General features: G+C 55.9%; 218 protein-coding genes and 3 pseudogenes (2 of these 221 only partly in view). 99 read left to right on the plus strand and 122 right to left on the minus strand.

The genetic code is table 11. The features are described 5' to 3' along the window. Positions 1-136, minus strand: the start of a protein-coding gene (purR, locus tag AB8818_RS00900; RefSeq protein ID WP_008500597.1) for an HTH-type transcriptional repressor PurR. Its footprint begins 890 nt before the window's first position; the window shows 136 of its 1,026 coding nt (coding positions 1-136); it begins with the start codon at positions 134-136; its stop codon lies off the left edge, out of view. Positions 137-433: 297 nt separating this feature from the next. On the opposite strand from purR, the gene AB8818_RS00905 reads away from it, so the two are divergent. Next, positions 434-523, plus strand: coding sequence for a YnhF family membrane protein (locus tag AB8818_RS00905; RefSeq protein ID WP_008500596.1), 90 nt, complete (start codon positions 434-436; stop codon positions 521-523). A gap of 163 nt (positions 524-686) precedes the next feature. Next, positions 687-1,853 (plus strand): MFS transporter, encoded by a 1,167-nt coding sequence (locus AB8818_RS00910; RefSeq protein ID WP_151413258.1) that lies wholly within the window; start codon positions 687-689, stop codon positions 1,851-1,853. Between the two features lie 37 nt (positions 1,854-1,890). On the opposite strand, the gene sodB is transcribed toward AB8818_RS00910, so the two are convergent. After that, positions 1,891-2,472, minus strand: a complete 582-nt coding sequence (gene sodB, locus AB8818_RS00915; RefSeq protein WP_116340394.1) for a superoxide dismutase [Fe] — start codon at positions 2,470-2,472, stop codon at positions 1,891-1,893. A gap of 122 nt (positions 2,473-2,594) precedes the next feature. Next, positions 2,595-3,368 (minus strand): C40 family peptidase, encoded by a 774-nt coding sequence (locus tag AB8818_RS00920; RefSeq protein WP_166710884.1) that lies wholly within the window; start codon positions 3,366-3,368, stop codon positions 2,595-2,597. A 338-nt stretch (positions 3,369-3,706) separates the two neighbouring features. Between AB8818_RS00920 and grxD the strand changes: the two genes are divergently transcribed. Continuing rightward, positions 3,707-4,054 (plus strand): monothiol glutaredoxin 4, encoded by a 348-nt coding sequence (gene grxD, locus AB8818_RS00925; RefSeq protein ID WP_371199731.1) that lies wholly within the window; start codon positions 3,707-3,709, stop codon positions 4,052-4,054. A 44-nt stretch (positions 4,055-4,098) separates the two neighbouring features. Here grxD and rnt read toward each other — a convergent pair whose 3' ends face one another. From rnt to eptA, 5 genes are all read right to left on the minus strand, one after another. Beyond that, positions 4,099-4,749 (minus strand): ribonuclease T, encoded by a 651-nt coding sequence (gene rnt / locus AB8818_RS00930; protein ID WP_061098432.1) that lies wholly within the window; start codon positions 4,747-4,749, stop codon positions 4,099-4,101. Positions 4,750-4,843: 94 nt separating this feature from the next. After that, a complete protein-coding gene (gene gloA / locus AB8818_RS00935) occupies positions 4,844-5,251 on the minus strand; it encodes a lactoylglutathione lyase (protein WP_166710886.1) in 408 nt (135 codons plus the stop codon). A gap of 100 nt (positions 5,252-5,351) precedes the next feature. Next, a complete protein-coding gene (locus tag AB8818_RS00940) occupies positions 5,352-6,449 on the minus strand; it encodes an alkene reductase (RefSeq protein WP_192981531.1) in 1,098 nt (365 codons plus the stop codon). Positions 6,450-6,502: 53 nt separating this feature from the next. Beyond that, complete coding sequence (locus tag AB8818_RS00945) at positions 6,503-7,102, minus strand: TetR/AcrR family transcriptional regulator (RefSeq protein WP_116340388.1); 600 nt, start codon at positions 7,100-7,102, stop codon at positions 6,503-6,505. Between the two features lie 41 nt (positions 7,103-7,143). Further along, positions 7,144-8,769 (minus strand): phosphoethanolamine transferase EptA, encoded by a 1,626-nt coding sequence (gene eptA, locus AB8818_RS00950; protein ID WP_163329032.1) that lies wholly within the window; start codon positions 8,767-8,769, stop codon positions 7,144-7,146. Positions 8,770-8,918: 149 nt separating this feature from the next. On the opposite strand from eptA, the gene AB8818_RS00955 reads away from it, so the two are divergent. The 3 genes from AB8818_RS00955 (at position 8,919) to sodC (ending at position 10,703) form a co-directional block, all read left to right on the plus strand. Further along, positions 8,919-9,158, plus strand: a complete 240-nt coding sequence (locus AB8818_RS00955; protein WP_116340384.1) for a DUF1289 domain-containing protein — start codon at positions 8,919-8,921, stop codon at positions 9,156-9,158. 48 nt (positions 9,159-9,206) lie between these two features. Further along, on the plus strand, positions 9,207-10,103 hold the full coding sequence (locus AB8818_RS00960; RefSeq protein WP_116340382.1) for an aldo/keto reductase family oxidoreductase: 897 nt from the start codon (positions 9,207-9,209) through the stop codon (positions 10,101-10,103). Positions 10,104-10,184: 81 nt separating this feature from the next. Continuing rightward, on the plus strand, positions 10,185-10,703 hold the full coding sequence (gene sodC / locus AB8818_RS00965; protein WP_192981529.1) for a superoxide dismutase [Cu-Zn] SodC: 519 nt from the start codon (positions 10,185-10,187) through the stop codon (positions 10,701-10,703). Here the strand turns inward: sodC and AB8818_RS00970 are convergent. From AB8818_RS00970 to AB8818_RS00980, 3 genes are read right to left on the minus strand one after another with little or no spacing between them, the layout of a single operon-like run. Then, the gene (locus AB8818_RS00970) at positions 10,682-12,715 is read right to left on the minus strand and encodes an FUSC family protein (RefSeq protein ID WP_192981526.1); all 2,034 of its coding nucleotides are present in this window, start codon (positions 12,713-12,715) and stop codon (positions 10,682-10,684) included. The two genes, sodC and AB8818_RS00970, sit on opposite strands and share 22 nt — an antisense overlap. Next, positions 12,715-13,575 carry an HlyD family secretion protein gene (locus AB8818_RS00975; protein ID WP_116340377.1) on the minus strand — a complete coding sequence of 287 codons (861 nt, stop codon included), beginning with the start codon at positions 13,573-13,575 and terminating at the stop codon, positions 12,715-12,717. Before AB8818_RS00975 ends, AB8818_RS00970 begins: the two co-directional genes overlap by 1 nt. A gap of 2 nt (positions 13,576-13,577) precedes the next feature. Continuing rightward, positions 13,578-13,814 carry a DUF1656 domain-containing protein gene (locus AB8818_RS00980; protein WP_039266199.1) on the minus strand — a complete coding sequence of 79 codons (237 nt, stop codon included), beginning with the start codon at positions 13,812-13,814 and terminating at the stop codon, positions 13,578-13,580. Positions 13,815-14,000: 186 nt separating this feature from the next. On the opposite strand from AB8818_RS00980, the gene slyA reads away from it, so the two are divergent. Continuing rightward, a complete protein-coding gene (gene slyA / locus AB8818_RS00985) occupies positions 14,001-14,441 on the plus strand; it encodes a transcriptional regulator SlyA (RefSeq protein ID WP_021241135.1) in 441 nt (146 codons plus the stop codon). 35 nt (positions 14,442-14,476) lie between these two features. On the opposite strand, the gene AB8818_RS00990 is transcribed toward slyA, so the two are convergent. Further along, on the minus strand, positions 14,477-15,838 hold the full coding sequence (locus AB8818_RS00990) for a GGDEF domain-containing protein (RefSeq protein ID WP_192981523.1): 1,362 nt from the start codon (positions 15,836-15,838) through the stop codon (positions 14,477-14,479). 200 nt (positions 15,839-16,038) lie between these two features. Continuing rightward, the gene (gene slyB / locus AB8818_RS00995) at positions 16,039-16,506 is read right to left on the minus strand and encodes an outer membrane lipoprotein SlyB (protein WP_028012906.1); all 468 of its coding nucleotides are present in this window, start codon (positions 16,504-16,506) and stop codon (positions 16,039-16,041) included. A 255-nt stretch (positions 16,507-16,761) separates the two neighbouring features. On the opposite strand from slyB, the gene anmK reads away from it, so the two are divergent. The 5 genes from anmK to pdxY all read left to right on the plus strand — a co-directional run bounded on the left by anmK (position 16,762) and on the right by pdxY (position 21,343). After that, entirely contained in the window at positions 16,762-17,886 is a 1,125-nt protein-coding gene (gene anmK, locus AB8818_RS01000) for an anhydro-N-acetylmuramic acid kinase (protein ID WP_192981520.1), read from the plus strand. A gap of 92 nt (positions 17,887-17,978) precedes the next feature. Continuing rightward, entirely contained in the window at positions 17,979-18,302 is a 324-nt protein-coding gene (mliC, locus tag AB8818_RS01005) for a C-type lysozyme inhibitor (protein WP_116340370.1), read from the plus strand. 57 nt (positions 18,303-18,359) lie between these two features. Continuing rightward, positions 18,360-19,016, plus strand: a complete 657-nt coding sequence (gene pdxH / locus AB8818_RS01010) for a pyridoxamine 5'-phosphate oxidase (protein WP_028012909.1) — start codon at positions 18,360-18,362, stop codon at positions 19,014-19,016. Positions 19,017-19,141: 125 nt separating this feature from the next. Then, on the plus strand, positions 19,142-20,416 hold the full coding sequence (gene tyrS, locus AB8818_RS01015; protein ID WP_023311370.1) for a tyrosine--tRNA ligase: 1,275 nt from the start codon (positions 19,142-19,144) through the stop codon (positions 20,414-20,416). A 66-nt stretch (positions 20,417-20,482) separates the two neighbouring features. Then, positions 20,483-21,343 carry a pyridoxal kinase PdxY gene (gene pdxY / locus AB8818_RS01020; RefSeq protein ID WP_192981517.1) on the plus strand — a complete coding sequence of 287 codons (861 nt, stop codon included), beginning with the start codon at positions 20,483-20,485 and terminating at the stop codon, positions 21,341-21,343. Positions 21,344-21,420: 77 nt separating this feature from the next. Here pdxY and gstA read toward each other — a convergent pair whose 3' ends face one another. From gstA to blr, 12 genes are all read right to left on the minus strand, one after another. Then, on the minus strand, positions 21,421-22,026 hold the full coding sequence (gene gstA / locus AB8818_RS01025; protein WP_116340365.1) for a glutathione transferase GstA: 606 nt from the start codon (positions 22,024-22,026) through the stop codon (positions 21,421-21,423). A 105-nt stretch (positions 22,027-22,131) separates the two neighbouring features. Then, a complete protein-coding gene (gene dtpA / locus AB8818_RS01030; RefSeq protein WP_192981514.1) occupies positions 22,132-23,640 on the minus strand; it encodes a dipeptide/tripeptide permease DtpA in 1,509 nt (502 codons plus the stop codon). A gap of 601 nt (positions 23,641-24,241) precedes the next feature. Further along, positions 24,242-24,877: an endonuclease III gene (nth, locus tag AB8818_RS01035; RefSeq protein ID WP_008500570.1), complete on the minus strand. Its 636-nt coding sequence runs from the start codon at positions 24,875-24,877 to the stop codon at positions 24,242-24,244. After that, positions 24,874-25,560 (minus strand): electron transport complex subunit E, encoded by a 687-nt coding sequence (locus AB8818_RS01040; RefSeq protein WP_163329042.1) that lies wholly within the window; start codon positions 25,558-25,560, stop codon positions 24,874-24,876. The genes nth and AB8818_RS01040 overlap by 4 nt, the downstream gene beginning before the upstream one ends. After that, a complete protein-coding gene (gene rsxG, locus AB8818_RS01045) occupies positions 25,557-26,183 on the minus strand; it encodes an electron transport complex subunit RsxG (RefSeq protein WP_116340359.1) in 627 nt (208 codons plus the stop codon). The genes AB8818_RS01040 and rsxG overlap by 4 nt, the downstream gene beginning before the upstream one ends. A gap of 10 nt (positions 26,184-26,193) precedes the next feature. Further along, complete coding sequence (gene rsxD, locus AB8818_RS01050) at positions 26,194-27,246, minus strand: electron transport complex subunit RsxD (protein WP_116340357.1); 1,053 nt, start codon at positions 27,244-27,246, stop codon at positions 26,194-26,196. Further along, positions 27,247-29,268 (minus strand): electron transport complex subunit RsxC, encoded by a 2,022-nt coding sequence (rsxC, locus tag AB8818_RS01055; RefSeq protein ID WP_116340355.1) that lies wholly within the window; start codon positions 29,266-29,268, stop codon positions 27,247-27,249. Further along, positions 29,261-29,839 (minus strand): electron transport complex subunit RsxB, encoded by a 579-nt coding sequence (gene rsxB, locus AB8818_RS01060; RefSeq protein ID WP_032640037.1) that lies wholly within the window; start codon positions 29,837-29,839, stop codon positions 29,261-29,263. The genes rsxC and rsxB overlap by 8 nt, the downstream gene beginning before the upstream one ends. Continuing rightward, positions 29,839-30,420 (minus strand): electron transport complex subunit RsxA, encoded by a 582-nt coding sequence (gene rsxA, locus AB8818_RS01065; protein WP_014883581.1) that lies wholly within the window; start codon positions 30,418-30,420, stop codon positions 29,839-29,841. Before rsxA ends, rsxB begins: the two co-directional genes overlap by 1 nt. Before the next feature lie 76 nt (positions 30,421-30,496). Continuing rightward, the gene (locus tag AB8818_RS01070) at positions 30,497-30,937 is read right to left on the minus strand and encodes a DUF2569 domain-containing protein (RefSeq protein WP_023311379.1); all 441 of its coding nucleotides are present in this window, start codon (positions 30,935-30,937) and stop codon (positions 30,497-30,499) included. Between the two features lie 86 nt (positions 30,938-31,023). Further along, positions 31,024-31,239: a transcription modulator YdgT gene (gene ydgT / locus AB8818_RS01075; protein ID WP_013096896.1), complete on the minus strand. Its 216-nt coding sequence runs from the start codon at positions 31,237-31,239 to the stop codon at positions 31,024-31,026. 233 nt (positions 31,240-31,472) lie between these two features. Next, entirely contained in the window at positions 31,473-31,598 is a 126-nt protein-coding gene (gene blr / locus AB8818_RS01080; RefSeq protein WP_168733269.1) for a division septum protein Blr, read from the minus strand. Between the two features lie 241 nt (positions 31,599-31,839). Here blr and AB8818_RS01085 point away from each other — a divergent pair, with 241 nt between their 5' ends. Further along, the gene (locus AB8818_RS01085) at positions 31,840-32,880 is read left to right on the plus strand and encodes an oxidoreductase (protein WP_192981511.1); all 1,041 of its coding nucleotides are present in this window, start codon (positions 31,840-31,842) and stop codon (positions 32,878-32,880) included. Positions 32,881-32,922: 42 nt separating this feature from the next. Here AB8818_RS01085 and add read toward each other — a convergent pair whose 3' ends face one another. The 3 genes from add to malX form a co-directional block, all read right to left on the minus strand. Beyond that, entirely contained in the window at positions 32,923-33,924 is a 1,002-nt protein-coding gene (gene add / locus AB8818_RS01090; RefSeq protein ID WP_192981508.1) for an adenosine deaminase, read from the minus strand. Between the two features lie 96 nt (positions 33,925-34,020). Further along, complete coding sequence (locus AB8818_RS01095) at positions 34,021-35,193, minus strand: MalY/PatB family protein (protein WP_192981506.1); 1,173 nt, start codon at positions 35,191-35,193, stop codon at positions 34,021-34,023. A gap of 48 nt (positions 35,194-35,241) precedes the next feature. Beyond that, positions 35,242-36,834: a maltose/glucose-specific PTS transporter subunit IIBC gene (malX, locus tag AB8818_RS01100; protein ID WP_116340344.1), complete on the minus strand. Its 1,593-nt coding sequence runs from the start codon at positions 36,832-36,834 to the stop codon at positions 35,242-35,244. 177 nt (positions 36,835-37,011) lie between these two features. On the opposite strand from malX, the gene AB8818_RS01105 reads away from it, so the two are divergent. Further along, positions 37,012-38,040: a Mal regulon transcriptional regulator MalI gene (locus tag AB8818_RS01105; RefSeq protein WP_371199732.1), complete on the plus strand. Its 1,029-nt coding sequence runs from the start codon at positions 37,012-37,014 to the stop codon at positions 38,038-38,040. Position 38,041: 1 nt separating this feature from the next. Here the strand turns inward: AB8818_RS01105 and AB8818_RS01110 are convergent, their stop codons facing one another. Further along, positions 38,042-38,938: a LysR family transcriptional regulator gene (locus tag AB8818_RS01110; RefSeq protein WP_192981504.1), complete on the minus strand. Its 897-nt coding sequence runs from the start codon at positions 38,936-38,938 to the stop codon at positions 38,042-38,044. Between the two features lie 106 nt (positions 38,939-39,044). On the opposite strand from AB8818_RS01110, the gene AB8818_RS01115 reads away from it, so the two are divergent. Together AB8818_RS01115 and AB8818_RS01120 are read left to right on the plus strand one after the other, a co-directional pair. Continuing rightward, a complete protein-coding gene (locus AB8818_RS01115) occupies positions 39,045-40,025 on the plus strand; it encodes an MBL fold metallo-hydrolase (RefSeq protein ID WP_192981501.1) in 981 nt (326 codons plus the stop codon). Positions 40,026-40,040: 15 nt separating this feature from the next. Further along, positions 40,041-40,895: an alpha/beta fold hydrolase gene (locus AB8818_RS01120; protein ID WP_192981499.1), complete on the plus strand. Its 855-nt coding sequence runs from the start codon at positions 40,041-40,043 to the stop codon at positions 40,893-40,895. Between the two features lie 39 nt (positions 40,896-40,934). Here the strand turns inward: AB8818_RS01120 and AB8818_RS01125 are convergent, their stop codons facing one another. Both AB8818_RS01125 and manA read right to left on the minus strand, forming a co-directional pair. Continuing rightward, positions 40,935-42,467, minus strand: a complete 1,533-nt coding sequence (locus AB8818_RS01125; RefSeq protein ID WP_116340333.1) for a YdgA family protein — start codon at positions 42,465-42,467, stop codon at positions 40,935-40,937. Positions 42,468-42,567: 100 nt separating this feature from the next. Then, positions 42,568-43,743: a mannose-6-phosphate isomerase gene (gene manA, locus AB8818_RS01130; protein WP_192981497.1), complete on the minus strand. Its 1,176-nt coding sequence runs from the start codon at positions 43,741-43,743 to the stop codon at positions 42,568-42,570. A 199-nt stretch (positions 43,744-43,942) separates the two neighbouring features. Between manA and fumA the strand changes: the two genes are divergently transcribed. Both fumA and fumC read left to right on the plus strand, forming a co-directional pair. Beyond that, a complete protein-coding gene (gene fumA, locus AB8818_RS01135) occupies positions 43,943-45,589 on the plus strand; it encodes a class I fumarate hydratase FumA (RefSeq protein ID WP_061715401.1) in 1,647 nt (548 codons plus the stop codon). Positions 45,590-45,728: 139 nt separating this feature from the next. After that, positions 45,729-47,123, plus strand: coding sequence for a class II fumarate hydratase (fumC, locus tag AB8818_RS01140; RefSeq protein ID WP_192981495.1), 1,395 nt, complete (start codon positions 45,729-45,731; stop codon positions 47,121-47,123). Here the strand turns inward: fumC and tus are convergent, their stop codons facing one another. The 4 genes from tus to rstA all read right to left on the minus strand — a co-directional run bounded on the left by tus (position 47,124) and on the right by rstA (position 50,704). Further along, positions 47,124-48,053: a DNA replication terminus site-binding protein gene (tus, locus tag AB8818_RS01145; protein ID WP_192981492.1), complete on the minus strand. Its 930-nt coding sequence runs from the start codon at positions 48,051-48,053 to the stop codon at positions 47,124-47,126. 73 nt (positions 48,054-48,126) lie between these two features. Continuing rightward, positions 48,127-49,425 carry a two-component system sensor histidine kinase RstB gene (gene rstB, locus AB8818_RS01150; RefSeq protein ID WP_116340323.1) on the minus strand — a complete coding sequence of 433 codons (1,299 nt, stop codon included), beginning with the start codon at positions 49,423-49,425 and terminating at the stop codon, positions 48,127-48,129. A gap of 75 nt (positions 49,426-49,500) precedes the next feature. Continuing rightward, complete coding sequence (locus AB8818_RS01155) at positions 49,501-49,761, minus strand: hypothetical protein (protein ID WP_192981489.1); 261 nt, start codon at positions 49,759-49,761, stop codon at positions 49,501-49,503. Between the two features lie 226 nt (positions 49,762-49,987). Beyond that, positions 49,988-50,704, minus strand: coding sequence for a two-component system response regulator RstA (rstA, locus tag AB8818_RS01160; RefSeq protein ID WP_116340319.1), 717 nt, complete (start codon positions 50,702-50,704; stop codon positions 49,988-49,990). 128 nt (positions 50,705-50,832) lie between these two features. On the opposite strand from rstA, the gene AB8818_RS01165 reads away from it, so the two are divergent. Beyond that, complete coding sequence (locus AB8818_RS01165) at positions 50,833-51,168, plus strand: GlpM family protein (protein ID WP_116340317.1); 336 nt, start codon at positions 50,833-50,835, stop codon at positions 51,166-51,168. Here AB8818_RS01165 and folM read toward each other — a convergent pair. The 3 genes from folM to ydgH form a co-directional block, all read right to left on the minus strand. Continuing rightward, positions 51,165-51,887, minus strand: a complete 723-nt coding sequence (folM, locus tag AB8818_RS01170; RefSeq protein ID WP_061098394.1) for a dihydromonapterin reductase — start codon at positions 51,885-51,887, stop codon at positions 51,165-51,167. The two genes, AB8818_RS01165 and folM, sit on opposite strands and share 4 nt — an antisense overlap. 39 nt (positions 51,888-51,926) lie before the next feature. Further along, on the minus strand, positions 51,927-53,309 hold the full coding sequence (locus AB8818_RS01175) for an amino acid permease (protein ID WP_371199733.1): 1,383 nt from the start codon (positions 53,307-53,309) through the stop codon (positions 51,927-51,929). A 185-nt stretch (positions 53,310-53,494) separates the two neighbouring features. Next, positions 53,495-54,439: a DUF1471 family protein YdgH gene (gene ydgH, locus AB8818_RS01180; RefSeq protein WP_028012941.1), complete on the minus strand. Its 945-nt coding sequence runs from the start codon at positions 54,437-54,439 to the stop codon at positions 53,495-53,497. A gap of 535 nt (positions 54,440-54,974) precedes the next feature. Between ydgH and pntA the strand changes: the two genes are divergently transcribed. From pntA to AB8818_RS01195, 3 genes are all read left to right on the plus strand, one after another. Continuing rightward, positions 54,975-56,504, plus strand: a complete 1,530-nt coding sequence (pntA, locus tag AB8818_RS01185) for a Re/Si-specific NAD(P)(+) transhydrogenase subunit alpha (RefSeq protein WP_192981486.1) — start codon at positions 54,975-54,977, stop codon at positions 56,502-56,504. A 10-nt stretch (positions 56,505-56,514) separates the two neighbouring features. Beyond that, on the plus strand, positions 56,515-57,903 hold the full coding sequence (pntB, locus tag AB8818_RS01190) for a Re/Si-specific NAD(P)(+) transhydrogenase subunit beta (RefSeq protein ID WP_163329070.1): 1,389 nt from the start codon (positions 56,515-56,517) through the stop codon (positions 57,901-57,903). A gap of 106 nt (positions 57,904-58,009) precedes the next feature. After that, on the plus strand, positions 58,010-59,119 hold the full coding sequence (locus AB8818_RS01195; protein ID WP_163329072.1) for a mechanosensitive ion channel family protein: 1,110 nt from the start codon (positions 58,010-58,012) through the stop codon (positions 59,117-59,119). Between the two features lie 39 nt (positions 59,120-59,158). Here AB8818_RS01195 and uspE read toward each other — a convergent pair whose 3' ends face one another. From uspE to AB8818_RS01230, 7 genes are all read right to left on the minus strand, one after another. After that, the gene (gene uspE, locus AB8818_RS01200; RefSeq protein WP_028012944.1) at positions 59,159-60,109 is read right to left on the minus strand and encodes a universal stress protein UspE; all 951 of its coding nucleotides are present in this window, start codon (positions 60,107-60,109) and stop codon (positions 59,159-59,161) included. 109 nt (positions 60,110-60,218) lie between these two features. Then, positions 60,219-60,401 (minus strand): hypothetical protein, encoded by a 183-nt coding sequence (locus AB8818_RS01205; RefSeq protein ID WP_014883604.1) that lies wholly within the window; start codon positions 60,399-60,401, stop codon positions 60,219-60,221. A gap of 146 nt (positions 60,402-60,547) precedes the next feature. Then, entirely contained in the window at positions 60,548-61,300 is a 753-nt protein-coding gene (fnr, locus tag AB8818_RS01210) for a fumarate/nitrate reduction transcriptional regulator Fnr (RefSeq protein ID WP_006174991.1), read from the minus strand. 183 nt (positions 61,301-61,483) lie between these two features. Further along, positions 61,484-61,999, minus strand: coding sequence for a methylated-DNA--[protein]-cysteine S-methyltransferase (gene ogt, locus AB8818_RS01215; RefSeq protein WP_163329074.1), 516 nt, complete (start codon positions 61,997-61,999; stop codon positions 61,484-61,486). Between the two features lie 10 nt (positions 62,000-62,009). Further along, positions 62,010-63,536: a p-aminobenzoyl-glutamate transporter gene (gene abgT, locus AB8818_RS01220; RefSeq protein ID WP_116340303.1), complete on the minus strand. Its 1,527-nt coding sequence runs from the start codon at positions 63,534-63,536 to the stop codon at positions 62,010-62,012. A gap of 40 nt (positions 63,537-63,576) precedes the next feature. Next, positions 63,577-65,022, minus strand: a complete 1,446-nt coding sequence (locus tag AB8818_RS01225) for a M20 family metallopeptidase (RefSeq protein WP_192981483.1) — start codon at positions 65,020-65,022, stop codon at positions 63,577-63,579. Then, a complete protein-coding gene (locus AB8818_RS01230) occupies positions 65,022-66,332 on the minus strand; it encodes a M20 family metallo-hydrolase (RefSeq protein WP_192981480.1) in 1,311 nt (436 codons plus the stop codon). Before AB8818_RS01230 ends, AB8818_RS01225 begins: the two co-directional genes overlap by 1 nt. 175 nt (positions 66,333-66,507) lie before the next feature. Here AB8818_RS01230 and AB8818_RS01235 point away from each other — a divergent pair, with 175 nt between their 5' ends. Together AB8818_RS01235 and smrA are read left to right on the plus strand one after the other, a co-directional pair. Further along, on the plus strand, positions 66,508-67,419 hold the full coding sequence (locus AB8818_RS01235; protein ID WP_116340297.1) for a LysR family transcriptional regulator: 912 nt from the start codon (positions 66,508-66,510) through the stop codon (positions 67,417-67,419). 355 nt (positions 67,420-67,774) lie between these two features. Next, the gene (smrA, locus tag AB8818_RS01240) at positions 67,775-68,338 is read left to right on the plus strand and encodes a DNA endonuclease SmrA (protein ID WP_192981477.1); all 564 of its coding nucleotides are present in this window, start codon (positions 67,775-67,777) and stop codon (positions 68,336-68,338) included. A gap of 27 nt (positions 68,339-68,365) precedes the next feature. On the opposite strand, the gene AB8818_RS01245 is transcribed toward smrA, so the two are convergent. Next, positions 68,366-70,027, minus strand: a complete 1,662-nt coding sequence (locus AB8818_RS01245; protein ID WP_116340293.1) for a methyl-accepting chemotaxis protein — start codon at positions 70,025-70,027, stop codon at positions 68,366-68,368. 144 nt (positions 70,028-70,171) lie between these two features. Between AB8818_RS01245 and AB8818_RS01250 the strand changes: the two genes are divergently transcribed. Next, a complete protein-coding gene (locus AB8818_RS01250) occupies positions 70,172-71,038 on the plus strand; it encodes an aldo/keto reductase family oxidoreductase (protein ID WP_192981474.1) in 867 nt (288 codons plus the stop codon). A gap of 46 nt (positions 71,039-71,084) precedes the next feature. On the opposite strand, the gene AB8818_RS01255 is transcribed toward AB8818_RS01250, so the two are convergent. Further along, a complete protein-coding gene (locus tag AB8818_RS01255; RefSeq protein ID WP_192981471.1) occupies positions 71,085-71,285 on the minus strand; it encodes a hypothetical protein in 201 nt (66 codons plus the stop codon). 313 nt (positions 71,286-71,598) lie between these two features. Between AB8818_RS01255 and umuD the strand changes: the two genes are divergently transcribed. Together umuD and umuC are read left to right on the plus strand one after the other, a co-directional pair. Further along, positions 71,599-72,033 (plus strand): translesion error-prone DNA polymerase V autoproteolytic subunit, encoded by a 435-nt coding sequence (umuD, locus tag AB8818_RS01260; RefSeq protein WP_116340291.1) that lies wholly within the window; start codon positions 71,599-71,601, stop codon positions 72,031-72,033. After that, positions 72,017-73,279 carry a translesion error-prone DNA polymerase V subunit UmuC gene (umuC, locus tag AB8818_RS01265; protein WP_116340289.1) on the plus strand — a complete coding sequence of 421 codons (1,263 nt, stop codon included), beginning with the start codon at positions 72,017-72,019 and terminating at the stop codon, positions 73,277-73,279. Before umuD ends, umuC begins: the two co-directional genes overlap by 17 nt. Before the next feature lie 7 nt (positions 73,280-73,286). Here the strand turns inward: umuC and AB8818_RS01270 are convergent, their stop codons facing one another. Further along, positions 73,287-74,183 carry a LysR family transcriptional regulator gene (locus AB8818_RS01270; RefSeq protein ID WP_192981468.1) on the minus strand — a complete coding sequence of 299 codons (897 nt, stop codon included), beginning with the start codon at positions 74,181-74,183 and terminating at the stop codon, positions 73,287-73,289. A 97-nt stretch (positions 74,184-74,280) separates the two neighbouring features. On the opposite strand from AB8818_RS01270, the gene AB8818_RS01275 reads away from it, so the two are divergent. Continuing rightward, the gene (locus tag AB8818_RS01275) at positions 74,281-75,336 is read left to right on the plus strand and encodes an SDR family oxidoreductase (protein ID WP_192981465.1); all 1,056 of its coding nucleotides are present in this window, start codon (positions 74,281-74,283) and stop codon (positions 75,334-75,336) included. Positions 75,337-75,377: 41 nt separating this feature from the next. On the opposite strand, the gene AB8818_RS01280 is transcribed toward AB8818_RS01275, so the two are convergent. Further along, the gene (locus tag AB8818_RS01280) at positions 75,378-76,358 is read right to left on the minus strand and encodes a nitronate monooxygenase family protein (protein ID WP_116340283.1); all 981 of its coding nucleotides are present in this window, start codon (positions 76,356-76,358) and stop codon (positions 75,378-75,380) included. A gap of 135 nt (positions 76,359-76,493) precedes the next feature. On the opposite strand from AB8818_RS01280, the gene AB8818_RS01285 reads away from it, so the two are divergent. Beyond that, positions 76,494-77,378 (plus strand): LysR family transcriptional regulator, encoded by an 885-nt coding sequence (locus tag AB8818_RS01285; RefSeq protein WP_192981461.1) that lies wholly within the window; start codon positions 76,494-76,496, stop codon positions 77,376-77,378. Here AB8818_RS01285 and AB8818_RS01290 read toward each other — a convergent pair. Next, on the minus strand, positions 77,350-78,804 hold the full coding sequence (locus tag AB8818_RS01290) for a PLP-dependent aminotransferase family protein (protein WP_192981459.1): 1,455 nt from the start codon (positions 78,802-78,804) through the stop codon (positions 77,350-77,352). The genes AB8818_RS01285 and AB8818_RS01290 overlap by 29 nt on opposite strands. 96 nt (positions 78,805-78,900) lie before the next feature. On the opposite strand from AB8818_RS01290, the gene AB8818_RS01295 reads away from it, so the two are divergent. After that, entirely contained in the window at positions 78,901-79,668 is a 768-nt protein-coding gene (locus AB8818_RS01295) for an arylamine N-acetyltransferase (protein WP_192981458.1), read from the plus strand. 22 nt (positions 79,669-79,690) lie between these two features. Here AB8818_RS01295 and AB8818_RS01300 read toward each other — a convergent pair whose 3' ends face one another. The 4 genes from AB8818_RS01300 to AB8818_RS01315 form a co-directional block, all read right to left on the minus strand. Next, positions 79,691-82,768 (minus strand): efflux RND transporter permease subunit, encoded by a 3,078-nt coding sequence (locus AB8818_RS01300; protein WP_163329097.1) that lies wholly within the window; start codon positions 82,766-82,768, stop codon positions 79,691-79,693. Further along, positions 82,765-83,913 carry an efflux RND transporter periplasmic adaptor subunit gene (locus AB8818_RS01305; protein ID WP_163329099.1) on the minus strand — a complete coding sequence of 383 codons (1,149 nt, stop codon included), beginning with the start codon at positions 83,911-83,913 and terminating at the stop codon, positions 82,765-82,767. The genes AB8818_RS01300 and AB8818_RS01305 overlap by 4 nt, the downstream gene beginning before the upstream one ends. Before the next feature lie 78 nt (positions 83,914-83,991). Next, positions 83,992-85,188 carry a cell wall metabolism sensor histidine kinase WalK gene (locus AB8818_RS01310; protein WP_192981456.1) on the minus strand — a complete coding sequence of 399 codons (1,197 nt, stop codon included), beginning with the start codon at positions 85,186-85,188 and terminating at the stop codon, positions 83,992-83,994. Continuing rightward, positions 85,185-85,880: a response regulator gene (locus AB8818_RS01315; protein ID WP_192981454.1), complete on the minus strand. Its 696-nt coding sequence runs from the start codon at positions 85,878-85,880 to the stop codon at positions 85,185-85,187. The genes AB8818_RS01310 and AB8818_RS01315 overlap by 4 nt, the downstream gene beginning before the upstream one ends. Before the next feature lie 124 nt (positions 85,881-86,004). Here AB8818_RS01315 and AB8818_RS01320 point away from each other — a divergent pair, with 124 nt between their 5' ends. Then, on the plus strand, positions 86,005-86,790 hold the full coding sequence (locus tag AB8818_RS01320) for a MipA/OmpV family protein (RefSeq protein ID WP_192981452.1): 786 nt from the start codon (positions 86,005-86,007) through the stop codon (positions 86,788-86,790). A gap of 28 nt (positions 86,791-86,818) precedes the next feature. Here AB8818_RS01320 and yajD read toward each other — a convergent pair whose 3' ends face one another. Then, positions 86,819-87,166, minus strand: coding sequence for an HNH nuclease YajD (yajD, locus tag AB8818_RS01325; RefSeq protein WP_003857471.1), 348 nt, complete (start codon positions 87,164-87,166; stop codon positions 86,819-86,821). A 178-nt stretch (positions 87,167-87,344) separates the two neighbouring features. On the opposite strand from yajD, the gene AB8818_RS01330 reads away from it, so the two are divergent. Both AB8818_RS01330 and AB8818_RS01335 read left to right on the plus strand, forming a co-directional pair. Then, on the plus strand, positions 87,345-88,370 hold the full coding sequence (locus tag AB8818_RS01330) for an LLM class flavin-dependent oxidoreductase (protein WP_116340277.1): 1,026 nt from the start codon (positions 87,345-87,347) through the stop codon (positions 88,368-88,370). Between the two features lie 28 nt (positions 88,371-88,398). Then, positions 88,399-89,346 carry a zinc-dependent alcohol dehydrogenase family protein gene (locus AB8818_RS01335; protein WP_192981450.1) on the plus strand — a complete coding sequence of 316 codons (948 nt, stop codon included), beginning with the start codon at positions 88,399-88,401 and terminating at the stop codon, positions 89,344-89,346. A 3-nt stretch (positions 89,347-89,349) separates the two neighbouring features. Here the strand turns inward: AB8818_RS01335 and AB8818_RS01340 are convergent, their stop codons facing one another. Continuing rightward, positions 89,350-90,384 carry an AI-2E family transporter gene (locus AB8818_RS01340; RefSeq protein WP_116340273.1) on the minus strand — a complete coding sequence of 345 codons (1,035 nt, stop codon included), beginning with the start codon at positions 90,382-90,384 and terminating at the stop codon, positions 89,350-89,352. Positions 90,385-90,806: 422 nt separating this feature from the next. Between AB8818_RS01340 and mdtJ the strand changes: the two genes are divergently transcribed. Both mdtJ and mdtI read left to right on the plus strand, forming a co-directional pair. Continuing rightward, entirely contained in the window at positions 90,807-91,169 is a 363-nt protein-coding gene (gene mdtJ, locus AB8818_RS01345) for a multidrug/spermidine efflux SMR transporter subunit MdtJ (protein WP_116341143.1), read from the plus strand. Next, positions 91,156-91,485, plus strand: coding sequence for a multidrug/spermidine efflux SMR transporter subunit MdtI (mdtI, locus tag AB8818_RS01350; protein ID WP_116340271.1), 330 nt, complete (start codon positions 91,156-91,158; stop codon positions 91,483-91,485). The genes mdtJ and mdtI overlap by 14 nt, the downstream gene beginning before the upstream one ends. Positions 91,486-91,523: 38 nt before the next feature. Here mdtI and AB8818_RS01355 read toward each other — a convergent pair whose 3' ends face one another. From AB8818_RS01355 to puuD, 8 genes are all read right to left on the minus strand, one after another. Then, positions 91,524-92,345 carry a serine protease gene (locus tag AB8818_RS01355; RefSeq protein WP_163329111.1) on the minus strand — a complete coding sequence of 274 codons (822 nt, stop codon included), beginning with the start codon at positions 92,343-92,345 and terminating at the stop codon, positions 91,524-91,526. A gap of 279 nt (positions 92,346-92,624) precedes the next feature. After that, positions 92,625-92,999 carry an acid resistance repetitive basic protein Asr gene (gene asr, locus AB8818_RS01360; RefSeq protein ID WP_032642591.1) on the minus strand — a complete coding sequence of 125 codons (375 nt, stop codon included), beginning with the start codon at positions 92,997-92,999 and terminating at the stop codon, positions 92,625-92,627. Positions 93,000-93,227: 228 nt separating this feature from the next. Further along, a complete protein-coding gene (locus AB8818_RS01365; protein WP_192981448.1) occupies positions 93,228-94,715 on the minus strand; it encodes a carboxypeptidase M32 in 1,488 nt (495 codons plus the stop codon). A 151-nt stretch (positions 94,716-94,866) separates the two neighbouring features. Further along, complete coding sequence (puuE, locus tag AB8818_RS01370) at positions 94,867-96,138, minus strand: 4-aminobutyrate transaminase (RefSeq protein WP_371199734.1); 1,272 nt, start codon at positions 96,136-96,138, stop codon at positions 94,867-94,869. Positions 96,139-96,163: 25 nt separating this feature from the next. Continuing rightward, the gene (locus tag AB8818_RS01375) at positions 96,164-97,444 is read right to left on the minus strand and encodes an FAD-binding oxidoreductase (protein WP_316387210.1); all 1,281 of its coding nucleotides are present in this window, start codon (positions 97,442-97,444) and stop codon (positions 96,164-96,166) included. Continuing rightward, positions 97,441-98,934 (minus strand): aldehyde dehydrogenase PuuC, encoded by a 1,494-nt coding sequence (gene puuC / locus AB8818_RS01380; protein ID WP_192981441.1) that lies wholly within the window; start codon positions 98,932-98,934, stop codon positions 97,441-97,443. The genes AB8818_RS01375 and puuC overlap by 4 nt, the downstream gene beginning before the upstream one ends. A gap of 157 nt (positions 98,935-99,091) precedes the next feature. Further along, positions 99,092-99,649 carry an HTH-type transcriptional regulator PuuR gene (gene puuR, locus AB8818_RS01385; protein WP_013096835.1) on the minus strand — a complete coding sequence of 186 codons (558 nt, stop codon included), beginning with the start codon at positions 99,647-99,649 and terminating at the stop codon, positions 99,092-99,094. A 25-nt stretch (positions 99,650-99,674) separates the two neighbouring features. Continuing rightward, the gene (gene puuD, locus AB8818_RS01390) at positions 99,675-100,439 is read right to left on the minus strand and encodes a gamma-glutamyl-gamma-aminobutyrate hydrolase (protein ID WP_163329119.1); all 765 of its coding nucleotides are present in this window, start codon (positions 100,437-100,439) and stop codon (positions 99,675-99,677) included. A gap of 214 nt (positions 100,440-100,653) precedes the next feature. On the opposite strand from puuD, the gene AB8818_RS01395 reads away from it, so the two are divergent. Both AB8818_RS01395 and AB8818_RS01400 read left to right on the plus strand, forming a co-directional pair. Further along, entirely contained in the window at positions 100,654-102,072 is a 1,419-nt protein-coding gene (locus tag AB8818_RS01395) for a glutamine synthetase family protein (protein ID WP_116340259.1), read from the plus strand. A gap of 356 nt (positions 102,073-102,428) precedes the next feature. After that, a complete protein-coding gene (locus AB8818_RS01400; RefSeq protein WP_116340255.1) occupies positions 102,429-103,820 on the plus strand; it encodes an APC family permease in 1,392 nt (463 codons plus the stop codon). 74 nt (positions 103,821-103,894) lie between these two features. Here AB8818_RS01400 and AB8818_RS01405 read toward each other — a convergent pair whose 3' ends face one another. Next, positions 103,895-105,148 carry an MFS transporter gene (locus AB8818_RS01405; protein WP_163329121.1) on the minus strand — a complete coding sequence of 418 codons (1,254 nt, stop codon included), beginning with the start codon at positions 105,146-105,148 and terminating at the stop codon, positions 103,895-103,897. A 121-nt stretch (positions 105,149-105,269) separates the two neighbouring features. Between AB8818_RS01405 and AB8818_RS01410 the strand changes: the two genes are divergently transcribed. The 3 genes from AB8818_RS01410 to bioD all read left to right on the plus strand — a co-directional run bounded on the left by AB8818_RS01410 (position 105,270) and on the right by bioD (position 108,343). After that, complete coding sequence (locus AB8818_RS01410; RefSeq protein WP_116340251.1) at positions 105,270-106,166, plus strand: LysR family transcriptional regulator; 897 nt, start codon at positions 105,270-105,272, stop codon at positions 106,164-106,166. 130 nt (positions 106,167-106,296) lie between these two features. Beyond that, positions 106,297-107,517 (plus strand): sugar metabolism global transcriptional regulator Mlc, encoded by a 1,221-nt coding sequence (gene mlc, locus AB8818_RS01415; protein WP_112781952.1) that lies wholly within the window; start codon positions 106,297-106,299, stop codon positions 107,515-107,517. A 130-nt stretch (positions 107,518-107,647) separates the two neighbouring features. Next, complete coding sequence (gene bioD, locus AB8818_RS01420; RefSeq protein WP_192981439.1) at positions 107,648-108,343, plus strand: dethiobiotin synthase; 696 nt, start codon at positions 107,648-107,650, stop codon at positions 108,341-108,343. Here bioD and clcB read toward each other — a convergent pair. The 7 genes from clcB to AB8818_RS01455 form a co-directional block, all read right to left on the minus strand. Then, positions 108,278-109,588 (minus strand): voltage-gated ClC-type chloride channel ClcB, encoded by a 1,311-nt coding sequence (clcB, locus tag AB8818_RS01425; RefSeq protein ID WP_192981436.1) that lies wholly within the window; start codon positions 109,586-109,588, stop codon positions 108,278-108,280. The genes bioD and clcB overlap by 66 nt on opposite strands. Positions 109,589-109,690: 102 nt before the next feature. Beyond that, positions 109,691-110,839, minus strand: coding sequence for an osmoprotectant ABC transporter ATP-binding protein OsmV (gene osmV / locus AB8818_RS01430; RefSeq protein ID WP_192981433.1), 1,149 nt, complete (start codon positions 110,837-110,839; stop codon positions 109,691-109,693). After that, positions 110,839-111,486, minus strand: a complete 648-nt coding sequence (gene osmW / locus AB8818_RS01435) for an osmoprotectant ABC transporter permease OsmW (RefSeq protein WP_028012983.1) — start codon at positions 111,484-111,486, stop codon at positions 110,839-110,841. Before osmW ends, osmV begins: the two co-directional genes overlap by 1 nt. 8 nt (positions 111,487-111,494) lie before the next feature. Then, positions 111,495-112,394 (minus strand): osmoprotectant ABC transporter substrate-binding protein OsmX, encoded by a 900-nt coding sequence (gene osmX / locus AB8818_RS01440; RefSeq protein WP_192981430.1) that lies wholly within the window; start codon positions 112,392-112,394, stop codon positions 111,495-111,497. Positions 112,395-112,412: 18 nt separating this feature from the next. Then, entirely contained in the window at positions 112,413-113,123 is a 711-nt protein-coding gene (osmY, locus tag AB8818_RS01445) for an osmoprotectant ABC transporter permease OsmY (RefSeq protein ID WP_116340238.1), read from the minus strand. Between the two features lie 269 nt (positions 113,124-113,392). Further along, positions 113,393-114,136 carry a YoaK family protein gene (locus AB8818_RS01450; protein WP_116341139.1) on the minus strand — a complete coding sequence of 248 codons (744 nt, stop codon included), beginning with the start codon at positions 114,134-114,136 and terminating at the stop codon, positions 113,393-113,395. Between the two features lie 155 nt (positions 114,137-114,291). Continuing rightward, positions 114,292-114,915: a glutathione S-transferase family protein gene (locus tag AB8818_RS01455; RefSeq protein WP_116340236.1), complete on the minus strand. Its 624-nt coding sequence runs from the start codon at positions 114,913-114,915 to the stop codon at positions 114,292-114,294. A gap of 251 nt (positions 114,916-115,166) precedes the next feature. On the opposite strand from AB8818_RS01455, the gene catA reads away from it, so the two are divergent. Next, on the plus strand, positions 115,167-115,844 hold the full coding sequence (gene catA, locus AB8818_RS01460) for a type A chloramphenicol O-acetyltransferase (RefSeq protein WP_192981427.1): 678 nt from the start codon (positions 115,167-115,169) through the stop codon (positions 115,842-115,844). Between the two features lie 81 nt (positions 115,845-115,925). On the opposite strand, the gene AB8818_RS01465 is transcribed toward catA, so the two are convergent. Further along, on the minus strand, positions 115,926-116,243 hold the full coding sequence (locus tag AB8818_RS01465) for a YebG family protein (protein ID WP_116340232.1): 318 nt from the start codon (positions 116,241-116,243) through the stop codon (positions 115,926-115,928). Between the two features lie 68 nt (positions 116,244-116,311). After that, on the minus strand, positions 116,312-116,665 hold the full coding sequence (locus AB8818_RS01470) for a helix-turn-helix domain-containing protein (protein ID WP_192981424.1): 354 nt from the start codon (positions 116,663-116,665) through the stop codon (positions 116,312-116,314). Between the two features lie 333 nt (positions 116,666-116,998). Here AB8818_RS01470 and AB8818_RS01475 point away from each other — a divergent pair, with 333 nt between their 5' ends. Further along, complete coding sequence (locus AB8818_RS01475) at positions 116,999-118,174, plus strand: efflux RND transporter periplasmic adaptor subunit (protein ID WP_163329133.1); 1,176 nt, start codon at positions 116,999-117,001, stop codon at positions 118,172-118,174. A 24-nt stretch (positions 118,175-118,198) separates the two neighbouring features. After that, complete coding sequence (oqxB, locus tag AB8818_RS01480) at positions 118,199-121,351, plus strand: multidrug efflux RND transporter permease subunit OqxB (protein WP_116340225.1); 3,153 nt, start codon at positions 118,199-118,201, stop codon at positions 121,349-121,351. Positions 121,352-121,410: 59 nt separating this feature from the next. On the opposite strand, the gene AB8818_RS01485 is transcribed toward oqxB, so the two are convergent. The 3 genes from AB8818_RS01485 to AB8818_RS01495 form a co-directional block, all read right to left on the minus strand. Beyond that, positions 121,411-121,890, minus strand: a complete 480-nt coding sequence (locus tag AB8818_RS01485) for an Rrf2 family transcriptional regulator (protein ID WP_116340223.1) — start codon at positions 121,888-121,890, stop codon at positions 121,411-121,413. 137 nt (positions 121,891-122,027) lie between these two features. Further along, a complete protein-coding gene (locus AB8818_RS01490) occupies positions 122,028-123,416 on the minus strand; it encodes a HAMP domain-containing sensor histidine kinase (RefSeq protein WP_192981421.1) in 1,389 nt (462 codons plus the stop codon). Beyond that, positions 123,416-124,093, minus strand: a complete 678-nt coding sequence (locus AB8818_RS01495) for a response regulator (RefSeq protein ID WP_192981418.1) — start codon at positions 124,091-124,093, stop codon at positions 123,416-123,418. Before AB8818_RS01495 ends, AB8818_RS01490 begins: the two co-directional genes overlap by 1 nt. A 203-nt stretch (positions 124,094-124,296) precedes the next feature. On the opposite strand from AB8818_RS01495, the gene AB8818_RS01500 reads away from it, so the two are divergent. Both AB8818_RS01500 and AB8818_RS01505 read left to right on the plus strand, forming a co-directional pair. Continuing rightward, positions 124,297-125,130, plus strand: a complete 834-nt coding sequence (locus tag AB8818_RS01500; protein ID WP_192981416.1) for a MipA/OmpV family protein — start codon at positions 124,297-124,299, stop codon at positions 125,128-125,130. A 95-nt stretch (positions 125,131-125,225) separates the two neighbouring features. Continuing rightward, positions 125,226-125,780: a nucleotidyltransferase family protein gene (locus AB8818_RS01505; RefSeq protein WP_192981414.1), complete on the plus strand. Its 555-nt coding sequence runs from the start codon at positions 125,226-125,228 to the stop codon at positions 125,778-125,780. Positions 125,781-125,869: 89 nt separating this feature from the next. Here the strand turns inward: AB8818_RS01505 and AB8818_RS01510 are convergent. After that, a pseudogene (locus AB8818_RS01510) lies at positions 125,870-126,787 on the minus strand (LysR family transcriptional regulator). A 103-nt stretch (positions 126,788-126,890) separates the two neighbouring features. Between AB8818_RS01510 and AB8818_RS01515 the strand changes: the two are divergent. Continuing rightward, positions 126,891-128,099 carry an MFS transporter gene (locus tag AB8818_RS01515; protein ID WP_166710976.1) on the plus strand — a complete coding sequence of 403 codons (1,209 nt, stop codon included), beginning with the start codon at positions 126,891-126,893 and terminating at the stop codon, positions 128,097-128,099. A gap of 134 nt (positions 128,100-128,233) precedes the next feature. Further along, on the plus strand, positions 128,234-129,949 hold the full coding sequence (locus tag AB8818_RS01520) for a SulP family inorganic anion transporter (protein WP_192981409.1): 1,716 nt from the start codon (positions 128,234-128,236) through the stop codon (positions 129,947-129,949). A 39-nt stretch (positions 129,950-129,988) separates the two neighbouring features. Here the strand turns inward: AB8818_RS01520 and dmsD are convergent, their stop codons facing one another. From dmsD to AB8818_RS01535, 3 genes are all read right to left on the minus strand, one after another. Next, positions 129,989-130,603 (minus strand): Tat proofreading chaperone DmsD, encoded by a 615-nt coding sequence (gene dmsD, locus AB8818_RS01525; RefSeq protein ID WP_116340207.1) that lies wholly within the window; start codon positions 130,601-130,603, stop codon positions 129,989-129,991. A 66-nt stretch (positions 130,604-130,669) separates the two neighbouring features. Continuing rightward, complete coding sequence (gene ynfE / locus AB8818_RS01530) at positions 130,670-133,135, minus strand: selenate/tellurate reductase subunit YnfE (protein ID WP_192981407.1); 2,466 nt, start codon at positions 133,133-133,135, stop codon at positions 130,670-130,672. Between the two features lie 132 nt (positions 133,136-133,267). Next, entirely contained in the window at positions 133,268-133,534 is a 267-nt protein-coding gene (locus AB8818_RS01535) for a DUF1161 domain-containing protein (RefSeq protein ID WP_116340203.1), read from the minus strand. A gap of 69 nt (positions 133,535-133,603) precedes the next feature. On the opposite strand from AB8818_RS01535, the gene AB8818_RS01540 reads away from it, so the two are divergent. Further along, positions 133,604-134,350 (plus strand): YnfC family lipoprotein, encoded by a 747-nt coding sequence (locus tag AB8818_RS01540; protein WP_208327116.1) that lies wholly within the window; start codon positions 133,604-133,606, stop codon positions 134,348-134,350. Between the two features lie 17 nt (positions 134,351-134,367). Here AB8818_RS01540 and speG read toward each other — a convergent pair whose 3' ends face one another. Both speG and AB8818_RS01550 read right to left on the minus strand, forming a co-directional pair. Then, the gene (gene speG / locus AB8818_RS01545) at positions 134,368-134,928 is read right to left on the minus strand and encodes a spermidine N1-acetyltransferase (protein WP_023311549.1); all 561 of its coding nucleotides are present in this window, start codon (positions 134,926-134,928) and stop codon (positions 134,368-134,370) included. Beyond that, complete coding sequence (locus AB8818_RS01550) at positions 134,928-135,266, minus strand: DUF1283 family protein (protein WP_192981404.1); 339 nt, start codon at positions 135,264-135,266, stop codon at positions 134,928-134,930. Before AB8818_RS01550 ends, speG begins: the two co-directional genes overlap by 1 nt. Positions 135,267-135,418: 152 nt before the next feature. Between AB8818_RS01550 and AB8818_RS01555 the strand changes: the two genes are divergently transcribed. The 5 genes from AB8818_RS01555 to AB8818_RS01575 all read left to right on the plus strand — a co-directional run bounded on the left by AB8818_RS01555 (position 135,419) and on the right by AB8818_RS01575 (position 141,227). Continuing rightward, positions 135,419-135,745 carry a YnfA family protein gene (locus tag AB8818_RS01555; protein ID WP_032657499.1) on the plus strand — a complete coding sequence of 109 codons (327 nt, stop codon included), beginning with the start codon at positions 135,419-135,421 and terminating at the stop codon, positions 135,743-135,745. A gap of 110 nt (positions 135,746-135,855) precedes the next feature. Further along, the gene (rspA, locus tag AB8818_RS01560) at positions 135,856-137,070 is read left to right on the plus strand and encodes a starvation-sensing protein RspA (RefSeq protein ID WP_116340201.1); all 1,215 of its coding nucleotides are present in this window, start codon (positions 135,856-135,858) and stop codon (positions 137,068-137,070) included. A 14-nt stretch (positions 137,071-137,084) separates the two neighbouring features. Continuing rightward, positions 137,085-138,104, plus strand: coding sequence for a Zn-dependent oxidoreductase (locus tag AB8818_RS01565; protein ID WP_192981401.1), 1,020 nt, complete (start codon positions 137,085-137,087; stop codon positions 138,102-138,104). Positions 138,105-138,176: 72 nt separating this feature from the next. Next, complete coding sequence (locus AB8818_RS01570) at positions 138,177-139,544, plus strand: MFS transporter (RefSeq protein WP_192981399.1); 1,368 nt, start codon at positions 138,177-138,179, stop codon at positions 139,542-139,544. 219 nt (positions 139,545-139,763) lie between these two features. Further along, on the plus strand, positions 139,764-141,227 hold the full coding sequence (locus AB8818_RS01575; RefSeq protein WP_192981397.1) for a mannitol dehydrogenase family protein: 1,464 nt from the start codon (positions 139,764-139,766) through the stop codon (positions 141,225-141,227). Positions 141,228-141,270: 43 nt separating this feature from the next. On the opposite strand, the gene ydfZ is transcribed toward AB8818_RS01575, so the two are convergent. After that, positions 141,271-141,474 (minus strand): putative selenium delivery protein YdfZ, encoded by a 204-nt coding sequence (gene ydfZ, locus AB8818_RS01580; protein ID WP_028013008.1) that lies wholly within the window; start codon positions 141,472-141,474, stop codon positions 141,271-141,273. A gap of 288 nt (positions 141,475-141,762) precedes the next feature. Between ydfZ and AB8818_RS01585 the strand changes: the two genes are divergently transcribed. Further along, on the plus strand, positions 141,763-142,194 hold the full coding sequence (locus AB8818_RS01585; protein WP_116340191.1) for a universal stress protein: 432 nt from the start codon (positions 141,763-141,765) through the stop codon (positions 142,192-142,194). Positions 142,195-142,227: 33 nt separating this feature from the next. On the opposite strand, the gene AB8818_RS01590 is transcribed toward AB8818_RS01585, so the two are convergent. Further along, positions 142,228-142,914 (minus strand): GntR family transcriptional regulator, encoded by a 687-nt coding sequence (locus AB8818_RS01590; RefSeq protein WP_028013010.1) that lies wholly within the window; start codon positions 142,912-142,914, stop codon positions 142,228-142,230. A 91-nt stretch (positions 142,915-143,005) separates the two neighbouring features. After that, on the minus strand, positions 143,006-143,752 hold the full coding sequence (ydfG, locus tag AB8818_RS01595; RefSeq protein WP_192981395.1) for a bifunctional NADP-dependent 3-hydroxy acid dehydrogenase/3-hydroxypropionate dehydrogenase YdfG: 747 nt from the start codon (positions 143,750-143,752) through the stop codon (positions 143,006-143,008). Positions 143,753-143,894: 142 nt separating this feature from the next. Here ydfG and dcp point away from each other — a divergent pair, with 142 nt between their 5' ends. Continuing rightward, positions 143,895-145,928, plus strand: a complete 2,034-nt coding sequence (gene dcp, locus AB8818_RS01600; protein WP_316387209.1) for a peptidyl-dipeptidase Dcp — start codon at positions 143,895-143,897, stop codon at positions 145,926-145,928. 273 nt (positions 145,929-146,201) lie between these two features. Further along, positions 146,202-148,784: an EAL domain-containing protein gene (locus tag AB8818_RS01605; protein ID WP_163329608.1), complete on the plus strand. Its 2,583-nt coding sequence runs from the start codon at positions 146,202-146,204 to the stop codon at positions 148,782-148,784. Between the two features lie 66 nt (positions 148,785-148,850). Here the strand turns inward: AB8818_RS01605 and uspF are convergent, their stop codons facing one another. The 6 genes and pseudogenes from uspF to AB8818_RS01635 form a co-directional block, all read right to left on the minus strand. Next, the gene (gene uspF, locus AB8818_RS01610; protein WP_116340182.1) at positions 148,851-149,285 is read right to left on the minus strand and encodes a universal stress protein UspF; all 435 of its coding nucleotides are present in this window, start codon (positions 149,283-149,285) and stop codon (positions 148,851-148,853) included. 530 nt (positions 149,286-149,815) lie between these two features. Continuing rightward, entirely contained in the window at positions 149,816-150,337 is a 522-nt protein-coding gene (locus AB8818_RS01615) for a LuxR C-terminal-related transcriptional regulator (protein WP_192981391.1), read from the minus strand. Between the two features lie 61 nt (positions 150,338-150,398). Beyond that, positions 150,399-153,227 (minus strand): autotransporter outer membrane beta-barrel domain-containing protein, encoded by a 2,829-nt coding sequence (locus AB8818_RS01620; RefSeq protein WP_316387208.1) that lies wholly within the window; start codon positions 153,225-153,227, stop codon positions 150,399-150,401. A gap of 3 nt (positions 153,228-153,230) precedes the next feature. Then, a pseudogene (locus AB8818_RS01625) lies at positions 153,231-154,286 on the minus strand (ESPR-type extended signal peptide-containing protein); the annotation flags it as partial. An 11-nt stretch (positions 154,287-154,297) separates the two neighbouring features. Next, entirely contained in the window at positions 154,298-155,467 is a 1,170-nt protein-coding gene (locus tag AB8818_RS01630; protein ID WP_192981386.1) for an autotransporter strand-loop-strand O-heptosyltransferase, read from the minus strand. A gap of 123 nt (positions 155,468-155,590) precedes the next feature. Continuing rightward, the gene (locus AB8818_RS01635; protein WP_192981383.1) at positions 155,591-156,388 is read right to left on the minus strand and encodes an EAL domain-containing protein; all 798 of its coding nucleotides are present in this window, start codon (positions 156,386-156,388) and stop codon (positions 155,591-155,593) included. Between the two features lie 341 nt (positions 156,389-156,729). On the opposite strand from AB8818_RS01635, the gene AB8818_RS01640 reads away from it, so the two are divergent. Next, on the plus strand, positions 156,730-157,539 hold the full coding sequence (locus AB8818_RS01640; protein ID WP_192981380.1) for a winged helix-turn-helix domain-containing protein: 810 nt from the start codon (positions 156,730-156,732) through the stop codon (positions 157,537-157,539). Continuing rightward, a complete protein-coding gene (locus AB8818_RS01645) occupies positions 157,523-158,014 on the plus strand; it encodes a hypothetical protein (protein ID WP_192981377.1) in 492 nt (163 codons plus the stop codon). The genes AB8818_RS01640 and AB8818_RS01645 overlap by 17 nt, the downstream gene beginning before the upstream one ends. Before the next feature lie 181 nt (positions 158,015-158,195). On the opposite strand, the gene AB8818_RS01650 is transcribed toward AB8818_RS01645, so the two are convergent. Then, positions 158,196-158,867, minus strand: coding sequence for an MgtC family protein (locus AB8818_RS01650; protein WP_116340180.1), 672 nt, complete (start codon positions 158,865-158,867; stop codon positions 158,196-158,198). A gap of 453 nt (positions 158,868-159,320) precedes the next feature. On the opposite strand from AB8818_RS01650, the gene AB8818_RS01655 reads away from it, so the two are divergent. Then, positions 159,321-160,529 carry an MFS transporter gene (locus AB8818_RS01655; protein ID WP_192981374.1) on the plus strand — a complete coding sequence of 403 codons (1,209 nt, stop codon included), beginning with the start codon at positions 159,321-159,323 and terminating at the stop codon, positions 160,527-160,529. 17 nt (positions 160,530-160,546) lie between these two features. On the opposite strand, the gene AB8818_RS01660 is transcribed toward AB8818_RS01655, so the two are convergent. Then, positions 160,547-161,536 (minus strand): 2-hydroxyacid dehydrogenase, encoded by a 990-nt coding sequence (locus AB8818_RS01660; RefSeq protein WP_116340177.1) that lies wholly within the window; start codon positions 161,534-161,536, stop codon positions 160,547-160,549. A gap of 361 nt (positions 161,537-161,897) precedes the next feature. Here AB8818_RS01660 and AB8818_RS01665 point away from each other — a divergent pair, with 361 nt between their 5' ends. The 5 genes from AB8818_RS01665 (at position 161,898) to AB8818_RS01685 (ending at position 166,325) form a co-directional block, all read left to right on the plus strand. Further along, positions 161,898-162,653, plus strand: coding sequence for a DUF4225 domain-containing protein (locus AB8818_RS01665; RefSeq protein ID WP_163329165.1), 756 nt, complete (start codon positions 161,898-161,900; stop codon positions 162,651-162,653). 2 nt (positions 162,654-162,655) lie between these two features. Then, positions 162,656-162,979: a hypothetical protein gene (locus tag AB8818_RS01670; RefSeq protein ID WP_192981371.1), complete on the plus strand. Its 324-nt coding sequence runs from the start codon at positions 162,656-162,658 to the stop codon at positions 162,977-162,979. 199 nt (positions 162,980-163,178) lie between these two features. Continuing rightward, on the plus strand, positions 163,179-165,818 hold the full coding sequence (locus AB8818_RS01675) for a YdbH family protein (protein WP_192981368.1): 2,640 nt from the start codon (positions 163,179-163,181) through the stop codon (positions 165,816-165,818). Beyond that, positions 165,815-166,000, plus strand: coding sequence for a YnbE family lipoprotein (locus AB8818_RS01680; protein ID WP_080327221.1), 186 nt, complete (start codon positions 165,815-165,817; stop codon positions 165,998-166,000). The genes AB8818_RS01675 and AB8818_RS01680 overlap by 4 nt, the downstream gene beginning before the upstream one ends. 7 nt (positions 166,001-166,007) lie before the next feature. Next, entirely contained in the window at positions 166,008-166,325 is a 318-nt protein-coding gene (locus tag AB8818_RS01685) for a YdbL family protein (protein ID WP_116340169.1), read from the plus strand. Here the strand turns inward: AB8818_RS01685 and feaR are convergent, their stop codons facing one another. After that, positions 166,326-167,234, minus strand: a complete 909-nt coding sequence (gene feaR, locus AB8818_RS01690) for a transcriptional regulator FeaR (RefSeq protein WP_192981727.1) — start codon at positions 167,232-167,234, stop codon at positions 166,326-166,328. A 241-nt stretch (positions 167,235-167,475) separates the two neighbouring features. Here feaR and AB8818_RS01695 point away from each other — a divergent pair, with 241 nt between their 5' ends. Next, entirely contained in the window at positions 167,476-168,978 is a 1,503-nt protein-coding gene (locus tag AB8818_RS01695; protein WP_192981364.1) for an aldehyde dehydrogenase family protein, read from the plus strand. Between the two features lie 96 nt (positions 168,979-169,074). On the opposite strand, the gene AB8818_RS01700 is transcribed toward AB8818_RS01695, so the two are convergent. The 3 genes from AB8818_RS01700 to paaZ all read right to left on the minus strand — a co-directional run bounded on the left by AB8818_RS01700 (position 169,075) and on the right by paaZ (position 174,812). Next, positions 169,075-170,181, minus strand: coding sequence for a GGDEF domain-containing protein (locus tag AB8818_RS01700; RefSeq protein WP_116340165.1), 1,107 nt, complete (start codon positions 170,179-170,181; stop codon positions 169,075-169,077). Between the two features lie 118 nt (positions 170,182-170,299). Beyond that, positions 170,300-172,573 (minus strand): primary-amine oxidase, encoded by a 2,274-nt coding sequence (gene tynA / locus AB8818_RS01705; RefSeq protein WP_116340163.1) that lies wholly within the window; start codon positions 172,571-172,573, stop codon positions 170,300-170,302. Between the two features lie 196 nt (positions 172,574-172,769). Further along, the gene (gene paaZ / locus AB8818_RS01710; protein ID WP_192981361.1) at positions 172,770-174,812 is read right to left on the minus strand and encodes a phenylacetic acid degradation bifunctional protein PaaZ; all 2,043 of its coding nucleotides are present in this window, start codon (positions 174,810-174,812) and stop codon (positions 172,770-172,772) included. A 285-nt stretch (positions 174,813-175,097) separates the two neighbouring features. On the opposite strand from paaZ, the gene paaA reads away from it, so the two are divergent. The 13 genes from paaA to paaY all read left to right on the plus strand — a co-directional run bounded on the left by paaA (position 175,098) and on the right by paaY (position 186,290). Further along, the gene (gene paaA / locus AB8818_RS01715) at positions 175,098-176,027 is read left to right on the plus strand and encodes a 1,2-phenylacetyl-CoA epoxidase subunit PaaA (protein WP_233003716.1); all 930 of its coding nucleotides are present in this window, start codon (positions 175,098-175,100) and stop codon (positions 176,025-176,027) included. 12 nt (positions 176,028-176,039) lie between these two features. Beyond that, positions 176,040-176,327 (plus strand): 1,2-phenylacetyl-CoA epoxidase subunit PaaB, encoded by a 288-nt coding sequence (gene paaB, locus AB8818_RS01720; protein ID WP_003857353.1) that lies wholly within the window; start codon positions 176,040-176,042, stop codon positions 176,325-176,327. A gap of 8 nt (positions 176,328-176,335) precedes the next feature. Further along, on the plus strand, positions 176,336-177,082 hold the full coding sequence (paaC, locus tag AB8818_RS01725) for a 1,2-phenylacetyl-CoA epoxidase subunit PaaC (RefSeq protein ID WP_192981358.1): 747 nt from the start codon (positions 176,336-176,338) through the stop codon (positions 177,080-177,082). 11 nt (positions 177,083-177,093) lie between these two features. Further along, a complete protein-coding gene (gene paaD / locus AB8818_RS01730) occupies positions 177,094-177,591 on the plus strand; it encodes a 1,2-phenylacetyl-CoA epoxidase subunit PaaD (RefSeq protein WP_116340157.1) in 498 nt (165 codons plus the stop codon). A gap of 7 nt (positions 177,592-177,598) precedes the next feature. Next, positions 177,599-178,669 (plus strand): 1,2-phenylacetyl-CoA epoxidase subunit PaaE, encoded by a 1,071-nt coding sequence (gene paaE / locus AB8818_RS01735; protein ID WP_192981357.1) that lies wholly within the window; start codon positions 177,599-177,601, stop codon positions 178,667-178,669. Beyond that, entirely contained in the window at positions 178,666-179,433 is a 768-nt protein-coding gene (paaF, locus tag AB8818_RS01740; RefSeq protein WP_302218599.1) for a 2,3-dehydroadipyl-CoA hydratase PaaF, read from the plus strand. The genes paaE and paaF overlap by 4 nt, the downstream gene beginning before the upstream one ends. Further along, positions 179,433-180,221 carry a 2-(1,2-epoxy-1,2-dihydrophenyl)acetyl-CoA isomerase PaaG gene (gene paaG / locus AB8818_RS01745; protein ID WP_371199831.1) on the plus strand — a complete coding sequence of 263 codons (789 nt, stop codon included), beginning with the start codon at positions 179,433-179,435 and terminating at the stop codon, positions 180,219-180,221. Before paaF ends, paaG begins: the two co-directional genes overlap by 1 nt. A 1-nt stretch (position 180,222) precedes the next feature. Further along, positions 180,223-181,647, plus strand: a complete 1,425-nt coding sequence (gene paaH, locus AB8818_RS01750) for a 3-hydroxyacyl-CoA dehydrogenase PaaH (RefSeq protein WP_192981350.1) — start codon at positions 180,223-180,225, stop codon at positions 181,645-181,647. Further along, positions 181,637-182,059, plus strand: coding sequence for a hydroxyphenylacetyl-CoA thioesterase PaaI (gene paaI, locus AB8818_RS01755; RefSeq protein ID WP_116340147.1), 423 nt, complete (start codon positions 181,637-181,639; stop codon positions 182,057-182,059). Before paaH ends, paaI begins: the two co-directional genes overlap by 11 nt. Then, complete coding sequence (pcaF, locus tag AB8818_RS01760) at positions 182,059-183,264, plus strand: 3-oxoadipyl-CoA thiolase (protein WP_192981347.1); 1,206 nt, start codon at positions 182,059-182,061, stop codon at positions 183,262-183,264. Before paaI ends, pcaF begins: the two co-directional genes overlap by 1 nt. Positions 183,265-183,291: 27 nt before the next feature. Then, complete coding sequence (gene paaK, locus AB8818_RS01765) at positions 183,292-184,608, plus strand: phenylacetate--CoA ligase PaaK (RefSeq protein WP_116340143.1); 1,317 nt, start codon at positions 183,292-183,294, stop codon at positions 184,606-184,608. 134 nt (positions 184,609-184,742) lie between these two features. Continuing rightward, positions 184,743-185,678, plus strand: a complete 936-nt coding sequence (paaX, locus tag AB8818_RS01770) for a phenylacetic acid degradation operon negative regulatory protein PaaX (protein ID WP_021241337.1) — start codon at positions 184,743-184,745, stop codon at positions 185,676-185,678. 9 nt (positions 185,679-185,687) lie between these two features. Further along, the gene (gene paaY, locus AB8818_RS01775) at positions 185,688-186,290 is read left to right on the plus strand and encodes a phenylacetic acid degradation protein PaaY (RefSeq protein WP_023327376.1); all 603 of its coding nucleotides are present in this window, start codon (positions 185,688-185,690) and stop codon (positions 186,288-186,290) included. Here the strand turns inward: paaY and AB8818_RS01780 are convergent. Beyond that, entirely contained in the window at positions 186,193-187,464 is a 1,272-nt protein-coding gene (locus tag AB8818_RS01780) for a serine hydrolase (protein ID WP_192981344.1), read from the minus strand. The genes paaY and AB8818_RS01780 overlap by 98 nt on opposite strands. Before the next feature lie 173 nt (positions 187,465-187,637). Between AB8818_RS01780 and AB8818_RS01785 the strand changes: the two genes are divergently transcribed. Then, positions 187,638-188,123: a DinB family protein gene (locus AB8818_RS01785; protein WP_192981341.1), complete on the plus strand. Its 486-nt coding sequence runs from the start codon at positions 187,638-187,640 to the stop codon at positions 188,121-188,123. Position 188,124: 1 nt separating this feature from the next. Then, positions 188,125-188,616, plus strand: coding sequence for a glutathione peroxidase (locus AB8818_RS01790; protein ID WP_192981338.1), 492 nt, complete (start codon positions 188,125-188,127; stop codon positions 188,614-188,616). Between the two features lie 96 nt (positions 188,617-188,712). Here the strand turns inward: AB8818_RS01790 and AB8818_RS01795 are convergent, their stop codons facing one another. Then, positions 188,713-189,123: an ASCH domain-containing protein gene (locus tag AB8818_RS01795; protein WP_163329611.1), complete on the minus strand. Its 411-nt coding sequence runs from the start codon at positions 189,121-189,123 to the stop codon at positions 188,713-188,715. 235 nt (positions 189,124-189,358) lie between these two features. On the opposite strand from AB8818_RS01795, the gene AB8818_RS01800 reads away from it, so the two are divergent. Continuing rightward, the gene (locus AB8818_RS01800; RefSeq protein WP_192981335.1) at positions 189,359-190,282 is read left to right on the plus strand and encodes a LysR substrate-binding domain-containing protein; all 924 of its coding nucleotides are present in this window, start codon (positions 189,359-189,361) and stop codon (positions 190,280-190,282) included. A gap of 49 nt (positions 190,283-190,331) precedes the next feature. Here the strand turns inward: AB8818_RS01800 and AB8818_RS01805 are convergent, their stop codons facing one another. Next, the gene (locus tag AB8818_RS01805) at positions 190,332-190,802 is read right to left on the minus strand and encodes a hypothetical protein (protein ID WP_061098309.1); all 471 of its coding nucleotides are present in this window, start codon (positions 190,800-190,802) and stop codon (positions 190,332-190,334) included. A 116-nt stretch (positions 190,803-190,918) separates the two neighbouring features. Between AB8818_RS01805 and AB8818_RS01810 the strand changes: the two genes are divergently transcribed. Further along, positions 190,919-191,437, plus strand: coding sequence for an Arm DNA-binding domain-containing protein (locus AB8818_RS01810; protein ID WP_316387207.1), 519 nt, complete (start codon positions 190,919-190,921; stop codon positions 191,435-191,437). Between the two features lie 70 nt (positions 191,438-191,507). Here AB8818_RS01810 and AB8818_RS01815 read toward each other — a convergent pair whose 3' ends face one another. Next, a complete protein-coding gene (locus AB8818_RS01815; protein WP_316387206.1) occupies positions 191,508-192,350 on the minus strand; it encodes a DUF3800 domain-containing protein in 843 nt (280 codons plus the stop codon). 666 nt (positions 192,351-193,016) lie between these two features. Further along, a complete protein-coding gene (locus tag AB8818_RS01820; protein ID WP_192982488.1) occupies positions 193,017-193,376 on the minus strand; it encodes a hypothetical protein in 360 nt (119 codons plus the stop codon). 469 nt (positions 193,377-193,845) lie between these two features. Here AB8818_RS01820 and AB8818_RS01825 point away from each other — a divergent pair, with 469 nt between their 5' ends. Next, a complete protein-coding gene (locus tag AB8818_RS01825) occupies positions 193,846-194,631 on the plus strand; it encodes a phosphotransferase family protein (RefSeq protein WP_192982485.1) in 786 nt (261 codons plus the stop codon). 136 nt (positions 194,632-194,767) lie between these two features. After that, positions 194,768-195,244, plus strand: a complete 477-nt coding sequence (locus tag AB8818_RS01830; protein WP_166711014.1) for a WbuC family cupin fold metalloprotein — start codon at positions 194,768-194,770, stop codon at positions 195,242-195,244. A 65-nt stretch (positions 195,245-195,309) separates the two neighbouring features. Here AB8818_RS01830 and AB8818_RS01835 read toward each other — a convergent pair whose 3' ends face one another. Both AB8818_RS01835 and AB8818_RS01840 read right to left on the minus strand, forming a co-directional pair. Next, on the minus strand, positions 195,310-195,852 hold the full coding sequence (locus AB8818_RS01835; RefSeq protein ID WP_192982483.1) for a cysteine hydrolase family protein: 543 nt from the start codon (positions 195,850-195,852) through the stop codon (positions 195,310-195,312). A 228-nt stretch (positions 195,853-196,080) separates the two neighbouring features. Further along, complete coding sequence (locus tag AB8818_RS01840) at positions 196,081-197,502, minus strand: amidohydrolase family protein (protein ID WP_163329221.1); 1,422 nt, start codon at positions 197,500-197,502, stop codon at positions 196,081-196,083. A 125-nt stretch (positions 197,503-197,627) separates the two neighbouring features. Here AB8818_RS01840 and AB8818_RS01845 point away from each other — a divergent pair, with 125 nt between their 5' ends. Beyond that, positions 197,628-198,512 carry a LysR family transcriptional regulator gene (locus AB8818_RS01845; RefSeq protein WP_192982480.1) on the plus strand — a complete coding sequence of 295 codons (885 nt, stop codon included), beginning with the start codon at positions 197,628-197,630 and terminating at the stop codon, positions 198,510-198,512. Here AB8818_RS01845 and AB8818_RS01850 read toward each other — a convergent pair. The 6 genes and pseudogenes from AB8818_RS01850 to AB8818_RS01875 all read right to left on the minus strand — a co-directional run bounded on the left by AB8818_RS01850 (position 198,505) and on the right by AB8818_RS01875 (position 205,665). Continuing rightward, positions 198,505-199,104 carry an NAD(P)H-dependent oxidoreductase gene (locus AB8818_RS01850; protein ID WP_192982478.1) on the minus strand — a complete coding sequence of 200 codons (600 nt, stop codon included), beginning with the start codon at positions 199,102-199,104 and terminating at the stop codon, positions 198,505-198,507. The two genes, AB8818_RS01845 and AB8818_RS01850, sit on opposite strands and share 8 nt — an antisense overlap. A 74-nt stretch (positions 199,105-199,178) precedes the next feature. Next, a complete protein-coding gene (locus AB8818_RS01855; RefSeq protein WP_116340113.1) occupies positions 199,179-199,772 on the minus strand; it encodes a TetR/AcrR family transcriptional regulator in 594 nt (197 codons plus the stop codon). A gap of 34 nt (positions 199,773-199,806) precedes the next feature. Beyond that, positions 199,807-202,896 carry an efflux RND transporter permease subunit gene (locus tag AB8818_RS01860; protein ID WP_316387205.1) on the minus strand — a complete coding sequence of 1,030 codons (3,090 nt, stop codon included), beginning with the start codon at positions 202,894-202,896 and terminating at the stop codon, positions 199,807-199,809. Next, positions 202,893-203,971, minus strand: a pseudogene (locus AB8818_RS01865) (efflux RND transporter periplasmic adaptor subunit). Before AB8818_RS01865 ends, AB8818_RS01860 begins: the two are co-directional and overlap by 4 nt. Before the next feature lie 75 nt (positions 203,972-204,046). Beyond that, positions 204,047-204,661, minus strand: coding sequence for a TetR/AcrR family transcriptional regulator (locus AB8818_RS01870; RefSeq protein ID WP_163329231.1), 615 nt, complete (start codon positions 204,659-204,661; stop codon positions 204,047-204,049). Between the two features lie 209 nt (positions 204,662-204,870). Beyond that, the gene (locus tag AB8818_RS01875) at positions 204,871-205,665 is read right to left on the minus strand and encodes an SDR family oxidoreductase (RefSeq protein WP_163329233.1); all 795 of its coding nucleotides are present in this window, start codon (positions 205,663-205,665) and stop codon (positions 204,871-204,873) included. A 97-nt stretch (positions 205,666-205,762) separates the two neighbouring features. Here AB8818_RS01875 and AB8818_RS01880 point away from each other — a divergent pair, with 97 nt between their 5' ends. Then, positions 205,763-206,131 (plus strand): MerR family transcriptional regulator, encoded by a 369-nt coding sequence (locus tag AB8818_RS01880; protein ID WP_192982472.1) that lies wholly within the window; start codon positions 205,763-205,765, stop codon positions 206,129-206,131. Positions 206,132-206,326: 195 nt separating this feature from the next. On the opposite strand, the gene AB8818_RS01885 is transcribed toward AB8818_RS01880, so the two are convergent. Continuing rightward, positions 206,327-206,794 carry a nuclear transport factor 2 family protein gene (locus AB8818_RS01885; RefSeq protein WP_192982469.1) on the minus strand — a complete coding sequence of 156 codons (468 nt, stop codon included), beginning with the start codon at positions 206,792-206,794 and terminating at the stop codon, positions 206,327-206,329. Between the two features lie 104 nt (positions 206,795-206,898). Here AB8818_RS01885 and AB8818_RS01890 point away from each other — a divergent pair, with 104 nt between their 5' ends. Next, positions 206,899-207,477 (plus strand): TetR/AcrR family transcriptional regulator, encoded by a 579-nt coding sequence (locus tag AB8818_RS01890; protein WP_192982466.1) that lies wholly within the window; start codon positions 206,899-206,901, stop codon positions 207,475-207,477. Positions 207,478-207,528: 51 nt separating this feature from the next. Here the strand turns inward: AB8818_RS01890 and AB8818_RS01895 are convergent, their stop codons facing one another. Continuing rightward, positions 207,529-208,308, minus strand: a complete 780-nt coding sequence (locus AB8818_RS01895) for an SDR family oxidoreductase (RefSeq protein WP_116340099.1) — start codon at positions 208,306-208,308, stop codon at positions 207,529-207,531. Between the two features lie 90 nt (positions 208,309-208,398). Between AB8818_RS01895 and AB8818_RS01900 the strand changes: the two genes are divergently transcribed. Further along, complete coding sequence (locus tag AB8818_RS01900) at positions 208,399-208,776, plus strand: helix-turn-helix domain-containing protein (RefSeq protein ID WP_166711028.1); 378 nt, start codon at positions 208,399-208,401, stop codon at positions 208,774-208,776. 91 nt (positions 208,777-208,867) lie between these two features. Here the strand turns inward: AB8818_RS01900 and AB8818_RS01905 are convergent, their stop codons facing one another. Both AB8818_RS01905 and AB8818_RS01910 read right to left on the minus strand, forming a co-directional pair. After that, positions 208,868-209,650 (minus strand): hypothetical protein, encoded by a 783-nt coding sequence (locus AB8818_RS01905; RefSeq protein ID WP_116340096.1) that lies wholly within the window; start codon positions 209,648-209,650, stop codon positions 208,868-208,870. A 1-nt stretch (position 209,651) separates the two neighbouring features. After that, complete coding sequence (locus tag AB8818_RS01910) at positions 209,652-209,849, minus strand: hypothetical protein (RefSeq protein WP_024908361.1); 198 nt, start codon at positions 209,847-209,849, stop codon at positions 209,652-209,654. A gap of 258 nt (positions 209,850-210,107) precedes the next feature. Here AB8818_RS01910 and AB8818_RS01915 point away from each other — a divergent pair, with 258 nt between their 5' ends. Genes AB8818_RS01915 through AB8818_RS01950 form a run of 8 tightly spaced genes read left to right on the plus strand, consistent with a single transcriptional unit; the run spans position 210,108 to position 215,982 of the window. Then, positions 210,108-210,542 carry a nuclear transport factor 2 family protein gene (locus tag AB8818_RS01915; RefSeq protein WP_192982463.1) on the plus strand — a complete coding sequence of 145 codons (435 nt, stop codon included), beginning with the start codon at positions 210,108-210,110 and terminating at the stop codon, positions 210,540-210,542. After that, entirely contained in the window at positions 210,539-211,258 is a 720-nt protein-coding gene (locus AB8818_RS01920; RefSeq protein WP_192982460.1) for an SDR family NAD(P)-dependent oxidoreductase, read from the plus strand. Before AB8818_RS01915 ends, AB8818_RS01920 begins: the two co-directional genes overlap by 4 nt. Then, positions 211,255-212,514, plus strand: coding sequence for an NAD(P)/FAD-dependent oxidoreductase (locus tag AB8818_RS01925; protein WP_192982458.1), 1,260 nt, complete (start codon positions 211,255-211,257; stop codon positions 212,512-212,514). The genes AB8818_RS01920 and AB8818_RS01925 overlap by 4 nt, the downstream gene beginning before the upstream one ends. 1 nt (position 212,515) lies before the next feature. After that, positions 212,516-213,238 (plus strand): DUF1365 domain-containing protein, encoded by a 723-nt coding sequence (locus AB8818_RS01930; RefSeq protein WP_192982455.1) that lies wholly within the window; start codon positions 212,516-212,518, stop codon positions 213,236-213,238. Beyond that, entirely contained in the window at positions 213,235-214,455 is a 1,221-nt protein-coding gene (locus tag AB8818_RS01935; protein WP_192982452.1) for a cyclopropane-fatty-acyl-phospholipid synthase family protein, read from the plus strand. Before AB8818_RS01930 ends, AB8818_RS01935 begins: the two co-directional genes overlap by 4 nt. Next, entirely contained in the window at positions 214,452-214,937 is a 486-nt protein-coding gene (locus AB8818_RS01940; protein WP_192982449.1) for a DUF2878 domain-containing protein, read from the plus strand. The genes AB8818_RS01935 and AB8818_RS01940 overlap by 4 nt, the downstream gene beginning before the upstream one ends. Next, a complete protein-coding gene (locus AB8818_RS01945; RefSeq protein WP_192982447.1) occupies positions 214,934-215,458 on the plus strand; it encodes a hypothetical protein in 525 nt (174 codons plus the stop codon). Before AB8818_RS01940 ends, AB8818_RS01945 begins: the two co-directional genes overlap by 4 nt. Beyond that, on the plus strand, positions 215,455-215,982 hold the full coding sequence (locus AB8818_RS01950) for a DUF3833 domain-containing protein (RefSeq protein WP_192982444.1): 528 nt from the start codon (positions 215,455-215,457) through the stop codon (positions 215,980-215,982). Before AB8818_RS01945 ends, AB8818_RS01950 begins: the two co-directional genes overlap by 4 nt. A gap of 2 nt (positions 215,983-215,984) precedes the next feature. Here AB8818_RS01950 and AB8818_RS01955 read toward each other — a convergent pair whose 3' ends face one another. Together AB8818_RS01955 and AB8818_RS01960 are read right to left on the minus strand one after the other, a co-directional pair. Beyond that, positions 215,985-216,443 (minus strand): DMT family transporter, encoded by a 459-nt coding sequence (locus AB8818_RS01955; protein WP_192982442.1) that lies wholly within the window; start codon positions 216,441-216,443, stop codon positions 215,985-215,987. 4 nt (positions 216,444-216,447) lie between these two features. Then, positions 216,448-216,882 carry a DMT family transporter gene (locus AB8818_RS01960; RefSeq protein WP_163329251.1) on the minus strand — a complete coding sequence of 145 codons (435 nt, stop codon included), beginning with the start codon at positions 216,880-216,882 and terminating at the stop codon, positions 216,448-216,450. Between the two features lie 95 nt (positions 216,883-216,977). Between AB8818_RS01960 and AB8818_RS01965 the strand changes: the two genes are divergently transcribed. Continuing rightward, positions 216,978-217,910 carry a LysR family transcriptional regulator gene (locus tag AB8818_RS01965; protein WP_192982440.1) on the plus strand — a complete coding sequence of 311 codons (933 nt, stop codon included), beginning with the start codon at positions 216,978-216,980 and terminating at the stop codon, positions 217,908-217,910. A 5-nt stretch (positions 217,911-217,915) separates the two neighbouring features. Here the strand turns inward: AB8818_RS01965 and AB8818_RS01970 are convergent, their stop codons facing one another. From AB8818_RS01970 to AB8818_RS01980, 3 genes are all read right to left on the minus strand, one after another. Then, the gene (locus tag AB8818_RS01970; protein ID WP_023311627.1) at positions 217,916-218,944 is read right to left on the minus strand and encodes a methionine synthase; all 1,029 of its coding nucleotides are present in this window, start codon (positions 218,942-218,944) and stop codon (positions 217,916-217,918) included. Between the two features lie 23 nt (positions 218,945-218,967). Continuing rightward, positions 218,968-219,942: a DUF1852 domain-containing protein gene (locus tag AB8818_RS01975; RefSeq protein WP_116340071.1), complete on the minus strand. Its 975-nt coding sequence runs from the start codon at positions 219,940-219,942 to the stop codon at positions 218,968-218,970. 123 nt (positions 219,943-220,065) lie between these two features. Further along, positions 220,066-220,542, minus strand: a complete 477-nt coding sequence (locus AB8818_RS01980) for a GNAT family N-acetyltransferase (protein WP_192982438.1) — start codon at positions 220,540-220,542, stop codon at positions 220,066-220,068. Between the two features lie 141 nt (positions 220,543-220,683). Here AB8818_RS01980 and AB8818_RS01985 point away from each other — a divergent pair, with 141 nt between their 5' ends. Continuing rightward, positions 220,684-221,223, plus strand: a complete 540-nt coding sequence (locus AB8818_RS01985; protein ID WP_163329259.1) for a DUF2058 domain-containing protein — start codon at positions 220,684-220,686, stop codon at positions 221,221-221,223. 7 nt (positions 221,224-221,230) lie between these two features. On the opposite strand, the gene AB8818_RS01990 is transcribed toward AB8818_RS01985, so the two are convergent. Together AB8818_RS01990 and azoR are read right to left on the minus strand one after the other, a co-directional pair. Next, positions 221,231-221,917 (minus strand): RluA family pseudouridine synthase, encoded by a 687-nt coding sequence (locus tag AB8818_RS01990; RefSeq protein ID WP_163329261.1) that lies wholly within the window; start codon positions 221,915-221,917, stop codon positions 221,231-221,233. 89 nt (positions 221,918-222,006) lie between these two features. After that, a complete protein-coding gene (gene azoR / locus AB8818_RS01995; protein WP_116340063.1) occupies positions 222,007-222,612 on the minus strand; it encodes an FMN-dependent NADH-azoreductase in 606 nt (201 codons plus the stop codon). A 205-nt stretch (positions 222,613-222,817) separates the two neighbouring features. On the opposite strand from azoR, the gene hrpA reads away from it, so the two are divergent. Continuing rightward, on the plus strand, positions 222,818-226,373 hold the 5' portion of the coding sequence (gene hrpA, locus AB8818_RS02000; protein WP_163329263.1) for an ATP-dependent RNA helicase HrpA. Its footprint extends 347 nt past the window's final position; the window shows 3,556 of its 3,903 coding nt (coding positions 1-3,556); it begins with the start codon at positions 222,818-222,820; its stop codon lies beyond the right edge, outside the window.

A 226,373-nucleotide genomic window follows, 5' to 3' on the forward strand; every position in this document is an offset into this window, starting at 1 on the left:
AATAGTGCAGCTCTTTGATCGCTGCCCAGACCGCGTTGCGCGTCTCTTCCGCCACGAAGCGGGTTTTGTTAATTACATGTGATACGGTTGTAGTGGAAACGTTTGCGCGTTTTGCTACGTCTTTAATTGTTGCCATTAAATGTCACTCCAGACCATATCCTAAGCTCCTGAAAAACTTGAAGGTAAACGTTTGCCTTCTCTCACCCTTATCACGCAATTTTGGATTGCGGCACGCCAGGAAAACGACACGGGACGTCAGGAGGGGGTCAATGGCCGGTACGCTAATAAATTTAGCGTGGAATTTTGGCCTATCTTGATGAAAAGGGGAAGAGGTAAAGTGGTTATCAGTATAAATCCAGGAAGATTTTTGACGGAATCTGTGCAAAAATGAGCAAGCTCACTTTTCGTGGGGGGATTAAAAGGAGAAAAATTGATGAGTTCCGATCTGAAGTTTTCGCTGTTCACCACCGTTGTTGTGCTGGCTCTGATTGTCGCGGCCGGTCTGACGGCTGCACTGCACTGATTTACGCGGAGGGAGATCCTTCTCCCTCCCCATCGCCGCGATTGTTACTTCTCTGGCAAAAATCTTTTGCCATTTTGTTAACTTCTCATTTTTTGTGATTGATGTCATGCTTTCTGCTTCTTTGTTCTGTGTCACCACATGACACGGCATCCGGAGTTGACGCATGAAAATCAATTTTCCCCTGCTGGCCCTGGCGATTGGCGCTTTTGGGATTGGCACCACTGAATTCTCCCCGATGGGGTTACTGCCTGTTATTGCCCGGGGCGTAGACGTCTCGATCCCTGCGGCAGGCATGTTAATCAGCGCTTACGCCATCGGCGTGATGGTGGGGGCGCCGCTGATGACGCTTCTGCTTTCTCACCGGGCGCGCCGCAATGCGCTGATTTTCCTGATGGCGATTTTCACTCTGGGCAACGTGCTTTCGGCCATTTCGCCGGACTACACCACCCTGATGCTGTCGCGCATTCTGACCAGCCTGAACCACGGCGCGTTCTTTGGGCTGGGCTCGGTCGTGGCCGCAAGCGTAGTGCCAAAACACAAGCAGGCAAGCGCTGTAGCGACCATGTTTATGGGGCTGACGATTGCCAACATTGGCGGGGTGCCGGCGGCAACCTGGCTGGGGGAAGCGATCGGCTGGCGTATGTCCTTCCTGGCGACGGCCGGGCTGGGCGTGGTCGCGATGGTGGCGTTGTTCTTCTCTCTGCCGAAAGGCAGCGCAGGAGAACGTCCGGAAGTGCGTAAAGAGCTGGCGGTGCTGATGCGCCCGCAGGTGCTCTCCGCGCTGCTCACCACGGTGCTGGGGGCAGGGGCGATGTTTACCCTCTACACCTATATTTCACCGGTGCTGCACGATATCACCCACGCAACGCCTCTTTTCGTTACCGCGATGCTGGTGCTGATTGGCGTCGGCTTCTCGATCGGCAACTATCTCGGCGGGAAATTTGCTGACCGTTCCGTGAGCGGGACGCTGAAAGGCTTCTTAACCCTGCTGATTGTCATTATGGTTGCTATCCCGTGGCTGGCGCGTAATGAGTTCGGAGCGGCGATTGCGATGGTCGTCTGGGGGGCCGCAACCTTTGCCGTGGTGCCGCCGCTGCAGATGCGCGTGATGCGTGTCGCCCATGAGGCGCCGGGCCTCTCGTCTTCCGTGAATATCGGGGCGTTCAATCTCGGCAATGCGCTGGGCGCAGCCGCCGGAGGCGCCGTGATTTCAGGTGGTCTGGGGTACAGTTTTGTGCCGGTGATGGGGGCCATTATTGCCGCGCTCGGCCTGCTGCTGGTAATGATGTCCGGCCGTAAACAGCCTGAAGCCGTTTGCACGGCGGAATAAGCAAAAACGCAGAAGGGCGAACCCTTCTGCGTGTCTTTTACGCGGCGAAATTCTTCGCGACAAATTCCCAGTTAACCAGCGCCCAGAAGTGTTCCAGGTAGTTCGGGCGCGCGTTGCGGTAATCAATGTAGTAAGCGTGTTCCCACACGTCCACGGTCATCAGCGGCGTAGCGCTGGTGGTCAGCGGAGTGCCCGCGTTAGACGTGGACACGATAGCCAGTTTGCCATCCGCCTCTTTTACCAGCCACGTCCAGCCAGAACCGAAGTTCTTGATGGCTGCATCGGTAAACTTCGTCTTAAACTCGGCGAAGCTGCCAAAAGCGGCGTTAATCGCGGCCGCCAGCTCACCGGCAGGTTCGCCACCGGCATTGGGTGCCAGGCAGTGCCAGTAGAAGGTGTGGTTCCACACCTGAGCCGCGTTGTTAAAAACGCCACCCTCTGAGCTGCGAACGATCTCTTCCAGCGTTTTGCCTTCGAAATCGGTGCCCTTGATCAGGTTGTTCAGGTTGGTGACGTACGTCTGGTGATGTTTGCCGTAATGATATTCCAGGGTTTCCGCTGAAATGTGCGGTGCCAGGGCGTCTTTTGCATACGGTAGTGCAGGTAATTCGAACGACATTGCTTCTCTCCTTATTGTATTTTGCGTTGCCAATAACCACACAGACAACAGGGACAGGATAGCAAATTGAAAGGGTATGCAAAAGAGGAACTTACCCTGCCACGGATGTGGCAGGGCAGGGATTAGCGAATGGTTTTTGGCGTCATCACGCGACGCGCGCCGACGTAGTGGCGCATCCAGTAGTCTTCACTGAGCGAGGTGATCTGAATATCCTGGCCGCTGCGCGGTGACTGGATGAATTTCCCGTTGCCAACGTAGACGCCGACGTGGTCAGCCGTGCCGCGACCCTGGGTACGGAAGAAGACCAAATCGCCGTTTTCCAGCTCCCCACGGTTAACCGGTGACGCATCGCGCAGGTGATACATCTCGTTGGCGGTACGCGGAATGCGGAATTTAACCAGATCTTTATAGGCGTAATAGACGAGGCCGCTGCAGTCGAAACCGGTGCGCGGCGAGCTGCCGCCCCAGCGATAAGGTTTGCCAATCTGTCCCATCAGCTTATTCATCGCGGTTTTTTGCGCTTTTTGCACACGCACTTTATGCACATCCGCCAGTTTCGTCACCTTCGTGCATTTTGCTTTATGCCCTTTACGGGTAATGCATTTTTCTGTAACGAGGTTAGCGGCGGTCAGCGAAGCTTTATTTTTGGTGGTGCGGGTAGTGCGGGAAGATTTTGTTTTCGTCTTGCTGGAAGCGGTCTGTTTAGTCTGAGCGGTGGTTTTTTTCTTGACGTTCTTAGTGGTGGTTTTTTTCTTACGTTCTGTGGCTTTTACCAGATGGCTTTTTTGTACAGCAGATTGCCGCGCCTGCTGAGAGGCGTTTGCCGCTGGCGTGAAAGTGAGTGAAGTAAACAGTAAAGCACAGAGCGTGATCGAGATTTTAGTTATCCGCGCCACTGGGCAGTCCCCTGATATATGCAGGTCATCAATAATACCCGCGTGTGATTTACAAAGCCCGTCGATTCTAATCCATAAAAACCCGAGAAGTTAATAGCATTTTTCAATCTAAAAACCTGTTTCGTTAGCAAGTGCAAAAAAAATCATCGTTCTGCCGCACAATTGTTCACTCCCTAAGCAAAACCCTGACGGTCGCAGGGGTAAACACCATTTGCAATGCAACTTTTGTAGAGTCGCGGTAAAATATATAAACGTGACGAAAATGTTATTTTCCGATGCCAGCCTGACCCGCTACAATGTCAGACTATTGCCGTAACAGAAGTTAAAGGAAGCAAGACATGAGCACCACTATTGAAAAAATCCAGCGCCAGATCGCTGAAAACCAGATTCTGCTGTATATGAAAGGTTCTCCGAAGCTGCCAAGCTGCGGCTTTTCCGCGCAAGCGGTTCAGGCGCTGTCAGCCTGTGGTGAGCGTTTTGCTTACGTTGATATCCTGCAGAACCCGGACATCCGCGCAGAGCTGCCAAAATACGCTAACTGGCCGACTTTCCCGCAGCTGTGGGTTGACGGCGAACTGGTTGGCGGCTGCGATATCCTGATTGAGATGTATCAGCGCGGCGAACTGCAGCAGCTGATCAAAGAGACGGCGGCGAAGTACAAAACGGAAGAGCCAGACGCTGAGTAATTTTCTGCGTTAATAAAAAAGCGACCTGATAAGGTCGCTTTTTTTTATTCTTCACTGTCGCCCATCGGCAGCGGCCAACCGCCCAGACGCTTCCAGCGGTTGACGATCTCACAGAACAGCTCTGCGGTGCGCTCCGTGTCGTATAAGGCGGAGTGTGCCTGGGTGCCGTCAAACGGTATACCCGCCGTAATGCAGGCCTTTGATAACACAGTTTGTCCCAGCGCCAGGCCGCTCAGCGCGGCGGTGTCGAAGGTCACGAACGGGTGGAAAGGGTTGCGCTTGAGCGACGCGCGCTCGGCTGCAGCCATGGTAAAGCTGTGATCGAAGGTGGCGTTATGGGCCACCATGATGGCGCGGCTGCAGTTGCTCTCTTTCATGCCTTTACGCACCATTTTAAAAATGGCGTGCAGCGCATCATATTCGCTGACTGCACCGCGCAGCGGGTTATGCGGATCGATACCGTTAAACGCCAGCGCCTCCGGCTGTAAGTTTGCCCCTTCGAAAGGTTCAACGTGGAAATGCAGCGTGGTGTCCGGTGTAAGCCAGCCCTGTTCATCCATCTTCAGCGTGATGGCGGCAATTTCAAGCAGCGCATCGGTTTTAGCGTTAAATCCGGCTGTTTCTACATCAATGACAACGGGATAAAAACCACGAAAACGGTCGCACAGACCGCTAAATTGAGCGTTATCGGACATCAGGGTCTCTTACCAGGGAAAAAGCAGAGCGCATTATGGCAAATTTTGCGGGGGGATGCAGTAAAACTACGGGCGCATGTTGCGCCCTGAGGGATCAGTTGCCCAGACCGCGACCCGCGTCTTTGGCTTCAATCAGCTCGATCTTGTAACCGTCCGGATCTTCAACAAACGCAATCACGGTGGTGCCGCCTTTTACCGGGCCCGCTTCGCGCGTGACGTTACCGCCATTTTTGCGAATGCGTTCGCACGCTTCGGCCGCGTTGTCCACTTCCAGCGCGATATGGCCATAGGCGGTACCCAGCTCATAGCTGTCCACGCCCCAGTTGTAGGTCAGCTCAATGACCGATTCATCCGTTTCCGGGCCGTAACCCACGAACGCCAGCGAGTATTTGTATTCCGGGTTTTCGCTGGTGCGCAGCAGCTTCATGCCCAGGACGTTAGTGTAGAAATCGATCGAACGTTGCAGGTCGCCAACGCGCAGCATGGTGTGAAGTAGGCGCATAATTTCCTCATTAACCAATGGAATAGACTATTTTTTTGAACAGAAACGATGTTTTAGTATAGCGGCGAAGTGTCGCCGCTATCAATGAACAATGGCGAGATTACAGAGAAGGATAGTCGGTGTAGCCTTCCGCGCCGCCGCCGTAGAAGCTCTCAGGACGCTGCGGGTTCAGGGCCGCTTTCTGCTGCAGACGGGCTACCAGATCCGGGTTGGCAATATAGTCGCGGCCAAATGCCACGGCGTCGATCAGCCCTTTATTAATCAGGTCTTCGGCTTTCTCTGGGGTATAAGCACCCGCACCGATGATCACCCCGTGGAAGCGCTCGCGCACTTTCTGACGGAAGGCTTCTGTGTAAGGCTTGCCGCCAGCCCAGTCCGGCTCGGACATGTGCAGATAAGCGATGCCACGTTTAGCCAGTTCTTCGATCAGGTACAGGGCATCGGCTTCTTCGTTCGGACCGTTGTCGACGTTCTGGAAAGAACCGATTGGGGAGACGCGGATCCCGATACGTTCCGGGCTCCACTCCTGGCAGACGGCGTCAACCACTTCCAGCACCAGGCGAGCGCGGTTTTCGACACTGCCGCCGTACTGGTCGGTGCGATGGTTAGACGACGGTGACAGGAACTGGTGCAGCAGGTAACCGTGCGCGGAGTGCAGCTCAACCAGGTCAAAACCGGCTTCACGGGCGTTGGCTACGGCCTGGCGGAAATCGTTCACGATACCCGGGATCTCGTCCAGCTCAAGCGCGCGTGGCGTAGAGGTATCGACGCGGATCGCGTTGCCGTTTTCATCGCGCAGCGAGGTACGGGTATTCGCATTCAGGGCAGAGGCTGAAACCGGTGCCTGACCGCCAGGCTGAATGCTGCTGTGGGAGATACGACCGGTATGCCACAGCTGGACCGCAATGCGACCCTCTTCAGCGTGAACACCCGTGGTGATTTTCTGCCATGCGGCGATCTGCTCCGGGCTGTGCAGCCCCGGTGCACCCGCATATCCCTTGGCCTGAGCAGAAATCTGCGTGGCTTCGGTGATAATCAGGCCAGAGCTGGCGCGCTGACGATAGTATTCACCCATCAGTGGGGTTGGGATGTCACCCGGCTCAATGCTGCGCAGACGGGTAAGCGGAGCCATAAACACGCGGTTTGGCGCGGTGACGGCACCCACTTTTAAAGGGGTAAATAATTTTTCAGCTGACATAAAGACTCCTGAGTAGACCAGTCGACTAGTAATAATGGAAATAAAAACGCCTGCTAAGCGCCAGGCGCAGTAATCGTACTTTTCACATGCGCCAGCGCGCTTTCGAGCGGCACGGCACTGCGAGAAATTTTAGCCTGCAGGTTGGCCCCTAACCAGAGAGAGTAGAGCACCTGAGCCTGCGTTAAGGGATCGCCGGGGAAGGCGAGCGTATTTTCTTCGCGCCCCTTCGCCAGCGCCTGTGCCAGAAGGGCGATAACGCCGCTGGCGCCTTTATCCATCGCCGCGCGCATATCTTCTGAGAGATCGCACACTTCGGCAGAGAGTTTAACCGTCAGGCATCCGCTGATAATGCCCTGCTGACAAAACTGGTTCAGCGTTTCCTGATAGTAGTTCAGAACACGATCCCGATAGTTACCTTTCCCTGTGGCGAAGTGGGTCGCGAGGCGCTGGTGGTAGGCAGCATAGTGCCGCTCCAGCATCGCCACGCCAAAGGCCTCTTTGGACCGGAAGTAGTGATAGAACGACCCTTTCGGTACCTCAGCGGTTTTTAATAGCTCGCTCAGCCCCATACCGGTAAAGCCGCGGTGCATGCACAGCCGCTCGCCGGTCGCCAGGAGATGTTCGCGGGTATCGTGTTCAGTATTTCTGCTCATGGATTCACTCTAATAGACCGTTCGGTCTAATGCAAGCTCTGTTACTGGCGACACGCGTTCAGAATGTCCAGCTGTTGCTGATAAACGCTTGATTTAACGTCCATCATGCCCAGCACCGTCGAGAACAAATTGTCCTGCGAAACCGCATTTTTTGCTGCGTGGTCGCGTAAACACTGCTCGTTGATGCCAAAGTTTTTCGCATAGTCCGGGGACAGCCAGAACATAAACGGAATGTGCGTCTGCTGCTCCGGCGCCAGCATGTACGGCGTGCCGTGCAGATAAATACCGCTCTCACCGAGCGATTCCCCGTGATCCGAGAGGTAAATCAGCGCGGTGTTCATGTTCGCCTGACGGGCTTTCAGTGCGTCAATGGTTTTGCTGACCATGCTGTCGGTATACAGAATGGTATTGTCATAGGTGTTCATCAGCGCCTGATGATCGCAATCCTGAATCTCATTGGTATCGCAGGTGGGGGTGAATTTACGGAAATTATCCGGGTAACGGCGATAGTACGCCGGGCCGTGGCTACCCATCAGATGGATAACCAGCACCGTGTCCTGCTTCAGACCGTCCAGCACGTTGTCCAGGCGGTAGAAATTCACGTCATCAATACAGGATTGGTCTTTGCAGAACTGATCCAGCTTCCACTGCGTCATGTCGGTATGGGGAATACGATCGCACGCGCCTTTACAGCCACCGTCGTTGTCGCGCCACAGGAGGTTGAAACCCGCATGCTTGAGCACGTCAAGCAGGCCTTCCTGATGGTGCGCCAGGTCGGCATCGTATTTGCTGCGCGTCATACCGGAGAACATGCAGGGAACGGATACGGCGGTTTCAGTGCCGCACGACGAGGCCTGGGGGAAGTTGATCACATCCTGCTTTTTCAGTTCGGGGTTGGTTTCACGCCCGTAGCCATTCAGGGAGTAGTTCGCCGCGCGCGACGCTTCGCCGATGACCAGCACCAGAACGGTTTTCTTATGCTGACCCGAAATCAGCGCGCCTTTGTGCGCATCTTCGCCAATCCGCACCAGCGTTTGATCGCCGGCAAACCAGCGCATTTTGCTGTATTTCACCACGGCGCTGACGTAGTTCGCCGGGGTGACCATTTTGACGATGCTTTTATTATTGCGGAACAGCGAGGCGTAATCTTTATAAAACACGGCGGCGATAAGAATAATCACCAGAAGGGCACCGAGCATCGCAGCAACGCGCGTCAGCAGGGCGTACCACCATTTTCCGGTACGAATACGGGTCAGCGCCAGCACCAGGGATGGAACAAGACCGGCTATGACAATCCACAGAATCATCTGCGGGGTCACCAGGGCGGTGGCTTCCTGGGAGTTAGTTTCGAACACGTTCACAATCATGTTTTGATCGATGACCGCGCCGTAGGTAAACATAAAATAAGTTGCCGCAGCGCACCCGACGGTTAAGACGATCAGCAGCGGCTTGCGGATATACGGAATATTGAGCAGGCTAAAAACAATCACCCAGCCACAAAACAGCACCACCGGTACGGACGCGGCAAAGAGAATGTCGTGTAGATGAGCAGGGGCAATAATGGCCCAGCTGCGCTGAATAAACAGCCCGTTTAGCAGCGTAAAGAAGAGTGCACAGCCCAGAGTGAATTTAATGTCGTTACACTGTAACTTTTTACTTAACCACATCGATCGCAAAACCTGTCATTGTATTGATGCGGCGAGTATAGAGAGTGAAGATTAGTGAAACCTTAATGCCATAAAACTGTGGTAAAGCCCTTGCACGCGGCGCTGTTAGCGTCTTCACTGTAGGTGAGAGTGGTTAACCGGAGGTGAGTGTGGCAGAGCAACTGGAGTTTTTCCCCATCCAGAGCCCGTGCCGGGGGATTTGTCAGGTAGATGAGCGCGGTTATTGCCGCGGATGCATGCGTACCCGTGACGAGCGTTTTAACTGGCAAAACTTCAGCGACACGCAAAAGCAGGAGGTGCTCCGCCTCTGCCGGCAGCGACTTCTGCGCAAAATCCGCGCAAACAAAGCCAGCGAGGCCGAAGAACCCCAGCAACCTTCACTGTTTTAATGCGGTAATTGCGTATACTCATGACATCACGTCCTTGAGGAAAATGTTATGGTTCAGCGAATTACCCTTGCCCCCCAGGGGCCAGAATTCTCCCGTTTTGTGATGGGCTACTGGCGCCTGATGGACTGGAATATGTCCCCCCTCCAGCTGGCAAGCTTTATTGAAGAGCACCTCGATTTAGGCATCACCACGGTCGATCATGCGGATATTTACGGAGGCTATCAGTGCGAGGCCGCCTTTGGCGAGGCGCTCAAGCTGGTTCCGGCGCTGCGCGATCGCATGGAGATCGTCACAAAATGTGGTATTGCCACCACGGCCAAACCTGAACATGCCCTCGGTCATTACATCACCGACAGCGCCCATATCATCAAGAGCGCCGAGCAGTCTCTGGTCAATCTGGCAACCGATCGTATCGACCTGCTGCTGATTCACCGTCCTGACCCGTTGATGGATGCCGATGAGGTGGCGGAAGCCTTCCTGAGCCTGCATCAGAGCGGGAAAGTGCGACACTTCGGCGTCTCCAACTTTACCCCGGCCCAGTTTGCGCTGCTTCAGTCTCGTCTGCCGTTTACCCTGGCCACTAACCAGGTTGAGATCTCCCCGGTACACCAGCCGCTGCTGCTGGACGGTACGCTCGATCAGCTGCAGCAGCTGCGCATTCGCCCGATGGCCTGGTCCTGCCTGGGCGGTGGACGCCTGTTTAATGACGAGGCGTTCCAGCCGCTGCGCAATGAGCTGGAAACCATCGCCCGCGAGCTGAACGCGGAGAGTATCGAACAGGTGGTTTATGCCTGGATCCTGCGTCTCCCGTCAAAACCGCTGCCGATTATTGGCTCCGGAAAAATTGAACGCGTCCGTTCCGCTCTGGCCGCCGAAGAGCTGCAGATGACCCGCCAGCAGTGGTTCCGCATCCGCAAGGCCGCGCTGGGTTACGACGTGCCATAAACCGCCAGATGGTGACTTTCCGGTGAAATCTGTGCCCCTGGTATACACTTAAGGGGCAAAAAATAACCCGCGGAGGTCATTATGAAGCGTTTTGCTCTGGCAATGGTCGCGCTGGTTGTTTGCGCAGGGGCGCAGGCAGCCAGCGACGAAGTAGAAATGAATCTCGTCACCTCACAGGGGGTGGGTCAGTCAATCGGGACGGTGAAAATCACTGAGACCGATAAAGGGCTGGAATTCGCACCCGACCTTAAAGCACTCCCGCCGGGCGAACACGGCTTTCACGTTCATGCCAAAGGGAGCTGTCAGCCAGCCATTAAAGAGGGTAAACCGTCGGCGGCGGAAGCAGCAGGGGGCCACCTCGACCCGCAGAACTCAGGTAAACATGAAGGGCCTGACGGAATGGGGCACCTGGGCGACTTGCCGGTGCTGGTGGTAAACAATGACGGTAAAGCCACGGATCCGGTCGTGGCCCCGCGGCTTAAAAAGCTGGATGAGGTCAAAGGCAAAGCGCTGATGATCCATGTGGGCGGGGATAACATGTCCGATCAGCCTAAACCGCTTGGCGGCGGTGGGGCACGCTATGCCTGCGGCGTAATCTGATCTCCAATCGTGCCCGGCGGTGGCGCCTGCTCGAGCTGCGACAGCGAGCAGTGCAGGCGCCAGATAATCGAGGCCAAATCGCGGGCTGCGGGCAGGTGATGCCGTGCAAGGGTATCGCAGATGCGCTGCAGTTCAGCAAGCGTGGCCTCCAGCGGACGCTGCTGAACCCCGCGCTCGCTCATGACATCGCGCAGCAGGGAAATGCAAACGTCACGCACCTGCGACAGCGGATCGGAACGCGTTTCCCACGCGCGAAGCTGCCAGACTACATGTGAACAGTTCAACAGCACCACGCCCCAGCGCAGCAGCCAGCGGCGGGAAAGCGCGTCCTGGCTGTTATTTAACTGGCTGACGTGGTGATACACCAGCGATTCATACTCGCTTTCACGCAGATGCGGTTTGCGGCTGAGTTGGTCGACAAACCCTCTGCGCAACTCCCGAATATGCCTGCGGCTTTTGCGCGCGTCAGAGCCGGGACGCAACACCGCGAAGGCCAGCCACGCCAGCCCCACGCCCAGGATCTTCGCCAGGTTGTCATTGAGAAAGTCGGCGTAATCGTAAACCGGCGGATTCGTCACGGAGATAAACGAGCCCATAAAGACAATCAGCTGTCCCCAGAGGCCCGCCAGTTTCGGCATTTGCAGCTTAAGTAGCTGCATGGTAGTTAACAGCGGAAACAGGAACAGCAGAAACTGCCAGAGATCGCTTATCTGCACCATCAGGCCAAACTTCACCACAAAACTGAACAGTGACAGCAACACCAGCGTTCGCAGCAGCAGCGTAAGGGAGTTAAACGGCGAGGCCGCGACGGAGTATAGCACGCAGCTGATGGCGGCCAGCGTCAGGGCCGCCGAACCGGACTCCCACTGCGTGGTGATGCTCCATGCCCCCACCAGCATCAGCGCGCAGAAGGTGCGAAAACCGCTCCACAGCGCTTCCAGATAATCGGTGTGCCGCGCGAGAGCCGGGCTGCCGGGAACGGTGAACTCAGTGACCGGGGTGGCATTCTCTACCGCCTTAATCCAGCGGCTGCTGCGCAGGTATAGACGGCAAAAATAATTCAGACGCTGCCAGAAGGCGCGATGGCGGTAATCATATTCATCCACCGGAGCGAGCGGGGCAATGATCTTCGCAACGGTGTAGATATCTGCATCCGGGCGGGCAAGCGCCGCGAGCAGCGTTTCGATCACGGCGCGCGTGTTTTCCGGCGGCGTTGACCAGTTGAGCAGCATCCGGCGCAGGCTGGAGATGGCGCTGGTCATGCGCAGCTGCTGGTGCAGCAAATAGTTAAGCAGGGTGTTCTGACGGCGAAAACGGTAATGGCTCCAGAAAGCCTGAATCCGCAACAGATTCATGGTCAGGATCTGCCCGATAACCTGTTCATGCGCGAGGCGGATGTCATCGCTGGTATCCGGTTGCCACAGCAGGCTCGCGTGTTCCAGCAGCCGGGTATGCATGGTTTTCAGCGCTGTGATAAGCGCGGTCCCGTCGGAGGTGCTGGGCAGGACCATCATCATAAATCCGCCGCAGAGGATCCCGACAATCACTTCGCAGACGCGCGCCTGAGCGATATCCCACAGCTCGGTAGTGTCGAGCACGTTGACGACCGGGAAGGCGATAATGGCGGCCGTATAGCCCGCCAGCTGAAAAGCGTAGGCGACGTTATTGGTGAAATGGGCGCAGGCCCATGTACAGCATCCCAGCCATGCCGCCATGCTCAGCAGGAACAGCCACGGATCGTTCAGCGTGTGGCCCGCGATAATTAACGCCGCGGTGGCACCCAGCAGGCTGCCTGCGATACGGCCAAGGCTTTTGCTGATCACTCCGCCAACGGTCGGGAAACTCACCACCGCCGCGGAGGTCATCGCCCAGTAGGGTTCGTCCAGGTTCAGGTAATAGGCGACGGTCAGCGCCAGGCACATGGCTATGCCGTTACGCAGCGCGTAGCGCCACTGGGGACGCGTCGCTTTCATCCACGGCGTGTTTTGCCAGGAGAGCGCCTGCAGCTTCATTAACGGGTTCCGATGGAGACAGTGCAGGTGGTGCCGGATACCAGCGTGATGTCCTCGGGTAAATGGTCAAACTCCACGCGCACAGGCACGCGTTGAGCCAGGCGCACCCACGGTACATTCGGTTTGATGTCCGGCACCAGCCCGGAATCGGTTTCAACGCTTTGATCGTAAATGGCGCGGCCAATGCTGGATACGTGACCCCGTAACTTCTGCGAGCCGCTGTAAAGCGTTATGGCGGCGGGTGCGCCTTCACGGATGTGCCGAAGCTTGGTCTCTTCGAAATAGCCCACTACGTAGAAGGAGTGGCTGTCGACGAGGGCAAAAATCGGCTGGCCGGTGGTGGCATAATTCCCCACGCGGGCGGAGAGGTTGGTCACCCATCCGTCGACGGGGGCGGTAATCACGGTTTGAGTCAGCTCCCACTGCGCTTGCTTCAGCGTCGCCTCTGCCGCGTTAACGCTCGCCTGCATCGCCTTAACGTTGATGTTGGCGGTATCCAAATCTTCCGCAGAGATGTAGTTTTTCGACAGATGACGGCGGCGGTTGGCCTCGTTGTTGGCCTTTGCCAGATCGGACTGGGCTTTCGCCAGCTGTGCCTGGGCGTTCAAAATCGCAATATGGTACGGGGTGTCGTCGATGCGGAATAACACCTCTCCCTTTTTAACGTACTGGTTATCCTTAATCAGCAGCGACGTAATGCTTCCTGACACCTGCGGGGTGATGCTGACCTGCTCAGCGCGAATTTTACCGTCGCGGGTCCAGGGGGACTGCATATAGAAATTCCACAACCACCAGCCAGCGACCAGGGCGAGGACCAGGACAAACAGGGTGGAAAAGTACTTCAGCGTTTTCAGAGGCATATTCACCACACGATCAGAACAGCAAGGCCCAGGCACACGGAGAGGGCAAACAGGGAGAGATCCATCAGCATGGGATGCCAGATTTCGCCGGAGTACATCCAGTCGCGAAGCAGGCGATGCGCGATGAGCCAAAGAATAAAGCCCACCAGCACGGCTTTAAACAGAGGGGGAAAGTAGACTGACGCACCGAAGATCAGGTCCTGGAGGGGTAAACCCTCTGAGCGATGAAAAAAGGTCACGAGCAGAGATCCTTTGCAGTGAACAGAATGCCGCGTTGGCTTGTCTGAGTATGAAGAAGCATCACGATTCAGTGTAAGTCATACTTTTGAGTTAGATGAATGCAGTATTGCATTTGTTTTGCCAATACAAATGCTGCACACTATTCTAAAATCAGTATAATAACTTAGCAAGCTAATTATAAGGAGATGAAATTGGAATCGCCATTAGGTTCTGATCTGGCAAGGTTGGTACGCGTCTGGCGTGCTCTGATTGACCATCGCCTGAAACCTCTGGAACTGACACAGACGCATTGGGTCACGTTGCACAACATTCATCAGCTGCCGCCCGACCAGTCGCAAATTCAACTGGCTAAAGCGATAGGCATTGAGCAACCGTCGCTGGTGCGCACGCTTGACCAGCTGGAAGAGAAGGGACTGATCTCCCGACAAACCTGCGCCAGCGATCGTCGCGCCAAGCGGATTAAGCTGACCGAGAAAGCGGCTCCTATCATCACTGAAATGGAAGCCGTAATTACCAAAACGCGCGGTGAAATCCTTTCAGGGGTTTCACCGGCGGAGCTGGAAATGCTCATCAGCCTGATTGCACGCCTTGAGCAAAACATCCATGAGCTGCAGTCTCGCGACTGACAAACACCAGGCCTTGCAGCAGCAAGGCCTTTTTATTACGTAAAGACGACCACCCGATTACGGCCGGTCTCTTTCGCTTCATACATCGCCTTGTCGGCACTTTCCACGCACGTTTCAGCGGTTATGGATGATGAGGTTGCCGTGAATACCCCCATGCTGATGGTAATCGGCTCCGGTAACTGTCCCCCGCTTCTGGCTTTATCAAAGCTGCTTAGCTTTAACCGTATACGTTCCGCCACCTGACATGCTGCCTCAGAGGAGGTGTTTGCCAGCATCAGGACAAATTCTTCGCCACCGATTCGCGCCGCGATGTCCTGCGGGCGCACGGAATCCATCAGCAGATTGGCGACAAACTGCAGGACTTTGTCTCCCTGAAGGTGACCATAGTTATCGTTGATGCGCTTGAAGCGATCGAGATCGCTGACGATAACCGAAACGGGCCGGCTGGATTTCGCGATCTCCAGCGCCTGGTTTAACGATTCATAAAAATAGCTGCGGTTATAAAGGCGCGTGAGCGGATCGCGAATCGAATTCTGATACGACTGCTGATATTTTAAATGAGAATCACGGTACAGCATGAAAACGTCGTAAAGCAGAACAAAAATAATCATCAGCGTAGCGACGGTTTCAAATAGCCGGGCGCGATACCACGATATATCTTCAGCATGTCCGCCCACTAACAGCATTACGAGCGTAACGATATAGCACACGCACAGAAAATTACCGCCCACCCAGAACAGATTACGCACCCGCGTAATAAACATCAGGCTTGCTAATGTTACAACCCAGAGAACAATTAATGAAATATTGATGCAATGGCTCCACAGAACCATAAACTGCCGCGTTTCATTATCAACCAGGTCGATGGATAAAAACGCAGAATGGCTGGAATATAGCCAGGCTAACAGTACGCCACAGACGGTAAACAGAAATATACCGCTGACGATGGCGATATGGGCTGCACGGGAAAAGGACTGATTCCGTGTGGGATAGAGTAATGCCGAAGCGATCATCAGCACAGCCATTAAGAGATGGCGGAACATATAGTAGATCATCGCATCGTTGTAGTTAACGACGTTAAACTGATAGAGGTCAAGCCATGCTGGAAAGCTGGACAGCGTTCCGACCATCAGCAGTGCCGAACCGGCAAAGGCAAAGGCGATCGCAATCAGATAGAGCCGCCTCTTATCGCACCAGTATTTCATAGCCATAAAACAGGCAATAAACAGGTGAAACACGAGTAAAAAAATGGTGAGCGTAGGGAACACAAGAGGCGAGAAGGATGGTACCCATTCAACCAATTTTGAAAAGAGAGCTTGTAGTATTCCGATAACGACAAGGCAACCGAAACAGAACGAGATATAACGACCTTTTAGACAAAGACTTTTCGCAAGCATATAAATTTTTACAAAATGAGAAATAATTTATGAAGAGGTAATTGCGAAGAGTCTAATCAATTAATGCAATAAATACTTTGCGCAGAAACAATATACGGTGAGGTTAATTATTGGTGGGGTGAATGAATTATTGTAAATATATTCGTTCAAGTGATATATATTGTAAATGGATGTGGCCCGACGGCCACATCCATTTTTAATTAACGTGGGGACACGGTAACCTGGCTTCCGTTGCTTGCCAGCACAACGCGCTGACCTGCTGAGAAGCGGGTATTGCCCTGTTTCTGAACAACCATAATGGTGCTGCCGTCGTCTTTACGAATTTCCAGCTCTACGCCCTGCGTTTTGTTCATCGCACCCTGGACGCCCTGGCCTGCCACGCCACCGGCAACGGCGCCCGCAGCGGTTGCCAGAGAGCGGCCTGTGCCACCGCCAACGGTGTTACCCAGGAAACCACCCAGAACAGCACCACCGATTGCGCCCATGACGTTGTTTTCATCACCACCCTGGATTTGTACAGGACGGGCGTTAACAACGGTACCGTAAGTCACGCTCTGAACCTGTTTAGCTTCAGAAGCGCTGTAAACGTCGCCAGACAGTGAGCTGTCGTTCACACAGCCAGCCAGGGTTAAACCAATCAGCGAAACGCCCAGTACACGTACAATCATTTGAATCTCCTGTTCACCAAAAACGCCCATTTGGAGGCATCCGTTATGGCTAAATTATATGGCATAAAGGGCCATAGTTCATATCTTTGCACTAACAATAAGAAAATTGTACTTGAATTTGACTTAACGAGACATAAACAGGATCCGCTCGCGTTACCGGCATGACATTGTTAAAAAATATTATCGTCGGATGGCAAAGCAGCGTCGTTTATGGTTGAGTGGATATCCTTAGCCCACGCAACGTAAGGAAAGCGCATGAAATCGGGTCGCTACATTGGTGTGATGTCGGGCACCAGTCTGGATGGGGTAGATGTCGTTCTGGCCGCCATTGACGAACATATGGTAGCACAGCAGGCGAGCCTGACCTGGCCAATCCCCATTTCGCTGAAAGAGGATATTCTGAGTATCTGTCAGGGGCAGCAGCTGACTCTCTCCCAGCTTGGTCAACTTGATGTTCGCCTGGGGGCGCTGTTTGCGGATGCGGTGCAGGCGTTAATGCAAAAAGAACATCTTCGACCTCAGGATGTGGTCGCCATCGGGTGCCATGGACAAACCGTCTGGCATGAGCCGGTTGGCGAGGCGCCGCATACGTTGCAAATCGGCGATAACAACCAGATAGTGGCAAAGACGGGCGTGACGGTCGTCGGGGATTTCCGTCGTCGCGATATTGCCCTTGGCGGGCAGGGCGCACCGCTGGTGCCTGCTTTCCATCAGGCGCTGTTGGCGCATCCTTCAGAGCGTCGCATGGTGCTCAACATTGGCGGGATTGCTAACCTCTCGATGCTTATTCCGGGGCAGCCCGTTCGCGGCTACGATACCGGCCCCGGGAATATGTTAATGGATGCCTGGATCTGGCGGCAGTGCGGTCAACCGTATGATAAAAACGCCGAGTGGGCGAGCGAGGGTAAAGTGATCCTCCCGCTACTGCAGTCTATGCTCAGCGACCCATATTTTGCCTTGCCGGCGCCGAAAAGCACGGGGCGTGAATACTTCAACTTTGGCTGGCTTGAGCGCCAGCTGGCGCTGTTCCCGGCACTGGCCCCGCAGGATATTCAGGCGACGCTTGCAGAATTAACGGCCGTGTCTATCTCTGAGCAAGTGCTGCTCAGCGGCGGCTGCGAACGCCTGCTGGTGTGCGGCGGCGGAAGCCGAAACCCGTTGGTGATGGCGCGCCTTGCCGGGCTGCTGCCGGGTACAGAAGTGACGACGACGGACGAGGCCGGCATCAGCGGTGATGATATGGAAGCGCTGGCTTTCGCCTGGCTTGCCTGGCGCACCATCGCCGGGCTACCGGGCAATTTGCCGTCGGTAACCGGCGCACGTGAGGCCAGCGTCCTCGGGGCGATTTTCCCGGCAAATCCGCGTCATAATCAGAGTTAACTGAAATTCAGCGCGTCGTCTCGTCGTTAGAATGGAGTAAAACAGGAGGGCGGTCATGCCCTCCAGGACCAGGAAAGTCTTCGGAATACGCCATGAAAAAAGTTCTTCTTATTGTCGCGCCTTTATTGCTGTCAGGGTGCAGCGTCTATAACCAGTTCCTTGAGCGCATGCAGACCGATACGCTGGAGTATCGCTGCGATGAAAAACCGCTGACCGTGAAGTTGAATAACCCACGTCAGGAAGCCAGCTTCGTTTACGACAATAAGCTGCTGACCCTTAAACAGGGGATCTCGGCCTCCGGGGCACGTTATTCTGACGGTATCTATGTTTTCTGGTCAAAAGGCGACAGCGCTACGGTTTACAAACGCGACCGCATTGTGCTGAACAACTGCCAGCTTGAAAATCCGAAGCGTTGAGATTTTTACAGGGGCGGCGCACAATAGCGCCACCCAATCTCAAGATCAGCTAACGCCATGTCAGATAACGATGAACTGCAGCAAATTGCGCATCTGCGCCGTGAATACACCAAAGGCGGCCTGCGCCGCCAGGATCTTCCCGCTGAACCCCTCGTGCTCTTTGAACGCTGGCTGAAACAGGCCTGCGATGCGAAGCTGGCTGACCCAACGGCCATGGTCGTCGCGACGGTAGATGAAAACGGTCAACCGTATCAGCGCATCGTCTTGCTCAAGCATTACGACGAGAAAGGGCTGGTGTTCTATACCAACCTGGGCAGCCGCAAGGCGCACCATCTGGAAAATAATCCCCGCATCAGCCTGCTGTTCCCTTGGCACATGCTGGAACGTCAGGTGATGGTCACCGGCAAGGCGGAACGTCTTTCGACGCTGGAGGTGGTGAAGTATTTCCACAGCCGTCCGCGCGACAGCCAGATTGGCGCCTGGGTGTCAAAACAGTCCAGCCGGATCTCTGCCCGCGGCGTGCTGGAAAGTAAGTTCCTAGAGCTGAAACAGAAGTTCCAGCAGGGGGAAATTCCCCTGCCAAGCTTCTGGGGCGGCTTCCGCATTCCGATTGAGCAGATGGAGTTCTGGCAGGGCGGTGAGCATCGCCTTCACGACCGCTTTTTATACCAGCGCGAGAATGGCGGCTGGAAAATCGACAGACTGGCACCGTAATCCCCGAAATTTGTTGATTTAAGCGCTAGCGCACACCGCGCTTGCGCTTTATTCTATTGTCCTTTCGCATCAGGCGAAAAGTCGTGTACCGGCAAAGGTGCAGTCGTTTATACATGGAGAATTTGATGGCAAGCAGTAACTTGATTAAACAATTGCAAGAGCGGGGCCTCGTGGCCCAGGTGACGGACGAGGAAGCGTTAGCAGAGCGACTGGCGCAAGGCCCGATCGCGCTCTATTGCGGCTTCGATCCCACCGCTGACAGCTTGCATTTGGGGCATCTTGTTCCATTGTTATGCCTGAAACGCTTCCAGATGGCGGGCCATAAGCCTGTTGCCCTGGTGGGCGGCGCGACCGGTCTGATTGGTGATCCAAGCTTTAAAGCCGCGGAGCGTAAGCTGAACACCGAAGATACCGTGCAGGAGTGGGTGGATAAGATCCGCAAGCAGGTTGCACCGTTCCTCGACTTCAACTGTGGTGATAACTCTGCCATTGCCGCCAACAACTACGACTGGTTTGGCAGCATGAACGTGCTGACCTTCCTGCGAGACATCGGCAAGCACTTCTCTGTTAACCAGATGATTAACAAAGAAGCCGTGAAGCAGCGTCTGAACCGTGACGATCAGGGTATCTCCTTTACCGAGTTCTCCTACAACCTGCTGCAGGGCTATGACTTTGCCTGCCTGAACAAGCTGCACGGCGTTTCTCTGCAGATCGGCGGTTCTGACCAGTGGGGGAACATCACCTCCGGTATCGACCTGACCCGTCGTCTGCATCAGAACCAGGTGTTTGGCCTGACCGTTCCATTGATTACCAAAGCGGACGGCACCAAATTCGGTAAAACCGAAGGCGGCGCGGTGTGGCTGGATCCGAAGAAAACCAGTCCGTACAAATTCTACCAGTTCTGGATCAACACGGCGGACGCCGATGTTTACCGCTTCCTGAAGTTCTTCACCTTCATGGACATTGCAGAGATCAACGCGCTGGAAGAGGAAGATAAGAACAGCGGTAAAGCACCGCGTGCCCAGTACGTGCTGGCGGATGAAGTGACCAAACTGGTTCACGGTGAAGAAGGTCTGGCCGCGGCAAAACGCATTACTGCAAGCCTGTTCAACGGTACCCTGAGCGATCTGAGCGAAGCGGACTTCGAGCAGCTGGCGCAGGACGGTGTGCCGATGGTCGAAATGGAAAAAGGGGCTGACCTGATGCAGGCGCTGGTGGACTCTGAGCTCCAGCCTTCCCGCGGTCAGGCGCGTAAAACCATCGCGTCCAACGCTATCACCATCAACGGTGAAAAGCAGGCTGACCCGGAATACACCTTCGTTGACGGCGATCGTCTGTATGGCCGCTACACTCTGCTGCGCCGCGGTAAGAAAAACTACTGTCTGGTCTGCTGGAAATAATTAAAAGTCTTCAGGGGCGTGGGAAACCACGCCCTTTTTGTTTTTTTCGGGTTTGGTAAGTAAAAGATGAAGAACATCCTCGCCATTCAGTCCCACGTTGTATTTGGACATGCTGGCAATAGCGCAGCGGAGTTCCCGATGCGCCGCCTCGGTGCCAACGTCTGGCCCCTTAATACCGTGCAGTTCTCTAACCATACGCAATACGGCAAATGGACCGGCTGCGTGATGCCGCCTTCACACCTCACCGAGGTTGTGCAGGGTATTGCCGATATCGACCAGCTCAAACGCTGTGACGCCGTGCTGAGCGGCTACCTCGGCTCAGCGGAGCAGGGGGAACATATCCTCGGTATCGTGCGTCAGGTTAAAGCGGCAAACCCGGCGGCAAAATACTTCTGCGACCCCGTCATGGGACACCCGGAGAAAGGCTGCATCGTGGCGCCTGGCGTAGCGGAGTTTCACGTTCGTCATGCGTTGCCCGCCAGCGATATCATTGCGCCCAACCTGATTGAGCTGGAGATCCTCTGCGAGCATTCGGTTAATAGCGTAGAAGAGGCGGTACGCGCGTCTCGCGAGCTGATAGCCCAGGGGCCTGAAATTGTGCTGGTAAAACATCTCGCCCGCGCAGGACTGACCCAGGAGCGTTTTGAGATGCTGCTGGTGACGAAAGATGGCGCATGGCATATCAGCCGCCCGCTGGTGGATTTCGGCACGCGTCAGCCGGTGGGTGTGGGTGATGTGACCAGTGGGCTGCTGCTGGTGAAACTGTTGCAGGGCGCAACGGTGAGAGACGCGCTGGAGCACGTTACGGCAGCGGTGTATGAAATTATGATTGCGACGAAAGATATGCAGGAATATGAACTGCAGGTGGTCGCGGCACAGGATCGAATCGCTAAGCCGGAGCATTATTTCAGCGCAACGCAGCTTTAAACGATGCCGGGTGGCGCTGCGCTTACCTGGCCTACTTAACCCGTAGGCCCGTGCAAGCGTAGCGCCGCCGGGCGATATTAGTTAAGACCTTCCGCTTTTAGCGCCGCAGCCACCGCTGGACGCTCCGCCACGCGCGCCATATACGATGCGATGTGGTCCAACCCCTCCAGGTTCAGCTTAACCGCACGCGCCCAGCGCAGGACGGTAAACAGGTACGCGTCGGCAATGGTGAAACGTGAACCACAAATCCACTGATCGTCTTTCAGCGCTTCATTCACAAACTGCAGCTTTTTCTCCAGCAGGGCTCGGACGGTTGGCTTGTACTCTTCCGGCGTATCCGGGCGGAACAGGGGGGTAAAGCCTTTGTGCAGCTCGGTGGCGATATAGTTTAACCACTCCAGCGTCTTATAACGTGCGACGCTGCCGGTAGGGGCAAGGAGCTGGCGATCCGGTACGTTGTCCGCCAGGAATTGCATAATCGCCACGCCTTCGGTCAGCAGAGTACCGTCATCCAGCAGCAGGGCCGGAACCTGCCCTTTTGGGTTAATCGCAAAAAAGTCATCCCCGTTTTCCAGGCGCTTTTTCATCAGATCAACGCCATCCAGCGTGAAATCTTTGCCGCTCTCGCGCAGGGTGATATGGGAAGCAAGAGAGCACGCGCCCGGTTTGTAGAACAGTTTCATCGGTAACTCCTTTTTGCTGAGGTTTCAGCTATGTTAGTGCGCGAAGGGACAAAAAAAAAGCCGCTAATCTCTTAGCGGCTTCTGTTCAGTCGTTTCTCTCAGATATTACGCGGTAGCGGTTTTGGTCGCTTCAGCCGTCTTGTCGTCGTCCTGAGTCATTCGATTCAGTTTCGGCGCGGTCAGCAGCATCAGCGCCGCGATAACCGCCGTAGCGATACCAATCTGCATGAACACGGTACCGTAGACGTTCAGGGAGACCAGTGGATCGGTCACGTTTTCCGGCACCGCCATCAGGTTCGCGATCTTACCGGCGATGATTGCCGCACCGGCAGTGGTCAGGAACCAGCTACCCATAATGAAGCCCATCAGACGCTGTGGCACCAGCTGTGCAACCATTGCCAGACCCAGACCGGAGATCATCAGTTCGCCAATAGACTGCAGCGCGTAGCTCAGGATCAGCCAGTTCACGGACACGATACCTGCGTCAGTCGCAAACCTGGTACCCAGCGGCAGCACCAGGAACGCACCGGAGCACAGCACCATTCCGATGGCGAACTTGTGCGGCATCGGCAGGCGGTCGCCCATCTTGTTATAGATAGCGGCCAGAATCGGGCTACCAATCATGATCCAGAACGGGTTCAGCGCCTGATACTGCTCCGGCTCGAACGCGATGCCCAGGATAGAGTGCTCAACGTTACGAATCGCGAAGAAGTTCAGAGAGGTTGGCATCTGGCTGTACAGCACGAAGAAGATAATCGCTTCCAGCATCAGAATGAACGCCACAATCATCTTACGGCGCGCAGCACCCTGCATAGCGAACGCTTCTTTCGCGAAGATGACCACGATACCCAGTGCAACCACGCCCAGAACGGCACGAGCGATACCCTGGTTGTGCAGCAGCCAGGTGGCGATCGCCGCCAGGACGACAACGCCCACGATAGTCGCCAGCAGTTTACCCATGTGTACTGGCTCGAAGTCAGGTTTTGAACCGTAGTCTTTTACCCAGCTGCGGCAGAACAGGAAGTTCACCACAGTGATCAGCATACCCACGAAGCTCAGCGCAAACGCCACGCTCCAGCCAAATTTCGCGGCCAGCCATGGGGTTGCCAGCATGGAGAAGAAGGAACCAATGTTGATGGACATGTAGTACATGGTAAATGCACCGTCCAGACGTGGGTCATCTTTGCTGTAGCAGGTTGAGAGCAGGGAAGACGGGTTCGCTTTGAACAGACCGTTACCCACGGCGATGGTTGCCATGCCCATATAGACCACAGCCGCATCATGTCCAGACCATGCAACCAGACCATAGCCAATAGCCAGAACAATAGCGCCCAGCATAATGACGCGCTTAGTACCAAGAACTTTATCACCCAGCCAGCCGCCGATGGCAACCAGACCGTAGACGAGGGCACTGAAGGAGGAGAACAGCGTGATGGAATCGGCTTCGGACATACCCAGCTGTTTAACCAGGTAAACCGCCATGATCCCTTGCAGGCCGTAGTAACCAAAACGCTCCCATAACTCGATAGAGAAGATGAGATAAAACGCTTTCGGTTGTTTAAAAGCGTTCAGACTCACGCTTTCATCTGTTGGTTTATTGTTTGCAGTCGACACATATACCTCTTTTTTTACATCCCATATTAACGGGGGTGTTCATAGCGTGATGGCCGTAGCCCATCCGCCTTATAGTTATATTGGGAGGAGAAACGGCGGGTAATGTTCACTATCCTGACCCGTCTGGCAATACGTTTGTAATACTCTGTTACATATATCTGGAGCGGTATAATCGTCGGTTTCTGCAAATGTTATTCAGCGTTAAATTTTATACGATAACTAAAGGTAGTTTTTTCGACTGGTATACACCCTGTGTGATGGGCTTTTGGCGATATGTTCTGCTATTTGCTGTCTGTTGCAGTGATATAGCCCACATTCTGAAAAATAGCTGGTCTTATCTTCCAGGTAAGCACAGTTATATCTTGCCCGGCAAAGGGTTTGCGATGACTTTGACTACAAAAAATCAACATGACGTTATCAGAGTGATCGCGATCACAAATGTATAGAAATTTTTGGCTATGAAAAAACTATTAACCTGTTTGAGCGTTATAGCGCGGAAGAAGTGACAGGCTGGAGGATAAAGAAGGCGGATGATTTATGGTCAGGAGAAGGGTTTCTGGAAGGCCCTCTCCTGGTGTGGGATTGTGATTGCGGATAAAAGTCAGGGATACACTTTTTCTTTATATTCGCAGAGATCTTCAATAATACAGGAGCCGCAGCGCGGCTTTCGGGCTATGCAGGTATAACGACCATGCAAAATCAGCCAGTGATGGCAGTCAACCTTGAATTCGGCAGGGACCACTTTTAATAGCTTCTCTTCTACCTGCTCGACATTTTTCCCTGGGGCGAAGTTGGTCCGGTTTGAGACGCGGAATATATGGGTATCAACGGCTATCGTCGGCCAGCCAAACGCGGTATTGAGTACAACGTTCGCGGTTTTACGTCCCACCCCCGGTAATGCCTCCAAAGCCGCGCGGTCTTCCGGCACCTCGCCTCCGTGCTGTTCCAGCAGGATCCGGCAGGTCTTAATGACGTTCTCCGCCTTGCTGTTAAACAGGCCGATGGTTTTGATATAAGACTTAACGCCCTCCACGCCCAGCTCCAGCATCGCTTTTGGCGTATTGGCGACCGGATAGAGCAGGGCGGTAGCTTTGTTGACGCTCACATCGGTCGCCTGCGCAGAGAGCAGCACCGCGATCAGCAGCTCAAACGGGGAGGTAAAATTCAGCTCCGTCGTCGGGTGCGGGTTCTCGTCCCGCAGACGAGTCAGGATCGCAATGCGCTTTTCTTTATTCATGAAGCTTTCTCGGGTGTCCCTTCCAGAACGCTGCGCTCTGCCGCGCGGCGCTTACGTTTTTCATCAATCAGGTATTTTACCGCCAGCATCATGCCAAGGCCAATGAACGCGCCAGGCGGCAGCATCGCCAGCAGGAATGGCGTGTCGGTGTGGAACACTTCTATGCGCAGCACCTTGGCCCAGCCGCCCAGCAGGGCATCGGCACCGTCGAAGAGCGTCCCGTTGCCGAGAATTTCACGCATGGACCCGAGGACGAACATGGCGGCAGTCGCGCCCATGCCGATGGAAAACCCATCCAGAGCGGAAATGGCCGGGTTGTTTTTTACCGCGAAAGCCTCAGCGCGGCCAACGACGATGCAGTTGGTCACGATAAGCGGAATAAAAATCCCGAGCGACTGGTACAGGCCAAACGCGTAAGCGTTGATAAGCATCTGCACGACGCTCACCACCGACGCAATGATCATCACGTAAATCGGAATACGGATCTCCGACGGCGTCCAGCGGCGCAAAACAGAAATAGAGAAGTTGGTCAGGGTCAGCACCAGCGTGGTCGCCAGGCCCAGCCCGAGCGCGTTGGTAGCGGTAGATGTCACCGCCAGCAGCGGACAGAGCCCCAGAAGCTGTACCAGCGCGGAGTTGTTCTTCCACAGCCCCTGGACAATAACCTCTTTAACCTGGCTCATGATGACTCCCCACAGGCCGGAAGATTGTTGATTTGCGCGGGCAGCGTTTCAGCATATAGCCCGGCTCGTTTTACGGCGTTCACCACGGCGCGCGGCGTGATGGTTGCGCCGGTGAACTGGTCAAACTCACCGCCGTCTTTCTTCACCGCAAACGCGGTGTCACCTTCGCCATGGATTACTTTACCGGCAAAGTGCAAAATCCAGTCGCTCAGCCGGGTTTCAATTTTATCGCCCAAGCCCGGCGTTTCATGGTGTTCCGTCACGCGGGTGCCCAGTATGGTTCCGGTGAAATCGCTGCCGACAAGCAGTTGAATGGAGCCAGAATAGCCATCGGGCGCCGTCGCTTCCATCACTGCGCCTACGGGTTTATCTCCTTTGCGGGCGATAAAGACACGGTGCGTGCCTTTTCCAAGCTGCGTCGCGTCTACCACAAAGCAGCTTTTTTGCAGGTCATTATCGTAGAAATCGGACGGGATCACCTGATCGAACAGCGCCTTTTGCTGCTTCAGCGCCTGTTCTTCAATGGTCGTTTTGGTCAGCGCATTGACCAGTGCCGTCAGCCCGGTCAGGACCGCGGCGAAGACTGCCAGCGTAACGCCGTGTTTTTGCATCGTTTTTAGCATGGCGAAACCCTTAGCGATGGCCGTACACGCGGGGGCGCGTGTAATAGTCGATGAGCGGAACGGTAATGTTGGCAAGCAGCACGGCAAACGCCACGCCGTCCGGGTATCCGCCAAAGCTGCGAATAAGCCACACCAGCAGCCCGGCCAGCGCGCCGAAGATCAGACGGCCGCGGTTAGTCGTAGATGCCGTAACCGGATCCGTCAGGATAAAGAAGGCACCCAGCATGGTCGCACCGGAGAGCAAATGCATCTGCGGGCTGGCCAGTGATTCAGGAGAGAAGAGCCAGCCCAGCGTGGCGCAGAACGCCAGCGTCACGAGGAAGCTCACCGGAATATGCCAGCGAATGGCTTTTTGCTGCAGCAGGAACAGGCCGCCCAGCAGATACGCCAGGTTGACCCACTGCCAGCCCGCGCCCGCCAGCATGCCGCTGTAGATCGCGGATTTCATGGTCTGCTCAACGCTGTGCCCGGCATGCAGGGACGTTTTGAAGGTATCGAGAGGCGTCGCCTGGCTGATGCCGTCCACGCCCATACGCAGCGCGTTCATATCAGCCCCCCGCGCCGTATGGCCGGTAAAGATCACGTGCAGGGCATCCATAAAGCCCGGAACCGTGGCCGCAATCTCGTGCGGAGGAAGCCAGCTGGTCATCTGCACCGGGAAAGAGATCAGCAGCACCACGTAGCCAATCATCGCCGGATTAAACGGGTTATGGCCCAGCCCGCCATACAGCTGTTTAGCAATAATTACGGCAAACACGGTACCAAGTACCACCATCCACCACGGGGCAAACGGCGGAATACTGATGGCCAGCAGCAGGCCAGTCAGCAGCGCGGAGTTGTCGGCCAGGATGCGTGAAACGGCCATCTTGCGCAGCTTCAGCACGAGAGCCTCTGCTGCTATAGCGCTGGAACAGCCCAGGGCTATCTGGAACAGGGTTCCCCAGCCGAAAAACCAGCACTGAACGGCAATGCCCGGCAGCGCGGCCAGGCAGACCAGCATCATGATGCGCGAGGTCTGACGCTGGTTGTGGGTGTATGGGGAGCTTGCGATTCTGAAAACCATTTAATCCTCGTTTACGGCTTGCTGTGCGGCTTTCTTCGCCTGAACGCGCGCGATCGCGGCCGCGACGGCGGCCTTGCGCGGGTCGTCGTTTGCGGCCTGCGGCTGCTCTTCCTGCTGTGCCGCTTTACGCGCTTTGGCGCGAGCAATCGCGGCTTCAACGGCGGCTTTACGCGGGTCGACCGGTGCTTCGGGTTCTGCGGCAGGCGCCTGCTGCGCCGCTTTGCGCGCTTTGGCGCGGGCAATTGCGGCTTCAACGGCGGCTTTACGCGGATCGACCGCTTCCTGTTCAACCACTACCTGCTGCTCCCCGGCCTTGCGGGCTTTGGCGCGGGCAATGGCCGCTTCAACGGCAGCTTTGCGTGGATCGACTTCAGCTTCCGGCTGTGCCGTTTGCGCTTTTTCCGCCTGGCGGGCGCGGGCCGCAGCCTTACGTGCTTCGCGGGCGGCAATCGCTTCGCTGTTATCCGGTTTTTCACCGGCCTGGATCACCAGCGTCTGGGCGGCATTGGCTTTTTTCTCGCGAACGCGCGCCAGGGCGGCGTTAATCGCATCCTGATCTTTTTCGGCAGGCTGAACGGCGGCCTGCTTATGTCGCTCCTGACGAGCCATCTTCTCACGTTCGAGACGCGCCTGGCGCGCTTCGAAGCGAGCCCTGGCTTCCGCGGCGCGTTTTTCTTCCATGGAGATGGCATAAATCTCGGCCTTCTCCTGGCGGAAGTACTGCACCAGCGGAATGTTGCTTGGACAGACCCAGGCGCAGGCGCCGCATTCGATGCAGTCGGCCAGGTTATGGGCTTTGGCTTTATCGTGCAGCTGGCCTTTGCTGTACCAGTACAGCTGCTGCGGGAGCAGATCCGCCGGGCAGGCATCGGCACAGGCGCTGCAGCGGATGCAGCCTTTCTCTTCCTGCTCCTCGCCCATCTCAGTCGGGGAAGGGGCAAGCAGACAGTTGGTGATTTTCACTACCGGGACATCGAGCCACGGCAGGGTAAAGCCCATCAGCGGGCCGCCCATGATCACCATCTGGTCGCTGGCCGGGCAAAATTCAGCCTGTTCCAGCAGGTGGCGCACCGGCGTACCAAGACGTGCCCAGACGTTGCCCGGACGAGAGACCGACTCTCCGGTCAGCGTCACCACGCGTTCGGTCAACGGCTCGCCGTCAATCACCGCGCGCTTCACGGCGTAAGCGGTTCCGACGTTTTGCATCAGTACGCCGATATCCGACGAGCGTCCGCCATGCGGCACCTGCTTTCCGGTGAGGATTTGCGTCAGCTGTTTTGCGCCGCCAGAAGGGTACTTGGTCGGAATGACGCGCAGGGCGATATCATGGCTACCGGCCAGCACGGCGCGCAGCATTGAGATAGCCTGCGGTTTATTGTCTTCAATACCAATCAACACTTCTCGCGGCTGTAAGATGTGCGCGAGGATGCGGATGCCTTCCACCACCTGGGCGGCGCAATCCTGCATCAGACGATCGTCAGCGGTTATATACGGCTCGCACTCGGCGGCATTGATAATCAATGTCTGAATGTTATCGCCGCCGCCGCGCAGCTTGACGCCGGTCGGGAAGCCCGCGCCGCCGAGGCCCGCGACGCCGTACTGATGAATACGCTCGATAAGCGCTTCGCGACTCTGGCTGCGGTAGTCGCTCCAGCCGTCACGGTCAATCCAGCGATCTTCGCCGTCGGCTTCAATAATCACGCTCAGTTCCGACAGCGCGGACGGATGCGCCACCGTATGAGGGGCAATCGCCACCACTTTACCGGATGTTGGGGCGTGAATCGGCAGCATACGTCCACGGCCAAAGGTCAACGGCTGACCGCGAAGGACCGTATCGCCTTCTTTCACGCACAGCTCGCCCTCAGCGCCAATATGCTGCTTGAGCGGCATGACGAAACGGGTCGCCAGCGGAATTTGACGCAGCGGCGTGCCGTTGGACTGGGTTTTCATCTCCGGCGGATGGATCCCGCCGTCAAAGTCCCAAATCTTCTCTTTTCTGAAAGCAGAAAATAACTTAAGCATGTTGTTCCACAGGAATATTGCGAACCGGAATGGTTTGAAGATCCCACTTCCAGCTTTCGGTAGTCGTTTCAACCGGGCGCAGCTCAATACATTGCGTCGGGCAGGGGGCCACGCAGAGGTTACAGCCGGTGCACAGATCCGCCACAACGGTGTGCATGGCGCGGGTCGCGCCGACAATGGCGTCAACCGGACAGGCCTGAATACATTTGGTGCAGCCGATGCAGTTTGCTTCGTCGATCACGGCGAGGGCGCGAACCGGCTCCTGCACCTCCGCATCGCCATCTACGGGCTGCGGATCTACGTTAAGCAGGGCGGCAATTTTCAGCATTACCGCTTCGCCACCGGGCGCACAACGGTTAATTTTTTCACCCTGAATCCCTACCGCTTCAGCGTAAGGGCGGCAGCCCGGGTAGCCGCACTGCCCGCACTGACTTTGCGGCAAAAGCTCATCAATTTTTTCAACAACAGGATCGTCCTCTACCGCGAAACGGCGGGAGGCGTAGCCCAGGATAAGGCCAAACACCAACCCCAGGACGCTGATAGAGGCGATGGCAATCCAGATAGCACTCATTACAACTTCACCAGACCACTAAAGCCCATAAAGGCCAGAGACATTAAACCCGCGGTGACCAGCGCAATGGCATTACCGCGAAATGGCGCAGGGATATCCGCTGCCGCCAGACGTTCGCGAATCGACGCGAACAGAACCATAACAAAGGAGAAACCGACGGCGGCGGAAAAACCGTACAGCGCCGACTGCATAAAGTTATGCCCAAGGTTGATGTTCAGCAGCGCCACGCCGAGTACCGCGCAGTTGGTGGTGATCAGCGGCAGGAAGATACCCAGCAGGCGATAGAGCGCCGGGCTGGTTTTACGCACCACCATTTCAGTAAATTGCACCACGACCGCAATAACCAGAATAAACGCCAGCGTACGGAGATAGATTAACCCCAGCGGGATGAGGATCCAGGTGTCAATCAACCACGCGCAGATAGACGCCATCGTCATGACAAAGGTCGTCGCCAGCCCCATGCCCATCGCCGTTTCCAGCTTTTTGGACACGCCCATAAACGGGCACAGGCCAAGGAACTTCACCAGAACGAAGTTGTTAACCAGCACGGTGCCGACAAAGAGCAGTAAGTAATCGGTCATTATTTAGCCTGAAATAAAAAAGCCGCCTATTATCGGACAAACCGGGTCAGGCGACAACAGGTTATCTGTAAGGTTATTACGGGTTCACGAAGGTGTTTTTCACACGCGTTGAACGCTTGAAATAGGGCACCAGCAGCGCCGCAGCCAGTAACGGGAAAAGCAGCTGGCGGACAGCAAGCGCGTCAGACACGGGCGAGAAAGCAAACGCTTTAACCGCCAGCAGAACCGAAATGAGCAGCCAGATAATATAGTGCTTAGGCACGCTCTTGCGGCGCTTAAAGAAGGCGATGGTCAGCCACAGGGTGTAGTACCACATCCCAATCGCGAAAACGAACGACACAAACCACATTGCTATATTCAGCACGCTTTGCGACATCAGGGTCTGGATGGCGTGAGGGGTAATCAATGCGGTGGTATAAAGCAGCAGCGCAAGCGATGCGCTTAATAAGGCAACCAGCAGCCATGCCAGTGGGGCGATTAACCAGCCTCCGATGCGTTCTCCAGGCGTTGCGGTCATGAACTCTCCCATTATCTGCGCGAAATGTTGTACAGCCAGTTTGCAGGGCGGAGAGTATATAACATTTCGCGCGGATGGCTACTTTCTTATAAAACGTAGCGCCATACGGACTTCGGCACCTCGCCGACGTTGAACAAGCGTCCGCCGGAGACCAGCTCCGCACGGCGGTGGTCAGCGGCGCGATACATATTGATAATGTCCTGATTATCCGACAGGGTGTAGTTCAGATGGTCAAACAGTTTTTCCAGGCTCTCAAGCGAATTGATCTTGCGAAATTTTAATAAATAGTCCTGAACTGTCATATTAATAAGTTTCCATATAAAAGTGAGTAATACCAGTTAAGGTAATTCGGTCGAATAATAAACGGATTAATAAAGACGTAAACAGCCCACTCAGGTAACGCGACGAAATTAGGAGTTTTCTTTGCTGAAATTCAGGCACCGAAGGCGATGCCTGGAAGAGAAGGTTAACCGCGTTCACCAGGGCTGGCAATATGAAACTGACATATTATGTCACTCTTTATCGCAGCAACCGGTTACTTAGGATGGGTGACGGCAGCAGGCTCCGGCGGCTGGTAGTTATCAATATGGCTGGCTACGCCGAGCAAAATGACCGAAACCCCAAGAACAATCCATCCCGCTAATTCAATGATTCGATTAATAATTGATGCCATGATTTGCTGTTGTAATTTATCCATAAATACAGGGCGCAAATGTTACAGCGCTGTTTCTCTGACGGCAAGCGCTTTGGGAACGATTCCCTTAAACAAAATCAGAAGGTTAATACTATGTAACAAAAATAACCGCTACAGCCTGCTATTTTAAACGCCATGGCTCATTATTAATGAGGGCAATGCCAGACAGGCCAGTATGAAATAAGAAACGCAAAAAGAGGACAACACGATGAGTGATAACATCCGCGTCGGGCTTATAGGCTACGGGTACGCGAGCAAAACGTTTCATGCTCCTCTGATAGCCGGGACTCCGGGGATGGCGCTGGCTGCGGTATCCAGCAGCGACGCTGCTAAAGTCCACGCTGACTGGCCCGCTGTGCCGGTTGTCTCTGAGCCAAAACATCTCTTCAACGATCCGAATATCGATTTAATTGTTATCCCCACGCCTAACGACACGCACTTCCCGCTGGCGAAAGCTGCGCTGGAAGCGGGAAAGCACGTCATTGTTGATAAACCTTTCACCGTGACGTTGTCACAGGCGCGTGAGCTGGAGGCGCTGGCAAAAAGCCTGGGAAGGGTGCTGTCCGTTTACCATAACCGCCGCTGGGACAGCGATTTTCTGACGGTAAAAACGCTTCTCGGTGAGGGTACGTTAGGGGAGATCGTTTTTTTTGAATCGCACTTTGACCGCTTTCGCCCGCAGGTAAGAAACCGCTGGCGCGAGCAGGCCGGTCCGGGCAGCGGCATCTGGTACGATTTAGCCCCGCATCTGCTGGACCAGGCCGTTAATCTGTTTGGTCTGCCGGTGAGCATGACGGTCGATCTGGCCCAGCTCAGGCCCGGGGCACAGACAACCGATTACTTCCACGCGGTGCTCAGTTACCCGCAGCGCCGGGTTGTGCTGCACGGCACGATGGTCGCGGCTGCGGAATCTGCCCGCTATATCATTCACGGCACGCGCGGGAGCTACGTGAAGTTCGGCCTCGATCCGCAGGAAGACCGGCTTAAAAACGGTGAACGTCTGCCGCAGGAAGACTGGGGCTATGATATGCGCGACGGCGTCGTGACGCGGGCAGAAGGTGAGGAACGGGTCGAAGAAACGCTACTGACGATACCGGGTAACTATCCGGCTTATTATGCAGCCATCCGCGATGCGCTGAACGGAACGGGGGAAAACCCGGTTCCGGCCAGCCAGGCGATTCAGATTATGGAACTGATAGAGCTGGGGATTGAATCTGCCAAACATCGCGCAACGCTTTGTCTGGCATAATTTTTGTAAGTCGGGTAAGCGCCAGCGCTACCCGGCAGCGCGTTAACCGCGCGCCACTTTATCTCGCAGCGCCTGCTTCTCTGCAGGCGTCAGGAAGGCTATTTCCAGCCCATTAACCTGCGCCTGACGGATCTGCTCGCGGCTCAGACCTGCCTGCGATGCCGCAATGTTGTACTCGTGGATGATATCCACGCCCTGGACCGCCGGATCGTCCGTGTTTAGCGAGGCCAGCACGCCGTGCTCAAGGAACGTTTTCAGCGGATGCTGCGCCAGCGTTGCCACGGTGCTGGTCTGAATGTTGGACGTCAGGCATGACTCAATCCCGATACGCTGCTCCGCCAGGAAATCCATCAGGGCGCGATCTTCTACCGCCTTCACGCCGTGGCCGATACGCTCGGCGCCCAGCTCGCGGATGGCCTGCCAGATGCTTTCCGGGCCCGCTGCTTCCCCCGCATGCACGGTAATGTGCCAGCCGGCATCGCGCGCGCGGTTGAAGTGGGAGAGGAACAGGCTGCCGGGGAAGCCCAGCTCGTCACCGGCGAGGTCGACGGCGGTGATGGCATCGCGATGGGCCAGCAGCGCTTCCAGCTCCTGCAGGCAGGCGGCTTCACCGAACGTACGGCTCATAATACCGATAAGACGGGCCTGAACGTCGAAGGTTTTACACCCTTCGCGGACGCCTTCAATGACGGCTTCCACCACGCCTGCAACGGGCAGGCTGTGGGTCATCGCCATGTAGCCCGGCGAGAAGCGCAGCTCGACGTAATGCAGGCCGTTACGTGCCGCATCTTCAATGTTCTCAAACGCCACGCGGCGACAGGCATCCAGCGAGGCCAGCATCTTCACGCCCCAGTCGAGCTTGCTCAGGAAGCTGACCAGATCCGGTTCATTGGAGGTCACCTGTACGTGAGGGATCAGCGACTCAAGCGTCTGCGCAGGAAGCGTTAAATTGAACTGGCGGCCAAGATCGAGGATGGTTTGGGCACGAATGTTACCGTCAAGGTGACGATGAATATCAGTTAAAGGCAGGCGTGTATCAATCATGGTCGCACTCTTTTCTGGTTAAAGTGCGCCATATTATAAAAACAAAACGGGGTAAAAAGCTATTTGCGCAAGGGAAAATTCCGTTGCGCAAACAAATTACAGCAGCGTGTTGATCCCGGCGATGAGGCGCTGAACCCCTTGTTCCAGCTTGCTGCGCGGACAGCCGGCGTTCAGCCGCACGAAGCCGTTACCTTCGTTTCCGTACGTGTATCCCGGCATGATGGCGACTTTTTGCTGCTCGATCAGTACTTTTTGCAGCGCTCTGTCGTCAATGTTCAGCGGGCGCAGGTCGATCCAGGCCAGATAGGTTGCTTCCGGCGGCTGCCAGTTCAGTTTCGGAAAAGCACTGTTTACTTCCTGCGCGACGTACAGCAGATTCTCCTCCAGATAACGCCGTAAGGCATCCAGCCACGGCTCTCCCTGCTGGTAGGCGGCAATATGGGCCGTCAGCGCCAGTACGGAAGGAGAAGAGAGTCCATCCCGGCCTTTTAGCGCGCTGAGATAGCCGTCGCGGCTCTCTTCATCGCCAATCAGGCCGTATGCGCCCGTCAGCGCCGGAATATTAAAGCTTTTCGAGCCGGAGGTGAGAAGCGCCCATTTGCCGCGCGCCACCGCGTTCCACGGGGTGTGGCGATGCGCGCCCCACACCATGTCCATATGAATTTCATCGCTGATAACCGCCACGTCATAGCGTGCGCAAAGCTCCGCCATATGGGTCAATTCTTCACGCGTCCATACTTTTCCGGTTGGGTTTTGCGGGCTGCACAGTAGCAAAATTTTGTTTTCCGATTTCGCCAGCGCCGCTTCAAGCGCCGCCATATTGCCCTGCCAGCCTGCCGCCTGTTTCTCCATCTCAACGGGCACCACAAGGCGCGAATTGCCCTCAATGGCCTTAAAAAACGCATCGTACGCCGGGGTGTGAACCACCACGCCGTCACCGGGCTTTGACCAGAGGCGAATCAGCTCTGACACCATGTAGATGACGGAAGGTCCATAAACGACGGTTTCCGTATCAATCGGGCTGTTGAAGCTCTGCCGGAACCAGTGCGCGACGGCAGCGAGAAACTCGTCGTTCTTCCAGCGGCTGTAGCCCAGCACGCCGTGGTTAATGCGCTGATGCAGCGCGTCGGTTATGCAGGGGGCGGTGGCGAAATCCATATCTGAGATGGTGAAGGGCAGCAAATCCGCCGCGCCAAAGCGGTCGGCGACGTAGTCCCACTGCGTACACCAGGTGCCGTGTCGATCCACGACGGTAGAAAAATCAAACATGACGTAAATCCTTAAAGTAAAACCCCCTCATGAGAGGGGGTTGAGGCATCAGGCTTCTACTGTTCGCATCAGGGTGGCCAGCTCATCCTTCACTGACTGAACCTGCGGGCCGATAACTACCTGCAAATTGTGCTGGTTTAACTGTACCACGCCGATGGCCCGGTTGGCCTTCAGGGCGTTGGTATCCACTTTTGCCATATCCGCCACCGACAGGCGCAGGCGGGTAATGCAGTTGTCCAGTGAGGTGATGTTATCCGCACCGCCCAGCGCCGCCAGAATGGCTGGGGTGTTATACCCGGATTTGCCCACGGTACCGGTAACCGCCTGCTCAACGCTGGTGGCCGTATCAGTATCGCGGCCCGGCGTTTTCAGGTTAAAGCGGGTGATGGCGAAGCGGAAGATACCGTAGTACACCGCGAACCAGATAGCCGCCACGACCGGCACCAGATACCACTTGGTGGACAGACCGTGCAGGATCCCGAACACCACGAAGTCAATCACGTTACCGTCGGTGTTGCCGATGGTGACGCCCAGCACCGCCATCACGGTGAAGCCCAGACCGGTCAGCAGCGCGTGAATGAGATACAGCACCGGCGCAACAAACAGGAACAGGAATTCGATAGGCTCGGTGGTGCCGCCGACGACGCAGGCAATCACGCCGGAAATCAGCAGCCCTTTAATTTTATGACGGTTTTCCGGGCGCGCACAGTGGTACATCGCCAGCGCGGCACCCGGCAGGCCGCCGAGGAAGGCCGGCATTTTGCCCTGAGACAGGAAGCGGGTGGCGCTTTCGGAGAAGCCGTGGGTGGTCGGGCAGCTCAGCTGCGCCTGGAAGATGGTCAGCGCACCGCTCACGTCGTGACCGCACACTTCCATGGTGCCGCCCGCTTCGGTGAAGCGAATCAGGGCCACCAGGATATGCTGCAGGCCAAACGGCAGCAGCAGACGTTCGCCGGTGCCAAAGATCATCGGACCAAAATCGCCCGCGCCGTTGATGATGCGGCCAATGCCGTTGATGCCCATCGCAAAGACCGGCCAGATCAGCGGAATGATCAGGCCGAACAGACCCATGACCACCAGAGTGACGATCGGCACGAAGCGGGTACCGCCGAAGAAGGCCAGGGCATCCGGCAGGCGGATATTGTGGAAGCGCTCGTGCAGCATCCAGATAATGACCCCCGCGATCACCGCCCCGAGGATCCCGGTATCAATAGACTGGATACCAATCACGCTCTGGATGTTGTTAGCCTTCAGCACGGCAGCGTCGGTGGTCGGCAGAATGCCTTTCGCGGTCAGCCAGAAGTTAACCGCCAGGTTCATCACGGCGTAACCCACAAACCCGGCAAACGCCGCGACGCCTTTGTTCTCGCGGGCCAGGCCCAGCGGGATGGCGATGCAGAACATCACGGGCAGGAAGCTAAACGCGAAGGAGCCGACCTTACTCATCCAGATAAAGATCGCCTGAAGCACAGGGGTACCGAGGAACGGGATCAGCGTGATGACGTCTTTACTGCTTAGCGAACTGCCGATCCCGAGCATGATCCCGCAGAATGAGAGGAGTGCCACGGGGAGCATAAAGGTTTTACCCAGTTGCTGGAAAAACTCCCACAGCGATATTTTTTGTGCCGCTTTCGCCGTCATAAAACGACTCCTTTATTGTTAAAATCAGTTTATCTGCTTCAATGCTGCGAGAAGATAAAACGTTTTATCAAAGTTTAGTGCGCGCTGAATCACATTCTCAGGCTTTGACTGGTAGTATAAAGATAATGTATTGATAAAACGTTTTACCTATCTCATTTCAGGGAGTCACGCCGACACATGGCTGTAGCGAAAAAAGTCACCATCAACGATGTCGCGCTGGCGGCGGGGGTTTCCGTCAGCACCGTTTCTCTGGTACTGAGCGGAAAAGGGCGCATCTCTCCCGCGACCGGTCAGCGGGTGAACGAGGCGGTTGAGCAGTTGGGCTTTGTGCGAAACCGCCAGGCGTCGGCGCTGCGCGGCGGGCAAAGCGGGGTGATTGGCCTGATTGTCCGTGACCTGACGTCACCGTTCTATGCGGAGCTCACTGCCGGCTTAACCGAAGCACTTGAAGCGCAGGGGCGGATGGTCTTTCTGCTGCACGGCGGGCGCGAGGCCGGGCAGCTTCTCTCCCGGCTCGATATGCTGCTGAATCAGGGAGTGGACGGGGTGATCGTCGCCGGGGCGTCGGGCGTGGGCAGCGAGCTGTGCGAGCGTGCCGCTGAAAAAGGCGTGCCGCTGGTGTTTGCTTCACGCGCCAGCTACCGTGATGAAGCCGATACGCTGCGCCCGGATAACATGCAGGCTGCGCAAATGCTGACCGAGCATCTTATTCGTCGCGGCCATCAGCGCATTGCCTGGCTGGGCGGCAAAAGCTCGTCCCTGACGCGCGCCGAACGGGTCGGCGGCTACTGCGCGACGCTGATTAAATACGGCCTGCCGTTCCACAGTGAATGGGTCGTGGAGTGCGAATCCAGCCAGAAGAAAGCGGCGGAAGCGATTGGGGCACTGCTGCGAAGCAGCCCGACGATCAGCGCCGTAATTTGCTACAACGATGTAATTGCCATGGGCGCGTGGTTTGGCCTGATCCGCGCCGGGCGTCAGAGCGGTGAAGGGGGCGTTGAAACCTTCTTCGGCCACCAGGTGGCGCTGGGGGCGTTCGCCGACGTCGGTGAAAACGCGCTGGACGATCTGCCGATCGTCTGGGCCACGACCCCAGCGCGGGAGATGGGCTATACCCTGGCGGACAGGATCATGCAGCGCATCGACAATACGGATGTCCAGGCCGGGCACCAGATTGTGGCGGCGCGGCTGGTGACGGTGAAGTAAATCAGCTCTGCCGCGTAAGCGGGTTGAGCGTCAGCTGTGTCTCCAGTGCCTCTATAAATTTTCGCACTTTTACCGGGATCAGGCGAGAAGTCGGGTAAACAGCCCAAATGGCCAGCGATTCCGGCTGAGCATCTTCAAGGACGATCCGCACGAGTTTACCCTCTGTAATTGCAGGCTCTACGTACCAGCGAGATAAATTTGCGATGCCGAGTCCTCCCTGGCAAGCCTCGAAAATTGCCTCAATCGAGTTAGCCGAGAATCGGCCTGACACCTTTTGTTTGTAGCGCTGTTCACCCTTTTCAAATGACCAGTGTGTCGTATCTGAGATGGTCAGGCAGCTATGTCCAGCCAGATCGTTAAGTAATTTCGGCGAACCGTACGCAGCCAGATACTCCGCGCTGGCGCAAAGCTCGCGGGGATTATCACAGATGCGGTGTGCAACCAACCGGTTATCGCGCAGCGGGGCAATGCGTAACGCGACGTCTATGCCTTTCCCGACAATATCAATCTGATCATCGGTTGCCAGCAGGTCGACCTGCAGGGCCGGATGTTGCTGCATAAACAGCGGCAGCATTGGCGCGACGATCTTGCGGCCAAACGCCGCTGAGGCGGTAATGCGAAGGCGTCCGGACAGGTGCGTACCATCGGGAAACAGATCGGCAAGCGCGTTATTTTTATCTTCCAGCAACGCCTGTGCATGAGGCAAAAAAACCTCCCCATCGCTCGTGGGTGAGAGGGAGCGCGTGGTGCGATGCACCAGCCTGACACCCAGCTCAGCCTCAAGATTATTAAGAGACCGTGACGCCGCCATGGCACTCATTGAGAGCCGACGCGCGGCGCCCGCCAGGCTACCTGCCTTAATGGCTTCGACAAACACTTCAACGTCTTCAAGCTTCATTATATCGTTTTTCGTTACGCTGCCTTATCAAAGTACATATCTACAGTATTTATCGTTGTGCTGCCATAGTCTCTTCACATCCTGAAAACATGAATCTGGAGTGAAGATGAAAAAGTTGAAAACGGTTCTGGCATTCAGCAGCCTGTTCCTGGTAAGTGCCGCCTGGGCTGACGCACCTGCGCAGGTGAAACAGCAGGTCCCCGGCTATTATCGTCTGGCGGTAGGGGAATACGAGGTCACGGCGCTGTTCGACGGCTATAATGACCTTTCGCCGTCATTACTACACGGGCTTTCAGGCGACAAGGTTCGTAAGCTGCTGGATCAGAATAAAATTGATGCCGAACGCATGCCGACCGCGTTTAACGCTTTCCTGGTTAATACCGGGAAACATCTGGTCATGATTGACAGCGGAGCGGGACACTGCGTGCCACAAACGGCCGGCCAGCTGGTCAACAATATGAAAGCATCAGGCTATCGTCCTGAGCAGGTTGATACCATTTTCCTGACGCATCTTCATCTTGATCATGTTTGTGGCCTGAGCGACGCGGACGGTAAAGCGTTGTTCCCCAATGCGACCGTCTACGTACCGCAGGGGGAGGCCGACTACTGGCTCGATCCGGCAAAAGAAGCGAGCGCGCCGGCTAATGCGAGGGAGTATTTCGCTATCGCCCGAAAAGCGTTATCTGAGTATAAAGCGTCAGGACACCTTAAAACCTTCGTTCCGCCAGCTTCGCCTATCCCGGAAGCCCAGACGGCCTATGCCGTTGGTCATACGCCTGGCAGTACCGTTTATCGCTTTGCGTCCCAGGGAACGGCTATTAACTTCATTGGGGATCTGATCCATGCGCCTGCCGTTCAGTTCCCGCATCCTGAAGTATCTATTCGCTTTGATGTCGATTCGAAAAAAGCCATCTCGTCCCGGGCGCAGGAGTTTAACGCGCTGGCGAAAGACGGTGAGTGGATGGCTGCAGCGCATCTGCCTTTCCCCGGTATTGGGCATATCACCGCCTGGCAGCAGGGATATAGCTGGAACCCTGTAAATTACGGTCCTTATCAACGTGCGGCCAACGTGCCTCTGCTGAAATAAAGTGAGGTTACGACCATGAAAAGTTACACCGTAACGGCAAACGGCATCCGCCAGTTTGTGGTTGAAGAGGGTGAAGGCGCGCCGGTTATTCTCCTGCACGGTTTTCCTGAAACAAACTATGCCTGGCGCTTCCAGATACCGGTATTGTCCCGGCACTACCGCGTAATCGCGCCGGATTTACGAGGATATGGCGAAACGGATAAACCGGCTTCTGGCTATGATAAACGGAACATGGCGCGGGACATACGGGAGCTGATGCGTGCGCTGGATTTACAGAAGGTGGTGCTGGTGGGGCACGATCGCGGCGCGCGCGTCGCGACGCGGTTCGCAAAAGATTACCCTGAGCTGGTGGATCGTCTGGTGGTGATGGATAACGTGCCAACGCGCATTGTGGCGCGCGATTTGAATGCGTCCATCGCCCGCGCATACTGGTTCTTCCTGTTCCATCTCGTGCCCGATCTCCCGGAAGCGCTGATTGCAGGTCGAGAAAATATCTGGCTGCGCCACTTTTTCTCGGACTGGACCTACGATCCGTCAACCATCAGCGGCGAGGCGTTTGATACCTATGTTCGGGCGTATCAGGCACCCGGAGCCGTGCGAGGCGCGATGGCTGACTATCGCGCCAACGCAGAAGATGTGGCGCAGGATCTTGCCGACGCTGACGTGAAAATCGCGTGTCCGGTAATGTCGCTGTGGGGCAATGATTTTCATGCGGTCGGCAAGCTCTTCGATATGCAAAGCGTCTGGGCTGAAATGGCGGATAACCTTCGGGCGTACGGTATCGACGAGTGCGGCCATCTGCCTCAGGAGGAACAGCCTGAGAAAGTTAACGCACTGCTGTTGGATTTCCTGCAGGGATGGAAGGGATAACGGTAATAAAAAAACCCCTCATGCGAGGGGTTTTGTTGTTTACTGCTGCGGTGCCGCCGGGTCGGCTGGCGCTGCCGGTTCAGCCGGTTCCGGCATCCCCAGCGTTGGCATACCAAACATGCCGACAAACTCTTCCAGCGGCATTTTGTCGCCGTTGAGCGTGACCTGGCCGTTGGCGTACTGCAGGCTGGTAGAAATCGTGTTGTTATCCACCTTCGTGATGCGGAACATCTGGCCCATGGCCGCCAGACCTTTCACCTGCTGGTTCGCCAGCTTGCCGGCATCTTCATCGCCGTAGCCTTCCAGCTTCGCAATCTGGGTCATAAACTCGGTCGCCATATCCATCGGGATGGTCAGCTTGCTGTCGAGCGACTTCACGCTACGATCCACTTCCTGCGCCAGCGTCTGCGGTTCACCCGTTGCGGCTGCAGGATCTTTCAGGAACAGCGACAGGTTAAAGCTGGTTTCGCCTTTGCTGTTTTTCCAGCTCAGCGGCGCAACGGTGACCACCGGCTCGCCTTTCAGCAGGATCGGCAGGTTATTGAACAGCACCGCCATCGCCTGCTGCTGGTACACCTCAGGGTTCTGCTGCAGCGCGGCGTCGGTCAGCAGCGCCTGGCTCTCTTTGCTATATTTCTGGCTAAACTCGTGCCACGCCTGACCGTCGATATTGCCGATCTTCAGCGACAGCTTGCCGGTGCCCAGATCCTGATTCTGCACTTTCAGGCTCTTCAGGGTGTAATCCAGCTGGGTGTTGATGCTCTTACCGTCTTTAGATACGTCGGATTTACCGTTAACGTCCATGCCTTCCAGCACGGCCATCTCTTTCCCTTCAATTGCGATAGCAATCTTATCAACGGAGAGCTTCTGGTCGCCGATACGCTCTTTAAAGTCGGTCATACGGCTGTTGCCGTCGGCTTTCAGGTTGTTGAAGGTGAGCTGAACCTTCTGATTATATTCGTTCACGGCGTTGACCAGGCCACTTTCCGCTTCACCCGTCATGGAGAAGACGTTGCCATCCCGATCTGCATCAAGTTTGAAATGACCGCCGCTGAAGGCGACTTTCTCGTTCTCTTTCTCGTAGTTCAGCGCTTTCAGCGCGATATCAGAGCTGGTATCACCGGAGTAGCTAATACGGGTATTAATGTCGAAAGGTGACTCATTCTTTGCCAGGTCAAACAGCGGTTTAGTGACGTCGTTATTCACCAGCACGGTATGAACGGACGCCATGGACGGGATCAGGTTAAACGACTTCAGCTGCGCCAGCGGCAGCGGACCGTGGCTTACCACTTCATCTAGCACCACGCTCTGGCCCGGCTTCAGCCAGCCGTTTGCCGCCCCGGCCACCGGCTTCACCACCAGCTGCATACGGCTGGTAAACACGCCGCGCTGATAGTTCTGATAGCTCAGCTCCAGACCCGCCTCCGGCGCGCTGCGCTTAATTTCTCCGTTAGCCTGTGCCACCATCTCAGCCAGACGGCTTTCCAGCTGTTTCCCGGTAAACCAGGAGGCACCCGTCCAGACCACGCCTAACGCTACAATCACTCCAACCGCTACGACCGATTTTTTCATTGCGACTATCCCTAAAATGAAACCAGGCGGTAAAAAACCGCCCGGAGATATTAAGCCTGCAACTAGCTTAGCAAGAGTTGTTAAAAAATTCAGTAAGTGCTTAAAGCTTATTAAAAACGCGCGCCAGGCGACCGGCGCCGCTTACGCTAACCGGAGACTCATTGGCTGCAACGAATGCTGACTCACCGGGCTTAAGCACCAGACGCTGTTCGCCTTTATGCAGCGTCGCTTCGCCCTCCACGCAGAACAGGATCGCCGCGCTCTCCTGCGCAATGGCGGTCTCAGCATGGCTCAGGTCATGCAGAGAAAACGCAAAATCCTCAACCGGAATCGGGAAGTCCAGCTCTGCGCCGTTTTTCACCGGCTGAGTCAGCAGCTCCGCGGCAGGCTTCGCCACAAACTTCACGTTGGCAACCAGCTCAGGGATGTCGATGTATTTCGGCGTCAGACCCGCGCGCAGCACGTTGTCGGAGTTGGCCATCACCTCCAGTGCCACGCCCTGCAGATAGGCGTGAGGGGTTTCGGCAAACAGGAACATCGCTTCGCCCGGGTTCAGCTTCACCACGTTCAGCAGCAGAGGGGAGAACAGGCCGCTGTCGTCCGGGTAGAATTCGGAAATCAGGCGGATGGTCTCCCACGGCTCACCCTGCTGGCTGTCCAGGGCCGCTTTCAGCAGCGCCAGCGCGTGAGATTTCTCTTCACCCTGCATATTCAGCAGGCTGGCGAACAGCTGGCTCAGCGCGTCTGCGTTCGGGTTTTCGAGGAAGTGGGCGATAGCCTTGTTGGCACCCGCGACCGGCTGCAGCAGGGAAATAATCTCTGAAAACTCGCGGAACGCGTTCATCGCCAGGAACGGGGTCAGCGCAAACACCAGCTCCGGCTTGTGGTTAGGATCTTTGTAGTTACGCTCTGCGGCGTCTAACGGGATACCCGCCGCGTTCTCTTTCGCGAAGCCAATTTCAGAGGCTTTCTTGTTCGGGTGAACCTGGATCGAGAGCGGCTGGTCGGCGCACAGCACCTTAAACAGGAACGGCAGTTCGCCGAAGCGCTGAGCCACCTTGTCGCCCAGCAGCGCGGCTTTATCGGCATCAATCACGTCACGCAGGCTGCGAACCTGGCCGCTGGCGTCTTCAATTTTTGAGCTGCTCTTCGGGTGCGCCCCCATCCACAGTTCCGCCATCGGCAGGTTGTTCGGGTTCGCGATACCGTAGAGATCCGTTAACGCAGTTTTACTTCCCCAGGCGTAGTTTTGCACTGAGTTAATGAGTTTTTGCATTATCAAGCCCTGATTCAAATGTGGAATTAACTCCGGGTATTAAAGCAATAAACCACGTGGAAGTAACCTGTGGATGTAAAAAGTCGTACTAGTCTCAGTTTTTGTTAAAAAATTGTGTAGGATAAGCTGACTCGCTTTTAAGCCGGGCAGCGGAACATCTGCCCTGAATAAACAGACCGAAGCAGTAAGTGAGAGAACAATGTCGAATAAACCCTTCCATTATCAGGATCCTTTCCCCCTCAGCAAGGATCAGACCGAGTATTACCTGTTAACCCGCGATCACGTCTCCGTCTCTGAGTTTGAAGGACAAGAGATCCTCAAGGTGGATCCGCAGGCGCTGACGCTGCTGGCGCAGCATGCTTTCCACGACGCCTCGTTTATGCTCCGTCCTGCGCACCAGCAGCAGGTTGCCGATATCCTGAGCGACCCGCAGGCCAGCGAGAACGATAAATACGTTGCCCTGCAGTTCCTTCGTAACTCAGACATCGCGGCGAAAGGCATTCTGCCAACCTGCCAGGACACCGGCACGGCGATCATCGTCGGTAAAAAAGGCCAGCGCGTCTGGACCGGCGGCGGTGATGAAGCGGCGCTGGCGCATGGCGTCTACAACACCTACACCGAAGACAACCTGCGCTATTCGCAAAACGCGGCGCTGGATATGTACAAAGAGGTCAACACCGGTACCAACCTGCCCGCGCAGATCGATCTCTACAGCGTCGACGGTGACGAGTACAAATTCCTCTGTATCGCCAAAGGCGGCGGTTCAGCCAACAAAACCTATCTCTACCAGGAAACCAAAGCGCTGCTCACCCCGGGCAAGCTGAAGAACTACCTGGTTGAGAAGATGCGCACCCTCGGCACCGCGGCGTGCCCGCCGTACCATATTGCCTTCGTGATCGGCGGTACCTCGGCGGAAAGCACGCTGAAAACCGTCAAGCTGGCCTCAACCAAATACTATGACGGCCTGCCTACCGAAGGTAACGAGCACGGCCAGGCATTCCGTGACGTGCAGCTTGAGCAGGAGCTGCTGGAAGAGGCGCGTAATCTGGGCCTCGGCGCGCAGTTTGGCGGCAAATACTTTGCCCACGACGTACGCGTGATCCGTTTGCCGCGTCACGGCGCATCCTGTCCGGTCGGGATGGGCGTCTCCTGTTCTGCAGATCGCAACATCAAGGCCAAGATCAACCGCGAAGGGGTGTGGATCGAAAAACTGGAAAACAACCCGGGCAAATACATCCCGGAAGAGCTGCGTAAAGCGGGTGAGGGTGAAGCGGTTCGCGTTGACCTGAACCGTCCGATGAAAGAGATTCTGGCGCAGCTTTCGCAGTACCCGGTCTCGACCCGCCTCTCCCTGAACGGCACGATTATCGTGGGCCGCGACATCGCGCATGCGAAGCTCAAAGAGCGTCTGGACAACGGTGAAGGGCTGCCGCAGTACATTAAAGATCACCCGATCTACTACGCGGGCCCGGCGAAAACGCCTGAAGGCTACGCCTCTGGCTCGTTAGGCCCGACCACGGCAGGGCGTATGGACTCGTACGTTGACCAGCTGCAGGCCAACGGCGGCAGCATGATCATGCTGGCGAAAGGCAACCGCAGCCAGCAGGTGACGGACGCCTGCCACAAGCACGGCGGCTTCTACCTCGGCAGCATCGGCGGACCGGCGGCGGTACTCGCGCAGGGCAGCATCAAGAGCCTGGAGTGCGTGGAATACCCGGAACTGGGTATGGAAGCGATCTGGAAAATTGAAGTGGAAGACTTCCCGGCGTTTATCCTCGTGGATGACAAAGGTAACGACTTCTTCAAACAGATCCAGTCGTCCCAGTGTTCGGCGTGCGTGAAGTAATTCTGTAAATTGCCGGGTGGCGCCAGCGCCACCCGGCATCAAAAAGAGCGCACAAAGCGCCATAACGTTTCTCAGAAGTCATCAATACTTATCCCTTAAGCATGTGAGCAATCCCTCTTTTGTTATCAAGGAGAAAGTAATGACAACGGTACGCCATGAGAAAGATTCTATGGGCGCAATCGCGGTTCCGGCCGACAAGCTGTGGGGCGCGCAAACCCAGCGTTCGCTGGAGCACTTCCGTATTTCGACCGAAAAAATGCCCGTCTCGCTGATTCAGGCGCTGGCGCTCACCAAACGCGCCGCCGCGAAAGTGAACCAGGATTTGGGCCTGCTGGACGCCGATAAAGCCACCGCTATCATCAACGCCGCCGACGAAGTGCTGGCGGGCAAGCATCCCGATGAATTCCCCCTCGCTGTCTGGCAGACCGGTTCCGGCACCCAGAGCAACATGAACATGAACGAAGTGCTGGCGAACCGGGCCAGCGAGCTGCTTGGCGGCGTGCGCGGCATGGAGCGTAACGTCCACCCGAACGATGACGTCAACAAAAGCCAGAGCTCTAACGACGTCTTCCCGACGGCGATGCACGTGGCGGCGGTAATTGCCATTCGCGAGCAGCTGATCCCGCAGCTCAACGTGCTGAAATCCACGCTTAACGAGAAAGCGCAGGCCTTCCGCGACATCGTCAAAATTGGCCGTACGCACCTGCAGGACGCCACGCCGCTGACCCTCGGCCAGGAGATTTCCGGCTGGGTGGCGATGCTGGAGCACAATCTGAAGCATATCGAGAACAGCCTGCCGCACCTGGCGGAGCTGGCGCTCGGCGGGACGGCGGTCGGTACCGGGTTAAATACCCACCCCGAATACGCGGTACGCGTGGCGGAAGAGCTGGCAAGCATTACCGGACAGCCGTTCGTCACGGCGCCCAACAAGTTCGAAGCGCTGGCGACCTGCGATGCGCTGGTCCATACCCACGGCGCGCTGAAGGGGCTGGCGGCCTCGCTGATGAAAATTGCCAACGACGTGCGCTGGCTGGCTTCCGGTCCGCGCTGCGGCATCGGCGAAATCAGCATCCCGGAAAACGAGCCGGGCAGCTCTATCATGCCGGGTAAAGTGAACCCGACCCAGTGCGAAGCCATGACTATGCTCTGTTGTCAGGTGATGGGCAATGACGTGGCCGTCAACATGGGCGGAGCGTCCGGCAACTTTGAGCTGAATGTCTATCGCCCGATGGTGATCCACAACGTGCTGCAATCTGTTCGTCTGCTGGCGGACGGGATGGAGAGCTTTAACGAACACTGTGCGGTAGGGATTGAGCCCAACCGCGAACGTATCAGCCAGTTGCTCAATGAATCCCTGATGCTGGTGACCGCACTCAATACCCATATCGGCTATGACAAAGCCGCGGAGATCGCTAAAAAAGCGCATAAAGAGGGGCTGACGCTGAAAGCCTCCGCCCTGGCGCTGGGCTATCTCACGGAGGCGGAGTTTGACGCCTGGGTTCGTCCGGAAGCGATGGTCGGCAGCCTGAAATAATCATCCCGCCACGTACAGGTGCAGCCGCGGAATAATCAGCTGTAGCGGCTGCGCCTGAGGTCTGTAACGGTGCTGAACATTTTTAGCATCGTAATTCAGCAGTTCCCCAATATCGGGCACCACCGCGCCCTGGTCGGCATCGTAAAGCGCAATCAGCGGCGTCGGGCAGGCATACTGCACCTGCTTTTGCTGACCGGAATACCAGACTCGGGCGATAGGCTGCACCTTCACCGGCCGCTTTATCTTGAGGCGCGTATCCGCCGGAAGCGAGGCGATGCTGTGGTACTCCTGCTCCAGGCGCTCAATCCACTGTTCACGCGACCACGGCGCGACGGTGCGCGGCGTCTTCAGGCTTTTTTCCAGCTGCGCCAGAATCTCATCCCGGGTGAAGTTTTTGATGATGTGTTTATTCGCCCAGCCGAAGCGCAGCGTGGCGGGGTGACGCAGTACCGTCAGGGTTCGGTAGGCATTCAGAGTAATCAGCCCCGGAAGCTGGCGGTGCACCCACTCAAACCGCGCGGCAGGCGCGAGGCCGGACTCTTCGGTGATGATCTTTTCAAAGGCCGCTTTCAGGGTGTTGATATGCGCAATCTGGCTTTCCAGCGCTTCACGCGTTGTCGCATCGGTTTGCAGACAGATGACGCCCGGCAGGCGCACGGCGGCCTTACTGCTGCGGTTTTCTGACTGCTGTTGGATAAACAGGCGACGATAGTGCTTCAGCGCCCGTTCAAGAGCGGCATTGCCGATGTGCTGTTCGACCTCGATGGCATCCAGCGGATCGTGCTCGGCCCCTTTAGCCACATCGGGCAGGGTAAAGACGCGCGCGGCCAGCAGACGGCAGGCCTGCAAGCGCTCGGTCAGGGTCAGTAGTTCATGTTCTATTTCCCGAAACGTGCTGTTCAGCCGTTCGATGAGATCGTAAGTTGCCATAAACACCCTCATTAGTTACAACATACTTATCATATAGCACAGCACGCCGGGTCAGGCCAGCGTGCGGGTGAGGTCAGGCAGGAACGGGAAGGGCGATGTTATGGTACACCGGCCAGCTAAAACAGAAGCGCGCGCCGCCGAGCTCGCTCTCCTCGCAATGCACCGTGCCCCCCATCGCCTGCGCGATTGAGTAAACAATTGCCAGCCCCAGGCCGCATCCACCGGTGGCGCGATCGCGGCTGGGGTCGAGGCGGACAAACGGTTCAAACACGGTTTCTCGCGCTTCCGGGGCAATTCCCGGTCCGTCGTCCTCCACCGTCAGGCTGGCCCGGTTGCCCTGCAAATCCAGGCCAATCTGGAGCGTACTCTCGCTGTAGCGCATGGCGTTGTTCATCAGGTTGTCCAGCACGCGCTCCATCAGGCGCATATCGAGCGCGCCGTAATCACCCGGCGTGACGCGCGTCAACAGCGTGCGCTGCGGGTTTACGCTCTGAACATCATCAATGTGGGTTTGCAGCCAGGCGGGCAGGTCCGGCGTGCTGAGGTTCAGCTCGTTCTGCGGACGATCGAGACGCGCGTAGGTCAGCAACTCCTCAATCAGCGCTTCAAGCTGGCCAATGTCGCGGTTCAGTGCCTGAGACTCTGCTTCCGTCAGATTTTCGCTCATCTCCAGACGGTAGCGCAGGCGAACCAGCGGCGTGCGCAGCTCGTGCGCAATCCCGTCGATCAGCTGCTTTTTACTGGCGATCAGGGCATTGATGTTATCAGCCATCTGGTTAAAGGCCACGCCCAGACGCTCAAAGCTGGAACCGCTGTCGAAGTGAATGCGCTCGGTAAAATGCCCCTCGCCAAAACGCTGGGCGGCGGACTCCAGCTTCAGCATGTCCTGCCAGTGGGGGCGCATCCAGATAAAGACCGGAAACGCGAGTGAAATGGCGATAAAGGCCATCAGCGCCATATCCAGCAGACGCATCTGGTGCAGATAATAGAGATAGGGCACCGGCCCGACGGCCAGCACGTAATGGCTGCGCGGGATGCGCTGGATAAAGGTGTATTTCTCATCCAGCGCGACGATATCCCCGTCGCGCAGGCGCTGCATCGCGGGCGGATCCAAATCGAAATCTTTTAACGGCTCGATGCGTAAATCAAACGACAGGTTCAGATCGAGCTCTTTGAGGGTTTTTGCCCAGTCGTGCGGCGGGATCTCTCTCAGCTCGCTGCGCATCAGATACAGCGAGCTTTTCATCAGATCGTCCAGCGACTGCCTGCCCGCACGTTCGGCGGTGAACTTATAGACCAGCCCGACCAGCATGGTCATCACCAGGAAGCAGACAAACAGCAAAAGATAAAACTGCACAAACAGCTTTTTCATTGGATCTCACCGAAAAAACGCTTTGTGCAGAATATACATGAAAACCCGTCGATATTTTCATGTCTGTGAAGCGTGTTACATGGCTTTCGCGCTGTTTTTTACCCTGGCGATGAGTGTTTCCGTTACGGCCAGGCCTTCCGAAATGTGCGGATCAATCACGGCGGTCCCAAATTCGTTAATTAAATCCAGAAGAATTTCGTAAAACTGGATGAGTTCAAGGAGATCAATGAGCGCTTTTTGATCGGCGCGTGAGGGGGAGGAATGGCTAAGCGCAGCCTGATTAACAATCCATTCAAGATTGGTTTTGATGGCTTCGACTTCGTGGTAGCTATACATATTTCATGGGCTTAAATCCTCATTTCAAGATTTTATGGGAGAAATGTGCTGAAAAGATGTGGGGTTATAGCCGGCCCGGTGAGGCTTTAAGAAAAGATTGTAGGAATGTTAATTATGGATTAGTTCGCGGGCTTATCAAGTTAATTGTTGCGCAAACGGGCAAATTAACGCGCGAAAGAGGGGACATCGACGGGTAATGCCTTCATTTCGCGCACGTTATCGTTTATCAGGTTTCCCAGGCGTGCGGGGCAAACAGATAACCCTTATTACGCACGGTTTTAATGCGGTAGGGCTCGGTGGCGTTATCCTGCAATTTTTTACGCAGACGCGAAATCGCCACGTCAACGCTGCGATCCATTCCGTCATAGCTCACGCCTCGGAGGTTTTTCAGCAGCGCGTCGCGGTCCATGATTTGCCCGGCATGCGTTGCCAGCTCCCACAGCAGGTCAAAGTCTGCGGTGGAGAGGGCGATAAGCTCACCGGAAAGCAGTACCTGGCGGTTAACCGGGTCAATAGACAGCGTACCGAAGCGCATCGCTTTGTGAGGCGTCAGAGACGGTGCGGGCGCTTCGCGTTCGATACTGGCGTGCTGGCGCAAATGCAGGCGCAGGCGGGCCAGCAGGACGGCAGGCGGTGTGGTTTTCAGAATGTAATCATTGGCGCCCATCTCCAGCGACAGAATATGGTTCATATCGCTGTCCAGTGAGGTGAGCAGAACGATAGGGCCGTCCCAGCGCGCGCGCAGGTCACGGCAGAGCGTCATGCCGTCTTTGCCTGGCAGCATGATGTCCAGCAGCACTAAATCCGGATTTTCACGGACGACCACCTCTTCGGCACGATCGCCGCGAGGCTCAACAATGACGTCCATATCATGTTTACCCAGATAGGCGGCGATCAATTGCCCAACTTCGGGTTCGTCTTCAACATAAACAATCTTATTCATACAACGTCTGTTTTCGTGAAAAAAGCCAACATACACCGCGGAACCTTAACCTTCCATTAATCTTTCAAAATTAACGCCGCTTCCGTTATTCTGACGTCTATTGCTACTTGATTTTTATAGGGAAAAATATGGGGCTGGTGATCAAAGCCGCGCTGGGGGCGCTGGTGGTGTTAATGATTGGCATTCTGGCAAAAACCAAAAACTACTATATTGCCGGGCTGATCCCGCTGTTCCCGACCTTCGCGCTGATTGCCCACTATATTGTGGCTTCTGAACGGGGCACGGAGGCGTTACGTACGACCATTGTGTTTGGCATGTGGTCGATCATCCCGTATTTTCTCTACCTGCTTTCGCTGTGGTATTTCACCGGTTTTCTGCGGCTTCCCCTGGCGCTGGGCGGGGCGGTGATCTGCTGGGCACTCAGCGCCTGGGTGTTAATATTCTTCTGGGGCCGCTTTCACTAGCGCAGCGGGCGTCCACCGTCCACGGCAAAGGTTCTGCCGGTGACATAGCAGCTGGTGAGGAGGTAATCCACAAGGTCGATCACCTCTTTCTCGCCTGGGGCAATTTTCATCAGCGACTTATTCAGCGCCTGCTGGCGGTACTCCGCATCATCGTTTTCGTTAAACAAAATCATCGCCGGGGCGATGGCGTTCACCTTCACCTCGGGCGCAAGCTTGCGGGCAAAGGAGCGCGTCATGTTGTCCAGCGCGGCTTTACTGGCCGCATAAGCGATGTGCTTGTCGCTGCCGCGCTCAACCACATAATCGGTGAAGTGGATAATGTCACCCGCCGCATGGCCGTGACCGCGCAGCAGATCCTGCAGGGCGTGGTTAAGCAGATAAGGGGCGTTGACGTGGATCTGCAGCATGGCGGATAGCGTATCGCTGAGGGACGTGCCGGGCTTCTCGGCACACCAGGCGCTGGCGTTATGGATCACAGCGCGCAGCCCCGTCGCGGTGGATTTCACCTGCTCCGCAAAGGCCAGGATGCCTTCATCGGTGGAAAAATCAGCCTGAATGCAAACCGCTCCGGCTTTGCGCAACCCCTCAATCGACGGGTATTCCGTACGGTAGCTGACAATGACCGGATGGCGAAGGTTGAGAAAGTGATGGGCGAGGGCGAGGCCGATACGGCGGCCTCCACCGGTGATCAATATTGGGCGAAGCGGTGCATTTCCCATCGTATTCTCCTTTACAGTTCAACAATGGGAAAGACAGTGCTATCCCATTAACATCCAGGTTGCCGGTACGGCAGCAACCAGTAACAGCCCGATTAAGGCCATTTCAAGGCGTTTCAGCGCGTTCTCCAGCTGATGCGTGCGGCGGGCGTAGATAAATACCAGCAGGCCCGGCGCATACAGCACTACCGACAGCAGCAGATGCATCGGCCCGGAAGCATACAACAACCACAGGCCGTAAATACAGGCCCCAACGCCCACGACATAGTGCGCCGGACGCGTGGCGATTTTTAACAAATACGCACCCACTAAGAAATAGGGTACCAGAATCATCTCGGAGGCGATGGTCAGCAGGGTGTTATAGTCTGAACCTGTGAGCCAGATCAGCACCAGGCAGACCTGAACGCTGATGTTGGTCAGCCAGAGTGAGGCTGATGGCGCATTATTTTTGTTTTGTCGGGCAAACAGGCGTGGAAACGCCTTGTGCGTCGCGGCCAGGAACGGCACTTCAGCCGCCATGATGGTCCAGCTCAGGTAAGCGCCGCAGACGGAGACGATCAGCCCTGCGGCAATCACCACGTCGCCCCAGGGGCCGAGCATTTTCACCATCAGGCCTGCCATCGACGGATTACGCATTTCGGCCAGTTCAGGACGCGCCACCACACCCAGCGACAGCAGCGTTACCAGCAGATACACGCCCAGCGCCGCCAGGACGGCCAGCAGCGTGGCGCGGCCCACATCGCGTTTATTACGCGCGCGGGCAGAAACCACCACCGCGCCTTCAACGCCGATAAACACCCACAGTGTAATCAGCATCGTGTTTTTCACCTGTTCCCAGACCGGAACGCCAAGCGCAATTCCGCTGAAATCAAGCGTAAACACGTCGAGACGGAACGCAATGAAGGCCAGCACGATGAACAGGCCAAGCGGCACCAGTTTCGCCAGCGTCGCTACCAGGTTGATGCTGGCGGCGGTCTGGACGCCGCGCAAAATCAGCCAGTGAACAATCCACAGTAGCGCCGAGGCGCCGACGATGGACTGCCAGGTATTGCCGTCGCCAAACAGGCGCAGCTCAGGGGTATCGGTAAAGAAACTGAGCGCCGAGAAGACAATCACCAGATAAGAGACGTTAGCGATGACCGCGCACAGCCAGTAGCCCCAGGCGGAGCAGAAGCCAATCAGCTCGCCAAAACCTTCACGTGCATAGGTGAAAATGCCGCCGTCCAGATCCGGGCGAACGCGGGTCAGCAGCAGCATGGCGAATGCCAGCAGCAATATCCCGACACCGGTAATGCCCCAGCCAATGAGCAAGGCGGCAGGGCTTGCAACGGCCGCCATGTTCTGCGGTAAACTGAATACGCCCGCACCCAGCATTGAGCTTAAAACGAGTGCAGTCAGAGCACTCAGGCCAAGTTTCTTTTCCATTGGCTTCCTGTTATGAAAAGTCCCAATCCAGAATAATTATTTCGCTAAGGCGCATAAAAATGGTGGATCACACTAAGGCGCGGGATTTTACGGAGTGTAACGAAAGCATGCAATGATGTGTGGCAGAAATTCGAAAAAAGTAACAAAAAAAGGCGGCATTGCGCCGCCTTTCGTCAACGATTTTGTTACTTGTACAGATCGGCGCTGATGGTCACGTTGTTGCCACGTTCCTGCCACTGGCGGGTGATGTGGTAATACTTCGCCCCTTTCTTCGCCGCACGCTTCGCGACCTGGTAAGAGACTTCCGTCATATTGCCGTAGTTGCCGGTGAACTTGATGCTGTCGAACGGCACCATTTGCGCGGCAGTGGCTTTGTTCAGCTCTTCAATTTTAGTGCCGTCCGGCAGCGTAACGGAGTAGCGGCCACCTTTCGTGGATTGTGTTTCAAAGAAACGGCCCACTTCAGCGCTTGGCGCAGCAGAGGTCGCGACGCCTGGAATTTCAACTTTCTTCGCTTCTTCGCCGCCTTTGGCTATCGCTGCGCGACCCGCTTCAGAGTCCGCAGGGATGGCATCCGGGCTCTGCAGAACGCGTTTTTTCGCATCTTCTTTGTAGATGAATGCGGTAATGCGCTGGTTGCCACCCTGGTTAGCATCCACCTGACGCACGATATAGAAAGAGTAGGCACCTTTCTCTTTTGCGGCTTTGGTGATGGCATCGTTCACTTCAGGCTGGCTGCGATAGAAGCCCTGAACGGTAACGGTGTCGTAAGGTTCCAGCTCAATGGCCTGATCTTTCGGCAGCTCAACGATACCGTTGATCACGCGGTTTTTCGGTGCGTCAGCCTTTGGTGCATTATCTTTATACAGCGCAATGGTCACGCGCTGGTTACCGCTGTTGCCGTAATCGGACTGGTCAACAACGTAAAACGAGGCCGCCCCGTTTTTATCAGCGGCTTTTGATGCGGCGGCGACGGCATCGCCAATAGAATTATAACGACCCACAATGACCGTATGGTCAAAAGGTTTTAATGCTGCCGCTTGCTCCGGCGTTAACTCTGTTGCGGCATTCGCAGACAGGGCGGTCGCACAGAGAAGTGCGGACGCCAGGAGTGTGTTCTTAAGCTTCATAAAAATAATCCTTCGCCTTGCGCAAACCATGTACTGGTATTGTTGTTTATTTGAGACGGTCCCGATTATGGCATTTAAAACCCGTCGCTGTCTGCGCCATTTTTCACAGCCTGTGCTCACTGAATTACCGAATTCGATAACATTTAGTGATATGTTGAAAAAACAGGCGTTTGACAAGCAAAACTGATAAAGCATATGACTTTTACAAGTTAATTTAATGTTAATAACTTGTTCTCTTATGGCGCTATATCATGTTTTTACCGCTTCGCTTGCGCGATTTATCGGTTCTGGCGATGAATTTAAGGTAAATATCACTGTCAGTGACGCCGATCGCTTATTTTTCACAGATAAAGTAAGAAATAGTGTTTTCTGGCGGTAGATCACAAGCGCTATTTTCAGTAGGTTATAGACAGTTTGTTACTGTTTTATTTTGCGGGGGTACTCATTTCTCGTCGCTATCATACTGGCGAAAATTGATACAAACCGCGGGCATTTATCGACAAACCATCATCAAAAACCGATGGAAGGGAAAACTATGCGTATTGGGGTACCAAAAGAACGGTTAGCCAATGAAACCCGCGTAGCGGCAACACCGAAAACGGTGGAGCAACTGCTTAAGCTGGGTTTTACCGTCGCGGTTGAAAGCGGCGCAGGCAAACTGGCGAGTTTCGATGACGAGGCCTTTATTCAGGCTGGCGCAGAAGTGGTGGACGGTGCTGAAGTCTGGCAGTCACCCGTGATTCTGAAGGTCAACGCGCCGGAAGAGAGCGAAATTGCGCTGCTGAATCCGGGAACAACGCTGGTGAGCTTCGTCTGGCCTGCACAAAATCCTGAACTGATGGAGAAGCTGGCGGCCCGTGGCGTGACCGTGATGGCGATGGACTCCGTGCCGCGTATTTCGCGCGCGCAGTCGCTGGATGCGCTCAGCTCCATGGCAAACATTGCCGGCTACCGCGCCATTGTTGAAGCCGCTCACGAATTTGGACGCTTCTTTACCGGTCAAATCACCGCGGCGGGGAAAGTCCCGCCGGCGAAAGTGATGGTGATTGGCGCGGGCGTGGCGGGTCTTGCTGCAATCGGTGCGGCAAACAGCCTGGGCGCTATCGTGCGCGCGTTCGACACCCGTCCCGAAGTGAAGGAACAGGTTCAGAGTATGGGGGCCGAATTCCTTGAGCTGGACTTTAAGGAAGAAGCGGGCAGCGGTGATGGCTATGCGAAGGTGATGTCTGAAGCCTTTATCAAAGCCGAAATGGAACTCTTCGCCGCGCAGGCGAAAGACGTCGACATTATTGTTACCACCGCGCTTATTCCGGGTAAACCCGCGCCGAAGCTGATCACCCGCGAGATGGTGGACTCCATGAAGCCGGGCAGCGTGATTGTCGACCTCGCGGCGCAAAACGGCGGTAACTGCGAGTATACCGTTGCCAATCAGGTGACCACGACCGCTAACGGCGTGAAGGTTATCGGCTATACCGATCTCCCTGGCCGCCTGCCAACCCAGTCTTCCCAGCTGTACGGTACCAACCTGGTTAACCTGCTGAAGCTGCTTTGCAAAGAGAAAGACGGCAACATCACCGTTGATTTTGATGACGTGGTGGTGCGCGGCGTCACCGTGGTACGCGAAGGTGAAATTACCTGGCCTGCGCCGCCTATTCAGGTTTCTGCTCAGCCTCAGGCAACGCAGAAAGCGGCACCCGAGCCAAAAGAACCTGCTAAACCGGCTTCACCGTGGCGTAAATACGCCATCATGGCGCTGGTTATCATTCTGTTCGGCTGGTTGGCTGACGTTGCGCCGAAAGAGTTCCTCGGCCACTTTACCGTCTTCGCGCTCTCCTGCGTTGTAGGTTATTACGTGGTGTGGAACGTCTCCCACGCGCTGCATACGCCGCTGATGTCGGTCACTAACGCCATCTCGGGGATCATCGTAGTTGGGGCGTTACTGCAGATTGGACACGGCGGCTGGATCAGCTTCCTGAGCTTTATCGCGGTGCTGATCGCCAGTATCAATATTTTCGGTGGTTTCACCGTGACTCAGCGCATGCTGAAAATGTTTCGTAAAGGCTAAGGGGTAGCATATGTCTGGAGGATTAGTCACAGCCGCATACATTGTTGCTGCAATCCTGTTTATTTTCAGTCTGGCGGGGCTTTCCAAACACGAAACGTCTCAGCAGGGAAATAACTTTGGTATCGCCGGGATGGCGATTGCGCTGATAGCCACCATCTTCGGGCCGGATACCGGCAACGTGGCGTGGATCCTGGTGGCGATGATCATCGGCGGCGCGATTGGTATTCGCCTGGCGAAGCGCGTTGAAATGACCGAGATGCCTGAGCTGGTGGCGATTCTGCACAGCTTCGTGGGGCTGGCGGCGGTGCTGGTGGGCTTCAACAGCTACCTGTATCACGAACCGGGCATGGAACCGATTCTGGTCAACATTCATCTGACCGAAGTGTTCCTCGGCATCTTCATCGGTGCAGTGACCTTCACCGGTTCTATCGTGGCGTTCGGCAAGCTGCGCGGTAAGATCTCTTCTAAACCGCTGATGCTGCCTAACCGTCACAAGCTGAACCTGGCGGCGCTGGTGGTGTCGTTTGTGCTGCTGGTGGTCTTCGTGCGTACCGAAAGCGTGGGCCTGCAGGTGCTGGCGTTGCTGGTGATGACCATCATCGCGCTGGCGTTCGGCTGGCATCTGGTGGCGTCCATCGGCGGAGCGGATATGCCGGTGGTTGTCTCAATGCTGAACTCCTACTCCGGTTGGGCAGCGGCGGCTGCGGGCTTTATGCTGAGCAACGACCTGCTTATCGTCACCGGTGCGCTGGTGGGTTCTTCCGGTGCGATCCTGTCTTACATCATGTGTAAGGCGATGAACCGCTCGTTCATCAGCGTTATCGCCGGTGGTTTCGGGACCGATGGGTCTTCTTCCAGTGCGGATGAAGAAGTGGGTGAGCACCGTGAAATTTCTGCGGAAGATACCGCAGAGATGCTGAAAAACTCGCATTCCGTGATCATCACCCCGGGCTACGGCATGGCGGTGGCACAGGCGCAGTATCCGGTGGCGGAAATCACCGAGAAACTGCGCGCGCGAGGCATCAAAGTTCGCTTTGGTATTCACCCGGTGGCAGGGCGTCTGCCGGGCCACATGAACGTGCTGCTGGCGGAAGCGAAAGTGCCTTACGACATCGTGCTGGAAATGGATGAGATCAACGATGATTTCGCCGACACCGACACCGTGCTGGTCATTGGCGCCAACGACACCGTTAACCCTGCTGCACAGGACGATCCGGGTAGCCCAATCGCCGGGATGCCGGTTCTGGAAGTGTGGAAGGCGCAGAACGTCATTGTCTTCAAGCGTTCCATGAACACCGGCTATGCCGGGGTACAGAACCCGCTGTTCTTCAAAGAGAACACCCACATGCTGTTTGGCGACGCCAAGGCCAGCGTGGATGCGATTCTGAAAGCGCTGTAATTCGCTTTCTCCTGACAAACCGCCCTTCGGGGCGGTTTTCTTATTTCTGCGGTCAGCTTTTCTCCTCTGTCTATACTTTACCCTTTGTGTAATACGAGGAGGTGTAATGCAATTTCTGTCCCGCTTCGACTTCATCGCGTTGATGATGACGCCGACATTCTGGATAGGCGCCGCCACGGTTGTCTTTGTGACGCTGCTGGTGTACTGGCTGCTGACGCGCCTGATCGCGTTCGTTAAGAAAGGCATCACCACCTGGGGCGACAAGCACCCGGCCACCAACCGGATGCGTTTTATCCTGACGGATATGCTTAACCGCACCAGCCGCTTCCTGCTGTTTGTGGTGGCACTGCTCCTCAGCCTGCGTTTCGTTGACCTGCCCGATCATCTTTTTGGCACCGTCAGCCACGCCTGGTTCCTGGTCTTCGCCATCCAGGTAGCGCTGTGGATGGATCAGGGGGTCGTGTCGTGGCTTCGTCACGTCATGCTGGCGCCGGGAAGCCATAAAAACCCGGTTACGCTGGTGATCACGGGGCTTATTCTCCGTGCCATCGTCTGGTCAGTGATGCTGCTGTCTATCCTTGCTAACGCGGGCGTCAACATCACTGCTCTGGTTGCCAGCCTTGGGGTAGGGGGTATTGCCATTGCCCTTGCCGTACAAACGATTCTGAGCGACGTGTTTGCCTCGCTTTCTATCGGCTTTGATAAACCGTTCGAAATTGGCGATTTCGTGGTGTTCAACGACGTGGCGGGGACGGTAGAGCACATTGGCCTGAAAACGACCCGTATCCGCAGCCTGAGCGGAGAGCAGATCGTCTGCGGCAACGCCATTTTGCTTCAGCAGACGCTTCACAACTACAAACGCATGCAGACGCGCCGCATCGTCTTTACCTTTGGCGTTGCCAGCGACACGCCGCCCGATAAGCTCCGTTACGTGGGGGATATGGTCAGGCAGATCATTACCGATGTCGGTGAGACAAAATTCGATCGCGCTCATTTTCTCGGATTCGACCGCGACCGCCTGACGTTTGAAGTCGTCCATATTGTTAATACCGCGGATTACAACAAATACATGGACATCCAGCAGGAGATCAATATCCGTATTCTTGAAGGGCTGAACGCCCAGGAGATTAAGCTGGCGCTGCCCAGCATGGTATTGCACGCGCCGTGGATGCAGGATGAGTCAGGTGAACAGCCGAAGCCGGTAATGGAGAGCTGATGAGAAAAGCCCGCCGGAGCAGCGGGCTTTTAAATTACGTTAATCGTCTTCCGGGTCGTCCAGCTCAATCGGCGTCTGATACTCATCCGGCTTAATGACCAGCAGGTCGCAGCGCAGATGGTCGATCACCTGTTCGGCAGTATTGCCGAGGAAAGCGGCAGAAATACCGGTCCGGCCAATGGTTCCCAGGACCACAATCCCGGCCTGCAGATGCTCGGCTAAATCCGGGATCACCTCTTCAGGCAGCCCTTTTTCCACGTGCGTCATGTTCTCGTCGATGCTGAACTTCTGGCGCAGCGCTTTCATCGCCAGCAGATGCTGGCCGCGGATGGCGTCGTTATAGACGCTAGGGTCAAATTCCGGCAGCTCGATGGCGATATTGATCGGGGTAACCGGATAGGCACCCACCAGATGCACTTCGGTGTGGTTGACCTGGTCAGCAAGCTGGATGGTCTCCTTCACCAGCTTTTCGTTGAGCGAATTGTGATAATCCTCTTCGCTCGCAAGGTTCACCGCCACAACGGCTTTCCCGCCTTCAGGCCACGGCTGGTCTTTCACCATCCAGACCGGGCAAGGGCATTTGCGCAGCAAATGCCAGTCGGTCGGGGTGAAGATCACGGATTCCAGCTTGTCGTGCTGGTGCGCCATCTTCAGCAGCAGGTCGTGCCCGCCGGCAACCACTTCCTGGATAATGGCTTCAAAAGGTCGGTTATGCCAGACCACTTTAATATCAATAGGCACACCCGCTTCCAGGTAATACTTCGCCTGTTCACGGATCCACGCGGTACGCTGGCTGATGACGCCCTGACGCATAGCGGTGCGCTCGTCAGGCGACAGAAGGGTGGTCATCTCATACGAGAAGTCATAGATCGGCAAAAACGCTTTGATTTTGCCACCAATCCGTTGATGTAAATACACAGCACGTCGTAATGCCGGCTGATCGTCCTGATTCGGATCGATAGCCACCAGCATGTTTTGATACTTTGCCATACAGGTCTCCTTACTACTGTCACCACAGTCTGTAATTAAAAGAGTAACCTATATATCCTGAATGAAACAGAGGGGAGCTTTTGCCAGATCAATAATTCATGAAAATTTATCAGAGGAAAAGCACGGTGGTTGTCACCGCGATAAACGCAATGAACAGCAGCACCATTACCGCTATCGCAAAGGTCGTGGAATCCTGAACGTAGGTTTTTTCCTCCCCCTTCATTGGGCCGACAAGCATGATCCAGATGAAGATAAAGGTCACAGAGGCAATCACGACTGAAACGAAAAACAAACTTTCTCTCAATTCATAACCTCAACGACAACCTTTCAGGCGCTGTGTAGGGACGTGCTACGGTGAAAATGTCTTGAAACGGGGGCGATTATACCAGACCAATAAATCACGTGAATTTATCAGTCTGGTCATCAGCATGCGGAGAGTTATGCCACGTTGCGGGCGTGCCCGGCAAGAACGGCCAGCGCTTCACCGTTTTCGATAGTGATGTATTTACCCTTAACGGCCAGCATACCGCTCTTCTGGAAACGGCCCAGCAGACGGCTGATGGTTTCCACGGTCAGGCCCAGGTAGTTACCGATATCGCCACGGGTCATGGTCAGACGGAACTCACGCGGCGAGAAACCGCGCTCGGCGAAGCGGCGGGAGAGGTTATAGATAAACGCGGCCAGGCGCTCTTCTGCATTCTTTTTGGAAAGCAGCAGAATCATGTCCTGATCGCCTTTGATCTCACCGCTCATCAGACGCATCATCTGCTGACGCAGATTAGGCATCTTGCCGGACAGATCGTCCAGGGTTTCAAACGGGATTTCGCAAACCATCGAGGTTTCGAGTGCCTGAGCAAAGCTCGGGTGGTGGCCAGTGCCAATGGCATCAAAGCCCACCAGATCGCCAGCCAGATGGAAGCCGGTGATCTGCTCATCACCCTGTTCGGTGATGGTGTAGCTCTTGATGGTGCCAGAACGGATTGCATAGAGCGATTTCAGTTCGTCTCCCGCTTTAAACAGCGTCTGCCCTTTCTGAATAGGCTTTTTGCGCTCGATGATGTTATCAAGCTGATCGAGTTCATGCTCATTCAGGGTAAACGGGATACAGAGCTGGCTGATGCTGCAATCCTGGCAATGGATAGCACAACCGCCAGACTGAATGCGTCGTATAATTCGCTTTTCCGGGATCATAGGTTTGCTCAAGCCTTAATTGATATTGGTCAATTTTAACATCTTTTTGGTAAGTACGTAAGCCTGACAAACCCTCAATAAGGACAAGTGGCGACATTGTGTCGCCATCTTCTTGAAATTCCACAGCTTGATTATGGATTTTTAGCCTAACCGGTAGAAAATTAAGCACAAAAAGCCTGGGAACTAGAGTAAGAGATACCCTTCGTGACGCAGCAACCACTCTTTTCGCTGCACGCCGCCGGCATAGCCGGTCATGGTGCCGTTGCGGCCGATGACCCGATGGCAGGGAACCACAATGCTGACAGGGTTGGAGCCATTGGCAGCACCCACCGCGCGTGCGGCCCCCGCGCGGCCTAGCTGCTCCGCGAGCTGGCCGTAATGCATGACCTGTCCACACGGAATCGACCGCAGCGCCTGCCACACTTCGCGCTGAAAAGGCGTGCCCGCCGTGGCGGTTGGCAGAGTATCAATGATGCTGAGATCGCCTTCGAAATAGGCCGCAAGCTTATCGCTCAGACCACCCGGATTGGTGGCGCTGATGCGTTCATAACCCTGTGAGCGGTAGTGAACATTCAGCAGTTCTTCCATGCGATCGCTGTGCTCTTCCCATTCGACGGCGCGCAGGCAGAACTGCTCGTCCGCGATCACCCACAGCGGCCCAAGCGGCGTTGCAATCTTATCTTCGAGTAATCTCAGCATTTTCAATCCTTTAGTTCAGCCTCGGGTATATCCCCGGCCCAATCGGCAGGCCGACAAGATACCATGCCACCAGCATCACCAGCCATACCCCTAAAAAGATAAGCGGGTAGGGTAAAACCAGCGAATAGTAGGTACCCAGTCTGGCCTCGGGCTTATAGCGCTGCAGGAAGCCTAAAAACAGCGGAACGAAAGGTGAGACGGGGGCCAGCGGGATCACCGACGAGTCAGCGATACGGAACAGGATCTGCGCGAACGCCGGGTGGAACCCCAGCATCATGAACATCGGCACGAAGATCGGCGCCAGAATCGACCAGATTGCGGAGCCGCTGGCGATAAACATGCACAGCAGAGATGACAGCAGCGCCAGGCCGACAAACGCCGGCACGCCGCTTAGCCCGGCAGCCTCCAGTGCGTCGGTCAGACCCACGGCCATAAACTTGCCCATATTGCTCCAGTTAAACATGGCAACGAATTGCGCCAGCGGGAACACCATCACAATAAAACCCGCCATCTCTTTCATCGGCTCGATCATCAACTGCGGCAGATCGCCCTGGCGGCGGATTTTGCCGGTCGCGATACCATAGGCGAGCGAAACGACAAAGAAGAAGAGGATAATCAGCGGCACGATGCCCTGAATAAACGGCGACGGCAGGACGGTATGTTTAACCGGATCGCGCAATATGCCGTTTTCCGGCACCACCATCAGCGCCACCAGCGCGATAAAGGCCAGCGAGACCGCGCCAGCCACGCGCAGGCCGAAGCGCTGCTCTTTGCTCAGGGTTTCCAGCTTTTCATCGCTCCGGCCTTCCCATTTGCCCAGACGCGGCTCGACGATCTTATCGGTAATCAGCCCGCCGACAAGCGTCAGGACAATCACTGAGCTCGCCATAAAGTACCAGTTGTCGATCACGCTGACGTGCATCCCTGCGTCAATGGTTTTCGCCGCCTCCGTGCTGATGCCTGAGAGCAACACGTCGGTGGTGACGATCAGCAGGTTAGCGGTAAATCCGCAGCCCACGCCCGCAATCGCCGACAGCAGGCCCGCCACGGGATGACGTCCGACGGCGAGGAAGATCAGCGCCCCCATCGGCGGCATAATCACCAGCGCGGCGTCGGATGAAATGTGGCTGAAAAAGGCGATAAACAGCACCATGTAGCTCGCGTATCGCGCGCTGACGTGGGACGCCATTTTCACCATCAATGCGGGCAGCAAACCCACGCGTTCAGCCAGCCCGGCTCCCAGCACCAGCGCCAGAATGGCTCCGAGCGGGGCGAAGCCGCTGAAGTTCTTAATCACGTTGGGTAAAAACCAGTGCAGCCCGTCAACGCTGAGCAGATTTTTCACCGCCACCAGGCTGCCGTCAGCCGGGCTGCGCACGCTGACGTCAAAGGCTGAGAGCACGGCGGTGGCGACCATCAAAATCACAATCAGATAGATAAACAGCAGGAAAGGGTGCGGCACTTTATTGCCGATCCTTTCAACCCAGCCATAGAGCTTACCGGATGGGGAATGCGAAGGTATGGATGACATACTCATGGGCGTTCCTCGGGAGTGTTGTGTTGTTGTGTTGTGTTTTTTATTTTAAAGGTGACGGTGTCACGTCTTGTGGGATCGGACACACGTACGGTTTTTCTTGTAATTGTTGTTCGAACTCTTCACGGCATTTTTTCAGCAGCGCTGCGTCCTGCAGCAGATTGAGCGCGGTCGCGCCCATCACTTTTCCCGCCAGCAGCATGCCTTTGTGGGCAATGGAGGTTCGCCCCTGCGCCACCAACTGCCAGGTGTGCAGCGGCGTGCCGACGGTAAAGCAGGGGCTGAAGCACTGGGCGACCGGCATTTTCCAGCTGACATCACCCACGTCCGTTGAACCCGCCAGCACGTTATCTGTGATGGCATAAGGCGCGACTTCGTCCACCAGCAGCGTCTCCTGATGGCGACGGGCAAAGGCTTTGCCTGCTTCTCCTCCCGTTGCAGCTATATTTTTGAGGCTGTTCTGCAGGTCGTTTGGTGTCAGGGTGGCGCGGATCTCGCGAGCGAATGCGCGTTCTTCCTCGGTCCAGAGCGGCGTGCCGTAGTGCTGCAACGCGCGGTACATTGCCGCCTCAAGCGTGCGGTTCGGCAGGTAGCTGGAGCAGGCTTTATCAAAGCGGCACTCGACGGTGGTTTCGGTCATCATCGCTGCGCCCTGGGCGATTTTCTCAATGCGCTCGTAGATCTGCTGCGCGTCAGCCATCTCCGGGGCGCGGATCAGGTACAGTACTTCGGCCTGGGCCTGCACCACGTTGGGCGAAATGCCGCCGGTGTCGGTAATGGCGTAGTGGACGCGTGCTTTCTCTATGATGTGCTCGTTAAGAAAGTTGGTGCCGGTGGTCATCAGCGTTACGGCATCCAGCGCACTGCGGCCCAGATGGGGCGAGTTGGCCGCATGCGCCGCCACGCCGTGAAAACGCCAGGCGGCCTGAATGTTGGCGAGCGTGCTGACGTTAAACATCCCGGCAAAGGCTTCCGGGTGCCAGGTCACGGCGGCATCAACGTCATCAAACAGACCTTCGCGCACCATAAAGGTTTTCCCGGACCCGCCTTCCTCACCGGGACAGCCGTAAAAACGCACCGTTCCGCTGCCGCCGTGCTGCGCCAGCCAGCTTTTCACCGCCACCGCGCCCGCAAGCGCCGCGGTGCCCAGGAGGTTATGCCCGCAGCCGTGGCCGTTGGCTCCCGGCGTGGCGGATTGCGGCGTCGCGCAGTGCGCCTGCTGGCTTAACCCGGCCAGCGCGTCGTATTCCCCCAGCAGGGCGATCACCGGTTTTCCGCTGCCGAAGCTGGCGATAAAGGCATTTGGAATACCGCCGGCCTCGCGCGTCAGCGTGAAGCCCTCGGCCTCAAGCTCGCTGGCGAGCCGTTCGGCGGACCAGAACTCTTCAAAGCGGGTTTCGGGACGATCCCAGATCGCGTCGGCAATATCGGTTAGCGTCTGACATCGCGTATCGATGGCATCGGCAATAAAAGCGTAGTTCTCCTGCATTACACACCTCGCGTCCACGGGAAATTGAGCGCAGTTCGCGCCAGCGTTTCAACGGCGACAGCCATGACCTGCTCATCGAAGTCGAATTTTTCGTTGTGATGTCCGGCGCTCAAATCCGTGCCGAACACCATGTACGACGCCATACCGCCGTTCTGCTGAACGTGGGCCATCATCAGCGTGGCGTCTTCGGAGCCTGCCGGTGCTTTCACCTTATTGATAGCGTGCATAATGCCCGATACCTGGCTCGCCTGTTCGCGCAGATAATCAACCCAGGCCGGCGTCGGCGCGCTGGAGGTGGCGGCGCCCATCAGGCGCATCTCCGCGCTCACGCCATAGAGCGCGGCCGCGCCGGTAATGGCAGCCTGCGCGCGTTCAAAGACGTACTGATTTATTGCTTCGCTTTCGCCGCGCGTTTCAACCTTAATCAGAGCATTGGCGGGCACCACGTTGCGTCCGCTGCCCGCCTGCATCACCCCGACGTTAACGCGGGAGGCGCCTTCGCTATGCGGGGCGATGCTGTGCAGGGCGAGGGCGGCCTGCGCGGCGGCAAGCAGGGCGTTACGTCCGTCCTCCGGTTTGCCGCCCGCGTGTGCGGCAACGCCGGTAAAGCGCACGTCAAATTTGGTCGTCGCCATAAAGTTATCGCTGCCGCAGATGGCCGTTCCGGCAGGAACGCCGGTACCAATATGGATGGCGGTAAAATAGTCCACGCTGTCCAGCGCCCCGGCGGCGACCATGGCGCGCGCGCCGCGGGTGCCTTCTTCGGCAGGCTGGAAGATCAGCTTGATGGTACCGTTGAGCTGCGCTTCATTCTGCTTAAGCACCTGGGCCAGCCCCAGGCCAATGGTGGTGTGGCCGTCGTGCGCGCAGGCGTGCATCATTCCCGCGTTGCAGGAGGCAAAACCGTCGCGGAACGGGCGATGGCTGTCGTCGAGCGCTTCACTTAAATCCAGGGCATCCATATCGACGCGAAACGCCAGCGTCGGGCCAGGGCGGCCGGTATTCAGGGTCGCCACAATGCCGGTAAATCCGCCTTCAAACGGTGCCAGCCATTTCTCAGGCGCGCCTTGCGAACGCGCACGGGCAAACTCTTTTTCCAGGATGGCGTTATCGGGCAGCCCCATACGGCTCCCGGCATCGACCACGTCGCGACCCATCGCCAGTTTGTAACCCAGCGAGTCCAGGGTTTCCGCGACCTTCGCGGCGGTACGAAACTCTACCCAGCCTGATTCCGCATAATGGTGAAAATCCCGACGCCATGCGATCAGCTGGGGAGCCAATGTCTGGATGTACTGTGCCAGTGTGTCCATGTCTGTTCCTGTCATCATTAAAAAATGTGAACTGCTTCACGCCGTGATAGTTTTTACTTATCACTAACCGTTTTTTCACAGTTTTAACCGTTCAGGAATTACCCTCGCACATCCCTTTCCATTAAAGTAGATGACAGTTTCTTTACTCTGATAAACAACGGTTATCGGTTGAGCTATGTCATTTCAGATTAAATTTCATCAAATTCGGGCGTTTGTTGAGGTTGCGCGCCAGGGCAGCATTCGCGGCGCCAGCCGGACGCTGAATCTCTCACAGCCGGCGTTGACCAAATCCATCAAAGAGCTGGAGGAGGGCATGGCGGCGCAGCTTTTCGTGCGCAGGAGTAAGGGCGTCGCGCTGACCGAATGCGGCGAGGGGTTTTATCAGCGCGCCAGGCTGATTCTGGAAGAATTGCGCGCGGCGCAGGATGACATTCGCCAGCGGCAGGGGGAGCTGGCCGGGCAGATCAATATCGGGATGGGGGCCAGCGTGTCACGCAGCCTGATGCCCGCCGTCATCACTCGTTTTCACGCCCAGCATCCGCAGGTCAAGGTGCGGATTATGGAAGGGCAGCTGGTGTCGATGATCAATGAATTGCGCCAGGGTGAACTGGATTTCACCATCAACACCTATTATCAGGGGCCTTACGACCATGAATTTACGTTCGAAAAACTCTTCGAAAAACCGTTTGCGGTATTTTGCCGGGAAGGGCATCCGGCGACAGGGGCAACATCCATTAACGATCTTCTGCATTATAACTGGACAATGCCAACGCCGCGTGGAAGTTATTATAAGCAATTAGAAGATTTATTTAGCCACCGCTCGCAAATACCGCGAATTGGCGTGGTGTGCGAAACTTTTTCTTCCTGCATTAGCCTTGTCGCGCAAAGCGATTTTTTAAGTATCCTGCCGCAGGAATTAGGCTGTGACCCGCTGCTGGCGCACCGTCTGGTCATCCTGCCGGTTGTCGAATCGCTTCCCAAAGCCGCATATTATTTAATTCAGCGCCGGGATTCTCGACAAACTCCGCTTGCCGAATCATTAATTACGCAATTCAGAAGGGAAGCAAGAAAAATAGTTTTAGGGTGAAATTATCATAATAAAAAAACAGAGCCTGTCCGACATCAGACAGACCCTACAGTACACACAGCAGTGCGTCCTTTCGCAAGTCCTGGGTATTATATCCATGAGGCAGGTAAATTTAGTTATAACACCTTTCCCGAAAAATGAAAGGAAGGTGAATGATTGATTTCACGAAAATTTAACGTAAATCACTTATTTTATCGTTGCTATGGTTTTAGTTAAGTCAGATTTAAGTGCATTTTGTAATTACTATATATATTCATCGGGTTAATATTTGTCTCGCGCCTCACCTTCTAAGGGTTATTGAGGCGCCGGTCTGGCGCAGGTATAGTACAAGCCCAGATGTAGCCGGAGGATTTCCATGAACCCTGACGACAAATCTCTTTTTCTTGACGCCATGGAGGATGTCCAGCCCCTGAAGCGCTGCACCGATATCCACTGGCAGCAAAGCCGTAATACCCGGGCTCGCCAGGACATCGATACCGAACAGCTCGACAACTTTCTGACCCTGGGTTTCCTTGAGCTATTGCCCCTTGACGAGCCGCTGGCTTTTCAGCGCGAAGGCGTTCAGCAGGGCGTTATTGATAAGCTGCGTTCGGGTAAATACTCCCGACAGGCCAGCCTGAATCTGTTGCGCCAGCCCGCTGAACGCTGCCGCCAGATGCTGTATTCCTTTATTCGCCAGGCGGGTCGTGACGGACTACGTAACCTGATCGTCATTCACGGAAAAGGGCGCGAGCAGAATTCGCACCCTAATGTGGTGCGCAGCTATCTTGCTCGCTGGTTAACCGAGTTCGAGGAAGTGCAGGCTTTCTGCGTGGCGCTGCCGCATCACGGCGGCAGCGGGGCATGCTATGTTTCCCTGCGAAAATCCGATGAAGCAAAACAGGACAACTGGGAGCGGCACGCCAAGCGCAGCCGCTAGCGGGCGGTATCTTCGCCCGCCTGAGGCTTAAAAGGTTTCCCAGTTACTGTCGGGGGTGGCGGTTGCCGTTGCCGGACGCAGCAGCTGCGGCGTTTTAACGTTGGCCGGGCGCGGGGCGGTGGCGTTGACTTTACCGTTCAGGCGAAACGCGGCCACGGCCTGGCGCAGCTGTTCGGACTGGTCTTCCAGCGCCGCTGCCGCCGTGGCGGACTGCTGCACCAGCGCGGCGTTTTGCTGCGTCACGCTGTCCATCTGCGACACGGCGAGGCTCACCTGCTCAATACCGCGGCTCTGCTCGTCGGACGCGGACGAAATCTCGCCCATGATATCGGTCACGCGGGTGACGGCGGCGACAATCTCCTTCATGGTGGTGCCAGCCTCGCTGACCTGCTCAGAACCGGTGTTCACCCGGCTGACGGAGTTCTCGATAAGCCCTTTAATCTCTTTCGCCGCCTGCGCGCTGCGGCTGGCCAGCGTACGGACTTCACCGGCGACAACCGCAAAACCGCGGCCTTGCTCGCCGGCGCGCGCGGCTTCCACCGCGGCGTTAAGCGCCAGAATGTTGGTCTGGAACGCAATGCTGTCAATCACGCCGGTAATATGGGCGATTTGCTGCGAACTGTTGGCAATTTCGTTCATGGTGCGAACCACGTTATCCACGACGTGGCCGCCGCGAGCCGCTGTTTCAGAGGCGTTCTTCGCCAGCAACGTCGCCTGACGGGCGTTATCGGAGTTCTGTTTAACCGTCGCGGTCAGCTCTTCCATGCTGGCGGCAGTTTCTTCGAGCGAGGCAGCCTGCTCTTCGGTGCGGGCGGAGAGATCGTTGCTCCCTGCGGCAATTTCACCCGCGCCGGTGTAGATGGAATCGGTGCTGCCGCGCACGGCGCTGACGGTGGTTACCAGCGATTGCTGCATCTCATGCAGGCCGGCGGCCAACTGACCCATTTCATTGCGGCCAGAGAGGGCGATATTCTGCGTCAGGTCGCCTCCTGCAATGGCGCGAATATGGTTCATGATGGCGTTGAGCGGTTTTAACAGCAGGTGCTGTAAACCCTGCCAGATCACCACCAGAACGGCAATAACGGCCAGGAAAATAGCTGCCAGCGTCCACTGCATCTGGGTGAAGCTGCTCTGGTTCTCTTCGGTTGCCGCTTTCAGCAGCGTGTTGTTTTCGGCGCGCCAGCGGTTGTAGACCGCTTCCATATCGTCCTGAGCCTGCTGAGCGTCCAGATCGCCATAGGCCTGATAGTTGTCGGCACGCAGATACTCAATCGACAAACGCATCACTTCATGCATCTGATTCCAGGATTTCTGCATCTCGTCGGTTAACGCCGCATTCTGGCCGTTAACCTGCGGCATTTTCTGCCATTCTTTGTTATAGGTTTCCGCTTTAGCCAGAGAGTCGCCTGCGGTGCCGAGCAGTTTGTTAATTGCGGCAAGGGATGCCGGATCGCGCTGGTTTTTCAGGTAGCGAATTGCCACGCGGGTGACGGTGACACGCGTTTTCACCAGCGTGTTCACGCTGTCGCTCAGGCTTTCCTGCTGGGCATTCAGCACGCCGGAGTTCTGGAAGTTATGGCGATCGTTGCTGACGGCAGAGTAGAACAACCCTCCCGTGACAACTTGCAGCAGACAGAATATGGTGAGGGCAAAGATAATTCCGGTAATCACGTGCAGATTTTTCAGCATAGCGGTCGTCCGTTAGAAAAGATGCAGAGGTACACCAATACTATCGTCGTATAGAATTTAAACTTTAATTTAACTCGCGCTTAACTTAGGGCTTCGGTCAGGAACCTGTTGTAAATCCGGATCATTTTGATGAGGAAGGTTAATATGAGCAGCATTGATAAAAGCGGGACTTACGCACTCGGAACGCGAATGGTTAAACGACTGGGCTACGGGGCGATGCAGCTTGCCGGGCCGGGCGTGTTTGGCCCGCCGAAGGATAAACAAGCCGCGTTGGACGTGCTGCGCGAAGCCGTGGCGGCGGGCGTGAACCATATTGATACCAGCGATTTTTATGGTCCGCATGTGACGAACCAGCTGATCCGCGAGGCGCTTCATCCTTACCGGGACGATCTCACCCTCGTCACCAAGATCGGCGCCCGCCGTGATGACAAAGGGGCCTGGCTGCCCGCTTTTTCCGCGCAGGAACTGACTCAGGCGGTGCATGACAACCTGCGTAATCTGAAGCTGGATGTGCTGGATGTGGTGAATCTGCGGATCATGTTTAGCGCACACGGCCCTGCGGAGGGATCGATTGCTGAACCGCTTTCCACCCTCGCAGAATTACAGCAGCAAGGCCTGGTGCGCCACATTGGCCTGAGCAACGTCACGGCCACGCAGGTGGCGGAAGCGCGGAAGATGGTGCAGGTCGTCTGCGTGCAGAACATGTACAACATTGTGAACCGCGGCGATGATGCGCTGGTAGATTTACTGGCGCAGCAGGGGATTGCGTATGTGCCGTTCTTCCCACTGGGAGGCTTTACGCCACTGCAGTCTACCGGCCTGCAGGCCGTCGCGGATTCCCTGGGCGCAACGGCGATGCAGGTTGCGCTGGCATGGCTGTTGCAACGGTCGCCGAACATCCTGCTGATCCCCGGTACTTCGTCCGTGGCGCATCTGCGGCAAAACCTTGCGGCGGGAGAGGTGCAATTGCCGCCTGAAGCACTTGAAAAACTGAATGCTCTGATGGGTTAATCACGACATGGGCAAAGCCGGAAGGACACTTCCAGACTTTGCCCGATCAGACTCCGCATTGACTTTGTTGTCTGTGAAGCGCTAACGCTTCTGCCACAATCTCCTGCTTGCTTTTACGCGTCTCAAAGGCGGTGATTCTGATGTATTCCATCAGCTCAGGCTCAATGCGGGCGCTCAACATCCTGAGATCGGCCTCCTTTGCTAAACCGCGGGCAACTCGCTTGTCGGGATAGTCACGGGCTGGCATAGAAAACGTCCTCCAAAAGTCTTGATAATTTGTGCCCTAAAATATGCGTCACTCTTATATAAAAGTCAATTGATAGTGTTTGTGTAGTGATTTGGTGATCTTTCGTTTTTCACTTGAAGTGATTTTAAAGTGTTTGTTTGTGACTTTCTTATGACTTATGTTTAACTCATCTGCGACCGCCCGCACAAGAGGTTGCTGAATTAAATCCGCTCAAACTTCAAGGCGTTTGCGGTCTTTGTCGGAAATGACCTTGATCCTGTGCCGGAATCCGTAATACTGTGGTTATATACAGTATCTGGCAGGAAAGGCATTTATGGACACACTCTTTTCTTATCATCCAAAACAACCTATTGAATTACCTCTCTATCTTGAGCGCGTTGCCTGTGGCTTCCCAAGCCCTGCGCAGGATTATGTGGAGGATCGTCTCGATCTTAACCGGCTGGCAGTCAGGCACCCCAGTGCGACTTACTTTATCAAAGTGAGCGGGGACTCCATGATCGACGCGGGGATTAGCGACGGCGATCTGCTGGTGGTCGACCGTTCGTTGAATGCTGAACATGGGGATATCGTTGTGGCGTCGGTCGCCGGTGAGTTCACGGTAAAGGAGCTACAGACCCGTCCGGTTCTGCGACTGTTGCCGCGTAATGCCCGCTATCAGCCGATCGCCTTTCAGTCCGAAGAGGAGCTGCAAATCTTCGGTGTCGTCACTCATACGCTTAAAACGCATAAACATGTTCGCGCTGGTTGATGTGAATAGTTTCTATGCCTCCTGCGAGAGGGTGTTTCGCCCCGATCTGGTGGGTAAACCCATCGTGGTGGTGTCCAATAACGACGGCTGCATTATTTCGCTGTCGCGAGAGGCAAAGCAGTTCGGCATAAAAATGGGGGAACCCTATTTTAAATTCAAAGAGAAGGGTTATCCGTCGCGGGTTTACGTCTTTAGCTCGAACTATGCGCTGTATGCCGACCTCAGCAGCCGGGTGATGCAAACGCTGACCGATCTCGCGCCGGCCATTGAGATCTACTCCATTGATGAAGCATTTGTGAACGTTTCGGGTGTCAGCAACTGCCTGTCGCTGGAAGCATTCGGTCATCAGATGCGTACGCAGGTCTTCAAAAACACAGGCTTAACCGTTGGCGTCGGGATTGCGCCGACCAAAACGCTGGCGAAGCTGGCCAACTATGCGGCGAAGCGGTGGTCAGCCACCGGGGGCGTGGTCGATCTCTCGGATCGTGAACGGCAGCGTAAGCTGCTGGCAAAGGTTCCGGTGGAGGAGGTGTGGGGAGTAGGACGACGCATCACGAAAAAGCTCAACGCGATGGGGATTACCACGGCGCTGGAGCTGGCGGAAGCGTCATCCTGGGTCATCCGCAAACATTTTAACGTGGTTATGGAGCGCACGGCACGCGAGCTTCGCGGTGAGCCCTGCCTCGATCTGGAAGAGTTTACCCCTACGAAGCAGCAAATTATCTGTAGCCGCTCGTTTGGACACCGTATTACGCAGTACGAGGAGATGCACCAGGCCATTTGCGCCTATGCGGAACGCGCAGCAGAGAAACTGCGCGGCGAGCATCAATACTGTCGTTTTATCAGCGTGTTTGTACGCACCAGCCCGCACGCGGACAACGAAATTTATTACGGCAATCAGGCTTCCGTCACCCTGATGACGCCCACCAATGACTCGCGCGATATCATCCGCGCCGCCACGGAGGCGCTGGGGCGTATCTGGCTTGACGGGTATCGCTATATGAAAGCCGGGGTCATGCTGGCGGACTTTTTCAGCAGCGGCGTCGCTCAGCTTAACTTGTTTGACGATAACCGCCCGAGCGCCAACAGCGCGGCGCTGATGGAGACGATCGACAGCCTGAATCATTCCGGCAAAGGGAAGATATGGTTTGCCGGGCAGGGGATTGAGAAATCCTGGGCGATGAAGCGTGAGATGCTGTCACCGGCTTATACGACGCGGTACGCGGATTTACCGGTGGCGCGGTAGGAGGCGGTTATTTTGCGGGGGCGTGCTCCGCGATCTCAATCAGCAATTGCTCAATCACGCCGACGACGCTTCGCACGCGTTGCGGAATAAAGCGGGCGTCAGGATAGACGGCATAGAGAACGCGATCGGGCAACCGCCAGTCGGGCAATACCGGCACCAGCGTGCCGGTTTTCAGCGCCCTGGCCGCAAGCGGTCGCTGCATACCGCCGATACCGATGCCCGCCTCCAGCGCCCGTAGCAGCGCGTCGCTGGTGTTGGCGCGGAAAACGGTATTCACTTTTACTTCGATCGCTTCTTCATCCGTGATGAGCCGCAGGGGGGCATCCAGCGGGATGCCGCTAAAGCGCACGTGGGGCAGCGTGGTCAGCTCGCTCACGTCGTGCACCGCCTGAAAGCCGGGGGCGGCGAACAGCGCGCTTTCAATACGCGCCAGCACGCGGGCCGCATGCGCCTGCGGGGGCTCACTGCCCAGCCTAATCGCGACGTCCACGCCCTCCGTCACCAGGTCTGCAAGGCGGTCATCAAGAGAAAGCCTGAGATGTAATTCTGGATGCAGGCGCTGCAGCTCCAGTAGATGTGGCAAGACGATCTGCCCCAGGCCGCTCGGCAGCTGGACATGAACGCTTCCCTGAAATTGATGATCGACCGGCGCCAGCCGTCCCTCCGCTTCCCGCATGGCGTCCAGCAGCAGCTGCATGTCGCGGCGGTAACGTTCTCCCTGTTCGGTCAGCTTCATTGCACGCGTTGTTCGGTGCAGTAACACCACGCCCAGTTCTTGTTCAAGGGCGGCGATCTGCTGGCTGACGGCGGACTGCTTCATCCCGCTCCGACGGGCTGCGGCAGAAAAAGAGCCTGCGTCCGCGACGCAAAGAAAGGTGGAAATGGCGTTGAGCTTATTATTCATTTAATGGTTTTTCTGATAAGTGCTATCGGATGGAGGGGATATTCACTAAAAAAATAATATATGACACTGCATCTGTCACCCTTTCTGGAGAAACACGATGGATAAGATGCAGCAACAAAATGTCGCCCTGGTCGCGGGCGCGAGCGGAATTGTCGGCAGACAGCTTGTTAAAACGCTTCTGCACAATGGATGGGAAGCGATCGGCCTGAGCCGTCAGGCGTTATCCCATCCTGACGGCATTCCAGTGGTGAACGTCGATTTGCTGGATGCTAAGGACAGCGCGCGGGCGCTGCAATCGCTGAGCAGGGTTACCCATCTCTTTTACAGCGCCTGGGTGAACGCCGCGAACTGGACAGAGATGGTTGAGCCGAACGTCACTATGCTGCGTAACCTGGTCAGCACCCTCGAAAAAACGGCACCTTTGCAGACGGTCAGCCTGATGCAAGGCTACAAAGTGTATGGCGCACACCTGGGGCCGTTTAAAACTCCGGCTCGCGAAAGCGATCCTGGCGTGCCCGGTGCCGAATTTAACGCCGCGCAGCTCGCGTGGCTCAGCCAGTTTCAGCAGGGGAAACGCTGGCACTGGAATGCCATTCGGCCGGGCGTGGTGGGCAGTGCGGTGCCCGGTAATACCATGAACCTTGCGCTGAGTATCGCCCTGTATGCCTCTTTGTGTAAGGCGCTGGGGTTACCGCTGCGTTTTCCCGGTTCGGAACAGACCTGGCACAGCATTGTGGATTATACCGATGCCGGACTGCTGGCGGAGGCCACGCTGTGGGCGGCTACGTCACCGGCGGCACAGAATCAGGCGTTCAACGTGAATAATGGCGATATCTGGCGCTGGAGCGAACTGTGGCCGCGCATTGCCCGCTGGTTTGAACTGGACTCTGCGCCGCCGGTGAGGCTGTCGTTTCACCAGCTGTTTACGGACTATCGCGGCGTATGGCGCGATCTTGCCGGGGAAGGGCTGGTGGAAGCGGATATTTTGCAGCTGAGCGATGGGCAGTTTGCCGATTTCGTCTTCAGCTGGAACTACGACATGTTTGGTGACGGCAGCAAGCTGCGGCGGTCGGGCTTCACGCGGATGCAGGCGACGGATGAGATGTTTTTCAGCCTGTTCGCGCAGCTGAGAGCGGCGCGGATTATTCCCTGATAAATCTGGGCGTCCAGGTGCAAGCCAGGACGCCGGGGGATTTACTCAACCGTTAAGGCATTAACAACCTCGGCCACGCTTTTCACGCTGTGGATGTTCCCAATCCCCGTGCCGAGCGCGATATAGCCTTCATCGGTATTATCTTCCAGCATGCCCAGGCGCAGACCCCGTAATCCTCCCATCGCCTTGCCCAGCGCTTCGTTGCTTGCGCCTGCTTTATCCATCGACGCCAGTTTTTCCGCCAGCTTGCCGGGAAGAGCGCGGTAGTAATGGGGCACGGTGCGGAAAAGCAGCAAATCGAGACCGTTGGCAGCAACAATTTTCTCTTTGACTCCCTGCGGCACGCGGCTTTCTTCCGTGCTGATAAAGACCGACCCGGCAAACACGCCTTCCGCGCCTAATGCATGGGCCGCTCTGGCGGTGCGATTATCGGTAATGCCGCCCGCGGCCATCACCGGGATGTGCTTCACGGCATCGGCAATCAGCGGCACGATGGAAAAGGTGCCAAGCACCGTTGCGGGTAACGTTCCGCCCTCATCAAAACCGGTAGCAACGATAATGTCAGCACCCATTTCTTCTGCGAGGCGGGTGTTCTCCGGCGTTGGATTGATGTCGCGGTAGATAATGGCGATACCCGCCTCTTTTAACTCGCTGAACAGCGCGGGAATAATGCTGCCTTCCCCGTAGCCCGTATACACCACGGCCCTGACGCCTTCGTCTTTCACCACCTGAAGAATAGGCCCAGTCCAGACGTCATTAACGGCCGTGGGGATCAGGTTCACGCCAAACGGTTTTTCGGTCAGCCGTTTGGTTTTACGAATTTCTTCGCGCATTTTTTCGGCGGTCTCTTCCGGCGTGGAGACCGCCGTGTCGGCGGTTAAACCGGCATTGGGCCCCAGCACGCCGAGCCCGCCGGCATTGCTGACCGCGGCGACCAGGCGGGCATCCGTGAGCCAGGATAACGGCCCCTGAATAACAGGTTTTTCGATACCCAGGATCTGACAAATACGGTTATTTTTCATAGCAGACTCTCCCTTACGTTTGAATGGGGAAGAGTGTAGGGCGCAGGATTGTTAGGAAAAATAGCCAAAAAAATTCATCACTGTTATAAAATTAATAACAATAACGTTATTCTGATCGCGGCAAAAGCATCCCTTATGCAAATAAACCTCTTTGAAGCTATTCGAATTTTTATTGAAATTGTCGAGTCGGGGAGCCTGACCCAGGCTGCGGAAAATCTGCAGGTCCATCGCCCGGCGGTCACCAAAGCGTTACAGCTTCTGGAGCAGCACAGCGGCACGCGTTTGCTGCAGCGAACAACGCGTCGAATCAGTCTGACGCCGGATGGCGATGCGTTTTATCGCCGGAGTAAACCTCTGCTGGCGCAGGCGGACGAATTACTGGAGTCGTTTGGTACGGACCGGGCAATACACGGTCAGCTGCGTGTGGATATGCCGGTCTCTTTTGCCACGCTACGGGTGATCCCTAATCTGCCTGATTTTTATCGGCAGCATCCTGAAATCGACATCATTCTGAGCAGCTCTGACCGCCGTCGGGATATGCTCAGGGACGGTCTTGACTGCGTGCTGCGGGTGGGAGAGCTGGAGGACGGCGAGTATATCGCGCGTAAAATCGGGAACATCAACATCACGACCTGCGCCAGCCCGGCCTGGCTGGCAAAACACGGTACGCCAGAAACGCCGGATGATTTACGCAAGCATCAGGCCATCAACTGGATTAATAACCGCAGCAGACACATTCAGCCGTGGACGTTTACCACGCCGGAAGGCATCGCGGAGATTACCCTGCCCGGTAAGCTTGTCGTGGATAACTCCGAGGCCTACATTGCGGCTGGCCTTGCCGGGCTGGGGTTAATGCAGGGGATGAATCTTTTTCTCCAGCCTTACATTGACCGCGGTCTTCTGGTTGAAGTCTTGCCAGACTATCGCTCGCCGGACCGCAAGCTGTCGCTGCTCTATCCACACCGACACCTCTCCCGCAAGGTGCGGGTCTTTACCGAGTGGCTGGAGACTCTGGTGTGAAAGCGGCCAGCTCGTGACACAGCGCGCCAATCTGGTCCACGGCGTTCAGCAGGCGGGGCGTGGGTTCGTTTGCGCAGTTCAGCCGCAGAAAATGCGTTAACTCTGCTCTCGGGGAAAACAGGGGGCCAGGGCTGACGCCGATGCCCAGCGCCAGCGCACGACGGTGCACCTCCAGCGCACTGACCTGCTGAGGCAGTTCTACCCACAGCAGGAAACCGGCTGCGGGTACGCTAACGCGCGTGCCGGGTGGGAAGCTGGCCTCGACCCGCGCGACAACGGCGTGGATCCCCTCTGCGACCCGGCGCTTTAGCCTCCGGAGATGGCGATCGTAGTCGCCGCTTGCCAGCATCTCGCTGGTTGCGGCTTCCAGCAGCGGCGTGCCGGCCCAGTCTCCGGCCATGCGGGCCTGTAAGACCTGCGGGTGGTAGCGTCCGGCGGCAATCCAGCCGATTCGCCAGCCCGGCGCAAGCGTTTTTGACAGGGAACTGCAGTAGATCACATTCCCGCTCTGGTCGAACGCCTTGCAGGCCGGAGGGCGTTGCCCCTCGCCGACCAGGTCACCGTAAACATCATCCTCAATCAAAGGAATTTCTGCCTCTTCAAGCAGGGCAACCAGTTCCTGCTTGCGCGCGACGGGCATGCTGGCACCCAACGGGTTTTGCACGGTGGGCGAGGCCAGAACGGCAGCAGGGCGGTGGCAGCGAATGGCGTCTGCCAGCGGTTCCAGCAGCAGGCCTTCGACAGGGTCGGTGGGGATCGCTAAGGCCTTCAGGCCTAAATCCTCCAGCAGCAGGAGCGTGCCAAAGTAGGCGGGCTGCTCAATCGCCACGACATCGCCTGGCTGACACACGGCCCGAAGGGCCAGGCGCAGCGCCTGCGTCGCACCTGCGGTAATAATCAGATCGTCTGCGCCGAACCGGGCTCCCCACTGTGCAGAACGCGCGGCAATCTTACTTCGCAAATCCCCCCTTCCCGGAGGCAGGCTGTAGCTCTGTCCATGCGCGTCCAGACGACGACCCGCAGAGTGCAGCGCCCTCTGCAGCGCATCTCCCGGCAGCCACGCGGGATCGGGCAGGGCGGCGCCCAGCGGGATCAGCCTGGCTTCTGCACTGCTGAACAGCGACCGGGCCACGGCGGACATGGTGACGGGAACCGGGCCAGGTGAGGAACGTGCGGGCTCCACGCGCGGAGGCAGGCTGGTCTGGCGGATGTAATAACCTGAACGCGGGCGCGCAACAATCAGCCCTTCAGCCTCAAGGCAGCGAAGGGCCTCCAGCGCCGTCGGAAGGCTAACGTGCTCGCGCTCGGCCAATTTACGTGCGGAGATCATCCTGTCACCGGCGCGCAGCGCGCCAGAGGTCAGCGTGAGGCGCAGCATCTCAGCAATTCGGCGATAGTGTGGGGACGACTGGGACGGGGCGGACATGGGGATCTGTTCAGGCTAATTTTCGATAAAACTGACTATACAGCCAATGATGCACGCCATCTATAGTGTCCGGCATGTTCAGGACAAGGAGGCATTATGCACGGCGATAATTTCAACATTTCCACCTATTTCAAACGCATAAACTACACCGGACCGGCGGCTGCCGATACGGCCACTCTGCATGCGCTGATGCGCCATCAGCTCTTTTCCGTTCCCTTTGAGAATCTGGACGTGCAGGCGGGTAAAATTATCTCGCTGGCGCCAGACGACATTGCCGATAAGGTGTTAACGCAGGGGCGCGGCGGCTACTGCTATGAGGTGAACGGGCTTTTTGCCATGGCGCTGGCGGCGTTAGGGATACCTTACCGTTTCGTGGCGGCGCGGCCGATGTTCTACCCCGTGCGGCGACCTAAAACCCATATGGCGCTCATCGCTGAGGTAGATAGCCGACTGTGGCTTTGCGACCTCGGGTTTGGCAGCTACGGTATTCGTGCGCCGATGGCGCTGGACACGCTTGATGTGGATATCACGCAGGATTTCGACACGTTTCGACTAAGCCGCAGCGCGGAGGGCGAATATCTGCTTGAGGCGAAGGTGGAGGGAGAATGGGCCCGGCAGTATGGCTTTGATCTCACGCCTCAGGAATGGATTGATTTTGTTCCGGCCAACTACCTTAACTCCACGCACCCGGATGCGATCTTTGTGCAGAAGCGGGTGGTGGTGCAGCATCGCCCTGAAGGACGCCTGATTTTACTGGGCGATGTGCTGAAAACCATCACGGCGAACGGCACTGAAACGCGGCAGCTGGCGGAGGAGGAAATCCACCAGGTCCTGAAAGACCGTTTTGCGCTGACCGCCGCGTAATCAGCCGGGAAACGGTGGAGCCTCAGCGCAGTCCGTCTTCTGTGGCGTTGCGCTGAGCTCCCCACTGTAACAGCAGGCTAAACGACGTGGGTAACACGGTCAGCGTCACCAGCGTCGCAGACAGCAGCCCGCCGATAATGGCATAGGCCATTGGGCCCCAGAATACCTGGTGAGAAATGGGGATCATGCCCAGAATGGCGGCACAGGCGGTCAGACAGATGGGCCTGGCCCGGTGTTCCGCAGCCGCCATAATCGCGGCATCGTTTGTCATCCCCTGAGCAAGATTGCTGTCAACCTCGCTAATCAATATCACCGCGTTACGCACGATCATCCCCGCCAGTGCGATGACGCCCAGCAGCGCGACAAACCCCATCGGCGTTCCGCCGGGCAGCATAGCCAGCACGATCCCCGGTAAACCAAACGGGGCCATCAGGAGTGCCAGCAGCATCCGGGAATATCGCCGCAACTGAAGCATCAGCAGCAACAGCATGATGACCAGCGTCACCGGAAGAACGGTGAAGACGGAGCTGTTCCCCTTATCCGATTCGGCAACCGCGCCGCCTTCTTCAATGCTGTAACCTGCCGGCAGGCTCGCGCGCAGTTTATCGACCGCCGGACGCAGCGCTGCAGATACCGCTTCAGCCTTCAGCCCCGGGGCAAGATCCGTTTGCACCGTGATAAAGGGCACGCGTTGCCGACGCCAGATGACCGGATCGTCCACGCCCCAGACCGGCGTCGCGACGGCGCTGAGCGGAATTTTTTTACCGTCATTCCCCTGGATCGTGAGCGAGGAGAGGGTGGCGGTGCTGTGACGTGCATCGTCCGTGGCCCGGAGCACCACGTCGACAAGGCGGTCGTTATCCCTGATAGACGTGACAACGCTGCCGGACCAGACGGTATTCAGCGTGCGGGCGAGGCTCTCTGATGATATTCCCGCCGCCCTGGCCGCCGTCTGATTCACCTCAAGGGTTATGACCCTCTCCGGCTCTCCGGCCGTCTGGTTAACGTCGCGTGAGAACGGGGACTGCCCAATCGCGTCCGTGAGACGGTTCGCAAACGCCCGAACCTGCAGATAGTCAGGCCCGCTCACCCGGTATTTGATTGGCCAGCCGACGGGGGGCCCCAGCTCAAGGGGCGACACGCGCGTGATGATATCGCTAAACTGCGTCGCCAGGATCCTGTTGAGCTGCGCATGCAGACGATCCCGCGCCTCAAGATCCTTAGCCACCACAACCATCTGGGCGATATTTTCATTTTCCAGCAGCACGTCCATCGGCAGGTAAAAACGGATGGCGCCGGACCCGACGTACGTCGAATAGCGATTGATGTTGCCGTTGCCTGCCAGCGCCTTTTCCAGCTTTTCCACCTCTCTTAGCGTTTCCGCCTGCGACGCGTTGGCCGGAAGCGTCAGGCTGACCAGCAGCTCAGGCCGGTCCGAGGCGGGGAAGAACTCGCCCTGCATAAATGTCGTGCCGTACGCTGACAGCCCCAGCGCGAAAAGCGCAATCAGTACGGTAGCGAGCCGGTGGCGCAGTGCCAGGCGTAAAAGCCGTCCGTACCCGCGCGCGATCCTTCCGGGGCCCGCCGCGTGATGTCTGACTTTTTCCGGCAGCAGCCACGTACCCGTCAGCGGCGAAAACAGGATCGCGACAGCCCAGGAACAGAGCAGGGCAATGAGCACCACGGCAAACAGGGAAAAACAGTATTCACCGGCGCTGGAGGCCGCAAAACCAACGGGAATAAAACCGGCAATCATCACCAGGGTACCGGTGAGCATCGGGAAGGCCGTCGTTTTGAATGCATGGGTGGCCGCATGCCGACGGGAATCCCCCGCTTCCAGCCGGGAGACCATCGTTTCGACGGCGATCATGGCGTCATCCACCAGCAGGCCCAGGGCAATAATCAGCGCCCCGAGCGAGATGCGCTGAAGGCCAATGCCGGCGAACATCATGCCGGCAAACGTCATGGCGAGCACCAGCGGGATGGCCGTCGCCACCACCAGCCCGGCCCGTAAACCCAGTGAGACAAATGAAACCGCCAGCACGATAATAACGGCTTCGATAAGCACCCGGATAAACCCACTTACCGCGTCACTGACCACCGCTGACTGATCGGCGACTTTCACCATCTCGATACCGTGCGGCAGCCCGGCGCTGAGGGCCGCCATTCTGGCGTTCAGCGCAGCACCGAAACGCAGCATGTTGCCCGTTGGCGCCATCGACACCGCCAGCCCGATAGCCGGTTTGCCGTTCACCCGGTAGGCCGGGGCCGGTGGCTCGGCGATTTCCCGGGTGACGGTGGCAATGTCGGTCAGCGGTATATAGCGATTGTTCACGTGCAGCGTGACGGCCCGTAAACTCTCTTCGGTCGTGAGCGCCCCGCTGACTTTTATCGCCATGTTCTCCTGTCCGGTACGCATAGTGCCTGCCGGGACAACCGCGTTCTGCGCCCGGAGGGCGTCGGCGATCGTCTGAATATCGAGCCCCATCCCGGCCAGGCGTGCTGGAGAAAAGGCGAGAACCCACTGCTCCTGCTGTTCGCCCAGCAGGGTTGTTTTGCCCATATCCGGCAGGGACATAAGCTCGCGTCGTAAGGTCTCTACGCGATCCCGCACCTCCCGCAGGGTGAAACCTTCGGGAATAAAAGCATAAATTGTGCCGAACGTGTCGTCAAATTCGTCGTCCACGGCAGGAACCTGCACCCCTTCAGGCAGGGACGGCGCGATGTCCTGCATTTTTTTGCGAACCTGATACCAGATGTCCGGCACGCTTTGCGGGGGCGTATCGTCACGGAGGTTGACATGGATAACGGTGCGTCCGGCCCGGGTTTCACTTTCGAGATAGTCCAGCCAGGGTGTTTCCTGCAGCTTTTTTTCAAGCGTATCGGTCAGCAGGCGGGTGGTATCCGCCACGGATGCTCCCGGCCACTGCGCGGAGACGACGGCCGTTTTAATGGTAAAAGCCGGATCTTCGTTACGCGGCAACTTCTCATAGCAGAACACGCCCATCGCAATCACCAGCAGCATAAAAAAGCTGACCATCTGCTGGTTCTTCAGCGCCCAGGCGGAGAGGTTAAATTTGGCTTCCTGTCCTGTGTTCATGGCTGAACCTCTCCGGCCATCACCGGCTCGCCGGACCGCAATGTGCTCACGCCCGCGGTAATCACCCGATCGCCGGGCTCAAGGCCGGAGGCAATCATGACGGAGGTAGCCGTATAGCTCGCGGGTACCACCACGCGCAGCTGCGCCCGCGACTGCGGGGTAATCACAAAAACCGCCGGTTTGTCGCCGGCACGGGTCAGCGCGGATGCGGGAAGGGTGTACCCGTGCGGGGCTGACGATGGCAACGTGACGGTAACGCTGGCACCCAGCGCCATGGCCGACGGCGGGTTTTGCAGGGTGGCTCTGACGCGCCAGGTGCGGGTCTGAGGATCGGCCTGCGGGGTGATATCCCGCAGCACGGCAGACGCCTGTACTGACGGGGCGCTGAGAAGGGAAACCCGCAACACCGCCTTATCCAGAGGCGGGATCGCATCGGGAGTGGCAATATCAAACATCACATCGCGTTCTTCCCCGGTCGCCAGCGTCAGCACGGACTGAGCGTCGCTGACAACCTGTCCCACAGAGGCGTTCACGGCCGTGATGATGCCCGCTTGTGGCGCGATCAGGCGCGTCCAGCCGAGGCTTTCGCGGGCATTTCGCCGCGCGGCCTCGCTGCTTTTTAAGCGCGCGCGGGCGACAAGCCAGTCCGCACGGGCGCTGTCGAGCTGCGTGCGGGCTATTGCCCCCGTTGGCATGAGTTTTTGCATTCGACTGACGTTAAGCGCGGCGACCTGCGCGGAGGCTTTGGCGCCTTCATAGTCGGCCTCAGCGCTGTCGAGCTGATTCTGCCCGGTCGTATTGTCAAGCGTGGCCAGCAGTTGTCCGGCAGTGACCCGGTCACCAATATCAACGCTGCGGGTCAGTATCCGGCCCCCGGTACGAAAGCTCAGGGTCGTTTCATCGTGGGCATGGATCTCACCGGTTCTTTCCAGCGCGGGAAGGGTTTGATCGGTGCCAACGACGACGTAGCGTACCGCCCGTGCAGGAACGGGCTTATTTTCGTGTTTATCACCACAGCCGGTCAGCGGAAAAATCGCCAGCGCAAGCAGGGCCAGGGGAAGAAAATGCAGCCAGGAAAGGGTGCGCGCCACGCCGTACAAATGATGCAGGCAGTGGCGGAGGGAGAGAAAAAATTCGTCTGACATAACGCCGCTCCATAAAGGGAATGGCGTTATTAAATGCGCGCTACGTCGAGAAAGATTCGATGTTCTGTCAAGGCTTTATCAAGAGTGGCGATTTTCATTATCGGACGGATGCCAGGGCAGCAAAATGCGCACGGCGAGGCCGCCGGTTTCCGGTAATGACGCGCTAATCTCACCCCCATGCGCCTGACAAATCGCCCGTGCGATGGACAAGCCGAGGCCGCTGCCGCCGGAATGCCGCGCGCGGGACTGCTCCTCGCGGCTAAAACGTTTAAACATTTCCGGTAAAAACTGGGGCGATACGCCCGGCCCGTCATCGGTAAATTCAAGGGTGTAATGCCCGCGGGCGTAGTACAGTGCCACCTCAAGGTGGCCGCCATCGCGTCCGTAACGTAGCGCATTTTCCATGAGGATAGTAACGACCTGTCCCAGGCGGAACGCATCGCCTCTGAAGGGGCAGGTACGCGGGTTACGAAGGATTATCCGGAAATTATGCGCATCAGCCTGGGGCATGATCCAGGCTGCCCGCTCCTGAATCAGCTCATCCAGACAGAACGGCTGGTCCTCCAGCACAAGGTTACCCGCGTCGGCCAACGAGAGAAGGTGGAGCTCATCGGTGAGGCGGTTGAGGTGCTGGAGCTGTTTCATCACCATGCCCAGCTGCGCCGGGCTGGCATCAAACACGCCGTCTAACATGCCTTGCAGACGCCCAATGGCGGCCGTCAGGGGCGAGCGCAGCTCGTGCGCCATCGCGACGTGTGAGGCGCGGAGCTCTTTTTCATAGCGGGCGAGTTGCCCCGTCATGGAGTTAAAATCGGTCGCAAAGCTGACCATTTCCGCCGGTGCATCCTTGATAAGTTCCGCCTGACGGCCAAACTGCCCGTCGGCGACATCCTTTGCTGCATCGCGAAGGCGGCTGAACTGCTGCGCCAGCGGCCGGGCGTGTTTTAGACCCATCACCACAATAAACGGGATCATTACCAGCACCAGCAGGGCCACCGTGACCCAGTCGGCTGAGGCGATAGACGGCGTGGAGTAGCTGAGGCCCCACCAGGTGTCCACAATCGTGTGGAAGCGGGCCGGATTGGCCTGCGGGTTCTGGCTGAGCGTAAGAAACTCCTGCCGGACAGCCGCTGGCATTTTGCCCATTATCCAGTAGTTCTGCACCGCATAACGTAGCCACATGCAGGTGGCAATGACGATCACGCTGCCGATGGCCAGCGCTAAGATGCGGGCGCAAATCCAGCGCCACAGAGACGAGTGCCGGTTTTTTATCATGGCTGTCTGAACCTGTAACCCACGCCGCGAACGTTGATCAGCACGCCGGAAATACCCGCCACTTCGAGTTTTTTACGCAGGTTATAAATATGGGTGTCCACCACGCGCTCCAGCGCCTCGCTTTCCGGCAAGCAGTGTTCCAGTAAATACTGGCGGGAGAACGGGTGCGCAGGAGAACGCAGCAGCGTTGCCAGAATCGAGAATTCCGTTGGCGTAAGATCGAGCATCACAGGCGCGTCGCCGCCGTTATCCACGCTCGCCACAATGGCGCCCACATCCACCTCCAGCGTTTGCCAGCGAAGGATCGCTTCGTCTGTCTCTTTTTTACTGCTGCGCCGCAGCACCGCCTGTACCCGAGCCACCACTTCCCCCGGATGATAAGGCTTCACAACGTAATCATCGGCACCGTACCGCAGGGCCCCAATGCGGTCGGGGGTATCCCCCATGGCCGTGACCATAATCACCGGCACATCGCTTTTACGGCGCACACCAGCCAGCACCTCGGTGCCGTTAAGCCCCGGCAGCATCACGTCCAGCAGGATGAGGTCGGGCTTCCACCGCTGCGCCATATCCAACCCGGAAAGACCGTCTCCGGTAATGGTCACGTCGTAATTTTCACGCCGTAAATAGGCTTCGAGCACGCCAGCCGCATCGGCGTCATCTTCAATAATCAGCACTCTTCTGGACAACATCCGTTCACCTTGACCATTTCTTAACACTATCCCGACGATTCATTGATTCAGCCAAATCATACTGCGCCAACATTATGTGGCCGCCCCTGTATCAGGTGACGCCAGCGTCTGTATGGAGAGCAGTATGATAGCGATAAAAAAAGTCCTGTATATGTCCGTCCCGCTTCTGATGGTCGTGACGTCCGGCGCGCAGGCGGATGATGGCTCCGCGTCCGATTCCTTAACCGTCGGGCTGGGAGGGCAGTATGCCCCGCGTTACTCAGGCTCAGACAAGCAGGTGTGGCAGGTGGTTCCGGTGCTGCAGGGTCGTAAAGGCGCTTTCTTTATTGATGCGCAAAAAGGGGTGGGATATGACCTGCAAAACGACAGCGGTTGGTACTTCGAACACACGCTGGGCTATGACTTCGGAAGGGCTGAGAAAAATTCTGGCTGGCGTGAGGGCGCAAACAATCTGAAAGGGATGGGGGACATTGATACCACCCTGAATACCGGCCTTGCAGTGGGCTGGCAGGCCGCGCCCTGGCTGAGTGTGGAGGGGAAAGCGACGCTGCCTTTAACGGACAGCCAGGGGGCCAGCTATCAGGCCTCCGTGACGCTAGTCCCCGTACAAAATAACCAGGATACGGTCGCCTTTCAGTCTGCGGCCCTGTTTGGCGACAGCCATTATCTGAATACCTGGTATGGGGTCAGCGAGCAGCAGAGCCGCCGCAGCGGATATCGCCGCTATTCAGCGCCGGGTGGATTTTATGGCGTCGAAACCAGTCTGACCTGGAGCCATCAGTTCGATGCCCACTGGGGGACGGTGCTGAGTGCGGACTATACCTGGCTTGGCGACCATGCCAATGATAGCCCGATTGTGATGCGGCGCAATGAGGGGTCTGCAACCGCCGCTATCACCTGGACATTCTAATTCGCGGAGCGCGATGTGGGCGAGGGGATTATTTCTTCTTATCCATCATCGCTTTTAAATCGGCAAACGGGTTAAAGGTGGCGACGCCCACATCTTTTTGCGCATCTTCACCGGCGACCACGGTGGTGCCGTACTGATCCGCTTCGGTGTATTTCGAATGCTCGTGATCGTGGCAAAACAGGCACAACAGTTCCCAGTTGCTGCCATCTTCCGGGTTGTTGGTATGGTCGTGATCGATATGGTGAACCGTCAATTCACGCAGGTTGGAATAGACGAACTCCCGCGAGCAGCGTCCGCAGACCCAGGGATAGATTTTTAATGCTTTTTCGCGATAGCCGCTTTCCAGTCGCGCGTAGTTTTTAGGGATCAGAGCCATTGCCGGTTTTACCTGCCATGAAAAAAGTGGGGGATATTATATCCCATTATGAAGCGGAATGACGAACCGCTCAATTCCGTCAATTTATTTGACGCTTTCCGTTAAATAAACGGCATTTATTCTCACCGGGTAATGCGTAAAGTAGAGAGAACGCAATGCATTATCAGGACACACTGTTATGAAAAAGATCGGGTTTTTATCATTTGGTCACTGGACGCCTTCTCCGCAGTCCGGCACGCGTTCGGCGGCAGATACGCTGCTGCAGTCCATCGACCTGGCCGTGGCGGCCGAAGAGCTGGGGGCAGACGGCGCGTATTTCCGCGTGCACCACTTTGCCCGACAGCTTAGCTCGCCGTTCCCCCTGCTGGCGGCAATAGGCGCAAAAACAAAAACCATCGAAATCGGTACCGGCGTGATTGATATGCGCTATGAAAATCCGATGTACATGGCTGAAGATGCGGGCGCGGCGGATCTGATTTCCGGCGGTCGTCTGCAGCTTGGCATCAGCCGGGGCTCCCCGGAGCAGGTCATTGATGGCTGGCGTCATTTCGGCTATGTCCCGCAGGAAGGAGAAAACGAAGCGGACATGGCGCGCCGTCATACCGAGGTGCTGCTTGAGGTACTGCGCGGAGAAGGGTTTGCAAAGCCGAATCCACAGCCGATGTTCCCGAATCCTCCGGGGCTGCTGCGCCTGGAGCCTTATTCAGAAGGTTTGCGGGAGCGTATCTGGTGGGGTGCCGGTTCGAATGCGACGGCCGTATGGGCCGCAAAGCTGGGAATGAACCTGCAAAGCTCAACCCTGAAAGACGATGAAACCGGCGAGCCGTTCCATATTCAACAGGCAAAACAGATCCGCGCGTACCGCCAGGCCTGGCAAGAGGCCGGGCATACGCGACAGCCGCGCGTCTCGGTTAGCCGCAGTATTTTTGCACTGATGGACGACCGCGACCGGATGTACTTCGGCGCCAGCCGCAACGACAGCGACAGCGTGGGGTATCTTGATGAGAAAACGCGCGCGATCTTCGGACGCAGCTATGCCGCAGAGCCTGACAAGCTGATAGAGCAGTTGAAAAAGGACGAGGCGATTGCCGAGGCTGATACATTATTACTGACCGTACCGAACCAGCTTGGTGTGGATTACAATGCGCACGTGATTGAGTCCATTCTCAAACATGTCGCACCGGCAATGGGCTGGCGCGATTAGGTATTCCGCCGTCAGCCGTGAGATCGTAATGGAAAATCTGGCCCTCTGGTATCGCCGTTTTGGCGAGCCAGAATCTGTTCTGCAACCTGAAACCGCGTCGCCGGGCGCGCTTGCACCGGGACACCTCCGCGTGCGAATGCTGTTTGCACCGGTGAACGCGTCCGATCTCATTCCCATTACCGGCGCCTATCGCCACAGAACTCCGTTACCCGCCGTCGTGGGGTATGAAGGCGTCGGCGTTGTCATTCAGGCGCCCGCGTCGTTTGCGCATCTGGAGGGTAAACGCGTTCTGCCGCTGCGCGGGCAGGGCACCTGGCAGCGCTATGTCGATTGCCCGGCAGAGTATGCTATCCCCGTTCCGGACGATCTCGATTCATGCCTGGCCGCGCGGGCCTATATCAATCCTCTGGCGGCGCAGATGATGCTGACCCACTATCCACCGCAGGGAAAGCGGGTGCTGCTCACGGCCGCCGGTTCTGATTGCGCCGTTCTGCTCGGGCAGTGGGCGCGTCTGGCGGGGGCTGACGCGGTGTACGGTATTCATCGTTCGCCCGTTCACGCTGAGCGGCTGGCGGCGATGGGGATTGTTCCTGTCGCACAGCATGACATGCAGAAGATCGCCAGCGTCGCCTCGCGTGCCGACGTCGTTTACGATGCAACCGGCGGGGTGCTTGCGGAAGCGATCCTGAACGTGATGCCTGAGCAGGGTATATTTGTCTGCTATGGGCTGCTCTCCGGGCAGACCTTCCGCCAGCAGCGGCCCCTGCCTCGCGTGGCGTGGTTCCATATTCGTAACTATCTGGACAGGCTCAGCGCTGAGGCGTGGCGCGCGGAGTTCGATCAAATCTGGCCCCGGATGCGCGGCAGCGAGTACAGCCCCGGTACGGTATACCCTCTGACGGACTGGCAGAAGGCGCTCAGGGTTTATCGTGAAGGCGGAAGGGCAAGCAAGCCCCTCCTGTCGATGGCGGAATGACGGCTACTGATGGCTCATATCGCTCAGCAGTACGGCGATGCTTTGCCCGCCCGCCGTCTGTTCCAGACCAATCTTCACGATGATGGTCAGCGGAACGGAGAGCAGCATGCCTACGGGGCCGAGCAGCCAGCCCCAGAAAATCAGGGACAAAAAGACGACCAGCGTCGAAAGCCCCAGCCCGCGTCCCATCATTCGTGGTTCAAGAATATTACCGAATACCAGATTAATCGCCAGATAGCCGGCCAGCAGAATCAGCGCATCATAAAATCCGCTGAACACCAGCACCTGAAGAATAGGGGGGATCGCTGCCAGCACGGAGCCGATGTTGGGAATGTAGTTGAGCGCAAACGCCAGTAACCCCCAGACGAACGCAAAGCGAACGTCCAGCGCCACCAGCATTCCCCAGACCACCACCCCGGTAACCAGGCTAATGGCGGTTTTCAGTACCAGATAGCGGGAAACGCTGTCCAGCGCGCGCTGAATAGCCCCCATTCCTTCAACCGGACGAACCATAATATGCTGTAACTTTGCGGGCAGCTGTGGCACCTCCAGCAGCATGAACACGACCGTTAAAAACAGCAGAAAAATGGAGGTCATGGCATTGGAAAGCTGCGTCAGCAGGCCTGTGACGATCGTCATTGCCGCATTAGGGTCGATATATTTAAGAAGCTCCTCAACGGAGACTTCTATTCCCGCGCGCTGTAGCCAGGGCTCAAGCTGCAGCAACGGTATCGCCAGTGAGGAGCGGTATTTCGGCAGCGTTCGCGCCAGTTCGTTCAGCGAGGTACCCAGATAAGCAACCAGTAACACCATGGCGAAAATAATGACGCTAATCAGCAGGGTAATGGCCAGCACGCGCGGGATGCGCAGCCGCGTCATGCGCTGTACCAGCGGGTTAAGGATCACCGCAACGAACAGGGCCAGAATAAAGGGCACAATGATGTCGGCGGCAAAACGAACGCCCGTCAGTATGATCACCAGCATGCCCAGCATGATGACAATTTTTATCCCGTTCAGGGTAATAATGGGTTTAGCCATGGTGACTCCGAAAAACGCTTTTTCTTCATAATAAAGGGTAAACGCCCTGCAATAAACTAACCAAAATCAAACGGGACGGGTAAAGAATTGAAAAGACTTTGAGTAAAATCCTGGCTTATGGTACAAATCTAGCGTGTTCAACTACCGAGGACAATTTTCATCCGCAAAGACGAGAAGCAACAACGCGGATAATTGTAATTTTATGGACAATTTGTTCAGGACGTATTCTTCAAACAACACTGCTGTATTTACCACCTCCTTCTCCCTGCTTGCTGGTGAGCAACACTGGCGCACCGCACTATAGTTATCTCTTCTGCCTGAGCTGGCGCTACGCGCTTAGCTGTCTGATTTAATTTCATATTTTTTGGGTTTGCTGCATGCGGCGGGCCACGATGGATTATATTCTCAAGCAGGAGAAAAACATGTTTTACTGGATCTTATTAGCTCTGGCGATTGTCGCTGAAATTACCGGCACGCTGTCTATGAAGTGGGCAAGCGTCAGCGAGGGTAATACCGGTTTTATTTTAATGCTGGTGATGATTTCACTTTCCTATATTTTCCTTTCGTTTGCGGTGAAAAAAATTGCGCTGGGCGTGGCGTATGCGCTTTGGGAAGGTATTGGTATTTTATTGATTACGCTGTTCAGCGTCCTGATATTTGACGAAACATTAACAACAATGAAAATCGCAGGATTAACGACGCTGGTTGCGGGCATCGTGCTGATTAAATCAGGTACCCGTAAACCGACTAAACAGCAGAAGGAGCAGAACCATGCAACAGTTTGAATGGGTTCATGCGGCCTGGCTGGGCTTCGCTATCGTGCTGGAAATTTTCGCTAACGTTCTGCTGAAATTCTCCGACGGTTTTCGCCGTAAAATATACGGCCTGATGTCGATTGCCGCGGTGCTGGGAGCGTTTAGCGCCCTGTCACAAGCGGTCAAAGGTATCGATCTTTCAGTGGCCTATGCGCTGTGGGGCGGTTTTGGTATCGCCGCCACCCTGGCCGCCGGGTGGGTGCTTTTCGGGCAGCGTTTAAATAATAAAGGCTGGATAGGGCTGATATTGCTGCTTGCGGGCATGATCATGATAAAACTCGCCTGATCAATCGGTAACCCTTACTCACCGACAACTGCGCTGGCTTACTCTTTAGCCAGCGCTTCCAGCTTATCGCGAAAGCCGGTGACGGACAGGGCCCGGTTATCGGCTCGCCAGCGGTCTTTCGCCGCCGGGGCGGAGCTTTGAACGCCAATCAGCTGCCAGCCGTTATCGGTTTTCAGCATCAGCGGTGAACCGCTGTCGCCCGGCAACGTATCACACTGGTGCGAAAGCACGCTGGTTTGTGCCCAGCCCGTCACGATACAGTCCGTGTGGGTGTAGAGCGCATCCAGATGATCGACCGGATAGCCAGACTGCGTCACCTTGCGGTCGGCGGCTTTCAGCGCGGCGGTCAGCGCCGCTTTATCTCCGTCAAACAGGGGCAGCGGCGTAATACCCGAAGGCGGGTAGCGTAAAATAATCAGGCCAAAATCCCATGAGGCTGCCGCGGGCGGCACTATCCAGCCGTCACCATCCGGCTTCAGTCGCTTCCCGAGAGAAGGATCAACCCGGCCTTCAATGCCGTGGATTTCATAGCGCCAGATCCCTTTTTGCGACACAAATCGTAAGGCTACCGCTTTGTCTGGCTTACCGTTGGGTGGCGTCAACAGGCAGTGGCCCGCCGTCAGAGCTAATTGTGGGGTAATCAGGGTTGCAGTACACAGGTTACCGCTGGCGGTTTCCAGTTGCCCGATCGCATCCCAGGGGGCCTGGGTAGGGTCGGAGACGCGAGTACGATCGTCATGACCGAAAAAAAGCGTCTTTAGCTCTTTCGCGCTAATGGCACCATCATCGCCATCATCCGCCTGTGAAAATCCAGAAAAAAGGCCAAACGTTCCCAGCAACAACACAACAGATTTACGCATATCACACTCTGGTGGGGGTAATTATGATTATTAAAAGTGAACCCTATGAAAATACTATAGACGGGACGGCGCTAAAGTGGGAGTAAAATCAGCGTGCTACAGTCAGGAAAGATAAAAATGGCTTGCGATGAGCGCGCATAAAATAAGCAGGATCAGAATCAGCTCAAACCGATAGCGTCGCAGCATACGCCCTCCGGATAAAAAAAACGGCGCAGAACCTTTTCCGGTTCAGCGCCGGTTTACCAACGTGCCCCGCAGGGCACGGTTAAGCTTGTACTCTTACGCAGCTGGCTGTGCAGCTGGTTTAGCAGCTTCGTGTTTTACTGCTTTTTTGTGATGCTTTTTCGCCGCCTGGGCTTTTTGCTCTACGGCTGGTTTAGCCGCTTTTTTATGGTGCTTTTTAGCCGCCTGGGCTTTTTGCTCTACGGCTGGTTTAGCGGCTTTTTTGTGGTGCTTTTTAGCCGCCTGCGCTTTTTGTTCTGCAGCCGGTTTAGCGGCTTTATGGTGTTTCTTGTGATGTACGGTTTTTGCTGGCGCCGCGGTGGTCGTTGCAGCAGGTGCCGCAGCCGCTGGTGCAGCGGTGGTTTCAGCAGCGAACGCAGCAGAAGACAGACCCATAGCAGCGGCAACAACCAGAGCTAATACTTTTTTCATGTTCATACCCTCGAATTTGGTTTTTCATTTAACCCCACTGCGGGGCCGTTGAAATAACTATATCCCTGTAAATTCGGGGTTTCCGTGAGTGATTGGTATCGGCGTGTAACCATATGTACAAGGCCGGGGTTCTGCACGGACGCCCCCCTCTCCCTTGAGGGAGAGGGCTGGGGTGAGGGGGTACATACGGCTCTTTTACTTGAGGTCCCTCACCCCCGGCCAAACAGATTACAAATAGCGCGAGGTCAGATGTTCGCGGAAGTAACGGATATTCAGATCCTCGCCCGTCGCCTGGGTGATTAACTGCGACGTGCTGAAGCGGCTGCCGTGCTGCCAGATGTTCTGACGCAGCCACTCAAAGAGGGCGGAAAAATCGCCTTCAGCGATGGAAGCCTGCAGTCCCGGAAGCGCGGTCTTTGCCGCATGGAACAGCTGCGCGGCATACATCGCGCCCAGCGTGTATGACGGGAAGTAACCAAACCCGCCGTCGGTCCAGTGGATATCCTGCATGCAGCCGTTGCGGTAGTTGTCTTTGGTGGATAACCCGAGCCAGGCCTGCATTTTTTCATCCCACAGGGCGGGGATATCGTCCACCTCGATCTCGCCGTTGATCAGCACGCGCTCAATCTCATAGCGCAGCACCACGTGTGCCGGGTAGCTCACTTCGTCCGCATCGACGCGGATATAGCCAGGCTTCACGCGCTGGTTCCAGGCAATAAAGTTCTCTTCGCTAAACGCCGCCTGGCTGCCAAAACGGGCGTGCACCGCAGGGAGAAGATGCTTGAGGAAGGCTTCACTGCGTCCCAGTTGCATTTCAAAGAACAGGCTCTGAGATTCGTGGATTGCCGTTGAGCGCGCCAGCGCCACGGGCTGTCCGGCCCAGGCGCGCGGCAGGTTTTGTTCGTAGCGGGCGTGTCCGGTTTCGTGGATCACGCCAAATAGCGCGCTGAGCAGTTCATTTTCGTCATAGCGCGTGGTAATGCGAACGTCCTCCGGGACGCCGCCGCAGAACGGGTGAGCGCTAACGTCCAGGCGGCCGCCGTTAAAATCGAAGCCGAGCATCTTCATGGCTTCCAGACCCAGCTCGCGCTGGGTTGCCGTCGGGAAGGGGCCCTGCGGCGGAACGAACGACCGCTGAGCCTGTTTCTCCACCGCGCTTGCCAGCAGGTCCGGCAGCCAGGTTTTCATATCGCCAAACAGCACGTCCAGGCGGGCGCTGGTCATGTCCGGTTCAAAAATGTCCAGCAGCGCGTCGTATGGCGTACAGCCTTTAGCTTCGGCGCGCAGGCGGGCCTCTTCGCGGCTGAGTTTCACCACTTCTTTCAGGTTGGCGGAAAAGCCCAGCCAGTCGTTGGCGGGGCGCTGTGTGCGCCAAGCGTGCTCGCATTTGCTTCCCGCGAGCGATTTGGCTTCCACCAGCGATTCCGGTAGCAGGGTCGCCTGCTGGTAGTGGCGCGTCATTTCGCGCAGATTAGCCTGTTCAACGTCGTTCAGATCTTCTCCTGCTGCGGCCGCTAACAGGTCGCCGACTTTTTTATCGGTCAGGATCTGATGTTGCAGAACGCTCATTTCCGCCAGCGCTTCACCGCGCGCGGCGCTGCCGCCTGGCGGCATCATGGTGAACATGTCCCAGCTGGCGATGGAGGAGAGGTGCGAGAAGCGGGAGAGACGCTGGAAGGTTTTGACAAGTGATTGATAGGCTGATGTTTTTTGCAATTCTTATTTCCTCATGCCAGGGATGTGTTTCATGGAGCATACAATGAAACAGACCAAATTCCCCAACATTTCCCACACGGAGGAAATCTGTGCCGATCTCCTCCGTTGAAACCGTCCCCCGGCATTCCGGGAGACGGTTTTCGGTGGGCACTCAGGACTTATCACGCATAACCTGTTGCAGGATCGCCAGCGCCTGGGTGAACTGGGCATCCGGAATCGTCAGCGGATAAAGGAAGCGGATCACGTTGCCGTACTGGCCGCAGATCAACAACAGCAGGCCCTGGGCGAGTGCCTTTTGCTGGATCGCCTGCGCGATGGCGGCCGAAGGTTCACGGCTCTCGGGATCAAAAAACTCCGCCGCAATCATCGATCCTCTTCCCCTTATCGCCACGAGCGCAGGAAAGCTGCCCTGAATTTCCTCCAGCGTGGCTTTCAGTTGATCGCCCAGATGGCAGGCGCGGGCGCACAGTGACTCGTTGTCGATAATATTCAGCACCGCGTGCGCGGCGGCCACCGCCAGCGGGTTGCCTGCATAGGTTCCTCCCAGACCGCCGGGAGCCGGCGCGTCCATGATTTCGGCGCGGCCCACCACGCCGGACAGCGGCATTCCGCCTGCCAGGCTTTTCGCCATTGTCATCAGGTCGGGCTTGTCCGCGTAGTGTTCCATGGCAAACAGTTTACCCGTACGGGCGAAGCCGCTCTGCACTTCGTCAGCAATCATCACGATCCCATGCTCATCGCAGATGCGGCGGATGGCGGCCACCAGCTCTGGCGGGGCGACGTTGAATCCGCCTTCACCCTGGATGGGTTCAAAAATAATCGCCGCCACCTGTTTCGCCTCTATATCCGCTTTGAACAGGCGCTCTATCGACGTGATGGCATCCTGCGTCGTAATGCCGTGCAGCTCAGAGGGATACGGCACGTGATAAACCGACCCGGGGAACGGACCAAACCCCAGCTTATAGGGCGCGACCTTGCCGGTTAAGGCCATGGTCATATAGGTTCGGCCATGAAAGCCTCCCCCGAAGGCAATCACACCCGGTCTGCCGGTGTGGGCCCGGGCGATTTTAATGGCATTTTCCACCGCTTCCGCGCCCGTTGTGAAGAACGCCGTCTTGGCCGGGCCCTGCACCGGGGCCAGCTCGTTAAGTTTTTCGGCTAAGGAAACGTAGCTTTCATACGGCACAATCTGGTAGGCCGTGTGGGTGAACTGGTGAAGCTGTTTTTCCACTGCGGCCACCAGTTCAGGGTGACGATGGCCGGTATTTAGTACCGCGATCCCTGCGGCGAAATCAATATAGTCATTGCCTTCCACGTCGGTGAAAGTGGCATTCTCCGCCGTGCGGGCAAAGAAATTACACATTACGCCTACGCCGCGCGGGGTGGCAGAAAGTCTGCGCTGATGAAATTCCTGGTTACTCATGTCAGATACCCTTTTGTCGAAACGATCATACGCCAAGACGATCGCGCAGGCTGTAGTACGCCGCGCCCATCGCCGTAAATGGAATCCGCAGGCTGCGACCGCCCGGGAAGGGATAGTGCGGGAGGTTGGCAAACGCATCAAAGCGCTCAGCGTCACCGCGCAACAGTTCCGAGATCAGCCGTCCGGCCAGGTGGGTGCAGGTCACGCCGTGACCGCTGTAGCCCTGCATGTAATAGATGTTCTTGTCCAGACGACCAAACTGCGGCATCCGTGACAGGGTCAGCAGGAAGTTGCCCGTCCAGCGGTAGTCGATTTTGACGCCTGCCAGCTGCGGGAAGGTTTTCAGCAGCTTTGGCATCACCAGGCGCTCGACATCGTCCGGATCGCGCGCGCCATAGACTACTCCACCGCCGTACAGCAGGCGGTTGTCGGCGGTGAGACGGTAGTAATCCAGCAGGTAATTGCAATCCTCCACGCAGTAGTTATTGGGGATCAGCGTGCGGACGACCGCTTCCGGCAGCGGGGCGGTGGTCACCACCTGGGTGCCGCAGGGCATGCTGCGTTTTGCCAGCTCCGGTTCTATCTTATCGCCCAGATAGGCATTCCCGGCGACGATCACATAGCGGGCCGTCACCTGACCATGCTGTGTGCTCACCACGGCCGGGCTGGTGTGCTGAATGGCGGTCACCGGGGACTGTTCATACACCCGCCCGCCGTTCAGGCGAATGGCGTCCGCTTCGCCGATTGCCAGGTTCAGCGGATGAATGTGTCCTCCGCTGCGGTCCAGCAGCGCGCCGGTATAGCGTTCGCTGTCAACTTCCCGGCGGATGGCGTTAGCGTCCAGCAGCTCCAGCTGCGTGTTGCCGTAGCGTTCCCAGTTGGCTTTTTGCTCCTCCAGCGTCTCCAGCTGCTTATGGTTTAGCGCCACAAACAGGCCGCCGGGACGATAGTCGCACTGGATCTGGTAGCGCTGGATACGCTCCCGGATGATTTCCCCGCCCTCAAACATCATGCTCCCGAGGACTCTGGCGGCATCGGGGCCGTAGTTTTTCTCAATCACGTCGATATCGCGGCTGTAGGAGTTAACCAGCTGGCCGCCGTTGCGTCCGCTGGCACCGAAACCGATGCGCGCTCCTTCAAGGAGCACCACGTCGTAGCCCATTTCGGCGAGATGCAGCGCGGAGGAGAGGCCGGTATAGCCGCCGCCCACCACGCACACGTCACAGCTGATCGACTCGTTTAGCGTCGAGAAAGGTTCGTAAGCGTTCGCGCTGGCCGCGTAGTAGCTGGTGGTATGTTCGGTCATGATTGAGGCTCCAGGGCAATCCAGATGGTTTTCAGTTCGGTAAATTTTTCCAGCGCGTGCAGGGACTTGTCGCGACCGTTGCCGCTCTGCTTATAGCCGCCAAAAGGTACAGTCATATCGCCATCGTTATAGTTATTGACGAAGACCGAGCCTGCTTTCAGACGGCGGCTCATACGGTGCGCGCGGGAAAGATCGCGGGTCCATACCGCCGCGCCAAGCCCATATTCACTGTCGTTGGCCAGCGTTAAGGCTTCTTCTTCGGTTTTAAAACGGGTGACGACCAGCACCGGCCCGAAAATCTCCTCCCGGCACAGCGGGGAGGCTGGGTCGATGTCGACAAAAATGGTGGGACCCACTGCGGAAGGCCATGCTTGTTCCCGCCCGTCCAGCAGCAGCGTACCTTTCCTTGTTCCCTCGCGAATAAACGTGTGGACGGTATCGGCGTGCGCAGCGTCGATGAGCATTCCCATCGTGCTGTCGGGGTCGAGCGGATCGCCCGGCTGCCAGTGACGGGCCTGCGCTTTTAGCTTTGCCAGGAAGTCATCGGCGATGCTGTCTTCGAGCAGCAGGCGGGTACCGGCGATACAGACTTGCCCCTGGTTATAAAAAATCCCGGCGGCGGTCGCGCTCACGGCCTTGTCCAGGTCCGGACAGTCGGCAAAGATAATGTTGGCGCTCTTGCCGCCCGCCTCCAGCCAGACGCGCTTCATGTTGCTTTCTCCCGCGTCCTTCAACAGCTGCTTGCCGGTACGGGTAGAGCCGGTAAACGTCAGCACCTCGACCTCCGGATGCAGTGCCAGCGCCTGGCCCGCTTCGTGGCCGTAACCGCTTATCACATTCAGCACGCCGTCAGGCAGGCCCGCCTCTTTCGCCAGCCCGGCCAGCCGCAGGGCGGTGAGGGGCGATTTCTCCGACGGTTTCAATACCACGCTGTTGCCCGCGATCAGCGCCGGGCCCAGCTTCCAGCAGGCCAGCAGCAGCGGGAAGTTCCAGGGGACGATGGCCGCGACCACCCCGATCGGCTCGCGCACGATCATCGCCAGCTCGCCTGGACCCGTAGGTGCCACTTCGCCGTAGACTTTATCCGCCGCTTCGGCGTACCAGCGAATGGCGCGAGCCGCGCCGGGAATATCGTCGCGCAGGCTGTGGCGGATGGGTTTGCCGGTGTCCAGCGTTTCCAGTAAGGCCAGCTCTTCGCCGTGGCGTTCCATCAAATCGGCGAGCTTATTCAGCACGGCCTTGCGCTGCGCCGGAGACGCCTGCGACCAGTCACCGCGCTCAAATACCTCACGCGCGGCCTGAACCGCGCGGTCTACGTCAGCCTCCTTGCCGCGGGCCACGTTCGCCAGCGTCTGTTGGGTAGCAGGATTGACGGTTTCAAACGTGGCGTTATCGGCGGCGTCACAATAGGCACCGTTAATAAATAACCGGGTCTCAATGGCGCTGTTTTTTGCTTTATCCTGCCAGTAAGTCAGGTGCTGAAAATGCATATTCACTCCTTTCTTTCGCAATCAGATAAATAAAGGCATGGCCGTTTCAGGCAATACGAAGCCGTGAGGCATCCCGGGAATTAACCCGTTGAATGCCGACATTGATCGTTTTTATTTGTCCCGGCGTAAGCGCGCTTACACCGGGACTGAGTGGTTATTAGAACGTGGTGGGGGTGTGGGCACTGATAATGCGGCAGATGCCTGCCGAGGTGTTGCTGAAGCTGTGCGGTATGCCGGTATTGATGGCATAGCTCTGCCCCGCAACCAGGTGATAAGGCTGACCATTAATGGTCAGCACTATTTCACCTTCCAGTATCGTACCAATCTCCTCACCCTGGTGTTTGATCCTCTCTCCGGTCGTGGTTCCAGGCTGGTAAGTTTCAAAAATCATCGCCAGCGTACGGTTCGGATTTCCGTTATGAACCAGCTTCATCGAAACCCCCTGACTGCCTATTTCGATAAGGTCTTCCTGATTAATAACCACCTGCGGTTCATCAGGTTTTTCCGGTTCCGAAAAGAATTCCGAGAGCGACAGCCCATAAACTTTCAGCAGCTTTTGCAGCGTACTGATGGCAGGACTGACTTTGTCCTGCTCAATGGTGCTGATGGCACTGTGTGTTAACCCAGACAGTTCGGCGGCACGCCGCTGCGAGAGACCCAGCTGCTGGCGGATCTCAGACAGACGTTTCCCTGGCGCCAGTCCGTCATCGCTCATAGTTGCATTTCCTTTACGGTAGAGGTCAAAGCCGTTGCTTCTCGGCAATGTGGCTTTGACAGGCGGTGATAAAACCTTCAAACAACATGCGTGACAGGGCGTACTCGCTGCTGTTCCATTCGGGGTGCCATTGCACGCCGAGGGCAAAAGGGTGGTCCTGAACGCTGACCGCTTCGACCAGCCCATCCGTCGAGCGGGCCTCCACGCGAAGCCGTGGTCCTAACGTTCGTGCACCTTGCCCGTGTAACGAGTTTACCCAAAATGTGTTACAGCCTGGTATTAATTGAGACAGCAGTCCTCCCTCCTGAACCTGAACTTCATGAGACGGGGCGTATTGTAGCTCAACCGACAGTTCAGGGTCTTCCCGGTGCTCAAGCAGGTCGTTCTGCTCGAACAGGCGGCGATACAGCGTCCCTCCCGTCGCAACAACCATTTCCTGCAGCCCCCGGCAGATGGCGAAAATGGGGATGCGCCTTTCGAGCGCGGCACCAATCAGCGCCATACTCAGAAGATCTCGCCCGGGATCGGCGTCAGGCTCATCGCCGTTTTCACCATAAAGGTGCGGCTGCACGTTACTTGGGCTGCCCGGCAGGTAAATCCCGTCCAGGGTGGGCAGCAGAGCGGTAAGTAGCTCTGGCTCTGCCAGCGCATGCGGTAAGGCAATGGGTAAGCCCCCCGCGTTAATAATGGCATTCAGGTACTTTTCTTGCAGGGTCTGGGTCTCATGACCCTTAAGCCTGTTTCTGCACATCACCACGCCAATAACTGGCTTGTTCATTATATTTTCCATGATCGCCCTCACAAAGTGGACTAAATTTAGGCCATTTTCGCCTGTGAAACGGCCTTTTCGTTCAATATTTTCTCAATCTAGCAACGAGATCTGGCTTTTGCAAACTTAATTTAACATTTGACAAACATTTTATTTGCATACAGATTCGATAGGGTGGACATTATATTTGACAGTCCAGAGCAGCGAACGCAAATCCCAAAAACGGTGGTAAATCATGGAAACCAATATCGTAGAAGTTGAGAACTTTGTGCAGCACACGGACGAGAGGCGGGGCAGCGCCTTTACGCAGGAAGTGAAGCGCTATTTAGAAAAGTATCCTGACACCCAGTTTATTGATGTCCTCCTGACCGACCTGAACGGCTGTTTTCGCGGCAAACGTATCCCGGTTGCCGGACTGAACAAGCTTGAAAAAGGCTGCTATTTCCCGGCATCGGTTTTCGCCATGGACATTTTGGGTAACGTCGTGGAAGAGGCGGGGCTGGGGCAGGAGCTCGGCGAGCCGGACTGTATCTGCGTGCCGGTACCGGGCACCCTGACACCGTCCGCCGCCGACCCGGAATACATTGGTCAGGTGCAGCTCACCATGGTTGATGAAGATGGCGCTCCCTTTGACGTTGAGCCGCGGAACGTACTCAACCGACTCTGGCAGCAGCTGCGCCAGCGCGGTCTGTTCCCCGTGGTAGCGGTAGAGCTGGAGTTCTATTTACTTGACCGTCAACGCGATGCCGACGGCTATCTGCAGCCTCCCTGCGCGCCGGGCACCGACGTGCGTAACACGCAGAGTCAGGTCTACTCGGTAGATAACCTGAACCACTTTGCTGACGTGCTGAATGACATTGACGAGCTGGCGCAGCTGCAGCTGATCCCCGCTGACGGGGCCGTGGCTGAGGCCTCCCCGGGCCAGTTTGAGATTAACCTGCACCATACGGAAAACGTGCTCGACGCCTGCGATGATGCGCTGGCGCTAAAACGTCTCGTCAGGCAGATGGCGGAAAAACATAAGATGCACGCCACGTTTATGGCAAAGCCGTATGAAGAGCATGCGGGCAGCGGGATGCATATCCACATCAGCATGCAAAACAACAGAGGCGAAAACGTGCTCGCAGACGCCAGCGGCGAGGATTCCGCGCTGCTGAAACGCGCGCTGGCCGGGATGATCGATCTGATGCCGGCGTCCATGGCGCTGCTGGCACCTAACGTCAACTCCTACCGCCGTTTCCAGCCGGGAATGTACGTGCCGACGCAGGCATCATGGGGACACAATAATCGCACGGTTGCCCTGCGTATCCCCTGCGGCGATCGCCATAACCATCGGGTCGAGTACCGGGTGGCGGGAGCAGACGCGAATCCGTATCTGGTAATGGCGGCAATTTTTGCCGGCATTCTTCATGGGCTGGATAACGATTTACCCCTGCAGGAAGAAGTGGAAGGCAATGGTCTGGAGCAGGACGGGCTGCCGTTCCCGATCCGTCAGAGCGATGCGCTGTGGGAATTTATGCAAAACGATCATCTTCGCGAGCGGCTGGGCGAACGTTTCTGCCACGTATATCACGCCTGCAAAAATGATGAGTTACTGCAGTTTGAACGCCTGATTACCGAAACAGAAATTGAGTGGATGTTGAAAAACGCCTGATGACGAGCCCCGGTAAGGGGCCGCTTTGTTTCATCGCATACGTATTACCAAATGGCCTGCGCGGAGCCTGGCCTAACTGTTCGCTGGCACGCCAGCTATCTCCCGGGAGTCGCGTTATGGAGCGCAGGCGGCACAGGGATTTTCTTAACGACACTGTGTGACGAGGTAGGAAATGATGCAGATGTTCAACTATCCGCAGGGCGAAGGGGGCCAGTCAGGCGCCTGCTGTGAGTGCGAGCGAGAGATGCTGCGCTGGTACGATCGCGTATGTTCTTTACAACTACCCCCTTTGCTAAGCAGGTTTGCGTTAAGGACAACGCGATTGCAAACCACGGTAAGCATGGGGGGGACGGTTTATGGCGACTAACACCTCTCTTGATTCGCCGGGCATGGCCGGAAGAACCCGGCTGCGCAGTTCCCTCAAGCTCTGGCAGGTGGTCATGATGGGCCTGGCTTACCTCACCCCCATGACCGTGTTTGATACCTTCGGCATTGTGTCCGGTATCAGTAATGGCCACGTGCCCGCCTCGTATCTCCTGGCGCTGGCGGGCGTCATGTTTACCGCCATCAGCTACGGCAAACTGGTGCGTCAGTTCCCGGAAGCGGGCTCTGCGTATACCTACACGCAGAAATCGATCGGACCCCACCTGGGTTTTATGGTCGGCTGGTCATCGCTGCTGGACTATCTCTTCCTGCCGATGATCAACGTGCTGCTGGCGAAGATCTACCTTTCCGCGTTGTTCCCGGAAGTCCCACCGTGGGTCTGGGTGGTGGGGTTTGTGACGATCCTGACGCTGGCGAACCTGAAGAGCGTTAATTTGGTCGCCAACTTTAACACCCTGTTTGTGCTGGTGCAGATCGCCATCATGGTGGTGTTTGTCATACTCGTGGTGCATGGCCTGCACAAGGGTGAGGGCGTCGGCACCGTCTGGTCGCTCCAGCCGTTTATCAGCGAGAACGCCCACCTGATCCCGATTATTACCGGCGCGACTATCGTCTGCTTCTCTTTCCTCGGTTTTGACGCGGTCACCACGCTGTCGGAGGAGACGCCAAACGCGGCGCGGGTGATTCCCAAAGCCATTTTCCTGACTGCACTGTATGGCGGGCTGATATTCATTGTTGCCTCGTTTTTCATGCAGCTCTTTTTCCCGACGATCGCGCGCTTCAAGAACCCGGACGCCGCGCTGCCGGAAATTGCGCTGTACGTAGGCGGCAAGCTCTTCCAGTCGGTGTTTCTGTGTACCACGTTTGTGAATACGCTCGCTTCAGGCCTGGCCTCGCACGCCAGCGTCTCACGCTTGTTGTATGTGATGGGGCGTGACAACGTCTTTCCGGAGCGGGTGTTTGGCTACGTGCATCCGAAATGGCGGACTCCGGCTCTGAACGTCATTATGGTAGGGATAGTGGCGCTGTCGGCCCTTTACTTTGATCTCGTGACCGCGACGGCGCTGATCAACTTTGGCGCGCTGGTGGCATTTACGTTTGTTAATCTCTCGGTGTACAACCATTTCTGGCGGCGTAAGGGGCTGAACAAAACGTGGAAAGATCGGTTCCACTATTTCCTGCTGCCACTCATTGGTGCCGTAACGGTCGGCGTGCTATGGATAAACCTCGAAGCGACGTCACTAACGCTTGGCCTCATCTGGGCGGCGCTGGGGGTCCTTTACCTGGCATGGCTAACGCGCCGTTTCCGCAAACCGCCTCCGCAGTTTGAAGCCGGTAAGATAGAGCAGGCCTGGGATTCCTGAACGTGAAACGGCACCAGTACGCTGGTGCCGTTTATCGGGATCGCTCATCTACCGGGCATCAGCCCGCAGGCTTATTATCTCAGACGTTTATGAAGACTTGCTCCCACCAGCAGCGCAGCGCACAGCATCAGCGCGATAAACCCGCCCACGCCGTTCCAGCCGTAGTGATGCCAGAACACGCCCCCGAGGGTCCCGGCGATGCTGGAACCCAGGTAATAGCTAAACAGATACAGCGACGATGCCTGCCCTTTGGCGCGACGCGCGCGCGGGCCAATCCAGCTGCTGGCGACCGAGTGTGCGGCGAAGAACCCTGCGGAGAAGAGCAGCATTCCGGCAAAAATCAGCCACAGGGGGGTGAAGAGCGTCAGCAGCAGGCCGACCAGCATCACCACCGTGAAGAACAGCATGACCGGGCCGCGGCCGAAGCGCGCGGTCATCGCCCCGGCTTTCGGCGAGCTCCACGTGCCGGTGAGATAGGCCACGGAAAGCAAACCTACAACGGCCTGGTTCAGATGCCACGGCGAGAGCATCAGGCGATAGCCAATATAGTTAAACAGCGTCACGAAGGAGCCCATCAGCAGGAATCCCATCAGAAATAGTCGCGGTAAACCTTTGTCGCGCCAGTGCAGGCGGAAGTTGATAAACAGCGTTTTCGGCCGCAGAGAGGTCGGGCGGAAATGGCGCGATTCCGGCAGGATTTTCCAGAACATCAGGGCTGATGCCAGCGCAAAACACCCGATTACCGCCAGCGCAATACGCCAGTTAAAGAAATCCGTGAAGACCCCGCTCAGCAGGCGTCCGCTCATGCCGCCAATCGAGTTCCCGCTGATGTAGAGCCCCATCGAGAAGGCAACAAAGCTCGGGTGGATCTCCTCGCTGAGGTAGGTCATTCCGACCGCCGCCACGCCGCTGAGCGAGAGCCCAATCAGCGCGCGCATCACCAGAATACCGTGCCAGCTGGTCATCATGGTCGAGAGTAACGTGCAGACCGAGGCCAGCATCAGGGCGGTTACCATCACCGGTTTACGGCCAATGGCGTCGGACAGCGGCCCGGTAAAGAGCAGGCCAATCGCCAGCATGCCGGTAGAAACAGACAGTGAAACGCTGCTGCTGGCAGGCGATACGCCAAACTCATGAGAGAGAACGGGCAGGATCGGCTGAACGCAATAGAGCAGGGCAAATGTTGCCAGACCGGCGGAGAAGAGCGCCAGCGTGACGCGCATAAACTGGGGGGTACCACGTTTAATGAACTGGACCGGCTGCGGTGCTGCGGGTAAATCATTGATATCTCTTGCCGGATCGATATCAATAGTAGTTGTACGACTCACACAGTTTCCTTGCTTAAACATCCCCGTGATTTCGGGTGACGGGTATGACCACCTGTTCAGGGTAGGAAAATGTAAATATTCTGTCTAATATATTAATAATCTCAAATGATACCTTAAAAATATGAATATCGAGCTGCGTCATCTTCGCTACTTTGTCGCCGTCGCTGAGGAGCTGCATTTTGGTCGCGCGGCGGCGCGGCTGAATATCTCTCAGCCACCCTTAAGCCAGCAGATTCAGATCCTGGAACAGCAGGTCGGGGCGCGCCTTCTGGCCCGCACCAACCGCAGCGTGAGCCTGACGGCGGCGGGGAAGCAGTTTCTTATCGACAGCCGACAAATCCTGAGCATGGTCGATGACGCCGCCGCCCGGGCGGAACGGCTCTATCTCGGGGAAGCCGGAGAGCTGCGAATCGGGTTTACCTCGTCCGCGCCGTTTATCAGCGCCGTCTCGCAGACGCTCTCGTCATTCCGCCGTCATTTTCCGGATGTGCATATTCAGACGCGCGAAATTAATACCCGCGAGCAGATTGCGCCGCTGAATGAAGGTGCGCTCGATCTGGGGCTGATGCGTAATACCCAGCTGCCGGACACGCTGGCGTGGGAGGTGATCCTGCGCGAACCGCTAATGGCCATGATCCCGCTCGATCACCCGCTGGCGTCGCGTCCGGCGGTCTCGCTGGCAGAGCTGGCAAAAGAGCCGTTTGTCTTTTTTGACCCGCAGGTCGGAACGGGTCTGTATGACGATATTCTGGGGCTGATGCGCCGCTACGATCTGGCGCCGGTCATTACCCAGGAAGTGGGAGAGGCGATGACCATTATTGGCCTGGTCGCCGCCGGGCTGGGCGTGTCGATACTCCCGGCCTCCTTTAAGCGGGTACAGCTGCGCGAAATGCGCTGGGTTGCCATTGCCGAAGAGGATGCCGTTTCGGAGATGTGGCTGGTGTGGTCAAAACATCGTGAACAGAGTCATGCTGCGCAGCGCTTCAAACAGCAGTTAATCCAGGCCTCCGCAGCCTGATTTTTCCCGGGAAAAACGGGTAAAAATGTGCGGTAAATCACATGGCTAAGTAAATATTTGACGACACCCATGGAAGTGCTTCACCATAGCCAATAGTTTATTTCGAAGCTCGAAAATAAGGGAGTACGAGGTGGTTGCTGATAGTCAGCCAGGGCATATTGATCAGATTAAGCAGACCAATGCTGGCGCGGTGTATCGCCTGATTGATCAGCTTGGTCCGGTTTCGCGTATCGATCTGTCGCGCCTGGCACAGCTGGCACCTGCCAGTATCACCAAGATTGTCCGCGAAATGCTGGAAGCGCACCTGGTTCAGGAGACGGAAATTCAGGAGCCGGGCAGCCGTGGCCGTCCGGCGGTCGGGCTGGTAGTTGAGACGGAAGCCTGGCACTACCTCTCACTGCGCATCAGTCGCGGAGAGATCTTCCTTGCGCTGCGCGATCTCAGCAGCAAGCTGGTGGTGGAAGACCGGCTTGAGCTACCGCTCAATGCCGAGGAACCGCTCCTTGACGCGATTGTCTCGCACATCGATCGCTTCTTTATCCGCCATCAGCAGCGGCTTGAGCGCCTGACGGCGATTGCCATAACCATGCCGGGAATTATTGATACCGAAAACGGCATTGTGCACCGCATGCCGTTTTACGACGATGTCAAAGAGATGCCGCTGGGTGAGGTGCTGAAAAACCATACCGGCGTGCCGGTCTATATTCAGCACGACATTAGCGCCTGGACGATGGCGGAAGCGCTGTTTGGCGCGTCTCGCGGTGCGCGGGACGTCATTCAGGTGGTCATCGACCATAACGTCGGGGCGGGGGTGATCACCGACGGTCGGCTTCTCCACGCCGGAAGCAGCAGCCTGGTGGAAATCGGCCACACCCAGGTCGACCCGTACGGTAAGCGCTGCTACTGTGGGAACCACGGCTGTCTGGAGACGATTGCCAGCGTGGAAAGCGTGCTGGAACTGGCGCAGGTCCGGCTCAGCCAGTCCATGAGCTCCTCGCTGCACGGACAACCCTTAACTGTGGACTCCCTCTGCGCCGCCGCGCGCCAGGGCGATCTGCTGGCGAAGGACATCATTACTGGAGTAGGGAATAACGTTGGCCGCATTCTGGCCATTATGGTGAACCTCTTCAACCCCCAAAAAATCCTCATTGGCTCACCGCTGAGCCAGGCGGCGGAAATCCTCTTCCCGGCGATCTCGGCCTGTATCCATCAGCAGTCGCTTCCCGCCTACAGCAAAAATATTGCGGTAGAAAGCACCCAGTTTTCCAACCAGGGCACGATGGCCGGCGCGGCGCTGGTCAAAGATGCCATGTATAACGGCTCGCTGCTTATCCGCCTGTTACAGGGTTAACTCTTTTCCGCTGATGTAAGAAAAATTGCGCTATCTCAAGCCGGGTAGCGCACGCATCCCGTAGACTTCCTCCACTGAATTATTTACCTGGTTTATATTTTCGAAGCATACCCAAGAGGTGGAGTGAGTCATGCTTAAGCGTTTCTTTGTTACTGGTACAGATACCTCTGTCGGCAAGACCGTCGTATCCCGCGCATTGATGCAGGCGCTGGCAGCAAGCGGTAGACGCGTTGCAGGGTTCAAACCGGTCGCAAAAGGGAGTAAAGAGACGCCAGAGGGATTACGTAATAAAGACGCCCTGGTGCTGCAAAGCGTCTCGTCGCTGGAACTGCCTTATCACGCGGTCAATCCCATTGCGTTAAGCGAAGAGGAGAGCAGCGTGGCGCACAGCGGCCTGATTAACTACTCCCTGTTGTCCGACGGGCTGGCGAACCTGAGCGAGCAGGTCGATCACGTGGTGGTGGAAGGGACGGGCGGCTGGCGCAGCCTGATGAATGACCTGCGCCCGCTCTCCGAATGGGTCGTGCAGGAGCAACTGCCGGTGGTGATGGTAGTGGGTATTCAGGAAGGGTGCATCAACCATGCGCTGCTGACGGCGCAGGCGATTGCCAATGACGGCCTGCCGCTGATTGGCTGGGTGGCAAACCGCATTAATCCGGGCCTCGCGCACTACGCTGAAATCATCGACGTGCTGAGCACCAAGCTGCCTGGTCCGCTGGTGGGCGAGCTGCCTTATCTGCCGCGCGCCGAGCAGCGCGAGCTAGCGCAGTACATCGATCTCTCTGCCCTCGGTGGCGTGTTGACCGTAGATCGAGTCGTGGCGTAACGTCCGCGACAGCACGGACGCCATCACGCAGGCGACCAGTAAACCGGGCAGTAAAAAATATTGCCCGGTCATTTCACTGACCATCAGCGCCGACATAATGGGCGCATGCGTGGTCGCGGCAAGTAGCGTTGCCATTCCTGCCAGCCCCAGCAGAATCGCCGTCTCAGAGCCCGGCAGCCATAGCGCGAACAGCTGCGCCAACAGCATCCCCGTTGCCATGCCGACAAACAGCGTGGGCGTAAACACCCCGCCCGGCGCGCCCGAACCGCTGCTCGCCAGTACCGCCAGCAGCTTACAGATGAACACCCCGGAAATCACCGACAGCAGCGGCGGCGCGAGCAGAAAAGCCTGAACCACGCTGTAGCCATTCCCCCACACCTTCGGCGTCAGTAGAGACAGCAGCCCGACGATCAAGCCGCCGAGCGCCAGCTGCCACGGTGGCGAAAGCCTGAGGCGCAGGAAAAGCCCGTGGCTGAAGGCCATCAGCCACATCAGCAGCGGCCCGCAGAGACCCGCCAGCAGGCCCATGGCGACCAGCAGAGCATAATCGGCCGCGGTGAGAATGCCGCTCAGATGGACCGCGTAGAGCGTACCGGCGCCCGGAGCCAGAAGCTGCGTGGTGAGAAGCGCCATCACCGCCGCAATCACCACCGGACCGAGCGAGGCCAGCATCAGCGTGCCAAACAGAATCTCAGCGATGAACAGGCTTCCGGCTAACGGTGCATGGTAGGCGCTGGCCATCCCGGCGGCGGCGCCACAGGCGATCCAGAGCTTCCATTCCGATTTGGGCGTAAAACGACGGGCAAAAAAGGAGGCGGCGAGGGCGGCAAGCAGGATCATCGCACCTTCCCGGCCGATGGCGCTTCCGCTGGCAACGACCAGCAGCGAAGCAAGGGATTTAACGAGGCTGGCGCCGTAGTCAAACTGACCGTCGCCGGTTTCCAGCGCTTCCATATAATCGGTCGGGGCGTGGGGACGCTGGGCGGTCAGGCGCTGCCATCCCCAGAGCAGCAGTCCGGCAGCCAGCCCTCCAAGCGCAGGCGTTAGCGCGCGTCGCCAGGGTGAAAGCGACGCGGCGGCATTCACCAGGCTGCCGCTGTCGTTGCTCAGAAGCAGCCACTCCAGCAGGTACATGCTGTGGCGGAACGCCGCAACGGCCAGCGCGGCCAGCACGCCGGTTACGGTGGCAATCAGCAGTCGGCGAAACATCGCATGGATGTCTGGGTAGGTATGAAGACGTTGCATGGGTCGCGTTTTAACGGGAACGATACGATATTGTGGCGGGAAAACGCGGGGTTAGCAAAAGGTCTGCGTGCGAAAAAGCCGGGCGATGCCCGGCCAGAAAGGTTAGCTGTCGCTATGAATATTCAGCGCCCGACGCGTACGCCCGGAGCTCAGGTACTCGGCAATATAGTCCTGCGAAATCTCGCCGTTATAGCGCCCGTCCTCATCCACGATCGGCATCCAGCTGGTATTACTCTCATACAGACGGGAAAGCACCACGCGCAGGTTGTCCTCGGCCTTGCCGGTCATGCGGAACGGATGCAGGATGTCGGCACAGGTGCCGCTGGCGTTACGCGCTTCGCGACGCTTCACAAAGCCCAGCGGTTTGCCGTGCTCGTCGACCACCGTAACGGCACGAATATCATTATCATCCATGGTCGCAAAAGCTTCGGGAAGCGGAGTAGAGCCCCGCACCGTAATGGTCGGCTGCTGGTCGGTGACGTCTCCCGCGGAGACCAGCAGCAGGCGCTTCAGCGTACGGTCCTGACCGACAAACGAGCCGACAAACTCATTCGCCGGTTTCGCCAGCAGTTCATCCGGGCTGGCGCACTGCACGATTTTCCCCTGACGGAACACCGCAATACGGTCGCCAAGCTTCAGAGCTTCGTCGATATCGTGGCTCACCAGCATGACGGTTTTTTTCAGCTTGCGCTGCATCTCCAGAAACTGGTTCTGGATCACCTCACGGTTGATCGGGTCCACCGCGCCGAACGGTTCATCCATCAGCAGTACCGGAGGATCCGCCGCCAGGGCGCGGATGACGCCGATACGCTGCTGCTGGCCGCCGGACATCTCGCGCGGATAGCGGTGAAGGAACTTGTGCGGATCCATCGCCACCATGTCCATCAGCTCTTCGGCGCGGGTTTTGCAGCGCGCTTTATCCCAGCCCAGCATGCGCGGCACGACGGTGATGTTCTCTTCAATGGTCATGTTCGGGAACAGGCCAATCTGCTGGATCACGTAGCCGATGTTGCGGCGTAAGGTCACGGTGTCCATCCCGCTGGTGTCCTCGCCGTTAATCAGGATGTTCCCGCTGCTTGGGGTGATGAGGCGGTTAATCATCTTCAGGGTGGTGGTTTTCCCGCAGCCGGACGGGCCGAGCAGGACGCACATTTCCCCTTCAGGCACGTTCAGGTTGACGTTATCGACGGCCTTAAAGGTCTGGCCTTGCTTCTGTGAAAATTGTTTGGTGAGGTTTTCCAGTTTTATCATTATCGAATCCCCTTCGGAGTCAGAACCACCTGCAGACGGTGCAGCAGCCAGTCGAGTACAATCGCTAAAAGACAAATCATCAACGCGCCTGCAATCAGCATGCGAATATCGCTTCCGCCGATGCCGTTAAGCAGCAGAAGGCCCAGCCCACCCGCGCCAATCACGGCGGCGATTGCCATCACGCCGATGTTCATCACCACGGCGGTGCGGATCCCGCCGAAAATCACCGGCAGCGCCATCGGAATTTCCACCCAGCGCAGACGTTGCCAGAACGTCATGCCAATGCCGCGTCCGGCTTCGCGCAGGCCCGGCGGCAGGCTGTCGAGCGCCGTGTGGGTGTTACGCACAATCGGCAGCAGCGAGTAAAGAAACACCGCCGTAATGGCGGGCAGGGCGCCAATCCCCTGACCGATCAGCGAAAACAGCGGGATCATCAGGCCAAACAGCGCGATAGATGGAATGGTCAGCACGATGGTGGCTATCCCCAGCACCGGCGTCGCCAGCCACTTGTGGCGGACAATCAGAATGCCCAGCGGGACGCCGATGATAATCGCTAAGCCCACGGCCAGCGCCACCAGCCACAGATGCTGCAGCGTCAGGGTTAACAGATAGTCCCAGTTGTCCAGAATGTAGTGAACGGTATCCATAGCGCCTCCTACAGCAGCTGTTTGCTACGCAGGAAATCGCGGGCGACCTGCTGCGGTGACTGATGGTCGATATCCACCTTTTTGTTCAGCTCGGTAATAACGTCGTTGTTGAGCTGGGCAGAGAGGGTATTGAGCGCCTCTTCCAGACCGGGATTGGCCTCCAGCGTGTCCTTACGCACCACGGGCGTGACCGCGTAGCTCGGGAAGAAGCCTTTATCATCCTCAAGCACCTTCAGGTCGAATCCTTTCACGCGCCCGTCGGTGGTGTATACCAGGCCGGCGTCAACGAAGCCGTCGCGCACCGCGTTATAGACCAGACCGGGGTCCATCTGGCGGATTTGCGGGCGGTCCAGATCCAGCTTATAGGCCTGCTGCAGGGGCTTCATGCCGTCGCTGCGCCCGGCAAACTCCAGGTCTAAGCCCAGCAGCCAATTTTTGTCCGGGTTGGTGTTACGGATCTGCTCAATCTTCGCCACCATCTCCGACATGGTGTTGATATGTTCCGCCTCGGCGCGCTTGCGCTGCATGGCGAAGGCATAGGTGTTGTTCATGTCGGCGGGGTTGAGCCAGACCAGACCGTGCTTCGCGTCGAGGCGCTTCACCGTCTCGTAAGATTCCTGAGGCGACATGCGCTTATTGATGTGGTTGAAGATGATCAGCGACGTACCTGTGTACTCCCACGTCATATCAATCTGCTTGTTGATCATCGCGTTGCGGGAGATCACCGTGGCGATATTGGTTTTTGGCTGAACCTGGAAGCCTTTTTTTTGCAGGTACTGCACGGTCATCGCCGAGAGAATGTGCTGCTCGGTAAAGCTCTTGGTCGCCAGAATCAGCGGGGCTGCCATCGCCTGGCCGGTGAACAGCGCCGCGGCACACAGCGCCGTCAGGCTGGAAAACAGTCTCATAGAAGCTCCTTGTTATTGTTATCGAGCGAGATGGGGGCTCATCACGCGACCCAGCGCGGCCAGCAGGGTGTCGAGGATCAGGGCGAACAGAGCGGTGGCCGCCGCGCCGAGGATCAGGGTCGGGAAATCGTTCAGGTAAATGCCCGGGAAAATCAGCTCGCCGTAGCTGCTGGCGCCAATCAGGAACGCCAGCGGCGCGGTACCGACGTTAATGGCCGTGGCGATGCGGATCCCCGAGAGCATGACCGGCCATGCGTTGGGCAGCTCAACCTGGCGCAGGCGCTGCCATTTGGTCATCCCAATCCCGTTTGCCGCTTCAAGCAGCGACGCAGGGACCGAGCACAGCCCGGCGTAGGTATTGCGCACTATCGGCAGCAGCGAGGCGAGGAACAGGGCGATGATGGCAGGCGTATCGCCGATGCCAATCACCACCATCGCCAGCGCCAGCACCGCCAGCGGGGGCAGGGTGTTGCCGACGTTGAAGATTTGCATCACATATTCGGCGACGCCCCGCGCGGCCGGGCGGCTCAGCAGAATCCCGGCCGGAATGCCCACCAGCAGGGCAAAAAACATCGAGGAGAAAACCAGAATCATGTGCTGTTGCCCGAGGTAAATCAGGTCAACCTGGCGCGCCTTGATTGTCTCAAGCCCAATACCCCAGACGAGGAGGGCGAGGACCACGATAATGGCGCCGACAAACAGCAGTGAACGTTTGAGTAATGGGTGCATTGCGGTGTGTCTCCCTGTGCGCATGCGTTATAGCAACCACCGGTTGCCTGTTGTTATGCCATGTTTCGGCAGGGGTAATTGAGCTATAGCAAGCGTTTGGGAAGGGTTCCAGCGAAGGGGTAAAATCAGTAACCCTATGAAATTAGTGACAACCTTAATTAAAGCCTTACGGCGTAAGGGCTGGTTGCGTGCCAGGCAGAATAGTCCTAAAGCGAATTTGTACAAGTGACAGTGTCACAAAATACAGGGCCCTTACGCCGATGTCATCGTTATTTACAGAGGGAGGCACGAACCCGGCGGACGCGAACCGAGATGCTAATGATAGAAAAAATGGCAACAATCGCGAGCATCAGCCCCAGCGCCAGCATGGCGTTAAACCCAATCCACCTGAACAGCAGCAGCCCCGCGATACCGCCCGTAATAAACGAGAAAAGGGTGGTTAAGTGGGTCTTGAGCTGACTTTTTTGCGCTGCGGTATCCTTCGAGTAATCCCTGCGAAGCATCGCCACCAGCACGGAGGCCAGTGATATTCCCGCATCCGTCAGGGTGCCGGTAATGTGCGTCGATCTTACCCGCCCTCCGGAGAGTTGCGTCGAGGTCGAATTATGAATGCCCATCAGGCCGCACAGGAAAATAATAATCTCGCGGTTGCTCGTGAGGGCGTGGAAATACATTTCGTAGAGAGACACGCCGGTCAATAATATCCCCTCGACGAAAAGGATTTGGCAAAAAACCAGCCGGATATTATGGATAATCCCCCATAACACAATGAGACGCGCAAGGATTGCGCCTGCAACAAAGGAGAGAATGATCGAGCCAAAGAAAATGATATCGCTCAGATCGGTGGAGGAGACTTCGCTGGATAACTGTGAGGTGTTACCGGTCATGTGAGAGGGGAAGAAGCCAAACGCCCCAAGGGCGATGGCGTTCAGTAAACCTGCCGAGGTCGCCAGCCAGAGAGCAAGCCGGCGATCCTCCTTATGCGTTCGTTCTTTCTTGAGTCTAATCAGCAAGAATACCTCCGGGTTGAGCTTTGCCTGAATAGTCAGGCTAGCAAAGCGGTGCAACGGGCTGTCCAGGATATGGCTTAATTATTATTCCCTCTGACGCCAATCAGGGTTTAGTAATTAAATAAAATATCCTTGCTCAAGGTGGGGGCGTAAATACTTTATATCATGCCGTTATTGCCGTGACGCAAAAACGCCGGGCGCTGGTTAAGACGTTCAAACCAGGCCTCAATCGCCGGCACGTCGGGCTTGTCAAACGGCGTCATCTTCCAGCGATTCACCGACAGCCCAAGCACCACGTCCGCAAGGGTAAACGTCTCTCCCGCCGCAAAGGCCCCGGTGCGCTGCAGCTGGTTTTCCAGAATGGTGATGCAGTGGTTCCACTCTTTTATTCCCGCCGCAATGCGCGCAGGGTCGTTAAAGTCCGGGTTTTTTCGTCCCAGCGCCGGGAAGACATAGCGCCAGGCGTTATTGAATTCAGTTGCCTGCCAGTCCATCCAGCGCTCAACGTTGGCGCAGGCCTGCGGCTCTGCAGGCAGCAGATCGTGACGTCCGGCCTTGCGCACCAGATAGCGGCAGATGGCGTTGGACTCCCACAGCACGAAATCGTCATCCATCAGCACCGGCACCATGGCGTTGGGGTTCAGCGCGCGGAAGTCATCCGTTTCTGTTGAGGCAAAACCGCTGCCGTAGTCTTCCTGCAGATAAGGGATGCCCGCTTCTTCACAGGTCCAGAGCACTTTACGAACGTTGATGGAGGTGGTTTTACCGAGGATGTTAATCATGACGCCGCTTCTCTTCAGGGGGATTAATCATTTAAAAACAATACACCCTTTGCGCGAAGAGGGAGGGGTAATATTGAGTGAGGAGTGCTCTGTACGGGCAGGTCAGCGCGTTTTAAGCGGAAACGTTACGTCTTCAGGGTGCGTAATGTGGGTTATTCCGCGCCGTTTTCTCCAGAGGCGCCTGCTTGCTTAATGCAGGGAAAAAATTTAGGCTAACATCAGAGATATGCTTGCTCATTAAAGGCTTAGAAATGGAAAAAATAACCCCTGAATATACGTCCGTTGACTTATCTCGTTGGGCAAGGAAAGAACATTTTGAGATATTTCAGGGCTTTGCTCAATCGACATTTAATCAGACGGTTTTAATTGATATTACTGCGCTGTTAAAACATATCAAAGCGGTTGGCTGGAAATTTTACCCGACTATTATTTTTCTCATTTCGAAAATCGTCAACAGTCATCCGGAGTTCCGTATGGCTATGAAGGACAATGAGCTTATTATATGGAACGAAGTCCATCCAAACTATACCATTTTCCATAATGAAACAGAGACCTTTTCATCATTATGGAGCCATTACGATGGCAATATTCAGCACTTCCAGAACACCTATACTGAAGACATTGCACGCTACGGTAATAATCTTGCTTATTGGCCTAAAGAAGAATTCCGGGAGAATATCTTTTTCATATCAGGTATTCCCTGGGTAAGTTTTACCAGCTTTAACGTCAACGTTGCACACATGAAGAACTTTTTTGCCCCTATGTTTACGCTTGGAAAATACTACGAACAAGATGGAAAAGTATTATTGCCCCTCGCCGTTCAGGTTCATCATTCCGTGTGCGATGGTTTCCATGTGGCAAGACTGTACAATGAGCTACAGGCGATGATCGATGCCTTGCCGCGCCACTCTGCGCAATCCGGTGCGTGATGCGCCAGGCGCTGACGTTAATAAAAAAAAGCCGCAAGCAGCATGCTGCTTACGGCGTCAGGCTCGGTGACGATGAGGCGATCAGGCAGCTTTTACCGCTCTGATTTTTTTACTGTCAGCTTCAGCTGGCTCGGCTTTATCGTCAGCCGTTGGGGCATCGGGAGCAGGGAGCTTGCTGGTGCGCAGAATATGCTGCACGGTCTCTTTCTGCTCGGCGAGATACAGACCAAGATCTTCAGCCTGGTTTTCATCCATCTGCATTCCGCTTTGCAACAGCCAGTCGGTGAACGCGTCTGCCATATCGAGCAGCTTGTCGTGAGCGTCAGCCTCTTTCTTACTGGCAAATGTCATTTTCTCTTCACCTTTTCTTACGACAACATATTTTATTTCAACAGCCATCACGCACCTCTCATACTGTATTTATATACAGTATAACAGATCCGGGATGATGTTGCAGTAAAAAGTGACTACTGGTGCATCGGCTGGGTTTCACGGCTGCTGATACTGCGTCGCCATGCGCCCGGAGCCTGGCCGTATTGACGCTTAAAGCTGCGGTTGAAGGACTGCTGAGAGTCAAAACCGAGCGCGATTGCCACGTTCAGGATGGGCTCATCGCTGTGGGCTAAGCGTTCAACCGATTTTTGCAGCTTTTGCGCGCGAATATATCCGGCGAGGGGGTAGCCCGTGTGCTCTTTGAACAGGCGCTGGAGGTGCCATTTCGAATAGCCGGAGCGTCTGGAGACGGTCTCAATGTCCAGGCGACTGTCGAGGTTGTTATCGATCCAGTCGAGTAAATCATGCATAAATGCGCCAGTGTTCATCAGGTTTCCCCCACGCAGCGATAGAAAAGTATCTTTGTCTGTTGCACTTTAAGGTGGCCTGGTTTTCCGTTAATTGCAAGTTTTATTGTTGCATTTAAATCCTTGCCCGAAACGGGCCTTTTACCGTCGACGCAAATAGCACATAAAGTGCAACAATTATTCTTGCACTTAGTTAGGCGCATTCCTACAATCGCCGCGATAGTGTATTCGAAACTGTTACAGTTTTGTGGCGATGAACGACACAAATGGCCTTAAGCCAGCCCGGACAAAGGAAGTGGCGCGGCGCCTCCCGCTGCGTCTTGCCCGGCGGCTACAATTACCGGAATAAAAATAATGAGCCTGCAAAAAACCTGGGGAAACTATCATCTGAATGCGCTGGGAGCGATGCTGCTCTCCGTGCTGCTCGTCGGATGTGATGACAGCGTCGCGCAAAACGCCGCGCCGCCCGCGCCTGCCGTCAATGCTGCTGACGTGGTTGTGAAATCCATTAGCCAGTGGGATAGCTTTAACGGCCGGATTGAAGCTGTGGAAAGCGTGCAGCTTCGCCCCCGCGTCTCTGGCTACATCGACAAAGTGAATTTCACCGACGGCCAGGAAGTGAAAAAGGGCGAGGTGCTGTTCACGATTGACGACCGTACCTATCGCGCCGCGCTGGAGCAGGCGCAGGCAACGCTGGAAAGGGCCAAAACGCAGGCCAGCCTGGCGCGAAGCGAGGCTAACCGTACCGATAAATTAATCAATACCAACCTGGTATCCCGTGAAGAGTGGGAGCAGCGCCGTTCGGCCGCCATCCAGGCACAGGCCGATATTCGCGCAGCCCAGGCTGCGGTCGACGCCGCGCAGCTGAATCTCGACTTTACCAAAGTGACGGCACCTATTGATGGCCGCGCCAGCCGGGCGTTAATCACCAGCGGCAATCTGGTCTCCGCGGGCGACAGCGCCAGTGTGCTCACCACGCTGGTCTCGCAGAAGACGGTTTACGTCTACTTTGACGTGGATGAGTCAACCTATCTTCACTATCAAAATCTGGCGCGCAGCGGGCAGGGGGCGTCCAGCCATCATACGGCGCTACCGGTTGAGATCGGCCTTGCCGGCGAGGAGGGCTACCCCCATCAGGGTAAAGTGGACTTCCTGGATAATCAGCTCACGCCGAGTACCGGTACGATCCGCATGCGCGCGCTGCTGGATAACGCGCAGCGCCAGTTCACGCCGGGACTTTTTGCCCGCGTTCGCCTGCCGGGCAGCGCAGAATTCCAGGCGATGCTTATCGACGACAAAGCGGTGCTGACTGACCAGGATCGCAAGTATGTCTATATCGTGGATAAAGAGGGCAAAGCGCAGCGTCGCGATATTACGCCGGGGCGTCTGGCCGACGGTTTACGCATCGTGCAGCAGGGGCTGAAACCTGGCGATAAAGTCATCGTCGACGGTTTACAAAAAGTGTTTATGCCGGGTATGCCGGTGAACGCGAAAACCGTCGCCATGACCGCCAGCGCCGCCCTCAACTGATCACTTGACCTGAGAATCCTTCCCATGGACTTTTCCCGCTTTTTCATCGACAGGCCCATTTTCGCTGCCGTACTGTCGATTCTGATTTTTATCACAGGATTAATCGCCATCCCGCTGCTGCCTGTGAGCGAGTATCCTGACGTCGTACCGCCAAGCGTGCAGGTGCGCGCAGAGTATCCGGGCGCCAACCCGAAAGTGATTGCCGAGACCGTGGCGACGCCGCTGGAAGAGGCGATCAACGGCGTCGAGAACATGATGTACATGAAATCCGTCGCCGGCTCGGACGGCGTGCTGGTCACTACCGTCACGTTCCGTCCAGGTACCGATCCGGATCAGGCGCAGGTACAGGTGCAAAACCGCGTAGCGCAGGCCGAGGCGCGTCTACCGGAAGACGTGCGGCGCCTGGGCATCACGACGCAGAAGCAGTCACCAACGCTTACGCTGGTGGTGCATCTGTTCTCGCCCAACGGTAAGTACGATTCACTGTACATGCGCAACTACGCCACGCTGAAGGTGAAGGACGAGCTGGCGCGTCTGCCCGGCGTCGGGCAGATCCAGATTTTTGGCTCCGGTGAATACGCCATGCGCATCTGGCTGGACCCGAACAAGGTTGCGGCCCGCGGGCTGACCGCCTCGGACGTGGTCACGGCAATGCAGGAGCAGAACGTGCAGGTGTCCGCCGGGCAGCTTGGCGCCGAGCCGCTGCCGAAAGAGAGCGATTTCCTGATCTCCATTAACGCTCAGGGCCGTCTGCATACCGAAGAAGAGTTTGGCAACATTGTCCTGAAAACGTCGGAGGACGGTTCGGTCGTCCGCCTGCGCGACGTGGCGCGTATCGAGATGGGTTCCGGCAGCTATGCGCTGCGTTCCCAGCTTAACAATAAAGACGCGGTCGGGATTGGTATCTTCCAGTCACCGGGAGCAAACGCCATCGATTTGTCTAACGCGGTGCGCGCGAAAATGGAGGAACTGTCCACCCGTTTCCCGGAAGATATGAAATGGGCGGCACCTTACGATCCGACGGTTTTCGTGCGCGACTCCATCCGTGCGGTGGTGCAAACCCTGCTGGAAGCGGTGGTGCTGGTTGTACTGGTGGTGATCCTGTTCCTGCAAACCTGGCGCGCGTCGATCATTCCGCTGATCGCGGTGCCGGTGTCGGTGGTGGGGACGTTCAGCATTCTCTATCTGCTGGGCTTTTCGCTTAACACCCTCAGCCTGTTCGGGCTGGTACTGGCCATCGGCATCGTGGTGGACGACGCCATCGTGGTGGTGGAAAACGTCGAGCGAAATATCGAAGAGGGGCTTGCGCCGCTTGCGGCGGCGCATCAGGCGATGCGTGAGGTCTCCGGGCCGATTATCGCGATTGCGCTGGTGCTGTGCGCGGTGTTCGTGCCGATGGCGTTCCTCTCCGGCGTTACCGGTCAGTTCTACAAGCAGTTTGCGGTGACGATCGCGATTTCCACGGTGATCTCCGCCATCAACTCGCTGACGCTCTCTCCGGCGCTGGCCGCGCTACTGTTAAAACCGCACGGCGCGCCGAAAGACTTCCCGACCCGGCTTATTGATCGCCTGTTCGGCTGGATTTTCCGTCCGTTTAACCGCTTTTTCCATCGTAGCTCGAACGGCTATCAGGGGCTGGTGGGCAAAACGCTTGGCCGACGCGGCGCGGTGTTTGTGGTTTATCTTCTGCTGCTGTGTGCCGCGGGCGTCATGTTTAAAGCGGTGCCCGGCGGGTTTATTCCGACCCAGGATAAGCTTTACCTGATTGGCGGCGTGAAGATGCCGGAAGGCTCGTCGCTGGCCCGCACCGACGCGGTGATCCGCAAAATGAGCGAAATTGGCATGAACACCGAAGGCGTGGATTACGCGGTCGCGTTTCCAGGGCTGAACGCGCTGCAGTTCACCAACACGCCGAATACCGGGACGGTCTTCTTTGGCCTGAAGCCGTTTGACCAGCGCAAGCACTCAGCGGCGGAAATTAACGCGGAGATCAACGCCAAAATCGCGCAAATCCAGCAGGGCTTTGGTTTCTCCATCCTGCCGCCGCCGATTCTGGGCCTGGGCCAGGGATCGGGCTACTCGCTGTACATTCAGGATCGCGCGGGTCTGGGCTATGGTGCGCTGCAAAACGCGGTGAACACCATGTCCGGTGCAATTATGCAGACGCCGGGAATGCACTTCCCAATCTCCACTTACCAGGCTAACGTTCCGCAGCTGGACGTGCAGGTTGACCGCGATAAGGCAAAAGCGCAGGGCGTGTCGCTGACCGATCTGTTCGGTACGCTGCAAACCTATCTGGGCTCTTCGTACGTGAACGACTTCAACCAGTTCGGACGTACCTGGCGCGTGATGGCGCAGGCAGACGGGCAGTTCCGCGACAGCGTGGAGGATATTGCGAATTTACGCACCCGGAACAGCCAGGGCGAAATGGTGCCGATTGGCAGCATGGTGAAAATCACGACCACCTACGGGCCGGACCCGGTGATCCGCTACAATGGCTACCCGGCGGCAGATCTGATCGGCGATGCCGACCCGCGCGTGCTCTCGTCCGCTCAGGCGATGACGCAGCTGGACGCGATGTCTAAGCAAATCCTGCCGAACGGGATGAACATTGAATGGACGGACCTGAGCTTCCAGCAGGCCACCCAGGGCAATACGGCGCTGATCGTCTTCCCGGTCGCGGTGCTGCTGGCGTTCCTGGTGCTGGCGGCGCTGTATGAAAGCTGGACGCTGCCGCTGGCGGTGATCCTTATTGTGCCGATGACGATGCTCTCCGCACTGTTTGGCGTCTGGCTGACCGGTGGCGATAACAACGTCTTCGTGCAGGTGGGGCTGGTGGTGCTGATGGGGCTGGCGTGTAAAAACGCGATTCTTATCGTGGAGTTTGCCCGCGAGCTGGAAATTCAGGGCAAAGGCATCATGGAAGCCGCGCTTGAAGCGTGCCGCCTGCGTTTGCGTCCGATTGTGATGACCTCCATCGCCTTTATCGCCGGGACCATTCCGCTGATCCTCGGCCACGGGGCGGGCGCAGAAGTGCGTGGCGTCACCGGGATCACGGTCTTCTCCGGGATGCTCGGCGTAACGCTGTTTGGCCTGTTCCTGACACCGGTGTTTTACGTGACGCTGCGTAAGTTCGTCACGCGCGGCAAAGTGGAAAGAGAGGTTCTGCCTGCGTAGGGATATCGCAGATAACAAAAAACCGCCTTTATCGTAAAGGCGGTTTTTTTTCGCGAAAATTAATGGGCTTTTTTGTACTGGGCAATAAGTTCAGGTAAAGGATCGCACCCGCTGGTATCGGCTTTTTTAACCTCGTCCAGCGCGCTTGCCACGGTGTGGCGCGCTAGTACCGCGAGCGATGCCTGCTCCGCTTCTTCGGAAATCGATTTAAAGTACCAGCAGGCGTTCGCGCTGACCACGCAGCGGGCCGGCACGTCAGGGCGCGACGCCCAGAGTTTTTTATCTTCGGTGACCGAAAGGTAGATATCGCGCAGGGTGATCTCTTCCGGCGGACGACCAAGATGAATAGAGCCGTTGCGGCCAAGCGTTGAGACGATAATGCCGTCGCGCGTGAGTGGAACCATCAATTTGCGGATAAAGCTCGGATTGGCTTCCAGGCCGTAGGCCAGAATTGCACTTGTCGAACGTTCACCTAGTTGCTCCGCCATCGCTACGCTGAGAACCATCTGCAAAGCTGTCGGGAAGCGGTAATCTAACATTTCTCTTTCCTGGGTAGCGGTGAATCTTGTTCTTTTTGGCACCGCAGAGGTGAATAAGCAATAAACAACAATATAACAAATACGGTAATTTTTTTGAAGCAATCTGCGGCATTTGCGATCGAACACCCTGTTCCGGTTTAGCTAAACGTGCGGTCCGGGAAGTCAACCGTCACCAGGAGGCCACCTTCCGCTGAGGTACTCAGGTTCACACTGCTGTTATGTTGCAGTGCAACCGCTTTGACGATGGCAAGCCCCAGTCCGCTTCCGCTCTGCACCTGATTGGGATCGCGGAAAAACCGGTCGAAGACGCGCTCGCGCAATTCAACCGGAATGCCCGGCCCCTCATCGGAGACGCGTATTTGGGCTGATTTATCTGCTGAGCGTACCTCTACCTGAATCCGTCCGCCCTCAGGACTGTACTTCACGGCATTTTCAATAAGATTGTCTATCAGCGACATCAGACGTTCCCGGACGCCAGCGATCCAGATTTCATCCTCAGCGAAGAATTCCAGCTCAATCCTGCGCCCGGACGCCAGCGGCTCCAGCGCAGCCATTCGCTCTTGTATGAGTGTCATCAGCGGCACGGGCTCCATCGCGGTGTCAATGCGCGCTTCACTGTGCATCATCAGCAGCAGCTGGTTGACGAGCCGAGCCGCCCGGCTGTTGCTGCGCACAATCCCTGCAAGCAGCTGCCGCTGGCTCTCGCTGCTCGCCCAGGACTGCAGCGCCTCCACGTTGATGCGCATCGCTGCCAGCGGCGTACGCAGCTCGTGTGCAGCATCCGCAATGAAAACCCGTTCCCGTTCAGCGCTTTCCCGCACTCTGGCAAGAAAATCGTTTATCGCGTCCACCATTTTGCGAAGCTCCCTGTGCCTGGGGCCGGCTTTTAAGGGAGAGAGATCGTCTGGCCTGCGTAATGAAATTTCATTCACCACCTTGCTCCAGGGACGCATCGCAATGCGGATCGACAGCCACGCGGGAAACAGAAGAAAAGGAATACAGACCAGCAGCGGCATAATGTAATAGCCGCGTGAGTTCAGATAGATAAAGAAGTTCCAGCTGCCGGCCGGGGTGAAAAGCGTAACTTCCACGTCGGAACGAGGGGACTTAAGGGTACGGCTGGTCCAGGTACGACCGTCACTCTGAACACGCTGCATTTCCCCCAGCCTGGTGTTCATTACCCCCGTCGGAGCGCCATCCGATGAAAAAATGATTGCGTTATTCTTACGAACGATGAGGTTGATTGATAATGCGGGATCTTCGCCGCCGCCATAGCCTTCCCGCAACGCCTTACTGAACGCTTCCAGCACCTCGTTACGGTCCTGCGGGCGCTCGCCAATATGATCAACCAGAGTAAAAATGGTTTCGTAGGTCTTACTGCCCGTGAGTATCGGAGGGCTACGCAGGTCCTCCAACAATATGAAGGTCAAAAAAATACACCACAGCAGGGTGAGCAGCGCCATCTGGGCGATGATAATTCGCCGTACCAGCGTGGGACGCTTCAGGAGGTACCAGACGTTTCGCATTAACCCGTCACCTTCTGAACAGCAACGGTATCAATGACGTATCCGACGCCCCGCACCGTTCGCACATAGCCTTCACCAATTTTCCGCCGCAAATTCCCCATATGGACGTCGAGCGCATTACTGAGATTTTCTTTGTTGCCGAATATCCTTTCTTCCAGAAAACGTCGGGTAATCACCCGGTCAGCGCGCAGCATCAACGTTTCAAGAAGCGCATATTCACTGGCCGTCAATTCAACGTGACGCGCACTCACCGTCACGCGACGCGTCGGTACATGAAGCGATAAGTCCCGGATCTCTATTGCCTCATTTTCAAAACCGTAGCTGCGTCGGGCAAGAGCCCTGACTCGCGCCAGCAGTTCGGCGAGAACGAAGGGTTTGACAAGATAGTCGTCTGCACCGGCATCCAGCCCGCACAGGCGATCCTGCAACGTACCTCGCGCCGTCAGGATGATGACGGGGATCCCCTTCAGCTGCTGGCGCAAACGCGTCATCAGGCTCATGCCGTCGCCGTCGGGCAGCCCCAGGTCGAGCAAAACAAGTTCCGGCGCGCAGACGTCAAGCTGATGCAGCGCATCCTCTTTACGGCGAACCCATATGACATCAAGTCCTTGATCTGAAAGGGCGATACGCACGCCATTGCCGAGATCCAGGTCGTCTTCGATTAGTAAAATTTTCACATTGATAACTGTAACAACCGTGGATGAAGAACAACTTAAGAAAAAAACGGTAGCAGGAAATCCGTCCGGTTTACAGCACCGGCTCGTGCTTCAGCGTTTCTTCATTTTCGGCTCATAAGAACCTTAGGGTCGGTATTCAAAATGGGTGTCCTGGCGTTTAACCGCTTGCATCGCAACCATTTGAATCCATAAGGGCTTCTTTAATGAGAAACATCGAACTGCGTCATACGTTCCTCCATTCACTTTCGGGCTTCAGACTAAAAAGCATAGTGCCGGGCGTTGTTCTGGCGTTACTGGCCACCCCGGTAATGGCGGCAGAGCAGAAGGGCAATGTCTTAACTCTGGGGGGCGGCGCGGACGTCACGCCACGCTACTCGGGTTCGGATAAAAGCCGCGTCAGCGCGGCTCAGGTGGTGGATTATTCGATGGCGAATGGCTTCTTTATCAGCACCACGCGGGGTATCGGTTACGGCAATAACATCGGTAATTTCGATTACAGTGCAGCCCTGAGCTATCGCGCAGGCCGTAAAGATAAAGACGTCAGCAGCGATTCGATCGCCTCCGGCAGCGACGAGCTGCGTGGAATGGGCGAGATAAAAGGCTCGGCAATCGTTGTGCCCGGGCTGGGGTACAAGGTGACCGATTGGCTTAACCTGCAGCTGCAGGCTGAGGTGCCGGTTTCTGAGAGAGACAACGGAGAGGCGGTGCATTTCGGCATTTCCAGCCCGCTCTATGCCTCCTCAAAAAATGAGGTGACGCTGGCGCTGACCGGCAGTTGGGGATCCGGCAAGTATATGCAGACGTACTATGGCGTCAGTGACTCTCAGTCGAGCGCATCGGGGTTTGCCCGACATGACGCCGGGGCCGGGATTTATGCCTGGTCTATGAATCTTGACTGGACCCACAAGCTCACCTCGCGCTGGAGCGTGCTTGCCGCTGCGGGGGTTACGCAACTGACGGGGGATGCGGGTGACAGCCCGATCGTACAACGTAAAACGTCCCCCACGGGGAGCTTGAAGGTGACGTACAGTTTTTGATGGCGGTTGCTTATGAGTTTGAGCGCGCAATAGCGACGAATTTGAGCCGCTCCGGTTAAGATGACGGGGCGGTGCTTTTGATGACGGGAATAATAATGGATTATTTAAATTCATTGCAGAGAATATTGTCACTTGATCCTTCACGAATGCAGGTGCTTTACGCGGTTCGTGATTTGCAACTTCCTGATTGCTGGATAGGCGCGGGTTTTGTCAGGGATGCCGTATGGGATCACTTGCATGCCTATTGGAAAAAGTCCTTTTCAGGCGATGTGGATGTGGTCTGGTTCGATCCCGAATGGTGTACGCCAGACGATGAACGTCATCTGGAAGAAAAACTTAAGCAACGGATGCCCGCTTTTGACTGGTCTGTAAAGAATCAAGCCAGGATGCATCTGCGTAATGGTGATAATCCCTATCACTCAACAGAAAATGCGCTGTTGTACTGGCCCGAAACTGCAACGGCTGTAGGCGTCAGGCTGGGTGCTAACGATGTTATTGAGGCCATTGCACCCTATGGTCTTAATGACCTGTTTGAGCTGAGTTTAAGACCAACGCCTGCGTTTGAGCGGGAAAAATATGACGTCTTCAGGCGGCGCGTTGAAGAGAAGCGGTGGTTAGAACGTTATCCTCAGCTGCGGCTTATTAATTGAGCATAATTAATAGCTTAAAGTCTAATCTGTCTATTGGGCGCTTATGCCTGTGAACCTTACAGATGACCTGTTGCACACGATCGGGAGCCTTATGTTACGCAAGATATATTACTCAATTTCTGATGCATGAAATCTATGAGTGCTCGTGTTTTAGCAGGCAAGTAGCGCCGATCTGAATAAAGTGCGAACAATTGCAGTGGAGCAGGGGATTGTTCAAAGTTAAGCTCGATTAGCCGTCCATCGTTGATGTAGGGTTGGCAGGCTTGTTTCGATAGAATGGCAAAACCGACACCTGCTACAGCCGCTCGTCCTGCCATCTCTCCGCTGTTTACCCGGTAGTGGCCTTTAACCTTTATCGTCTCGAATCCCCCCTTTTTATTAACAAACTGCCAGGGAGCACCTTTAAGTGCGCTTACGGTTGTAATACAGGGTAATTCTTCAAAATGCTGTATATGAGAAGGGGTGCCATAACGTTGAATGACAGAAGGTGCAGCAACGATGGTACAAGGGATAGTCACCAGATGGCGAGCGATGTAGTCACTGTCATCCATCTGGCCACGGTTGACAATGATCGCTAAATCCAGATCGTCACGAACGGATTCAAAGCCAGACAAATTTGTGACGCAGCTAATTTCCAGATCCGGGTGCTGACAGGCGAAATCGGCAACTATAGATCCCAGCAAGACCGGGCCTATTTCATTAGGAATACAGATACGTAACGGGCCCTTAAGCTGCATTTGCCGCAACGTTAATTCTGTTTAAGTTTGCTCAAGTGCCTCCAGTATTGGCTTCGCTCGGTTATAGAGCAGGTGGCCCGCCTGGGTGAGTTTCATATGGCGGGTACTGCGCTCTATAAGCTGAAGATTGAGTTTGTCTTCTAACTGAGAAATACAACGACTCACATTTGATGTCGGCATTTCCAGCGCCCTGGATGCCCCAACAAAACTCTCTTTTTCAACCACAGCAATGAACACTTTCAGGGTATTAAAATCCAGAGGCGGCCGCATTGATTATCCCATAAATGATAACAATAAGTGCCATTTTTACCATCTAATGAACAGATTTGATAGCGGTTAAACTCGGATATCTTTCATCCACAGGTCGCCTGCTATGCCACTGGTCACAAAAACGTTAAATCATAAAACCCTCATACGAATCGCTGCTGTAATTGCTTTTATCCAGTTCACGAATGCGCTGGAATATATGATGTTCAACCCTATTTTTGCTTTTATGGCGGCTGATTTTGCTGTTCCCGTATCCTTCTCAGGCTACGTTTCTGGCCTGTACACAACAGGTGCCGTTCTGTCGGGCATTATCGCTTTTTACTGGATCGGTCGTTTTAATAAGAAACGCTTTCTCATCGCCAATATGGCTCTCCTGGGGCTGCTGACCTTTTTAACGACATTGACTTCCAGTTTTAGCCTTTTGCTTACATTACGATTCTGTGCAGGATTGTTGGGCGGTACCACAATGGGGGTGGGTATCAGTATATTGATAAACCACGCACCGACTCACTTGCGTGGAAAAATGTTAGCGACGGTGATTGCGTCATTTTCGATAGTAAGCATTGCGGGAATGCCCACAATATTATTTTTATGTACTCATTATGGCTGGCATATCGCTTTGTGGTTCATCAGTACGCTGTGTTTGTTGGCGTTGCCACTGATTGTCACCATCATTCCACAAGATCGCGTTTCTTTCGAGACACCCCATTCGCAGCCTCTCAATGTGGATATTTTACTGTTTGCTTCCGCTAATGCGCTTGTACAGTTTAGCCCAATGCTGGTCGTTCCTGTTCTGGTACCATTACTGTTACAGCAGCCTGGCGCTTCTCAGGACATGTTGTCCTGGCTATTCTTCGGCGGGGGGATGGCAGGGTACCTGTCGACAAAAATGACAGGCGTGTTAACGACACGTTTTTCTGCTGTGGTTCTGGCGACAGCTTCAACTATCGTTTTTATTCTGAGTTTGCTCATACCAATCCTGGGGCTTCCGCATCCGGCGCTATTTATTACTTTATTTCTCGGTGCATCTTATAGTCGTCTGGTTTCATCTTCGGCGGTTACGATTCAGTTTCCTGATAACAGGCAACGCGCAGGATTCATGTCATTACAAACATCAATGATGTATTTGATTACAACGATCGCATTTTTTTTGTCTTCTTTTTTATTACCTGGGTATGACATGACACAACAAAAAATGAACACGTTACTAACGGTTAGCGCCATTTCCGCATTAGGGTTCCCAATCATCGTTATCTTTTTGCAAAAGAAACTGGCTAAACGTAAGAACCAACCCGACCTTCTCGTCATTGATTAGCATAACGTCCGCTTTTGGCTGTGAGTACAACGGGTCGATGCAACGCTATCCTTTATCCGGAGCATTTGAAAGCCAGAACCTCGTAAAGAAGTGTGCCAATATTACGTGGGTGATATCTATATCCGGAGAATAACGTGTTCGGAAGAGTTTTATTAAACTACATGCCAGGGCTACAAAATTTGTTAGCCTACGATAAAAGTTGGCTGAAACAGGATGTTAAAGCCGGGTTATCCGTTGCGGCTGTAGCGCTACCCGTAGCTATTGCTTATGCTGAGCTGGCAGGGGTTGGGGCAATAGTCGGGCTTTATTCGTGCGTTTTACCGATGATAGCGTATGCACTGTTTGGTTCTTCACGTCAGCTTATTGTTGGCCCTGATGCCACAACCTGCGCGGTGATTGCGGCCGTCGTCTTTCCGCTTTCTGCAGGTAATCCCGAACTGCACTGGCAACTGACGATTATCATGACATTGATGATGGGCGGGTGGTGCCTGCTTGCCAGTAAGTTTCGTCTGGGCGCACTTGCCGATCTGCTTTCTCATCCCATTCTTACGGGTTTGCTAAATGGCGTAGCCGTGACGATTATTGTCGGGCAATTAGGCAAGGTTTTAGGGATCAAGCTAGATGAAGCACAGGTTATTGAAAAAATAATAGCCTTGCCAGGCCGATTGTCAGACAGCCATTTATTAACCATAGGGATATCACTTTTAACGTTAATTATTTTAATGGTTATTAAAACGTATCGTAGCCACTGGCCAGCACCGTTGATTGCCATTGTACTGACAACGGTTCTGGTGTGGGGAACAGCTGCGCAACAGTATGGTATTGCCACGATTGGGGGAGATGGCTTCCAGTCTGGCTTACCCGTCGTTAACTGGGGGGAATTCCAGCCTGGTCCGATGCGTGATTTGGTGATCCCGGCGCTGAACCTGGCTTTGGTCAGTTTTGTGAGTCTGATGCTGACCGCCCGCAGTTTTGCCGCGAAAAATGGTTATGAAATCAATGCTGATGCTGAGTTCAGAGCGCTGGGTATTGCGAACATTATGTCTGGGGTATTCCAGGGTTTTGCTATCAGTGGTGCTGATTCCCGGACCGCGGTTAATGATTCAGTGGGTGGGAAAAGTCAGCTGGTTTCCATAGTCGCGGCCTTACTCATCGGTATCGTTGTGGTATTTTTCACCCAGCCGTTACAATTTATTCCGGTATCTGCATTAGGTATTGTTCTAATGTATGCCTCGTGGTCATTAATTGATTTACGTGGGCTCTGGAACCTGAGGCGCAGAAATAAACAGGCATTCCGCCTGGCCTTCTTCACTTTTGGCTGTGTTTTAATTATCGGCGTTATCCAGGGGATCGGCCTTGCGGTGTTGCTTGGCCTGTTACAGTTCCTTCGTACAGTGTTTCGTCCTTCTGAGCACTTGTTGGGCACTGACGAAGATGGAATGATTCACTCATTAGGTAATACAACCGATATTAAAATGGTCCCGGGAGTGCTGATGTATCGATTTAACTCACCGTTGACCTATTTTAATGTGGCTTATTTTAAACGTCGGGTATTGAACCTGGTTGATGGTACTGCATTACAACCTAAATGGGTGGTCATTGATGCCGTTGCTTGCTTCACCTATTCAGACATCAGCGTCCTGGCAACCATTAATGAGTTAAAGCGTGACCTGAAGGGGAGAAAGATTACGTTAATCCTGGCGGGCAGAAAAACGGAATTAACGCGCTGGTTTAAAGAGAGTCGGCCAACGATGAATGATGATGACATGATTCTGGCGCCAGACCTCTATCTGGCACTTCGGTTCATTCAGAGTAAAGAGAGTGCGAGTGAATCAGGTGGCGAGGTATAAGTTAAAGGCTTGCCCGCCACCGGCGAGCAAGCCACACATCTAGCGATACAGCGTCTTTTCCGCAACCGGAATAAGCAGTCCGGATCGCCAGTCCGCCAGCGTCAGCTGCGCAAGCCTGCCCAGCGCGGTATAAAACGGATGCCCGGCGTTATCGACAAACACTGACAGGAAGCGGGTGCTCCACGGCAGGAGGTGCCACGCCAGAAGTTGAGCGCACTCCGCTTCGCGGCCATTCTCGGCCAGCCACGCCGCGAGCATTAGCAACGTGCCAAAGTGATCTTCCGGTTCCTTTTGCTGCATCTCAAACGCGATACTGTTCTCCCGCATCCACTGTCGCAGCGCGAGGGTCGAATCGCCAAACAGCACGGATTCACGGTCCAGCCAGACGGAACCCCACGGCGGAGCGGGCAGGGCATAAGGACCAATAAACAGCCGTTGCCAGGCGTCGGTCAGCGGTTCATCGGAAGATGAGGCAAACGTATCGGCAACAGGCTGCAGCGCTTCCGGCGGCAGGGGCCAGTCCTGAACCCATTCGCCAGCGGTGAGAGCGCTCACCAGCGGCGCGGCCTGCTCGCTGTCGGGAGCGAAATAAAACAGCGCGCCCAGTATCCTGGCGCTGAACGCGAACGATTCACGATGTGAGACGTCTTCCATAAAACTTTCCTTGCTTGCGCGGACGACGCCCGCGCGACTGTGATAACCGATAATACTGACCATAGATTAAACTATGGTCTCGCGTTTCACCTTTAACACCTTCTCAATCTGCACCAGATTGGTGTGCTGCGGGTTGCCTTTTGCCAGCGGAGAAGGTCGATGGGTCGTCAGCGTGTTGATGCATGAGCCGTGGTCGATACGATCGCCACTCATATTGGCATCGTGCCAGGCTCCCTGGCCCATGGCGCTCACGCCGGGCATGATGCGTGGCGTCACTTTTGCTTCAGTTCGCACCTCACCGCGACTATTAAAGACGCGCACTGTATCGCCGTTCTTAATGCCGCGTTTTTCGGCGTCGACAGGATTAAGCCAGACCTCCTGGCGGCAGGCCGCTTTCAGCACGTCGACGTTGCCATAGCTCGAGTGGGTTCGGGCTTTAAAGTGGAAACCGAACAGCTGCAGCGGGAACTGCGCGCGCTCGGGCGCATCCCATCCGTCAAAGGTTGATGCGTACACGGGCAGTGGGCTAATGGTCTCGTCTTTTGCCAACTCCCAGGTCGCCGCAATCTTCGCCAGCTTGCTGGAGTAAATTTCAATCTTGCCCGATGGCGTTTTCAGCGGATTGGCTTCCGGGTTCTCGCGGAATTTTTTATAGGCCACAAAGTGTCCGTTCGGATCTTTGCGCTTATAAATGCCCATTTTTTTCAGCTCGTCATAGGACGGTAGTGTGGGATCTTTTGCGAGCATTTTGGCATACAGATACTGCAGCCACTCTTCCTGCGTGCGCCCTTCGGTAAATTTCTGATGAATATCCGGCCCGAGGCGTTTCGCCACTTCGCTCATGATCCAGTAGATGGGCTTACGCTCAAACTTCGGTGCAGTCACGGGCTGGAGGAAAATCAGGTAGCCCATGTTGCCTGCATAATCGTTAGGAATGATGTCTTCCTGTTCGACGGTCATCAGGTCCGGCAACACTATATCGGCGTACTTCGCTGACGAGGTCATGAAGTTATCAATGACGACGATCGTTTCGCATTTACTTTCGTCCTGCAGGATCTCGTGAGTTTTATTGATATCGGAGTGCTGGTTAATAATGGTGTTGCCCGCGTAGTTCCAGATGAACTTAATCGGCACGTCCAGCTTATCCTTACCGCGCACCCCGTCGCGCAGGGCGGTCATTTCCGGGCCACGGACGATGGCATCCGTCCAGCTGAAGCAGGATATTTGCGTTTTAACCGGATTTTCCGGCAGCGGCATACGTTCGATAGTGATGGTGTAGCTGGATTCGCGCGCGCCGCTGTTGCCACCGTTGATCCCCACATTACCTGTGAGGATCGGCAGCATCGCGATGGCGCGGGAGGTCAGTTCTCCGTTTGCCTGTCGCTGTGGCCCCCAGCCCTGGCTGATACAGGCCGGTTTTGCAGAGCCAATCTCGCGGGCCAGTTTAATGATGCGATCTACCGGAATGCCGGTGATGTGCGAGGCCCATTCAGGCGTTTTCGCCGTGTTGTCATCCCCCTGGCCGAGAATATAGGCTTTGTAGTGACCATTCGCGGGGGCGCCTTCCGGCAGCGTTTTTTCGTCATAGCCAACGCAGTATTTGTCCAGGAACGGCTGGTCGACCAGGTTTTCGTCGATCAATACCCAGGCAATAGCTGCCACCAGTGCGGCATCAGTACCCGGACGGATCGGGATCCATTCATCTTCGCGTCCGGCTGCCGTATCGGTATAGCGTGGGTCGATAACGATCATGCGCGCGTTGGACCGCTCGCGAGCCTGCTCCAGATAATACGTAATCCCGCCGCCGCTCATGCGCGTTTCCGCCGGATTATTGCCGAACATCACCACCAGTTTGGTGTTTTCAATATCCGAGGTGCTGTTCCCGTCATTGCTGCCGTAGGTATAGGGCATGGCGCAGGCGATTTGCGCCGTGCTGTAGGTGCCGTAGTGGCTCAGAAAACCGCCGTAGCAGTTCATCAGGCGCGCCACCAGCGAAGCGTAAGGAGAGGAACGGGTGATATTGCCGCCGACAATGCCGGAGGAGTAGTTAATATACACCGCTTCGTTGCCGTATTTGTCGACCACGTCTTTCAGGCTGGCGGTGATAGCGTCCAGCGCTTCATCCCAAGTGATGCGCTCAAATTTGCCCTCACCGCGTTTGCCCACGCGTTTCATCGGGTAGTTCAGGCGGTCAGGGTGGTTGATGCGGCGGCGAATAGAGCGCCCGCGCAGGCAGGCTCGGACCTGGTGATTACCATAGATATCCTCACCGGTGTTATCCGTTTCGACCCAGTACACTTCATTGTCGCGGACGTGCAGGCGCAGCGCGCAGCGGCTGCCGCAGTTGACCGAGCAGGCGCCCCACACCACTTCATCATCAGCAGGCTGGACGGCGTTCTTCACCGCTGCGGCGGCGCTTTTTAAACCAAAAGGAAGCGAGATCCCGCCAGCGGCAAGCGCCAGAGAACCTATAGCCGTAGATTTCACGAGAGTTCGGCGGCTAATACCGCCGTGATGATCGACCTCAGACATGGCTCACCCCAAGATTGAGATTACGTATTATTTTTACCCGTGATTACAACCGGGCTAATGATGGGGTGAGTGTTACTTATTTGGAGGTATTAGATCTTAATCCTAATCAAATCAAAGGGGATTGAGGGTAAATTACTGAGCTTCAGTAGCCCCGCTGCCTGTACGGGTGTACAAAATTTTAAAGGTGTCGTTGGCGCAGTGGCCCACCACCTGCGCGTCCGGCTGGTCAGCCTGATCGTTCGGCACAATGCTCAGCGTAAAACCTGACTCCGGCACGCCGTTGTTGATAATCTTCTGCTGAATGTCGCTTTTCACGCGCTCGCAGGAGTCGGGTGCCGCCAGCGCGGCGGTTGAAGCACTCATTAACAGCAGGGCGGTAATCCAGGGTAACCGTTTCATCTGTAGCTCCTTTTCTCTGTGTATAGATTAATTTTAGCATGCTTCGTGTAAACAACTGTATTTGCTAATATGATTGGGAATAATCTCTCTGTATTGGTAAAGAATGTGAAGAAATATGCAGCGATAACGCTCCTGGCAGCCGCTCTCGCAGGGTGTGACAACAACTCCGCGCCGCTGTCGTTTACACCGGAGATGGCGAGTTTTTCAAACGAGTTTGATTTTGACCCTCTGCGCGGCCCGGTCAAAGACTTTACCCAGACGCTGTTCAACGAGAAGGGCGAAGTGTCCAAACGGGTCACCGGTACCGTGTCGGCGGAAGGGTGTTTCGATACGCTGGAACTGCACGACCTGGAGGCTAACACGGGCGTAGCGCTGGTGCTGGATGCCAACTACTACATTGATGCAGAAACCCAGCAGCGTAAGGTGAAGCTGCAGGGCAAATGCCAGCTGGCCGAACTGCCGTCAGCCGGGGTGACGTGGGATACCGACGACAATGGCTTTGTGGTGGCCGCGCACGGCAAAGAGATGGAAGTGAAGTATCGATACGATGCGGATGGCTATCCGCTGGGCAAAACCACTGTCTCCGGGGATCAGAATTTATCGGTGCAGTCGACACCGTCAAAGGATCTGCGCAAAAGAATGGATTACTCGGCCGTGAGCCTGTTAAACGACAAGCCGCTCGGCAACGTGACGCAGAGCTGCGACTACGATCGACACAACAACCCGGTCAGCTGCGATCTCACCATCATTGACGACAGCGTTAAGCCTGCCGTTGAGCGCAAGTACACCATCAAGAATACGATTGAGTACTACTGAGAATAAAACCGCGCAGGTTACTGCGCGGTTGGTTTCAGCAGGCTGGCGCCTGACGGCTTGTGTCCCGCCAGGTGCTGATGCTGGAAGATGCACATGCGGATGGTGTTGCGGTATTCGCCGTTGATAAAGAACTCGTGAATCAGCTCGCCTTCTACCATAAAGCCCAGCTTACGGTAGATATGGATCGCTTTCTCGTTCTCTTTATCCACGATCAGGTAAAGCTTGTAGAGGTTCAGGACGTTAAATCCGTAATCCATCGCCAGCTTCGCCGCCCGTGAGGCCAGGCCTTTCCCCTGGTGCTCAGGCGAAATAATGATCTGGAACTCCGCCCGACGGTGAACGTGGTTGATCTCAACCAGCTCCACAAGCCCCGCTTTTTCACCCTCACACTCCACCACAAAACGACGCTCGCTCTGATCGTGAATGTGCTTATCGTAGAGATCGGACAGCTCGACAAAGGCCTCGTACGGCTCTTCGAACCAGTAGCGCATTACGCTGGCGTTATTGTCGAGCTGGTGGACAAAGCGCAGATCTTCACGCTCCAGTGGCCGGAGTTTTACGTCACAGGGCGCCGACATTATGGGGCAACCGTACGACCAGTGCGGCGATCCAGGCAGCGCAGGGTGTTCGGCTCCCAGTAGGCATTGACGTTCGCACTTTGCTGACACTTATCGCGTGCGTCGAAGGCGACATCTTCTTTGTCCCACTCTTTCTCAGCACGTTTGTTGACCTTCTGACGAAGGCTGCGGGTGTCATTCCATTGTTCTTTGTCCATCGCGGCGTTCTGGCGGCTTTGCGCGCTGTCACCAGACTCGATAACGAGCTTGCTGGTTTCCGCTGTCGCAGAGGCGGCAAAGGCGAACGATGACAGCGCCAGCAGGGCTGTCAGACAAAGGTGTTTGCTTAATGTAGTCATAGCGTTTCCTTTAAAATGGGTGCAGATGAGCAAGTTTCCCCGTTCAGATTCTACACCAAAGAGCAATAACGGCATACCCGCGGAGCGGGTATGGAAAAGTAAAGGACATTATCGGGTATGATGTCTAAATAGATCCTCACCTGACGTTAACTATGCTCAAAACGACGCTGCTTTTTTTTGCTACCGCGCTATGCGAAATCATCGGCTGCTTCCTACCGTGGCTTTGGCTGAAGAAGGGAGGGTCGGTATTGCTGCTCATCCCGGCAAGCGTCGCGCTGGCTCTCTTTGTCTGGCTGTTAACGCTGCATCCGGCTGCCAGTGGCCGCGTCTACGCCGCATACGGTGGTGTCTATGTCTGTACTGCGCTGCTGTGGCTGCGCGTGGTGGACGGCGTCAAACTTAGCGCCTACGACTGGGCCGGCGCGCTGGTTGCTCTGTGCGGTATGCTGATCATTGTGGCGGGATGGGGGCGGGCCTGAGCCCCCGGTTTTGTGATCGTTGGCGGATTTTATGATCATTATACTTGTATGGTAGTAGGGTTGGTGGGTAAATTTCCAGCATCATAACGAACGATGTAAGGAAAGGAATTATGAAGATTGTCGCGGCTGACGTGTTTGTTACCTGCCCGGGGCGGAACTTTGTCACCCTTAAAATCACCACCGATGAGGGGATTGTGGGCCTCGGTGACGCCACGCTGAACGGGCGTGAGCTCTCCGTTGCCTCCTACCTGAAAGATCATCTCTGCCCGCAGCTGATTGGCCGCGACGCGCACCGTATCGAAGACATCTGGCAGTTTTTCTATAAGGGCGCCTACTGGCGTCGCGGGCCGGTCACTATGTCGGCCATCTCCGCCGTGGATATGGCGCTGTGGGACATCAAAGCCAAAGCGGCCAACATGCCTCTTTACCAGCTGCTGGGCGGCGCATCCCGTGAGGGCGTAATGGTCTACTGCCACACCACCGGGCACACCATTGACGACGTGCTGGAAGATTACGCCCGCCATAAGGAGATGGGCTTTAAGGCCATCCGCGTGCAGTGCGGCGTGCCGGGCATGAAAACCACCTACGGCATGGCCAAAGGGAAGGGGCTGGCCTACGAGCCCGCCACTAAAGGCGACTGGCCGGAAGAGCAGCTCTGGTCCACCGAGAAATACCTCGATTTCACGCCAAAGCTGTTTGACGCGGTACGCAGCAAATTTGGCTTCAATGAACATCTTCTGCACGACATGCACCACCGCCTGACGCCCATAGAAGCGGCGCGCTTCGGCAAGAGCATTGAAGCATTCCGCATGTTCTGGATGGAAGACCCAACGCCCGCGGAAAACCAGGAATGCTTCCGCCTGATCCGCCAGCACACCGTCACGCCAATTGCGGTGGGGGAAGTGTTTAACAGTATCTGGGACTGCAAGCAGCTCATCGAAGAGCAGCTTATCGACTATATCCGCACCACCATCACTCATGCCGGCGGGATCACCGGGATGCGCCGCATCGCGGACTTCGCGTCGCTCTACCAGGTGCGCACCGGCTCGCACGGTCCGTCGGATCTCTCGCCTGTATGCCACGCGGCCGCGCTGCATTTTGACCTGTGGGTGCCAAACTTTGGCGTCCAGGAATATATGGGCTACTCCGAACAGATGCTGGAAGTCTTCCCGCACAGCTGGCGCTTTGATAACGGCTATATGCACCCGGGCGACAAGCCGGGCCTGGGCATCGAGTTTGACGAAAAGCTGGCGGCGAAATACCCCTACGATCCGGCCTATCTGCCGGTGGCCCGTCTTGAAGACGGCACGCTGTGGAACTGGTAAGCGAGGAACGAACGATGAAAAGCGTAGTGATTCAACAGCCGAACGAACTGGTGATTGAAGAGCGGCCACGACCGGAGCCCGGCGCAGGTGAAGTCCGCGTCAAAATCACGCTGGCGGGGATCTGCGGTTCGGACAGCCACATCTACCGCGGGCATAATCCGTTTGCGAAGTATCCACGCACGATTGGCCACGAGTTCTTTGGCGTGATTGACGCCGTGGGAGAGGGGGTAGACAGCGCGCGCCTGGGCCAGCGCGTCTCGGTTGATCCGGTGATCAGTTGCGGACACTGCTATCCGTGCTCTGTCGGAAAACCGAACGTCTGCACCTCGCTGGTGGTGCTGGGCGTACACCGTGACGGCGGCTTCAGCGAATATGCGGTAGTGCCCGCTAAAAATGCCTGGCTAGTTCCGGACGGCATTCCTGATAAGCACGCCGTCATGGTTGAGCCCTTCACCATCGCCGCCAACGTGACGGGGCAGGCTAATCCCACCGAACAGGACATTGCGCTGATCTACGGCGCAGGGCCGATGGGGCTGGTCACCGTGCAGGCGCTGAAGGGTGTCTATAAGGTGAAGGAGATTATCGTTGTTGACCGCATAGACGAGCGCCTGGCGATGGCCCGGCGCAGCGGCGCGGACTGGGTCTTAAATAACAGCGAACAGTCGCTGCAGGCCGCGCTGGACGAAAAAGGCATCAAGCCGACGTTAATCATTGATGCCGCCTGTCACCCGGCGATTTTGCAGGAGGCGGTCACTCTGGCCTCTCCGGCGGCGCGCATCGTGCTGATGGGGTTCTCCAGCGAGCCGAGCCAGATAGTCCAGCAGGGCATCACCGGTAAAGAGCTGGCGATCTTCTCTTCGCGCCTGAATGCTAACAAATTCCCGGTCGTCATCGACTGGCTGCAAAAAGGGCTGATCGACCCGGACAAACTGATCACCCATACCTTTGACTATCACCATGTAACAGACGCCATCGAACTGTTTGAAAAAGACCAGCGGCAGTGCTGCAAAGTCTTACTCACGTTCGGACAATAATCCTATACGCGGTTAAGAGCCTGCGCAGACAGGCTCTGGTGGTACGCATCTTACCTTTTAGAGATAGCCATTATGACGCAAGCACAACCTCAAAGAACCACCTCCGATCTGGTGAAAGCCGCCGTCTCCGGCTGGCTGGGCACCGCCCTGGAGTTTATGGATTTCCAGCTGTACTCGCTGGGCGCCGCACTGGTCTTCCATGAGATCTTCTTCCCGGAACAGTCCGCCGCGATGGCGCTGATCCTCGCGATGGGCACCTACGGCGCTGGCTATATTGCGCGCATCGTCGGGGCCTTTATCTTTGGCAGAATGGGCGACAGCATTGGTCGTAAGAAGGTGCTGTTCATTACCATCACCATGATGGGGATATGCACCACGCTGATTGGCGTGCTGCCGACCTACGCGCAAATCGGCATTTTTGCGCCCGTACTGCTGGTGACGCTGCGTATTATTCAGGGGCTGGGCGCCGGGGCAGAGATCTCCGGGGCCGGGACCATGCTGGCGGAGTATGCGCCAAAGGGGAAGCGCGGCATCATCTCCTCGCTGGTGGCGATGGGTACAAACTGCGGAACGCTGAGCGCCACGGCGATCTGGGCCATTATGTTCTTTGCCCTCGACCGTGAACAGCTGCTCGCCTGGGGCTGGCGCGTGCCGTTCCTCGCCAGTGTCGTGGTGATGATCTTTGCCATCTGGTTGCGGATGAACCTCAAGGAGAGCCCGGTGTTTGAGAAAGTGAACGATGCAGAAACCGTGCAGCCGGACACCTCGCTGGGTTCAATGGTGAAAAGTAAATCCTTCTGGCTGGCGACCGGCCTGCGGTTTGGTCAGGCGGGCAACTCGGGGCTGATCCAGACATTCCTCGCGGGTTATCTGGTCCAGACGCTGCTGTTCGATAAAGCGATTCCCACCGATGCGCTAATGATAAGCTCCATTCTCGGGTTTATCTCCATCCCGCTGCTGGGCTGGCTTTCGGATAAAGTAGGGCGCAGGCTGCCGTACATTATCCTCAATATCTCCGCCATTATTCTGGCCTACCCGATGCTGTCGATTATCGTCGATAAAAGCTATGCGCCGGGGACAATCATGCTCTCGATCATCGTTATCCATAATTTCGCCGTGCTGGGGCTGTTTGCGCTGGAAAATATTACCATGGCGGAGATGTTTGGCTCGCGGAATCGCTTTACCCGCATGGCTATCTCTAAAGAAGCGGGCGGGCTGGTAGCGGTGGGCTTTGGTCCGGTTCTGGCGGGGATCTTCTGCAACATGACCGGCTCCTGGTGGCCGATCGTTGCCATGCTGGTGGCCTATTCCGCAATCGGCCTCGTCTCGGCGTTCCTGATGCCGGAAGTACGCGACCGCGATTTGAGCGCGGCGGAAGATGCAGCGGAGGCCGCGCCAAAAGAGAACGTGGGCTACAGTGCGGTCTCCACGCGACGCTAGTGGTTTATATCTTGCGTGACTTATCACACAACTTTTTATTTATGTCACACCACATGAGCAAAAGTTAATATAAATCAAAATCTCAAACGGCAGTATCAGTATGGTTGATGGCAGTTATTTTTTACCCCAACTGCCATTCTAGTTGGTGTAGTCAGCAGACGCTGCCGCTTCAGAAGGAGCGGCAGCGATCCCCAGCTTACTAATTAGCGAGTCTTAATCATGGAAAACACCTTATTACAGGCCAACGCGACGCTGCCTCAGTACGATCGCGACAGTCTTAAAGCACGCATTGTACATTTAGGCTTCGGCGCATTTCACCGCGCGCATCAGGCGGTGTATGCCGATATCCTCGCGGCTGAACACAGCAGCGACTGGGGCTACTGTGAGGTTAACCTGATTGGTGGCGAGCAGCAGATTGCCGATCTGAACGCGCAGGATAATCTCTACACCGTGGCGGAAATGTCTGCCGATGCCTGGACCTCCCGCGCGGTTGGCGTAGTCAAAAAGGCATTGCATGCGCAGGTTGACGGGCTGGAGAGCGTGCTGGCAGCGATGTGTGAACCTCAGGTGGCGATTGTTTCGCTGACCATCACCGAGAAAGGGTACTGCCACTCGCCGGCGACGGGGCAACTGATGCTCGATCACCCGTTTATCGTCGCCGACCTGCAAAACCCGCACCAGCCGAAATCCGCGCCGGGGGTAGTGGTGGAAGCGCTGGCGCGTCGCAAAGCGGCGGGTCTGCCTGCGTTTAGCGTGATGTCCTGCGACAACATGCCGGAGAACGGCCACGTGATGCGCAACGTGACCTGCGCATACGCCCGGGCGGTAGACGGCGAGCTGGCGGACTGGATCGAGGCAAACGTCACCTTCCCGTCAACCATGGTGGATCGTATCGTGCCGGCGGTTACTCCCGATACGCTGGATAAAATCGAAAAGCTGACCGGCGTGCGCGATCCGGCGGCGGTGGCCTGTGAACCGTTCCGCCAGTGGGTGATCGAAGATAACTTTGTGGCAGGGCGCCCCGAGTGGGAAAAAGCGGGCGCCGAGCTGGTTTCAGACGTGATCCCGTTTGAAGAGATGAAGCTGCGCATGCTCAATGGCAGCCACTCGTTCCTGGCGTACCTGGGCTATCTGGCCGGATACCAGCATATCAACGACTGTATGGAAGATGAGAGCTACCGCGTCGCCGCCCACGCGCTGATGCTCAACGAGCAGGCGCCGACCCTGAAAGTGAAGGGCGTCGATTTAGAACGCTACGCTGACCTGCTGATTGCCCGTTACAGCAACCCGGCCCTGCGTCACCGCACCTGGCAAATTGCGATGGACGGCAGCCAGAAGCTTCCGCAGCGTATGCTGGACTCCGTACGCTGGCACCTGGTGCACCAGACGCCTTTCCCACTCCTGGCGCTGGGTGTGGCAGGGTGGATGCGCTATGTCGGCGGCGTTGACGAGCAGGGTAATGCCATCGACGTGAGCGACCCGCAGCTGGCGGTGATTCAGGCGGCGGTGAAAGGGAGTGCCGAAGGGGAAAACCGGGTTAACGCGCTGCTCGGCATTGAGTCCATTTTTGGGAAAGAGTTGCCGCGAGAAAAAGCCTTCACAGACGCCGTGATGAGCGCATATCTGACGCTGCTGCAGAAGGGGGCAAAGAACACGGTGGCGGAGTGCGTGTCACATCTGTAATTCAACACATGCCGCCGTTCGCGGCGGCATGTTGGCGCACAATTTAGTGCATACCCAGACGAATCAGTTCAATTGGTTCGAACTTACCTTCGCATCCTTCCACTTCCACCGTTTTGCCACGGCGCACCTGCGCGGCATCGAGCCCGTCGCTGTGGATTGCCTTAATCACGCCGGTTTTGCCGGTGCCGCTAATCATGACGCGGCTGCCGGTGGTGATTGCATTGCGGTTACGGTCGTATGTCATCATGGTATTTTCTCCTCTCTAAACTATCCGTTACGGCGCTATTACAGCTTTTGCCGTTCACGGGGCACTATAAATACGCCTGTCTGCCAGCTATGTTTTTGTTTTTGATCAAACTCACACTTTTTTCTTTATTCCGTGGGGTGCTGACGGTTAACGACAGCAATTTACAAAGCAGACCGTTATTTTCATTTGTTTATAGTTTCGAAGAGGAAGCGTTGAGGGTTGGTTTATATTCCCGATGCCATTCTGGGTACAGGAAATAACCCTTCATCGGAATAAGGAGTCAGGCTTATGTATAAGAAGATTTTGATGCCTGTTGACGTGTTTGAAATGGATTTGAGCGACAAAGCGGTTCGCCACGCGGCTAACCTCGCGAAGGCTGAGGGCGCGTCGATTACCCTGGTCAATATTCTGCCAGCCAGCAGCCGGTCTCTGCTGCGAGGATTCAACGCCGATATTAAAAAGTTTGAAGAGTATATGACCGCGGAATCCGCGAAGAAAATGAACGCGTTAAAAAGACTGTTCGATATCTCTGCGGAGAATATTCACTCTCTGGTTCGTTTTGGTAACGTCCGCGATGAAATTATCAGACTGAGCAAAGAGGGGGAATATGACGTGATTGTCATCGGGTCGAAAAATCCGGGCATCACTACCCATCTGCTGGGATCAAATGCAGAATCTATTCTGCGCTACGCCACCATCCCGGTGTTAGTCGTTCGCTAATCACAACGCCGCCCGCGAATGGGGCGGCAAATATCACTCTTCGCTAAACCACTCGCTATTTTCCTGACGAATAAGCTGCACGGATTCGCCGATCTCCTGCAGATGCAGCGTCATCGCTTTTTCCACGCCGTCCGGGTCGCGTTTTTCCAGCGCGCTGAAAATATCGTGATGCTGTCGGAGCAGCATTTCCGGCGGGGAGACGTGATCGAGGCTCATATAGCGCACCCGGTCAATGGTGGCCTTGATGTTCTCGATGGTATCCCAGGCCAGCTGGCAGTCCGCAATTTGCGCCAGCTTCTGGTGAAACTCGTCATCAAGCTGGAAGAAATCGTTGAGCTGCTTACGGTCAATCGCAATGCGCTGCTGATGCAGGTTTTGCTCCAGCAGGTAACACTGGTTGTCATTAATAAGCGTTGCAGCACGGCGCACCACCGCGCATTCAATCGCCTGGCGGACGAAACAGCCGTTGCGCACCTGAGAGAGTGAAATTTTGTTCACGTAGCTGCCGCGCTGCGGGCGGATCTGAATCAGGCCGTTCTCAGCAAGCTTAATAAACGCTTCACGCACCGGCTGGCGGGACACGTCAAAACGCACGGAGACCTCTTTTTCAGAAAGCGGCGTTCCCGGCGGGATCAGGCAATGGACAATATCACGTCGCAAAATGCGATAGATTTGCTGGTTTACGGGCTGGGTGGGATTGAGTTGCGATTCAGCGGCCATGAGTTGTCAGTTCTCAGAGAGTTAGCCTGAACATACTACCATTCTTTTACAACCCGAAACAGACCCGGCCCGCAGGCCGGGAAGGGCATAGTTAGCCACGATGGACGCTAAGTCCGGCAAAACTCTGGCTGACCGGCATCATCTCCACGGTATTGATGTTGACGTGTTTTGGCAGCGTTGCCACCCACCAGACCGTTTCGGTCACATCTTCCGGCGTCAACGCGTTGGCGTTTTCGTAGGTTTTATCCGCTTTCGCGTCATCGCCCTTGAAGCGCACGTTGGAGAATTCGGTGCCGCCCACCAGGCCCGGTTCGATATCGGTGACGCGAATGGCGGTGCCGTGCAGATCGGTACGCAGGTTCAGGCTGAACTGGCGAACAAAGGCTTTGGTTGCGCCGTAGACGTTACCGCCCGCGTAAGGCCAGCTCCCGGCGGTAGAACCGATGTTGATAATGTGGCCGCGGTTGCGCTCCACCATGCCCGGCAGCACCGCGCGGGTCATGTACACCAGCCCTTTGTTGTTGGTGTCGATCATGTTTTCCCAGTCCTCAACGCTGGCTTTGTGGGCAGGCTCCATGCCCAGCGCCAGACCGGCATTGTTGACCAGCACGTCGATGGCGCGCCACTCTGCCGGCAGGTTAGCAATCATCTCTTCAATGGCCGCGCGGTTACGTATATCCAGCTGTGCGGTCAGGATGCTGTCACCTAATTCGTCCTTCAGCTCCTGCAGGCGCTCCTGACGACGGCCGGTTGCAATAACCTTGTGTCCGTTGGCGACGAAGCGACGCGTGATGCTTTCACCAAAACCCGCCGTTGCCCCGGTAACTAAAATAATCATCTCACTGTTCCTCAACGCTTTTTGTGTTGTACTAACATAGCACGGTCGCAGAGGGTGCGTTAAGGCAACATTTGTATGACGGCGTTGCAGGCGATGGCGGCCTGGCCTACTCTGGGAGGATACCCGTTCTGAGGAGTGAAAGATGACGGCCACGAATCCTTTTTTTGACATCAGCCTGTTGCCCTATCAGGCACCCCATTTTGATACCATCAAAGACGAGCACTATCGTCCGGCCTTCGATGAAGCGCTTCGTCAGAAGCGTGCGGATATAAACGCGATCGTCTCTCAAACCGCTGCGCCAGACTTCACTAACACCGTGCTGGCTCTGGAGAAAAGCGGCCTCATGCTCGCGCGCGTCAGCAGCGTTTTCTTCGCCATGACCTCCGCGCACACCAATGCGTATCTGCAGGAACTGGAAGAGCAGTTCTCCACCGAACTTGCCGCGCTGGCGAACGACATCTGGCTGAACGACATCCTTTTTGCCCGCGTCGAGAGCGTCTGGCAGGACCGCGCCGCGCTGGACGCCGAATCCCGTCGGCTGGTCGAAGAGACGTATCAGCGCTTTATTCTTGCCGGCGCGCGCCTGAAAGAAGCGGAAAAAGCCGAGCTGAAGGCGCTGAATACCGAGGCCGCATCCCTGACCAGCCAGTTTAACCAGCGCCTGCTGGCCGCCAACAACGCGGGCGGGCTGGTGGTGGATTACGCGCACCAGCTTGAAGGCCTCAGCGCAGCAGAGATTGCTGCCGCGGCGCAGGCCGCCGCGGAAAAAGGGCTTAACAACCGCTGGCTGATCCCGCTCCTGAATACGACACAGCAGCCTGCGCTAGCGGCGCTGCGCAATCGCCAGACGCGTGAAAATCTGTTCAACGCCGGCTGGACGCGCACCCAGAAAGGGGATGAAAACGACACCCGCGCATTGATCCTGCGTCTTACGGCGCTGCGCGCGCGCCAGGCCCGTCTGCTCGGCTTTGAAGATTACGCCAGCTGGAGCATCGCCGACCAGATGGCGAAAACTCCAGACGCCGCGCTGGCCTTTATGCGCGGGATTGTGCCCGCGGCGCGTGCCCGTGCAGAGCGCGAGCAGGCCGATATTCAGAAGATCATAGATGACGAGCAGGGCGATTTCACCGCGCAGGCCTGGGACTGGGCCTTTTATGCCGAGCGCGTGCGCCAGGCGAAATACGCCCTCGATGAATCGCAGATTCGACCCTATTTTGCGCTCAATACTGTGCTCCATGATGGCGTATTCTGGGCGGCCAGCCAGCTGTTTGGCATTCGTTTTGTGGAACGTTTCGATATTCCGGTTTATCACCCGGACGTCCGGGTCTGGGAAATTTTCGACCACACCGGTGAGGGCATGGCGCTGTTTTACGGCGACTTCTTTGCCCGCGATTCCAAGCAGGGCGGTGCCTGGATGGGGAATTTTATCGAGCAATCCTTCGAGTTTGCTGCCCGTCCGGTGATCTACAACGTCTGCAACTACCAAAAGCCGGGTAACGGCGGCGTCGCGCTTCTCTCCTGGGATGACGTGATAACCCTGTTCCACGAGTTTGGCCATACTCTGCACGGTCTGTTTGCCAGCCAGCGCTTCGCTACGCTGTCCGGTACTAATACGCCGCGTGATTTCGTTGAATTCCCGTCGCAAATCAATGAGCACTGGGCCAGCCATCCTCAGGTGTTTAGCCACTATGCCCGTCACTACGAAACCGGTGAACCGATGCCGGACGCGCTGCGGGAAAGCATGCTCAACGCGACCCATTTCAACAAGGGTTATGACATGACGGAGCTGCTGAGCGCGGCGCTGCTGGACATGAACTGGCACGGCATCAGCGAGGGCGTGTCGAGCGTTGAAGAATTTGAAGCCGCGGCGTTGAAAAAAGAGGGGCTGGATCTGCCCGCCGTACCGCCGCGTTATCGCAGCAGCTATTTTGCCCATATTTTTGGCGGCGGTTACGCGGCGGGGTATTACGCCTACCTGTGGACGCAAATGCTGGCGGACGATGGCTATCAGTGGTTCGTAGAGCAGGGGGGCTTAACCCGCGAGAACGGGCAAACGTTCCGTGAGGCGATTTTGTCTCGTGGCAACAGCGCTGATTTAGCCGAACTGTATCGAAACTGGCGCGGGCACGATCCGAAGATTGAACCGATGCTGGAGAATCGCGGATTGAGCGAATAGCGTCATGTTTGGGTGAAAACAGAACCGGGCCCGAAGCCCGGTTTTTTTATCTCCTTTATCTTCTTCTGCTATTTCAATAAATATCAGCGACCTTTTCCAGAATATACGCGGTGCAATTATCTTTATCACGAATAGCGCCTTTTATTAAAATTGTCCGGGTTATAAAAATAAACGCTGATTTAAGGTGTGTTTTTCACTGTAAATTTTTTCCTTTTTATGCCGATAAATGAAGATGAGAAAAAATTGACGTTATAGCAGTTAAGAAGGCGAATGATGACCCTACCTCTGACCACCTCTGGCTTTACGGATGTCGAGCAATCTAAAAGGCTGATAAATAAAACCTTTACCTATGTTGTAACGTTGCTGGTCGGTATTTTTGCGGCGGCAATAGTATCTTTGCTGGTAATAAAAAATAATGTTAATGAAATCAGCGACAAGCATGACGAATTTTTATTAAGAAAAGCGTTAGAGGCCCGCCAGGAGAGCATCCGCAGTCATCTGAAAGACTATGCAGAGTGGGGCGATGCCTACAAACACCTCCATCAGAAAATGGATACGCACTGGGCATGGGACAAGCAGAATCTGGGCAAGTCGCTGTATGACAACTTTGGCTATGAGGGCGCGTTTGTCCTCTCCCCGGAAGGCACCACGCGCTACAGCGTGATTGACGGGAAACTGAAACAGGAAGAACTGGAGCGCTGGTTAGGTACATCGACAAAAGACCGTTTACTCAGCGAACTGAGCAAAAATAAGGGATTGCCGGTTTCTGTACTAACGCTAATTGATTCCATGCCTGCCATTGTATCTGCTGAATGGATAACAACGGGCGATGATACCAGTGTACACCCCTTACCGGGCCGGCCTTCGGCAATGGTGTTTGTAGATAAATTAACGGCTAAAAAACTTCTCACGATGGGGCATGATGCCGCCATTAAAAATGTTCGTATTTTACCCAACTCGTTGGTTTCTAAAATAAACGATCGGACGGAATTAACATTAAGCACCCAGAAGGGTGATGTGCGGATTATCTGGGACAGCGAAAATCCCGGCCAGGCGTTGATCGTCTATTTTCTGCCGTTACTTATTCTTTCCGTACTGCTTACAATAACGATGACGGTAATTCTCATGCGTCATATTATGCACAAGGCGAAAATTCATGACGAAAATGCCTTTCTCCTTGAGCAGGCACGGTTGAATCTTATCACCAGTGAAAAACGATTCAGGGATGTCAGCGAAACAACCAGCGACTGGTTCTGGGAAACAGATTTATCGTTAACTATAACGTGGCTATCAGGCCGATTTTCCACTGTTACGGGATATGAAAACAGCAAATGGATAGGTCGCAGGCTGGATGAACTCTTTCCTTCAACAGGAGACCTGCTTCGTGATTGTGTCAGCCATCGGGAATTAACAGGACGCTTTGAATTCAGGAACTGTCCTTATATCAATAATCAGCACTCCACCTCTTATTGCACGCTTTTGGCAAAATTTTCTGCTCAGGCTGATGGAACGGTAGTTTTACGCGGGGCGGCAACGGATGTCTCTCTGGAAGTAGAGGCAATAAAACGCGTGGAGTTTCTCTCCCGCCATGATGAATTAACGGGGCTCCCGAACCGGTACCACATCAAGGAGTTTCTGGCGGGCCAGTTAGCTCAAGAAGGCGTCAACGCGAGCCCCTTTGCAATGATTTGCCTCGATTTAGACAAGTTTAAGCCCGTCAACGATATATTTGGGCATTCCACGGGCGACGCCCTGCTTGGTGAAGTCGCGTCACGACTTAAGGGCTGTATTCGTGACGGTGATTTTGTTGCACGGCAGGGAGGAGATGAATTTATGCTGCTCCTCGGCAACACCAGCCAAATAGATCGTATTGAAGAGGTGTGTCAACGCATCGTGCAGGAACTTAACCGTCCTTTCTCCATTGAAGGTAATGAGGTGACAATAGGCGTCAGCATGGGGATTGCATTGGCTCCGCGCGATAGCAGCAGCGCAAACGAGCTTCTACGCTATGCGGATATTGCGCTTTATCAGGCTAAACAATCCGGCAGAAACAGATGGGTCTATTATCGTCCGGATATGTCAGAAAAGTTGACCGAACGCAGGAAGCTGGAATTAGAACTGAAGACGGCAATTCGTGAAGACCAGCTCTGCCTGCTCTACCAGCCGCGTTATAACCTCAGATATTCCCGAATAGATGCCGTGGAAGCGCTTGTGCGCTGGCAGCACCCGGTTAGAGGAACCATAATGCCCGATCGGTTCATTCCGCTGGCTGAAGAAACAGGATTAATTATTAGCCTCAGCAACTGGGTTATTCGTAAAGCGTGTGTAGAAACAAAAGGTAAATTACCAGGACTATCGGTATCCGTAAACATCTCTGCTATTGAATTCCAGGCAAGCGATCTCGCTGAACGGATAAAAGAGATCCTCCATGAAACAGGGCTTGAGCCCAACCGTCTGGAAATTGAAGTGACTGAAAACGTCACGCTTTCCGATCCTGAACAAACGCTGCTGACCATGAAGGCCCTTAAAAAAATGGGCGTGCGCATTCTGATTGATGATTTCGGTACGGGCTATGCGTCTCTGAGCTATCTTCGGAAGTTTCAGTTTGACGGCCTCAAGCTCGACAAAAGCTTTATTTTTGCTTTAGGCGATTCACCGCAGAACCAGTCGGTCGTCGAGAAAATTATCGATCTGGGTAAAGCCTATTCGATGGAGATAACCGCAGAAGGGGTGGAAACCATCGAACAGCTGTCGTTCCTGAAAAAAAATAAGTGCGATGAGGTTCAGGGCTACCTGCTTGGAAAACCGGCTGCCATTGCCGATCTCAATTTAAATGCGAACGTACTGAGTGTTTAAACGCGTTTTTTCAGCCCTGACTCAGGGAAGCATCAACGAAAAAAACCGGGCTTCTCGCCCGGTTTTCTATCTTACGACCAGTACCGGACATTTAGCATGCCGCACCACTGCTGCAGCATTTGAGCCTAACAGATACGTTGATATGTCAGGCTTGTGGGATGCGATGATAATCAGGTCAGCGCCGATTGTGTCAGCGAGCTTAAGAATCTGATCTTTAGGGGATCCCGTCACGGCATGAGTCTGTATCTTGTCTGGAGGAATTTTGAACTGCTTAACAATTTCATCCAGTTTTGCTAAGGCCGCATGCTGGAACTCTTTTATCTTCGGCATTTCCACTGAGTATGCCAACCCTAAAGATGAATAGTAGGGTAGCGAGGGAATAACAGTTAGAAAATGGACTTTGGCCGTATTGAGTGCTGTATGTGCCTGAACGAACGGGATAACCATGTGGGTCAGGCTATCCTCGGAAATGTCAATCGGAACCAAAATAGAGTTGTACATTTGTCCCTCCTGAGTGTTTTTTACACAGTTCAGGTTAGACCGTTAATTTCAGGAAAACAGAGAGCAACGTGTCATAACGGGTACAAATTTCTGTTCTGTAGTATTTGTGCAGTCAAACTTGCCTGGCATTTCGTCGTGACTATGTACATTCTCGCTTTATGGGCGAGCTGGCGCTCAGCCTTGATCGGCGCATGTCCCTTTTTTATGGGCAGCGAGCAGCTTAGCCTTACGACGGAATGATGAAATGTCTGGCTAAAACCAGCACCTCTTTATGAAATGCGCCGCATTAGCGGAGCAGCTATTTGCCCATATTTTGGGCGGGAGCTACACGGCAGGGTGTGACTCCTGTCTGTTGACGAAGATGTCACGGATGATGGTTGGCTGGGGTTTGTCGAACAAGGCGGCTTTGTATCACAACTGGCGCGGGCACTTTCCGAAGTTTGTACCGATGCTGGAGAATTGCGGGTTAAGTACATAAAGTCACCGTAGTAAATAACAGAACCGGGCCCAGCGCCCGGTTTTCGCAACGGCTATTCGAATTCAGAATGAATAAATTGCCTGACCTGAAGTATCGAATTGAGGTTAAGTTTGTGCCCGATATTGTTGGTGTAGGTATAGATAGTTTTAGGGGATAGGTGAATTTTCCTTGCTGCAGCACTGGTATCGTCAGTATCCAGCAGGGCGAAAAGAGTCTTTTTTTCCTGGTCTGAAAGCATGCTGAGATTCCTGCAGCGCGCTATGTGGTTCAACGCATACTCAGGAGAATGTATCCGTCCGCTAGTGAGTTGCTTTCGAAACTCCATAAAGCACGATTTTCTGTAGATCGTCACCAGTGGCTCCAGGACTCTTGAACTGACATCTTTGCCACCGATGAAGATCACCTGATGTTTTTCCGTCAGTTTCTTTCTTTTCAGTAAGTTGAAGATGGCTCCCAGGCTTCTGAATGATTCAATATCTACAATGCAAACCTTTCTGCTGGGGGGCGCTTGCTGAAGGATGACAGACAACGCTTTATTCAAAAAAACATCTTTCGTCAAAATCATGTGAGGCATAAACATAACCAGAACATTTCAAAACACAGTGAAAAGGGGCCTTAAGGCCCCTGCGGTAACATCAGAATCCGATACGGATACCTGCCACACCCTGAATAGGTGTTTCTATTTGGCTGCCCTGACGATAATTAGCCTCACCGTACAAGGTTACGTCTTTGCCAACGTTGACCGAAGCACCCAGACCGTACTTGCCTGATGTGCCTTTGACGTTGTTATCAAAGTGATTGCGCTCATTGATCGTGACCTCATTGGAGTTAGCAAACTCCTGCAGCACCGCAGCTGACAGATAAGGTTTGAACTCAGTCGAGCCAATATTGAACTTCCCGGCAATCTTCGCACCCGCTTCACCCGTGACAGAGCGTGGAGTGCCCGTGTTACCTTTCATGCCGTTGCTGAGTTTCACATCCTCACTGGTCATCTGAACAAATGCCATTCGGGCATAAGGCGTGATGCTTACGTCGTCTTTGAGATCGAACTGATAACCACCTTCAACGGCTGTGCTGAGTGCATACTGCGTCCAGTCACCGCCGGTTCTGCCCCCGTTGGTCATAACCGCTCTCAGTTTGTTGTTGAGACGGTTACCTTTCACCACGCCGTCAGCGTAGAATCCACTTGCGTCGTACCAGGTGGCATACAGGCCGAGGCCGTAGCTGTCGATTTTGCTTGTGCCGCCGCGGGCATGTTTCACTTTGTTATCGCTAAAGGACATGAACGCACCGGTAACAAGGCTGCCGCCCGCAAAGTCTGTCCTGGTGTCAGCGCCGATCTCCATACCGTTCTGGCTCAGCTGATAGGCCGCGCCATTGCTTGTATCAATGTCGTTTCTACTGCCGAGGTAGTGTCCCCAGACGTTGCTTTCCGGTCCGGCTTTATCCAGGCTCGCGCGATACGTGCGCAGGCCATCCAGCTCAGAATGGATAACGTTCAGACCCGCATTGTACATGGCCAGAATGGCATCGGTTGCAGGTGTGGTCATTGGCTTCTTGCCACCGCTGCCGTTACCGCCAGCGTTGCCGTTGTCACCACCTCCAGGGTTCTCACCGCCAGGGTTCTCACCGCCAGGGTTCTCACCGCCAGGGTTCTCACCGCCAGGGTTCTCACCGCCAGGGTTCTCACCGCCAGGGTTCTCACCGCCAGGGTTCTCGCCGCCCGGGGTCTCACCGCCAGGGTTTTCGCCACCCGGGGTCTCACCGCCAGGGTTTTCGCCACCCGGGGTCTCGCCACCCGGGGTCTCACCGCCAGGGTTTTCGCCACCCGGGTTCTCGCCACCCGGGGTCTCACCGCCAGGGTTTTCGCCGCCAGGGTTCTCACCACCCGGGTTCTCACCACCCGGGTTCTCGCCGCCGTCATCCATGGCACCGAGATACCAGACGTTACCTCCGGTGAGGCCGTCCTTATCCTGCTGGCTGTACAGGGTGTACATGTACGTACCGCCATCCACGAATCGGGTGCTTCGACCGGATGCCGTGACCATTTCAAAGTCAATATCACCGCCCTTCTCATGAATCAGATTCAGCGTCAGGTCAGTGTGGTCTGATATCTCCTTACCAGAGTCAGCCACGGCAATACCAAACTGGCCTGTACCCTGTTCGATAGTCACGAAATTGCCTTTACGGTCTGCGAGAGAGGTGTTCAGAAGGAAGTTCCCGGTACCGTTCAGTTCCATAATTGTCAGCTTCGCGAATTGACCGTCGCTGTTGCGAAGGAAATTGACGTTACCGCCGTTCATGGTGAGCTTATCAACCTGAGCCGGAGTCAGGCTGGCTGTGGCATCAGTAAGGTCGCTGACAGACAGGGTGCCTCCCTGGATGTTTACGTCCTTTGCGAGAGCGCCGGCGTCCATCAGTAGTTCGCCACCGGAGCTCACTTTGGTTTCGCCGTCGGCCACTGCCCCGTATTTCAGCCAGGACTGACCGCCGTTGATGGTGGTTAAGGTGGCCGTACCACCACTGAGCACGTGCTGTTTACCGCCACTGCTGATAGTGGTACTTGAAGCAGAACCACCACTCGAAACATGTTGAGCACCACCGCTGTTGATGTTGGTATTCAAGGCAGTACCACCACTAGAAACGTACTGGTTACCATTACTGTTAATGGTGGTAGAGGTGGCAATGCCGCCAGAGTGGATGTTCTGAATACCATCATTCCTGATTATGGTCTCAGTAGCTGTACCTGTGACTCTCTGCTCACCACCACTGTTTATATTAGTAAAGTTAGCCTGGCCGCCAGCATAAACGCGCTGTCTGCCACCATTGTTGATGGTTGTGGAGTTGGCCAAACCTCCACTGGAAACACGCTGTTCGCCGCCGCTGTTGATGGTAGTGACATCGGCTGCACCGCTGACATAAATGTGCTGAGAGCCGCCATGATTGATAGTAGTCGCAGTGACCGAACCACCAAAAATGCCCTGTAAACCGCCACTGTTAATTTTAGTTTCGGTGACTAAACCATCAAAGACTACCTGTGCGCCATCACTGTATATGGCGGTATCACTAGCAATGCCGCCACTGGAGACGCGCTGTTCGCCCCCGCTGGTGATGGTGGTAGCGGTGGCCGTACCACCACTAGATACATCCTGAAAACCACCATTGATGGTGGTAGTGGTTGCCGTGCCACCACTAGATACATACTGAGCACCACCACTAATGATTGTTCCGAAGGCTGAGCCACCACCGGATACGTGCTGATACCCGCCGCTGTTGATGTTGGTGGAGTTGACCTCCCCGAAGACGGTCTGAGATCCACCATTGTTGATAGTAGTGGCGGTGGCTGAACCGCCACTGGAAACGTTCTGATAACCACTATTTATAGTGGTAGAAGTGGCTGAGGCACCACTATAGACGAGCTGAGATCCTCCTTCGATAGTAGTAAAGATTGCCGAACCGCCCATGGAGACAAGTTGCCTGCCACCGATAGTAGTAAATACGGCTGAACCACCGCTGAAGACGTTCTGGAATGCGGCATTGTTGATGGTAGTGGAGGTGGCTTCGCTGCCAGCATAGACGCCCTGCCTGCCACCACTGTGGATAGTAGTATTGTTTGCCGTACCGCCGGAGAGGTGCTGGCTGCTGAAGGGACCACTGATAATTGTGAAGGTAGCCGTAGCGCCACTGTAGACGTACTGATTACCTCCATCGGTGATAGTCGTAGAGGTGACTGAACCGCCACTAGAGATGTTCTGAGCACCGCCGCTGTTGATAGTAGTACTTGTAGCCGAGCCTCCACGGAGAACGTGTTGAACACCACTGATGTTGAGGATAGTGGAGGACACTGTGCCGCCGCTTGAGACTTGTTGGGAGCCGCCGTTGATGGTGGTGTAGGTGGCCGATCCACCACTGTAGACGTGTTGAGCACCACTATTTCTGATGGTTGTGGAGTTGGCCATGCCACCATTGGAAATGTGCTGAACACCACCATTTCTGATGTCTGTGGATTTGGCCAGGCCACCATTGGAGATGTGTTGAACACCACTGCTGTTGATGGTAGTGGAGGTCGCTGTGCCGCTGCTTGAGACTCGTTGGGAGGCGCCGCTGTTGATGGTAGTAATGGTGGCCGTTCCACCATTGGTGACTTCCTGATATGCACTACTGTTGATGGTAGTTGAGGTAGCCGATCCTCCACTGATGCGCTGAGAGCCACCGTTGATGGTAGTTATGGTGGCCTTGCCGCCACTACTGATACGCTGATAAGTACCTGCAGTGATTGTCGTGTCGGTGGCGGTATCGCCTGAATAAAGAATCTGTGGACCCGTAGTATTCACATCTACTGTCACGCCGACATAATCTATTGACATGGCTGGCCCAGAAGGCAGCAGCACGACGCCCAGCAGTAACGCCAGAGCGCTTTTCTTCGGTGTCATCTTCGGGCGACCGGACCCGGTCGCGAGTTCAGAGGTAACAATCCACTGCTGGCGCGACTCGCACCAGACTGTGGCATATATCTTGTTCATATTTACGTCCCTTACTTATCAACTAATCCTGAATGCAGACGGTCCACCATGCCGATGACCTGTTTACCGGTTATCAGACTTGTGCACTCATACTGTCGGGGGGTGTTCTTGTGATGCGGACACCACAAATAATCCACGTGGTCAAAATCAACGGACGTGTCATCCCAGCAGCCGTTACAGCCATGGCTGCTGAACACCCGCCAGGGGGTGTAAAATTCGCTGTTGGGGAGACTGAATCCGCTGATTAACACCACAGGGATACCGGACGCCCAGGCAAGCCATGACAGCCCGCTGCCAAGTCCGATAAAGAAGCTCGCATGCCTTAACAGGTCCACCCGCTCCTGAAGTGGAATATCCCCCGTGAAGTCTTCGGCACCCTGGGGAATGTGGTTCCAGACGAAGCCCTGGCCGTAATGCGCATGGCGGTCAATGCACAGCACCCGGTATCCCAGAGATTTAAGGTGGGCAACCACCTCGGCCCAGCCATGGCCGTTGTTCCAGTACTTCGCCTGGTTGGTGGACTGCGCGGCGATGCAGACGTACGGCTCCGCTATTTTTCGCTCTGCATCCAGCTTCAGGCGGGGAGGGCACTCCCGCGGATCGACCCCCAGGATGTAGCCAGCATTGCGGTGGAAGCCGACCTTTCTGAAATCGATGGGCTGATGAGTGGTATCACCCTTAAAGAAAAGGCCGACATACCAGGATGCGTAGGGATTTACCGTCTGCAGATTGTCCTTAGTGGAGAACACGATCTCGGGATATTGCGCGCTGAGTAGTTCAATGATTTCCTGCCCCATAACGCACTCAAGCTGACAGCGGTGCAGTTGGCGAAAACGCTCTGCATAATGGAACCAGCCAAGCATGTCGCCCAGCGTACCCGTCGGGAAAAAGATGACGACAGGCTTGTCCTTCATATCCAGCGTTTCATCCAGGACCGGGCTCACTGATCCCTGGTGGAATACCTGAATGCGGAAGCGGACGTAATATTTTTTATTACTGGTTACCCAACCGCCTTCTGAATCACAGCTGAAAAGAATATTGCCGCTGTCGTCGTCCATTAAGATGACATGCCACTTTCCTTCCGGAAGCAATACGCGCGCGCCATAGTTAAAGTCATAACGAATTCCGTCCGGTCCTGTGCAGGACGGAAACTCTGGAGGGTTTGGGAAGTTAGCTGACATATATAAGTTGACCTCGGTGGCAATTTTAAATCTGTAATAATTACATTGAGTGCGCTGCTGTTATTTAGGCAGTGCTTTTCCAGGGTAGGTTGTGAATTGCTGTGTTTATGTTTTTGATAAGTGTTATATGTGCGTACAAAACTCACGCATGCTTACAGGTTTTGAAAATAGATAACCTTGAAAAATACTCACTCCTTTATCCTTCAAAAGCGACAGTTGCTCTTTATTTTCTATACCTTCAGCAATGACATGAATCTGCAACCGTTCTGACAGAGTGACTATTGAATCAATTACCGCGGAGTAAATTAATTTTCCATTGCTCGCGATTGTAAGGCATTTATCAATCTTGATTGTTGAGAAACCAGCATGCTCAATATATTTAAGGCATGAGCTTCCGCTGCCGAAATCATCGATCGCAAATCGTACTCCTGACTCAGCAAGTTGCTGCATAGCTTCGAGTGCAAAGTCGTCCAGTTCCATAGTTCCGCGCTCGACAATTTCCAGCGTGACAGCAATGCGTCCGTCGAATACTTTCTTAAAGTCCATCACTGCTTCAATAACGCGTGGAGAGTTCAGCTGTCTCGCACAGATGTTGAAGGAGAGATAAAAGTCATCAGCTAAAGTTCCTTCATAGCCTTCAAAAAAGGTTCTAACATCAGACATCAGGCCGCATGTGACATCATTAATCACCTCACATGATTCCATTGCAGAAAGGTATTTCTCGGGAGAATGATACATTCCATCTTTGTGAACTCTGAGTAATACCTCTCCGCCGACGATCTCATCGCCTTTACATACTGGCTGGATGAAGGGAACAAATACAGCATCGGTCAGTTCCGCCGATAAGATTGCTTCTCTAATCAATGTACGAGCTTTAATGAAGAAACGTTCTGCCTTCATGAGCATTTTGGTGCTTATCATTCTGTCGCTCCTTATCTACTGGATTCGCTTCCCGAGGTGTCTCTTCGTTCCCGGGACTGTGAATGGCGGTAGGTCGGATGAATGCTCCTGAAAATAAGAACCTGCTCATTCACTTCTGCGAACAATCCTATCAAGTCAAAATGCTATGCAGATACATGTATTGGCGATTGATTAAAATACAAATTAATATTCTTGTTTTCTTTGTATTTACAAGTGATAAGTCTACCAGAGGAGCTGTTGCGTCTGGCTGTGCTAAGATGCGAGAAAGAAGTTAATGGGTTTTCGCAGGTTGGAAAAGCAAGAGGATCCATTCAATTACCATCATGGATAAGGAGTCAAAGATGGTTTTCGTGATTGATAATAGAGTTTTTTATCGCTCTGAAGACGGTGCCATATGGCCATCCGGAGACGAGGGCTCTACTGTCATTCTGACCCTGACAATGAACAGACTTCTTGCATGTCTTCTGGAAAAGCATGGTCAGGTTTTAACCCGAAATGAACTTCTGGATAGCGTCTGGGATGCGCATGGTCTCCGTTCTTCTAGTCACACGCTGAACAAATATATCTCCGAGCTTAGAAAGAACTTCGTACAGTTTGGGATCGTCGAGGAGTGTATTACTACTGTGCCTCGCGTTGGCTTCATGTTTAATAGTGATGTTGAAGTAAGGGTTCTGACCCAACCCACTAATGAGGCTGAGTTTCGGTCAGAAGATGACAAAAATGGTACGCAGAAAGTAAAACAACGGTCTTCGAGGCGAATTATATATAGTAAGCTACCTGTCGCTTTGGCATTGTTGGTCGTTTTAATAAGTGCGACCTTGATTACGTTAGGGGTTAGGATTCCATCAAAAGATTTGACTCATGTAAAAGAATTGAAGACATATTTTCTCTTCAACTATGGGACGTGTCCTGTATACACTGTACAAAGAAACTCTGCATCGCTTTCTGAACAAAAAAAGGAATTGTTCATCGCGTTAGCGAAGGAGCATACAATTGATTGCCTGGAGGGAACCTCTTTTTTATATCAGGTTTCCGAGTCATATCTTTACGGAAACAAAGGTCGAGCGTTCATAAGTCGATGTACATCCAGAAACGATGAATACATTTCCTGTCTGAATAACTATTGGAGTGGTTATGAACGCACTCACTAAAAAAACAGGGTTAATTACTATACTCCTGCTCGTTGTTTTGGCGCTATCTGCCTGGTTCTACGTGCACAAACGGCAGAATCAAAGCTTTCTAAAAGTTAACTGTTCAACAATTTTACGCTATAACCATCAGGATCCTGATTTTGTTGCGACATTGGACCTTGTTTTTCGCTTAAATGAAAACCATGAAGGACAAGCTGTCTTGTCTGGCAATATACACTCTGAAAAAGGGGCAAAAATAATCTCAAGAACGGTTTTGTTTAGTTATGAAATGGACAGGCCTGGCGAGATCTCCATAATGAATACGCGTTACGTTAAAACTCACCGCGACACAGCTGATGAGGAGAGCTTCAAAAGCAGTTTCTTTTATGTTCAGGATGGAATGGTTCGCCAGCTGAGAGTTGAGCCTTCAAATAATGGCTGGTTGATAGGAAACTTACAGTCGCCGTTTGCCCTGTGCGTGAACAGGGGAGGTTAAACAACCGAACGCTTGCTGCGGCAGATTCCTCCTCAGCCGGGTACTCATACTTAACACTTCCGGAACCATTCTTCTGTACAAAGTACAGGCAAAAATCTGTGAGGCTTTTTTGTCTCGTGGAATGGGCGAGTAGCGTAAAATTATGCTAAATCAGAACCGGGCGTAATGCCCGGTTTAGTATTTATACTGCATGACAGCTGACGGACGCGATAATTTTATTTCCGCCCATATTCCCCATAATCAGATCGAGTAATTTTCGGTATTCCTCACGGGTCATCACCTCAGCCCGAATTTCGGTTTTTCCCTCGGCGTGCGCCGTAGCGGAATAAATCGCTTTCAGACTTAACGTCAACTCTTTGGCCATATTTACGATGCTGTTCCGCACTGCATCTTCATGCTCATCATTGCAGGTGATTGTCAGGACATAGCATTTTTCGTCTTCGTGGAGCGCGGGCAGCTGATTGATTCGCTGCGCGGCTTCACGAAGCAATATGTTGGCGCTGAGAATAATTAAGCTTGCCGTGGCGGCATTCCAGAATTGACCTAAGCCGCACAGTACGCCAATTCCGGCCGAGCACCACAGCGTTGCGGCGGTATTCAAACCGCGAATATTCATGCCTTCACGCATAATGACGCCTGCGCCAAGAAAGCCTATTCCGGAGACGATCTGCGCTGCGATGCGCCCAGGGCTATCAGAAGACGTAGATATGGAACTTAAAATAAACACGGCCGCACCCGTGGCAACCAGTGCATTGGTACGAAGTCCGGCCATGCGCTGGCGCCACTGTCTTTCCGCGCCAATAATTGCGCCCAGCAGCATTGCTGCGAGCAGATGAGAGATATAAGGGAACATCGTCCTGTCGCCTGTTAACGTATTAAATAATAAGCGTCAGCGCTTCACAAAGCGCGCGATAACGCCGTTTAAACGCAAAGCAATTCAGGCGAAGGCGGCGGGAAAAGGGAATGTTTAAACATGACCATCGCGATTACCCACAATTTTAGTCTTTGTAAATGTATCGGGAGGCAATCGTCTGGAAGAGATTGCTGCCCACCGTTAAGGTAAGCAGCGAGAAAATCGCGTTAGCTTACCTTCGTATCGTATATAAAATGGCTGTCCAACGAAGAGCTCCTGTATGAATTTATCGTCAGTATAATCAGACGTATTAATGAGTAAAGCGAAAAAGAAGGGTCCGTGAGGATTTGTTTAAGATCGGGAAAATTATTTTTCAGCGTTCCTCTGGTTTTCAAAATACCCGGTATACTACGTTTTGTTCTTTTCAGGCGACAATATGCAAAGGCAGGAAGTATGTCCCTTCGTTCGCTGCGGGCGTTATGCCTCACAAGTTTTTTCATTGCCGACGTCCGCGATGGCCTAGGCCCTTTTCTCGGTATTTTCCTCACTGAGCGTCACTGGACCCCCGATGATATCGGCTTTCTGATGACGGCAGGTGGGCTGGCGGGATTACTGGCCACGTTGCCGGCGGGGGTTATCACCGACACCTCCCGGAACAAACGTGCCTTGCTGGCGCTGCTCTGCATGTTGATCACCCTGAGCACGCTGCTGCTCTGGTTTAGCCAGCAGACCAGCGTTGTCGCCGTCTCACAAATGGTCACCGGCATCTGCGCGGCGTTTGTCGGGCCGCTCGTCGCCGGGATTACGCTGGGGCTGACCGGCCAAAGCGGGTTCAGCGCACAGATGGGCAAAAATGAGGCGTTCAATCACGGCGGCAACTTTGTTACCGCGCTGATTGCCGGCGGCATTGCCTGGTACTGGGGCGTCGGCGGGATTTTCCTGCTGATGACCTGTACCACGCTGTTAACGCTCTGCGCGCTACTTGCCATCCGCAACGAGGACATTGATAACGACGCGGCGCGGGGGCTTTCATCCTCAGGAAGCGTGCCTGTCCCCGGCTTCGCGGTGCTGATTAAAAACCGGGCGCTGTTTGTGACCGGGCTGACGCTGCTGCTGTTCCACCTGGCGAACGCCGCGCTGCTGCCGATGCTGAGCATGAGGGTGGCTGCGGCACCCGCCTCGATCAACCCCGGCCTGTACGCGGCGGGCACCGTCATCATCTCTCAGGCGGTGATGATCCCCGTCGCCATCTGGGTCGCCCACCGAATAGAACGCTACGGCTATTGGCGCCTGATTATGCTGGCGCTGCTGGTTATGCCGGTGCGCGCGGCGCTGGCAGCAAGTACGGACGCGCCGTTAATGATGATCCCGGTACAAATTCTCGACGGGCTGGCGGCAGGGATCCTGGGGGTGGTGGTGCCGTCGTTTATCGTGGTGCTGTTGCGCGGGAGCGGGCACGTCAATGCCGGACAGAGCGTGGTGATGCTGATGCAGGGCGTTGGCGCATCCATGAGCCCGGCGTTAACCGGCACGATTGCCGGTCACTACTCCTTTGCGACGGCGTTCAGCGTGCTGAGCGCGATTGCGCTGGTGGCCGTCCTGCTCTGGTGGCGCTTCGCACACCGGACCTGGGAAACAGACAGCATGCCGGGTGGGGCATAGCGCCACCCGGGGTCACGTTAAACCAGTTCATTAGGGCAGGTTTCGCCCTTTTCCAGCTGCTGCAGGTTGCCCAGCGTGGTTTCTGAAATGCTGATCAGCGCTTCGGCAGTCAGAAATGCCTGGTGGCCGGTAAACAGCACGTTATGACAGGCAGACAGGCGGCGGAACACGTCGTCCTGGATCACATCGTTGGACTTATCTTCAAAGAACAGATCGCGCTCGTTCTCATAGACGTCCATCCCCAGCGCGCCAATTTTCTGGGTTTTCAACGCTTCGATAGCGGCCTGAGAGTCAACCAGACCGCCGCGGCTGGTGTTGATGATCATCACGCCGTCTTTCATCTGGTCAAACGCCGCCTGGTTAAGCAGGTGGTAGTTTTCCGGCGTCAGCGGGCAGTGCAGGGAGATCACGTCTGACTGCGAGAACAGGGTCGCCAGGTCAACGTACTCTACGCCCAGCTCCAGCGCCGCGGCGCTTGGGTACGGATCGAATGCCAGCAGACGCATGCCGAAGCCTTTCAGAATGCGTAGAGCGGCGACGCCGATTTTTCCGGTGCCGATCACGCCCGCGGTTTTGCCGTACATGGTAAAGCCGGTCAGCCCTTCCAGAGAGAAGTTGGCGTCACGGGTGCGCTGATAAGCGCGATGAATACGACGGTTGAGCGACATCATCATGCCAATCGCATGTTCCGCGACGGCTTCCGGGGAGTATGCAGGAACGCGCACCACTCTCAGACCCAGCTCTTTCGCCGCGTCGAGGTCCACGTTATTAAAGCCCGCGCAGCGCAGGGCGATGTACTTCACCCCCTGTTTTTTCAACTCTTCCAGCACCGGACGACTGCCGTCGTCGTTAACAAAAATGCAGACGCCTTCACAGCCGTGCGCCGTTTTGGCGGTTTTTTCGGACAGCAGAAAGTCGAAAAATTCAAGCTCAAACCCGTAAGCCTCGTTAACATGTTGCAGATACTTTTTGTCGTACTGCTTTGTGCTATATACCGCGAGTTTCATAAGACTTTCTCCAGTGATTTTGCATTCACGTTAGCATGATTAAAATTATCTTACAATTTATAAAATATTATTGAATTCAATAAGTTCTATCAATTATTCTAGAGCATCTAAGCATTCTAACTCCATGATATTCAGTTCCATCAAATTCATAAGCAGGAATTTTATCCGAGGCACGCCTGCAAGTCCTGGCGTAGGGTTGAAAAGAACGAAGTGACCGTCACGGCACGCATGTATGTTTATATAAGAGATTTAACAACATCTAGCACGCAATACGTTCAGATTTGATATGCCCGGCGCCCTTGAATGTCTTGATATTGAAGGTAGTATTATGAGGAATGTTTAAAAATGACAGGGAGACCGAATGTACAACCATAATCGGGATAAAAGTCATTTCGAAGTGAAAGCGGTAGAGATAGAAAATCTTGCACAACGAATTGGCACAAAGCATTTGCTTTATGGTACTTCTGGCATATTTTTCGAGACTCAACAACTTGTTGATCGTCTAAGGAAGGAGATCGAATCGCATTGCCTGACCTGGTCAGGTGGGATTGAAATACTTGATGAACACATAGATCATCTGAAGGAACAGGATGATTTGCTTACCTTTAACAGAGCCAAAATGTTCATTGTCGTTGAAAAAAATCGCACAACCACGACGACATTAGCTCTTAAACAGATTGGTTTCGTTGCTGGCGGTGCACAAGTTTATGGTGGTGCTAGTTTATGCGTCGGTTCTCTTGGTTTGGCATGTGCAGCATATGGAGCACCTATGATTACGCATGGGTTAAATAATATGTATGAGAATGGGTACTATCTTCTCTATCGCGAAGATCGGTCAGGAACGCTAAGAGATGCATACCGATATGCAGCAGCGAAACTTGGCTATGGAAATAATGAAGCTGATATTGTCTATGGTGTGGTAGATATCTCATTATCAGCCTATGGTGCGGGCAGGCGAGTCCTCGCTCCAAGGGAAAAATCATGGAGTTTATTTCGCAACATAGAATCTGATTATATCAGAGGATGGCAAGAGGCCTCTAAAACCGCGATGGCTTTGGATTTGACCAGTGGAAGCGTCACCGGTTGGCAGATGTACCAGATAGCAAAAGAGAATTGATTATGTCGGAACAGTTTGAGTTGTCATTAACCCCACCCATACTTCCTGCTTTGTGCTATTTCATTGTATCAATTGCCATTTTCTTTTTTCTGTACATGGGAAAACTCAAGGTAAACAGGCTTCGAAAATATCCCCTTTTTATTGCTTATACCCTGTTTGTGATAGCGATCGCAGCAATACAGATTAACGTTTTTGCCAACGGCTATGAATTTGTTAGCGGCTTTTTACACATTGACTTTGATCCTTGGCGGTACGATTCAGTGTATTGGGGGTCATTGGTTTTCTCCATGCTTTACCTGCTGGCGATGCCGCGGAACAGATTCTAATTTGTAATCAACGCTATACCAGGCATAACCCATTGAATAATAAATCTGTTCAATGGGTTATGCCTTGCAAAAATTTACCACTTAACCCTACAACATCTATCCTTAAATCTGGCTTTGGCTTCAACTGACCCGCTAAACATGCGACAATATTCGGTATTGTCGGCTTAATTCTTTCGAAAAATCAGGATATTAACTGCCCATGAAGGGTAAATACAAAGCCGCCATTGCGGTTTTACTGCTGTTAATTTTGGTGCCGCTGACGCTGCTGATGACGCTCGCCCAGTGGGTGCCGACGCTCGCCGGGATCTGGCTTCCCGTCGGAACGCGCATCGCTTTTGAAGAGAGTCCAAAACTTACCCGCCATGCGCTGGTGATCCCCGATCTTCGCTATCTGGTTGAAGACTGCGAAATTGCCCGTATCGATAACGTGACGCTGTCACATCCGAGCCGCTGGAAACTGGATGTCGGCTCGCTGGACCTTAACGCCGTCTGTCTGAGCAAGATTCCTCAGTCAGCCCCGTCCACGGTAGCACCAAAAACGCTGGCCCAGTGGCAGGCGGTGTTACCGAATACCTGGCTCACCATTCACCGTCTGACGCTCTCGCCCTGGCAACAGTGGCAGGGCGAGCTGCATGCGTCGCTGACTCCGTCCATTCAGGAGATCGCCTATAAAGGCGAGCAGGTCAGCATTAAAGGCACGCTTCGCGGCCAGACGCTATCGGTCAGCCAGTTTAATGTTCAGCTCCCGGACCAGCCGCAGCCGATTAAGCTGGTGGGCGAGTTTACCTTGCCGCTGGTACCGGATGGCGTGCCGGTGAAAGGCCACGCGGTGGCGACCTTTAACGTGCCTCAGCTAACGTCTCTGGTCGATGCCGATCTGGACTGGGAAGACAATCAGGGGCAGCTGGTGGTCATGGCGCGAGACAACCCCGAGCCGCTGCTCGATCTGCCGTGGCAGATCACCGCGGAACAGCTGAACATCAGCGACGGGCGTTGGAACTGGGATCTCTCCGGTATGCCAGCGAGCGGCCGGGTTTCCCTTCGCGCCGACAACTGGCAGCAGGGGCTGGAGAAAGCCACCCTGACCGGACGTCTGAATGTGCTTACCCACGGCGATGCGGGGAAAGGCAACGCGGTACTGAATATTGGGCCCGGCAGGCTCAGCATGGTAAACAGCGACATGCCACTGCATCTCAGCGGCGAGGCGAAGCAAAACGATCTCATTCTTTACGCCAGATTGCCGGCAAAACTGACCGGCAGCCTGTATGAACCGCAGCTGGCCTTTGCGCCGGGCGCGCTGCTTCGCTCGCGCGGGCGCATCATTGACTCGCTAGATATCGATGAAATCCGCTGGCCGCTGGCGGGCGTGAAGCTCACGCAGAAGGGTGTCGACGGTCGTCTGCAGGCTATTTTGCGCGCCCATGAAAACGAGATGGGTGATTTTGAACTCCACCTGGACGGCCAGGCCAACGATTTTCTCCCTGACAACGGCCTGTGGCAGTGGCGCTACTGGGGCAAAGGGCATTTTACGCCAATGAATGCCCGCTGGGATGTCGCTGGGAAAGGCGAGTGGCGCGACAACCTCATTGAGCTGACGGTGCTTTCCACCGGTTTTGACAAGCTCCAGTACGGCACGATGGACGTCAGCAAGCCGCGCCTGGCGCTGGAGCAACCGGTGCGCTGGGTCCGCGATCCCGAAAAGCCTACCTTCAGTGGCGCGCTGTCGCTCAATGCCGGGCAAACCCGTTTCTCCGGCGGCAGCGTTTTGCCGCCGTCGGTCCTGACCTTCAGCGTCGACGGCACCGACCCGACCATTTTTCAGTTTAAGGGTAACCTGCATGCGGACGCCATCGGCCCGGTGCAGGTGAACGGTCGTTGGGATGGGGAGCGCCTTCGCGGACAGGCCTGGTGGCCGAAACAGTCGCTCACCGTCTTCCAGCCGCTGGTCCCGCCGGACTGGAAAATGACGCTGCGTGACGGGGAACTTTATGCGCAGGTTGCCTTCTCTGCGGCCCCCGATCAGGGCTTTGAGGCGGGCGGGCACGGCGTGCTGAAATCCGGTAGCGCCTGGATGCCGGATAACCAGATCAACGGCGTCGATTTTGTGCTGCCGTTCCGCTTCAGCGAGGGAACCTGGTCCCTGGGTACCCGCGGCCCGGTCACGTTGCGCATTGGCGAAGTGGAAAACCTGGTGACCGCGCGCAACATAACCGCCGATCTACAGGGGGATTATCCCTGGACGGAGGACAACCCGCTGCTGCTCACCAACGTCAAGGTGGAAATGCTCGGCGGGAAAATCACCATGCAGCAGCTGCGGATGCCGCAGCACGATCCGGCCCTGCTGCGCGTGGACAATATCTCCTCAAGCGAGCTCATTAGCGCTGTCAACCCGAAGCAGTTTACCCTGTCGGGTCAGGTGAGCGGGGCGCTGCCGTTCTGGCTGGACAATGAAAAATGGATTATTAAAGATGGCTGGCTGACCAACCCTGGGCCAATGACGCTGCGCATCGACAAAGATACGGCAGACGCCATCGTGAAAGATAATATGGTCGCGGGCGCGGCGATTAACTGGCTCCGCTATATGGAGATCTCGCGGTCGTGGACGAGAATCAATTTAGATAACCTGGGTGAATTAACCATGCAGGCGACCATCAAAGGGACCAGCCGGGTGGACGGCAAAAGCAGCTCCGTCAATCTGAACTATACCCACGACGAGAATGTCTTTACCCTCTGGCGCAGCCTGCGTTTTGGTGACAACCTGCAAACCTGGTTTGAGCAACATGCGGTGATACCTGCTCCCCGCAGTTCGACCGGCAAGGAAAGTGAGGAACAACAATGAAAAAGATGGCTGGTGCGCTCACCGTTGCCGCGCTACTGACCGGCTGTACGCCGCGCATTGAAGTCGCTGCGCCAAAGGAGCCGATTACCATCAACATGAATGTCAAAATCGAACACGAGATCCATATTAAGGTTGATAAAGACGTTGAAACCCTGCTGAAATCGCGCAGCGATCTGTTCTGAGGACGCCATGAAACGAGTAGCTCTGATTTTACTGGCACTGGGGATGAACGTGCAGGCGGCTGCGCTGACCTTAAACGATGCCCGCGCGCAGGGGCGCGTGGGGGAAACCCTGAGCGGTTATCTTGCTCCGATCCAGCAGGATGCCGAAACGCTGGAACTGGTAAATCGCATTAACGCGGCGCGCACGGAGAGCTATCAGAAGCTCGCCGACAGCAACAATTTACCGGTTGATGAAGTGGCGAAAATGGCGGGGCAAAAGCTGGTAGCCCGCGCGCAGCCGGGCGAGTACGTGAAGGGTATTAACGGTAAGTGGCTGAAAAAATAGCTAGCGGTAGCGCTTGCGGTATTCCCCCGGCGAGACGCCAAAACGCTGCTTAAACGCCGTTGAAAAGTGGCTATGGTCGGTGAATCCCCAGCTGAAGCCAATGCCCGCCAGCTTTTCGTCATCGCCGGTTGACTGCAACGCCTGCGCGCAGAGATCCAGACGACGGTTTTTAATGTACTGCGCCACCACCAGCCCCTTCTCGGCAAACATGCGGTACAGGCTGCGCACGGACATTCCGCTCTCGGCGGCAATCCATTCCGGGCGCAGCGATTCAGACTGAATATGGTCGTCAATCAGCGCCACCACGTGCTGGAACTGGCGCTCCTTGCGCGGCTGAATGATTTCGCGCTGCTGGAAAGCGGGGCGCAGCAGGCAGATCATCGCCTCGAGCGCCGCTTCACTCTCCCGGTCACTCAGGTCGGGGTTGCTCATGCTTTCCATCAGCAGGCGATGGCTCAGCTGTACCGTGGGCAACGAGCGGGAAAGGGCGGTTGCGCAGCTTATCTCCTGAAAGCGACACTGCTGCTCAATAATCTGACGGGGAACCAGCAGCGAAATCTGGCGGGACTTTTCCTGCCAGTTGATCGAGCAGGGGCGAGCGGCGTCAATCAGCGTAATATCGCCGGTTCTGAGCACCGCGCGACGCTCATCCTGCTCAATTTGCGCGCTACCCTCAAGCTGGAACACGGTATAGAACCAGGCATCGTTACTCTGTGTAATCTCCTGGCGGGAGCGGAACAGGTTAACGCCGCCTGCGGTAACGGTACTGAGCTTCAGGCTGCGCGCGTAGCTGGTCTCCAGCTCACCGAAGAATTTGCCTTCGGTGGGCTGCGCGTTAAAACGGCCGCAAACCTGGTTAATTTGCGCCAGCCACTGCTGATACTGTTCCTGCTCACTTGCACACGCCATCGTTTCTCTCGCCGCACCGTCAACGTTTTCGCATTGTTGCATTTGTGTTGCATTTTGTCAGAGCTATGAGGCTGACTATAGGAAAGAACACTCACCGGTAACAGCGATATAAGCGACGATTATCGCGAATTGCGGCACCTGTCACAGGTGGCAAAGCGAATGTCACAGAGACAAAAGCGAGAATGCAAAACCGCACGTAGACTGGATGAACACCCTGAGAATAACAACGAAGGAGTATCCTATGTCTGAATCACTGGTGGCCATTCTGCCTGCCGTGCAGCAGTTTTTAGACCGACACCACGGCCTGTGGATTGAAGGGCGTCAGGCCGCGTCGGACAGCGAAAAGCGGCTGAACGTCTACAACCCGGCCACGGGCGAGGTGATTGCCTCGACCGCCGATGCCAGCGTCGATGACGTTGACCGGGCCGTCATGTCCGGCTGGCGCGCGTTTGTCGCCCGCTCCTGGGCCGGAAAGTTACCGGCGGAGCGCGAGCGGATCCTGCTTCATTTCGCCGATCTCGTCGAACAGTACGGCGAGGAGCTGGCCCAGCTTGAAACGCTGGAGCAGGGCAAATCGATTAACATCTCCCGGGCCTTTGAAGTCGGCTGCACCCTCAACTGGATGCGCTATACCGCCGGGCTGACCACCAAAATTGCGGGCAAAACCCTCGATCTCTCCATCCCGCTGCCGCAGGGGGCGCGCTATCAGGCGTGGACGCGTAAGGAGCCGGTTGGCGTGGTGGCCGGGATTGTGCCCTGGAACTTCCCGCTGATGATCGGAATGTGGAAAGTGATGCCTGCGCTGGCCGCGGGCTGCTCTATTGTCATCAAGCCGTCGGAAACCACGCCGCTGACCCTGCTGCGCGTGGCCGAGCTGGCAAGCGAAGCGGGTATCCCGGACGGGGTCTTCAACGTGGTGACCGGGAGCGGCGCGGTGTGTGGCGCAGCGCTGACCTCGCATCCGCATATTGCAAAGGTGAGCTTTACCGGCTCAACGGCGACGGGTAAGCAAATCGCCCGCGCTGCGGCGGACACGCTAACCGGAGTAACCCTGGAACTGGGTGGGAAAAACCCGGCCGTCGTGCTGAAGGATGCGGATCCGGCGTGGGTGATAGAAGGGTTAATGACCGGCAGCTTCCTGAACCAGGGGCAGGTGTGCGCGGCGAGCTCACGCATCTATATTGAAGCGCCGCTGTTCGACACGCTGGTCAGCGGGTTTGAGCAGGCGGTGAAATCCCTCAGCGTCGGGCCGGGCATGTCGCCGGAAGCGTTTATCAACCCGCTGGTGTCGCGCGCGCACTGCGACAAGGTGCAGACCTTCCTTGATGAAGCGACGTCGCGCAACGCGGAGCTGATCGTCGGCAACCGCGGCCCGGAAGGCAAAGGCTATTACGTTTCGCCGACGCTGGTGGTGAACCCGGATGCCTCGCTGCGCCTGACCCGAGAAGAGGTGTTTGGTCCGGTGGTCAACCTGGTGCGGGTATCCGACGGAGAAGAGGCGCTCCAGCTGGCAAACGACACCGAATATGGCCTGACCGCCAGCGTCTGGACGCAGAACATCAGCAAGGCGCTGGCGTATACCGACAGGCTGCAGGCAGGCACCGTCTGGGTGAACAGCCATACGCTGATCGACGCTAACCTGCCGTTCGGCGGCATGAAGCAGTCCGGTACAGGACGTGATTTTGGCCCGGACTGGCTGGACGGCTGGTGTGAAACCAAGTCGGTGTGCGTGCGCTACCAGTAAAAGCAAAAGGCAACCGGGAGGTTGCCTTTTTAGTGTCTGTTCCTTCTCCCGTGGGAGAGGGTCAGGGTGAGGGCATCAGGCCGCACCCGGCGTTATTTAAAGCGACCACCGATCCCGCCCGGCCTCCTTCGCCCGGTACAGCGCCGCATCGGCGCGGGCAATGATCTCAGTGCCGGCTAAGCCCTCCACCATGCCCGCAATTCCCATGCTCACGGTGACATGGTCGCTGACGGTTGACGCGCTGTGCGGTATGGACTCCGCGCGCAGGCCGTCCTGAATACGTAAGGCAACCTTTTCAGCGATGTTTTCCGGGCAGTTAAACAGGATCACCACAAACTCCTCGCCGCCGTAGCGTGACACCACGTCGTCGGGCGTTCGCACCGACTGCTTCAGCACTCGCGCCACGCGCGTCAGACAGTCGTCACCCGCCTGGTGCCCGTAGGTGTCGTTGTAGCGCTTGAAATAGTCGATATCCAGCATAATCAGCGAGAACGGTTTCTTCTGCTCAACCGCGTTCTCCAGCACCACTTCCATCCTCCGGCGATTGGCGGTTGTGGTTAACGGATCCTGATGCGCCAGCGCATCCAGTCGTGAGATCAGCAGCTGGTTCTGCTGGTTACGTCGCCAGGCCTCGTCAAACCAGCTCAGCAGGATGAAACGCCCGCAGATGAGGATCAGCGAAAAAACGCTCCAGATGATAACGAAATGAAGATTAAGGCCATCATTAAGTACCCAGCTCGCTATCGGCAGGGTGATCCAGAGCGGGAGCACGAAGGCGAGCAGCCCCTCGGGGTAAAAATAGAGCGCCGTTAAGCCGGCGAGCAATAAAATGACGCACAGCGGCCAGACGTGCGGCAGCAGAAGCTGGGTGATAAACCAAAAGCAGGAGACCGACCAGATGGCGCTGCAGATAAACAGCACCACGCTGATGCCGGCGATGCGGCGCCAGGCCATCAGGATCAGCGCAGCCGAGAGGATGATGATGCCGAGCATGGAGGCATCGACCATTTTCGTTAGCGGCGGCGAGTGGGGATAAAGAGGATCGCTGGCCTTAAGCAGGACGTGGCGCAGCAGGATCATCACGGCGAAGCTAACGTTGACGAAGGCCAGCCAGGGCAGATTCATCGCCAGCCCGTGCATGACCATGGCATGGCGCGTCGGCCAGGTTGCCCGTTCAAGCGTCGGTTTTTTTCTTTTTTCCATAAAATCCTTTCCCGTCCGGGGGATAAATCATTCAGGTGAGATATCAGTAACTATAAGCAAGCCCGGACGATCCTCAAACGCTGGGGCAAAAAAAACCGGGCTATTGCCCGGCAGGTGGTTATTTTTCGTCTTTTTTCTTCCCAAGCGTTGGCGTCTCGTCGAAGAAGTTCCACGGTTTAAGCAGGGTATGCACCCATTCCGTCGGCATGATCGGCCACTCTTCCGCGCGCGCCACGTGGGTTGTACCGGTGGTCATCCAGACTACGTCATCCTGGCCGTTGAGCGACTCGTTATCCTTGCTGTACTGACCGAGGCCCGTGTCGTGGATGGAACGGTTGGGGAATTTCCCTTCCGGGTAGAGCTCATCCGGGTGGTAGCGGGTCACCCAAAGCTGTTTGTCCATAAAGCTAAGGCGATGGTAGATCCACTCGTCCGGGGCAAATTTCGCGCCGGTCGCCACCGGATGGGTACCGCCCGCGTAAGGGATGATCTGGTACGAGACCGGGTTGCCCATGCGGTTCTCCTTGCTGGTGTTGCTCAGCAGGCGGATGGTGCCAGGGTCGAACTTCTGCGCCGCCTGCTGTTCGGTATCAATATCGTACTGATTGACCTGCATGGTGCTGGTGCGCGGGCCGCCGGCGGTATTCGGCTTCACTTCCGGATCCATCGCCACCAGCTTGTTGTTGATGCCGTCCACGTCCATATCAAGCCGGAAGTTATAGATGTGCTGGTGTGTAGTGCCCACGATGTTATGGTCGATTAGCGTGCCGTATCGGGTGTCATCTTTAGCGGTGGCATCGTGCATGGTTTTCGCCTGAACGCCTTTCACCGCCTCGATACCCGTCGCGCCGGCATCAATGCCGATGGTGCCGTTTTCATGGAACACCCAGTCGAAGATGTAATCATAGTTGCCCACTGTGCTGACCCAGCGCACCACCAACTCGCGGCGCTCGGCGCTGACGTTGGGCTTACCCATCTCCTGATGCTTATATTCCGGGCCCGCGTAGCGTTCGAAAATGGCGATCGCGCGCGGGATCTCCATCGGCGTACCGGTGTAGTCCGGGATGGTTTCATTGAGCATCACGGCGTTGGACGGCACGTCCTTACCGCGCACCAGCGGCGAGGTCAGGGTGCCCATGCCGTAGTCACCGGAGTCGAGATAGGCTTTAAAGTACCAGCCCACGTCCGGATCGCCGTAAGGGACGATCATGCCGCCGAGCGATCCCTGATACATCACCTGACGCTTTTTGCCGTTGTCGTTATACGTGACGGTCGAAATCATCGGGCCGACGCGGGAGTCGAGGCTCAGGTGGAAATCCCAGTTCTGCCAGTGCACCATATCGCCGGTAATGGTGTAGTTCTTGCCTTCCGGCTCAATGATGTCGAGCGGTTTTTTCGGCATCTCTATGCGGTCTCGGCCGTCATAGGGGCGCGGGGTCATTGGAACCGGCACAACGGCGCCTTCTTCAATTTTCTGGATCTTTTTCTGCTCAAGATCGACCACTGCCACGAGGTTCTCAATCGGGTGCGCCCAATAGTTGCCGTCGCCGACGTCCAGATAGCTCACCACCTTCAGCAGGCGGTCTTCCTGCTTCAGGCCGTCTTTTCCGTCGAAATAGCCGACGGTCAGCGGCGTGGTAATCACTTTTTTCGGGTCGGTGATGCCGTGTTTTTTAAGCACCTCGGCGAACTCTGTACTTTCGTTGATGATCTGCTGAACCGCGGTGAAATCATCCAGCAGCACCATGCCGTGCGCGTCTTTCACCGGTTCCCAATGCAGGATTTTCTTATCCTTCAGATCCACCACGCTTTCGATGACGTGCTTGCCGTCGAGCATGACGATTTTCGCCTGGCGAGGGGCATCCACTGCCGTACCGTTGAGGACAAAGTCCCACACTTTGGCCTTCTCTGGTTCCGCAAGGGCAATCTGGGTAAAGCGGGTATTCGGTTTAAAATCCGCAGAGGCTTTCACAATCTCAACGGCCTGCTTAATTTCGTCCGCCGTCAGCGCGTTTAGCGGGTGAGGGCGTTTTTCAACCTGGAAGGTCTGGTCAAGACCAGACTGGAAAACATCGTTGATGAAGGTCTCTGAGATAAAGGCTTTTTGGCCCTTCATCACTACCGGCACCTCAAGCTTGAGGGGTTGACCGTTGACGATGGCCGTCTTTGCGCCCGGTTTGACCTTCACAAAGGCGCCGTCCTTCGCAATGGTGAACATCTGTGCGTAATCATCCCACTGCACGTCCGCGCCAAAGTCCTGCAGCGTTTTGTCCATCGGGACCATATGCGCCTCGCTGCCGTGGGCGAAAACAGGGGATTGCCAGGCGCAACACAGCGCAACGGCCATGGCCAGCGCCGTTCTACGGGCAGAAAAAGAAGAATTGCTTCCCATCGTAGACCTCATCTTGTTGTGTTTATTGTGTTGTGACAGCCTTATCCTGACAGGCGCCTGAGAAAAGCGTTTGCCTGCATCTGCCAGGTTATTTGTTGGTCTTGCCAGGTTAAAAAAAGAGCGGGGGGTAAATCACAGGGTCGTGCAGAACATTCCCCTCTCCCCTTCGGGGAGAGGGTCAGGGTGAGGGGCGACGTTACCTGAAATCACCCTGCTGGCGCGCCACCAGCGTCAGAATGGAATAGAGCGCCACGGCCTGCTGGTGCTGGTTGAAGATCTCAACCGCCCATTCCACCACGCCGGTCGGTCTTTCCTCGGCGGTACGCTGTTTCTTCAGCGTTTTACGTTTGCAGGTCAGACGCACCTGGATGGTATCGCCCGGCTTGACCGGCTCGATAAAGCGCAGGTTTTCCATGCCGTAGTTGGCAATCACCGGCCCGACGCCCGCATCAACGAACAGTCCCGCCGCGGCGGAGATCAGGAAGTAGCCGTGCACCACGCGCTCGCCAAAGATCGACTCTGCCGCGCCGATCTTGTCCATATGGGCATAGAAGTGGTCGCCGCTCAGGCAGGCAAAGTTCACAATGTCCGCTTCCGTGAGGGTGCGGCGCGGCGTCAGCAGGCTGTCGCCCGGCTGCAGCTCCTCGAAGTATTTGCGGAACGGATGTACGCGATCCTCCTGCACCGCTGCGCCGCGTACCCACTGTTTGCCAATCGCGGCCAGCATCGACGGGCTGCCCTGAATCGCGGTGCGCTGCAGGTAGTGCTTCACCGCGCGCAGGCCGCCCAGCTCTTCGCCGCCGCCCGCGCGGCCCGGACCGCCGTGCACCAGCTGAGGCAGCGGGGAGCCGTGGCCGGTGGACTCTTTTGATGATTCCTCGTTAAGGATCTGAATACGCCCGTGGGCGCGCGCCGCACCGGCAATAAACTGGCGGGCAATCGCCGCATTTGCGGTTACCAGCGTGCCCGCCAGGCTGCCGCCGCCCGCGCGGGCAAGCTGCATCGCGTGGTCTGCGCTGCGATACGGCATCAGCGTGGCGACCGGGCCGAAGGCTTCGGTATCGTGCACGGCGGGCGTTTCGTCCGGCTGCGCACAGAACAGCAGGGTCGGCGGGAAGAACGCCCCCGCGGCCTGCAGGTCCGCTTTGCCGCCCAGACGGATCTGGCAGCCTGCGGCGACCAGCCGATCCACTTTCTCCTGCACGTCCGCGCGCTGCTCGGCGTTGACCAGCGCCCCCATCTTCACCCCTTCCTGCGCCGGGTCGCCCACCACCACCTTTTCCAGGCGGGCAATCAGCGCCTGGCTCACGGTGTCAATCTGGTTTTGCGGAACGATAATGCGGCGAATGGCCGTGCATTTTTGCCCGGCCTTAGCGGTCATCTCGCGGACTACTTCGCGGATGAACAGCGCAAACTCCGGCTGCTCCGGCGTGACGTCTTCCCCCAGCACGCAGCAGTTCAGGGAGTCGGCTTCCATGGTGAACGGTATCGAATTCGCCACAATATTCGGGTGCACGCGCAGGCTTTGCCCGGTGCTGGCAGAGCCGGTAAAAGTGACCACGTCCTGGCCGTCGAGCTGGTCGAGCAGATCGCCCGCGCTGCCGCAGATCAGGCTGATGGCACCGTCCGGCACCAGCCCGCTGTCGACGATGGATTTCACCATCGCCTGCGTCACCTGCGCGGTAGCGGTAGCGGGTTTAATGATGGCGGGCATCCCGGCAAGCCAGGTCGGCGCCAGCTTTTCCAGCATTCCCCAGCAGGGGAAGTTAAAGGCGTTGATATGCACCGCCACGCCGGATTTGGAGGTCAGGACGTGGCGCGCCGCAAAGCCGCCTTCTTTCGACAGGGGGATTAACTCATCTTCCGGGCACAGCGTGTCGTCCGGCAGCTCGCGGCTGCCCAGGCTTGCATAGGTGAAGAGGGTGCCGATCCCGCCTTCAATATCTACCCAGCTGTCCGCCTTCGTTGCCCCGGTCTGGGCTGACAGGGCATAAAACGTCTCTTTCTCGCTGAGCAGGTGCTTTGCCACCGCCTTCAGCATGGCGGCACGTTCGATAAAGGTCATGGCGCGTAATGCCTCGCCCCCCTGCTCAATGGCATAGCGACGGGCGGCCGCCATGTCCAGCCCTTCGCTGGTCACTTCCCAGAGTGCTTCGCCGCTGATGGCGTGATGTATCGCGCGTTCGCGGCCCCGGCCAGACTGCCAGGTACCGGACACGAAGCTGGCTAACTGCTGCATCGCTTATCTCCAAATGTTTCGTTATTTCACTATTAATAGTTTGATCGCGAATCATAAAAATCAAGCTGTGTTTTTAATGAATTGTTAACGTTGTGATCTGGCTGGACGAATCGCATCGCGTAAAAGCGCTTTCTGCAAGGCCTGTAGTAAAAGCCTTGCGAGCAGCATCACAAAACTGGGAAACAATTCTTGGGGTTATATTTAACCTTTGTGTAACTTTTAAAAAACAAAGTGATTCAACATTTCGCTTTAATTTGCAAACTAACGAATCATAAAGGTGAAGACGTGACGCAAGAACAACGGTTTGAGCAGCGCATAGCGCAGGAGACGGCGATTGAGCCTCAGGACTGGATGCCGGAAGCCTACCGTAAAACGCTGATCCGCCAGATTGGTCAGCACGCGCACTCCGAAATTGTCGGCATGTTGCCGGAAGGAAACTGGATCGCCCGCGCGCCGACGCTGCGCCGTAAAGCCATTCTGCTGGCGAAGGTGCAGGACGAAGCCGGACACGGGCTCTACCTCTACAGCGCGGCGGAAACGCTGGGCTGCGCGCGGGAAGACATCTACCAGAAGATGCTCGACGGCAGGATGAAATACTCCTCCATTTTCAACTATCCGACCCTGAGCTGGGCCGATATCGGCGTGATCGGCTGGCTGGTGGACGGCGCGGCCATCGTCAACCAGGTGGCGCTGTGCCGGACCTCCTACGGTCCGTATGCCAGGGCGATGGTGAAAATCTGTAAAGAAGAGAGCTTCCACCAGCGTCAGGGCTTTGAAGCCTGCATGGCGCTGGCGCAGGGCAGTGAGGCCCAGCGCCAGATGCTGCAGGACGCCATCAACCGCTTCTGGTGGCCAGCGCTGATGATGTTCGGGCCGAACGACGACAACTCGCCGAACAGCGCCCGCAGCCTGGCCTGGAAAATCAAACGCTTTGGCAATGACGAGCTGCGCCAGCGCTTTGTTGATAACACGGTGCCGCAGGTTGAGATGCTGGGCATGACGGTGCCGGATCCCGACCTGCGCTTTGACGAAGAAAGCGGCCACTACCGCTTCGGCGAGATCGACTGGCAGGAGTTTGACGAGGTCATTAACGGGCGCGGCATCTGCAACCACGAGCGCCTGGCCGCGAAACGTAAAGCCTGGGAAGAGGGGGCGTGGGTGCGCGAAGCCGCACTGGCGCACGCGGAAAAACAACGTACCCGTCAGGCCGCATAAGAGGAAGTAACAATGAGCAATGTCTACTGGCCGCTGTACGAAGTGTTCGTACGCAGCAAACAAGGGTTATCCCACCGTCACGTGGGCAGCTTGCATGCCGCCGACGATCGCATGGCGCTGGAAAATGCGCGTGATGCCTACACTCGCCGCAGCGAAGGGTGCTCTATCTGGGTGGTAAAGGCGAGCGAGATTGTCGCCTCCCAGCCGGAAGAGAGTGGTGAGTTCTTCGACCCGGCGGAAAGCAAGGTTTACCGCCATCCGACGTTCTATACCATCCCTGACGGCATCGAGCATATGTGAGGCAAAGAATGAATTCAGTGACTGCCTATGCCCTGCGTCTGGGCGACAACGGTCTGGTGCTCTCCCAGCGTCTCGGCGCCTGGTGCGGCCACGCGCCGGAGCTGGAAATTGATCTCGCGCTCGCCAATATCGGTCTCGACCTACTGGGCCAGGCGCGCAATTTCCTGACCTATGCCGCGGAGCGGGAAGGTCAGGGCGATGAAGACACGCTGGCGTTTGGCCGCGACGAGCGTCAGTTCCGCAACGTCCTGCTGGTGGAGCAGCCGAACGGCAGCTTCGCCGACACCATTGCCCGCCAGTACCTGATGGATGCCTGGAACGTGGCGCTGTATGAGCGTCTGACCCAAAGCCGCGACGCCCAGCTTGCCGCCATTGCCGCCAAAGCGATTAAAGAGGTGCGCTACCACCTGCGCTTCAGCCGCGGCTGGCTGGTGCGTCTGGGCGACGGGACCGAAGCGTCCGCGCAAAAAATGCAGCAGGCCATCGACAGCCTGTGGCGTTTTACCGCGGAGCTGTTTGAAGCCGATGACGTCGAGCTGGCGCTGATTGACGCCGGCGTGGCGGTTGACCCGCGCGTCCTGCGCCAGCCGTGGGAAAGCGAAGTCTTTGCCGGTCTGAATGAAGCCTGCCTGCAGGTGCCCGCAGAGGTGGCATACCGCACCGGGGGCAAGAGGGGGCTGCATACCGAACATCTGGGCCCGATGCTGGCGGAGATGCAGTATCTCCAGCGCGCGTATCCCGGTCAGCAGTGGTAAAGGAGAACGCCATGCAACGCCTCGTCGACATCGCGCCTGCGCAAATTCCGCAGATCTGGGCGCTGTTAAGCCAGATCCCCGATCCGGAAGTGCCGGTATTAACCATCACCGATTTAGGCATGGTGCGCAGCGTGAAGGCGCAGGGGGAAGGCTGGGTCATTGGTTTCACGCCAACCTACTCAGGCTGCCCCGCAACGGAACACCTGCTGGGGGCGATCCGCGACGCGATGACCGCGCACGGCTTTACCCCGGTGCACATTGTGCTCCAGCTTGAACCCGCCTGGACCACCGACTGGATGACCGCCGACGCGCGCGAGCGCCTGCGGGCGTACGGCATTAGCCCGCCCGTGGGGCATAGCTGTCACGCGCACGCGCCTTTGGAGGTGAGCTGCCCGCGCTGCGCCAGCACTGACACCTCGCTTATCAGTGAATTTGGTTCGACGGCCTGCAAAGCGCTCTACCGCTGCAACACCTGCCGCGAGCCATTCGACTATTTCAAATGTATTTGAGGCTGCCATGACAACGTTTTATTCATTAACAGTGGCAAAAGTGGAACCCGAAACCCGCGACGCGGTGACCATTACCTTCGCGGTGCCGCAGGCGCTGCAGGACGCCTACCGCTTCCGCCCCGGCCAGCATCTGACGTTAAAAACGAAGCTTAACGGGGATGAGCTGCGCCGCTGCTACTCCATCTGCCGGAGTACCGCGCCGGGTGAGATCAGCGTGGCGGTCAAAGCCATCGACGGCGGGCGCTTTTCCCGCTACGCCCGGGATGAGATCAAAGCGGGTATGGCTCTGGAGGTGATGGTGCCTCAGGGGCAGTTTGGCTACCAGCCGCGGGCTGAACGTGCAGGCCACTATCTGGCGATTGCGGCAGGCTCCGGGATCACCCCGATGCTGGCGATTATCTCCGCTACGCTTGCGACCGAACCCAACAGCCATTTCACCCTGATCTACGGCAACCGCAGCAGCCAGAGCATGATGTTCCGCCAGGCGCTGGCGGACCTGAAGGACAAATACCCGCAGCGGCTGCAGCTGGTCTCTATCTTCAGCCAGGAGCGGCTGGACAGCGATCTGCTCTTTGGCCGCATCGACGGAGAAAAGCTGAAGGCGCTGGCGAAAACCCTGATTAACTTCCGTCAGTACGACGAGGCGTTTATCTGCGGCCCGTCGGCGATGATGGATGATGCCGAAGCCACGCTGAAGGCGCTGGGGATGCCGGACAAAGCCATTCACCTTGAGCGCTTTAACACGCCGGGCACTACCGTTAAACGCGCGGCGCACGTCCAGGCGGAAGGTCAGAAAGTGACCGTTCGCCAGGACGGGCGTGACCGTGAAATCACCCTGACGGCGGACGACGAAAGCATCCTCGACGCCGCCCTGCGTCAGGGGGCGGATCTGCCGTACGCCTGCAAGGGCGGCGTGTGCGCCACCTGTAAATGCAAAGTGCTGCGCGGGAAGGTGGACATGGCGACCAACTACAGCCTGGAGCCGGATGAGCTGGCCGCCGGGTATGTGCTGAGCTGCCAGTCGCTGCCGTTAACCGCCGACGTGATTGTCGACTTCGACGCGAAGGGGATGGCATGAGCGAACTGATTGTTACCCGTCATGGCCGCGTGCTGCAGCTGACGCTCAACCGTCCGGCAGCTCGCAATGCCCTCAACAACGCGCTGTTAACCGAACTTGCTGGGCAGCTTGAGGCTGCCGCCGTGGATGCCGACATCGCCGTCTGCGTGATTTACGGCAGCGAGCGCTGCTTTGCCGCCGGGGCCGATCTCAACGAAATGGCGGAGAAAGACCTGCCCGCCACCCTGAACGATATCCGCCCGCATCTTTGGGCGCGCATTAACGCGTTCAGCAAACCGCTGATCGCCGCCGTGAACGGCTTCGCGCTGGGGGCAGGCTGCGAGCTGGCGCTGCTGTGCGACGTGGTTATTGCTGGCGATAATGCCCGCTTTGGCCTGCCGGAAATCACGCTGGGCATTATGCCCGGTGCGGGCGGCACCCAGCGTCTTATCCGCAGCGTCGGTAAATCCCTTGCCAGCAAAATGGTGCTGACCGGCGAGAGTATTTCCGCGCAGCAGGCGCTGAGCGCCGGGCTGGTCAGCGATGTTTTCCCGGCCGCGCTGACGCTGGAGTATGCCCTGAAGCAGGCGGCGCTGATGGCGCGCCACTCGCCGCTGGCGCTGCAGGCGGCGAAGCAGGCGCTGCGCCAGTCTCAGGAGGTGCCGCTCCAGGCCGGGCTCGCGCAGGAGCGTCAGCTGTTTACGCTGCTTTCTGCCACCGAAGACCGCCGGGAGGGCATCGACGCCTTCTTACAAAAACGCACCCCCGACTTTAAAGGACGCTAATTGTGGAATGTATTCTCAGTCATGTAGAACAGGGCGTGATGACCATTACGCTGAACCGTCCGGAGCGTCTGAACAGCTTCAACGACGTGATGCACCAGCAGCTGGCCGAGTGCCTGAAACAGGCCGAGCGTGATGACACCGTGCGCTGCCTGCTGATCACCGGGGCAGGACGCGGCTTCTGTGCCGGTCAGGATCTGAACGACCGCAACGTCGACCCCAACGGCCCGGCGCCGGATCTGGGCATGTCCGTTGAAACCTTCTACAACCCGCTGGTGCGCCGCCTTGCAAAGCTGCCGAAGCCGGTCATCTGTGCCGTTAACGGCGTGGCGGCGGGCGCAGGGGCCACGCTGGCGCTCGGGTGCGACATGGTGATTGCCGCCCGCTCCGCCAACTTCGTGATGGCCTTCAGCAAGCTCGGCCTGGTGCCGGACTGCGGCGGCACCTGGCTGCTGCCGCGCGTGGCCGGACGCGCCCGCGCCATGGGGCTGGCGCTGCTCGGCGACAGGCTCAGCGCCGAACAGGCGCAGGCGTGGGGGATGATCTGGCAGGTGGTGGATGACGAACAGCTCTCCGCTACGGCGCAGCAGATGGCGCTGCACTTTGCCTCGCAGCCGACCTTCGGGCTGGGGCTGATCAAGCAGGCCATCAATGCCGCGGAAACCAACACCCTGGACGCCCAGCTCGATCTGGAGCGTGACTATCAGCGGCTGGCCGGGCGCAGCGACGACTACCGCGAGGGCGTCAGCGCCTTCCTGGCGAAGCGCACGCCGAACTTTACGGGGAAATAAGATGCTGAACGTACGGACTGTCGCCGTGATTGGCAGCGGCACGATGGGCGCCGGGATTGCCGAAGTGGCGGCCAGCCATGGGCATCAGGTGCTGCTCTACGACATCTCCAGCGATGCGGTATCCCGCGCTATCGACGGGATCCGCCAGCGTCTGGCCTCCCGGGTGACGCGCGGAAAACTCTCCGCCGATGCCGGGAGCCAGATCCTTGCCCGGCTGGTTCCGGTCACGGATATCACCGCGCTCTCCACAGCCGAACTGGTGATTGAAGCGGCATCCGAGCGGCTGGAGGTGAAAAAGGCGCTGTTTGCGCAGCTGGCTGACATCTGCCCGCCGCAGACGGTGCTGACCAGCAATACCTCTTCCATCTCCGTCACGGCGATTGCCGCGGACATCCACCACCCGGAGCGGGTCGCAGGGCTGCATTTCTTTAACCCGGCGCCGGTGATGAAGCTGGTGGAGGTGGTCAGCGGGCTGGCGACCTCCCCGGAAGTGGCAGACGCGCTGTGCGAGCTGGCGCTGAACTGGGGCAAACAGCCCGTTCGCTGCCAGTCAACGCCGGGGTTCATCGTCAACCGCGTCGCCCGTCCGTTCTATTCCGAAGCCTGGCGCGCGCTGGAAGAGCAGGTCGCGCCGCCGGAGGTGATTGATGCCGCCCTGCGCGAAGGCGGCGGTTTCCCGATGGGGCCGCTGGAGCTGACCGACATGATTGGTCAGGACGTGAACTTCGCGGTGACCTGCTCGGTATTTAACGCCTTCTGGCAGGAGCGTCGTTTTCTGCCTTCGCTGGTGCAGCAGGAGCTGGTGCTGGCGGGAAGGCTTGGCAAAAAGAGCGGGAAGGGCGTCTACGACTGGCAGGGCGACAGGCCCGAGGCGCGCTGGGCTGATGCCGTGAACGACAGCTACAGCCCGATGCGCGTGGAAAAGAGACGTGACGGTGTCACCGAAATTGATGATGTATACCTGATTGAAACGCACGGAGAAACCGCCCAGGCGCTGGCGCTGCGGCTCAACGGCCCGGTGGTGGTGGTGGACCGCATCGAGCGCGACGTGGCGGTGATCGCCGCCGCTGCCAGCAACCCGCATACCGCAACGCAAAAAGCCATCCGCTATCTGCAGCAGCAGGGTAACCGGGTAGTGCAAATTGCCGATTATCCCGGCCTGCTGGTCTGGCGCACGGTGGCGATGATTGCCAACGAAGCGCTGGATGCCCTGCAAAAAGGGGTCGCCAGCGAGAAGGACATCGACACCGCCATGCGCCTGGGCGTCAACTACCCGAGCGGGCCGATTGCCTGGGGCGAGCGTCTGGGCTGGCAACGGCTGCTAACGCTTCTGGAAAACCTGCAGCGTCATTACGGCGAAGAACGCTATCGCCCCTGTTCCCTGCTGCGCCAGCGCGCGCTTCTGGAGAGTAGCTATGAGTCATAACGCCTGGCATAACGCCCGCGCCATGTACGAACGGGACGCCTGCGCGCAGGCGATGGGGATGGATATTGTCGAGATGGACGAGGGCTACGCTGTGGTGACCATGACCATCACCCCGCAGATGCTTAATGGCCACAAAACCTGCCACGGCGGACAGCTATTTTCGCTGGCAGATACCGCCTTTGCCTACGCCTGCAACAGCCAGGGGCTGGCGGCGGTAGCCTCCGGCTGCTCAATTGATTTTCTGCGTCCGGGCTTTGCCGGGGACACGCTCACCGCCACCGCGCGGGTGATGCATCAGGGCAAGCTGACCGGCGTGTATGACATTGAAATCCAGAATCAGCAACAGAAAACCGTCGCCCTTTTTCGCGGAAAATCTCACCGCATTGGCGGCAATGTGACAGGAGAGGCCTGATGCGTGACGCATTTATATGTGATGGCGTTCGAACTCCGGTGGGGCGCTACGGTGGCGCGCTTTCCGCAGTCCGAACTGACGATCTTGGTGCCGTGCCGCTGCGCGCGCTGCTGGCCCGCTACCCGCAGCTCGACCTGGAGCGGATTGACGACGTGATTTTCGGCTGCGCTAACCAGGCGGGGGAAGATAACCGCAACGTAGCGCGCATGTCGTCCCTGCTGGCCGGGCTGCCGCAGACGGTGTCCGGGACCACCATTAACCGCCTGTGCGGGTCGGGGCTGGACGCGATTGGTTTTGCGGCGCGCGCCATTAAGGCGGGCGATGGCGATCTGCTGATCGCGGGCGGCGTGGAGTCGATGTCCCGCGCGCCGTTTGTGATGGGTAAAGCCACCGCCGCGTTTCAGCGTCAGGCGGAGATCTTTGATACCACCATCGGCTGGCGATTTGTGAATCCGCTCATGCATCAGCAATTCGGAACTGACAGTATGCCGGAAACGGCAGAGAATGTAGCTGAATTGTTAAATATCAGCCGTGCCGATCAGGACGCGTTCGCGCTGCGCAGCCAGCAGCGTACCGCGCAGGCGCAGCAGAATGGCATCCTGGCGCAGGAGATTGTACCGGTTTCGATCCCAGGTAAAAAAGGGGCAGTCACGGAATTCAGCGTGGATGAACATCCGCGGGCGGACACTACGCTTGAGCAGCTTGCTGGTCTGAAAACGCCGTTTCGTAAGAACGGGGTGGTCACGGCGGGAAATGCCTCCGGCGTCAACGACGGCGCGGCGGTGCTGATCGTCGCCAGCGAGAAGATAGCGCTGGCGCAGGGTTTAGTCCCGCGCACCCGGATCGTGGCGATGGCGACGGCAGGTGTGGAGCCACGTCTGATGGGCCTCGGCCCGGTACCGGCCACCCGCAAGGTGCTGGAGCGCGCCGGACTCAGCATTAACGATATGGACGTGATCGAGCTTAACGAAGCTTTCGCCTCGCAGGCGCTGGGCGTGCTGCGTCAGCTGGGCCTGCCGGATAATGCCGCGCACGTCAACCCGAACGGTGGTGCTATTGCGCTGGGTCACCCGCTGGGAATGAGCGGCGCCAGGCTGGCGCTGGCCGCGAGTAATGAACTGCACCGACGCGGCGGGCGCTACGCGCTGTGTACGATGTGCATCGGTGTGGGTCAGGGCATTGCCATGATCCTTGAGCGTGTTTGAGCATAAAAACAATTTGAGTACCCTGCGATGACAAATACAACAAAGCTTGATCCGATTGAAACGGCCTCCCTTGACGAACTGCAGGCGCTGCAGACCGCGCGTCTGAAATGGACGCTGCATCACGCCTACAGCAACGTGCCGATGTACAAACGCAAGTTTGACGCCGCGGGCGTTCATCCTGACGATTTCAACGAGCTGGCGGATATCCGCAAATTCCCGTGCACCACCAAGCAGGATCTGCGTGATAACTATCCGTTCGATACCTTTGCCGTGCCGATGGAGCAGGTGGTGCGTATTCACGCGTCATCCGGCACCACCGGCAAACCGACCGTTGTCGGCTACACGCAGGGCGACATCGACAACTGGGCCAACCTGGTGGCCCGTTCCCTGCGCGCGGCGGGCGGCAGCGCGAAGGACAAAATTCACGTGGCGTATGGCTATGGCCTGTTTACCGGTGGGCTGGGCGCGCACTACGGCGCCGAGCGTTTAGGGGCGACGGTGATCCCCATGTCCGGCGGCCAGACGGAGAAACAGGCGCAGCTGATCCGTGATTTCCAGCCGGACATGATCATGGTGACGCCATCCTACTGCCTCAACCTGATTGAGGAGCTGGAGCGCCAGATGGGCGGCGATGCCAGCGGCTGTTCCCTGCGCGTGGGCGTCTTTGGCGCCGAGCCGTGGACGCAGGCCATGCGGCGCGAAATTGAAAAACGCTTAGGGATTACGGCGCTGGATATTTACGGCCTCTCCGAGGTGATGGGGCCGGGCGTGGCGATGGAGTGTATCGAAACCGCCGACGGCCCAACCATCTGGGAAGATCACTTCTACCCGGAGATCGTCAACCCGAACGACGGCACACCGCTGGATGACGGTCAGCAGGGCGAACTGCTGTTCACCACGCTGACCAAAGAGGCCCTGCCGGTGATCCGCTACCGCACCCGCGACCTGACGCGCCTGCTCCCGGCCACCGCGCGCAGCATGCGCCGCATGGACCGGATCAGCGGCCGCAGTGACGATATGCTGATCATTCGCGGCGTCAACGTCTTCCCGTCGCAGCTGGAAGAGGAGATTGTGAAGTTCGAGCACCTTTCTCCGCACTACCAGCTTGAGGTGAACCGTCGCGGGCATCTTGATTCACTTTCCGTGAAGGTGGAGCTAAAAGAGAGCAGCCTCACGCTGACGCACGAGCAGCGTTGCCAGGTGTGCCACCAGCTGCGCCACCGCATTAAGTCGATGGTGGGGATTTCCACCGACGTAATGATTGTGAACTGCGGCAGCATCCCGCGCTCCGAGGGGAAGGCCTGCCGGGTGTTTGACTTACGTAAAGTTGCGGCCAACGGTTGAGTTTCCCTCACCCCAGCCCTCTCCCAAAGGGAGAGGGTATAAAAAGTTCCCTCTCCCTTTGGGAGAGGGTTAGGGTGAGGGGGAAACCCCAGATTCCTATGCTATGATTCATCCAGGATAAAAATAACAACAGAATGAATCACATGAATAAACTCGACGCCTTTATCCAGCACGCGGTCAGCTCCGTTCCCGTCAGTGGGACATCGCTTATCTCCTCGCTATACGGTGACGCGCTTTCCCACCGCGGCGGCGAGATTTGGCTCGGCAGCCTGGCCGCCTTGCTGGAAGGCATGGGATTCGGCGAGCGTTTCGTGCGCACCGCGCTGTTTCGCCTCAACAAAGAGGGCTGGCTGGATGTTTCCCGCATCGGGCGTCGCAGCTTTTACCGCCTGAGCGATAAGGGGCTTCGCCTGACGCGCCGCGCAGAGAATAAGATCTACCGCGCGGAACTGCCCGCCTGGGACGGCAAATGGCTGTTGCTGCTCTCCGAGGGGCTGGATAAAACCACCCTTGCCGACGTCAAAAAACAGCTGATCTGGCAGGGTTTCGGCACGCTGGCGCCGAGCCTGATGGCCTCGCCGTCGCAGCATCTGGCGGACGTGCAGTCCCTGCTTCACGATGCCGGGGTGGCGGAAAACGTGATTTTCTTTGAAGCCCACTCGCCGCTGGCGCTCTCCCGCGCCGCGCTGCGTTCGCGGGTGGAGGAGTGCTGGCAGCTCACTGAACAAAACGCGATGTACGAGTCGTTTATCAACTCGTTCCGTCCGCTGCTGCCGCTGTTAAAAGAGGCCGCGCCGGAGGAGCTGACGCCGGAACGCTGCTTCCAAATCCAGCTGCTGCTGATTCACTTTTATCGTCGCGTGGTGCTGAAAGATCCGCTGCTGCCGGAAGAGTTGCTGCCCGCGCACTGGGCGGGGCAAAGCGCCCGACAGCTCTGCATTAATATCTATCAGCGTGTCGCGCCGGGGGCGCTGGCGTTTGTCAGCGAGAAGGGCGAAACCTCCGTGGGCGAACTGCCCGTGCCCGGCACGCTCTACTATCAACGCTTTGGTGGTCTTACAAGCGCATAAGGAGTGAAGATGCCAGTTTATCAAATTGACGGTCTGACGCCGGTCGTGCCTGACGAGAGCTATGTTCACCCGACGGCGGTGCTGATTGGTGACGTGATCCTGGGTAAAGGCGTTTATGTTGGCCCTAACGCCAGCCTGCGCGGTGATTTTGGCCGTATCGTCGTGAAAGACGGTGCGAACATTCAGGATAACTGTGTGATGCACGGCTTCCCGGAGCAGGACACGGTGGTGGAGGAGGACGGGCATATCGGCCACAGCGCCATTCTCCACGGCTGCGTGATCCGCCGTAACGCGCTGGTGGGAATGAACGCGGTGGTCATGGATGGCGCGGTCATCGGTGAAAACAGCATCGTCGGCGCGGCGGCGTTCGTGAAGGCGAAAGCGGAGATGCCCGCCAACCATTTGATTATCGGCAGCCCGGCCAAAGCGATCCGTGAGCTAAGCGAGCAGGAGCTGGCGTGGAAGCGGCAGGGCACGCGGGAGTATCAGGTGCTGGTGGAGCGCTGCAAGCTGACTATGCACCAGGTTGAACCGCTGCGCGAGGTAGAGCCTGACCGGAAACGGCTGACGTTTGACGAGAATTTAAGGCCGAAGTCGGCGAACCAGGGGTAAGGTCGTCTTTTTTCGCCATATCCATCAATAGCGCAATGCCAATGTAATTACTCCAGTTAAAGGTATTTTGCAGCACCACCACCGCATTGCCTTTTTCTTTGTCATAACCGATAAAGCTGGAGTAGCCGCCGATATAGCCGACCTGATAGGTGATTTTTTCCAGGCCGATAAAGTCTGTGGTCCAGGCAATACCCTGCACTCCGTCGGGGCGTTGAATATCGGTATTTCTGACTTCGTCAAAAACGCTGTCCAGCAAGGGACTGTGGGTCGTTGAGACGTGATAGCGGGCATAGGCCGCCAGATCTTCGGCGTTGCTGTACAAGCTCGCTGCCGCCACCATGTTGTTAGAAAAATGCCAGTCCGGGGTGAGCTGCCCGCGCGGGATAAATTTTGGCTGATCGCCCGCGTGGCCGAGCGCCCGCTGCGGGTAGCCTTTGAGCTTCTGGGGCGTAAAGCTGCTGTTAGCCATGTGCAGCGGACGGAAAATATAGCGTGAGGCTAAACTCTGAATATCTTCCCCGGTTTTGTGCTTCAGGATATAGCCGATCAGGGCGTAGCCGGTATTGGAGTATTGCGGCGTTTTATCCCTCGGCGCTCGCCAGTTGGCGAGATAATTCAGCACGTTATCGCTGTCCAGCTCACCGTAGAAGTTATCACCCGTGCTTAAGTAGCGGATGAATTTTCCGAGCATCGGAACATCCATATTCTGGCGCGGCAGGCCGGAGGTGTGGGTTACCAGCTCCAGAAGAGTGATTTTTTGTGCATCCTTGCTTAGCGGCGTTCCCGCCGGTAGCAATGTCGCAAGGCTGTCGTTCCAGTTCAGTTGCCCCTCACTCACCAGACAGGCCACCACTTCCGCCGTGATCCCTTTGCTGAGCGAGCCGAGCGCAAACAGGGTGTCGGGCCTGACCGGATAGCGATTGACCGCATCGGTTACTCCCCAGGTATAAAACTGCGGTGAGCCGTGATTATGGATCACCGCGACCGTCATCCCGGGAACGGACTTTTGCGCCATGTAGTGACGCACCACGCTGTCAACGTCGCCATCCAGCGACTCATGGGTGAGAAGTTCCTGAGTACCTTCCGGGGAGGACATTTGTGAGAGCGTGCCGCAACCGCTGAGGAGTGGGAGAGTAAGCAGAAGCCAGTGAATTTTTTTTGTTATGTTCTGCATACCTGATAGCGAGTGTGGTAATCATTGACGCGCCAGGAATGTACCACACTTAGCCTGCCATGAGGGAATTTTTCGGGTGACCCAATTACCGTCAATTTTGTGCCGGGCACGGGAGCGATATCCACCTGACAATGTTGCTGGTATGATAATTTATTGTTAATTCGGAGGGAAAAATGGACACAAGCACGATTGTCACGTTATTCAAATTCAAACGCTGGGCAGACACGGAAACCTTACAAGCAATACAGAGGGTTGATGCCTCAGCCAATCCTGAAAAGCACCATCTGATGCTCAGACTTATGAATCATGTTTATGTCGTGGATATGATTTTCAGAGCAAATATTACTGGTCAAACGCATCAATACACCGCGTTGAATACGCCAGAAACGCCGTCTGCAGACGAGCTTCTGAATAACATGACTGAATGCACTGACTGGTATATTAAGCACGCAGGTTCAATGGACATTCCCGGACTTTCTGAAATCATCAAATTCCGCTTCGTCGATGGCGGACACGGTGAAATGAAAGCGGTGGATATGCTTAATCATGTGCTGTTTCACGGTACCTATCATCGCGGCGCTGTGGGCTGGATGCTTTCTGAAACGGGCATAACCCCTCCAAAGGATGTGCTAACCGTTTTTCTAAGAGATCATCATTAACATGACTCATTTTCATCAGCTTACCGCCGCCCGTCTGGATGGGCAGCTTATCTCTATGGCCGACTATGCTGGGAAGGTGGTTCTGGTCGTAAATACTGCCAGCCACTGTGGCTTTACGCCGCAATATGCGGGTCTTGAAGCGCTATACAAAAAATATGCCGAACGAGGGTTAGTGGTGCTGGGCTTCCCCTGCAACCAGTTCGGCAAACAGGAACCCGGCGGCACCGACGAAATCTCGAAAACCTGTTACATCAACTACGGCGTGAGTTTCCCGATGTTTGAGAAAGTCGAGGTCAACGGTAACGCAGCGCATCCGCTGTTTCGTTATCTGAAAAATGAATTGCCCGGCGTGCTGGGGGGGCGGATCAAGTGGAACTTTACTAAGTTTCTGATTGGACGCGACGGTAAACCACTCAAGCGTTTTGCACCGATGACTACGCCCGAGAAAATGGAGGGGGCGATTGTCGCCGCACTGGAAAGCCAGGCGTTGTAGATGTTGGAACTTGCCTGGCGTCGATAACGTCCGAAATGGTGATGTTCACTTTTGCAACGAGCGACATTGCTATAAATACCGGCTTGTTTCTCTATCCTACAGCACCTCAGTCACTTCAAATTCTTCTGCAATCAACTCCATATCTTCAGAAAAATGACCTTCGCTCGTGAAAAATCGCTGATGCTCTTTCTGCCAGTATTCAAGGCTTAAATCACCTTCACCTTCTTTACGGGCAAACGCCTCAGTAACATCACAAAAACGCACCAGTCGCATTGAAACGAGCCTGGTTACGCAGACAGGGACATTCTGACCATCGAGGATAATGTTATAGCTCCCGAGCCTGGGAGCAGATTGTTCCTGCTGGTAAGAGGCAAAAGATCCGCAGGAGGCCGTTTTAATCCCTTTTTTAATCAGGTCCGCAAGCTCGCTGGCCAGCTCCGGACTGTCACCCATTTGCCAGGCCTCAGCACCTGGATATTTCACTCTAATTTCCTCAACCGTAACCATTAAGAACCCTTTAAAACTGTCGATGATAAGAAACGTTATACGGGTTTTAGCATGCGCTGTCCCGACTTCATGTGCGCGCATTCTGTAGCCATGGATTCAGGAAAGCCTCGAAATGAGGCCAGCCGCGCCATTCAGGCAACCGAGCAATGACTGCTGACGTTTGCGTCTAATCAACCAGGTGATAAGTTACGGGTGCCGATAAAAAAAACGATTAAACTTCATTAAAAGGGAACGTATGTCCTTACCGCCACTGTATGCGCTGCGCGCGTTTGAAGTTGCCGCGCGGCTGAACTCCTTCAGCAAAGCCGCTGAAGCATTGAATATCACTCCGGGGGCGGTCAGCAGGCATGTCCGGACCCTTGAACAGTGGTTCGACTGCGAGCTGTTTAAGCGGCAGGGGCCGAGAGTGGAGGTCAGTGACGCCGGGCGTATTCTTGCCGGGCAGCTTAGCGAAAGTTTCTCGAATATTGAGTGGGCCTGCCGCGCGTTCAGGAGTGAAAATCACCTTCTGCGCCTCAAGGCCCCCAGTACCCTGACGATGCGATGGCTTCTTAGTGTCCTGAAATCTTTTCGCGAGAACCATGCGAAGCCGAAAATCGAAATTGCCAGCGTCTGGATGGACTTCGACACCGTTGACTTCAGCCGTGAGCCATACGATTGTGCGATCCTCCTCGGTAATGGTTATTTCGGCGAGTCAACGGAGAGCAGCCTGCTTTTCAGCGAATGGCTTATTCCGGTTTGTCCCCCGTCGCTGCTCGAAAATGCCCGGCATCGGCTTGAACAGTGCGATCTTATCCATCCCTCACCGGACAGGCGGGACTGGAAGCGCTGGCTTAAAACGACGGGGCTATTTCCCGGTCTCGACATGAGCGGCGGGATTGTGTTCGACACGTTAGAGCAGGGAAGCCTGGCCGCCATGCACGGTCACGGCGTGGCGATGGCCGATCTCCGGCTCACGCTCGACGCCCTGAAAAGCGGCCTGCTCGCGCTGCCCTTCAGGGAGGCGATAGCAACGGGAGATGGCTACTACCTCGTCTGGCCGAAACATTCGCTCAGAGGACAGAGTATTGAACGGTTGCTGGCCTGGCTTAATCTTAACGCGCCGGTTGTTCCTTCGTTGGATATCGTCTGTCTTGATTACAATGAAAAGCGTGTATGAAATAAAAAGCAGGATATTTCTCGCGGAATATCCTGCCTGTTAAATGTATTCAGGCGTAGGGAATATTTGCCATTTTCTTATATCTTTCCGGCAGCGCACTGTTCAGATCGAGTAATTTGTCCAGAATATAAAGCGCAGGCGTTCCTTTTGCGCGCTCGGCGTCGATCAGTGCCGCGCGTATCACATTGGCAGCCGAGGTCATTTTGCTGAAATACTCTTCTGATTCCGGCGTCTGGACTTCCCCGGACACTGCGTAACGCACCCGAGGCCAGTCAGCGAATTCAGGCAGGGTAAGGGCTGCATCGTCTTTTGGAACGTGTGCCGAGAGCAACGCTTCGGCGTTACCCGGATTGCGTTGAGCGAAAGACAGGAGATGAAGTCGATGGATAAATGGCGAAAGCGCCTCAGCGCGATCGCTATCTGACGAAAGTAACGTGATGAGCGCATGTATATTTTCACCGGCGGTGTTTTTTTCAGGTGAGATCGTTTTCATTAGATGAAATAAAACATCGAGTGTCATAGGTGCTCCATATACATATATTATTATTTGAATTTTGCTATCAATTTCTGGCCAGCAATATACCAGGGATGCACGGATGGTATTTCAACGCGGATAGGTTTGAAAAACGATAAATAGTGGCAGTCAATGTGAGTTTTACTCAACGTGGGATGATGATCTACTATCCTTCACACTACCTCATGGGTACGCATGAAAAACCGGATTCATTCATTAACTCATTGTTAATTATAAAGAAGAAAGAAATGTTGTTTGCATTGCTTTTATACTGTTTTTCGGCGTTGCAGTTGAGTGTGTATTGCAGAATGAGGTGTTATGGCGGGCGAGAACAAGTTAAGCGACAAGGTGTTAAAAGCCTACATGGTAAACCGCTGCCGCGTCAAAAGATGTTGGCCGATGGACGGGAACTGTCCGCCAGAGTCAGTATGAGTGGCGCTGTGAGCTTTGTTTATTTCTTCAGACATTCCGGCCGACAAAGCGCCCCCGTCTGGATGACGTTAGGCAAGTATCCAGATATGACACTTAAACAGGCCAGAGAGAAAAGGGACGAGTGCCGGGCATGGTTTTCGCCGGGACTCGATCCACGGAAAGAGAACAAACTCACCAAAGAGAAACTGTTCACTCCAGTAACTGTGTAGAACGCTATCGATTACTGGTGTGATATCTATGCCAGTGAAAAGCGCAAAGAGCAAAGAGACTGTACTTATTTTAATTTTTTCTACCTGGTCCAAATATTTTTCCGATTAAATTCATCTCTTCAAGGTCAGGGGTGAATTGCAGCATTAAAAACTCTTCTAAGGGATGACCGAAGCTAGCCTTTGATGTATTAAGATCCATCGTAGGATTATCTTGCATAAACTTAATTAAATGTTTAAATGTTGTGTAAGATAATACATCGGAAATAAACGTGATTGCTGAGTTTTCAACGCGAATATCAACTTCGAACTTCCCATTTTTGGGTCTCGGATCATGTGATAAATTGGTTATTTCTGATTCGACATATTCGGTTTTGGTTATGTATGTTCTATTCCTTGCCCCATTTAAAAAATTAACTATCCGGGAAAAATCTTTTTTCATTGTTTTTAATACGCCGGAATCTATGTTATCACTTACAATTTGTAATTTCACATCGGTGTTGAACTTTTCAATTATACGGGTACAGAGTGATAGAGCTGTAATTAAGATGTTTTGTAGTAACTGAGAGTGCATGGACTCTTTTTGTTGTTCCGGGTTGAGTCCAACAAAAGATGCATATGATGAGGTATATATTACAGAATAAAAAAACTTTAGATTAAATTTTTTAAATAACTCTTTGATTAAATCAATTACTTTGGCTTGCTGAGTTTTATCTAACTCCGACATGTGAAGTTTTTTTATGGGATCGAGGTTGAGTTTGCTTAATCCACTCTCTATCTTTTCTTGTAGGATTGGGACATTCCAGTCATTAATAAGGAATCCTGCCATTATTCCTATTTCGTGGAAGGGTCTTGAGTTTGAATAACCTTTGTCACCAGATTCATCTATGAAAAAATATATTTTTGTTTTATTCATACAATCTCCTTAAATCAATATCTTGTCGGTTTAATTACGCGCTGTTGATATTTTTTAAAAATCCCATTAACCTTTAGGATCTATTCCACTTTTGCGAATTTTTTCTCTGCACTCTTTTTTACCCATGAGCTAAAATCGCCTTCACCAGCCAAAATGTCTATTTGATTAAGTAATTCATCTTCGAGGCGGATGATCTTTCTTGTGCTATTTGAACGATCAGTTTTGTTTTTGGCATTCTTCTCTTACATTGGTTCATGCCACTGTGTTAGCGTTAATTTGGATAGTATGAACCACTTTATATGCGAATACCATAAAAAGCAACGCCCTGAAGTGGTGGAACACTGCCGAGGCGTCTAACCAAATCGTTAACAGGAGTAACGACTATGGCTGGAACACAGCATACCCAAACTCGGCCCAAATTTACATGACTATTCCCTGGTACGCCGCGAGGTCACTCCTGTCTCCAGGTAGTTCTGCGCACCGTTGCAGACACTGAAGACACTGGCCCGTGCAAAGTTCTGCGGCTGGGACTTAACCTTTCTAAAATCCGAACCGAAAGCCTGCTCTCAGTGGTGTGGGTGGATTATGAGAACCACACCCTGCGGAGCAGTTCAAATAATTCATATGCAACTCGCAATATTAGAGTTGCATATATTCAATATTTAACTAATTGCCTCGTAAGGTTCTTGATATGATTTCATCTATATTTGGGCTGTAGAGTGATATTGTATAGTAACCATCAATCCCAGCTAAATAATTGTCATAAATATCTTTTGTTACACGCTCGGAATCTGCGAAGTAGACGTAATTTCCCTTGAGTTCTGTATCGGAGTAACTTATTTCAGAATAATGATGAAGTTCAATGTTTATTAGATTGATACCTTTATCGTTAAAATTTTTTATGATTTGTTTTTTTAGGTTGCTGAATAATAAGATGTTGTTCTCACCTATGCCCCCTGACATGCGATCTTTTCCGCCGGACTTCGTTGATTGAACAGAGAAGTAATCAACGTAGATTTTTTTCATATGATTTGTTGCTAAGGGTATATGCAACATTCATGATTGAATGGAGTTTATAGTCATAATTGTTTATGGAATAACTTTCGTTGAATATATCAAATTTTTCTGATTGTGTGGGTGTGTAATCTTTTCCGAAAAGTTGGTTAATGCTTAAAATAAAAAGTGGTGAGTATTGGAGTTTTGATATTCTATTTTGCTCAAGGCTAAAGGTTACACTAAGTATAAAAGTTGCGAGCGCTAATATGAATTGTATTGTAGGCGAAATAAATGAAGTAATTTTAAATCCAGACTTTGTCATTTTTAAATCCGCTGCGTTAATGAAAATGGGGGGCGCTTGTGTATAGCAGGTGTTCAGCAGTTCCCGTTTAAAGGGGTAATTGTAAACTAAAAGATTAGTAAGTTCAGAGGGTTATTTTCATAGCATTGCATAATGATCCACTATACTTATGCCCCGAACCAGTGACATGAGGGTGGTATGTCTGGCGAGAACTTATCCAGAATGGGCGCAGCAAAAGTCCGCCTGATTGCGGATCGCCATGGCAATCAGGTAATAGAAAAATGCCCTGTTAACGATGTTGAATATGGCTTTTATACGCGTGCGGCGGAACCACTCAGCGGCGTTGTTGAATCCCCGCGACTGCTGCACGCCGACCCACGCCGACGCAGCCTGACGCTCGAATACGTTCCTCATAAGATCTCCCAGGATGAGGTTGCAGGGAACGAGATATTGAGGCAACTTTCACGCCTTCACAATTATCCTGCCGACGCCGAATGGATGTATCACACCCACACCTGGTCTGCGTCAGCGCTTGAAAAATCTCTGTCTCTTCTGGAATTGCCCGCCCGCGCTGAGCGGCAGATGCGACGTTTTCAACAAGCGGGCAGCGTTTTGTTTCTTCAGGAATGTTTAATTTCAGGCGATACAAATGCGGGTAACTGGGGCAGAAGAGAAAACGGCGATACGATACTTTTCGACTGGGAAAGATTCGGCACCGGCAGCCCGGCTATCGACCTTGCTCCGCTGGTTAAGGGGATGGGCTCAAAACAAAGCATTTTACAACTTGCCGAGCGCTACTGTGTTTTTGCCACGCATCTGGACGCAGACAGGTTAGCCCGAGAAATCGCTCTCGCCAAGGCATGGATTGTTACTGAAGTTGTGTTACTCCTGCACGAAAGGAAAAAGAGCGACTTAAATCTTTACCTGACCTGGTACAGAGAACATCTCCCCGGCTGGCTGGATGAGTCCCTCTCTCTGCTTTGAGCACGTTGTAACAGAACATGCGAACCCCATGCAGCGTTTTGTTTCATAAATGCCATCGCTCATCGACCTTTCAGGATGGTATAACGTCTTGCGGCAATCGGATTGCCGTAGACTGCCCACATTCACAAAGGCTTATATGAAACAAATTACCTTCAGTGACCTGCAGCAGCAAAGCGAGCAGGCCGCAAATTCTCCTCGCTTACGGGCGCACCGTAATTTACATCCTGAGCTGAGCGACCCGGTGCAGCGCCTGGCTATCGCCATGGAGCCCGGCACTTATGTTCGCCCCCATCGCCACCCGCATACGTTTGAGCTGCTGACGGCGCTGAGCGGTCGCTTTTTGGTATTGAACTTCGATGACAGCGGGAACGTGACCCGGCGCGTGGTGTTAGGCGAAGAGTGCAAAGTGCTGGAGATGGATGCCGGCACCTGGCATGCCGTGCTGTCGCTGGATAAAGGCGGCGTTATTTTTGAGGTTAAGCACGGCGGCTACCAGCCTGTTCCTGAGCAGGATACCGCCCCCTGGTCACCAGCGGAGAACGCGCCCGGTACCGCGGCGCTGATGAAATGGTACGCTCAGGCGCAGGTGGGTGACGGGGGTTTTACCCTGTAATTGTGCTCTCATATCCCCGGCGCGCTGAAAGGCGCGCAGGGAAAGAGGGAGACGATTCCACCAACTCAACTGACCGTATTAAAATGCCAGTCTCCGGCAGTCGACAGCGTCACGAACGGACCGGCCAGCGTGCTGTTGTGATGCGCAATGATGTCATTGGCGGATAAATGTGCATTATCCATTGTGGTATGCGCATCTGAAATCAATATCGTCCTGAAACCCAGCTCCGGCGCGGCCCGGCAGGTGGTGTCGACACAAAATTCTGTTTTCATCCCGGCAATGACCAGCTGTTTGATGCCTCTCTGATTAAGTTTGTGCTGCAAATCGGTATCCCGAAAACAGCTGGGATAGCGCTTGGTGAAAATAACATCCTGCTCCTTCACGTCCAGCTCGGGTATCAGCTGTGTTAACGGCCCCTTCTCTGAGAAGGGCGAGTCGTCTGGTCCGATATGACGGGCAAAAAAGACGGGTACCTGCGCGTGCCGCGCGTTGGCTATTAATAAACGGATATTTGCCAGAACGGCATCGGCGGAACTGGGGGAAACCGGGCCCCGGAAGAGACCCTGCTGCATGTCGATAACTAAGAGAGCATTGTCAGATGAAACCATTTTCTTTCTCCATTCAGAGGGTGGTGAACGGAGAGAGATTTCCCCGTCCTGGCCGGCGGGGATTGAGGTTCTGTTTGTCAGACGTTCGCTACAGATACGCTCGCACCGCCGAAGGTTCCGGTGGTGGTGAGGGTGGTTGTTGGCTGAACTGACTGATACATAACATGGCCTTTGTTAATACATTCCGCTGTATACGGAATTATCGCGTTAGTTATAACGTTGCTTAACTCATTCCTTCAATACACCAACTTGAGTAGGGGCCTGATGCAGCGGCAGGAAGGAGTCTGCAAACATGTCAGGCTCATAGCCTGCAGCGGTATAAAGATGCTGACGTGATTCATCAATCGCTGCACGGAGACGTGCTCTGTCCACGCCCAGCACGTTGCCGCCTTGCTTAACGATGCGTCCGCCAATCATCACGGTGTCAATATTGCTGCGCTCTGCTGCATGCACGACCGTGCCAAAGGCATTTCCGGAGGGGTAAAGGTTCAGATCCCCCGCGTTAATCAGGATCAGATCGGCCTTCTTGCCCGGCGTCAGGCTGCCGACTTTCTCCTGCAGACCGGCGCACGCCGCGCCATCGAGAGTGGCGGCCTTCAGAAGCTGGGCTGCCTGAAGCGTTTTCGGGGAATGTGCGCTGCGACAGCCGTGTTGTTGATGCATACCCATAACGCGCTGCAGGTAAAACGCTACGCGCATCTCCATAAACATGTCACCGCTGTAGGACGTTTCATTATCCACGCTTAGGCCAGGGTGAATGCCGTGGCGCATCGCTGACTGAATGGCAAACATCCCGTCCTCAATGCCGTAGTGTGCGTCGGAGCGAGGGCAGACGTTTACCCTCACGCCAGCATCTCTCAGGATCGCCCAGCCTTCGTCAGGCAGCGCCGTGCAGTGATTAAAGATATTATCCGCGCCCAGCAGTCCCTCCTGCTGCAATACCGCAAGCCGTGAGGCCATCTCACCGCCGAAAAATTCAGTGACGATCGGCAGCCCGAGCCTGCGCGCCTCAGCCCACATCTCCGGCTCCAGCTGCGCCATCACCGCTAGCGACACAAGTCCGTCCGGTTTGTCCCGGAAATACTTTTCCTGCAGGCGTTGCCAGTTTCCTGGCCAGTGTGCGGTATCCCATTCCCCGGAAACCGGTGCGCCTGAAGCGTGAATGGCGCGGATCCCCGCATCCAGAAGCGCCTCGACGGCGGCATCCGAATGGGCTGCGCTGCGGCTGTTGTGGGAATTATCAATGACGGTGGTGATCCCGGCGTCAATACAGCCCAGCGCGGAGAGGAGGTTGCCAACGTACATATCGGCAGGGCGGTAGTATTTCGCAAATGAGAAATGCGTGGCGTTGCAGTAGTCTTCCAGCGATTCCGCGTTGGGGTTGATGCGACGCAATTGCCCCTCCCAGGCGTGGCGATGGGTGTCCACCATCCCCGGCATAGCAATCATGTTTGTAGCATCAATAACCCTCGCTCCCTTTGCCTCCAGGTTTTCGCCGACAGCCACAATGGTGGGTCCGGCGATCAGGATCTCGCCGCGTTCAATATTGCCCACGCTCTCATCCATGCTGAGGATCGTAGCGCCACGGATGAGCGTCGCCGGGGAAGTGGTGTTTTGATTATTCACAATATTTCTTGCGTAGCCGGTCATTTTCAGTCTCTTTCTGTCATTAGTACCGAAACGCTACGCCACTTAATTAACGCGAAAAAGATGCGTAATGTGTTTTCATTATTCATAATTAGCGAATAATTAAATTTATAAAGGCTTTGGGACAAATGGATCGTATCCAGGCAATGCAAATCTTTGTGCGGGTGGCGGAGTCCGGCAGCTTCGTTCGCGCGGCTGAAACACTCTTCCTGCCTTCATCAACGGTCACCAGCACGATTAAAAATCTGGAAAAATACCTGCAGGTGCGCCTGCTGAACAGGACGACACGGCGGGTGAGCGTGACGCCGGAAGGTTTACAGTACCTGACGCACTGTCGGGAAATTCTCTCATTAATCGAGCAGGCGGAGTCCAGCCTGAGCGATTCCGGCAGTCGGCCACAGGGACGCCTGCGGGTAGATATGCCTGCCGGGATTGCTCATCACATCGTGATGCCACATCTGGACGAGTTCTGCCGTCTTTATCCGGATATCTACCTGACGATCGGCGTCAGCGATCGCCAGGTTGACCTGGTGCAAGAGGGCGTCGACTGTGTAATTCGAACAGGGGAACTGAATAACTCCACGCTGGTAGCCCGTCCTCTGGGCCGTTTTCGCTGGGTCACCTGCGCCTCGCCGGACTATCTCCGGGAATACGGTATTCCCCAGTCGCCCGATGCGCTGAGCGGGCACCGGGCGGTTCACTATTTTTCCGGGCAGAGACGACGCGCGAACGAATTGCGCTTCGTTCAGGGCACTGAAATGCGGTCTGTTCCAGTGAGCGGTGCTGCCGCCGTCAATGATACGGAGCTTTATATCCAGATGTGTCTTAAGGGTTTTGGGCTGGTGCAGGTTGCCGGGAATATTGTCGCAGAGCATCTGCGCGAGGGAAGGCTGGTGGAGGTGCTGGCGGACTGGCAGCCGCCGTCGGTGCCCGTCACGCTGCTTTATCCCCACCAGCGTTATCTTTCTCCTGTCGTGCGCGCTTTTGCTGACTGGATAGCCGGGATTATTTAATACTCCCAAGCCCCTCCAGAAAATCCTCAACCTGCTCAGGCGTAGCCGTGTCTGCCTGGTAAAGGATATCGAGCTTAACGTTCTTCAGCCCGCAGAAGCCAAATACACCTTCGATAATCTGCGTCTGAATCGCCGTCGAATAGCCATGTTTGTCGAATCCGGCGAGATCGCTGCCGCCGGTGGCAATCAGGCGGACGGGAACGTCCCGTAAGTTGCCCACAATCCGGCCGTCTTCGGCCACCTTATACGCCCAGTCCAGGGTTAAAACGCGATCGAACCAGCCTTTCAACAGCGCGGGGACCGACCACCAGTACACCGGGAAGACAAACACCAGCATATCCGCCCGCTCGACGCGCTGCTGCTCGCGCAAAATATCGTCGGGAAGCGCGCTCGGATCGCCGTGATAGAAATCGAGATCGGCACGGGTCATCGCCGGATTAAACCCTTCAGCATGCAGATCGGCGATCTCAACCTGTGTACCTTGCTCGCGTAATTTCCCGGCAATGCGGGTAGCCAGCGTATGGGATAAGGACGTGTCGACAGGGTGAGCCGTCACGATCAGCGCGTTATTGATGGCGTGTGTTGCAGACATAGCGACCTCGCAATGGGTGAGAACTGATGTCTATATTACTATTGGTAACTTAGCTGTCAATCCGTCCCAGGCGATCATTTTGTGCTATTCACGTAGGTCTCCAGCACCCCGATCATCGCGCCGCTGAGCGTATCTTCCGCCACGTTCCGGGCGAGCACGCCGTTACCCGCGGCCGTGCTGAGCGCGTCTGCCGCACCGATAATGGCCGTCAGAGCTGCTTCTCCCTGAACGCCTTTCAGTACGACGAACGGGGAAAGCGCGGTACGCAGGCAGTCGGCACATTCGGCCACGCATGCCTCCCGAAACGTCTGCAACGCGCGGGAGCCGGATAGCGCCGCTGCGATTGGCCCGGTTTCAGGCCCGGCGGAAATGGCGCAGTCGATATAAGCGGCGCTGAAAAAGCGGATCGTCTTTTCCAGCGTTTTGCTGTCGACCGCCAGCGTCTCACGGAATTTCGCCAACTGCCGATCGCTATAGTCCTGGTACAGCGCCATCAGCAGCCCTTCACGATCGCCGAAGTGGTCGTAGGGGATAGGCTTGGTCACGTTGGCTCGCTCCGCCAGGTAGCCAAGGGTCAGCGCCTCCGTGCCTTGCTGACGAACGATTCCGCGCGCAACCTCCAGTAGCTGCACGCGGCGGTCCTCTTTTCTCAAGCGCTTAACAACCATGTTTTCCTCTGAACTGTTATCTACTCATGGTAGTTTACACGTTTTCTGCGGGGTGCTGCACCCGTTGTTCCGCAGGGCGGATCCGGAACCAGATCGCATACATCGCGGGCAGGAAGACGAGCGTGACAATCGTCCCGCCCAGCGTTCCGCCGATTAGCGTGTAAGCCAACGTGCCCCAGAACACCGAATGCGTCAGGGGGATGAACGCCAGCACGGCGGCCAGTGCCGTCAGCAAGACGGGCCTGGCTCGCTGGACCGTTGCCTCGACCACCGCCCGGAACGGATCGAGACCCTCGTTCTGGTTATGATTGATTTGGCCAATCAGGATCAGCGTATTGCGCATAAGAATCCCGGAAAGGGCGATCAGGCCGACCAGCGCGTTGATGCCAAACGGCTGATTGAAAATCAGCAGGGTCGGCACCACGCCAATCAGCCCCAGCGGGGCGGTTAAGAACACCATCACCATCGCCGAGATTGAGCGCACCTGCAAAATGATGATCAGCAGCGTCAGGGCAATCATGATCGGGAACAATGGAATCATTGCCTGGGTGGCTTTTCCCGATTCCTCAATCGAACCCGCCATGTCAATACGGTACCCGGCCGGCAGCGTCTCAACAATCGGCTGGAGCTGCTTCATGATGGCGACCGACACATCCGGTGGCTGAAGGCCGTCGGCGATATCACCGCGCACGGTGATTGTGGGGGTACGATCGCGACGGCGCAGAATCGGATCTTCCATACCGATCTCAATCTTGCCGATTTGAGACAGCGGAAGGCGCTGTCCCGCATTGCCGACCAGGGTGAAGCCCTCAATTTTCGCCGGATCGAGACGGATATCACCCGCCGCGCGTCCAATGACCTCTACCGATCGAATATCTTCCCGTACGGAGGTTATCGGCACGCCTGATAGCAGGAACTGAAGCTGCTCGGCAACGGCGCTGGAGGTTAAGCCGGTCGCCTGCAGGCGGCTTTGATCGAGAGTGAAATGCAATACCGGAACGCGCGACCCCCAGTCGGTGTTGACGGTCCGCATCATCGGGCTTGCCTGAAGCACGGCTTTCACCTTATCAGCAATGTCGCGCACCTTGCCCACGTCCGGACCTGACACACGCCAGGCGACCGGGAAGGGCGAGTACGGGCCAAACACCAGCTGCGTCACCCGCACGCGCGCTTCGGGCGCAAGGCCGTTGGCGACAGCCTCTCTCAGCCGGAGCTTGAGCGCCTCGCGTGACGTCTCGCTGTCCGTCAGGATCACAATTTTCGCAAAAGACGGGTCGGGCAGTTCAGGCGCCATCGCCAGATAAAAGCGGGGCGAACCCTGACCAATATAGGCAGTGACAATGTTGGCTTCAGGCTGCTGGCCCAGCCACGCTTCGATTTTTGACGCTGCGGCGCTGGTTTGTTCAATCGAGGTGCCGTAGGGCATCTGCACCTCAACCAGCACTTCCGGGCGATCGGAGGTCGGGAAAAACTGTTTTTTTACCAGACTCATGCCGAGCACGGCCAGGATGAAAATGGCGACCACCGACCCAGCCACTCGCCATTTTCTGGCGATAACACGGGCAAGCAGCTGGCGAAAACGGTTATAGCGAGGCGTGTTATAGATGGCGGCATGGCCTCCTTCTACTTTAGGGATCGTTGGCAGGATCTTCACCCCCAGATAGGGCGTGAACACCACGGCGACGAACCACGAAGCAATAAGAGCAAGACCAACTACCCAGAACATGTTGCTGGTGTATTCTCCGGCGGTCGACTGGGCAAAACCATTCGGCATAAAGCCAATGGCCGTCACCAGGGTACCGGCCAGCATCGGCGCGGCGGTGTGGCTCCAGGCGTAGGCCGAGGCTTTGATTCTGTCGTAACCTTCCTCCATTTTCACCACCATCATTTCAATGGCGATAATGGCATCATCAACCAGCAGGCCGAGGGCGAGGATCAGGGAGCCCAACGTGACGCGGTCAAAGTTTATCCCCGCCGCCTCCATCACCACGAAGACCACCGCCAGCGTCAGCGGCACCGCCGCCGCAACCACCACCCCCACACGCCAGCCCATGCTGACAAAACACACCACCATGACAACCAGCAGGGCGACGAAGAATTTAATCATGAACTCGTCAACCGACGAGCGAATATTCACGGACTGGTCGGTGACCTTGGTCAGGGTCATGCCAAGCGGCAGACTCTCATTAATTTTCGCCGTTTCCGCATCCAGCGCTTTACCCAGCGTCAGGCCGTTCCAGCCCTCGCGCATCACGATGCCGAGCAGCAGGGCGGGCTCATGCTGGTTACGTATCAGCATCGTCGGGGGATCTTCGTAGCCGCGTTCAACCGTGGCGATGTCGGACAGCCTGAGCGTTTTGCCCCGGGCCACAACGGGCGTATCGCGGATCTTCTGCAGTTCGTCGAACGCGCCGTCGAGGCGGATAAAGATTTGTGCGCCTCGGGTCTCGATGGAGCCCGCCGCGGTCAATGCGTTCTGGCCGTTAAGCGCGTTAAAAATGTCCTCAGGGGCGAGGCCCATCGTCGCCAGACGGTCATGAGAGAAGGCGATATAAATCCGCTCGGCCTGTTCGCCAATAATGTTCACTTTCTTGACGCCGGGAACGTGCAGAAGCTGCTGGCGCAGGCCTTCGGCATCACGTACCAGCTGCCGCTGCGGTTCGCCTTTTGCTTTCAGGGCAAAAAGGGCAAAGGTGACATCCGAGAATTCGTCGTTGATCATCGGGCCGATGACGCCCGTCGGAAGACGCTGCGATTCATCTCCAAGCTTCTTCCGCGCCTGATAGAACTCCTCCTGCACCTCGGCAGGCGGGGTTTTGTCCTGCAACGACAAGGTGATAAACGCCATGCCGGGACGGGTATAAGTTTCCGTCCGGTCATACCATTTAAGTTCCTGCAGCCGCTTTTCCAGCGGCTCGGCGACCTGATCCTGGATCTCCTGCGCGGTCGCCCCCGGCCAGACGGTTATCACCGTCATTTGCTTCACCGTGAAGGGCGGGTCTTCCGCGCGCCCGAGCCCAAAGAAGGCGTAAATTCCGGCGATGGTAACGAGAACGATCAGAAACAGCGTGACGGAACGCTCACGCACGGCCAGCGCTGACAGGTTGAAGCGGCTTCCGCTCATGGCGCGTTCTCCGCAAGCGTGGCATTGCGTTGCGCGACAAGCCTGACAATTTCACCTTCATGCAAAAGGTGTGCGCCTAACGCCACAATCTTCTCGCCGGGCTTCACGCCGCCCGCGATCTGCACCGCATCTTCACCCACGCTCAGCACCCTGACGGGCGTCCAGGCGACCTTTGCAGGCGGAGCAGAAATGCGCCAGACGCCGGGGCCGTTGCCCGCATCGTAGAGCGAGGCCAGCGGGACCTGCATGACCTGACCTTCCGCTTTATTGTGCTGAATGTTAATCGTGACGGTCGCCCCCAGCGGCGCGTTCGCCAGCGGCCCGTCCAGCACGTAACGTGCTTCGTAGGTGCGGGTTGTGGCATCGGCCGAGTCAGACAGCAGGCGCAGCGTTGCGGTGACCGGGTGTTCTTCATTGCCATACAGCGTGGCCTGCGCTTCGCTGCCGACGGCAGGGCGCAGCGTTTCCGGAAGCTGCACGAGCGCTTCACGCTGTCCCGCTCTGGCGAGCCTGATCGCCACCTGTCCGGCACTGACGACCTGACCCGGCTCGGCGAGCGTCTCCATGACCACGCCGTCAGAATCCGCCAGCAGGACGGCATAGCCCGTGCCGCGCTGAGTTCTGCTCTGGCGGTATCCGCCGCCGCTTTGATTTGGTCATACTCGGAGGCGGACACCGCGCCGGTGGCCACCAGACCACGATAGCGCGCCTCATCGCTGGAGGCTTTTCGCGCGCGCGCCTGGGCTGCGTCCACCGCGCGCTGCTGCGCCTGGGCCTGTAATTTCAGGTCAATTGGATCCAGGCGCAGCAAGGGCTGGCCCTGTTTGACGGTCTGACCCGTATCAACCAGGCGTTCAAGGATTTTCCCCTGAACCCTGAAGCCTAAATCGCTCTGCGTTCTGGCAACCACCACGCCCGTGAAGGCACGGGCGGTATTGTTCGCAAGCTCGACGGATACGGATCGGACAAGCGGTGGCTTTGTGCGCGGATCGTCATTCGCGGAAATATCGCCGCATGCCGCGAGGGCAAACGGCAGGAGACAAACGGCAACGCGGGCTGAAGTGAGCCTGAGCATGGGAAACCCTTATTGAGGTAACAGGACAGTTTCCGCATTCTGTGATTAGTGACCAATAAAGTCAATGGTCACTAATCAGGGGGCCAGGCTTCTTAAGATCAGTGAGGAGAGAAGTACCGCTGCCGTTGGGGCGGTTTCAAGGTTGTACTGCAGCTGAACGGGGTTAATGTAAGGGCACATCACCATGTAGACGGCACAGGTCACCTCATCCAGCGGCGTCTTCCTTTCAAACTCGCCGGACTGTCTGCCTTCGATAATGATGCTCTCAATCAGCTTCATCAGGCTTTCACAATACTTTTCAGTTGAAGGCCACTGCTCCTGCGCGGCGACGGCGGCGATGTCGTAAAGCTTACGATCGTGGAAAAACATCTCGCTCCCCGCTTCGGTGAGCGCCTTGAAAAGACGGCGTAATTTTTCGCTTGCTGACGGTGCATCCTCGATGGCGGAAAGCACCGCCGCCATAATCAGCTCCAGGCGGTTAGCGCAGATCACTTCGCCGATAGCCTGCTTGGAATCGAAGAACTTATAAATGTAGGATTTTGAAAAACCGATAGATTTCGCCAGCTCGGCGACGGTGGTTTTTTCATAGCCGTAGTGACCGAAGTGCTCAAAAGCGGCTTCGACGATTTGTTCTCTGACAGCGTGGTCAAGGGGACCACGTGCTGATGGGGGATTCATATTTTTAGTCATTATTTAAGCTTAGCGTGACAGGCTACGATTAACAACGAGTGACCATTTTGTACTTTGGTTACCGTCATTCATCATGCGCCGTTCAGACGGGACGATCAACCAGATGGGGTGAGTGTATCACTGTTTTTCGCGCACTATGGCATCTATCTGTCTGGCGATAAGCGAGGATTTCAGCGCAACTCCCTTGCACTGAACAAAGCCGTTTTTGCTTAAGCCGAGCGTGGACGCAATATTTTTTCGACGATGAGTACCAGACGCCTGCGCGTCACGAAGCGGTGTAGCTGCCCCAGAAGCCAGTTACCGCATCCGGTAATCAGGTAGCTACGGTTACTCTCCACGGCCTTCAGCGCCAGGGTGACCACTTTATCAGCGGGCATTCTTTTACCTACCGAGGCTTCCTCAGCATTCACCACATCAAAAAAGGCCGTATCCGTTGCGCCGGGGCAAAGCGCCAGCACGCGGATGCCCTTTGAGCGATACTCTCCCCACAGCGCATTCGAAAACGAGAGCAGGAAGGCTTTGGTTGCGCCATAAATCGCCATATAGGGATCCGGTTGCATCGCGGCCGTTGAGGCAACATTAATAATTATCCCGGAGCCTTGCTGCAGCATTCCCGGCAGCAAGGCGTGAGTCAACTCCACGGGGGCCAGGCAGTTCACGTTTATCTCATCACGCTGCCGGTCAATTGACAGCTTTTCGAATGGCCCATAGGTGGCAAACCCGGCGCAATTGATCAGAATGTCGGGGAAACATCTTAAGATTTCAAGCCGTTCAACAATGTGGGGAATGGCTTGCGGTTTCACTAAATCCTGCACAATGATCGTTAGGGATACGCCATGCTCTCTGACCAACTCTGCGGCCAGCACCTGCAGCTTTGGCTCGGAGCGGGCGACCAGGATCAAAGCCGTGCCACGTGCGGCGAGCTGTCTGGCGAAATCACGGCCTATGCCCGAAGACGCTCCGGTAATCAGCGCTGTTTTTCCTGTATAATCAAAAGAATTCATATCTTTAATCCCGTCTCCCTAATGTATGCTGCACAGGATAAACCGTGCACTTAGGTACACGGTCAAGCGTGTTTTTTTTCGAGGTGAGGGCGAGGCGATGCGAATTGGTGAACTGTGTGCGAAAACGGGATTGTCGAAAGAGACGGTGCGTTACTATGAGCGGCTGGGGCTATTAGAGAATATCCCGCAGCCCAATCGCAGCAATAACTACAAAGTTTATTCCGCCGTCGATTTACAGCGTTTAAACATGATCAAGCATGCCAAAATGCTGGGTTTTACCTTATCCGAAATTTCAGAGGTTTTAGCTGTCTGGGTTGACGACAAATTTACCGCTGAGCAAAAACGCGATTGTTTACAGCGCAAGTTGCAGCAGCTTGAAGAGAAAGAAGCGGCGTTAATTGAGCTCAGAGCCAGGATAAAAAACGCCATTAACAAAGTCGGCCAGCCTTGTATCGATACGTTTTAATCGACAAATGGGAAGAGGCCGCAAAACCGATGCGGCCTTATATTTCTGACAGCCAGTTCAGGCATCTGCTCCTTCACGAAATTCAATACTTTCTTCGCGTCCACAGATGCATACGGATATTTATGAAATCGATGATGGAAAGATTATGGCTAACTGGCTCATCGAGAACAATACGGCCCGGTTGATGCGAAAATCCTATAAGCCAAGATCGCTCAGCGAGGGGTGATCGTCCGGGCGTCTGCCCAGCGGCCAGTGGAACAGGCGCTCGGATTCTTTTATCGGCATATCGTTAACGCAGGCATAACGCCGCTTCATCAGTCCGTCCGGCTCAAACTCCCAGTTTTCATTGCCGTAAGAGCGGAACCAGTTGCCGGAATCATCATGCCATTCATAGGCATAGCGCACCGCGATCCGGTTATCCGTAAATGCCCAGAGCTCTTTAATCAGACGATAGTCCAGCTCTTTTTTCCATTTCCGCTCCAGAAACGCCCGGGCTTCTTCACGGTTGGTGGCGAACTCTGCGCGGTTGCGCCACTGGGTATCCAGCGTATAGGCCAGCGCGACTTTCGCCGGATCGCGGCTGTTCCAGCCATCTTCTGCCAGCCTGACTTTTTCGATGGCGCTTTCACGAGTGAAGGGCGGTAAAGGAGGACGTGTGTTCATTGCGGTAACCTCAGCGTTAGATGAAGTAGACAGGTCTGTCTACCTGATGTAATCTATGCTTGTGAAATAACGCTGTCAATATCCGTTTTGAGGCCGCCGAAAAAATGAAAACACAATCCGCAAGCAACGATACAAAAATTAGCGTCAGGGATAAGATATTATTGACGGCGCACGATCTGTTTTATTCCACGGGCTTCAGGGCGACGGGGGTGGATACGCTGATTAAAGCGTCAAAAGTGACCAAGGTGACTTTTTATCGCCATTTCCCGAGTAAGAGCTTGCTTATTCTCGCCTATTTGCGCTATCGGCATGAAATATGGATGAACTGGTTTGAGGCCTCTCTGCGCCGTAACCTCGCCGAAGGTCAGGTACTTTCTGACGCGATATCTGCAACGCTTTGCGAATGGTTTAATTCGTCCGAATTCCACGGCTGCGCGTTTATTAACGCCAGCGCAGAGGCAAAGTCCGAAGAGATTGAAAATGAAATAAAAGAGATATGCCGCGACCATAAAGCAGAAACAAAGAAAAAAATCGAAACGCTCGCCGGTATAACGGATGAAAAGACCAGTAATGACATTATGATGCTTATTGACGGGGCTATTATTCATGCTCAAATGGGAATGGATACCGAAGCGGTAATAAACGTGTTAAAAACGGGCTTAGAAAAACTGACGGGTCAGTGATATTTCCCCGTGCTTAATCGGCCCTTATCCCGGGCCGATTAAGCCCCCGCGTCATACCGTCGGGATGGTGCCGCCATCAATGACAAATTCAGTACCGGTAATACTCGCAGCATGCGATGAGGCGAGGAAGACGATGAGGTTAGCCACCTCAATTGGTCTGGCGGGGCGTCCGAGCGGTATTCCACCTAACGCCTTCATAATGATCTGCTTGCCACCTTCGTAGTCTGTTCCTGCCTGCTTCGCCAGTCTCTCCGCGAGTGCCACCGCCGCTTCAGTTTCGATCCAGCCGGGTGCAACGCGCACTACCCGAACGCCCTTCGGCGAGACTTCCTTTGACAGGCTCTTGCTGTAGGTTGAGAGGGCTGCTTTTGCCGCCGCATAGCCCGTGGTTGATTCCGGTAACGGCAGGTCGCGCTGAATAGACGTCACGTGAATAATCACCCCATTTCCCTGCGCGAGCATTCCGGGAAGCAGGGCGCGGTCTAAGCGTACCGCAGGTAACAAATTAAGATTGAGTTCCTGCTGCCACGCTTCTTCGTCAAGCGCAGCAAAACCGCCACCGGGGGAGGTTGAACCGCCTGCAACATGGATAATCACGTCGACCCCTCCCATCTGTTCCTGCACCGCAGATGCGACAGCGGCACATCCGGAGACCGTAGTAAGGTCAGCGGCTACGAACGTATCAGCGATATTTACGTCTGGCTCGTGGCGCGCAGTGGTGAATACCGTTGCGCCGAGCTGTTTTAAAAGCCCGACAACTGCTTTTCCCAGCCCTTTCGTGCCAGCGGTAACAAGCACGCGCTTACCGGTGAAATTAATATCTAATGACATGACCAATAACTCCCGTTATTTACAGTACAGGCATATTCAACATAGACTGAGAAATTGACAAGTACGCACGAAAAAGTGAGTTACTAAATTATGAGTAAGTTATATAGTCCGGAATCTGCCGCAAGCGGCGTGGAGCAAGTATTACGGCTGCTGGAAGGGCGCTGGAAATTAATTATTCTTTTTCATCTTTTCGACGGAAAAGTGCAGCGCTACTCTGATTTCGAAAAGCTGATCCCCGGTATTTCTCAGAAGATGCTGGCGCAGCAGCTTCGACAGCTTGAGTCCGACGGTATTGTTTCGCGGATGGTCTACCCTCAGGTACCACCGAAAGTGGAATATCGCCTCACCGATTGGGGGCAGGCACTGTGCCCGGCGCTGGATGCCATGCTGAAATGGGCAGAAAAACGCGAGGCTTACGCGAGCCAGGCAACCGATGGAAGTGCTCTCAACATTCCCAACGGCGAATGACACCTTAAAATTGTTGTCATTCGCCGTTCGTTAACGCGGGTTATTAGCACGGAGAGCGCCCATGACCCCTCGCAGCAGAGCATTCTCAGGATTATGAGGATGCCTCTTTAGAAAGCGTATCATGCTGTGCCAGCGACAGCGCGCTGGCGCTGGCGGGGTCGAACAGCGAGATGCTCTCAATCTGATTGAGTAAAATCACCTTCCGGAACGACATGGCGCTTTGGGGTTCAGAGTCGAGCGTGATGTCATGCTCTGCATACCATCTGCTGTAATTATTCTCGATGCGAAAGTTCATCGTCTTCGCGTCCCTGTACCCGCTTAACATCGGGATCAACACGATATTGGCCGTTTTTTCATATTCCAGCGTCGCGGTGTGGATCATGCCGACGTAAATCCGCCTCGACCGGAGCGTGACCTGCGCCAGTTCGCCTTGCTCCATACACTGGTACAGCAGTTGTTCGATACCGCTCGACTGGGCCAGACGTTTGTAGAGCTTTTTACGGCTTTCACCGTCCAGCCTGGCGCTGCCCGCCCAGTTAGAGCGGTAGAGGCAAAACAGGATGGCAAACGCCAGCATCACGACCACCGGTGCCTGAATGCCCAAAAAACTCCAGTTCATAAAGTCGACTTGCCAGTCGGCATACTGCTGCGACGTAAAGTGAAACGTGTTGTCGGCGGCGGAGAGGGCGAGCAAGAATAGCCAGAGCAGACCGGTGGCAATCACGCCCTGCAGAACGAAAATACAGCCATAAAGCGCAACGAGAAAATAGACGTCCCAGCCGAAGGAACGCTTGATTTTAAAGCGCGTCGACAGATCCCGGCTGGTGTACCAGTACCCGCATACCATCAGCACCATAAATATCGCCGTTCCCATTTCAGGCCCTCTTCAGCGTGTTGACGTGACGCAGAAAATCCTGCCGCACCTCGTTGCTTTTGTAGTTCACCGAGGCGTTCCCGTCCTGGTCGATAATGATGCGATCGCCATCTTCGACGGCTTCAATAATTTCCTGCTGGCTCATCACCTGGAGCAAAGATTCGGGGCTGGAGAAAAGCGAGAGAAAGAAGCGTTTCATGTCAGGCATCCTTATGAATTAAAAAGAATAAGCCTGGAAGATGACCGACGAATTTGCCTTAAGGATATCCTGAAAGTGAAAGCCGGGTGGCGGCTACGCCTTACCCTGAATACAAAAGCTACTTTTTTTATCGCCAATAAGTTATTGATATGTATATGTAATAAAAAAAAGATAATCACAAACTTGGACAAATAACGTTAATTGTGTAAGTTTTAATTATGCGATTACGCCACGTTGTTTACAGCCAGGATGTGACCCATGAGCACTTTGCCCTCTGTCGTGAGTCGGTTTGTTGAGTACTACGCCGCACTGGATAGCCAGCCGCCTTCCGCGCTGGTGGGGCTTTACCATTCGAATGCCACGCTTATCGATCCATTCGGCGAGCACGACGGGATTTTCGCGCTTCAGCGCTATTTCACCCATCTGCTGGCCAATGTCGAGAAGTGCCGTTTTACCATCGACACGCCGCTGTGCAGCGGTAACCGGTTTGTTGTCACCTGGATAATGCACTGGTCGCACCCGCGGATCGCCGGGGGCGAGCCGCTTGAACTGCCTGGGTGTTCAGTGGTGGAGACGGAAAACGATCTCATCATGCATCAGCGGGACTACTACGATGCGGGAGAGATGATCTACGAACACCTCCCTCTGCTGGGCTGGGCGGTACGCGGCGTGAAGCGGAGGGTCAAATCATGAAGACGGTGCTGATTACCGGCGCAAGCTCGGGCATCGGCGCGGGGCTGGCGAAGTCCTTTGCCGCGGACGGCTTCCACGTGATTGCCTGCGGGCGCGATCCGGCACGGCTTGAAGCGCTGCATCAGACCTGCCCCAATCTCAACGTTCGCCTGTTCGATATGACAGACAGGGACGCCTGTCGCCAGGCGCTTAGCGGCGTTTACGCCGATCTGGTTATTCTCTGCGCCGGAACCTGCGAATACCTCGACGGTGGCGTGGTGGATGCGGCGCTGGTGGAGCGGGTCATATCCACCAATTTCCTCGGTCCGGTGAACTGCCTGGCCGCGCTGCAGCCGCAGCTGGCCGCCGGCAACCGCGTGGTGCTGGTGAGCTCGATGGCCCACTGGCTTCCCTTCCCGCGGGCAGAGGCCTACGGCGCGTCCAAAGCGGCGCTGAGCTGGTTTGCCGAGAGCCTGCGGCTGGACTGGGAGCCAAAGGGGATTGACGTGACGGTCGTCTCTCCGGGCTTTGTCGATACCCCGCTGACGCGCAAAAACGATTTTGCCATGCCGGGCAGGGTGAGCGTCGACGAGGCGGTCAAGGCGATCCGTACCGGGCTGGCGAAAGGCAAAATACATATCGCGTTTCCCGCCGGGTTCGGCTTCATTTTGCGGTTGCTCTCCGGGCTGCCCGCGTTTTTGCAGCGCGCGCTGCTGCGCAGGATGGTGCGCTCATGAACATTGCGATTATCGGCAGCGGCATCGCCGGGCTGGCCTGCGCCTGGCGTCTGGCCGGGCACCATCAGGTAACCCTGTTTGAAGCGGGCGCCACGCCCGGCGGCCATACCGCGACGGTTGACGTCTCAACGCCACAGGGCACATACGCGATCGACACCGGATTTATCGTTTACAACGATCGCACCTATCCACGCTTTATGGGCCTGCTCAGCGAGCTCGGCATCAGCGGCCAAAAAACGCAGATGAGCTTTTCGGTGCACAACCCCGAGACGGGGCTGGAGTACAACGGCCACACCCTGACGTCGCTGTTTGCCCAACGCCGAAACCTCGTGAATCCGGCGTTCTGGCGGCTGCTTGGGGAGATCGTCCGCTTCAATCGTCTGGCAAAACAGGCGCTGGACGGAGAAGTGGACCCGAACGCCACGCTGCAGACGTTTCTGGATCAGCACGGCTTCACGCCGTTTTTCGCGCGCCACTACATTCTGCCGATGGGGGCCGCCATCTGGTCATCGTCGCTGCAGGAGATGAAGCGTTTCCCGCTGCCGCTCTTTTTGCGCTTCTTCCACCACCACGGCCTGCTGGATATCACCCAACGCCCGCAGTGGTACGTGGTGCCGGGCGGCTCGCGGGAGTATATCCGCGCCATGCTCGACAAGCTGGGCGACCGTCTGAATCTGCATCTTAATTCACCGGTGCAGCGCGTCAGCCGCCACGAGCATGGAGTCACACTTCAGCTCGAAAACGGCAGCCATACCTTCGATCGGGTGATTTTTGCCTGCCACTCCGCCAGCGCGCTGGCAATGCTTGAGGACCCGACGCCCGCCGAGCGCGAGGTGCTGGGCGATATCGGCTGGCAGCGCAACGAGGTGGTATTGCACAGCGATCCGCGCTGGCTGCCGGTGCGGCAGCGGGCGTGGGCCAGCTGGAACTACCGCCTGAGCGTGCAGGAGCAGGCCAGCGCCTGCGTGACCTACAACATGAACATTCTGCAGGGGCTGCCTGCGGGCAGTCCGCTGTTCTGCGTCACCCTGAACCCGGACGTGCCGGTGGATGAACGCTTCGTCCTGCAACGCTTTGTCTATGAGCATCCGCTGTTTAACCCGAAAAGCTGGCGGGCGCAGGCGCGTCGCGGCGAGATCAACGGTCATAACCGAAGCTGGTTCTGCGGAGCTTACTGGTACAACGGTTTTCATGAAGACGGTGTGCGCAGCGCGCTGGACGTGGTCAATCAAATAGCCGCCGGGGAGGGGAACTGAGATGAATAGCTGCCTCTATCACGGCGTACTGCGCCACCGCCGCCTTCAGCCGAAAACCCACGAATTCAGCTACGGCGTCTTTATGGCCTGGCTGGATCTTGATGAGCTGCCGCTGCTGGCCTCCGTCGGCGTGCGGCGCAACCGCTTTGCCGCCGCCTCGTTCCACGACGCGGACTATCCGCTCGGCTCGCCGCTTAAAGACAACGTGCTCAACAGGCTGGAGAGCCTGACCGGGGAACGTCCGGAGGGGCGGGTCATGCTTCTGACGCAGTTGCGCTACTTCGGGTTCCATTTCAATCCGGTCAACTTTTACTACTGCTATGACCAACACAGCGCGCTTCGCTGGGTGCTGGCCGAGGTACGCAACACGCCGTGGAACGAACGTCATTATTACGCGGTAAACGGGCAAAATGCCCGGCCCACGGAAAAGGCGTTTCACGTTTCCCCCTTCAACCCGATGGACATGATCTACCACTGGCGCTTCAACAACCCGGACAACACGCTGCATATGCACATTGAAAATCATCAGGAGGCGAAGGTTTTTGACGCCACCCTGGCGCTGCGCCGGGAACCTCTGACCCGCGCGACGTTGCGCTCACTGCTGCTGCGCATCCCGCTGATGACCCTGAAAACCGTTTTCGCCATTTACTGGCAGGCGCTGAGGCTGTGGCTCAAGCGCGTGCCGCTGTATAACCATCCCGTCAGCAGGAGTGAACGCTCATGACCGATCCCGTCTTTGCGCTAGAACCCGATTTCCCGCGCAACGCTCGCATTGCGCGCTGGCTGCTGTTTCGTCTGTTAAGCGGCATTCGCGGCGGCTCGCTCACCCTGCGTGAAGGGGCGCAGACCTTCCATTTTGGCGAGACATCCTCCGCGCTGCACGCGGATGTGCAGATCCTCACGCCCGGTGTCTACTGGCGCGTCTTAACGGGCGGGAGCCTTGCTGCGGCAGAAGCATGGATGGACGGCGAATGGGAAACCGCGCAGCTTACGCCGCTTCTGCAAATCCTGGCCCTCAACGGCGAGGTGCTTGGTCGTCTGGAGAAAGGGTTCCGGCTGCTCGGCAGGCCGCTGGAGCGTCTGCGCCACTGGACGCGGCGTAACTCTCGCGCTCAGGCCCGCGAAAATATTGCCGCCCATTACGACCTGGGCAATACCTTCTATGCCCATTTTCTGGATAAGGAGCTGCTTTACTCCAGCGCGCTGTTTAACTCTGACGAGCAGGATCTGACGGCGGCTCAGCAGGCCAAAATGGCGCGCCTGTGCGACCAGCTGGCGCTAAGTCCGGGTGACCACCTGCTGGAAATTGGCACCGGCTGGGGGGCGATGGCGGAATACGCCGCCCGTCATTATGGCTGTCGGGTAACGACCACCACGCTGTCGCAGGAGCAATATATCTGGGCGACCGAACGGATCGCCCGCGCCGGGTTGCAGGATCGTGTTGAGGTACTGCTCTGCGACTATCGCGACCTCACCGGACAGTACGACAAGCTGGTCTCGATAGAGATGATTGAGGCCGTCGGGCAACGCTATCTGCCGACGTTCTTCCGTACCTGCCAGGCGCGCCTGCGCCCCGGAGGACGGATGGCAATTCAGGCCATCACTATTCAGGACCAGCGCTATCGCGACTACAGCAAAAGCGTCGATTTTATCCAGCGCTACATTTTTCCCGGCGGCTTCCTGCCGAGCATTACCGCGATGAACGAGCTGATGACGCGCCACACCGATTTCGTGGTGCGCAATCTCTTCGACATGGGCCCCGACTACGCCCGCACGCTGGCCCACTGGCGGCAGCGCTTTGTCCACGCCTGGCAGGAGATAGAAAAGCTCGGCTTCGATGAACGGTTCCGCCGCATGTGGCTGTACTACTTCGGCTACTGCGAAGCCGGGTTTAACGCTCGCACCATCAGCGTGGTGCAGCTGACCGCCGAGCGCGTATGAGACGTTACCTTCAGGTCTTTCTGCTGGCCGTGGCGTTCGATGTCTACTGGGCGCTGGTGGTGCTTTTTCGCGAACAGGGCCTGATTATCTGGCTCGGGCTGGCGGTCCTGGCGTGTATGTTATTGCCGTCAGCTTACCGTCTATATGCCATTGGGCTGGCCACGGCGGGCAGCCTGCTGGATGCGCTCTGGGCCCTGACCGGGCTGATTGCCTTTACCGGCGAGTCCCTGATGCCGCTCTGGATGGTGTCACTGTGGCTGATGTTCGCCACCGTCTGGACGCAGCTAACGCGCACCACCACGTTACCCGGCTGGCTGCTGACCCTGCTGGCCGCCGTGGGGGGGCCGGTGGCCTACCTGTTTGGCGAGCGGCTGGGTGCCATCGCGTTTCTGGAGCCGACCTTTATCGTCGTCAGCTGGATGGCGCCGGGCTGGCTGGTGTTGATGCTGTTTTTCCACCTGCTGATGGGGAGACAAAAATGAGAGCTGCGATTCTGCTGCTTTGGCTGATGCTGGCTGTTCCCGGTGCCCAGGCCGCCGACTGGCTGGCCTGGCGTAAGGTGGGCGACGCCACGCTGACCTGGGGGCCGTTCACCGTTTATACCTCCCAGCTGCGTACTCCGGACGGGCGTTACGGCCGGGAGAACCAGGATCAGGCGCTGATTATTACCTATGCGCGCGATATCGATCGCGATGAGCTGGTCGAGGCGACCCGCGATCAGTGGCAGGCGCAGGGGATCCTGCAACGGGAACCCCGGAGTGAAGCCTGGTTACAGATGCTCCGCTCGTTGTGGCCGGATGTCCGGCCAGGCGCACAGCTGGCGTTTGTGCTCGACGATGGGCACGGGCAGTTCTGGTATCGCGCGTCAGCGGCGCAAACATCCTTTATTCCGCTCGGGCCGCGACAGTCAGAAGCGTTCAGCACCCGTTTTCTGGCCATCTGGCTCGATCCCCGTACGCAATATCCTGAGCTGCGTCAGCAGTTAATCGGAGGCCAAAAATGAAACGAATCCTGACGCTGGCGCTGGCATTCACGATGCTGCTGGCCGGCTGTAGCACCGACGTGTCCGAGTATCGCCAGCAGCAGCCGCGGCTTGATATTTTTGACTACTTTCAGGGCAAAACCGAAGCGTGGGGCATGGTGCAGGATCGCAGCGGCAAGCAGATACGTCGCTTTCACGTTGAGATTGCCGGGGACGTTATTGGCGATACGCTGACGCTGAACGAGCAGTTCGTTTACGACGATGGCGAGAAGCAGCAGCGGGTCTGGCATATTCGCCGCGTGGGGAACGACCGCTACGAGGGAACGGCAGGGGATATTGAAGGGGTTGCGACGGGGCAGGCCGCAGGCAACGCCTTTAACTGGCATTACAGCATGAACGTGAAGGCCAACGGCAAAACCTGGCTGCTGAACTTTGACGACTGGATGTACCTGCAGGATGAAACGCATCTGTTTAATAAAACCGAGATGAAGAAATTTGGCGTCACCGTCGCCACGGTGACGCTGTTCTTCACCCGGAAGACGTAAGCTTAGTCGCGAACATTGCCGGTTTTGCTGCTGGAGTAAATGAAGTACAGGGCAATCCCCAGGCAAACCACCGCGCCCAGACGGCTCGGTGAAAACGGAATAGCGGGATTGTTCAGCCAGCCAAAGTTATCAATCAGCATGCTCATGGCGAGCTGGCCGAAGATCACCGCGACCGTGGCGACGGCGGTGCCGATGCGCTGAACGGCGAGCACCATGATTACGATATAGGGCACGCCAAACATCGCCCCGAGGAGCTGCCATTTCGGCACGTCCAGCAGGCTGACGGCCTGCTTAGGTTCTAAGAAGAAAATCAGCAGGGCGGTGACCAGCGCGCCGACGGAAAACGTCAGAAACGCGCTCTTAAATACCCCGACATTGCTGCCGAGCTGTCCGTTAATCGCCGCCTGGACGCTCAGTGTGGCGCCGCCGCAGACGGCCAGAAGAATCATTATCAGCGTCATAGCATTACCCCTGCGCGACCAGAACCAGTGCCGCAATGATGAATCCCAGTGCGATAAACCGTTTGGCATCGATCTTGCGCGCCTGCGTGCCGAGCAGACCAAAGTGATCAATGATCAGGCTTTTAAAAATCTGGCCCGCCAGAATACCAATCATCGTCAGGGCGATGCCGATGGCGGGCGTGGCGATAGTCAGAATGACAACGTAAACAGGACCCAGAACGCCGCCGAGCAGCTGCCAGCCGGGCTGGGCGAAAAACGACGGGCTGCTGCGCGGGCTGAAAAACAGCATCAGCAGAAAGGTCAGCGCAGCGCCGACCCCGAAAATGCTGAACGTGGCCCATAAATCGCCCACTTCTCCCCCCAATGGCCCCAGCAATCCTGCCTCAACGGAAAGCCCCATCCCGCCGGCAATCACCAGTAAAATCAATACAAATTGCATTACGCTTCCTCCGTTTTCAGGCGAAGAAGATTACGTCGGTAGACTCGTGAGAAAAATGCCATAATGCAGGAAACACCTTTGCAGGAAATGCATTAATGCCAGATGCCGGAAGCATGAACCTTCGATCGCTGCTGCTGTTTATTGCCGTCTATGAAACGCAAAACTTTTCCGTCGTTGCGCGGCGGGAGGGGATTTCTGCATCGCAGGTGTCGCGCATTGTTCATCAGCTTGAGGACGCGCTCGGCCAGCAGCTCTTCTATCGCAATACCCGGGCGGTGATCCCCACGGAAAGCGGGCATCTGTTTATCCGCTATGCCCGGGCGATGGTCGATAACTTCGAAGAGGCGCGGCGGGAGCTGGATGAGCGTTCGACCGAACCTTCCGGCACGGTCCGCATTAACGGGCCGGTATTTTTTGGACAGAGGCACGTTGCACCCGGCCTGGCAGGCCTGGCAGAGCGTTATCCACGGTTAACCATAGAGTTGACGCTGACTGATGACTTTATCGACCCGCACCGGGATGCCGCCGATCTCATCTTCCGCATCGGCACGCTGACGGATTCGACATTCCACGCCCGTGTTTTCGGGCAGCAGCGCTATCACCTTGCCGCGTCGCCCGCGTACCTGCGTCAACACGGCGTACCGGTCGATCCGGCCGAGCTGAGCCAGCATAAATGCCTGGTCTATCGCGGTTCGTCCGGGCCTAACCGCTGGCTGGTGCGGCGCAAGGGGGAGAATTGGGTGCACTATCCTGTCGCGCCGCTGATGACGTCCAATAGTGCGGAGTCGCTGCTCGTTGCCGCGCTGGGTGGGATGGGGATCGTCCTGTTTCCGGACTGGCTGATTGGCGACAGGCTGCAGCGGGGGGAGCTGGTCGCCCTTATGCCGGAAATGGCCTGCGCCATCAACACGGAGCAACTGAATATTGCGGCGATTTACCCTAACGCACGTCATCCGCCCCTGAATGTCAGGGCGGTGATTGATTATTACGTAGCGTTTTTCGGCTCGCCGCTCTACTGGCAAGCGTAAGGCAATTACGCGCCGAGCTCCTTGCGGATGATCTCTGCGCCGGCGCTGAGTGCTTTCAGCTTGCCGTTAGCCACCTGGCGTGAAAGCGGAGCCATGCCGCAGTTGGTTGACGGGTAAAGCTTGTCTGCATCGACGAACTGCAGCGCTTTACGCAGCGTATCGGCTACTTCCTCCGGCGTTTCAACGGCGTTGGTTGCTACGTCAATCGCGCCGACCATCACTTTCTTACCACGGATCAGCTCCAGCAGATCCATCGGTACGCGGGAGTTGTGGCACTCCAGGGAGATGATGTCGATGTTAGAGGTCTGCAGCTTAGGGAAGGCCTCTTCGTACTGGCGCCACTCGGATCCGAGCGTCTTTTTCCAGTCGGTATTGGCCTTGATGCCATAGCCGTAGCAGATGTGTACCGCGGTTTCGCACTTCAGCCCTTCGATTGCGCGCTCCAGCGCGGCGATGCCCCAGTCGTTGACCTCGTCAAAAAAGACGTTAAATGCCGGTTCATCAAACTGGATTATATCCACGCCTGCGGCCTCTAACTCACGCGCTTCCTGATTGAGGATTTTGGCGAATTCCCAGGCCAGCTTTTCGCGGCTTTTATAATGCGCGTCGTAAAGGGTGTCGATCATGGTCATCGGCCCGGGCAGGGCCCATTTGATCGGCTTGTCGGTAAGCTGGCGCAGGTACTTCGCATCGTCCACGAATACCGGCTTCTGACGCGCAACAGCAGAAACCACGGTCGGCACGCTGGCGTCATAGCGGTTACGAATGCGCACCGTCTGGCGGTTCTCAAAATCGACGCCGCTCAGGTGTTCAATAAAGGTGGTGACGAAGTGCTGGCGGGTCTGTTCCCCGTCGCTGACAATATCGATTCCCGCACGGATCTGCTCATCCAGAGACAGGCGCAGCGCATCCTGTTTACCCGCCAGCAGTTCCTGATCCTGCAACTTCCACGGAGACCAGAGCGTTTCAGGTTGCGCAAGCCAGGTCGGCTTAGGCAGGCTGCCTGCAGTAGACGTCGGGAGCAATGTTTTCATAATAAAAGACCTTTTTTGATAAATTAAAGCGCGTAGTTATCAGACCACTGCTCAAGAATGTGTTTATAAGGCTTAATGAAATATTCTTCGGTAAATCGACCCTGTTCAATCGCCAGGCGGCTACGCTCTTCGCGGTCATAAACAATTTTGGTTAATGAATGGTCCTGTTGGTTCAGATCCGGGCGATAAAACAGTCCCGCCGCCGAGTTCGCGTTATAAATTTCCGGGCGATAGATTTTCTGGAACGTCTCCATCGTGCTGATGGTGGCAATCAGTTCCAGATCGGTATAATCACTCAGTAAATCCCCGGTAAAGAAGAACGCGAAAGGCGCCACGCTATTCTCCGGCATGAAGTAGCGCACCTTCAGGCCCATTTTGGCGAAGTACAGTTCCGTTAGCGACTCGCCATCGGGCTGATACTCAATGCCCAGCACAGGATGCTGGTTGCCGGTGCGGCGGTAGGTGTCTTTGCTGGAAACGCTCAGGCAGATTACCGGGCCCTTTTTGAAGTTCTCTTTATATTCCGGGGAATTTATAAAATGGCGGAAAATATTGCCGTGCAGTTCGCCAAATTTTTCCGGAATGCTAAAGTGCTGCTGGTTCTTATTGTGTTCCAGCAGCCGCACGCTGAAATCATAATCCCGCACGTAAGAAGAGAAATTATTCCCGACAATGCCAGGGATGCGCTGGTTATTTTTCTTGTCAACAATATACGTTTGTAATACCTCAATGGCCGGGAAGGGCTTTTCCGCGCCAATGTTCAGGTCAACAGAGATAATTTCAAGCTCAACCGCGAAGCGATCGGCATTTGGGTTATCCCAGTGCGCCAGGGCGTTAAAGCGGTTGTTGATCATCACCAGCGTATTGCGCAGGTTTTCCTGACGTTTTTCTCCGCGCGCCAGGTTGGCAAAGTTGGTGGTCGTACGCGTATTTTCAGACGGGTTGTAATTCTCATCGAAGCAACTGCGCTTAAGGGTATATGTGAAAGCTTTGCTCATTGTGGTTATGCATCCTAAGTTCATGTTGCTAAGAAGTTACCGATGCATAATTTATGCCTGAGCCCGCGGCGCAGGGGAAGTGACTTAATTTCAATGCAACATGAGCGAAGTTCATGATGTTGATCACAAATTCCCTCGACTCTCGTGCAGCGTCAGTTTTTTTGCGAAACAGACGGCTTCTTGCCTGCCGATGTAGGGGCCATAGTTATCAATTACACGGTAGCCATTTCGCTCATAAAATTTCACCGCACGTGCATTAACGTGTCGGGTTTCTAGCCAGATTTGGCTATAGCCTAGACGTAGTGCCGACGCTTCAAGAAAAGCCAGTAAAGCCTTACCAATCCCCGGCTCGCTCCTGTCGGAATACATGCGTTTCAGCTCCGCAACCTGTCCGGAGAGGGGGCGCAAAGCCGCACATCCAACGGCTTTATCTTTTTCATTCCTGGCGACAACCCACAGGGCGCGTTCGGCCATCATCGAGTCGACGTTAAAATGACGCCTGCCGCCATCCCCGGTGATATTCGCCAGTTCTGATGACAATTTTTCAATCAGACGCAGGGATTCAGAAGTGTGCAGGTCGGCTTTTTTAATCGTTATCATTGGAGGATTCCATTGAGCTTTATTTTTCAGACGTCAAATTATCAGACGGTTAAGTTGAGTCGTCCTATGTTTTACTTATGTTTCGGCACGCGCTTAATGACGCTATAATCCCCAAAATTTCCAACCGGTTTAGAAACGATCATGACAAAACTCACCTTACAAGAGCAGATGCTGAAAGCGGGCCTGGTCAGCAGCAAAAAAGCGGCGAAAGTGCAGCGCACGGCAAAGAAATCACGCGTTCAGGCGCGTGAGGCTCGGGAAGCGGTAGAAGAGAACAAGAAGGCGCAGATCGAGCGTGACAAGCTGCTGAGCGAGCAGCAGAAGCAGGCCGTGCTCGCGAAAGAGTTTAAAGCGCAGGTGAAGCAGCTGATCGAGATGAACCGCATCACCGTCGCGAAAGGCAACATCACCTTTAACTTCACCGACGGTACTCTCATCAAAAAAATCGAGGTCGACAAGCAGACGCAAACCCAGCTGATCAACGGTCGTCTGGCGATTGCCCGTCTGGTGACTAACGCCAGCGGCGAGTGCGAATACGCGATTATTCCGGCGGTAGTGGCCGATAAAATCGCCCAGCGCGATGCCGACAGCATCGTGCTTAACAGCGCGCTGAGCCAGGAAGAACAGGACGAAGACGATCCGTACGCGGACTTCAAAATCCCTGACGATTTGATGTGGTAAACCGCATTCAGAACGGGGCGGCGTGACGGGCGTTAACCGGCTCTCCGCTCACGGGATGAATAAAATTCAGAACGCTTGCATGCAGCATCAGCCGGGGCGTTCCCTCAGCCCCCGGCGCGTCAAGACCGCCATACAGATCGCAGCCCAGAATCGGGTGCCCCAGCCGCTGGCAGTGGATGCGCAGCTGGTGGGTTCGCCCGGTTTCCGGCGTGAGTTCAACCCGCGTTAACGGCAGTCCCGTACCCTGATAAAACCGTTCCACCACCCGATAGCGGGAGCGGGCGGGTTTACCGTTGATGGCGCAGATCGACATCAGCGGAAACAGCGCCGGGTCTTTGGCAATCGGTGCGTCTATGACTCCCTCATCGTTTTCCAGATGTCCGCAAAGCAGAGCGCTGTAGACTTTCTCCACGCTGCGCTGGCTGAACTGCTGGCACAGCGCCGCGTTGATGGCCTTATTGCGCGCAACCACCATCAGCCCGGACGTGCCGAAATCCAGACGGTGTACCAGCGTGCAGCCGGGGAACGTCTGGACCAGACGATAATGGACAGAATCGAGGTTTTGCGGATTTTTGCCCGAGAGGCTGAGCAGGCCGGAAGGCTTATCGATCAGCAGCAGATGTTCATCCTGCCAGAGGATATTGATGTCGTCGTGACACGGTGGGGCAATAAAAGAATCGATAATCGCAGACATCAGGCCGCCCGGCTGGAGAGTGGGAGCGGATGATAACGAAATGCGGGGAAAAGAAAAACCCTCCCACCGGGCGGTGAGAGGGCAAAATCTTACGCTGCTACCAGGCTGTCGATGGCGGCTTTCGCATCGGTCTGCGCTTTGGTCGCCACTTCCGGACCGTAAGCGATACCTTCAGCGAACACGAAGTTCACGTCGGTGATGCCGATGAAGCCCAGGAACAGGCTCAGGTACGGCGCAACCAGGTCGGTTGGGGTATCTTTATGGATGCCGCCACGGCTGGTCAGGACGATCGCACGTTTACCTTTCACCAGACCTTCAGGGCCGTTCTCGGTGTAGCGGAAGGTTACGCCAGCGCGCGCCACCAGGTCGAAGTAGTTCTTCAGCTGGGTAGGGATGTTGAAGTTGTACATTGGGGCGTTGATAACGATAACGTCGTGCGCCTGCAGCTCAGCAATCAGCTCGTCGGACAGGGCCAGCGCTTCCTGCTGACGTGGAGACAGCGGTGCATCGCTTGGGCGCAGCGCGCCAACCAGCTCGCCGTCCAGCACAGGAATTGGGTTTGCAGCCAGGTCACGCACGGTGATTTGATCTGCGGAATGCTGTTCACGCCACTGTTCAACGAAGTAATCAGACAGCTGACCAGACTGAGAGTACCCTGCCAGAATGCTGGATTTCAAAACTAATACTTTGCTCATGGGTGATTCCTGTTTTTGCATTTGATTGAAGGGGGTTGCCCCGTTGCTTGTTGACACTCTATTCACAATCCTGTCGCAGGGATAGCGCAATATATCGAAGCCTATGTTCGAATTTTTTGAATAAGGCGCTGAAAGCGTCGATGTGGTACTCTATAGCAATCATTAAAAAGAGATTTTACCCGGCAGAGCACTGCCCATTAATGCTATGACAGAACAACAAAAAATCACCTTCCCGATGCTTCTGCAACAGCTTGATTCCCTGATGCTGCGCGATAAACAGCGGTTTTCACGCCGGCTGCACGGCGTGAAGAAGGTTAAAAATCCTGATGCACAACAGGCCATTTACCAGGAGATGGCTAAAGAGATTGAACAGGCGGCAGGGAAGGTTGTGCTGCGCGAAGCCGCACGTCCGGCGATTACCTACCCGGAAAACCTCCCCGTCAGCCAGAAAAAACAGGACATCCTTGAGGCCGTACGCGACCACCAGGTGGTGATTGTCGCGGGTGAAACCGGTTCGGGAAAAACCACCCAGCTGCCGAAAATCTGTATGGAGCTGGGACGCGGTCTAAAAGGGCTGATTGGACATACGCAGCCGCGTCGACTGGCGGCGCGCACCGTGGCGAACCGTATTGCCGAAGAGCTGCAGACGGAGCCGGGCGGCTGCATCGGTTACAAGGTGCGATTCAGCGACCACGTTAGTGATAACACCATGGTCAAGCTGATGACCGACGGTATTCTGCTGGCGGAAATTCAGCAGGATCGCCTGCTGATGCAGTACGACACCATCATCATTGACGAAGCGCACGAGCGCAGCCTGAACATCGACTTCCTGCTCGGCTACCTGAAAGAGCTGCTGCCGCGTCGCCCGGATCTGAAAATCATCATCACCTCCGCAACCATCGACCCGGAACGCTTCTCGAAGCATTTCAACAATGCGCCGATTATCGAGGTGTCAGGACGCACATATCCGGTTGAAGTGCGCTATCGCCCGATTGTGGAAGAGGCGGATGATACCGAGCGCGACCAGCTGCAGGCCATCTTCGACGCCGTTGACGAGCTGGGCAACGAAAGCGCGGGCGACATTCTGATCTTCATGAGCGGCGAGCGCGAGATCCGCGATACCGCCGATGCGCTCAGCAAGCGCGACCTGCGCCACACGGAGATCCTGCCGCTGTATGCCCGCCTGTCCAACAGCGAACAGAACCGCGTCTTCCAGCCGCACAGCGGACGCCGTATCGTTCTGGCGACCAACGTGGCGGAAACCTCGCTCACCGTGCCGGGGATTAAATACGTGATCGACCCGGGCACGGCGCGCATCAGCCGCTACAGCTACCGCACGAAGGTTCAGCGGCTGCCGATTGAGCCGGTCTCTCAGGCTTCTGCTAACCAGCGTAAAGGCCGCTGCGGCCGCGTGTCGGAAGGGATCTGTATTCGTCTCTATTCCGAAGATGATTTCCTGTCACGCCCTGAATTTACCGACCCGGAAATTCTGCGCACCAACCTGGCGTCCGTTATCCTGCAGATGACCGCGCTGGGGCTGGGCGACATCGCGGCGTTCCCGTTCGTCGAAGCGCCGGACAAGCGCAACATTCAGGACGGCGTACGTCTGCTGGAAGAGCTCGGCGCCATTACCACCGACGAACAGGCGAGCATCTATAAGCTGACGCCGCTGGGCCGCCAGCTCAGCCAGCTGCCGGTGGATCCGCGTCTGGCCCGTATGGTGCTGGAAGCGCAAAAGCACGGCTGCGTGCGCGAGGCGATGATCATTACCTCGGCGCTCTCCATCCAGGACCCGCGCGAGCGTCCGATGGACAAACAGCAGGCGTCTGACGAAAAGCATCGTCGCTTCCACGACAAAGAGTCCGACTTCCTCGCCTTCGTGAACCTGTGGAACTATCTCGGCGAGCAGCAGAAAGCGCTCTCCTCGAACCAATTCCGCCGCCAGTGCCGCGTGGATTTCCTCAACTATCTGCGCGTGCGCGAGTGGCAGGATATCTACACCCAGTTGCGCCAGGTGGTGAAAGAGCTGGGCATTCCGGTTAATAGTGAGCCGGCGGAGTACCGCGAAATTCACATCGCGCTGCTGACCGGCCTGTTGTCGCATATCGGGATGAAAGATGCGGACAAGCAGGAGTACACCGGCGCGCGCAACGCTCGCTTCTCCATCTTCCCTGGCTCCGGCTTGTTCAAGAAACCGCCGAAGTGGACCATGGTTGCCGAGCTGGTAGAAACCAGCCGCCTGTGGGGGCGCATTGCCGCGCGTATCGATCCGGAATGGGTCGAACCGGTGGCGCAGCACCTGCTGAAACGCTCGTACAGTGAACCGCACTGGGAACGCGCGCAGGGCGCGGTAATGGCGACCGAGAAAGTGACCGTTTACGGCCTGCCGGTGGTCGCCGCGCGTAAGGTTAACTACAGCCAGATCGATCCGGCACTCAGCCGCGAGCTGTTTATCCGCCACGCGCTGGTGGAGGGGGACTGGCAGACGCGTCACGCCTTCTTCCGTGAAAACCTGAAGCTGCGTGCCGAGGTGGAGGAGCTTGAACACAAGTCCCGCCGTCGCGATATTCTGGTGGACGATGAGGCGCTGTTTGAGTTTTACGACCAGCGCATCAGCCACGATGTTATCTCCGCCCGCCACTTCGACAGCTGGTGGAAAAAGGCCAGCAAAGAGACGCCGGACCTGCTCAACTTCGAAAAGAGCATGCTGATTAAAGAGGGGGCGGAGTCGGTCAGCAAGCTCGACTACCCGAACTTCTGGCATCAGGGAAACCTCAAGCTGCGGCTGACCTATCAGTTTGAACCGGGTGCCGACGCGGATGGCGTGACCGTTCATATTCCGCTGCCGCTGTTAAACCAGGTCGATGAGGGCGGCTTTGAGTGGCAAATCCCCGGCCTGCGCCGGGAGCTGGTGATTGCGCTGATCAAATCCCTGCCGAAACCGGTGCGCCGTAACTTTGTACCTGCGCCAAACTATGCGGAAGCGTTTTTGGGCCGCGTCACGCCGCTGGAGCTGCCGCTGCTGGACGCGCTGGAGCGCGAGTTCCGCCGCATGACCGGTACCACCATCGACCGCGAAGACTGGAACTGGGATCAGGTGCCCGATCACCTGAAAATCAGCTTCCGCGTAGTGGACGATAAAAACAAAAAGCTGCTGGAAGGGCGTTCGCTGAGCGAGCTGAAAGAGGCGCTGAAGGGGAAAGTTCAGGAGACGCTTTCTGCGGTGGCGGACGACGGTATCGAGCAAAGCGGGCTGCACATCTGGAGCTTTGGCCAGCTTCCGGAAAGCTACGAGCAGAAGCGCGGGAACTATAAGGTCAAGGCCTGGCCTGCGCTGGTGGACGAGCGCGACAGCGTGGCGATCAAACTCTTTGATAATCCGCAGGAACAGCAGCAGATGATGTGGCGCGGGCTGCGCCGCCTGCTGCTGCTGAACATCCCGTCGCCGATCAAGTATCTGCACGAGAAGCTGCCGAACAAGGCCAAGCTGGGGCTGTACTTTAACCCGTACGGCAAGGTGCTGGATCTGATTGACGACTGCATCTCCTGCGGCGTGGACAAGCTGATCCACGAGGCAGGCGGTCCGGTCTGGACGGAAGAGGGCTTTGCACAGCTTCATGAGAAGGTGCGCGCCGAGCTGAACGACACCGTAGTGGAGATTGCCAAACAGGTCGAGCAGATCCTCACTACTGTGTTCAATATCAACAAGCGCCTGAAGGGGCGCGTGGATATGACCATGGCGCTGGGGCTCTCGGACGTGA

It is taken from the genome of Enterobacter sp. KB-280D8 (genome assembly GCF_041399405.1).
Taxonomy (GTDB): Bacteria; Pseudomonadota; Gammaproteobacteria; order Enterobacterales; family Enterobacteriaceae; genus Enterobacter; species Enterobacter cloacae_N.

Excerpts from the sequence above, each read along its gene's own strand:
- AB8818_RS00905 (WP_008500596.1), top strand. The coding sequence starts at position 434 with ATGAGTTCCGATCTGAAGTTTTCGCTGTTCACCACCGTTGTTGTGCTG.
- AB8818_RS00910 (WP_151413258.1), top strand. The coding sequence starts at position 687 with ATGAAAATCAATTTTCCCCTGCTGGCCCTGGCGATTGGCGCTTTTGGG.
- sodB (WP_116340394.1), bottom strand. The coding sequence starts at position 2,472 with ATGTCGTTCGAATTACCTGCACTACCGTATGCAAAAGACGCCCTGGCA.
- grxD (WP_371199731.1), top strand. The coding sequence starts at position 3,707 with ATGAGCACCACTATTGAAAAAATCCAGCGCCAGATCGCTGAAAACCAG.
- rnt (WP_061098432.1), bottom strand. The coding sequence starts at position 4,749 with ATGTCCGATAACGCTCAATTTAGCGGTCTGTGCGACCGTTTTCGTGGT.
- gloA (WP_166710886.1), bottom strand. The coding sequence starts at position 5,251 with ATGCGCCTACTTCACACCATGCTGCGCGTTGGCGACCTGCAACGTTCG.
- AB8818_RS00940 (WP_192981531.1), bottom strand. The coding sequence starts at position 6,449 with ATGTCAGCTGAAAAATTATTTACCCCTTTAAAAGTGGGTGCCGTCACC.
- AB8818_RS00945 (WP_116340388.1), bottom strand. The coding sequence starts at position 7,102 with ATGAGCAGAAATACTGAACACGATACCCGCGAACATCTCCTGGCGACC.
- eptA (WP_163329032.1), bottom strand. The coding sequence starts at position 8,769 with ATGTGGTTAAGTAAAAAGTTACAGTGTAACGACATTAAATTCACTCTG.
- AB8818_RS00960 (WP_116340382.1), top strand. The coding sequence starts at position 9,207 with ATGGTTCAGCGAATTACCCTTGCCCCCCAGGGGCCAGAATTCTCCCGT.
- sodC (WP_192981529.1), top strand. The coding sequence starts at position 10,185 with ATGAAGCGTTTTGCTCTGGCAATGGTCGCGCTGGTTGTTTGCGCAGGG.
- AB8818_RS00970 (WP_192981526.1), bottom strand. The coding sequence starts at position 12,715 with ATGAAGCTGCAGGCGCTCTCCTGGCAAAACACGCCGTGGATGAAAGCG.
- AB8818_RS00975 (WP_116340377.1), bottom strand. The coding sequence starts at position 13,575 with ATGCCTCTGAAAACGCTGAAGTACTTTTCCACCCTGTTTGTCCTGGTC.
- slyA (WP_021241135.1), top strand. The coding sequence starts at position 14,001 with ATGAAATTGGAATCGCCATTAGGTTCTGATCTGGCAAGGTTGGTACGC.
- AB8818_RS00990 (WP_192981523.1), bottom strand. The coding sequence starts at position 15,838 with ATGCTTGCGAAAAGTCTTTGTCTAAAAGGTCGTTATATCTCGTTCTGT.
- slyB (WP_028012906.1), bottom strand. The coding sequence starts at position 16,506 with ATGATTGTACGTGTACTGGGCGTTTCGCTGATTGGTTTAACCCTGGCT.
- anmK (WP_192981520.1), top strand. The coding sequence starts at position 16,762 with ATGAAATCGGGTCGCTACATTGGTGTGATGTCGGGCACCAGTCTGGAT.
- mliC (WP_116340370.1), top strand. The coding sequence starts at position 17,979 with ATGAAAAAAGTTCTTCTTATTGTCGCGCCTTTATTGCTGTCAGGGTGC.
- pdxH (WP_028012909.1), top strand. The coding sequence starts at position 18,360 with ATGTCAGATAACGATGAACTGCAGCAAATTGCGCATCTGCGCCGTGAA.
- tyrS (WP_023311370.1), top strand. The coding sequence starts at position 19,142 with ATGGCAAGCAGTAACTTGATTAAACAATTGCAAGAGCGGGGCCTCGTG.
- pdxY (WP_192981517.1), top strand. The coding sequence starts at position 20,483 with ATGAAGAACATCCTCGCCATTCAGTCCCACGTTGTATTTGGACATGCT.
- gstA (WP_116340365.1), bottom strand. The coding sequence starts at position 22,026 with ATGAAACTGTTCTACAAACCGGGCGCGTGCTCTCTTGCTTCCCATATC.
- nth (WP_008500570.1), bottom strand. The coding sequence starts at position 24,877 with ATGAATAAAGAAAAGCGCATTGCGATCCTGACTCGTCTGCGGGACGAG.
- AB8818_RS01040 (WP_163329042.1), bottom strand. The coding sequence starts at position 25,560 with ATGAGCCAGGTTAAAGAGGTTATTGTCCAGGGGCTGTGGAAGAACAAC.
- rsxG (WP_116340359.1), bottom strand. The coding sequence starts at position 26,183 with ATGCTAAAAACGATGCAAAAACACGGCGTTACGCTGGCAGTCTTCGCC.
- rsxD (WP_116340357.1), bottom strand. The coding sequence starts at position 27,246 with ATGGTTTTCAGAATCGCAAGCTCCCCATACACCCACAACCAGCGTCAG.
- rsxC (WP_116340355.1), bottom strand. The coding sequence starts at position 29,268 with ATGCTTAAGTTATTTTCTGCTTTCAGAAAAGAGAAGATTTGGGACTTT.
- rsxB (WP_032640037.1), bottom strand. The coding sequence starts at position 29,839 with ATGAGTGCTATCTGGATTGCCATCGCCTCTATCAGCGTCCTGGGGTTG.
- rsxA (WP_014883581.1), bottom strand. The coding sequence starts at position 30,420 with ATGACCGATTACTTACTGCTCTTTGTCGGCACCGTGCTGGTTAACAAC.
- AB8818_RS01070 (WP_023311379.1), bottom strand. The coding sequence starts at position 30,937 with ATGACCGCAACGCCTGGAGAACGCATCGGAGGCTGGTTAATCGCCCCA.
- ydgT (WP_013096896.1), bottom strand. The coding sequence starts at position 31,239 with ATGACAGTTCAGGACTATTTATTAAAATTTCGCAAGATCAATTCGCTT.
- AB8818_RS01085 (WP_192981511.1), top strand. The coding sequence starts at position 31,840 with ATGAGTGATAACATCCGCGTCGGGCTTATAGGCTACGGGTACGCGAGC.
- add (WP_192981508.1), bottom strand. The coding sequence starts at position 33,924 with ATGATTGATACACGCCTGCCTTTAACTGATATTCATCGTCACCTTGAC.
- AB8818_RS01095 (WP_192981506.1), bottom strand. The coding sequence starts at position 35,193 with ATGTTTGATTTTTCTACCGTCGTGGATCGACACGGCACCTGGTGTACG.
- malX (WP_116340344.1), bottom strand. The coding sequence starts at position 36,834 with ATGACGGCGAAAGCGGCACAAAAAATATCGCTGTGGGAGTTTTTCCAG.
- AB8818_RS01105 (WP_371199732.1), top strand. The coding sequence starts at position 37,012 with ATGGCTGTAGCGAAAAAAGTCACCATCAACGATGTCGCGCTGGCGGCG.
- AB8818_RS01110 (WP_192981504.1), bottom strand. The coding sequence starts at position 38,938 with ATGAAGCTTGAAGACGTTGAAGTGTTTGTCGAAGCCATTAAGGCAGGT.
- AB8818_RS01115 (WP_192981501.1), top strand. The coding sequence starts at position 39,045 with ATGAAAAAGTTGAAAACGGTTCTGGCATTCAGCAGCCTGTTCCTGGTA.
- AB8818_RS01120 (WP_192981499.1), top strand. The coding sequence starts at position 40,041 with ATGAAAAGTTACACCGTAACGGCAAACGGCATCCGCCAGTTTGTGGTT.
- AB8818_RS01125 (WP_116340333.1), bottom strand. The coding sequence starts at position 42,467 with ATGAAAAAATCGGTCGTAGCGGTTGGAGTGATTGTAGCGTTAGGCGTG.
- manA (WP_192981497.1), bottom strand. The coding sequence starts at position 43,743 with ATGCAAAAACTCATTAACTCAGTGCAAAACTACGCCTGGGGAAGTAAA.
- fumA (WP_061715401.1), top strand. The coding sequence starts at position 43,943 with ATGTCGAATAAACCCTTCCATTATCAGGATCCTTTCCCCCTCAGCAAG.
- fumC (WP_192981495.1), top strand. The coding sequence starts at position 45,729 with ATGACAACGGTACGCCATGAGAAAGATTCTATGGGCGCAATCGCGGTT.
- tus (WP_192981492.1), bottom strand. The coding sequence starts at position 48,053 with ATGGCAACTTACGATCTCATCGAACGGCTGAACAGCACGTTTCGGGAA.
- rstB (WP_116340323.1), bottom strand. The coding sequence starts at position 49,425 with ATGAAAAAGCTGTTTGTGCAGTTTTATCTTTTGCTGTTTGTCTGCTTC.
- AB8818_RS01155 (WP_192981489.1), bottom strand. The coding sequence starts at position 49,761 with ATGTATAGCTACCACGAAGTCGAAGCCATCAAAACCAATCTTGAATGG.
- rstA (WP_116340319.1), bottom strand. The coding sequence starts at position 50,704 with ATGAATAAGATTGTTTATGTTGAAGACGAACCCGAAGTTGGGCAATTG.
- AB8818_RS01165 (WP_116340317.1), top strand. The coding sequence starts at position 50,833 with ATGGGGCTGGTGATCAAAGCCGCGCTGGGGGCGCTGGTGGTGTTAATG.
- folM (WP_061098394.1), bottom strand. The coding sequence starts at position 51,887 with ATGGGAAATGCACCGCTTCGCCCAATATTGATCACCGGTGGAGGCCGC.
- AB8818_RS01175 (WP_371199733.1), bottom strand. The coding sequence starts at position 53,309 with ATGGAAAAGAAACTTGGCCTGAGTGCTCTGACTGCACTCGTTTTAAGC.
- ydgH (WP_028012941.1), bottom strand. The coding sequence starts at position 54,439 with ATGAAGCTTAAGAACACACTCCTGGCGTCCGCACTTCTCTGTGCGACC.
- pntA (WP_192981486.1), top strand. The coding sequence starts at position 54,975 with ATGCGTATTGGGGTACCAAAAGAACGGTTAGCCAATGAAACCCGCGTA.
- pntB (WP_163329070.1), top strand. The coding sequence starts at position 56,515 with ATGTCTGGAGGATTAGTCACAGCCGCATACATTGTTGCTGCAATCCTG.
- AB8818_RS01195 (WP_163329072.1), top strand. The coding sequence starts at position 58,010 with ATGCAATTTCTGTCCCGCTTCGACTTCATCGCGTTGATGATGACGCCG.
- uspE (WP_028012944.1), bottom strand. The coding sequence starts at position 60,109 with ATGGCAAAGTATCAAAACATGCTGGTGGCTATCGATCCGAATCAGGAC.
- fnr (WP_006174991.1), bottom strand. The coding sequence starts at position 61,300 with ATGATCCCGGAAAAGCGAATTATACGACGCATTCAGTCTGGCGGTTGT.
- ogt (WP_163329074.1), bottom strand. The coding sequence starts at position 61,999 with ATGCTGAGATTACTCGAAGATAAGATTGCAACGCCGCTTGGGCCGCTG.
- abgT (WP_116340303.1), bottom strand. The coding sequence starts at position 63,536 with ATGAGTATGTCATCCATACCTTCGCATTCCCCATCCGGTAAGCTCTAT.
- AB8818_RS01225 (WP_192981483.1), bottom strand. The coding sequence starts at position 65,022 with ATGCAGGAGAACTACGCTTTTATTGCCGATGCCATCGATACGCGATGT.
- AB8818_RS01230 (WP_192981480.1), bottom strand. The coding sequence starts at position 66,332 with ATGGACACACTGGCACAGTACATCCAGACATTGGCTCCCCAGCTGATC.
- AB8818_RS01235 (WP_116340297.1), top strand. The coding sequence starts at position 66,508 with ATGTCATTTCAGATTAAATTTCATCAAATTCGGGCGTTTGTTGAGGTT.
- smrA (WP_192981477.1), top strand. The coding sequence starts at position 67,775 with ATGAACCCTGACGACAAATCTCTTTTTCTTGACGCCATGGAGGATGTC.
- AB8818_RS01245 (WP_116340293.1), bottom strand. The coding sequence starts at position 70,027 with ATGCTGAAAAATCTGCACGTGATTACCGGAATTATCTTTGCCCTCACC.
- AB8818_RS01250 (WP_192981474.1), top strand. The coding sequence starts at position 70,172 with ATGAGCAGCATTGATAAAAGCGGGACTTACGCACTCGGAACGCGAATG.
- AB8818_RS01255 (WP_192981471.1), bottom strand. The coding sequence starts at position 71,285 with ATGCCAGCCCGTGACTATCCCGACAAGCGAGTTGCCCGCGGTTTAGCA.
- umuD (WP_116340291.1), top strand. The coding sequence starts at position 71,599 with ATGGACACACTCTTTTCTTATCATCCAAAACAACCTATTGAATTACCT.
- umuC (WP_116340289.1), top strand. The coding sequence starts at position 72,017 with ATGTTCGCGCTGGTTGATGTGAATAGTTTCTATGCCTCCTGCGAGAGG.
- AB8818_RS01270 (WP_192981468.1), bottom strand. The coding sequence starts at position 74,183 with ATGAATAATAAGCTCAACGCCATTTCCACCTTTCTTTGCGTCGCGGAC.
- AB8818_RS01275 (WP_192981465.1), top strand. The coding sequence starts at position 74,281 with ATGGATAAGATGCAGCAACAAAATGTCGCCCTGGTCGCGGGCGCGAGC.
- AB8818_RS01280 (WP_116340283.1), bottom strand. The coding sequence starts at position 76,358 with ATGAAAAATAACCGTATTTGTCAGATCCTGGGTATCGAAAAACCTGTT.
- AB8818_RS01285 (WP_192981461.1), top strand. The coding sequence starts at position 76,494 with ATGCAAATAAACCTCTTTGAAGCTATTCGAATTTTTATTGAAATTGTC.
- AB8818_RS01290 (WP_192981459.1), bottom strand. The coding sequence starts at position 78,804 with ATGTCCGCCCCGTCCCAGTCGTCCCCACACTATCGCCGAATTGCTGAG.
- AB8818_RS01295 (WP_192981458.1), top strand. The coding sequence starts at position 78,901 with ATGCACGGCGATAATTTCAACATTTCCACCTATTTCAAACGCATAAAC.
- AB8818_RS01300 (WP_163329097.1), bottom strand. The coding sequence starts at position 82,768 with ATGAACACAGGACAGGAAGCCAAATTTAACCTCTCCGCCTGGGCGCTG.
- AB8818_RS01305 (WP_163329099.1), bottom strand. The coding sequence starts at position 83,913 with ATGTCAGACGAATTTTTTCTCTCCCTCCGCCACTGCCTGCATCATTTG.
- AB8818_RS01310 (WP_192981456.1), bottom strand. The coding sequence starts at position 85,188 with ATGATAAAAAACCGGCACTCGTCTCTGTGGCGCTGGATTTGCGCCCGC.
- AB8818_RS01315 (WP_192981454.1), bottom strand. The coding sequence starts at position 85,880 with ATGTTGTCCAGAAGAGTGCTGATTATTGAAGATGACGCCGATGCGGCT.
- AB8818_RS01320 (WP_192981452.1), top strand. The coding sequence starts at position 86,005 with ATGATAGCGATAAAAAAAGTCCTGTATATGTCCGTCCCGCTTCTGATG.
- yajD (WP_003857471.1), bottom strand. The coding sequence starts at position 87,166 with ATGGCTCTGATCCCTAAAAACTACGCGCGACTGGAAAGCGGCTATCGC.
- AB8818_RS01330 (WP_116340277.1), top strand. The coding sequence starts at position 87,345 with ATGAAAAAGATCGGGTTTTTATCATTTGGTCACTGGACGCCTTCTCCG.
- AB8818_RS01335 (WP_192981450.1), top strand. The coding sequence starts at position 88,399 with ATGGAAAATCTGGCCCTCTGGTATCGCCGTTTTGGCGAGCCAGAATCT.
- AB8818_RS01340 (WP_116340273.1), bottom strand. The coding sequence starts at position 90,384 with ATGGCTAAACCCATTATTACCCTGAACGGGATAAAAATTGTCATCATG.
- mdtJ (WP_116341143.1), top strand. The coding sequence starts at position 90,807 with ATGTTTTACTGGATCTTATTAGCTCTGGCGATTGTCGCTGAAATTACC.
- mdtI (WP_116340271.1), top strand. The coding sequence starts at position 91,156 with ATGCAACAGTTTGAATGGGTTCATGCGGCCTGGCTGGGCTTCGCTATC.
- AB8818_RS01355 (WP_163329111.1), bottom strand. The coding sequence starts at position 92,345 with ATGCGTAAATCTGTTGTGTTGTTGCTGGGAACGTTTGGCCTTTTTTCT.
- asr (WP_032642591.1), bottom strand. The coding sequence starts at position 92,999 with ATGAAAAAAGTATTAGCTCTGGTTGTTGCCGCTGCTATGGGTCTGTCT.
- puuE (WP_371199734.1), bottom strand. The coding sequence starts at position 96,138 with ATGAGTAACCAGGAATTTCATCAGCGCAGACTTTCTGCCACCCCGCGC.
- AB8818_RS01375 (WP_316387210.1), bottom strand. The coding sequence starts at position 97,444 with ATGACCGAACATACCACCAGCTACTACGCGGCCAGCGCGAACGCTTAC.
- puuC (WP_192981441.1), bottom strand. The coding sequence starts at position 98,934 with ATGCATTTTCAGCACCTGACTTACTGGCAGGATAAAGCAAAAAACAGC.
- puuR (WP_013096835.1), bottom strand. The coding sequence starts at position 99,649 with ATGAGCGATGACGGACTGGCGCCAGGGAAACGTCTGTCTGAGATCCGC.
- puuD (WP_163329119.1), bottom strand. The coding sequence starts at position 100,439 with ATGGAAAATATAATGAACAAGCCAGTTATTGGCGTGGTGATGTGCAGA.
- AB8818_RS01395 (WP_116340259.1), top strand. The coding sequence starts at position 100,654 with ATGGAAACCAATATCGTAGAAGTTGAGAACTTTGTGCAGCACACGGAC.
- AB8818_RS01400 (WP_116340255.1), top strand. The coding sequence starts at position 102,429 with ATGGCGACTAACACCTCTCTTGATTCGCCGGGCATGGCCGGAAGAACC.
- AB8818_RS01410 (WP_116340251.1), top strand. The coding sequence starts at position 105,270 with ATGAATATCGAGCTGCGTCATCTTCGCTACTTTGTCGCCGTCGCTGAG.
- bioD (WP_192981439.1), top strand. The coding sequence starts at position 107,648 with ATGCTTAAGCGTTTCTTTGTTACTGGTACAGATACCTCTGTCGGCAAG.
- clcB (WP_192981436.1), bottom strand. The coding sequence starts at position 109,588 with ATGCAACGTCTTCATACCTACCCAGACATCCATGCGATGTTTCGCCGA.
- osmV (WP_192981433.1), bottom strand. The coding sequence starts at position 110,839 with ATGATAAAACTGGAAAACCTCACCAAACAATTTTCACAGAAGCAAGGC.
- osmW (WP_028012983.1), bottom strand. The coding sequence starts at position 111,486 with ATGGATACCGTTCACTACATTCTGGACAACTGGGACTATCTGTTAACC.
- osmX (WP_192981430.1), bottom strand. The coding sequence starts at position 112,394 with ATGAGACTGTTTTCCAGCCTGACGGCGCTGTGTGCCGCGGCGCTGTTC.
- osmY (WP_116340238.1), bottom strand. The coding sequence starts at position 113,123 with ATGCACCCATTACTCAAACGTTCACTGCTGTTTGTCGGCGCCATTATC.
- AB8818_RS01455 (WP_116340236.1), bottom strand. The coding sequence starts at position 114,915 with ATGATTAACATCCTCGGTAAAACCACCTCCATCAACGTTCGTAAAGTG.
- catA (WP_192981427.1), top strand. The coding sequence starts at position 115,167 with ATGGAAAAAATAACCCCTGAATATACGTCCGTTGACTTATCTCGTTGG.
- AB8818_RS01465 (WP_116340232.1), bottom strand. The coding sequence starts at position 116,243 with ATGGCTGTTGAAATAAAATATGTTGTCGTAAGAAAAGGTGAAGAGAAA.
- AB8818_RS01470 (WP_192981424.1), bottom strand. The coding sequence starts at position 116,665 with ATGAACACTGGCGCATTTATGCATGATTTACTCGACTGGATCGATAAC.
- AB8818_RS01475 (WP_163329133.1), top strand. The coding sequence starts at position 116,999 with ATGAGCCTGCAAAAAACCTGGGGAAACTATCATCTGAATGCGCTGGGA.
- oqxB (WP_116340225.1), top strand. The coding sequence starts at position 118,199 with ATGGACTTTTCCCGCTTTTTCATCGACAGGCCCATTTTCGCTGCCGTA.
- AB8818_RS01485 (WP_116340223.1), bottom strand. The coding sequence starts at position 121,890 with ATGTTAGATTACCGCTTCCCGACAGCTTTGCAGATGGTTCTCAGCGTA.
- AB8818_RS01490 (WP_192981421.1), bottom strand. The coding sequence starts at position 123,416 with ATGCGAAACGTCTGGTACCTCCTGAAGCGTCCCACGCTGGTACGGCGA.
- AB8818_RS01500 (WP_192981416.1), top strand. The coding sequence starts at position 124,297 with ATGAGAAACATCGAACTGCGTCATACGTTCCTCCATTCACTTTCGGGC.
- AB8818_RS01505 (WP_192981414.1), top strand. The coding sequence starts at position 125,226 with ATGGATTATTTAAATTCATTGCAGAGAATATTGTCACTTGATCCTTCA.
- AB8818_RS01515 (WP_166710976.1), top strand. The coding sequence starts at position 126,891 with ATGCCACTGGTCACAAAAACGTTAAATCATAAAACCCTCATACGAATC.
- dmsD (WP_116340207.1), bottom strand. The coding sequence starts at position 130,603 with ATGGAAGACGTCTCACATCGTGAATCGTTCGCGTTCAGCGCCAGGATA.
- ynfE (WP_192981407.1), bottom strand. The coding sequence starts at position 133,135 with ATGTCTGAGGTCGATCATCACGGCGGTATTAGCCGCCGAACTCTCGTG.
- AB8818_RS01535 (WP_116340203.1), bottom strand. The coding sequence starts at position 133,534 with ATGAAACGGTTACCCTGGATTACCGCCCTGCTGTTAATGAGTGCTTCA.
- AB8818_RS01540 (WP_208327116.1), top strand. The coding sequence starts at position 133,604 with ATGATTGGGAATAATCTCTCTGTATTGGTAAAGAATGTGAAGAAATAT.
- speG (WP_023311549.1), bottom strand. The coding sequence starts at position 134,928 with ATGTCGGCGCCCTGTGACGTAAAACTCCGGCCACTGGAGCGTGAAGAT.
- AB8818_RS01550 (WP_192981404.1), bottom strand. The coding sequence starts at position 135,266 with ATGACTACATTAAGCAAACACCTTTGTCTGACAGCCCTGCTGGCGCTG.
- AB8818_RS01555 (WP_032657499.1), top strand. The coding sequence starts at position 135,419 with ATGCTCAAAACGACGCTGCTTTTTTTTGCTACCGCGCTATGCGAAATC.
- rspA (WP_116340201.1), top strand. The coding sequence starts at position 135,856 with ATGAAGATTGTCGCGGCTGACGTGTTTGTTACCTGCCCGGGGCGGAAC.
- AB8818_RS01565 (WP_192981401.1), top strand. The coding sequence starts at position 137,085 with ATGAAAAGCGTAGTGATTCAACAGCCGAACGAACTGGTGATTGAAGAG.
- AB8818_RS01570 (WP_192981399.1), top strand. The coding sequence starts at position 138,177 with ATGACGCAAGCACAACCTCAAAGAACCACCTCCGATCTGGTGAAAGCC.
- AB8818_RS01575 (WP_192981397.1), top strand. The coding sequence starts at position 139,764 with ATGGAAAACACCTTATTACAGGCCAACGCGACGCTGCCTCAGTACGAT.
- ydfZ (WP_028013008.1), bottom strand. The coding sequence starts at position 141,474 with ATGATGACATACGACCGTAACCGCAATGCAATCACCACCGGCAGCCGC.
- AB8818_RS01585 (WP_116340191.1), top strand. The coding sequence starts at position 141,763 with ATGTATAAGAAGATTTTGATGCCTGTTGACGTGTTTGAAATGGATTTG.
- AB8818_RS01590 (WP_028013010.1), bottom strand. The coding sequence starts at position 142,914 with ATGGCCGCTGAATCGCAACTCAATCCCACCCAGCCCGTAAACCAGCAA.
- ydfG (WP_192981395.1), bottom strand. The coding sequence starts at position 143,752 with ATGATTATTTTAGTTACCGGGGCAACGGCGGGTTTTGGTGAAAGCATC.
- dcp (WP_316387209.1), top strand. The coding sequence starts at position 143,895 with ATGACGGCCACGAATCCTTTTTTTGACATCAGCCTGTTGCCCTATCAG.
- AB8818_RS01605 (WP_163329608.1), top strand. The coding sequence starts at position 146,202 with ATGACCCTACCTCTGACCACCTCTGGCTTTACGGATGTCGAGCAATCT.
- uspF (WP_116340182.1), bottom strand. The coding sequence starts at position 149,285 with ATGTACAACTCTATTTTGGTTCCGATTGACATTTCCGAGGATAGCCTG.
- AB8818_RS01615 (WP_192981391.1), bottom strand. The coding sequence starts at position 150,337 with ATGCCTCACATGATTTTGACGAAAGATGTTTTTTTGAATAAAGCGTTG.
- AB8818_RS01620 (WP_316387208.1), bottom strand. The coding sequence starts at position 153,227 with ATGGGCGGTTCGGCAATCTTTACTACTATCGAAGGAGGATCTCAGCTC.
- AB8818_RS01630 (WP_192981386.1), bottom strand. The coding sequence starts at position 155,467 with ATGTCAGCTAACTTCCCAAACCCTCCAGAGTTTCCGTCCTGCACAGGA.
- AB8818_RS01635 (WP_192981383.1), bottom strand. The coding sequence starts at position 156,388 with ATGATAAGCACCAAAATGCTCATGAAGGCAGAACGTTTCTTCATTAAA.
- AB8818_RS01640 (WP_192981380.1), top strand. The coding sequence starts at position 156,730 with ATGGTTTTCGTGATTGATAATAGAGTTTTTTATCGCTCTGAAGACGGT.
- AB8818_RS01645 (WP_192981377.1), top strand. The coding sequence starts at position 157,523 with ATGAACGCACTCACTAAAAAAACAGGGTTAATTACTATACTCCTGCTC.
- AB8818_RS01650 (WP_116340180.1), bottom strand. The coding sequence starts at position 158,867 with ATGTTCCCTTATATCTCTCATCTGCTCGCAGCAATGCTGCTGGGCGCA.
- AB8818_RS01655 (WP_192981374.1), top strand. The coding sequence starts at position 159,321 with ATGTCCCTTCGTTCGCTGCGGGCGTTATGCCTCACAAGTTTTTTCATT.
- AB8818_RS01660 (WP_116340177.1), bottom strand. The coding sequence starts at position 161,536 with ATGAAACTCGCGGTATATAGCACAAAGCAGTACGACAAAAAGTATCTG.
- AB8818_RS01665 (WP_163329165.1), top strand. The coding sequence starts at position 161,898 with ATGTACAACCATAATCGGGATAAAAGTCATTTCGAAGTGAAAGCGGTA.
- AB8818_RS01670 (WP_192981371.1), top strand. The coding sequence starts at position 162,656 with ATGTCGGAACAGTTTGAGTTGTCATTAACCCCACCCATACTTCCTGCT.
- AB8818_RS01675 (WP_192981368.1), top strand. The coding sequence starts at position 163,179 with ATGAAGGGTAAATACAAAGCCGCCATTGCGGTTTTACTGCTGTTAATT.
- AB8818_RS01680 (WP_080327221.1), top strand. The coding sequence starts at position 165,815 with ATGAAAAAGATGGCTGGTGCGCTCACCGTTGCCGCGCTACTGACCGGC.
- AB8818_RS01685 (WP_116340169.1), top strand. The coding sequence starts at position 166,008 with ATGAAACGAGTAGCTCTGATTTTACTGGCACTGGGGATGAACGTGCAG.
- feaR (WP_192981727.1), bottom strand. The coding sequence starts at position 167,234 with ATGGCGTGTGCAAGTGAGCAGGAACAGTATCAGCAGTGGCTGGCGCAA.
- AB8818_RS01695 (WP_192981364.1), top strand. The coding sequence starts at position 167,476 with ATGTCTGAATCACTGGTGGCCATTCTGCCTGCCGTGCAGCAGTTTTTA.
- AB8818_RS01700 (WP_116340165.1), bottom strand. The coding sequence starts at position 170,181 with ATGGAAAAAAGAAAAAAACCGACGCTTGAACGGGCAACCTGGCCGACG.
- tynA (WP_116340163.1), bottom strand. The coding sequence starts at position 172,573 with ATGGGAAGCAATTCTTCTTTTTCTGCCCGTAGAACGGCGCTGGCCATG.
- paaZ (WP_192981361.1), bottom strand. The coding sequence starts at position 174,812 with ATGCAGCAGTTAGCCAGCTTCGTGTCCGGTACCTGGCAGTCTGGCCGG.
- paaB (WP_003857353.1), top strand. The coding sequence starts at position 176,040 with ATGAGCAATGTCTACTGGCCGCTGTACGAAGTGTTCGTACGCAGCAAA.
- paaC (WP_192981358.1), top strand. The coding sequence starts at position 176,336 with ATGAATTCAGTGACTGCCTATGCCCTGCGTCTGGGCGACAACGGTCTG.
- paaD (WP_116340157.1), top strand. The coding sequence starts at position 177,094 with ATGCAACGCCTCGTCGACATCGCGCCTGCGCAAATTCCGCAGATCTGG.
- paaE (WP_192981357.1), top strand. The coding sequence starts at position 177,599 with ATGACAACGTTTTATTCATTAACAGTGGCAAAAGTGGAACCCGAAACC.
- paaF (WP_302218599.1), top strand. The coding sequence starts at position 178,666 with ATGAGCGAACTGATTGTTACCCGTCATGGCCGCGTGCTGCAGCTGACG.
- paaH (WP_192981350.1), top strand. The coding sequence starts at position 180,223 with ATGCTGAACGTACGGACTGTCGCCGTGATTGGCAGCGGCACGATGGGC.
- paaI (WP_116340147.1), top strand. The coding sequence starts at position 181,637 with ATGAGTCATAACGCCTGGCATAACGCCCGCGCCATGTACGAACGGGAC.
- pcaF (WP_192981347.1), top strand. The coding sequence starts at position 182,059 with ATGCGTGACGCATTTATATGTGATGGCGTTCGAACTCCGGTGGGGCGC.
- paaK (WP_116340143.1), top strand. The coding sequence starts at position 183,292 with ATGACAAATACAACAAAGCTTGATCCGATTGAAACGGCCTCCCTTGAC.
- paaX (WP_021241337.1), top strand. The coding sequence starts at position 184,743 with ATGAATCACATGAATAAACTCGACGCCTTTATCCAGCACGCGGTCAGC.
- paaY (WP_023327376.1), top strand. The coding sequence starts at position 185,688 with ATGCCAGTTTATCAAATTGACGGTCTGACGCCGGTCGTGCCTGACGAG.
- AB8818_RS01780 (WP_192981344.1), bottom strand. The coding sequence starts at position 187,464 with ATGCAGAACATAACAAAAAAAATTCACTGGCTTCTGCTTACTCTCCCA.
- AB8818_RS01785 (WP_192981341.1), top strand. The coding sequence starts at position 187,638 with ATGGACACAAGCACGATTGTCACGTTATTCAAATTCAAACGCTGGGCA.
- AB8818_RS01790 (WP_192981338.1), top strand. The coding sequence starts at position 188,125 with ATGACTCATTTTCATCAGCTTACCGCCGCCCGTCTGGATGGGCAGCTT.
- AB8818_RS01795 (WP_163329611.1), bottom strand. The coding sequence starts at position 189,123 with ATGGTTACGGTTGAGGAAATTAGAGTGAAATATCCAGGTGCTGAGGCC.
- AB8818_RS01800 (WP_192981335.1), top strand. The coding sequence starts at position 189,359 with ATGTCCTTACCGCCACTGTATGCGCTGCGCGCGTTTGAAGTTGCCGCG.
- AB8818_RS01805 (WP_061098309.1), bottom strand. The coding sequence starts at position 190,802 with ATGACACTCGATGTTTTATTTCATCTAATGAAAACGATCTCACCTGAA.
- AB8818_RS01815 (WP_316387206.1), bottom strand. The coding sequence starts at position 192,350 with ATGAATAAAACAAAAATATATTTTTTCATAGATGAATCTGGTGACAAA.
- AB8818_RS01820 (WP_192982488.1), bottom strand. The coding sequence starts at position 193,376 with ATGAAAAAAATCTACGTTGATTACTTCTCTGTTCAATCAACGAAGTCC.
- AB8818_RS01825 (WP_192982485.1), top strand. The coding sequence starts at position 193,846 with ATGTCTGGCGAGAACTTATCCAGAATGGGCGCAGCAAAAGTCCGCCTG.
- AB8818_RS01830 (WP_166711014.1), top strand. The coding sequence starts at position 194,768 with ATGAAACAAATTACCTTCAGTGACCTGCAGCAGCAAAGCGAGCAGGCC.
- AB8818_RS01835 (WP_192982483.1), bottom strand. The coding sequence starts at position 195,852 with ATGGTTTCATCTGACAATGCTCTCTTAGTTATCGACATGCAGCAGGGT.
- AB8818_RS01840 (WP_163329221.1), bottom strand. The coding sequence starts at position 197,502 with ATGACCGGCTACGCAAGAAATATTGTGAATAATCAAAACACCACTTCC.
- AB8818_RS01845 (WP_192982480.1), top strand. The coding sequence starts at position 197,628 with ATGGATCGTATCCAGGCAATGCAAATCTTTGTGCGGGTGGCGGAGTCC.
- AB8818_RS01850 (WP_192982478.1), bottom strand. The coding sequence starts at position 199,104 with ATGTCTGCAACACACGCCATCAATAACGCGCTGATCGTGACGGCTCAC.
- AB8818_RS01855 (WP_116340113.1), bottom strand. The coding sequence starts at position 199,772 with ATGGTTGTTAAGCGCTTGAGAAAAGAGGACCGCCGCGTGCAGCTACTG.
- AB8818_RS01860 (WP_316387205.1), bottom strand. The coding sequence starts at position 202,896 with ATGAGCGGAAGCCGCTTCAACCTGTCAGCGCTGGCCGTGCGTGAGCGT.
- AB8818_RS01870 (WP_163329231.1), bottom strand. The coding sequence starts at position 204,661 with ATGACTAAAAATATGAATCCCCCATCAGCACGTGGTCCCCTTGACCAC.
- AB8818_RS01875 (WP_163329233.1), bottom strand. The coding sequence starts at position 205,665 with ATGAATTCTTTTGATTATACAGGAAAAACAGCGCTGATTACCGGAGCG.
- AB8818_RS01880 (WP_192982472.1), top strand. The coding sequence starts at position 205,763 with ATGCGAATTGGTGAACTGTGTGCGAAAACGGGATTGTCGAAAGAGACG.
- AB8818_RS01885 (WP_192982469.1), bottom strand. The coding sequence starts at position 206,794 with ATGAACACACGTCCTCCTTTACCGCCCTTCACTCGTGAAAGCGCCATC.
- AB8818_RS01890 (WP_192982466.1), top strand. The coding sequence starts at position 206,899 with ATGAAAACACAATCCGCAAGCAACGATACAAAAATTAGCGTCAGGGAT.
- AB8818_RS01895 (WP_116340099.1), bottom strand. The coding sequence starts at position 208,308 with ATGTCATTAGATATTAATTTCACCGGTAAGCGCGTGCTTGTTACCGCT.
- AB8818_RS01900 (WP_166711028.1), top strand. The coding sequence starts at position 208,399 with ATGAGTAAGTTATATAGTCCGGAATCTGCCGCAAGCGGCGTGGAGCAA.
- AB8818_RS01905 (WP_116340096.1), bottom strand. The coding sequence starts at position 209,650 with ATGGGAACGGCGATATTTATGGTGCTGATGGTATGCGGGTACTGGTAC.
- AB8818_RS01910 (WP_024908361.1), bottom strand. The coding sequence starts at position 209,849 with ATGAAACGCTTCTTTCTCTCGCTTTTCTCCAGCCCCGAATCTTTGCTC.
- AB8818_RS01915 (WP_192982463.1), top strand. The coding sequence starts at position 210,108 with ATGAGCACTTTGCCCTCTGTCGTGAGTCGGTTTGTTGAGTACTACGCC.
- AB8818_RS01920 (WP_192982460.1), top strand. The coding sequence starts at position 210,539 with ATGAAGACGGTGCTGATTACCGGCGCAAGCTCGGGCATCGGCGCGGGG.
- AB8818_RS01925 (WP_192982458.1), top strand. The coding sequence starts at position 211,255 with ATGAACATTGCGATTATCGGCAGCGGCATCGCCGGGCTGGCCTGCGCC.
- AB8818_RS01930 (WP_192982455.1), top strand. The coding sequence starts at position 212,516 with ATGAATAGCTGCCTCTATCACGGCGTACTGCGCCACCGCCGCCTTCAG.
- AB8818_RS01935 (WP_192982452.1), top strand. The coding sequence starts at position 213,235 with ATGACCGATCCCGTCTTTGCGCTAGAACCCGATTTCCCGCGCAACGCT.
- AB8818_RS01940 (WP_192982449.1), top strand. The coding sequence starts at position 214,452 with ATGAGACGTTACCTTCAGGTCTTTCTGCTGGCCGTGGCGTTCGATGTC.
- AB8818_RS01945 (WP_192982447.1), top strand. The coding sequence starts at position 214,934 with ATGAGAGCTGCGATTCTGCTGCTTTGGCTGATGCTGGCTGTTCCCGGT.
- AB8818_RS01950 (WP_192982444.1), top strand. The coding sequence starts at position 215,455 with ATGAAACGAATCCTGACGCTGGCGCTGGCATTCACGATGCTGCTGGCC.
- AB8818_RS01955 (WP_192982442.1), bottom strand. The coding sequence starts at position 216,443 with ATGACGCTGATAATGATTCTTCTGGCCGTCTGCGGCGGCGCCACACTG.
- AB8818_RS01960 (WP_163329251.1), bottom strand. The coding sequence starts at position 216,882 with ATGCAATTTGTATTGATTTTACTGGTGATTGCCGGCGGGATGGGGCTT.
- AB8818_RS01965 (WP_192982440.1), top strand. The coding sequence starts at position 216,978 with ATGCCAGATGCCGGAAGCATGAACCTTCGATCGCTGCTGCTGTTTATT.
- AB8818_RS01970 (WP_023311627.1), bottom strand. The coding sequence starts at position 218,944 with ATGAAAACATTGCTCCCGACGTCTACTGCAGGCAGCCTGCCTAAGCCG.
- AB8818_RS01975 (WP_116340071.1), bottom strand. The coding sequence starts at position 219,942 with ATGAGCAAAGCTTTCACATATACCCTTAAGCGCAGTTGCTTCGATGAG.
- AB8818_RS01980 (WP_192982438.1), bottom strand. The coding sequence starts at position 220,542 with ATGATAACGATTAAAAAAGCCGACCTGCACACTTCTGAATCCCTGCGT.
- AB8818_RS01985 (WP_163329259.1), top strand. The coding sequence starts at position 220,684 with ATGACAAAACTCACCTTACAAGAGCAGATGCTGAAAGCGGGCCTGGTC.
- AB8818_RS01990 (WP_163329261.1), bottom strand. The coding sequence starts at position 221,917 with ATGTCTGCGATTATCGATTCTTTTATTGCCCCACCGTGTCACGACGAC.
- azoR (WP_116340063.1), bottom strand. The coding sequence starts at position 222,612 with ATGAGCAAAGTATTAGTTTTGAAATCCAGCATTCTGGCAGGGTACTCT.